Annotated in this window: 163 protein-coding genes and 1 other RNA gene (2 of these 164 running past the window's edge); 100 read left to right on the top strand and 64 right to left on the bottom strand. The window is 44.4% G+C overall.

What is annotated here, in order from left to right; translation table 11 throughout:
• Both BMZ72_RS12295 and BMZ72_RS12290 read left to right on the top strand, forming a co-directional pair.
• Positions 1-3,858 carry the 3' portion of a T9SS type B sorting domain-containing protein gene (locus BMZ72_RS12295; RefSeq protein WP_089808657.1) on the top strand. 2,211 nt of this gene lie to the left of the window's left edge, so the window shows 3,858 of its 6,069 coding nt (coding positions 2,212-6,069); its start codon lies beyond the left edge, outside the window; its stop codon occupies positions 3,856-3,858.
• Positions 3,859-3,860: 2 nt separating this feature from the next.
• On the top strand, positions 3,861-4,772 hold the full coding sequence (locus BMZ72_RS12290) for a PorP/SprF family type IX secretion system membrane protein (protein ID WP_089808655.1): 912 nt from the start codon (positions 3,861-3,863) through the stop codon (positions 4,770-4,772).
• A 294-nt stretch (positions 4,773-5,066) separates the two neighbouring features.
• Here BMZ72_RS12290 and BMZ72_RS12285 read toward each other — a convergent pair whose 3' ends face one another.
• From BMZ72_RS12285 to rplU, 6 genes are all read right to left on the bottom strand, one after another.
• The gene (locus BMZ72_RS12285; RefSeq protein ID WP_089808653.1) at positions 5,067-5,561 is read right to left on the bottom strand and encodes a GNAT family N-acetyltransferase; all 495 of its coding nucleotides are present in this window, start codon (positions 5,559-5,561) and stop codon (positions 5,067-5,069) included.
• Between the two features lie 13 nt (positions 5,562-5,574).
• Complete coding sequence (locus BMZ72_RS12280; RefSeq protein WP_089808651.1) at positions 5,575-6,195, bottom strand: DsbA family protein; 621 nt, start codon at positions 6,193-6,195, stop codon at positions 5,575-5,577.
• 34 nt (positions 6,196-6,229) lie between these two features.
• Positions 6,230-7,903, bottom strand: a complete 1,674-nt coding sequence (locus BMZ72_RS12275; protein WP_089808649.1) for a DNA polymerase/3'-5' exonuclease PolX — start codon at positions 7,901-7,903, stop codon at positions 6,230-6,232.
• Positions 7,904-8,007: 104 nt separating this feature from the next.
• Positions 8,008-8,466 (bottom strand): histone H1-like repetitive region-containing protein, encoded by a 459-nt coding sequence (locus BMZ72_RS12270; protein ID WP_089808647.1) that lies wholly within the window; start codon positions 8,464-8,466, stop codon positions 8,008-8,010.
• A gap of 73 nt (positions 8,467-8,539) precedes the next feature.
• Entirely contained in the window at positions 8,540-8,812 is a 273-nt protein-coding gene (gene rpmA / locus BMZ72_RS12265) for a 50S ribosomal protein L27 (RefSeq protein ID WP_012789717.1), read from the bottom strand.
• Between the two features lie 37 nt (positions 8,813-8,849).
• Positions 8,850-9,152, bottom strand: coding sequence for a 50S ribosomal protein L21 (gene rplU / locus BMZ72_RS12260; protein ID WP_012789718.1), 303 nt, complete (start codon positions 9,150-9,152; stop codon positions 8,850-8,852).
• 312 nt (positions 9,153-9,464) lie between these two features.
• On the opposite strand from rplU, the gene BMZ72_RS12255 reads away from it, so the two are divergent.
• From BMZ72_RS12255 to BMZ72_RS12185, 16 genes are all read left to right on the top strand, one after another.
• On the top strand, positions 9,465-10,958 hold the full coding sequence (locus tag BMZ72_RS12255) for a GH3 auxin-responsive promoter family protein (RefSeq protein WP_089808645.1): 1,494 nt from the start codon (positions 9,465-9,467) through the stop codon (positions 10,956-10,958).
• Positions 10,959-11,068: 110 nt separating this feature from the next.
• Positions 11,069-12,235 (top strand): 1-deoxy-D-xylulose-5-phosphate reductoisomerase, encoded by a 1,167-nt coding sequence (locus BMZ72_RS12250; RefSeq protein ID WP_089808643.1) that lies wholly within the window; start codon positions 11,069-11,071, stop codon positions 12,233-12,235.
• A 95-nt stretch (positions 12,236-12,330) separates the two neighbouring features.
• Positions 12,331-13,665: an RIP metalloprotease RseP gene (gene rseP / locus BMZ72_RS12245; RefSeq protein ID WP_089808641.1), complete on the top strand. Its 1,335-nt coding sequence runs from the start codon at positions 12,331-12,333 to the stop codon at positions 13,663-13,665.
• 183 nt (positions 13,666-13,848) lie between these two features.
• Positions 13,849-14,222: a transfer-messenger RNA gene (ssrA, locus tag BMZ72_RS12240) on the top strand.
• Between the two features lie 334 nt (positions 14,223-14,556).
• A complete protein-coding gene (locus BMZ72_RS12235) occupies positions 14,557-15,126 on the top strand; it encodes a restriction endonuclease subunit S (protein WP_089808640.1) in 570 nt (189 codons plus the stop codon).
• Entirely contained in the window at positions 15,126-16,721 is a 1,596-nt protein-coding gene (locus BMZ72_RS12230; protein WP_089808638.1) for a type I restriction-modification system subunit M, read from the top strand. The genes BMZ72_RS12235 and BMZ72_RS12230 overlap by 1 nt, the downstream gene beginning before the upstream one ends.
• Positions 16,722-16,731: 10 nt before the next feature.
• Positions 16,732-17,769 carry a virulence RhuM family protein gene (locus BMZ72_RS12225; protein ID WP_089808636.1) on the top strand — a complete coding sequence of 346 codons (1,038 nt, stop codon included), beginning with the start codon at positions 16,732-16,734 and terminating at the stop codon, positions 17,767-17,769.
• Between the two features lie 367 nt (positions 17,770-18,136).
• Positions 18,137-19,375: a restriction endonuclease subunit S gene (locus tag BMZ72_RS12215; protein WP_089808632.1), complete on the top strand. Its 1,239-nt coding sequence runs from the start codon at positions 18,137-18,139 to the stop codon at positions 19,373-19,375.
• Between the two features lie 19 nt (positions 19,376-19,394).
• Complete coding sequence (locus tag BMZ72_RS12210; RefSeq protein ID WP_143087677.1) at positions 19,395-19,979, top strand: hypothetical protein; 585 nt, start codon at positions 19,395-19,397, stop codon at positions 19,977-19,979.
• Positions 19,980-19,989: 10 nt separating this feature from the next.
• Positions 19,990-23,151: a type I restriction endonuclease subunit R gene (locus tag BMZ72_RS12205; RefSeq protein WP_089808628.1), complete on the top strand. Its 3,162-nt coding sequence runs from the start codon at positions 19,990-19,992 to the stop codon at positions 23,149-23,151.
• On the top strand, positions 23,148-23,843 hold the full coding sequence (locus tag BMZ72_RS12200; RefSeq protein ID WP_089808626.1) for a M48 family metallopeptidase: 696 nt from the start codon (positions 23,148-23,150) through the stop codon (positions 23,841-23,843). The genes BMZ72_RS12205 and BMZ72_RS12200 overlap by 4 nt, the downstream gene beginning before the upstream one ends.
• Positions 23,844-23,911: 68 nt before the next feature.
• Positions 23,912-24,760 (top strand): GIY-YIG nuclease family protein, encoded by an 849-nt coding sequence (locus tag BMZ72_RS12195; RefSeq protein WP_089808624.1) that lies wholly within the window; start codon positions 23,912-23,914, stop codon positions 24,758-24,760.
• Between the two features lie 597 nt (positions 24,761-25,357).
• Positions 25,358-26,209: a TOTE conflict system archaeo-eukaryotic primase domain-containing protein gene (locus BMZ72_RS36820; RefSeq protein WP_218155236.1), complete on the top strand. Its 852-nt coding sequence runs from the start codon at positions 25,358-25,360 to the stop codon at positions 26,207-26,209.
• 207 nt (positions 26,210-26,416) lie between these two features.
• A complete protein-coding gene (locus tag BMZ72_RS37180; RefSeq protein WP_218155251.1) occupies positions 26,417-27,109 on the top strand; it encodes a DEAD/DEAH box helicase in 693 nt (230 codons plus the stop codon).
• Positions 27,067-28,332, top strand: a complete 1,266-nt coding sequence (locus BMZ72_RS36810; RefSeq protein ID WP_255373207.1) for a DEAD/DEAH box helicase — start codon at positions 27,067-27,069, stop codon at positions 28,330-28,332. The genes BMZ72_RS37180 and BMZ72_RS36810 overlap by 43 nt, the downstream gene beginning before the upstream one ends.
• Positions 28,333-28,596: 264 nt before the next feature.
• Positions 28,597-29,094 (top strand): DUF1016 N-terminal domain-containing protein, encoded by a 498-nt coding sequence (locus BMZ72_RS12185; RefSeq protein WP_317043491.1) that lies wholly within the window; start codon positions 28,597-28,599, stop codon positions 29,092-29,094.
• Here BMZ72_RS12185 and BMZ72_RS12180 read toward each other — a convergent pair.
• Entirely contained in the window at positions 29,057-29,779 is a 723-nt protein-coding gene (locus BMZ72_RS12180) for a LytR/AlgR family response regulator transcription factor (RefSeq protein ID WP_089808620.1), read from the bottom strand. The two genes, BMZ72_RS12185 and BMZ72_RS12180, sit on opposite strands and share 38 nt — an antisense overlap.
• Positions 29,776-30,828, bottom strand: a complete 1,053-nt coding sequence (locus BMZ72_RS12175; protein ID WP_089808618.1) for a sensor histidine kinase — start codon at positions 30,826-30,828, stop codon at positions 29,776-29,778. Before BMZ72_RS12175 ends, BMZ72_RS12180 begins: the two co-directional genes overlap by 4 nt.
• 435 nt (positions 30,829-31,263) lie before the next feature.
• On the opposite strand from BMZ72_RS12175, the gene BMZ72_RS12170 reads away from it, so the two are divergent.
• The 3 genes from BMZ72_RS12170 to BMZ72_RS12160 all read left to right on the top strand — a co-directional run bounded on the left by BMZ72_RS12170 (position 31,264) and on the right by BMZ72_RS12160 (position 35,522).
• The gene (locus BMZ72_RS12170; protein WP_089808616.1) at positions 31,264-33,639 is read left to right on the top strand and encodes a TonB-dependent receptor; all 2,376 of its coding nucleotides are present in this window, start codon (positions 31,264-31,266) and stop codon (positions 33,637-33,639) included.
• A 33-nt stretch (positions 33,640-33,672) separates the two neighbouring features.
• Positions 33,673-34,494: a DUF4249 domain-containing protein gene (locus BMZ72_RS12165; protein ID WP_089808614.1), complete on the top strand. Its 822-nt coding sequence runs from the start codon at positions 33,673-33,675 to the stop codon at positions 34,492-34,494.
• 308 nt (positions 34,495-34,802) lie between these two features.
• On the top strand, positions 34,803-35,522 hold the full coding sequence (locus tag BMZ72_RS12160) for a hypothetical protein (protein ID WP_089808612.1): 720 nt from the start codon (positions 34,803-34,805) through the stop codon (positions 35,520-35,522).
• Between the two features lie 293 nt (positions 35,523-35,815).
• On the opposite strand, the gene BMZ72_RS36555 is transcribed toward BMZ72_RS12160, so the two are convergent.
• The 5 genes from BMZ72_RS36555 to BMZ72_RS12130 form a co-directional block, all read right to left on the bottom strand.
• Entirely contained in the window at positions 35,816-35,983 is a 168-nt protein-coding gene (locus BMZ72_RS36555; protein ID WP_177222773.1) for a hypothetical protein, read from the bottom strand.
• 121 nt (positions 35,984-36,104) lie between these two features.
• The gene (locus BMZ72_RS12145; protein ID WP_089808606.1) at positions 36,105-36,785 is read right to left on the bottom strand and encodes a hypothetical protein; all 681 of its coding nucleotides are present in this window, start codon (positions 36,783-36,785) and stop codon (positions 36,105-36,107) included.
• Entirely contained in the window at positions 36,782-37,297 is a 516-nt protein-coding gene (locus tag BMZ72_RS12140; RefSeq protein WP_218155234.1) for a hypothetical protein, read from the bottom strand. The genes BMZ72_RS12145 and BMZ72_RS12140 overlap by 4 nt, the downstream gene beginning before the upstream one ends.
• A 384-nt stretch (positions 37,298-37,681) precedes the next feature.
• Entirely contained in the window at positions 37,682-38,509 is an 828-nt protein-coding gene (locus BMZ72_RS12135; protein WP_089808604.1) for a hypothetical protein, read from the bottom strand.
• An 18-nt stretch (positions 38,510-38,527) separates the two neighbouring features.
• Positions 38,528-39,802, bottom strand: a complete 1,275-nt coding sequence (locus BMZ72_RS12130) for a neutral/alkaline non-lysosomal ceramidase N-terminal domain-containing protein (protein WP_089808602.1) — start codon at positions 39,800-39,802, stop codon at positions 38,528-38,530.
• 152 nt (positions 39,803-39,954) lie between these two features.
• On the opposite strand from BMZ72_RS12130, the gene BMZ72_RS12125 reads away from it, so the two are divergent.
• The 8 genes from BMZ72_RS12125 to BMZ72_RS12090 all read left to right on the top strand — a co-directional run bounded on the left by BMZ72_RS12125 (position 39,955) and on the right by BMZ72_RS12090 (position 64,875).
• The gene (locus tag BMZ72_RS12125; RefSeq protein WP_177222772.1) at positions 39,955-42,423 is read left to right on the top strand and encodes a trehalase family glycosidase; all 2,469 of its coding nucleotides are present in this window, start codon (positions 39,955-39,957) and stop codon (positions 42,421-42,423) included.
• Between the two features lie 498 nt (positions 42,424-42,921).
• On the top strand, positions 42,922-49,392 hold the full coding sequence (locus tag BMZ72_RS12120; RefSeq protein WP_089808598.1) for a DUF5977 domain-containing protein: 6,471 nt from the start codon (positions 42,922-42,924) through the stop codon (positions 49,390-49,392).
• 44 nt (positions 49,393-49,436) lie between these two features.
• Entirely contained in the window at positions 49,437-51,083 is a 1,647-nt protein-coding gene (locus tag BMZ72_RS12115) for a hypothetical protein (protein WP_089808595.1), read from the top strand.
• Positions 51,084-51,109: 26 nt separating this feature from the next.
• On the top strand, positions 51,110-59,701 hold the full coding sequence (locus BMZ72_RS12110; protein ID WP_143087676.1) for an RHS repeat domain-containing protein: 8,592 nt from the start codon (positions 51,110-51,112) through the stop codon (positions 59,699-59,701).
• Positions 59,698-60,336, top strand: a complete 639-nt coding sequence (locus tag BMZ72_RS12105; RefSeq protein ID WP_089808591.1) for a hypothetical protein — start codon at positions 59,698-59,700, stop codon at positions 60,334-60,336. Before BMZ72_RS12110 ends, BMZ72_RS12105 begins: the two co-directional genes overlap by 4 nt.
• A gap of 254 nt (positions 60,337-60,590) precedes the next feature.
• On the top strand, positions 60,591-62,963 hold the full coding sequence (locus tag BMZ72_RS12100) for a coiled-coil domain-containing protein (protein WP_143087675.1): 2,373 nt from the start codon (positions 60,591-60,593) through the stop codon (positions 62,961-62,963).
• 2 nt (positions 62,964-62,965) lie between these two features.
• Positions 62,966-64,063, top strand: coding sequence for a hypothetical protein (locus BMZ72_RS12095; protein WP_089808588.1), 1,098 nt, complete (start codon positions 62,966-62,968; stop codon positions 64,061-64,063).
• A gap of 167 nt (positions 64,064-64,230) precedes the next feature.
• A complete protein-coding gene (locus BMZ72_RS12090; RefSeq protein WP_143087674.1) occupies positions 64,231-64,875 on the top strand; it encodes a LolA3 family protein in 645 nt (214 codons plus the stop codon).
• Positions 64,876-64,965: 90 nt separating this feature from the next.
• Here BMZ72_RS12090 and BMZ72_RS12085 read toward each other — a convergent pair whose 3' ends face one another.
• Positions 64,966-67,767 (bottom strand): bifunctional aconitate hydratase 2/2-methylisocitrate dehydratase, encoded by a 2,802-nt coding sequence (locus BMZ72_RS12085; RefSeq protein WP_089808584.1) that lies wholly within the window; start codon positions 67,765-67,767, stop codon positions 64,966-64,968.
• 382 nt (positions 67,768-68,149) lie between these two features.
• Between BMZ72_RS12085 and BMZ72_RS12080 the strand changes: the two genes are divergently transcribed.
• The 6 genes from BMZ72_RS12080 (at position 68,150) to BMZ72_RS12050 (ending at position 77,730) form a co-directional block, all read left to right on the top strand.
• A complete protein-coding gene (locus BMZ72_RS12080) occupies positions 68,150-69,019 on the top strand; it encodes a hypothetical protein (RefSeq protein ID WP_089808582.1) in 870 nt (289 codons plus the stop codon).
• A gap of 619 nt (positions 69,020-69,638) precedes the next feature.
• Positions 69,639-70,220, top strand: coding sequence for an RNA polymerase sigma factor (locus tag BMZ72_RS12070; protein ID WP_143087673.1), 582 nt, complete (start codon positions 69,639-69,641; stop codon positions 70,218-70,220).
• Between the two features lie 81 nt (positions 70,221-70,301).
• Positions 70,302-71,447 carry a FecR domain-containing protein gene (locus tag BMZ72_RS12065; protein WP_089808576.1) on the top strand — a complete coding sequence of 382 codons (1,146 nt, stop codon included), beginning with the start codon at positions 70,302-70,304 and terminating at the stop codon, positions 71,445-71,447.
• Positions 71,448-71,568: 121 nt separating this feature from the next.
• A complete protein-coding gene (locus BMZ72_RS12060; protein ID WP_089808573.1) occupies positions 71,569-75,045 on the top strand; it encodes a SusC/RagA family TonB-linked outer membrane protein in 3,477 nt (1,158 codons plus the stop codon).
• A gap of 28 nt (positions 75,046-75,073) precedes the next feature.
• Complete coding sequence (locus BMZ72_RS12055) at positions 75,074-76,576, top strand: RagB/SusD family nutrient uptake outer membrane protein (RefSeq protein ID WP_089808571.1); 1,503 nt, start codon at positions 75,074-75,076, stop codon at positions 76,574-76,576.
• 11 nt (positions 76,577-76,587) lie between these two features.
• Positions 76,588-77,730, top strand: a complete 1,143-nt coding sequence (locus tag BMZ72_RS12050) for a TlpA disulfide reductase family protein (protein WP_089808569.1) — start codon at positions 76,588-76,590, stop codon at positions 77,728-77,730.
• Between the two features lie 386 nt (positions 77,731-78,116).
• Here BMZ72_RS12050 and BMZ72_RS12045 read toward each other — a convergent pair whose 3' ends face one another.
• The 4 genes from BMZ72_RS12045 to BMZ72_RS12030 all read right to left on the bottom strand — a co-directional run bounded on the left by BMZ72_RS12045 (position 78,117) and on the right by BMZ72_RS12030 (position 83,565).
• A complete protein-coding gene (locus tag BMZ72_RS12045) occupies positions 78,117-78,656 on the bottom strand; it encodes a hypothetical protein (RefSeq protein ID WP_089808567.1) in 540 nt (179 codons plus the stop codon).
• Between the two features lie 328 nt (positions 78,657-78,984).
• Positions 78,985-79,593, bottom strand: a complete 609-nt coding sequence (locus tag BMZ72_RS12040) for a LytR/AlgR family response regulator transcription factor (protein ID WP_089808565.1) — start codon at positions 79,591-79,593, stop codon at positions 78,985-78,987.
• A 293-nt stretch (positions 79,594-79,886) separates the two neighbouring features.
• Positions 79,887-81,260: a sigma-54-dependent transcriptional regulator gene (locus BMZ72_RS12035; RefSeq protein ID WP_089808563.1), complete on the bottom strand. Its 1,374-nt coding sequence runs from the start codon at positions 81,258-81,260 to the stop codon at positions 79,887-79,889.
• A gap of 31 nt (positions 81,261-81,291) precedes the next feature.
• Complete coding sequence (locus BMZ72_RS12030; RefSeq protein ID WP_089808561.1) at positions 81,292-83,565, bottom strand: histidine kinase dimerization/phosphoacceptor domain -containing protein; 2,274 nt, start codon at positions 83,563-83,565, stop codon at positions 81,292-81,294.
• Positions 83,566-83,999: 434 nt separating this feature from the next.
• On the opposite strand from BMZ72_RS12030, the gene BMZ72_RS12025 reads away from it, so the two are divergent.
• A complete protein-coding gene (locus tag BMZ72_RS12025) occupies positions 84,000-85,415 on the top strand; it encodes an aldehyde dehydrogenase family protein (RefSeq protein WP_089809805.1) in 1,416 nt (471 codons plus the stop codon).
• Between the two features lie 82 nt (positions 85,416-85,497).
• Here the strand turns inward: BMZ72_RS12025 and BMZ72_RS12020 are convergent, their stop codons facing one another.
• Positions 85,498-85,839, bottom strand: a complete 342-nt coding sequence (locus BMZ72_RS12020) for a HopJ type III effector protein (protein WP_089808559.1) — start codon at positions 85,837-85,839, stop codon at positions 85,498-85,500.
• An 80-nt stretch (positions 85,840-85,919) separates the two neighbouring features.
• Positions 85,920-89,591 carry a phosphoribosylformylglycinamidine synthase gene (gene purL, locus BMZ72_RS12015; RefSeq protein WP_089808557.1) on the bottom strand — a complete coding sequence of 1,224 codons (3,672 nt, stop codon included), beginning with the start codon at positions 89,589-89,591 and terminating at the stop codon, positions 85,920-85,922.
• A 183-nt stretch (positions 89,592-89,774) separates the two neighbouring features.
• Between purL and BMZ72_RS12010 the strand changes: the two genes are divergently transcribed.
• The 3 genes from BMZ72_RS12010 (at position 89,775) to BMZ72_RS12000 (ending at position 93,607) form a co-directional block, all read left to right on the top strand.
• Positions 89,775-91,577 (top strand): carboxypeptidase-like regulatory domain-containing protein, encoded by a 1,803-nt coding sequence (locus tag BMZ72_RS12010; RefSeq protein ID WP_089808555.1) that lies wholly within the window; start codon positions 89,775-89,777, stop codon positions 91,575-91,577.
• 95 nt (positions 91,578-91,672) lie between these two features.
• A complete protein-coding gene (locus BMZ72_RS12005) occupies positions 91,673-92,578 on the top strand; it encodes an SDR family oxidoreductase (RefSeq protein ID WP_089808553.1) in 906 nt (301 codons plus the stop codon).
• A gap of 108 nt (positions 92,579-92,686) precedes the next feature.
• On the top strand, positions 92,687-93,607 hold the full coding sequence (locus BMZ72_RS12000) for a helix-turn-helix domain-containing protein (RefSeq protein WP_089808552.1): 921 nt from the start codon (positions 92,687-92,689) through the stop codon (positions 93,605-93,607).
• A gap of 122 nt (positions 93,608-93,729) precedes the next feature.
• Here the strand turns inward: BMZ72_RS12000 and BMZ72_RS11995 are convergent, their stop codons facing one another.
• Together BMZ72_RS11995 and BMZ72_RS11990 are read right to left on the bottom strand one after the other, a co-directional pair.
• On the bottom strand, positions 93,730-94,857 hold the full coding sequence (locus BMZ72_RS11995; protein ID WP_089808550.1) for a FecR family protein: 1,128 nt from the start codon (positions 94,855-94,857) through the stop codon (positions 93,730-93,732).
• Positions 94,858-94,898: 41 nt separating this feature from the next.
• A complete protein-coding gene (locus BMZ72_RS11990; RefSeq protein WP_143087672.1) occupies positions 94,899-95,411 on the bottom strand; it encodes a sigma-70 family RNA polymerase sigma factor in 513 nt (170 codons plus the stop codon).
• A 360-nt stretch (positions 95,412-95,771) separates the two neighbouring features.
• On the opposite strand from BMZ72_RS11990, the gene BMZ72_RS11985 reads away from it, so the two are divergent.
• A complete protein-coding gene (locus tag BMZ72_RS11985) occupies positions 95,772-99,068 on the top strand; it encodes a SusC/RagA family TonB-linked outer membrane protein (RefSeq protein WP_089808545.1) in 3,297 nt (1,098 codons plus the stop codon).
• 39 nt (positions 99,069-99,107) lie between these two features.
• A complete protein-coding gene (locus BMZ72_RS11980; protein WP_255373205.1) occupies positions 99,108-100,463 on the top strand; it encodes a RagB/SusD family nutrient uptake outer membrane protein in 1,356 nt (451 codons plus the stop codon).
• Between the two features lie 41 nt (positions 100,464-100,504).
• Here the strand turns inward: BMZ72_RS11980 and BMZ72_RS11975 are convergent, their stop codons facing one another.
• Positions 100,505-100,750, bottom strand: coding sequence for a hypothetical protein (locus BMZ72_RS11975; RefSeq protein WP_089808540.1), 246 nt, complete (start codon positions 100,748-100,750; stop codon positions 100,505-100,507).
• Between the two features lie 542 nt (positions 100,751-101,292).
• Positions 101,293-101,673, bottom strand: a complete 381-nt coding sequence (locus tag BMZ72_RS11970) for a PH domain-containing protein (protein WP_089808538.1) — start codon at positions 101,671-101,673, stop codon at positions 101,293-101,295.
• Between the two features lie 176 nt (positions 101,674-101,849).
• On the opposite strand from BMZ72_RS11970, the gene BMZ72_RS11965 reads away from it, so the two are divergent.
• From BMZ72_RS11965 to BMZ72_RS11950, 4 genes are all read left to right on the top strand, one after another.
• Positions 101,850-102,308 (top strand): hypothetical protein, encoded by a 459-nt coding sequence (locus BMZ72_RS11965; protein ID WP_089808536.1) that lies wholly within the window; start codon positions 101,850-101,852, stop codon positions 102,306-102,308.
• Between the two features lie 19 nt (positions 102,309-102,327).
• Complete coding sequence (locus BMZ72_RS11960) at positions 102,328-104,178, top strand: tetratricopeptide repeat-containing sensor histidine kinase (protein WP_089808534.1); 1,851 nt, start codon at positions 102,328-102,330, stop codon at positions 104,176-104,178.
• Between the two features lie 5 nt (positions 104,179-104,183).
• Complete coding sequence (locus BMZ72_RS11955; protein ID WP_089808532.1) at positions 104,184-104,816, top strand: response regulator; 633 nt, start codon at positions 104,184-104,186, stop codon at positions 104,814-104,816.
• A 198-nt stretch (positions 104,817-105,014) separates the two neighbouring features.
• Positions 105,015-105,770 (top strand): hypothetical protein, encoded by a 756-nt coding sequence (locus BMZ72_RS11950; RefSeq protein WP_089808530.1) that lies wholly within the window; start codon positions 105,015-105,017, stop codon positions 105,768-105,770.
• Between the two features lie 71 nt (positions 105,771-105,841).
• Here the strand turns inward: BMZ72_RS11950 and BMZ72_RS11945 are convergent, their stop codons facing one another.
• Positions 105,842-107,182, bottom strand: a complete 1,341-nt coding sequence (locus BMZ72_RS11945; RefSeq protein ID WP_089808527.1) for an MORN repeat-containing protein — start codon at positions 107,180-107,182, stop codon at positions 105,842-105,844.
• 88 nt (positions 107,183-107,270) lie between these two features.
• Between BMZ72_RS11945 and BMZ72_RS11940 the strand changes: the two genes are divergently transcribed.
• From BMZ72_RS11940 to BMZ72_RS11885, 12 genes are all read left to right on the top strand, one after another.
• Entirely contained in the window at positions 107,271-108,374 is a 1,104-nt protein-coding gene (locus BMZ72_RS11940) for a TlpA disulfide reductase family protein (protein WP_089808525.1), read from the top strand.
• Positions 108,375-108,553: 179 nt separating this feature from the next.
• Positions 108,554-109,162 carry an RNA polymerase sigma factor gene (locus tag BMZ72_RS11935; protein ID WP_177222769.1) on the top strand — a complete coding sequence of 203 codons (609 nt, stop codon included), beginning with the start codon at positions 108,554-108,556 and terminating at the stop codon, positions 109,160-109,162.
• Between the two features lie 65 nt (positions 109,163-109,227).
• Positions 109,228-110,397 (top strand): FecR family protein, encoded by a 1,170-nt coding sequence (locus BMZ72_RS11930; protein WP_089808521.1) that lies wholly within the window; start codon positions 109,228-109,230, stop codon positions 110,395-110,397.
• Positions 110,398-110,656: 259 nt separating this feature from the next.
• Positions 110,657-114,121, top strand: a complete 3,465-nt coding sequence (locus BMZ72_RS11925; RefSeq protein WP_089809803.1) for a SusC/RagA family TonB-linked outer membrane protein — start codon at positions 110,657-110,659, stop codon at positions 114,119-114,121.
• Positions 114,122-114,157: 36 nt separating this feature from the next.
• Positions 114,158-115,588 carry a RagB/SusD family nutrient uptake outer membrane protein gene (locus BMZ72_RS11920; protein ID WP_089808519.1) on the top strand — a complete coding sequence of 477 codons (1,431 nt, stop codon included), beginning with the start codon at positions 114,158-114,160 and terminating at the stop codon, positions 115,586-115,588.
• Positions 115,589-115,598: 10 nt separating this feature from the next.
• Positions 115,599-116,771 carry a TlpA family protein disulfide reductase gene (locus tag BMZ72_RS11915; protein ID WP_089808517.1) on the top strand — a complete coding sequence of 391 codons (1,173 nt, stop codon included), beginning with the start codon at positions 115,599-115,601 and terminating at the stop codon, positions 116,769-116,771.
• A 13-nt stretch (positions 116,772-116,784) separates the two neighbouring features.
• Positions 116,785-117,918, top strand: a complete 1,134-nt coding sequence (locus BMZ72_RS11910; protein WP_089808515.1) for a redoxin domain-containing protein — start codon at positions 116,785-116,787, stop codon at positions 117,916-117,918.
• A gap of 207 nt (positions 117,919-118,125) precedes the next feature.
• Positions 118,126-119,274, top strand: a complete 1,149-nt coding sequence (locus BMZ72_RS11905; RefSeq protein WP_218155232.1) for an efflux RND transporter periplasmic adaptor subunit — start codon at positions 118,126-118,128, stop codon at positions 119,272-119,274.
• Positions 119,275-119,280: 6 nt separating this feature from the next.
• Complete coding sequence (locus tag BMZ72_RS11900) at positions 119,281-122,406, top strand: efflux RND transporter permease subunit (protein WP_089808513.1); 3,126 nt, start codon at positions 119,281-119,283, stop codon at positions 122,404-122,406.
• A gap of 20 nt (positions 122,407-122,426) precedes the next feature.
• Positions 122,427-123,809 (top strand): TolC family protein, encoded by a 1,383-nt coding sequence (locus BMZ72_RS11895; RefSeq protein WP_089808511.1) that lies wholly within the window; start codon positions 122,427-122,429, stop codon positions 123,807-123,809.
• Between the two features lie 139 nt (positions 123,810-123,948).
• Positions 123,949-125,505, top strand: a complete 1,557-nt coding sequence (locus BMZ72_RS11890) for a glycoside hydrolase family 43 protein (protein WP_089808509.1) — start codon at positions 123,949-123,951, stop codon at positions 125,503-125,505.
• A gap of 136 nt (positions 125,506-125,641) precedes the next feature.
• Positions 125,642-126,631, top strand: coding sequence for a hypothetical protein (locus tag BMZ72_RS11885; protein ID WP_089808507.1), 990 nt, complete (start codon positions 125,642-125,644; stop codon positions 126,629-126,631).
• A 69-nt stretch (positions 126,632-126,700) separates the two neighbouring features.
• Here BMZ72_RS11885 and BMZ72_RS11880 read toward each other — a convergent pair whose 3' ends face one another.
• From BMZ72_RS11880 to BMZ72_RS11835, 10 genes are all read right to left on the bottom strand, one after another.
• Positions 126,701-129,487 (bottom strand): hypothetical protein, encoded by a 2,787-nt coding sequence (locus BMZ72_RS11880; protein ID WP_089808504.1) that lies wholly within the window; start codon positions 129,485-129,487, stop codon positions 126,701-126,703.
• A gap of 49 nt (positions 129,488-129,536) precedes the next feature.
• A complete protein-coding gene (locus BMZ72_RS11875; RefSeq protein WP_089808501.1) occupies positions 129,537-131,702 on the bottom strand; it encodes a hypothetical protein in 2,166 nt (721 codons plus the stop codon).
• Position 131,703: 1 nt separating this feature from the next.
• Complete coding sequence (locus BMZ72_RS11870) at positions 131,704-133,329, bottom strand: hypothetical protein (protein WP_089808499.1); 1,626 nt, start codon at positions 133,327-133,329, stop codon at positions 131,704-131,706.
• A gap of 37 nt (positions 133,330-133,366) precedes the next feature.
• Positions 133,367-133,561 carry a hypothetical protein gene (locus BMZ72_RS11865; RefSeq protein WP_089808497.1) on the bottom strand — a complete coding sequence of 65 codons (195 nt, stop codon included), beginning with the start codon at positions 133,559-133,561 and terminating at the stop codon, positions 133,367-133,369.
• Between the two features lie 222 nt (positions 133,562-133,783).
• The gene (locus BMZ72_RS11860) at positions 133,784-134,524 is read right to left on the bottom strand and encodes a hypothetical protein (RefSeq protein WP_089808495.1); all 741 of its coding nucleotides are present in this window, start codon (positions 134,522-134,524) and stop codon (positions 133,784-133,786) included.
• Positions 134,525-134,530: 6 nt separating this feature from the next.
• The gene (locus BMZ72_RS11855; RefSeq protein WP_089808493.1) at positions 134,531-135,421 is read right to left on the bottom strand and encodes a DUF4097 family beta strand repeat-containing protein; all 891 of its coding nucleotides are present in this window, start codon (positions 135,419-135,421) and stop codon (positions 134,531-134,533) included.
• A 1-nt stretch (position 135,422) separates the two neighbouring features.
• Positions 135,423-135,929: a hypothetical protein gene (locus BMZ72_RS11850; RefSeq protein ID WP_089808491.1), complete on the bottom strand. Its 507-nt coding sequence runs from the start codon at positions 135,927-135,929 to the stop codon at positions 135,423-135,425.
• Positions 135,908-136,444, bottom strand: a complete 537-nt coding sequence (locus BMZ72_RS11845) for an RNA polymerase sigma factor (protein WP_089808489.1) — start codon at positions 136,442-136,444, stop codon at positions 135,908-135,910. The genes BMZ72_RS11850 and BMZ72_RS11845 overlap by 22 nt, the downstream gene beginning before the upstream one ends.
• A 236-nt stretch (positions 136,445-136,680) precedes the next feature.
• Complete coding sequence (locus tag BMZ72_RS11840; protein WP_089808487.1) at positions 136,681-139,104, bottom strand: TonB-dependent receptor; 2,424 nt, start codon at positions 139,102-139,104, stop codon at positions 136,681-136,683.
• A gap of 170 nt (positions 139,105-139,274) precedes the next feature.
• On the bottom strand, positions 139,275-139,655 hold the full coding sequence (locus tag BMZ72_RS11835) for a VOC family protein (RefSeq protein WP_218155231.1): 381 nt from the start codon (positions 139,653-139,655) through the stop codon (positions 139,275-139,277).
• Between the two features lie 120 nt (positions 139,656-139,775).
• Here BMZ72_RS11835 and BMZ72_RS11830 point away from each other — a divergent pair, with 120 nt between their 5' ends.
• From BMZ72_RS11830 to BMZ72_RS11820, 3 genes are all read left to right on the top strand, one after another.
• Complete coding sequence (locus BMZ72_RS11830; RefSeq protein WP_089808485.1) at positions 139,776-141,005, top strand: exo-beta-N-acetylmuramidase NamZ family protein; 1,230 nt, start codon at positions 139,776-139,778, stop codon at positions 141,003-141,005.
• 113 nt (positions 141,006-141,118) lie between these two features.
• On the top strand, positions 141,119-142,243 hold the full coding sequence (locus BMZ72_RS11825; protein ID WP_089808483.1) for a DUF4236 domain-containing protein: 1,125 nt from the start codon (positions 141,119-141,121) through the stop codon (positions 142,241-142,243).
• 71 nt (positions 142,244-142,314) lie between these two features.
• The gene (locus BMZ72_RS11820) at positions 142,315-142,752 is read left to right on the top strand and encodes a DUF5763 domain-containing protein (protein WP_089808481.1); all 438 of its coding nucleotides are present in this window, start codon (positions 142,315-142,317) and stop codon (positions 142,750-142,752) included.
• Positions 142,753-142,755: 3 nt separating this feature from the next.
• On the opposite strand, the gene BMZ72_RS11815 is transcribed toward BMZ72_RS11820, so the two are convergent.
• Positions 142,756-143,109: a VOC family protein gene (locus BMZ72_RS11815; protein ID WP_089808479.1), complete on the bottom strand. Its 354-nt coding sequence runs from the start codon at positions 143,107-143,109 to the stop codon at positions 142,756-142,758.
• A 140-nt stretch (positions 143,110-143,249) separates the two neighbouring features.
• Here BMZ72_RS11815 and BMZ72_RS11810 point away from each other — a divergent pair, with 140 nt between their 5' ends.
• The 9 genes from BMZ72_RS11810 to BMZ72_RS11770 all read left to right on the top strand — a co-directional run bounded on the left by BMZ72_RS11810 (position 143,250) and on the right by BMZ72_RS11770 (position 157,488).
• Entirely contained in the window at positions 143,250-143,993 is a 744-nt protein-coding gene (locus BMZ72_RS11810; RefSeq protein ID WP_089808477.1) for a c-type cytochrome, read from the top strand.
• Positions 143,994-144,398: 405 nt separating this feature from the next.
• Positions 144,399-145,871 carry an RICIN domain-containing protein gene (locus BMZ72_RS11805; protein ID WP_089808475.1) on the top strand — a complete coding sequence of 491 codons (1,473 nt, stop codon included), beginning with the start codon at positions 144,399-144,401 and terminating at the stop codon, positions 145,869-145,871.
• A 44-nt stretch (positions 145,872-145,915) separates the two neighbouring features.
• Positions 145,916-149,506: a TraB/GumN family protein gene (locus tag BMZ72_RS11800; protein ID WP_177222768.1), complete on the top strand. Its 3,591-nt coding sequence runs from the start codon at positions 145,916-145,918 to the stop codon at positions 149,504-149,506.
• A gap of 44 nt (positions 149,507-149,550) precedes the next feature.
• Positions 149,551-150,633, top strand: a complete 1,083-nt coding sequence (locus BMZ72_RS11795; protein ID WP_089808472.1) for a DUF2652 domain-containing protein — start codon at positions 149,551-149,553, stop codon at positions 150,631-150,633.
• A 196-nt stretch (positions 150,634-150,829) separates the two neighbouring features.
• Positions 150,830-151,675, top strand: a complete 846-nt coding sequence (locus BMZ72_RS11790; protein ID WP_143087671.1) for an HmuY family protein — start codon at positions 150,830-150,832, stop codon at positions 151,673-151,675.
• A gap of 27 nt (positions 151,676-151,702) precedes the next feature.
• Positions 151,703-152,866 carry a hypothetical protein gene (locus BMZ72_RS11785; protein ID WP_089808468.1) on the top strand — a complete coding sequence of 388 codons (1,164 nt, stop codon included), beginning with the start codon at positions 151,703-151,705 and terminating at the stop codon, positions 152,864-152,866.
• A gap of 14 nt (positions 152,867-152,880) precedes the next feature.
• The gene (locus tag BMZ72_RS11780; RefSeq protein WP_089808466.1) at positions 152,881-153,900 is read left to right on the top strand and encodes an IPT/TIG domain-containing protein; all 1,020 of its coding nucleotides are present in this window, start codon (positions 152,881-152,883) and stop codon (positions 153,898-153,900) included.
• A complete protein-coding gene (locus BMZ72_RS11775; RefSeq protein WP_089808465.1) occupies positions 153,900-155,102 on the top strand; it encodes a hypothetical protein in 1,203 nt (400 codons plus the stop codon). Before BMZ72_RS11780 ends, BMZ72_RS11775 begins: the two co-directional genes overlap by 1 nt.
• 25 nt (positions 155,103-155,127) lie before the next feature.
• Positions 155,128-157,488: a TonB-dependent receptor gene (locus tag BMZ72_RS11770; RefSeq protein WP_089808463.1), complete on the top strand. Its 2,361-nt coding sequence runs from the start codon at positions 155,128-155,130 to the stop codon at positions 157,486-157,488.
• Between the two features lie 7 nt (positions 157,489-157,495).
• On the opposite strand, the gene BMZ72_RS11765 is transcribed toward BMZ72_RS11770, so the two are convergent.
• Together BMZ72_RS11765 and BMZ72_RS11760 are read right to left on the bottom strand one after the other, a co-directional pair.
• Positions 157,496-158,488 (bottom strand): helix-turn-helix domain-containing protein, encoded by a 993-nt coding sequence (locus BMZ72_RS11765; RefSeq protein ID WP_089808461.1) that lies wholly within the window; start codon positions 158,486-158,488, stop codon positions 157,496-157,498.
• A 268-nt stretch (positions 158,489-158,756) separates the two neighbouring features.
• Complete coding sequence (locus BMZ72_RS11760) at positions 158,757-158,963, bottom strand: hypothetical protein (protein ID WP_089808459.1); 207 nt, start codon at positions 158,961-158,963, stop codon at positions 158,757-158,759.
• 211 nt (positions 158,964-159,174) lie between these two features.
• Between BMZ72_RS11760 and BMZ72_RS11755 the strand changes: the two genes are divergently transcribed.
• A complete protein-coding gene (locus BMZ72_RS11755) occupies positions 159,175-159,903 on the top strand; it encodes an SDR family oxidoreductase (protein ID WP_089808457.1) in 729 nt (242 codons plus the stop codon).
• Positions 159,904-160,192: 289 nt separating this feature from the next.
• On the opposite strand, the gene BMZ72_RS11750 is transcribed toward BMZ72_RS11755, so the two are convergent.
• The 4 genes from BMZ72_RS11750 to BMZ72_RS11735 all read right to left on the bottom strand — a co-directional run bounded on the left by BMZ72_RS11750 (position 160,193) and on the right by BMZ72_RS11735 (position 162,935).
• Positions 160,193-160,852 carry a DUF1361 domain-containing protein gene (locus BMZ72_RS11750; protein WP_089808455.1) on the bottom strand — a complete coding sequence of 220 codons (660 nt, stop codon included), beginning with the start codon at positions 160,850-160,852 and terminating at the stop codon, positions 160,193-160,195.
• Positions 160,853-160,857: 5 nt separating this feature from the next.
• Positions 160,858-161,604 carry a ferritin-like domain-containing protein gene (locus BMZ72_RS11745; protein ID WP_089808452.1) on the bottom strand — a complete coding sequence of 249 codons (747 nt, stop codon included), beginning with the start codon at positions 161,602-161,604 and terminating at the stop codon, positions 160,858-160,860.
• Between the two features lie 442 nt (positions 161,605-162,046).
• Positions 162,047-162,406: a DUF6717 family protein gene (locus tag BMZ72_RS11740; RefSeq protein ID WP_089808450.1), complete on the bottom strand. Its 360-nt coding sequence runs from the start codon at positions 162,404-162,406 to the stop codon at positions 162,047-162,049.
• 142 nt (positions 162,407-162,548) lie between these two features.
• Positions 162,549-162,935 carry a hypothetical protein gene (locus BMZ72_RS11735; RefSeq protein WP_089808448.1) on the bottom strand — a complete coding sequence of 129 codons (387 nt, stop codon included), beginning with the start codon at positions 162,933-162,935 and terminating at the stop codon, positions 162,549-162,551.
• Between the two features lie 154 nt (positions 162,936-163,089).
• Here BMZ72_RS11735 and BMZ72_RS11730 point away from each other — a divergent pair, with 154 nt between their 5' ends.
• Positions 163,090-165,069, top strand: a complete 1,980-nt coding sequence (locus BMZ72_RS11730; RefSeq protein WP_089808446.1) for a tetratricopeptide repeat-containing sensor histidine kinase — start codon at positions 163,090-163,092, stop codon at positions 165,067-165,069.
• Positions 165,059-165,694 carry a response regulator transcription factor gene (locus tag BMZ72_RS11725; protein ID WP_089808444.1) on the top strand — a complete coding sequence of 212 codons (636 nt, stop codon included), beginning with the start codon at positions 165,059-165,061 and terminating at the stop codon, positions 165,692-165,694. Before BMZ72_RS11730 ends, BMZ72_RS11725 begins: the two co-directional genes overlap by 11 nt.
• Position 165,695: 1 nt before the next feature.
• On the opposite strand, the gene BMZ72_RS11720 is transcribed toward BMZ72_RS11725, so the two are convergent.
• Positions 165,696-166,286: an archaemetzincin gene (locus BMZ72_RS11720; protein ID WP_089808442.1), complete on the bottom strand. Its 591-nt coding sequence runs from the start codon at positions 166,284-166,286 to the stop codon at positions 165,696-165,698.
• Entirely contained in the window at positions 166,270-167,250 is a 981-nt protein-coding gene (locus BMZ72_RS11715; protein ID WP_255373186.1) for an APC family permease, read from the bottom strand. Before BMZ72_RS11715 ends, BMZ72_RS11720 begins: the two co-directional genes overlap by 17 nt.
• 117 nt (positions 167,251-167,367) lie before the next feature.
• Here BMZ72_RS11715 and BMZ72_RS11710 point away from each other — a divergent pair, with 117 nt between their 5' ends.
• The 7 genes from BMZ72_RS11710 to BMZ72_RS11680 all read left to right on the top strand — a co-directional run bounded on the left by BMZ72_RS11710 (position 167,368) and on the right by BMZ72_RS11680 (position 174,503).
• Entirely contained in the window at positions 167,368-167,925 is a 558-nt protein-coding gene (locus BMZ72_RS11710) for an RNA polymerase sigma factor (RefSeq protein ID WP_089808438.1), read from the top strand.
• Positions 167,900-168,553, top strand: a complete 654-nt coding sequence (locus BMZ72_RS11705; protein WP_089808436.1) for a hypothetical protein — start codon at positions 167,900-167,902, stop codon at positions 168,551-168,553. The genes BMZ72_RS11710 and BMZ72_RS11705 overlap by 26 nt, the downstream gene beginning before the upstream one ends.
• A gap of 7 nt (positions 168,554-168,560) precedes the next feature.
• Positions 168,561-169,664: a hypothetical protein gene (locus BMZ72_RS11700; protein WP_143087670.1), complete on the top strand. Its 1,104-nt coding sequence runs from the start codon at positions 168,561-168,563 to the stop codon at positions 169,662-169,664.
• Between the two features lie 100 nt (positions 169,665-169,764).
• Positions 169,765-170,583, top strand: coding sequence for an AraC family transcriptional regulator (locus tag BMZ72_RS11695; protein ID WP_089808432.1), 819 nt, complete (start codon positions 169,765-169,767; stop codon positions 170,581-170,583).
• Between the two features lie 99 nt (positions 170,584-170,682).
• Positions 170,683-171,090 carry a VOC family protein gene (locus tag BMZ72_RS11690; RefSeq protein ID WP_089809797.1) on the top strand — a complete coding sequence of 136 codons (408 nt, stop codon included), beginning with the start codon at positions 170,683-170,685 and terminating at the stop codon, positions 171,088-171,090.
• Positions 171,091-171,149: 59 nt separating this feature from the next.
• Positions 171,150-173,489 (top strand): GAF domain-containing protein, encoded by a 2,340-nt coding sequence (locus BMZ72_RS11685; RefSeq protein WP_089808430.1) that lies wholly within the window; start codon positions 171,150-171,152, stop codon positions 173,487-173,489.
• Between the two features lie 153 nt (positions 173,490-173,642).
• On the top strand, positions 173,643-174,503 hold the full coding sequence (locus BMZ72_RS11680; RefSeq protein WP_089808428.1) for a helix-turn-helix domain-containing protein: 861 nt from the start codon (positions 173,643-173,645) through the stop codon (positions 174,501-174,503).
• 71 nt (positions 174,504-174,574) lie between these two features.
• On the opposite strand, the gene BMZ72_RS11675 is transcribed toward BMZ72_RS11680, so the two are convergent.
• The 10 genes from BMZ72_RS11675 to BMZ72_RS11630 all read right to left on the bottom strand — a co-directional run bounded on the left by BMZ72_RS11675 (position 174,575) and on the right by BMZ72_RS11630 (position 184,772).
• On the bottom strand, positions 174,575-175,282 hold the full coding sequence (locus tag BMZ72_RS11675) for a M17 family peptidase N-terminal domain-containing protein (RefSeq protein ID WP_089808426.1): 708 nt from the start codon (positions 175,280-175,282) through the stop codon (positions 174,575-174,577).
• A gap of 3 nt (positions 175,283-175,285) precedes the next feature.
• Positions 175,286-176,668, bottom strand: a complete 1,383-nt coding sequence (locus tag BMZ72_RS11670; protein WP_089808425.1) for an alginate export family protein — start codon at positions 176,666-176,668, stop codon at positions 175,286-175,288.
• Positions 176,669-176,903: 235 nt separating this feature from the next.
• Positions 176,904-177,380, bottom strand: coding sequence for a Dps family protein (locus BMZ72_RS11665; protein WP_089808422.1), 477 nt, complete (start codon positions 177,378-177,380; stop codon positions 176,904-176,906).
• A 258-nt stretch (positions 177,381-177,638) separates the two neighbouring features.
• Positions 177,639-178,700: an aminotransferase-like domain-containing protein gene (locus BMZ72_RS11660; protein ID WP_089808420.1), complete on the bottom strand. Its 1,062-nt coding sequence runs from the start codon at positions 178,698-178,700 to the stop codon at positions 177,639-177,641.
• A gap of 74 nt (positions 178,701-178,774) precedes the next feature.
• Entirely contained in the window at positions 178,775-179,941 is a 1,167-nt protein-coding gene (locus BMZ72_RS11655; protein ID WP_089808418.1) for an MFS transporter, read from the bottom strand.
• A 6-nt stretch (positions 179,942-179,947) separates the two neighbouring features.
• Positions 179,948-180,631, bottom strand: coding sequence for an HAD family hydrolase (locus tag BMZ72_RS11650; protein WP_089808416.1), 684 nt, complete (start codon positions 180,629-180,631; stop codon positions 179,948-179,950).
• An 11-nt stretch (positions 180,632-180,642) separates the two neighbouring features.
• Complete coding sequence (locus BMZ72_RS11645; protein WP_089808414.1) at positions 180,643-181,665, bottom strand: zinc-dependent alcohol dehydrogenase; 1,023 nt, start codon at positions 181,663-181,665, stop codon at positions 180,643-180,645.
• A complete protein-coding gene (locus BMZ72_RS11640; RefSeq protein WP_089808412.1) occupies positions 181,646-182,908 on the bottom strand; it encodes an aspartate aminotransferase family protein in 1,263 nt (420 codons plus the stop codon). The genes BMZ72_RS11645 and BMZ72_RS11640 overlap by 20 nt, the downstream gene beginning before the upstream one ends.
• A gap of 539 nt (positions 182,909-183,447) precedes the next feature.
• Positions 183,448-183,960, bottom strand: coding sequence for a hypothetical protein (locus BMZ72_RS11635; RefSeq protein ID WP_089808409.1), 513 nt, complete (start codon positions 183,958-183,960; stop codon positions 183,448-183,450).
• A 302-nt stretch (positions 183,961-184,262) separates the two neighbouring features.
• The gene (locus BMZ72_RS11630; RefSeq protein WP_089808407.1) at positions 184,263-184,772 is read right to left on the bottom strand and encodes a hypothetical protein; all 510 of its coding nucleotides are present in this window, start codon (positions 184,770-184,772) and stop codon (positions 184,263-184,265) included.
• Between the two features lie 126 nt (positions 184,773-184,898).
• Here BMZ72_RS11630 and BMZ72_RS11625 point away from each other — a divergent pair, with 126 nt between their 5' ends.
• The 3 genes from BMZ72_RS11625 to BMZ72_RS11615 are packed head-to-tail and all read left to right on the top strand — an operon-like array spanning position 184,899 to position 188,613.
• Complete coding sequence (locus BMZ72_RS11625; RefSeq protein ID WP_089808405.1) at positions 184,899-185,399, top strand: (2Fe-2S)-binding protein; 501 nt, start codon at positions 184,899-184,901, stop codon at positions 185,397-185,399.
• On the top strand, positions 185,396-186,385 hold the full coding sequence (locus tag BMZ72_RS11620) for an FAD binding domain-containing protein (protein ID WP_089808403.1): 990 nt from the start codon (positions 185,396-185,398) through the stop codon (positions 186,383-186,385). The genes BMZ72_RS11625 and BMZ72_RS11620 overlap by 4 nt, the downstream gene beginning before the upstream one ends.
• Entirely contained in the window at positions 186,382-188,613 is a 2,232-nt protein-coding gene (locus BMZ72_RS11615) for a xanthine dehydrogenase family protein molybdopterin-binding subunit (protein WP_089808401.1), read from the top strand. Before BMZ72_RS11620 ends, BMZ72_RS11615 begins: the two co-directional genes overlap by 4 nt.
• Positions 188,614-188,681: 68 nt before the next feature.
• On the opposite strand, the gene surE is transcribed toward BMZ72_RS11615, so the two are convergent.
• Complete coding sequence (surE, locus tag BMZ72_RS11610; protein ID WP_089808399.1) at positions 188,682-189,416, bottom strand: 5'/3'-nucleotidase SurE; 735 nt, start codon at positions 189,414-189,416, stop codon at positions 188,682-188,684.
• A gap of 60 nt (positions 189,417-189,476) precedes the next feature.
• On the opposite strand from surE, the gene BMZ72_RS11605 reads away from it, so the two are divergent.
• The 3 genes from BMZ72_RS11605 (at position 189,477) to BMZ72_RS11595 (ending at position 193,008) form a co-directional block, all read left to right on the top strand.
• Complete coding sequence (locus tag BMZ72_RS11605; protein WP_177222767.1) at positions 189,477-190,370, top strand: diacylglycerol/lipid kinase family protein; 894 nt, start codon at positions 189,477-189,479, stop codon at positions 190,368-190,370.
• 67 nt (positions 190,371-190,437) lie between these two features.
• Entirely contained in the window at positions 190,438-191,421 is a 984-nt protein-coding gene (locus BMZ72_RS11600; protein WP_089808395.1) for an ABC transporter ATP-binding protein, read from the top strand.
• Between the two features lie 30 nt (positions 191,422-191,451).
• Positions 191,452-193,008, top strand: a complete 1,557-nt coding sequence (locus tag BMZ72_RS11595; protein WP_089808393.1) for a UvrD-helicase domain-containing protein — start codon at positions 191,452-191,454, stop codon at positions 193,006-193,008.
• A 3-nt stretch (positions 193,009-193,011) separates the two neighbouring features.
• Here BMZ72_RS11595 and BMZ72_RS11590 read toward each other — a convergent pair whose 3' ends face one another.
• Both BMZ72_RS11590 and BMZ72_RS11585 read right to left on the bottom strand, forming a co-directional pair.
• Positions 193,012-193,434, bottom strand: coding sequence for a response regulator (locus tag BMZ72_RS11590; RefSeq protein ID WP_089808391.1), 423 nt, complete (start codon positions 193,432-193,434; stop codon positions 193,012-193,014).
• A 1-nt stretch (position 193,435) separates the two neighbouring features.
• The gene (locus tag BMZ72_RS11585) at positions 193,436-194,905 is read right to left on the bottom strand and encodes an ATP-binding protein (RefSeq protein WP_089808389.1); all 1,470 of its coding nucleotides are present in this window, start codon (positions 194,903-194,905) and stop codon (positions 193,436-193,438) included.
• 388 nt (positions 194,906-195,293) lie between these two features.
• Here BMZ72_RS11585 and BMZ72_RS11580 point away from each other — a divergent pair, with 388 nt between their 5' ends.
• The 6 genes from BMZ72_RS11580 to recB all read left to right on the top strand — a co-directional run bounded on the left by BMZ72_RS11580 (position 195,294) and on the right by recB (position 207,686).
• Positions 195,294-195,920, top strand: coding sequence for a (2Fe-2S)-binding protein (locus BMZ72_RS11580; protein WP_089808387.1), 627 nt, complete (start codon positions 195,294-195,296; stop codon positions 195,918-195,920).
• Positions 195,917-196,906 carry an FAD binding domain-containing protein gene (locus tag BMZ72_RS11575; RefSeq protein WP_089808385.1) on the top strand — a complete coding sequence of 330 codons (990 nt, stop codon included), beginning with the start codon at positions 195,917-195,919 and terminating at the stop codon, positions 196,904-196,906. The genes BMZ72_RS11580 and BMZ72_RS11575 overlap by 4 nt, the downstream gene beginning before the upstream one ends.
• Positions 196,907-196,924: 18 nt before the next feature.
• Positions 196,925-199,096, top strand: a complete 2,172-nt coding sequence (locus BMZ72_RS11570; RefSeq protein ID WP_089808383.1) for a xanthine dehydrogenase family protein molybdopterin-binding subunit — start codon at positions 196,925-196,927, stop codon at positions 199,094-199,096.
• Positions 199,097-199,197: 101 nt separating this feature from the next.
• A complete protein-coding gene (gene recD, locus BMZ72_RS11565; protein WP_089808381.1) occupies positions 199,198-201,003 on the top strand; it encodes an exodeoxyribonuclease V subunit alpha in 1,806 nt (601 codons plus the stop codon).
• A 16-nt stretch (positions 201,004-201,019) separates the two neighbouring features.
• Positions 201,020-204,211, top strand: coding sequence for an exodeoxyribonuclease V subunit gamma (recC, locus tag BMZ72_RS11560; protein ID WP_089808379.1), 3,192 nt, complete (start codon positions 201,020-201,022; stop codon positions 204,209-204,211).
• A gap of 16 nt (positions 204,212-204,227) precedes the next feature.
• Entirely contained in the window at positions 204,228-207,686 is a 3,459-nt protein-coding gene (recB, locus tag BMZ72_RS11555; protein WP_089808377.1) for an exodeoxyribonuclease V subunit beta, read from the top strand.
• Here recB and BMZ72_RS11550 read toward each other — a convergent pair.
• From BMZ72_RS11550 to BMZ72_RS11540, 3 genes are all read right to left on the bottom strand, one after another.
• Positions 207,669-208,574 carry a DUF6999 family protein gene (locus BMZ72_RS11550; protein ID WP_089808375.1) on the bottom strand — a complete coding sequence of 302 codons (906 nt, stop codon included), beginning with the start codon at positions 208,572-208,574 and terminating at the stop codon, positions 207,669-207,671. The two genes, recB and BMZ72_RS11550, sit on opposite strands and share 18 nt — an antisense overlap.
• Positions 208,575-208,587: 13 nt before the next feature.
• Positions 208,588-210,459: a beta-ketoacyl-ACP synthase III gene (locus BMZ72_RS11545; RefSeq protein ID WP_089808373.1), complete on the bottom strand. Its 1,872-nt coding sequence runs from the start codon at positions 210,457-210,459 to the stop codon at positions 208,588-208,590.
• 106 nt (positions 210,460-210,565) lie between these two features.
• Entirely contained in the window at positions 210,566-211,279 is a 714-nt protein-coding gene (locus BMZ72_RS11540; protein ID WP_089808371.1) for a glycosyltransferase family protein, read from the bottom strand.
• A gap of 223 nt (positions 211,280-211,502) precedes the next feature.
• Here BMZ72_RS11540 and BMZ72_RS11535 point away from each other — a divergent pair, with 223 nt between their 5' ends.
• The 5 genes from BMZ72_RS11535 (at position 211,503) to BMZ72_RS11515 (ending at position 218,132) form a co-directional block, all read left to right on the top strand.
• Positions 211,503-213,827, top strand: coding sequence for a DUF5703 domain-containing protein (locus BMZ72_RS11535; RefSeq protein WP_089808369.1), 2,325 nt, complete (start codon positions 211,503-211,505; stop codon positions 213,825-213,827).
• A gap of 65 nt (positions 213,828-213,892) precedes the next feature.
• On the top strand, positions 213,893-215,374 hold the full coding sequence (locus tag BMZ72_RS11530) for an alpha-amylase (RefSeq protein ID WP_089809795.1): 1,482 nt from the start codon (positions 213,893-213,895) through the stop codon (positions 215,372-215,374).
• A gap of 109 nt (positions 215,375-215,483) precedes the next feature.
• On the top strand, positions 215,484-216,995 hold the full coding sequence (locus BMZ72_RS11525; RefSeq protein WP_089808367.1) for a S10 family peptidase: 1,512 nt from the start codon (positions 215,484-215,486) through the stop codon (positions 216,993-216,995).
• Positions 216,996-217,045: 50 nt separating this feature from the next.
• The gene (locus tag BMZ72_RS11520) at positions 217,046-217,615 is read left to right on the top strand and encodes a Crp/Fnr family transcriptional regulator (protein ID WP_089808365.1); all 570 of its coding nucleotides are present in this window, start codon (positions 217,046-217,048) and stop codon (positions 217,613-217,615) included.
• A 76-nt stretch (positions 217,616-217,691) separates the two neighbouring features.
• Positions 217,692-218,132: a carboxymuconolactone decarboxylase family protein gene (locus BMZ72_RS11515; RefSeq protein WP_089809793.1), complete on the top strand. Its 441-nt coding sequence runs from the start codon at positions 217,692-217,694 to the stop codon at positions 218,130-218,132.
• Positions 218,133-218,440: 308 nt separating this feature from the next.
• Here BMZ72_RS11515 and BMZ72_RS11510 read toward each other — a convergent pair whose 3' ends face one another.
• The 4 genes from BMZ72_RS11510 to BMZ72_RS11505 form a co-directional block, all read right to left on the bottom strand.
• The gene (locus BMZ72_RS11510) at positions 218,441-218,581 is read right to left on the bottom strand and encodes a PD40 domain-containing protein (protein WP_089808363.1); all 141 of its coding nucleotides are present in this window, start codon (positions 218,579-218,581) and stop codon (positions 218,441-218,443) included.
• Entirely contained in the window at positions 218,574-218,750 is a 177-nt protein-coding gene (locus BMZ72_RS36550) for a hypothetical protein (protein WP_177222766.1), read from the bottom strand. The genes BMZ72_RS11510 and BMZ72_RS36550 overlap by 8 nt, the downstream gene beginning before the upstream one ends.
• Positions 218,751-218,767: 17 nt before the next feature.
• On the bottom strand, positions 218,768-218,926 hold the full coding sequence (locus BMZ72_RS36545; protein ID WP_177222765.1) for a hypothetical protein: 159 nt from the start codon (positions 218,924-218,926) through the stop codon (positions 218,768-218,770).
• Positions 218,927-219,096: 170 nt separating this feature from the next.
• Entirely contained in the window at positions 219,097-219,765 is a 669-nt protein-coding gene (locus BMZ72_RS11505; protein ID WP_012789848.1) for a response regulator transcription factor, read from the bottom strand.
• A 1,389-nt stretch (positions 219,766-221,154) separates the two neighbouring features.
• Here BMZ72_RS11505 and BMZ72_RS11500 point away from each other — a divergent pair.
• From BMZ72_RS11500 to BMZ72_RS11485, 4 genes are all read left to right on the top strand, one after another.
• Positions 221,155-222,906: a T9SS type B sorting domain-containing protein gene (locus tag BMZ72_RS11500; RefSeq protein ID WP_177222764.1), complete on the top strand. Its 1,752-nt coding sequence runs from the start codon at positions 221,155-221,157 to the stop codon at positions 222,904-222,906.
• 26 nt (positions 222,907-222,932) lie between these two features.
• Positions 222,933-223,943 carry a PorP/SprF family type IX secretion system membrane protein gene (locus BMZ72_RS11495; RefSeq protein ID WP_177222763.1) on the top strand — a complete coding sequence of 337 codons (1,011 nt, stop codon included), beginning with the start codon at positions 222,933-222,935 and terminating at the stop codon, positions 223,941-223,943.
• 26 nt (positions 223,944-223,969) lie between these two features.
• Positions 223,970-226,315 carry an OmpA family protein gene (locus BMZ72_RS11490; protein WP_089808357.1) on the top strand — a complete coding sequence of 782 codons (2,346 nt, stop codon included), beginning with the start codon at positions 223,970-223,972 and terminating at the stop codon, positions 226,313-226,315.
• Positions 226,316-226,633: 318 nt separating this feature from the next.
• On the top strand, positions 226,634-230,686 hold the 5' portion of the coding sequence (locus BMZ72_RS11485) for a glycosyl hydrolase family 18 protein (RefSeq protein WP_089808355.1). Its footprint extends 39 nt past the window's final position; only the first 4,053 of its 4,092 coding nucleotides appear in the window; its start codon is at positions 226,634-226,636; its stop codon lies beyond the right edge, outside the window.

The following is a 230,686-nucleotide window of genomic DNA, read 5'->3' as shown; positions in this document are numbered from 1 at the left end:
TTCCCTGATGATATCACCTCTTTATATGATGTACCGGTAACTATTTCAAGAGGTCTCAGTTCAAAAGCAACTGACCTTGATCTGGAAAGTCCGTTACCTACCAACTTAGTTATTAAAGCAGGTAAGAACTCTGTGACTTTCCCTGCCAATGTGAAAGCGAAAACGGATAATGTACTGGAATCAGATGAAAGTCTCTGGATTGTTACCACACCAGGTGGATTCACTGTGGATTCTTCCCTGATCACTATTCAGGATGTAACCGGTGAGATACCAGGTAACAAAGACATGAAGATCGAACTGGTAACACCAGATCTGAAAGAAGGTAACACTACCGGTATCAAAATCAGTTTCGTAAACAGCACACTGACTGCCGAGGAGCCTATCTCCATCACGCTGTCTCACGATGCCAGTTCTGCAGCTGCAACAACAGATTACGCTATTCCTGCGACGATCACATTACCAGCAGGACTGAGCACCTATACAGTAGCTGATGCATTCGCAGCCACTGCTGATAAGATCCTGGAATTAGATGAAGCGGTGAAAGTGACAGGTGTGGCGACTACTATTCCCGGACTGACCGTTACAGGTTTCAGCGGCACCGTACTGGATGCTACCGGTGATGATCCAAACAATAAAAAGATCACGGTTACTGCCAGTCATGCAGAAATGGATGAAGGTGGTTCCGGATATAGCTTTACTTATAGTCTGCCAGCAGGTTATACAACTGAAATACCAATTATCATTACGCCGGCGCTGATGACAGGTTCAACTACTATCGCTGACGATTATCTCCTGGACAGCACACAGCTGACCATTGATAATGGAGGCAGTACAGTATCAACCGGTGTTACGATCAATTCAGACCTGGTAATAGAAGGTGATGAGATCATGGTAATGGGTGGTACCGCTGCAACCGCACTGAGTGGTGTGCAGGTAGTACCCGCTTCAGTGATCATAAAAGATAAAACACAGATGTCTGCTCCGAAGGTGACCGTTGACAGAACGGACCTGATAGAGGGAGGTGCTGGTGCTTTCATCACGGTGACCATGCCTTTGGGTGCTGTTCCATCCACACCGCTGACGGTGAAGATAACAAGAGGATTGAGTTCTCCGGCTACATCAGGTTTTACTGGCGTACCACAGACGATCACACTGAGCGGTAACGCTGTAACCATTCCGGTACCGGTAGCTGCAAGTTCTGATAACATACTGGCAGATGATGATCAGCTGGTAGTGGTAGTTGAAACAGAGGGTTATCCGGCAGATTCTATCACCTTTAACATCATCGATGTTACCATCAATGATCCTGCGAATACTAAAATTCACTTCACACCAGAACCTGTAAGTCAGGGTAACCGTGTGAAAGAAGGCAATACATTTACTGTTCGTGCAAGTTTCCCTCCGGGAGTAACTGCTGCTAAATCATTGTTCGTACAGGTTGCTGCTACACCAGCTTCTGTAGCTACGGGCGCTGATTATACCGGTCTGCCAACGACCTTCACCATGAATCCGGGTGTGAATCATGCTGATTTCGATATCGTTGCGCTGACGGATAAAATAATTGAAAATCCTGAGCTGGTAAGATTCAGCGGCGCAGTGACCTTATTGCCGATGATCCTGGTGGATAGCTTTGACCTGTATATAGATGATGCGACTGCATCTGATCCTTCTATCGCAGCGTTGAAGATCACATTTGATTCCAGTGGTATACACAAGGGTTTAGGATCGACCAGGGTGACGGTAGGTTTTGCTGATCCGCTGGTTACTTCGGAACTGCCGATCACTATCAATATAACACCTGATCCATCTTCTACTGCTGATATCACTAATTATGTAGGTTTGCCGACGGTCGTTAATTTACCGAAGGACAGCAACAAGGTTACATTCTTCCTGAGTGTACCGGATAATCATGTAGTGGAAGGCAACAAAACATTACAGTTTGCTGCAAGTGCAACAGGTTATACGGTGCTGCCGGTGCCGCCATTACAGATCCTGGAGATCGCTGGTCAGGCATTGTCAGTAGAAAAAGTAAGCGATGCTGCTGAACCTGCAAAAGATGGTGCCTTTATCATTAAGATGCCGGTTGCTGCTACTTCAGATGTAACAGTAAGTTTCAGGGTAGATTATAACGGTACCAATATCGAACCACTTCCATCAGCAGTGATCATCCCTGCCGGTTCGACTCAAATCACAGTACCGGTACGTATCAAAGATGATCTGATCCTGCAGGGTGACGAGACATTAAAAGTGACATTGACCAGTGCGGTGGCTACAAATGGTGGTAATCCGCTGAACCTGACAGTTGATATCGGGCCTGCTGAAATACTGGTAACAGATGATGAAAATGCTACTACCGGTCCGAAAGCAGATGCACGTAAACTGTTGATCGAGCGTATCGCTGATGCAACACAACCAGCTACAGCAGGTGCATTCAAGATTCGTTTCAATGACCCTACACTGACTGCTTTTGACAATGTGAAAGTGGTGTATAGTCTGGCGGGTACAGCGACTGCTGGTACTGACTATGCTATCCTGCCGGGTTATGCGATCATCCCTAAAGGACAGAGTGAAGTAATGGTGAATGTGAATCCGGCTGGTATCACCTATGCAGGACCTGATTTAACAGTACAGGCAACATTGATGGATGCATCAGCTGCATTGCCTAATGTGAACTGGAACTTTGTGGACAATCCTGTTGCGACACTGATCATCTATAACCACAATATCGATACGCCGACAGTGAATCTGTTTGCAGCAACCAGTCAGCTGAGAGAAGGAGATGAAGTAGAATTCTTTGTGAGACTGAGCCGTGCTATTACTGTAGATATTCCGGTCACTGTAGATATCACGAACGACATCTATCGTACGCTGACACTTTCCGGTGGTACTGTCAATGGAAGAGCGGTGACTGTAGTAGTTCCGAAAGGCGCGAAAGAGCAGAGCTTTAAAGTGAAAGTAAATGAGAACGAGCTGAATGATGATGATGGATGGGTGAAAGCTGCGGTGAGAGATTTTGATCTGAACAGTGGCAATCCGGCTTACTACACAGGTTTAGCAAGCGAAGTATCGAATAGCGTAAGTGATAATGATTCTATGAAACTGACCTTTACAGAAAGTCAGTATTCAGTGAAAGTAGCTTTTGATACGATCGGACAACCATTACCATTTACCGTTCGATTTAACCGTGCAAGCTCCCGTCTTGTAACTGTGTATTACGAATTCTATACACCGGCACCGACGGAGATCCCTGCTAATACATTGCTGGCAGTTGCACCGAAAGATTACGATCCTACTATCTTCCCGATATTACTGCTGCCTGGTCAGACAATGATCGACATCCCGGTACCGGTGAACAGTGTGGAGAAAGACAAGATCTTCGGTATGCGTTTGCTGAGAGCGACTGTAGCATCTAACCAGAACGTACCTGCGATTGATTCTATCATGACAGCGAGTGGTCTGATTAAGATCTGTATGGATTGTGATGTGGATGGTGACGGTGTACCTGATTATGTAGAGCGTTTCATTACAGACGGCAGATGGAGAGATGACAATAAGGGTGCATTACGTGTACATCCGGCGATGTCGCCTAACAATGACGGACTGGGTAACGAAACACTGGAGATCGAGAACATTGACAAGTATCCTGATAACGAAGTAACAATATTCAACCGCTGGGGTGGTACTGTATTTACGACGAAGAATTATCATAACCAGACGAACAACTTTAACGGTAAAGGAAATGTTGGCGCGACCAAGGGCCAGGATGTTCCGGATGGTTCTTACTTCTTTATTATTCATACGAAAGATGCAAGTGGTAACAAAGATCGTTACACAGGGTTCATTGTAATAAAACGATAGCGATGATTGCTAACAAGAAATTCCTTTTGGGTCTGCTGATGGCTGCTGCCTGTTATGTACCGGTAAAGGCGCAGCAGAGCCCTATCTACTCACAGTACATGTTGAACGGAATTGTAATCAATCCGGCTTATGCAGGTACAGACGAATCAGCGAGTCTGAACGTAGTGGGACGTAATCAATGGGTAGGAGTGGATGGCGCGCCAAAAACGGCGACCATGAGTTTCTATTCACCGCTGAATGACAGGGGAACCCATCTTGGTTTCTCTGCAATGAAGGAATCAATTACTGTGCAATCACGTACTGATTATAATGTGCTGGCAGCACAGAGTGTGAATCTGAGTGAAACAGTGAAGCTGGCATTGGGATTACAGGCTGGTATGTCACAGTATAAAGAGAATAACAGTCAGCTGACAACCACAGATCCATCTTTTGCGACGAATCTGGCCTACTGGAAAACACAGGTTGGTTTCGGTTTCGCATTATTCTCTGAAAACTTTTATCTCGGTTTATCTGCGCCGGCTTTTAAAAGCTTTGATCTGGGCAACAGTGTAAATAAAGTGAAGGCAATTTCACACATGTATTTACAGGCAGCATATGCTGCAAGAGTAAATGATGATCTGCTTGTAAAACCATCGATATTGTTGAGACAGGCTCAGGGAAGTGGTTTACAGTACGATATCAATACGAGCGTATTATTGAAAGAAGTGATCTGGTTGGGTGTTTCCTGGCGTTCAGAGAAGACGGTAACAGGATTAGTGCAGGCGAGACTGGGAGAGAAGTTCCAGATAGGTTATTCATACGATACGCCAATGTCATCCAATCTGAAAGGGGCACAATCGGTATCTCATGAGCTGATGTTGAACTTTCGGTTCGGATGGAGTGTTGATCATGAGATCATCCCACGCGTATTCTAGTTAAGTTAATATTACCGAAAACACATACTGATTTATCAATTTCCCGCATTTTCTATGCGGGATTTTTTTTATCGTTATATCTCATTGATAATGAATGACAAACAGGATCGTATTTTTTTCAAAAAAAAGAAAATCTTAAAATCCGTGTTTAAACATTTATCGTAAGTATTTATAGACAGGTGAAGAAGGAAAAACTCTTTTCCGGATACACCTAAAGAATTTTAATTAGAAAAGTTGTGTCTTTTAATGGTTAACTTGGGAAACAGCCTGGTATTTTTACCAGGCTGGATTTTTTTATAGCGGTCTTCTCATTACGTAATCAAGCATCCAGTAGCCATTACCGATATCGGTGTCTTTCTCTTTGAGAATGGTGAAACCCTGTTTCTCATAAAAGAATCTGGCTTTATTATCTCTTTTCACATCCAGTTCGAGTGTGTTGCCATTCTCTGCCTGTACTCTTTCGACCACATTATCCAACAGTAGTTTTCCTACACCTTTTCCCTGGTAATCGCTATGCAGATATATTTTCTGCAATTTGAAAACGCCTGCTTCATCGGTGGTACTGTAAGATGCAAATCCGATAGGACGCTGGTCGTCATACAGCAGGAGGAATCTGTGCGCTTTCTCTGTTATCTGACTGGTCAGTGCAGCTGTGCTGTACATCATGTCCAGCATGTATTCTATCTGTTCAGGAGTCAGCAGATCTTTATATGTCGGCCGCCAGATCTCGTCTCTTAGCTGCTGAATAACGGGTATATCGTTTACGTTTGCTACTTCTATTTTAAACATGATGTTCAGTTCCTTAATTTCCGCGTATAATTTTTTTTATCACTTCCAGCAGGCTCTCCAGCGGAGTGTATCCTTTTGCGATAAGATAATATTGCGTTCCATCGTCGAAGATAGCAGCCGGGAATCCTGTAATACCCCATTGTTCAACCTGGTTGAACTCCTGGATGGTATCATATCTGTTGGCATCATCTTTCATTTTTTCCAGAAACTCTTCTACCGGTAACTGATATTTTGCGATCAGTTCGCGATAGGTTGCCTCTTCATTCAGGCTTTTGCCTTCATAGTTGAGTGCGAGTTGCATATCGTGTGCAAAAGACAGTGCTTTTTGTGGCAGGTATTGTTTGAAAATAGTGAGCGCAATACCTGGTTTTTCTGAATCCATCATATCGTCCGTGCGGAGGTACCCTTCAAGGAATGCCTGTCCGAATTGTACACCTGTAGCTGCTTCTACCTGTTTGTGTGCTTCCTTTATGTAGTTATACATAGCGGAAGCTGGTCTGTGGTTGGAGCTAAGCATCATACCACCGGAGAGTACTTCTACTTCTGCTCCCAGTCGTTGTTGCAGTTGTTCGATAACAGGTGTAAATCCATAACACCAGCCGCATAATGCGTCGTATATATAGATCAGTTTCATGATTGTGCTCTCGTTTTTAGTTGGCGCTGTTGTGCTATTTTTTCTTTTTGCTGATGAATGTTTCCAGTTCGGCGGCGCTGAAGCTGCTCAGGTTATGTGCAGCGGTGAGTCCGCCTTTTCTTGCAGCGAGCGTACCGTAATAAATATCATGGAAACCATCTGTGCTGTGTGCATCCGGATCGATGGACAACAAAACATTTTTCTCCAGTGCGTATGGAATCCATTCCCAGTCGATATCCAGCCGACGTGGGTGTGCATTGATCTCAATTACCACATTGTGTGTAGCGCAGGCATCGATGATCTGCTGATGGTTGACAGGATAACCGTTACGGCTGAGCAGGAGACGGCCGGTCATATGACCGAGTATGGTCGTGTAAGGATTTTCTATTGCTTTCAGGAGTCGCGCCATTGCTTTCTCTTCACTCATTTTGAGATTGGAGTGTACGGATGCAATGACGAGATCGAATGAGGCGAGTATTTCATCCGGGTAATCGAGGCTGCCATCGTTGAGGATATCAGCTTCTACACTTTTGAAAATGCGGAATGGAGCAAGTTGTTTATTGAGTGCATCGATCTCTGCGTGTTGTGCCTGTATACGTTCGATACTGAGACCATTTGCATAGAAGGCGGAGCGGGAGTGATCACTGATGACCAGGTATTCAAAGCCCTGTTCTTTTGCAGTGGTGGCCATTTGCAGCAGGGTATGTTCTCCGTCGCTCCAGGTACTGTGACTATGAATGATGCCTTTGATGTCTTTGTGTGTGATCAGTACCGGCAGTTGTTTCTTTTTGGCGAGATCGATGGCGAGTCCGCCGTTACGCAGACAAGGCTCAATATAATCCATTCCTGCCTGTGTGAAGATCGCTTCTTCTGTTGCATTGGCGGGGATGCTGTTCAGGTCAAGCGATGCCTTGAAATGCTCCAGGAAGGATACAGATGCGGTAGTGGTGAATAATACTTTATTAAAATCTTCTGCGGAGGCAGGGTAGATTTTGATTCTTATATGTTGTTCATGTTGCCATACGATTGCTTCTCCTGTATTGGCGGGAGCGGTCAGTGTTGGCAATGCGGACAATTTTTCTTCCAGTAGGGGAATAGGGAGTGCGGCGACGAATTCTATTTCATCGATAATGTTTTCATTGCGGCGGAACTGTCCGGTCAATGAGACGGCGGCAGGCGCCAGCAGTTGGCTGAATTCTTTTTCAAGAGAAAGCGCGAGTGCTTCTGCCTGTGCATAGAGATAGCGGCCCTGGTTGCTGAAGTAGAATTCGATGCTTTGTTTAACGGCGTCCTGTGTTTTTTGTCCGAAGCCTTTGAGTAAGGTCAGTCGGTTTTCGTTACAGGCGTATAGCAGTTCTCCGAGGCTTTCTGCTTCGAGTTCTTTCCAGATGGTCGCTATTTTTTTAGGGCCGAGGCCTTTTATTTTCATCATCTCCAGGATGCCCGGAGGTGTTTTCTGGAGGTATGCTTCGAGCGCGGCGAATTTGCCGGTTTGCAGCATTTCCTGAATAGCTTTGCTGATGGAGTCACCGATGCCTTTGATCTTAGCGATTTCTTCCGGTGGCGTTACCTGCAGTTGTATGGGGAGTTTCTCCACAGTAAATGCGGCGCTGGCGAAAGATTTAGCTTTAAAACTATTATCTCCCTGTATGTCCATGAGTTTGGAGATGAGGGAGAAGTTATCGGCAATAGTGTAATTATCGAGCATAAGTAGAATTGAAATGCGAATTTACTGAGGGTGGGGTATATATAAATAAAAAAAGATCCTGGCGGTAGCCAGGACCTTTTATTTTACAGTTTGTAAAGTCGAGCTTACAACTCTGGAGCGATGGTAGTCGCTGGAGTTGAGTTTGAATTATCAGCTGGTTTAGCAGCTTTTTTTCTTGTAGCAGCTTTCTTCTTAGGAGCAGCTTTCTTAGCAGCAGCTTTCTTAGGAGCGGCTTTCTTAGCAGCAGCTTTCTTAGGAGCAGCTTTCTTAGCAGCGGCTTTTTTAGGAGCAGCTTTCTTAGCAGCAGCCTTTTTAGGAGCAGCTTTCTTAGCAGCAGCCTTTTTAGGAGCAGCTTTCTTAGCAGCAGCTTTTTTAGGAGCGGCTTTCTTAGCAGCAGCTTTTTTAGGAGCGGCTTTCTTAGCAGCAGCTTTTTTAGGAGCGGCTTTCTTAGCAGCAGCTTTTTTAGGAGCAGCTTTCTTAGCAGCAGCTTTTTTAGGAGCAGCTTTCTTAGCCGCAGCCTTTTTAGGAGCAGCTTTCTTAGCCGCTTTTTTAATTGTTGCCATTGTTTTTTGAATTTTGGGTTAGTAATTAAAATTGGGTATTAGAAAAAACTTTATGGCAAACACTGTTCCAGACTTACGCCTGAGCAGTGGTGTCAATTGACTTTACGGAAACGATGGTTCTGTTTTCACGTCCTTTTCTGAACTCAACAACGCCATCTGCAACTGCGAAAATGGTAAAATCTCTACCAATTCCTACGTTAGCTCCTGGGTGATAAACGGTACCACGCTGGCGAACAATGATGTTACCAGATACGGCTGCCTGACCACCAAAAATTTTTACTCCCAGCCTTTTGCTTTGGGAATCACGGCCGTTCTTAACGCTACCTTCACCTTTTTTATGTGCCATTTCTTATGTACGATTTTAGAACTTTATCAAATAAAAATTAAGCAATCTCGTTGATCCGGATCTTTGTAAAGTGTGTACGGTGACCAACTTTCTTTCTGAAACCTTTTCTGCGTTTCATTTTGAAAGCAATTACCTTATCACCCTGAACATGGCTCAGGATCTCTGCTTTTACCACTGATTTTACATCAGTACCTACGGTCGGCTTACCACCATTATCTACTAACAACACTTCAGAGAACTGCACTTTATCTCCAATATTTCCCTGCAACTGTTGTACAAAGATTTCCTGGTCTTTTTGTACTTTGAATTGCTGACCTGCGATTTTTACAACTGCAAACATAGTTATCCAAAAATAATTTCCTGCAAAATTAGGAATTGTTTTCTAATTGACAAAGTTTTCTCAGCTTTTTGCCATCAGACCTGAAAACAGGCTGATTCCGCTGAGAAATACAATTTATATTTTCAAAGATACATACTTTATTTTAATATAGATAATTACAATCTTTGCTTATATGGCCGATTTCGCTGGAATCCTTATCAGTATTGCTGTCCGGCTTAATACTCAATCCGCTGAAAACCCTTGTAATATGAGCTATTATAACAATTTTTATTTTATACATTTGTCCTTTCTCTTATCCTAAAATAAAAGGGCATGAAGCTTAAATCACTGCTTGCCAAACCATTTGCTTCCATTGTTGCCAACAAGATCAGGAAGGAAATGCAACGGGCGGTAGAAGACCAGGAAGCGATCCTGGAGGAGTTGATTAAAACAGGCAGGAAGACTGAGTTCGGAAACGATCATCATTTTGGAAATATCAATAACTACAATGATTACAAACAGGCGGTGCCTGTGCGGGATTATGAACAGTTCAAGCCCTATATCAATAAGATAAAGGATGGTAAACAGAATGTATTGTGGAAAGGACAGCCGATTTACCTGGCGAAGACTTCAGGCACTACCAGTGGTGTGAAATATATTCCTATTACAAAGGACTCTATCTCCAATCATATAGATACTGCCCGTAATGCGCTGCTGAACTATATGTCAGAAACCGGGAAGACAGAATTTGCGGATGGTAAACTCATATTCTTATCCGGTTCTCCTATTCTGGAAAGGGTAGGTGGTATTCCTTACGGTCGTCTCAGCGGTATTGTGAATCATCATGTGCCACGTTATCTGCGTACGAATCAGTTACCAACATATGAAACGAATTGTATAGAAGACTGGGAGACCAAGCTGGACAAGATCGTTGATGAAACAATTAATGAGGACATGCGTCTGATCAGTGGTATTCCACCATGGATGCAGATGTATTTTGACAGACTGATCGAAAGAAGTGGAAAATCTGTCGGGGAGTTGTTCAAAAATCTGGATGTACTGGTATATGGCGGGGTGAACTTCGAACCTTACCGTGCGAAGCTGATGGCGGCTATTGGTCGTCCGATCAACACGATTGAAACGTTCCCGGCATCTGAAGGTTTCTTTGCTTTCCAGGATACGCAGGAGCACAAAGGACTGTTGCTGAACACCAATTCCGGCATTTTCTACGAATTCATTCCGGCCAATGAAATATTTGACGCGAATCCTACCCGTTTATCACTGCGTGACGTGCGGGTGGGCGTGAACTATGCGCTGGTGGTGAGCACCAATGCCGGTTTGTGGTCTTATAACATTGGCGATACGGTAAAATTTGTTTCCACTAACCCATACCGTCTGCTGGTAACAGGACGTATTAAACATTTCATTTCTGCATTTGGAGAACATGTGATCGGGGAGGAAGTGGAGTATAGTCTGATGCGTGCGGCGAAGGAGGAAAATCTGCAGATCACTGAATTTACCGTGGCGCCGATGGTGGCGCCGGATGGAGAGTTGCCTTTCCACGAGTGGTTTGTAGAGTTTGAACAACAGCCTGCTGATCTGGGTGCTTTTGCGAAAAAGGTAGATACCTATATGCAGGAGAAGAACATTTATTACAATGACCTGATAACCGGCAGCATTCTGCAACCATTGAAGATCAGACCGGTACGTAAGAACGGATTCATCGATTACATGAAGTCGGTAGGTAAACTGGGCGGGCAGAACAAGGTGCCGCGTCTGAGTAATGACAGGACACTGGCGGATGAACTGAGTAAGTTTTTGATGTAATTAAGAATTAAAAATTAAGAATTAAGAATTGTTTGTGGAGATATCTGCAAATAATTCTTAATCCTTAATTCTTAATTCCTAATTCTCTTATTTCCCTTATTATTGCAGCAATGAGTAAGAAGAACATAGCCATCTTTGGCTCCACAGGATCTATTGGCATCCAGGCATTGGAGGTGATTGAAGCACATCCTGACAAGTTCAGTGTGGAAGTATTGACAGGGGGGCAGAATGCCAACCTTTTGATAGAACAGGCTTTAAAATTTCGTCCGAATGCGGTGGTAATAGCCGATGAAACACAGTATGAGAAGGTTAAGGACGCATTATTTGATAAAGGTATCAAGGTATTTGCAGGTGCGAAAGCCATGGTGGAAGTAGCTGCCTGGAATACAATTGATATGATGCTGGCGGCTGTAATGGGCTTTGCCGGTCTGGCGCCAACACTGGCTGCCATTGAGCAGGGTACCCCGATCGCCCTGGCTAATAAAGAAACCCTGGTGGTGGCAGGTGATATTGTGATGGCGGCAGCCAACAAGAGAAATGTACCTATAGTACCCGTAGATTCTGAACACTCGGCTATTTTTCAGTGTCTGTTAGGTGAAGACCTGCGGAAAGTGGATAAAGTGATCCTGACTGCTTCCGGTGGTCCTTTCCTTGGTAAAAAACCGAATTTCCTGATCAATGTGAAAAAAGATCATGCGTTACAGCATCCTAACTGGAGAATGGGCGCGAAGATCACCATTGACTGTGCGACACTGATGAATAAAGGTCTGGAGATGATCGAAGCCCGCTGGTTATTCAATCTGCCGCCTGAAAAGATCGAAGTAGTGATCCATCCGCAGTCTATTATTCACTCTATGGTGGAATTTGTGGACGGTTCGCTGAAAGCGCAGCTGGGCGTACCAGATATGAAAATGCCGATACAACTGGCATTAGGATTTCCGGAAAGATTAGCCAACGATTTCCCGAAATTCTCTTTCAGGAATAATCCTACGCTGACATTCGAACAGCCTGATACCAAGACTTTCCGTAACCTCGCCATTGCTATTGAAGCCATGCACAAAGGAGGAAATGCTGCCTGTGTAATGAATGCTGCAAACGAAGAAGTGGTACATGCCTTCCTGAAGAACAGGATCGGTTTCCTGCAAATGACAGAGGTGATAGAGGAGACGATGGCGAAGATCGCATTTGTGGAAAAACCTACCTTGCATGACTATTATGAAAGCGATCAGGCTGCCAGGGAATATGCAAATTCCATGATCAATGCTATAGTGATTTAATATTACATTAACGCTGTACTGCAGTTGAACCGCCTATATTTGCCGGACTATCATAGATTCTATTACATTATATATTTACTGTCAGATTCATCTACATGACCACACAAGAAATATTGGTAAAGGCCGGGCAGTTGATACTGTCACTATCCATACTGGTCGTTTTACACGAGCTTGGGCACTTTATCCCCGCCAAGCTTTTTAAAGCAAGGGTTGAAAAATTTTATCTGTTCTTTGATCCCTGGTTTTCGTTGTTTAAAAAGAAAAAAGGAGATACAGAATATGGTATTGGCTGGTTACCACTGGGCGGATATGTAAAAATATCCGGTATGGTGGATGAGAGCATGGACCGTGAGCAGATGGCGAAGCCGCCACAGCCATGGGAATTTCGTTCAAAACCAGCCTGGCAGCGCCTGATCATCATGATCGGCGGCGTTACGGTTAACCTGATACTCGGTTTCCTGATCTATGCAATGATGTTGTGGCACTGGGGCGAAAGCTATCTGCCAACCAAAAACCTGACCTACGGTATTGCGGTTGACTCCCTGGCTGGCAGCATTGGTCTGAAAGACGGCGACATGGTATTATCTGTGAATAACGAACCGGTTGAAAACTTCCGTTCTATTCCTGCTGAGATCATCCTGCGTGAAGCAACCAGCATCCAGGTATCGCGTGATGGCAAACCTCTTGACATCAAGATCCCTACTGGTTTTATCCGTGAAATGATCAAGCGGAAAGGCACGCTGATGGATGTGCGTATTCCATTTGTAGTGGATACGGTATTGCCAAAATCAGCAGCAGAGAAAGCCGGTTTCAGAAAGGGCGACAGAACCCTGGCTGTAAACGGTGCACCTGCGAGCTATTTTCATGAGTTCAGAAAAGAATTACAGCAGTATAAGAATAAAACGGCAACCATCCAGGTTTTACGTGATGGCGATACTCTTCAGTTATTCGCACACGTTACCGAAAATGGTACAGTGGGTATGGCGCCGGCTAATCCGGAGAAAGACTTCAAATTCGCTACCAGAGAATATACTTTATTACAGGCGATCCCTGCCGGTTTCTCCAAGTGTATCAATACCCTGGTGAAATATGTACAGCAGCTGCGTCTGATCTTCGTTTCCAAAGAGGTAAAAGCCAATGAATCACTGGGTGGTTTCATCAGCATTGGTAACCTGTTCCCTGCTCATTGGGACTGGATCGCTTTCTGGGAAATGACAGCGCTGTTGTCTATCATCCTGGCATTTATGAATATCCTGCCTATTCCGGCGCTGGATGGTGGTCACGTACTGTTCCTCTTATACGAGATCATTACCGGCCGTAAACCAAGCGAGAAATTCCTGGAATATGCACAGATCGTTGGTATGATCATCCTGTTCGGTCTGCTGTTATATGCGAATGGACTGGATATCTGGCGAAGTATCTTTAAATAGACTGATAATCATCTGATTATATGAAAGAGGCCTTTAGGGGCCTCTTTTTTTGTACTTATACTATAGTTACAGTACGTTGATGCTTCGTTCGGGAACGCAGGTCTAACGTAGCATAACTATAGTATAAGTATTTATTGAAATTTCATAAAATGGTCATATCTTTGTAAGCTGCGAAAGCAAACTGGGGTCGCCTGGTTTTGACAGCATAGATCTTTGAAAGTGTAAGCATGTCGTGCGTTGTATAATTAGCACGTAAATCTGAATATACAACCTTTAATTGGCGAATCTAACTACGCCATGGCTGCCTAATCAGCGATTAGCGCACCCATTTTGGCCGCCGCAGTTGCTGTCTGCTAGAACTGCCGCCGCCTAATCAAAACCTTAGCGGAATAGGTACTCATGGTTTCTGTGAGTGAGTACTGAAACTAAACGGATACGGACCAGGCTGGTTAGTTGCGCCCCTGGCAAGGTCCCGACAAACTAATGCGTAAATAAGCATGTAGAAAGCTTTCGGCGGATATGTTTGGACGCGGGTTCGATTCCCGCCGACTCCACTAAAGCGGGAATAGTACAGTCAAATGTATTGTTCCCGTTTTCTTTTTCCCCTAAAATCCGTACTACTACAGTCTACTTGTGCACATCTAAACCTGAACAATGTTCAAATAACTGGGGAAATTCAACATGGGATGACATGGTATGTTTTGTTTTGCAACTTCAATTTACCACTTTCATTCCGTTGGTGAATTCCCCCTTTCATGAATGTTTTATTTGTATTAACCCTTGATTTAGCAATTTTCTCTAATCTCGTTTATGGTTGAGTAATTCAATTACTCAATGTTTTTTTATTAAAATAATAACTTTTCATACCTTCATATCCATTTCAACGAGATAATGCAAATATCAATAGGACATATAGCAGACTTATTTGGAGGTATTTATGTAAATACCTCAATTTCCCAAGGCGGAGCTGTTTATTATTTACAGCTTAGGCATTGGAACAAGGAACGAAAGTGGGCTAGCCATGTTGAACCTGAGTTACGCGAGGAAACCAGGTTAAATAAAAACTATCTCGAAATTGGAGATCTATTGCTTGCTACAAAAGGTACTGATCATTTTGCCGCGCTATATGATGGACAATATACTCCTGCTATTGCCTCTTCTGTTTTTACCATATTGCGTATTAAGGACACTAACATTATTTCACCATTTTACCTTCAATGGTATCTGAACCATCCTGCTACTACAAAAATTCTAATAGCAGCATCTAAAGGTACTTCTATGCCACTCATTACACGGGATGTGATTGAACGGTTAGAGTTACCTGTACCTTCATTGCAAAAGCAGGAGAGTATTGTACAGGTAAATTTACTTCAACAACAAGCAATGCAATTACGTTTACAGATAAACAACCTCAATGAAACAATTTTTCATCAACAACTCTTACAAACCGCTAATAGATAATGACACAAAAAATGATCGGTGCTAGTGATATTAATCGGATAGTATGGAAAGCCTGCGATACTTTTCGTGGATTGATTGACCCCAGTCAATATAAAGATTATATTCTCACTATGTTATTCCTCAAGTATGTGAGCGATGTACATGAAGATATATACCAGCAACACCTGGCTAAATATAAAGGTGATAAAGATCGTACGGAACGCGCTATGAAAATGGAGCGTTTTATTATGCCGGAACAATGCACTTTCAATTACTTATACGAACGGCGTTCGGCAAACAATGTTGGAGAGCTGATTAACACGGCTCTTAATGACCTTGAAGAAGCTAACCGAGAGAAACTCTTTAGTGAAGATGGTTCGGGTATTTTCCGCAATATAGATTTCAATAGTAGTAACCTGGGCGATGTAAAAGACAAAAATACCCGCCTCAAGAATCTGTTAATTGACTTTAGTGAACTGGATCTGAGTCCATCTCATCTTGAGCATAACGATGTGATTGGGGATGCATATGAATATCTGATTGCTTCTTTTGCCTCAGATGCTGGCAAAAAAGCGGGTGAATTTTACACACCTGGTATGGTATCTACTTTGTTAGCAAAACTTACAAAAGCAGAACCAGGTGCTCGTATTTGTGATCCTACCTGCGGTTCTGCATCATTGCTTGTAAAAGCAGGGCGTGAGGTAGGTTCTTCCAATGTATCCCTGTATGGACAGGAAGCAAACGGAAGTACTTGGGCGCTGGCAGTACAGAATATGTTCCTGCATGGTTTTGACAGTGCTGTGATCCGCTGGGGTGATACCATCCGTAATCCTAAGCTTAAAGAAGGGGATCATTTGATGAAGTTTGACGTAGTGGTAGCAAACCCGCCTTTTTCGTTAGACAAATGGGGGGCTGATGATACAGAGAAGGAAGATAAAAAGAAAGGTGATAAAACAAATGTAGGTCAGCCGCAAAGTGGTTATAAAGCTGCTGCAGATCCTCACCAGCGCTTTTGGAGAGGAGTGCCACCTAAGAGCAAAGGAGACTGGGCTTTTATCAGCCATATGATCGAAGTGGCTTATGAAGGACACGGTAGAGTAGGTGTTGTGGTGCCACATGGTGTGCTTTTCAGAGGAGCTAGCGAGGGGAAGATCCGTCAGAAATTGATAGAGGAAAATATGCTTGATGCCGTGATTGGGCTACCTGCCAATTTGTTCTTCGGCACAGGCATACCCGCAGCTATTCTTATCTTCAATAAAGGTAGACGTAAACGTAGCGATGTGTTATTTATAGATGCCAGTCAGCGTTTTGAGAATGGCAAGAATCAGAACCGCCTGCGTCAGCAGGACGTGGAGGATATTGTTCAAACTTACCGCCGTTTTGCAGAGGGCAAACTGCCTGCCGGTGTAGTGGAAGAAAGATATTGCTATGTCGCTACGAAGGAAGAAATAGCAGTCAACGATTACAACCTCAATATTCCCCGTTATGTCGACACATTCGAGGAGGAAGCTGAGATAGACATCGCCGCTACGCAAAAGGAAATAGAACAGCTTAAAACCGAGCTTACTGCTGTGGAAAAAGAAATGGCGAAGTATTTAAAAGAACTGGGATTGTAAACAAGCTGATATGGAAAAGTTTGAAATAATATTTTATTCGTCGCCAGAAGGAGACTCCCATATAGAAGTCTTCTTTGAAGCAGAAACTTTTTGGTTATCGCAGAAGAAGATGGCAGCGCTATTTGATGTAGATGTGCGAACCATCAGTGAACACCTTAGAAATATTTATGCGTCTGGTGAGCTTGCTGAAACAGCAACTATCCGGAAATTCCGGACAGTTCAAAAAGAAGGTAGCAGGGAAGTAGCAAGAAGTATTGATTTCTATAATCTCGATGTTATTATTTCTGTGGGTTATCGTGTAAACAGTGTTTCTGCTACACAATTCCGTATATGGGCAACCAAAACCCTGCGTGAATTTATTATTAAAGGATTTGTGTTGGATGATGAGCGGCTGAAACAGGGCAAACAATTTGGCAGGGATTATTTTGAAGAACTGCTGGAGCGCATACGCGAGATAAGAGCCAGTGAAAGGCGTTTTTATCAGAAAATCACAGATATTTACGCACAATGCAGTATTGATTACGATCCTGTTTCATCCATTACTCAAACATTTTATAAAACCGTTCAAAATAAGTTGCATTGGGCCATTACGGGCAAGACGGCCGCTGAAATTATTGCTGACAGAGCTAAAGCCATTAGCCCGAATATGGGGCTGACCACCTGGAAAAATGCACCTGATGGAAAGATCCTAAAAGCAGATGTATGTGTTGCTAAAAACTATCTCTTACTGGAAGAAATGGATGAGTTGAATCGGATTGTGACAATGTACCTTGATTATGCGGAAAATCAAGCCAAACGGCAGATACCTATGGCTATGAAAGAATGGGTGGATCGTCTGGACGCGTTCCTTCAGTTTAATGAATATGCAGTACTGAAAGATGCTGGCAAAATCAGTCATGAAATAGCCCGTAGTCTGGCTGAGGCTGAGTATGAACAGTTCAGGGTAATTCAAGATGCAGACTTTCGTAGTGATTTTGATAAATCGTTGTTAGAGCAGGATGCTGATTTGGACAAAGCGATACAAGGCTTGCAGCAAAGGAGAAAATAATAATCTGAGATCATTTTATCGGCTTCAGGGAAAATGATCTGATCAATTTAAAATGTATGAGTGAAATAACAGTTACCAGCATTACACAAAGGGACATTGAGCGGAAGCAAATACGTATACTGGCAAATCAAAAGGAGTTGTTTCCGACTGAACAGCGAGGTTTTCCGAAGATCTATGATATAACAGTTATCTGTGAGTATACCGTTTATGATTGTACATATAAGATCGGGTCAAAGGATGGCAAAGCCCGAAGTGGTGTATTACGCTTAAAGGGTGGCTTAGAAGAGGCTCTGGGCAATACAGTAGGAAAGGTATTTGTATTCAAATGGACAGGTAATAATCAATATCATTTAACCTCTGCTAGGATATGAAGAAATCAGGTTATAAGCACACACCCCTCGGATGGATACCAGAGGATTGGGAGGTAAAGAAAATAAAGGACATTGCGAAAATCAGTTCAGGGACTACACCATTACGTAGTGTAGCTGAATATCACACAAACGGTACCATCTATTGGGTAAAGACAACAGATTTGAACAATTCTGTTGTTTTAGACACGGAAGAGAAAGTTACAGAACTTGCGCTCAAAGAGACCTCACTTCGTGTATATCCAAAAGGAACTGTTCTTGTAGCAATGTATGGAGGGTTTAACCAAATAGGAAGGACAGGGTTACTTGGAATTGATGCAACAATAAATCAGGCACTTTCTGCAATTACTGTCAATAGTGAAAAAACTGATGTGAAATTTCTTTTGGATTGGCTTAATGCGAATGTCGGATTATGGAAGAGTTTTGCGGGCAGTAGCAGAAAAGACCCTAATATAACAAGCAATGACGTGGGCGATTTTCCAATCGTTGATATTACTCTTCCCGAACAGCGTAGAATAGCTGCTATTCTTTCTATTTGGGATGCCGCCATATCTAAAGAGAAGCAGTTTATAGAAGCCCTGCAAATCCGCCATCGTGGCCTAATGCAACAACTGCTCAGTGGGAGAAAAAGATTAAAGGGTTTTAAGGGAAAATGGAAAGATGTGAGTTATGGAAGTCTACTGAAAGAAGTAAAGAGACCTGTTTTATGGAATGACAATGAGCGATATCAGTTAGTCAGTGTGCGAAGAAGGTCTGGGGGTATTTTCTCAAGAGAAGCACTATTTGGTCATCAGATTAAAGTAAAAGATCTAAGAACAGTAAATACGGGAGACTTCCTTTTTTCCAAGATGCAAATTGTTCATGGTGCGTCAGCATTAGTTACAGAAAAGTTTGCTGGAAATAAAATATCGGGTTCTTATATAGCTGTCGTTTCTAAAGATCCGAAAAAGTTAAATATACAATTTTTAAACTGGTATAGTCAACTTCCATATTTTTATCATCAGACTTACATTTCCAGTTTTGGGGTACACATTGAAAAAATGACATTTGACTTTGAGGCATTTTTAACTCTTAATATGGCTTTGCCCTCATTGGAAGAACAAACCGCTATTTCAACTATACTCAGCACATCCGAAAAAGAAATAAAAACCCACGATCGCCGTCTTGCCTACTTGCAGCAGCAAAAAAAAGGATTAATGCAGATATTGCTTACGGGAAAGGTAAGAGTAAAAACATAAACTAATAAACAGTTGTTTTATGCAAATACCCCTAGCATCATTTGTTGATTTCGTTTTGAAATCCGGTAGCCTCAAGAAAACATGTGCAGAGAAGATCAAGGCACAATTATCGGGAGCTTTTGATCCCGCCAAGGATTATTACAAACGCTTCCGTGAAGCTGTATATGAATTACACTCGAAATATAGCGATAAAGAAGAACTATCTAAAATCATAGGTCTGGTACCTGATAAGAAAGTAGATAACTATAATGCTATGATTACCGGATACAGGAAATTTCTTTGTACAAAGAAAATATCCTGGTTTGATCCACTCCGTAAAGAATGGAAATATGGAGGTCTTGAAATTCCCATTAATTCTGAATTAGGATTAGAGTGGAATAGAACAAATTATGTGATCAAACTTTATCTTAAGACAGACAGACCTTCAAAAGATAGGGTTGCAAGTATACTGGCGTTAATGAAATATACCATATCAGCCAAAGACTGCGTACATACTTTACTTGATGTTAGGAATAGCAAGCCTTATTTTTTTGAAGATTCAATGTTAGAACTTATTCCCCTGGTAGAAGCAGAGGCTACATCATTAGAACATCTGCTGAAATAAAACAATAACGATGTCTCACCCCTCTTTCCGCGAAAACGACGCTTCTCAGTTACCCGCCTTACAATTGCTAATGCGACTGGGTTATACTTATCTCAGTCCAGAAGAGGCATTAATGTCACGCGCTGGAAAAACCAGCAATGTGCTACTCGAAGATATTCTGCGGCGACAGCTCAAAGCTATTAATAGTATACAGGTTGGCAGCAATAAAACTACTGTATTCAGTGATGCAAATATAGAAGCTGGTATCCAGGCACTAAAAGAGTTACCTTTTCAGGATGGCTATATCAGCGCCAGCCAGCATGCTTATGAACGCCTTACTTTGGGCAAGGCATTGGAGCAAAGTATCGATGGCGATAAGAAGAGTTTTACATTACAATATATCGACTGGCAACATCCGGAGCGAAATGTATATCATGTTACTCAGGAATTTGAAGTTATGCGCACTGGAAGCCGCGAGCACATGCGTCCTGATATCGTTTTGTTCGTTAATGGGATACCGCTGGTAGTTATAGAGTGTAAGCGTCCAGATATGAAAGATCCACTCAGTCAGGCTATCTCGCAGCATATCCGGAACCAGACAGAAGATGGTATTCGCGCTTTATATGCATACAGTCAATTGCTGCTGGCCTGCGCTACTTTGCAGGCAAAATATGCCACTACTGATACTAAAACAGAATACTGGGCGAGCTGGAAAGAAGTCATAAAAGACAACAATAAACTGGAAGAACTGCTGAATCAACCCATCAGTGCGGCAGAGAAAGCTGCATTGGGTGCAACTCGTAAGGAAGCAGAAATGAATGCATGGATACAACGCCTGTCCAGCGGAGTAAACGCAAGTGTACAGGATACTTATATTTATTGCCTTTGCAGGCCGGAGCGCTTGTTGTCGCTTATCAAAGATTATATACTCTTTGAAGGAGGTCGGTTCAAAAAGATAGCCCGTTACCAGCAGTACTTTGCTATCGAAAAAATCATCGACCGTATCCGTGAAACTAAAGATGGTAAGCGCGCCGGAGGTGTAATCTGGCATACACAAGGTAGTGGTAAGAGCCTTACCATGGCTATGTTGGCACGACGTATTCACCAGGAAGTACGTAATCCTAAGATCGTGCTTGTTACTGACCGTGTGAACCTGGACACTCAGATTGCAGAAACCTTTGCTCAGGCTGAAGTACCTGTGCACCGCGCCCGTACCGGTGCCCAGCTAGTAGAACTGTTACAGAGCAAAAGTGATGCTGTGATTACCACAGTGATCAACAAGTTTGAAGCTGCTGTAGATCGCCTGGGCGCTACACCTTTGGAATCACCTGATATTTTTGTGCTGATAGACGAAGGACATCGCACTCAATACGGCAGCTTTAACGTGAAAATGCGGAAAGTACTACCCAATGCGTGTTTTCTGGCATTTACAGGTACACCGCTCATGAAGAAAGAGAAAAGTACTGCACAGAAGTTCGGAGGTATTATTGATGCTTATACTATACGTCAGGCAGTGGAAGATGGAGCTATAGTGCCTATCATCTACGAAGGAAGACATGCCGTGCAGGACGTGAATCAAAAGGCGCTGGATCGTGGATTTGAACATATATCTGAAGACCTGACATCGTATGAAACCGCTGATCTGAAAAGGAAATACAGTCGCGCCAATCTTATCGCCAAAACGGAACAACGCATAGACGAAATAGCTCGTGATATCAGTGCTCATTATTCGCAGAATTGGGGACTGGACCATACTGGCGAACGTAGTGGTTTCAAAGGTATGGTGGTTACGCCGGATAAAGCCACCGCTATTAAATATAAAAAAGCTTTAGATCTGATTGGAAAGGTCACCAGCGAAGTAATTATCTCCCCGCCAGATATGCGTGAAGGCTATGATGATATCCACGAAAGCCCTTCTGATGAAGTGGTCGCCTTTTGGAAAAGAATGGAAGCCAAACACGGAAAAAACTTTGAAGCTGGAATCATCACACAGTTCAAGAAAACGGATCATCCTGACCTGCTTATTGTGGTAGATAAGTTACTTACAGGCTTTGATGAGCCACAAGTAGTTGTAATGTATCTCTGCCGTAAACTGAAAGAGCATACCTTGCTACAAGCGATCGCACGTGTGAACCGCGTAGCACCTGGCAAAGACTGGGGGTATATCATTGACTATGAAGGAGTATTGGGAGAACTGGATACAGCGATGAATATTTATACCAGTTTAGAGGAGTTTGAGGCCACCGATTTGGAAGGAACTGTAACAGATATGTACACTGAAATAGACAGATTACCGCAGATACATTCTGAACTGAATGATATCTTCAACAAGCTCCCAAACAAACATGATATAGTCAGCTATAGTAATCTGTTGGCAGACAAAGCGATCCGTGAGCCATTCTACGATAAATTTAGCGAGTTTGCACGTTGTCTGAAACTTGCTCTCTCTTCGCTTGACTTTGAAAAAGACACGCATGAATCCCGGAAACAACGTTATAAAGAGGATTTGAAATTTTTCACCCAGTTACGTAACGCTGTCAGTCAAACCTACTCAGACAAAGTAGATTTTAGCCGTTATGAAAAGCAGCTGCAGAAATTATTGGATCAGCATGTTACTACCGAAGAAATCATACGTCTTACAGAGCAAGTAAGTATACTTGATACTGAGGCGTTTGAACGTGAATTGATGAAGATAATTGGTGATCGCGCGAAGGCTGAAACAATTGCAAGCCGTACATCACGCCACATAACAGAACGGATGGATGAGGATCCTGTGTTCTATAAAAAGCTGTCAGAACTTATACAACAAACTATTGCGGATCTAAGGGCCCAGCGCGTTTCTGAAGTGGAAGCCTTAAAAAAGCTAAACCAATATCGTGAGCAGGCGATTAACCGCAGTGGGGAAGATGTGCCACTACCATTAAAGGACAAGGCTGAATCTATTGCGTTTTATCGTCTGGGTATAGCAGAAGGCAAGTTATCCGAACTGCAAAGCATTAACTTTGCAGAAGTCACTGATAGTATCATCCGTCAGTATCTTATTGTTGATTGGCATCACAAACCAGATGTAATGCGGAGAATGAATTTTTACATCGGGGAATACCTGATTGATGAATTACATTTGTCTATAGAACAGGCAGAGTCTCTTGCCGATCAATGCATGGAGATAGCTAAAGCAAGGTACAAATCATGATACATGAACTAGAATACGGATCAAAAAAAATCAGCTATTATCTTGACTTCAGTAAGCGAAAAACACTGGGTATCACAGTAACACCTGATATGGATGTATTGGTGAAAGCACCAGAAGGAACGCCTCAGAAGTGTATTGAGGAGAAGCTGGGGAAACGTGCCCCTTGGATATTGAAACAGCAAAGTTATTTCCTTAGCTTTTATCCTAAAGTATCGGAGAAGCAATACCGGGGTGGTGAATCGCATTTGTATCTTGGTCGGCAGTATCGTTTGCGCGTAATTGCAGCAAAGAAAAACGAAGTACATTTTACTGGTAGAGAGATCAATGTGTATCATAACCCCAAAAAAACAGTAAAATCCGTGCTCCTCAATTGGTACCGGTATCGTGCAAAGGAGAAATTCGCGGAGATAGCTGAGCCCTGGCTTCAACGCTTCGAACAATACGGTGTACAACCGGAAGGTCTGTTTATCCAGGCAATGTCAACCCGCTGGGGTAGCTGTACAGCAAAAGGGAAAATTATCCTTAACCCGGAACTGATTAAAGCACCTAAAGCCTGCATTGAATATGTAATTATCCATGAATTATGTCATCTGATACATAAGCACCACACGAGTAAATTTTTTCAATTACAATCGTTGCTAATGCCTGATTGGGAAAAGTGGAAGAATAAATTAGAAACTGTGATGGCGTAATAGGTTAGGATATTGAGATACGATTCTTGTAGGATACACAAATAGATTATAACATCAACGACAGAAAAATGAACATATTTGGCAAGACAATACGTTTATTCCTGGTAGATGGTACAACCAACGGACTTACTACTGCGGAACTCAGTAATTGGACGGGAATCGGTATAAAAGTTCCTCGTATTAAGGTAAAAGAATATGTTACTCGATCTGAATTTCAGAAGCCAGGTATATATATTCTGATTGGAAAGAATGAGAATAACGAAGATGCAGCTTATATTGGTGAGGCTGAGATTATTTATGATCGCCTGATACAACATATAGCCAATAAAGAATTTTGGAACGAAGTAGTCTTTTTTAGCAGTAAAGATAAATATCTAAATAAGGCGAGCGTAAAATACCTCGAACACAGATTGCATGAGTTGGCGGTAAAGGCAGGCCGTTATAAGTTGGATCAGAATATCCCAACGAGATCTGAATTGTCTGAAGCAGAGCAGGCTGAATTAGAAGAGTTTTTAGCCAATATTAAAATACTTACAGCAACACTTAGTTATAAGATTTTCGAGACATTAGATGAAACTATAGAAACAAAATCAACTAAAGATCAGTTTTTTTATTGCAGAAATGGTGCTAGTGCCCTTGGTATCGGTAGACCATCCACCGAGGGTTTTATTGTTTTTAAAGACTCATTATTCATTATACCGCAACAGCCCTCATTAACAGAAAGTATACGTAATGAAAGAACTAAAATGTTGGCTGAAGGTATATTATTTCAGAGAGGAGATTTTTACCTTTTGACCAAAGATTACATTTTTAATTCCTCATCCCGTGCTGCGGCGGCAGTCCTTGCCAGGTCAGCCAGTGGGCCTCTAGAATGGAAGACAGATACCGGTATTCAATTGAAGCAACTTGAATTGTAGAACGGGATAATAGTAGAGGTATTCATACATAAATTAAATATTAAGTCTGGAGCCTAATAACAAACTTGCTTTATTTACTTCTCTATTTAAGGGTTGGAACTTCTTTCTCCCGATATTTCCCAGTAACCGTCTAGAACGGAGGTCATTGGGCCATCGATTTCGGTGATACTGGGCCACCCGTTTCGGGAATCATTATCACGATAAAAACTCATCAATTCCGAATTAGAAAAAGCACTGTGGTCTTTAAAATACTTTTTTAACTCATTGATGTAAAGTGACTTTTGTAAGTTAAAAGAGGTTTTCTCAAAAATACTAAATTTTGGCACAAAAGCAGGAAAGTGCAAAAATTAGAGATAATCGGACATGTAAGTCCTTAACAACAATAGAATCCAGGTTGGAGTTCATAGCCTATTAAAAAGCCGACATTTATGAAGAGTAAAATGTTGTATAACACTTGGACGACGTGAGAACCTATACAACATTTCTTATTTTGTAACCAAATCAGCCACTTGGTTGCGCAATTTCAATTTAATGATAATGAACTAGTTATTAATAAATCTATTTTATAGTAACCATTTAAACCAGTCAAAAATTACGATGAATCCCACTGAAATAAAATCATTTACTTCCCTTTTTAAAGGCCGGAATGATGTTTTTGCTTTACACTGGGAAAAGGGCACAAAATCTGGATACATGCCCGCCTATCAATTTGACCCTTACCGATATAAGGTGCATAAAATGAAAGGCGGTACCCTTAGTAATTTCCCCGAAAAGACTTATCAACACTTAACAGAAGAGCAGATAAAACGACATTTACAAGGAACCGACCTTATTGGCCTCTATCCTCTTTTAACAGATAATACATCGTGGTTTATCGCAGCAGATTTTGATGAAGAGAACTGGACTGATGACAGCCGTAAGTTTTTGGCTCTTTGCCAACAAAAAGGTATTCCTGCTTACCTTGAACGTTCACGTTCCGGAAATGGCGCACACGTCTGGGTTTTCTTTGAACAGCCCTACCCGGCAATGAAGAGCCGGAAAATACTGCTGTCATTACTAACAGACGCTCGTATCATTTCAACATTCGATAAGAATTCCAGTTTTGACAGGCTGTTTCCTAACCAGGATACACTCTCCGGAAAAGGCTTAGGTAACCTGATAGCCCTGCCTTTTCATAAACCAGCTATGGATAATGGGAATAGTTGCTTTCTTGCCCCCGAAACTATGGAAGCCTATCCAGACCAATGGCAATTCCTTACAACCATACAAAAAGCACAGGGATCTACCTTAGATAATCTATACGAGAAGTTAGGCTATACTGCATTATCAATAACTATTAATCCTAATCAAGGATTAACCATAATATTAAATAATGTTATCACAATAGCCAGAAATGGCTTACCCGTCATTCTGATTAATTATTTGAGAGAGGAACTGAAATTTTGCTAATACAGAATTCTTCATCCGGCAGAAGACAGGCAAAAGAACTTATGGCATTAAACGCTATTTCAGATTTATTGAAGAATCAAACGATGACATTATTATTCCCCGTGGATTTGCCGGACGGCTGCTTCGGTTTTGCATGGAAAATAATATTACCTACAAATTAGAAGATCAACGTCACAAAAGCCAAATTAGCTTTTCCGATTTGAGGCAATATTACGGGATTATCAGCAACAAGGAGTTTCTGCAACAGTAAAGAAGGATATAGGAGTAATAGTAGCACCTCCCGGTTCTGGCAAAACATTAATAGGTTTAAAAATAATTGCTGATAAACAACAGCCTGCACTTATTGTTGTGCATAGGAAGCAGCTAATGGAGCAGTGGGCAGAGCGCATTGCTACCTTTCTGGGAATTCCCACTCACGAAATAGGTAAAATAGGACAAGGAAAGTATAAGCCCGGAAAGCTGATCACACTGGCCACTATTCAAAGCCTGGTAAAAACAATAGCCAATACATCTAATAGCGATTTTACCAGTTCATTCGGAACGATATTAATTGATGAATGCCACCACATCCCCGCCGAAACATACCGAAGTACCATTCAGCAGTTTAATAGTTATTACCAGTATGGGTTTACTGCTACACCATTCCGTAAATACGACGATGGCAAACTCATCTTCATTCATTTGGGTGATGTTATTACGGAAATCAGCAGCCAACAGGTAACTAAATCTCCTCAACCAAGAATAGTTATACGAGATACGTCTTTGGATGTACCTTATAACCAGAAAACAGACCAATTTGAAACCTTGTCAAAAATTCTGGTACATGATTCGGAAAGAAATAGTCTGATCTCAAAGATATACTTAAAGAACTTGGCAACAGAAAGCGCGTCGTGGTATTAACCGAACGCAAGGAACATATTGATTCATTGTATCAATACCTGAAAAAGTCCTATGAAGCCATTACTTTAAGCGGAGATGATAGTACTAACAGCCGTGATAGCAAATGGAAGCAATTAAAATCAGGGAATTATCAGGTACTGATCACCACTGGCCAGTTTTTTGGAGAAGGTACTGATCTGGACAATGCTACCTGTTTGTTCCTTGTTTATCCATTCTCATTTGAAGGAAAACTCATCCAGTATATAGGCCGTGTACAACGATCAGAAATAGCACCTGTCATTTATGACTATCGGGATATTAAGATTGATTACCTGAACAAATTGTTTTTAAAGCGAAACACCTATTACAGGAAGTTAATCCGGCAAAGATCTTTGTTTGATGACCCGGTAGAAGAAATTACTCCTGTTGCCATAAGTGACATACTTACCATAGAAAAAGAGATTAAAGTTCCGCTCGAATCCCTTGAATTCAAATACGGTGCGATAGTTTTTTCATATACCTACAAGGAACCGGACGAGAAACTTGAATTTGAAATCGCGCATGAAGATATCAGACCGGAGTTTGAAGTTTTGAAGCCTTATTTTATTAAAGTGATGAAAACCAGAAACATAACTGTTTCTATATATGCAGAACTGGAAAAGGGAACGTTGGTCTCCCAATCAGCAGATTCTGCCGATGTAAAGATGATCAATAACGAAGTCATTGAGGGTGTACGATTCAGATTTGTTACAAAAACAATCCTGGGTAAATTTCCATTACCTGAACGCAATGTGCTGGACATAACAGAGCTACAAGCCGGACAGCCACTTTATGAAACCGGAGAGGAATTGATTGCAGATATATTGAAGCAGCCACATTTTAAGCATCATCAACAACTTCGCTACCTGGCCGAAAAACATGCCGGACATATTCTTAAAATCCGGTTTGTGCTTCAGCCATTCTCTTTCGTATTCCTTTTAGAAGGAGAAGAAATGTACCATGTGATATTAGAAACCTTGGATACCGAAGAAGCCAGCTATCTATGGCATTTTGAAAAGCAGCGGTCGTTATTACCTGTCTTTTTAAAAGAATTAGACAGGCAGCTAGATATTATCAGAAAGCAAGGTCGCCACACCTTCACTACTTCTGCACCAGAAAATTTCAGCCGGATTGTTCATGACTATAGCAACGAGCAGAAAGGCTTCATTACCTGGAAATATATGCTTGAAGAGCGGTTGGTATGATAATCAACCATTTAAAGCAGTACTTAGCCTTTTAAAATCCCCTAAAAAGTTCGACAATTCCCCGCCCTTCTCCACAAACCGGGAATAGTACAGTTAAATGTATTGTTCCCGTTTTTATTTTTGATGAAGACCAGCATCCGGAATGCCATAATTCAGGAGAAAGCTAGTTGCAGCTGCGCCCAAATTCTACAATTCCTGATAATTTCCTGATAACTGTGCTGGGTCGGAATACGGAAAGGCATCTCTTAAAAACCTTGCCAGGCAATTAAGCCTGGAATTGGAAAAGGGTTTGATGAAAGAAACTTGAACAATATGCGGGCTTATTATCGCTCCTTTCCAATTTGGAACGCAGTGCGTACCGAATTGAGCTGGACACACTACCGGATCATAAGTCGCGTGGAGAACGACGGCCATCAGCAACAATACATGCAATTGAGCATTGATAACCAGTGGGATACGCGTACGCTGCAAAGAAATATCCAATCTCAATACTTAAACCGTACGCTGGCTCCGGCATCCACGCCGGCACAGCCTCACCAGTTTATTAAAGATCCTTATATTTTCGAGTTCCTGAACCTTCCATCTGATGTCCGCCAAACAGAAAGCACGATTGAAGCGGCATTGATTAATCACTGTATATACCGCAGATTGGGACAGCCTCAAAAGGACCTCCTCAATCCGTTTAAAGGTCTGGAGGAATTTACGTGCTCTTTTTTTAAATTTATCACTTACCTAAAATTTTCCTTGTTACAAATTCATTAAAGAAGTGATCCCTGTAAATATTGCCGATCGGTATTTCGTTTTTCCCTATGTATACCGTATTGTTATCGACAGAATCTATGTTGTTTACATTGATGATGTAAGATTTACTGACCCTGACAAAAAAACTTTTTGGAAGCAGATCATGTATAGTTTTAATATTCATCAGGGTGATCACTTTTTGATTGGCTAAATAAATGATCACGTAATCTTTTAAGCCTTCAATATAGAGTATATCGCTGAAATGAACTTTGAATATTCTTCGTTCTGATTTTACAAAAAAATAGTCAGTGGTTATGTTTTCTATATTGCTGTTGGCATGATCAGTATGGAATAATTTACAATACGTCTGTGCTTTTTCAACTGCTTTTTGGAAGCGCTCCAGTTTTACAGGTTTGATCAAATAATCAATAGCGTCCACGTCATAACTTTCGGAAGCAAATTCGTGAAAAGCTGTGGTAAACACCACTAAGGTAGTTTTTGGGATGGTTCTGGCAAATTCGATACCATTCACTCCCGGCATTTGAATATCAAGAAATATCAGATCTACAGCATTTTTTTCCAGGAAAGCTTTAGTAGCTTCTGCTCCGTTAAATGATCCTATCGCTTCCAGATTTTCTGTCTGGAGAACCAGTTTTTGGATCGCTTGTCTTCCTAATGGCTCATCATCTACGATTATACAGTTCATTTTTTTAAATTTAAAAGTAAGGTAACGCAGTAGGTTTCCTGATTGTCTTCTATTTTCAAAGTATGTGAGGACGGGAACAGTAATTCCAGTCTTCTTTTGATATTTGCCAGGCCTAATCCTCCGGACTTATTAACAGCTTTCACCGCAGGTTTCGAGTTTACGCATTTAAAAAAAAGCTCATTGTGGCCCACATCAAAATGCAAATTAAGATAGGATAACTTCGCCGAGTCATTATTATGCTTTACGGCATTTTCGACAAATGATATAAATAATAAAGGAGGCACCTGCACACCGCTCAATTCGCCTTCTTTGGATATTAAAAAACTGAAATTATCCCTTCTGACCTTCTCCAGGTTCAGAAAATCTTCTAAAAAATGGATCTCTGAAGTTAACAGCACTTTATCTCTTGAGCTGTCATAAAGCTGATAACGAAGCAGATCACTTAGTTTCACCAATACCTGTGAAGCTTTTTGCGGATCATCCTCAATTAATACGTTGGCATTGTTGAGCATATTAAAAAGGAAATGCGGATTGATCTGATTCTTGAGCTGTTCCAGTTCACTATTTGTATTAGCCAATGCCAGGTCATGGATCAGTCGCGCATCAGATATCCACCGCTGAAATAACTTAATTGCTGCCGATGCTATGATAAGCACCATAGTCATAAAAGAAAAAGTAAAAAAGTTAATGTTGTCGTCCTCATTAGGCAATAGATCATGTTTAAAGGAATTAGCAAAAACTTCGTGAACGTAATACGAAATGACCATGCCTGAAATCACAAAAAGACCATAACTCAGGTATTTGTTCCTGAGCAAAAATCCGGGAACAAAAAAATACATGTTACTGTAGGCTATCAGAATTATCTGAAAAAAAATAACCAGTCGGTTATAGGTCTCAAAAGGCTCTACATAGTCCGCTGGACTATAATATAAAACAACAATACAAAAGATGATCAGTAAGATATGCCGCAGAAAACGGTATTTTTCTGAAATGATCAACTGAAGCATCCAATTAGCATCCATAGTTTTTTCGTGTAAAGGTTTACTCATAAATTTAAATCTCAGGCAAATCAAACGATCCTCCGGAATTAAATAGCATATACTATACAAAAGCCCTGTAATTATATACCAAAATAAGATTTAAAGGCAATATCCATTCTCTGACGTTCAATTACGTACCGTCGATCAGCCGCTTATAGGGACGGCGTTGACAGAAAGAGACTTCTGCGATTAAGCGGAAAGCTTTACCTGGCCAGACAGTTTTACCGGACTGCAAAAGCTGGCAGAGCTACTGGCGATATTTGAATATAAAAAGTATGCTTACTGTAACGCAACTGTTACTGAGATCTCACTGCGCATTTATTTTTCTATATGTAAGAGCTGCTTTGATATATAAAGCGGCATGTTTCGTATATATAAAAATCGCGGGTTCTGTAAAAATATAGTTTAGCCGAAAATTATAGCATTTAACTCAAAATTTTATAAATGAAAAACAGAATCCTATCTGTGCTGATACTCTTTTTTGCGTCGGTATCCTATGCCTATTCGCAGGAAAAAGTTACGCTTAGCGGCACGATCTCGAACAAGTCCAATACCGAAACACTCATTGGCGTAAGCATATATATTCCGGAAGCGAAAGTAGGGTTGATGACCAATTCCTACGGATTTTATTCCACAACATTGCCGAAAGGAACCTATACCATTATCCTAACCTACGTGGGTTATGATCAACTGGAAGAAAGTATCACACTCACCGAAAATACAAAACGGAACTTTGGGATGACGGAAAACAGCAAAACCCTGGATGAAGTTATAATTAAGAATAATACGCCGCAAGCTAACATTCGCAAACCTGAAATGAGTACCAATAAGCTATCTATCGCCACGATCAAAAAGATGCCTGCAGTTTTGGGTGAGGTAGATATTCTTAAGTCGATCTTACAGCTTCCCGGAGTTACTAATGCACAGGAAGGTGCGACAGGATTTAACGTAAGAGGTGGATCTGTGGATGGAAACCTGGTATTGCTTGATGAAGCAGTTGTATATAATACCTCGCATTTATTCGGGTTCTTTTCTGTCTTCAATGCTGATGTGATCAAAGACCTGAAACTTTATAAGGGAGGTATCCCTGCTAATTTCGGCGGACGTATATCATCTGTACTGGATATTTATCAAAAAGAGGGGAACAACAAGGCGTATCATGTAAACGCAGGTATCGGATTAGTCTCAAGCCGATTGCTTGTTGAAGGTCCTATCGTTAAGGATAAAAGTTCTTTTGTGGTTGCGGGGAGAGGATCTTATGCACATCTTTTTTTGAAAATGGTAAATGAACCTAATTCAGCTTATTTCTACGACCTGAACACCAAGTTTAATTACAAATTCAATGATAAGAACAATGTATTTGTTTCAGGATACTTTGGCAACGACAACCTGAATTTTAATAACAGTTTCATCAACACCTATGGCAACAAGCTTTTCAATCTAAGATGGAACCATATATTCTCCAACAAGATATTTTCTAATGCATCTGTCATTTACAGTGATTATGACTACCAGATCAAGATCAAGACCATCGGTATGGATTGGAAAGCAGAGGTAAAAAATTACAATTTTAAATATGATTTCAAACATTATGTTTCTAATAACCTCACTTTAAATTATGGCATTAATTCAATTTATTACAATTTCAATCCCGGAACGATCAAGCCTTATGGAGCGGCTTCAGCAATCAATCCGGACCAATTGGCCAAAAAATATGCGTATGAAAATGCAGCCTATATCAGTGCTGACCAACGTCTCTCTAATAAATTATCCGTCAATTATGGACTCCGCTACAGCAACTTTCAAAGAGTAGGCGCGCAGGAAGTCTATACCTATGCCAATGACCAGCCGGTCATTTATAATAAGGCGTTTCATATTTATGAAGAGGCTGAGCCGACAGGAACGGTCAACTATAAAAAAAATCAAAAAATAGCCAGCTTTGGCAACCTGGAACCAAGGGTCGCTCTTGCTTATTCGCTGAACAACGATAATGCTATCAAGGCCAGCTACAATAGAATGAGCCAATATGTTCATTTAATTTCCAATACTGCATCTGCAACTCCGCTTGATATATGGGCCCCTTCTGACAAATACCTTCAACCAGAGATCTTAGATCAGGTAGCGCTGGGATACTTCCACAATTTCAAAGACGGCAAGTATTCTCTGGAAACTGAAACATTCTATAAGAAAATAAAAAACAAGGCGGATTATATAGACGGTGCAGACCTGTTGGGTATTGATGCTATAGAAAGAGTGCTTTTGAACGGTGAAGCAAGGGCGTATGGCCTGGAACTGATGTTGAAGAAAAATACAGGTAAACTGACCGGCTGGGTTTCTTATACACTTTCTAAAGCGCAACAAAGAACACCGGGCAGAAATGCAGATGAGCCGGGTATAAACAATGGAGAATGGTACAGAGCGAATTACGACAAATTGCATAATCTATCTGTTACCGGCGCTTATTCGGTAAGCCCAAAATGGTCTTTTGGCGCTATTCTCACTTTTCAAACCGGAAAAGCAGCGACATTTCCTAATGGAAAATATCTATACCAGGGTGTCACTGTTGCGAATTACGGAGCAAGAAATGAGAATTCTTTATCTGCGTATCACCGCTTAGACGTATCTACGACCTACACACCTAAACCCAACAAGAAAAAAGGATGGCAGGGAGAGTGGAATTTCAGCATCTACAATCTTTATAACAGGAACAATGCAGCATCGTATTCTTTCAGACAGAAAGAAGAAACTGGAAGAAACGAGACAAGGAGAATATCCATTTTCGGCATTGTTCCAAGCGTAGCCTACAACGTGAAATTTTAAAAACAACTTTCCTACTTTAAAAAAAGACACAAAATGAAACTACTTAAAATAATGCTCATACCATTTGTGGCACTGCTTGTAACAGGATGCGAGAAGGTTATTACTGCGGATCTTACCACAGCGGCCCCAAGGCTCGTTGTAGATGCCTCTATTGACTGGGTGAAGAATACAGCCGGTAATGAGCAAAAGATCGTGTTGTCAACAACAACGGGTTATTACAGTTCCGAATTCCCGAGCGTTTCCGGAGCTGTGATTACAGTAACCAACGCGACAAATTCGGTTTTTAACTTTGTAGAAACGCCCGGAACAGGGCAATACATTTGCAACAATTTCCTTCCTGTTATCGGCCAGACCTATAATTTAAAGATCATTTTGCACGGAGAGACTTACACCGCCTCAGAAACCTTTACCCCGGTTCCTAAAATTGAGCATAACATTGATCAGAACAACAAGGGAGGCGAGGCCGGTGATGAAATGGAGATAACATTTTACTATCGGGACGATGCCAGTCAGATGAATTCTTACCTGAATAGCATTACTCAGCCCTATTCAGTGTTCCCTGAGCTTGAGGTTGAGGACGATGAACATGCCAACGGTAATTTAATGCAGGAGTCCTATTCACATGAAAAATTAAAAGCCGGTGACTTGGTAGACATCAAATTGTATGGAATCTCAAAAGACTATTACAATTATATGTTCAAATTGATAGTGGCCTCCGGCAATGACGGCAATCCTTTCCCTACCATACCAAGTGCCGTTCGCGGAAATATTGTCAATCAGACCAATAGCAAAAATTACGCTTTGGGGTATTTCAGGCTGGCAGAAGTAGCTACCAAAAGCTATACCATCAAATAACCAGGTTTGGTGAGCTCATTGAGCTCATTCACTAAAACAATGATTAAATTATTGCTGATGTGAATATTATTGTGAGCCGTGGGCATGGGACTACGCTTGAGAATCAAGGTGTAATTCAGCTTATTTTTTTTAAAGATTTTTTAAAAACTGTTCGGATAAGAGTAACGTCTTCTCCACACTTAAGGTACATCTGACTTTTCTGGTCGGGTGTACCTTTTTATTTTCACTGCAATTCACTTCCAGACTGGTACTTCTTTTTTTTCGCGGTCAGATATAGTTCCGGCACTTTGTTTATCTTTAAAAAACCTATGAATTTCTATACCATCACCCAGGACAGGAGCTACACTAAATGGATAGCCATGCTTCCAAAGTCGGAGGAACGCCAGCTGCATTTAAAGGAACACATTACGCAACATTTCTTCTGGGAAAATCCTCAGATTATCCGAATGAAGATGATCGCCTATCAGGACCTGACGTCAACCGCGTTATATGCAGATACACATGCATGGAAACATGATATTGGGTTGGATATGGTTCCACCACCCTGGGCTAACAAGGTCATTATTTCACATCGTTTTAAAAGTCTGCTGAATGAGTTTGAGGGGCCAGCGCACCGGTTGTATCCTATGCTTATGTCCAACTATTATAACACGGGGGATGAGAACCGGGTTTATTTTTTGCTGCACATACCTGATTACCATTTTCAAAATCTGGATTACAGCCGTGTTACCTTCGTCGTAGCTCCTTTCGGGGAAACACACAAGCCCTATAAATGCTTTGCTGAAGGGGAGATCCCGTCGTACGACGAATACGTGCGTATAGCCCGGGAGATGCAGGTTGAATTTCCTGATGGCATGCTGGAACCCCTGGTTTGGATCTATGATAAGTCCTGGGATTTCCTGTGGTCTACCACCGATGACATTATCGTAAGTGAGCGCATAAAGGACCGCGCCGAGCAGGAAGGTTTGGCCGGCGTATCATTTGAGCTGTTCAGGGATATGCAGATTATCACAAGTTGCAGTGCATAACCGCCTGCGCGTCTATTTAAGCGTTTCTATAATCAGTATAAGAAAACAAACTTGTTTTGGCAAATGGAGTCAAATAAAAAAAGACTGCAGATCATCACCAATTATGAAGATCTGCTGAGGAAGACTATTGAAACATATAATAAAGTGTATAAAACAGACTTTGAGATAGCGGGGTTTATGTACGATGAAGTAGTGCGTGCGCTTGTAGATTTTAGTGAGGCTTCAGTTCATCATGTATTTCAAATGGGGGTTGTTTTTGGACGCGCCTGTGAGCATTTGGATAAGGCCTCTTCTCAACCTCCGCGATCCAGTTGGGAGTAGTTGAACAGGATCTGCGGTTGTTTGCTGTTAATGATGACCAGACCGTGACCGACTTTGCGGGCGCCATGCTTTACATTGTTAGGGAACAGTTTTATGATACCATCCTGAAAATGCCAGAAGATAGAGATTCTGATCGCCAAATGGCCGGGTTGGGTCGGTATTATGTATGCAATCCAATGGTGGCCTTTCAACACAGCGGATATAGCGATAACAGAAAATGCTATATAGACTTAATTCCTTATGCCCAAAAGATGAAATGGTCTATTCGCTAAATTTTCGAATCTCATCCAGAATAAAAAGAGTGCTAGGTGGCGAACTATAGCCTGCATGTGCCTCAATCCACTCCTCAACGTATTTATGATTGTGCAGGGCACTGAATTCCTCCAGCAAAAACGTCCGTACCTTATCATCAGCATTTTTCATTTCCTCCCATATAGTGCTTCTATTATCCAGTACAAAAATTATATCTTCAAAATCAGTACTTATCCTGCCGTCATTGTTTCCACGATTCTTAAACGCCTGCAATTTTGAAGCTATAAAATAAGGGGGTGAGAATATTTTAACTGTATGCTGCTCATCAATGGCATAATCAATCGCATTTTTGAAGCCACTCTCGTACCAGGCATTAGAGAATCCCAGTATTGCTTCGTTGGTCGGCATAACATCCACGATTATCCCAGGCAATAGATAACGACCAACAAAATTACTGGTCACATCGTTTGTAAAACCCATACCGCGAAGCTGTTCCTCCAGTTTAGCATATTCGTGCCAGGAAGCAATTTCGACGACGATATCAACATCATCGGTCGGGCGTACCTCAATAGCACGTCTGTTAGCGTATAAACTGACAGTTGCGCCGCCGACGAAAACAACATCATTTTTTAACGCCCCAAGAGCATTATTTACCGCTTTGATCCTGGTTATATTTGCGTGATGACTCATAGTATCATTCTTTTTAGCTCATCGACTGCTACATTCGTTTCTCTCACTCTGCCCACACGAATTACATCCACCAATGCAAGCATTTGGTATAGGCAGTTATCCAGCTTTGCTGCCTGTACCTGATTTTTGTATAATGGCTCAATGCTTACCCCACGGTCAAATCCGCGGGCATCAGGCCAGACATAATCTGCCTCACTGCTAAAATGAGTGCGCATGAAGGGATGAGAATGTGCCGTTGGCATACCATTCATAAGCGTTCCCAGCTGTACAGGAAAAACGAACCGGATTCCATGTTGCAGAAATTCCATCAAGGACTGGCGAAACACTTTTCTCTTTTTATCCCTATCTATTAATCCAGCAATACCACTTCTTCCCAATGATTCCGACACTTCCGACGCACTGATGAAAAGCTCTTCCGATAACTGTTTATTATTCCAGTTTTGCTCTTCTTTTGCAATGATTTTCAATAGTATAACAATATCCTGAGGTCGCATTCCATTATGTAATCTCATAAAACAAATATACCGAAAAAATCAACAATTCGCAAATTGCAAATCATGAATCATAAATTAAATTCTTATTTAATAAATTGCTTTTATTGGGTTATTCACATTTTATCTCACAAAGACCATTAAGGGCGGTTTCAACTCAAATGTTCATCCTATTGTTATAGAAACAGCAATTACAAATTCCAAGCCTGCATATGAATCGACAGGGTACGAACCTAAAACAGGAAGTACTGAACTTTGGAAGCTAGGAGAGGAGCTATTACCATTGATCAAGAACGAGCTCAATGTATTAAAAGACCAATTTGATCCACCACAGGTGATTTAACCATAATAGCAAAGGTGCTGATCATTCTGGCGAGATTCAAAGATCATCTTATATAAAAAAGTCTACCCGGCATCGTTAAAAATTCCATTGAGCCTTTCTTTATAAAAATCAACTTTCCAGTCCTCATCTATCGGATTCACTTCATCCAGTAATGTTTCATACAGTGCTACACATGTATTTATGGTCTGCTCCATTGGAGCCATATCAATGTGATGCTTTGATTGAATAAGTACGTAATCAAGATATCCGCTGTCACCCCCGATCTGGATATTTACCAGGCTGTTTATATGCGCTAATAATTGCGGTAGCGATGGCTTATGTGCAGGATCAGTGAATAACTGTAATACTGTTTCCTTACTTTCAACGGGGCAAAAAGCGAAGCTCCAATTGGTCACATCGCTCGAATATAACTTTACATATCTGGCGAGGTCGGTTTGATTTATTTCAACAATGTAGAAATACCTATCTGTCAGATCTCTGTTCGAGTAGTTGACGGCTTCTAAGAATCCGGCAGGGTTTTGAAAGCCTAATAAAGTACAAAGCTCATTACCTTCTATATACTCTATCGAATAACGCCATTCACATTTTCTTGCCTGTAGTGTGGGAGATAATGTTAGCGCCGCATGTTCACTGTCAAAATAGATCAGATAGCATGTATTACCAGGGAAGAGCTCTTTCAATATGAGATAATACAGAAGTGAGTTTTCGCGGGATGCAAAAGATGATACACCCTGCTCGCTTAAGCAATGATTGAATGCTTCCAGTGCTGGTCCTTCCAGATCAAATTTACCATCAAAAACAGATTTACTTAAAAAACCATTGAATGGGACAGGTAGATGATATTCGAATCTGTCTGCAAATGCTTTTTCAATGAATTGTACTTTATTCATAAGGTATAGGTTGTAGTATTATGGCTGCATGAGTCCTGTTAACTCATAGTAATTCTGAAGGTGTTTGACCATAATGGTTTCACCGGCGCCTACCTGTATCACATTGCCTCCGTCCGCGCCATATCCGCCCAGCGCTGCAGAACGGACATCGGCAATATAGCCGGGCCATTTACCACCACTCCAGCAATAGCCAAACAAAAAGCCATTGGCCGCGGCCAGTTTCATTTTATCTTTCCAGTCTAACTGAAATTGCACAAACATTTCTCCTGGGCAAATGGCAAGGGAGATACTTTTATTGATCAGCATAGTGATAAGATGCACGTTGAACTCTTTTTTTGTGTCATGTCTGCCAATGAAATGTAGTGAATCTATTTTATACTTAATGTCTGTTTGTGCATCTGCAGGCATCACAATATTTCTTGCCAGTCTGCTCACTTCCCAGGCTAATAATTCCCCGGTGCGCTCCATAGGTGCGTAATCAGTCTTTACGGGATCTGTTGGGCCGGAACGACGGGGACTGATCATGAGCGATTCTATATTACCACCGCCACCATTCACAAACAGGCAGTTGAGTTTATTATCAAAAGCTTCTTCTACTTTGCGGGCAGCTACACCGGGATAGTCGGCAGATACTTCATAATTAAAACACACCACATCTGCATGCATAGCGTAGTTCATCATCAGTGCACGGGGATTATCCTGCAGGTCTGTTATTTTCAGCACGCCTACTTCGGGATCTACGGGGCCAAAAGGAATACGCTCAGGGTTTTCTACCCTGTAATGCGCATCGCCTATCCAGGATTCTTTGGCGCGACCGTCTTCTCTTACTATGAGACGGTTAAATCCCAGCTGGGGAAAGGTGCTTTTGCCTGCGGCTATTTTAGCCGGGAACAGATGAACCACTGCATCGCCTACAACTTTAATAACCTGATCTTCATAGAAAGCCTGAAACGGACTGTTCAGCGCAAAGGTAATTTTATTATCCACCAGGGGAGCAGCGTGGTTGTGAGAGGAGCAGAGTACTACTTTTGAAATATGGTATTTCTCCTTACATATCTGCTCAACGCGTTCGCTGGTAAAGATAGGCAGGTCTACAGATACAAATGCGATGCGCTGACCGCTCACATCCAGTACAAGGCTGCGGGCATATACAGAATCATGGATTGGCTGATTTGTCAGAGGTGTAATGTTGATTTTGCTGGTGCCGGCCAACAGTTTGCCGGTATCGGCATAGCTCGTATTAGAACTCAGTATGTATATTGTAATAAACAGGTAATTGAATAGTCTTTTCATAACCGGATAAAGTTGGGTTTGTTTATATTTTGGGTGGGCATTTTGTATATTGGTAAAATAGGTATTTTTAATCTGATACTATTTGACTTTGCAATAAATGAATAAAAATGATCAACAAGACCCTGTTTCTATTGGTATTTTTTAGTTCAATAATGCCTTTCCTAAGGGCACAATACATCAGTATTGTCAATGACACAAACGCCAAACAGGTAGTGTTCAGCAATGCCAAAATGAAAGTCCGCCTGAATTACGACCAACAGGCTAATATCTCATTTCTGACTGTCAATGGTCAGGAACTGATAAACGGGCAAAAAGGGATCTTTTCCGAAATCAGATTAAAAGATACAATCTATTCGACATTACATCTTGCAAAATCTCCATCTGTTAAGATTGCTAACAACACCATCATACTGTCAGATATACAATATGGCGGTCCGAATCTTTCTATCACAGAACATTGGACCCTTACGCCTGGTGATAGTGCTATTAAACTTAGTATTCGACGTACTGTACCCAGAGATATTGAAGTCGCGCAATTATTATCTCCAGCCATTCTGTTTCGTAATATTAACGTCTGGGACGGTGCGTTTCAGGACTACGGAGGTCTTGCCTGGTTTTATCTTTTTAATCAAAAGCTGGATACCTATGGTACACATAGTCGTTCTGCCAAATTCTGGAATAGTAAAACGGGCAATGGTTTAAATGTTGTAATCGATGCTCCGGGAAAAGAAGTCGCAACAATTTACAGTCGTACGGCCAATGATGAATTGTTATGGTCTGCAGCTGAAGCTTCACAAAACATTCTACCACGGTATGATTCCGGTACAAATCGCAGGCGCTATCTGCGTGGATTAGGAACAAATGTCTGGGCGCCGATCAAAATTAATGCAGGCACCTCTGAACAGGCGATTACAATTTCATACTATGATTTCAAAGAAGAATATGACAGAGGAAATTTCGTAGGTCTTAATGGCGCACAGATCAGTGATGTGCTGAATACGATTGCCCGTATAGGTGTGATCGACAAAAATCATTTCGGTGGAAACAGCTGGCATACCCCTTACGGACCGATCTGTCTGCATGAACAGTATATTGGACAAATGGGCCTTGCGATCAATGATCCGGTTTACCTTAAAGGGTATCAGCAGTGTCTGGACTTTTACCGGGACAATGCCATCAAACCCGATGGGAGGGTATACAGCAGATGGGCTTATACGAATGAAGACGCAATGCCTGGAGTATTTAATGAAAAAGGTTTCTATGAGGCGCAGTGGGGATACCTGCTGGACGCGAATCCTGACTTTGTAACAAACGTATCGGAATTATTTGACCAGACCGGTGACAAATCCTGGATTAAAACACATCAGCTATCCTGTGAAAAGGCTTTGGACTGGCTACTCGAAAGAGATCGTGATCATAATGGTCTGGTGGAAATGATGAACGACAGCATGCAGCAGAAAAAAAGCAGCGACTGGATAGACATTATCTGGGCTTCCTACGAAAATGCTTTTGTGAATGCAAAACTATATCACGCCCTGGTTTTGTGGGCTAATATTGAAAAACAGCTGGGAAATATTGGGCGAGCAAAATACTATGCTTCATTTGCGCAACAACTAAAATCCAGTTTCAATAAACGTACAGAAGATGGTGGTTTTTGGGATGAAGAAAATCAGTGTTATGTTCACTGGCGGGATAAGAATGGTTCTGTCCATGGCCGGAATATGGTCACACCTGTCAACTTTATGGCCATCGGCTATGGTATCTGCGATGACTCATCAAGGATTCGGACGATACTGGATCGTATCGAAGCTAAAATGGAGGAAGAACGCCTCTTTTTCTGGCCCTTATGTATGACCAGCTATGCTGCGGGCGAAGGTCAGGACTGGCAGTATCCTTTCCCCAATTATGAGAATGGCGATATCTTTCTATCCTGGGGTGCCCTGGGCGTTAAAGTATATGCCGCCTATAAGCCGGAAATCGCGCTGAAGTATGTGAGGAATGTCCTGGACCGATATGCAAAAGATGGTCTCGCCTATCAGCGATATGGAAGAATAAAACAAGAAGGGCTGGGAGACGATATACTATCGGGTAACTGTCTGTCTGTTGTTGGATTGTATCAGGCTATTTATGGTATCAACCCGCTGTATAATCGCTTTTATCTTGATCCTCACATTACTGATGAATTAGCAGGTACCAGCATAAAATACAATTACAGAGATCAAAAGTTGAAAATAGACCTGGCTGTCGACCGCTATACTATATCAAACGGGCAATTTAAAATAACGGATAATAAAGCGTTTGGATCATTTTTTAGAAAAAATGAACTTACCTATTTCCATGGTGCAAATGAAAGTGCGTCTATGAAGGTCCTGGTTGATAATAAGTTGGGTATTAAGTTGAGGTCCTGGAACCCGGCAGCTTATTCATGGAGCCAGACGGGTCAAGGTGGGACAAAGAAGAAAGTAACTTATCAGCTGATGCAGCTTAAGCCAGATAATGACTATCGCATATTTATTAACGATGTCTTATACAGGAAAGCAAAAAGCAGTAGGGATGGAACTTTACTGTTTTCTGTTAATCAATCGGATAAAGAAGGCGAGATTGCAGTTACAATCAGGTAATTATCAGGCAGTAGCACCTTTTCCAGTTAATAAAGTAGTTAAATTCCGCCCACTGGTTACTGGCCGGTGCGTGTTAGAATTATTCACACATTGATAAAAAAGTGCATATTTTTTTGCAGAATAATTTCTTCCGTACTAATTTTGTTTCGTGTTTGAGAAACACCAAAGTACCCAAAGTAGATGGTGTTTAGTTGTTATAAATTGGTTCTATGCCAGTTATGACTTGCAACGTAAACGATAAAAGAAAGACATCATATCCTATGAGAGAATGCTCTGTGATTTTAGCAGCTGCTTCGTAAAGATTTGTTAGCCGTTTTACTTAATAATTTATTTAAGTAAGTGTTGGCCCTGATTGGATCGACTGTTTATAGTTAACGCATTCATTTATATTTCTTTACAAGGGACAATATATAATCCTGACAAACAATAAGCTGTCAGGCCTATATCGCGTTCGCGTACGGTAAGATAACCTTATACCTATAGAATAAATATACCTCGATGATAATTGAGTTTGTTGCGAGAAGGAAAAGAAGCATTGCCAATTTTATGCTCTTCCTGCTCTATTTTGAAATTGTAATTCCTTCTAACACAGTTATTGCACATGGGACAAGTATAAGCGAGCCAGCAGCCCCGTTGTCAGGCAACGCATATACTAAAAAAACAACTGTTCCTATTCCTCCTGCAACTGTTAAAGTGCGATCTTCGGCGTCATCACCTCGTTATATAGGAGGTCCGACACAACCAGAAAGCCAGTCATTCCATTCTATCAATGGTGACAACATGGTGGACCTTTTCAGTGGGGATTTTTCCTACAATATTCCTTTACTGGATGTCGGAGGTTATCCCATCGCTATAGGATATAACAGTGGCATCAGTATGGATCAGGAAGCAAGCTGGGTGGGATTGGGATGGAATATTAACCCGGGTACCATTACACGAAACCTGAGAGGTATTCCGGATGATTTTAACGGAACGGACACCATCAATAAAACAGTCAACATAAAGCCAAGTAAAAATGTAGGAGTTACTGTTGGTGCAAGCTTCGAACTGGCGGGTATGCCAAAAGCTTCCAACCAGAAGTCCGATAGCGGATTAGGGGTGAACCTTGGTGCCAGTGTTGGAATCACACATAGTAATTATACTGGTTTCGGTATTGAATCGGGGCTGAATGCGAGTATAAACGTAGGCGCCAAAAATATGGGTACGCTTACATCTGGCTTGTCGTTCACTAACAGTTCCCAGGGAGGTATCTCCGTGGGCAATTCTCTCTCCTGGGAAGTTGGTAAGCAGGAGGCGATAGAAAATATGAACCACGCGGCATTCAGCGTTTCCAGTTCTTTGTCAGCCAATACCAGAACAGGCCTTAAATCGTTGACATCATCAGCCGGCTTAAGACAGTATACTACTTCTACAAAGAACAACAGGCAGGGAAGCAGTGGTGCATTCGATACTGAAATGTCTTTTGCACATCCCTCTTTTACTCCAACAATTACAGTACCATATACCAGTTCACTTATTAGTGTAACAGCAAAATTAGGTGGTCTGGTAAAGATCCTGGATGGGAATATTTTTGTGAGCGGTTATGTATCCAAACAAGGCATAGAACCAGAAGATCGCCAGCTGGCAATTCCGGCGTTCGGATATCTGAACTATCAGAATGCTGATCCATCTGGTGGTGCATTGCTCGATTTCAATCGCGAAAAGGACATGCCTTACCGGGAGAAACCGGAAGTTCCGAATATAGCTGTGCCTTCATATACCTATGATGTTTTTTCGATGTCCGGTGAGGGCACAGGAGGAATGTTCCGCGCTTACAGAGGTGATATTGGTTTTGTATATGATCATCGGATGAGGACAAAAGACAGATCCGGGCGTCTTAGTGCAGACATCGCTGCGGGCGATCTCGTACATTGGGGTGTTGACCTGAACTTAAACCGTTCTTATACAGAGAATGGTCCATGGAGAAGTATGAATCCGCTGTCTTCGCTTTTGTCTTTCAGAAAGTCTGACAAGCAGTTTGAAGCAGCGTATTTCAGGAATCCGGGCGAGAAAGCTGTAAACACAAAGGCTTTTTATGATAATATAGGTGGCGACGATGTTGTAGCAGTGGAATTGTATCAGTCAAGCAAAAGCAGTCCGTATATTACTCCGACAAATATCCTGAACAGATATGTGAATAAAGTGAGAGCAGGACAGCAAACAATGAGCCCTGATAATGTTTATAAAAAGAACAGGGACAAACGTACGCAGGTCATATCCTACCTGACAGCGGAGGAGGCAGGTGTTGCCGGATTATCTAAATATATTGACAACTACAGCATCAATAATTATGGCGCAAGTAATTGTAAGCTTGAATTACCGACAGAAACTGATGCTGGGCCTAACGGACTCTTCGCGCAGGTTTATTCAGGCAAAAACTTTGATGGACTGATTTATTCCAAGGTAGACACGATCATCAACTACCAGAATCAGGATGAGTTCAATAATGCCAGGCCTGCAGGCGCACCGACGGTGAAGAATAATTTTTCGGTTCGGTGGACGGGTAGGATAAAAGCAGACGTTACCGGTACTTATAAAATAGTAACCCATTCCGATGATGGCGTGCGACTTTCTATCAATGATTCCATGTTCATTAATCGTTGGAATGATCATCGTAAAGCGCCAGATACAGCCACAGTGAATATGGTAGCCGGTGAGTTATATAATATCAGGCTTGAATATTACCAGGCTAAAGGAAAAGTAACACTGCAGTTCCGTTGGTTTTATGCCGGTCTGCCATTGTTACCTATCCATGGTAAGAGCCTTTATCTGATGCCAGCTACAGATACCTTTCTTGTGGGTAACGGACAACTGTCAAGAGAAAAGCGTATAAACGATTTCCGGAAAAAAAATCATATCTCCGAAATCAGTGTTTTAAACAGTGACGGCCGCCGGTATGTATATGGTATTCCTGTATATAATCTGAAGCAGAAAGATGTCACATTCTCAGTAGATGCCGCCGATGGAAATGCTAAGAATGGTCTTGTGAAATATAAGCCTGGTGTTGATAATACCGTTAATAATACCAAGGGGAAAGACAATTATTTTAATAAGGAGGAAGTGCCTGCCTATGCGCATTCATTCCTGCTGACAGGGCTGTTGTCACCTGATTATGTAGATCGTACCGGAGATGGTATTTCTGATGATGACCTTGGCGATGCTGTTAAGTTCAACTACTCGAAGATAGCGGGGATTAAGAATCCTTATAAATGGAGAACTCCCTATACAGACAGCGCAGCCTATAATGAAGGTCTGCGGACAGACAACCGTGACGACAAGGGTAGCTATGTATATGGGGAAAAAGAGATCTGGTATCTCAATTCAATTGAGTCCAGGAATATGATCGCTACTTTCAAACTCAGCGATCGTGATGACCAGCCATCAATAGACGAAGATGGCAAAACCTCTTCAGCGAAGGTATTAAAGAAGCTCGATGAGATCAACCTTTATATAAAGGCGGACTATCGTCGCGATCCCCTGAAAGCCAGACCGGTTAAAACTATTCACTTTACATATAGTTATGATCTTTGTAGCGGTCTTGTAAAAGGCAGCAGTAAGGGTAAGCTTACGTTGAAACGTATCTGGTTTACCTATAATGGTAACAATAAGAAGGAGCGTAATCCTTACATATTCAATTACAACGCAAATAATCCATCTTATAATCTTAAATCTTACGACCGTTGGGGGAACTACAAAGATCCTTTGCAGAATCCAGGATCCTCAACCAGTAATCTCCTGACCAATGCAGAGTATCCTTATGCGTTGCAGGATAGTACCCTGGCTGCAAAAAATGCTGCCGCATGGACACTGGATTCCATCGTGTTACCCTCGGGTGGCAGGATGAAGATCGACTACGAGAGTGATGATTATGCGTTTGTGCAAAACAGGCGTGCGGCAGAAATGTTTAAAATTGTAGGCTTATCTGACAAAAAACCAGAGACGCTGACGGATCTTGATACAAAATTATATGGGGGCATTAATGACTATCTGTTTGTCTCTGTCAGACTCCCAAAACCAGTGACAAGTAATGCAGAATTATATAGCCGCTACCTGGAAGGAATGGATACACTGTTCTTTAAGGTGTATGTGAAAATGCCAGGAGACAAGTTTGGAGACGGTTATGAATATGTATCCTGTTATGCTAACCTGGAGCCTGGAACTTTCGGTTATTATAACGGAGGTCAGACTATGTGGCTGAAAATGAAAGCTATTACCCAATCCGGCGAAACAGGCAAGCTGGGAAGTATTTATAGTCCGCTTGCAAAAGCAACTGTTCAATACCTCCGTCTTAGTCTTCCGTCGAAAGCTTATCCCGGTTCTGACGTGGGGGACGACATCGATTTTGGAGATGCCGTTAAAATCCTGCTGTCACAAGCCACGAATGTACTTGAAATGGTGACCAGCTTCGATAACCTGGCCCGTTCTAAAAACTGGGCCAGCCGAATTGATACTTCCAGATCATTTGTACGACTGAATAGTCCTTACTATAAAAAATACGGTGGTGGTTTACGTGTGAAGCGTGTTCGTATTTATGACCATTGGGATAAGATGACAAACCAGCGCGAATCGGTTTACGGTCAGGAATATCAGTATACCACAACCCGTGCGGTGAACGGTATTGAGAGTACTATCAGTAGTGGGGTAGCGACTTTCGAACCGGCAATTGGTGGTGAGGAGAATCCGTGGCGCCTTCCTATCACTTATAAAGAGCAGGTAGCTGTACTGGCGCCGATCAGCATAGGATACACAGAGAAGCCATTAGGTGAAACCTTCTATCCTGCGCCATCTGTAGGTTACAGCAAAGTTCGTGTGCGTACTATCCATGCAAAGAATGTAAGGTCTGCCAATGGTTATACCGAAACCGGTTTTTATACCAGCTATGATTTCCCGACGCTCACAGATATGACGATGCTGGCAGATAGTAAGAAACGTTATAAACCACTATTGAGCAATTTCCTGCGTATTAATGCCTGTCATTTTGTAGCTGTCAGCCAGGGTTTTAAAGTAGAGTTGAATGATATGAATGGGAAGCCTCGTTCAAGTGCCACCTATTCAGAAGCAAATGCGCAGACACCAATTGCATATAGCGAGAGTTTCTATAAGGTTGATAACCAGAATTCGATATCCAAACATCTGAATAATACCGTGATGGCAATTGATGAGCGGGGCGTGATAGATAGCACAGCTTCTATCGGTAAGGATATTGAACTGATGATGGATATGCGTGAACAACATTCTGTTACAAATGCACTTAATCTAAATCTAAACGGTGATAACTTTACATTTCCATTCCCGCCAGTATTTCTGTTGCCTACCTTATGGAACCTTGGCCAACGTGAGGAAACGAAATTCCAGTCAATTGGTGTTACAAAGCTTATCAACCGGCATGGTATTCTGGACAGTACTGTTGTAGTGGACAAGGGTAGTAGTGTGGGTACCAAGAACCTTTTATTTGACGCAGAAACAGGTGAGCCTGTATTGATCCGCACGTATAATGAGTTTGATGATCCTGTATACAAATTCACTATGCCGGCCGCATGGATCTACGACGGCATGAGCGGTGCATATAAGAACATTAACACGACCTTATCCGGTATCTATATCAAGCAGGGTAAGATTGTAAAAGGTCTTGATACGTTAAAGACAGCTGCCGATTATTTCACTTCCGGTGATGAGATCATTGTAGCTTCTAAACCGCAGACAGGAGGAACAGATTGTAATCCTGAAATAGCCACCTTCGCCGCGTTGACTACATTATATGCGGTGGATGCAAATCTTCAGACAGAAGGCGCAGCACCTGATATTTATTTTGTTGATCGTAATGGTACTCCATTCACCGGGAATGATCTCAAAATGAGAATAATACGTTCAGGAAGAAGGAACATTGCAGCGCAGACTGGACAGATCACATCCCTGAATAATCCACTGATAAAAAATGCGTCTGGATATTCCCTGGTATTGGACAGCAACAGAGTTGTTGCTTCTGACATCGTGACATTCGGACAATTCTGGAAAGTGACGGACAATCTTAAAGCAGCCACTGTAATGAATTGCGTTCCTGTTAGCTATGAAGAATACGCAGGTGGAAATACTTGTGGTACGAAATACTATACGAACGTAGAAACCAGCCGTTCGCTCCTGCGCTCGGACTGTGGAAAAGGTTTTGGTTCTACTTCTATTACCTATGTCGTTCCGGCGGGAGAGTATACGTCTGTTATCAGTCAGGCAGATGCAGATGCCAAAGCAACGGCCGATCTTGATATGAATGCGCAGGACTACGCAAACGCAAATGGTATATGTCTTCCTTACTATTATAGTATTGCATTCAGCAAAGATTTCCGTAAGAACGATTGCAGCGGAGGTACAGGATCTCTGGTAACGTACCAGCATCCTGCACGAACGGATTCCTCGCTGGTAAGCCAGGCACAGGCGGATAGCCTTGCTTTGGTGAGAGCGAATGTACTGGGACAGGCGTACGCCAACCAGAACGGTATTTGTCCGGTTAGTGCGACCGTTACATGGAGCTGTTCTGATAGAGGATGTACACAGCAGGGAAGTGTTACTTTAGTCTTTAAGTTCCCGGAACCGACGACCACTGACATAGTATTATTGTTTGGAGAGTTAAGGACCAGTCCTAATGGCGTACTGTACAGAGGCTCTAATTTATTCACACCTCCGGCAGGTTCAAAACCAGGAAGTGGTATTAACTCGAGCTCACCTTTTATCGTCAGGATTCCAGCCGGCGTACAAACGTTCACAACATCTGGCCTTATTTATCTACAGGGCTTCGAAGGAAATAATCTTTATGAGTGGAACTGTCAGTCATGTCAGGCTCCTGTAACGGACTTTTTCATTAAATCATTGACCGATGGGTATCCTGCTGACTTAAAAACGGGAAATGCAGGTGTCGTAATTCATAATCTGCCATGACCGGAAAAATAATGCCATCGCAGTTACAAAAAGCGTCTCTTCCTATGAAACAATATAAAAAACGCCACCTGGCAATTAAAGTACTGATCGCCTTCCTGCTAATAGCAGGAGGTGGCAGTATACAAAATAAAGTAGCAGCGCAGACTTCGTGTACCTGCGATTGCCTGAAGCCATTGTTTGATTACCTGATCACGTCCAATAGACTGCTGACGAAGGAGTCCGAACATGTCGTGATCGCATCTCTTATCAAAGACGCAAGAAATGCCGGATATAATATTTCGTACACACAATGTGCGATCCTTTATAAGAATATCAACAATAACTTTTATGCATTGACTGCTGATACTATTGGCACACAGTACAGGGCCAGGGTCGGTGACTGTGAGGTGTCTCTGACATCTTCGGCAGGTAATATCAGGTTTGATAGCCTGCGAAGTGATGCCTGTACAGGTGCTGATGTAGTGACATATCATAGATCGGGATCCTCTGGCTCCATCGCTCAGCTTAAGATCGGGACCTGCTATACCTGCGAGGTTAAGCCGGCAGGTAACTGTTATAGTGCAGTTACCGATACGAGTGTAAATCCATATGTAAATGGGATGGCTGGTAACTGGAGGGTTTTGAGAAACTATAAAATGTATACAGACAGGAATGAGATTGCAACGACTGTGGCAGCACATGCCAGAAGGGCTGGTACCATCGCTAATTTCACCTACTACTACAAGTTGGACAACAATAAATGGGTAATTCAACCGGACACTGTAAGATGGCTTTGGATGGGTGAGACAACCCTTTATGGTCGCAGAGGGCAGGAAATGGAAACAAAAGATCCACTTGGAAGGTATAGCAGCGGACTGTTTGGGTATGATGATGCCCTGCCTGTAGCTGTGTCAGAAAACGCAAGGTACAGAGAGACCGTCTTTGATGGTTTTGAGGATTATTTCCTAAAAGATACTGCCTGCCGTGTTGTTTGTGAAAGTCTGCGCGGTTTTGATTTTTCTCCTTACAAGAGCCATTTTGATACGACACAACAGCATACCGGCCGCTATAGCCTGAAAGTAGACGCTGGTGCCACCTACGGTATTGGTACTGCTTTCGTGAACGCTGACTCTACAACGTTCCGGATATCATTTAATACAGACAGCAGCGATTGTAAGGATAAGAAACTTGTATTGAAAAGTATCAGGGTAGGTAAAGAGGTATTGTTGCCTACTTTTTCACCATTGGCTGGCAAACGCCTTTTGATGAGTGCATGGGTAAAAGAAGGGGCTGAATGCAAAGGTTCTGTCTATACTGGTAATCAGGTTGTCATTACAATAAGAAGAGCTACTGATAGCGTCTCCATCACCGCTGTTCCTGCCGGTAACATTATTGAGGGCTGGCAACGATATGAGCAGCCGATAGACGTACCGACAGACGCTGTCAGTATCACGCTTTATCTGCGATCAACAGGATCTGTGCCGGTGTATTTCGATGACATTCGCCTGCATCCTTATAATGCCAACATGAAGTCTTTCGTGTACAGTCCGGATGATCTGAGACTGATGGCTGAACTCGATGAGAATAACTATGCCACAATGTATGAATACGATGATGATGGTACATTGATCAGATTGAAGAAAGAAACGGAAAGAGGGATCAAAACGATAACGGAAACAAGGAACTCCCTCCAGAAAGAAGTGTTACCATAATCATTCATTGTGAAAATAACTGACAGATGAAACGAATTTTACAAATAAAGGCCATGGCAGCAGCCATTGTAAGACGGGCGTTGATACCTGTTTTACTAAAGCGCATTCCTATACTGTTGCTTTTACTGGCGACCACTCATACTCAGGCACAAACGCTTTCAGTGCTCAAAGGATGGCTTGATGGCAGTAAGGGACAATTAGCAAAAGATTCTTTTGTATTAGTTCAGGATACTGCATATTTCAATCCTACATTGCAAGCTAAACTGGATACGCCATACCAGGTTAAGAATATAATTACATTTAAGCTCAATGAATATGCCAGGGTATTATTGCCAGTAACGTTTACTGCTTCGGTCAACGTTCGTATTATCTATACCCGGCCAGATTTTATACTGGATTCTGTGGACAGGACCCTCAGTATTAATTATTCGGACACCAGTGCTTACACCAGCAGAAGCAGTTTTGTTTTCAATAATGCACATAGTGTTAATGTCAAAGTATTAGGACTGACAACAAGTGCGCCACCACGTGTACTATCTGCATTGCTGCTGGAGAATGAAATTGATGCACAGATCACTTATAAGTTGTCCTGTGCCAATGACGGTGTGAAAAGTATCAGCATCGAAGGCAACATTCCCGCTAATACAGACTCAACAGACGAACTTAGCGTAACCTGGCCGGTTGTGACAGGGGCTGATGTGTATGACCTGGAATGGTCATATATAGATTCTACCGCACTGCTGAGTGGTCGTTATGGAAACCCTTTTAACAGAGAACTGATTTTCCGTAATAATGCCAGCAGGGTTACACTAGCTGGCTTCAGATACAGTATACCATTGCTTTATGATGATGGGGGGGTATTATTCTTCCGTGTGAGAGCCGTTCAGGAGAGACCAGACGGCAGCAGAGTCGAAACGGCCTGGAGTTCTATATATTCCGGAGGTATGGGGCAATTCAGCTTCACCGGGCATCAGCGTGCCCTGAACTGGCAATCTTCGGTCAGCTATGCTGAAGATGGAAAGCGTAAGGCGCAGGTAAATTATTTCGATGGTAGTTTACGCAGCCGGCAAACAGTAACAAAAGATAATACTACTAATACAACTATCATAACAGAGTCAATGTATGACTATCAGGGACGACCTGTTATAAAGGTATTGCCGGCACCTACCTTAAGTACGGTGATCAAGTATTCACGCAACTTCAACAGGAGTGTCAACGGTGCGGAATATGACAGAGGAAATTATGATACGCTTATAAATCCGGCTGATTTTCTGTCTGAATCGGCAAAGCCAATGTCTACAAGCTCTGGTGCTAACCAGTATTATTCACCGGATAATCCGGAAAAAGATAACGGCATTAACAAATACATCCCGGATGCAGGTGGATATGCTTTCACAGAAACATCCTATACACAGGATAATACAGGCAGGATCAGTCGCGAAGGGGGCTTAGGACCAGTTCACAGACTGGGAAGTAATCATGAAACCAAATACAGCTATGGTACACCAGGCGACAATGACCTGGACGCACTCTTTGGAACAGAAGTAGGACCTAAAAACCACTATTTTAAGAATATCGTGGAAGACGCAAATGGTCAATATAGTGTAAACTATGTGGACATGTACGGGCGAACCATAGCCACTGCATTGTCTGGCGTACCAGATAGTGCGAATCTGGCAGGACTTTCATATAACCCTATTATTTCTTATACAGACACGTTGTCAAGAAGTAATAACAGGATTGTCAAAGATCTGGTGATGGAAAATATTCAGACTCAACTAGTGACAATTGAAGATGATTATTCCTTCAAGTATCAGCTAAATGCGCCGGTATTACAAAGTAAAAGCTGCATTAATGGCGCTACTATTTGTTATAATGCGCTGTATGATCTGCAGATAACAATCACAGATGATGCCTCTAACCAACGTCTGGGAGGTAAACCTTTTGACACAGTATTCCATAACTATACACCAGGAACAATACCGACAGGCTGTGGAACACCCGGTTTTAATATCAGCTTCACAAAGCACCTGGTACCTGGTAGTTATCAGATCTCAAAACGCCTGGTAGTAAATACAGATGCGCTGGACTATTACAGGGATAGTGTTTTTGTTAAGAATCAGGTATGTGTGACCCTTGAGCAGTTCATTCAACAACAACGGGATAGTATCAGCCGTGACACTACAGCTTGTATTCCAGACTGTAAAACATGCCGGGATAGCGTAGGTACCTGGGATGCATTCCGGATCAAATATATGATCAAGGGCGGTATTGCAGCAGCAGATTCGTCCAGGTACAGAGGTGCGGCCTACGCTGCATATGAGTCAGCAGTAAATGCATGTGACATTTTGTGTGATGCCGGCTCCGAAATAGGCGCTATCAGGAATGCAATGCTGCTGGATGTAACAGGTCCTTATGGTCAGTATGCTACGCTGGACTCGGTAAATGCATATTCTGTATTCTATCACCGTGATGAGACCGAATTACCTCCTTACAGCAGGGATTCGGTTATTTACTATGATGAATCAGGGAAAAGAGATACGGTATACGATGACCGCAACGATACATATGTTATTCCACAGAAGTTAGATCCTCAGCAATTCATTGCTAAGTTTAAGACATCGTGGGCGGAGTCATTGCTGAAATTCCATCCTGAGTATTACAAGCTGCTTGAGATGGAGAAATTCAAAGACAGCTATATATGGGATAAATCATTCGAAAGCGTAGAAACATATTCAGAAGCAAAGGCAAAGGGATATCTTAATCCTACTGCCAATAACGGCTTTTATTTCCCTGCGGTATTGGCCAATAAAGATCCTCTGGCAGTCTCACAAAAAGATGCACTGGAAAACAAACTGAACAATGCCAATGGTGGCAGTGGTACCAGCCAGCTGTCAATGTGGAGTATGGCGGCGGTGAGTATGAAGTGTTCTGGAGGAAGTCTTACCTGCTATCAGCAATATAATACGCCTGCAAAAGCCTTCGATTCGACGTTAATGTGTAAGGGTGATCTGGATATGTCATGGCGTTCTTTCCGTCAGATGTACCTGACGACCAAACATAACATCATTAATGACAGAGTTAATAATGTCGTTTATCCGGAATATCCGAAAGTAACCTCAGCACAATTGTCGGCGGCGGGTAATCAACCGCATTTCTATATTGCGTCTGAGGCGCTTGCAGAGAATGGTGGTGGATTCCTGAATAGCACTGATACAACCGTGCTGAAGGATTCAATTGCCGCAAAATTACAACGCTCATATGATGAGAATTGCCGTAGTTATGTACAGGCATGGGTTAAGCAACTGGCGCCTTGTAAATATGATTCGATCGTAGTGAGCGACTATATCATTCCGACCCTTCTGGAGATCTGTAAAGAGGGTTGTGATATAGACCATCCTTACGGAGCAAGTTCGGTCAGACCATCCAGTACTTATGAATACAGAAGTTTCCAGCAGTTTTTAGAGGATGCAAACAGTTGGTTGGGCGTAACAGATCCTTTTGAATGTAATGAATATATTGTGACGATCCCGGCTCCATATGATAAACAGCCGGTACTTACAAACAGGCCGACCTATACATTACCTGCAGATTGTGAATGTGGTCAGCTCAAAAACCTGCAGGCAGAATATCAGGCGCTGAAGAGGCCTTCAGATATTACGTTAGCTACTTATCTGAACAGAACGAGAGGTACCTCTTTATCAGAAGTGCAGGTGCAGCAGCTGCTGAGTGCATGTAACCTTCCTACCGGAGGAACCTGCAGCTATTTTGAAGAACCATTGATCATCCCGGCTATTATGCAATGTAATGTTGCTCCTGCCTGTGCAACATGTGATATGGTTAATAAGAGCCTGGATGATTTTAAACGTCTGTATCCGGGTGTTACTCCACAGAGAGTAGATACCGACTCCTCTCAATTGGCCAAAAACCAGCTTTTTGTTAACTATATGAACAATCAGTTGGGTATGACCAAGCAAATGTGGCAGTATCTGGATTTCCTGGATACATGTAAGTTATATCCTTATAAAGACACAACCGTTTGCCGTGGAGGACAGCAACTGATCCATACTTACAGCTCCGGAAACCTGGATTCAATCTATGACGTCATCCGTACGCCGGACAATGGGTTTTTACTTGCGGGTTCCACAATGATAGCGAACAATAACAATAACGCTTATCTGATAAGAACAAACAGTAAAGGCGATGTATTATGGGCGAAGCACTACGGAAGTTTTGGCACTGATAATTTTTTAAAAGTCAGGAATACTACCGATGGAGGGTTTATCGCAATGGGTACTATTGCCATGGCGCCTGGAGCTTTCCAACGAGGTGGTATGATCGTGAAACTGGCAGACAATGGTAATGTTACGTGGAGTCGTCGTGTAGGATTGAACACTACCTGGGGAGAAACAGGTGCTGACATTATCCAGGCCTCAGATGGAAGCTACGCCTATGTTGTCAAGTACAATCTTGCGGATAACGTAGCTGACTTCATGGTTGGCTCAATGAGCGCTAATGGGACATCCAACTGGATAAGACGATTTGGTAAGAGTAGCGGTGATGAAGGATATGCTATTGTGCAGAATGCAGATACGCTCGTTGTCTCCGGCTGTTCTTATATATCAGGTCTTACAGGTTTTAATGGGTGGTTACTAAAAGTAAACAGGAACAGTGGGATACTGATAAGGGCTTACGGGTATGACATCGGAGAACCTGAGGGTAAGGTAACTAACTTCTCCAGCTTCCTTTATAAGACCAATAACGGGTATATGGTCAATTATTCTGCCGGATCCAACAATGTATTACGGCAGAGTATACTAAATGTAAATAACAATGGCGAGGTGATATCAGCGCGGTTGTTGTCAAGACCCTATAACAGGGGCGTGGGGCAGTGGATGCCAATGGTGTCAGATGCCGATGGCAATGTTATGGCAGTTCAGAATACGGTCGTTCCGGAAGGTTATATGCCTGTCTGGGAGAAGATCAAGGCAGATAATACTGTGCAGTGGTCGCTTCCGCTAAAACTGGACAGTTCTACCTATATGAACAAGGTTATTGAAAATGCAGATGGCGGGTATGTAACAGCTGGTGCATACGGGCGTAGTGCAATGATGTTCTTCATGCCGGCCTCAGGATCTGTTGCGTGCAGGGATGCTGATATTCATGACACTTTTGATGCTACAAAAGTGGTTGTGGACCTGAACCTCTCAATAACGGCCAACAATGTCATATCAGATACAGCAGTGCAGGCATTCAATCTGATAGCTACTAACATGTCGCCTGTTCATAGGGCGCTGAATTGCTCAAGCGGCGATAGTTGTATTCGCGTAAGCCGTGGACCGTTGCTTTGTGGTAATGCTAACCCTGTGTTTGAATCAACAGATCCTAATACGATCGATAACTGTTCGGATAACGAGTTTTTTGCGGTCAGTAAGGGAACAGAATTGTTTAACGCTTACAGGGACTCAATAATGAACAGCTTTGATAAGGCTTTCATAGATAGTTCCATGAATGGTGGGCTGAGAGAAATTTTTACGGTTTCATATAAAACCTCTGAATACCACTATACTTTATATTATTACGACAGGGCGGGTAATCTCATAAAAACAGTTCCACCTGCGGGTGTGGTTGTTAATCGTACCGCTGCATGGCTGAATAGTGTCAAGGCTGCAAGAAGAGCTGGTACTGAAAGGCTGCCTGCGCATACGATGTTGACTAACTATCGTTATAATACTTTGGGTAATGTGACAGAGATGTTGATGCCAGATATCACGCAACCTCATAAATATGCGTATGACCGAATTGGCAGACAGGTATCAGCGAGGGCAATCAATCCGTCAAATACGCTCCTGACAGCGTACGACAATATTGGACGTATAAGCTGGACTGGTACGACTCCTTCAGCTTTGTTGAATGCAGTTAGCCGGAATCCGTATACATTAGCAGCATATTATGAAGCCGCCAATCCTACCACCATTATAAAAAATACATATGATGAACCGCTTCAGCCATTAGTAGGTGTTATCCTGAGCCCACGAAATCTCAGGAACCGTGTAGCATGGAGTGCTCTTTACTCTTCCCTGAATACACTTAATGCGGGTGCATATTCAGCAGCGACGTTTTATAGCTATGATATACATGGAAATGTGGATACACTAGTACAGGATTTTAAGATTGGAGGAATGGCCGATGCCGGTAACAGGTGGAAAAAGATGGTATACACGTATGATCTTATCAGCGGTAAAACGAATAGTATAGCCTATCAACCGGGTCAGATTGATGCATATTATCATCGTTATTTCTATGATGCAGAAAATAGGTTGATAAATGTCGAAACCAGCCGTGATAATATCAATTGGGATAACGATGCATATTATCAGTATTACAGGCATGGCTCACTGGCCAGAAGCGTTATTGGTGAGCAGCAGGTACAGGGTATTGATTATGCCTATACATTACAGGGATGGCTCAAAGGCATAAACAGCACCTCCGATATGCCTGTATTTGATATGGGAAGTGATGGCTCATCGACGTCGATTGTAGCAAGGGATGCTTTTGGTGTTGCATTACATTACTATGGACCGAGAGACTACAAGTCTGTAAGCGGTATAACGCCATTTGCTGATGCAGATGTTGCAGGTAATAATTTTAAACCGCTTTTCAATGGTAACGTTGCAGCGATCAGTCAGAATTTACCAGCGATAGGTACACCTTTATTATATACGTATAGTTATGACGTATTGAACAGGCTGGCAGGTGCGCAGACCGCTAAAGGGTTTGATAAAACAAATAACGTATGGACGCCTGTGGAATTACCAGACTTTAAGGAAGATGTTACTTATGATCCGAATGGTAACATTACTACATTCAACAGAAGTGGTAATAACAGTTTTGCTGGTAAACCAATTCAGATGGATAGCCTGGTCTATAATTATATAGCAAATACGAACAAGCTATCATATATTTCAGATGTCGTCCCATCGTCCAACTATGATAATGATATTGACAATCAGTCTCCAGGCAACTATACTTATAATACAATAGGTCAGCTCAGTTCAGATGCAGCTTCCAACCTTAGCACTATTAATTTTACTGCTTATGGTAAACTGAGACAGATTAATTCCACCACTTCCGGAGCAACGCTTTATACATATGACGCTATTAATAATCGTATTGTTAAGTCTTCAGGGGGGATTGAAACCTGGTACGTAAGAGATGCCACTGGAAATATAATTAGTATTTACACAAAAGGAGATAATAGTATCAATGGTGGACAGCTCACACAAAGAGAGGTGGGACTCTATGGATTAACCAGACTTGGTATTCATACTTTCAATACGAAGGTTCAAAATGTATCTTCACCTGAGCTGGTAAAACTAAATGGACTTGGAACAGGTATTAATGTTAATTTCGTCCGGGGAAGCAAGTTGCTGGAACTGAGTAATCATCTCGGAAACGTACTGTCTACCATTTCTGATCGAAAGGTTGCCGTTTCCTCCGATGGAAGTAATGTAGATTACTACAGATCGGACGTGGTGTCCGCCCAGGAGTACTATGCATTTGGTATGCAGGCGCCGGGCAGAGGATTTAACAGCAATGAATATCGTTATGGCTTTAATGGTAAAGAAAATGATAATGAGGTCAAGGGTGAGGGCAACCAGCAGGATTATGGAATGAGGATCTATGATCCAAGAATAGGGAAGTTTTTGAGTGTTGATCCTTTAACGGCTGAGTATCCAGAACTTACGCCTTATCAATTTGCAAGCAATAGCCCGATTTCAGGTGTCGATTTAGACGGGCTAGAATACTATTACGCAGCCGATGGTAAATTCTTAGGACACAGGACAACTGACTCTAAAGGAAATGCATTGCCACTTGAGGTTTCGAATGGTGTAAGAGTAGCGGAAAGTGTAATGACGCAGGGGGGATTAACATTTTATCTGGGAGTAAGGGATTTGCACACGGATATAGCATTATTTACAAGAATAGCAGGTTTAGCTTATTCAGAATCAGGTTACAGTGATAATGTTATAAAAGGAATTCCATTTGCTATTATGAATCATCATAAACAATTGAAGAACTCTGGAGCAAGTAGATATGGTGAAGATTGGCATCTTAGTAATACATTGTTTAAGATGAGGAATAGATGGACGGATGATCAATATGCAAACGAAACTCATTATGGTGCGGACGGAAATCCTGCATTTCGTAATTTCCTGGGAATAAATTTAGGTGAAGATCCTGATTTGCTTAAAAACGTTTCGGTGAGAAACGGAAATGCGCAAATGAAACTTGCTTTTGAATATACTATTAAAGCATTTCAATATCAAGCGCACAATGGTAAAGATCTGGATTTTTCTTATGGAGGAATCGGGTGGCAGGGTGTCGATATTTTTAACAGTGCAGATTGGAAAAAGTGGTTATATGTTGACCAGGAAATAAAATCATTTGGGTTCAGTAATTGGAGCAATTCGTATAATCTTGATGCCTCACTTTTCCAGGCAACAAAAGTTTTTCAAGGAGGAAGCAAAGGCAAATCAGGAAAACATTTTGGATCAACTTTGTTTTATAAGTCTACAAAACATTCATTTTCAACTAGTAAAACTGGCCAGCTTTGAGAAACATTCTTATTATTTTCTTATTTGGAGCGTCCTTTATATTTGAGGGATGTAATAATGATAGAAATCCTTCGTCTGATAATAGTCATGATAGCTCAGCGCTCAAAAATCAGAAGGTTGTGGACACTATTCAAAATGATGACTCTTTCTTTGCTGAAACACCAGGTGGAACATTTGATCCATCATATACTGAAAAGAAGGTACATCCCTTTCTTTATCATTTTAATGATACTACAGATGTAGTTTGTTTTGAGGACTCAATACAAGGCGATTTTTGTAGATTATATCTTAGAAGTGATGTTGGTGTGGTTGATTCAACCGGAACACCGGCAGATATCCCGATGCTAAGTAGTATTAATAATGATAAGAAAGCTGTAATAGTAGTAAATGGTGAAAGCATTAAGTTGCGGTTGAAGATTAAAGATTCAGAAATTATGTTGCCAACTTATATTGGAAGCTTTTCGAGGTCAGAAAGAAAATTTCTTTTAATAAAGATGATGCTTGTGTCTGCTATGTCAGGGTATTACTGCTATAATTTGTTATTGGAGCTCGATGAAAAAGGAATCGTTATTAGCCAAAAAGGCATTGAAACAAACGGGGAAATAAGCTTTAAGCAAGTTATTGATAGTATTTAGTATTGTTTGTTCTAATTATACTTTTTAGTATCTCTTACTTAGTTGTTTCGAGACATAAATAGTTAATGATAATTCTTACATGTTTAGTCTCCAGACTTAGTAAAACAGCTGGTGAAATAGTCCAGCTGTTTTATTATGACCAGTTGTAAAACTTATCCGAAATAGATATTTGTGCAACAAGTTGTTGGAATATTATAGTGGAAGAATATTTACAAGTGGACATTATCGTTATAGCTTTAATTGATCCTATACCCGTGAAACACATCCTCTTCATCCTATTCATAACACTGATCGCCAGGGCCAATATCCATGGTCAGACAGGTGTCATCAAGAGAGGAGCAGACTATTACTCCAAATGGAAAATAAAGCCGTCAAAAGGCCCAAAAAACCCACTTCTCGCAGACACATTGCTGTACTTTTCTACCGGAGAAAAGAAGTTCCCTGCTTTTATCATAGCACCTTATCAGGGAACCGCTTATGATACGGTAATCGTTTCGCATGAAAAAAGCAAGAAGAAACAGCAGCCGGTAATGGCAGAGAAACAGCCGTTGTTAACCGTCCATGGAAACGTATTATACGATTTCTTTTATCAGTCGAATGTTGACACACCTTTTGTTCAGAAAGACGTACATCAACATACACTGCAAACGAGTCTTGAATTTACCTACAAAAATTATTATCCAATACGTGTGAACTTTACGACAAGGAAAGGAAATTCGTCACTTTTCCGGAACCTTACAGACATCAATCTTCAATACACCAGCAGAGATTTCAGGAACGCGATGCTGCAAAAGGCAAAAAGCTGGGATGCATCGAAGTATGCGCAGTTAGATTCGTTGCAACGCCTGAAGGGACAACTGGTGGCAATGCAGTCTGAAATTGATAAACTGAAAGCATGGAAGTCAGATCCGGCGTCATTACAGAAACTTGTTGAAGCCCGGGAAAAAATATATTATGCTAAAATCAGAGATTCACTTAAGCTTGATATGCCGGGTAGTGATATTGATCCGGGGATGAATAGTTTCCAGAAGATAGTATTTACAGGCTTTCAAATTCAAAAGGCCAGGGACGAAAGGAAAAATGCTGATTCAACCCTCGAAAATATTAACAACAGATATGCTGACAATGAGGAAAAGCTGGATTCCCTTCAGGAAAGACTAGCAGCGTTACAGGCATTATATAATAAACAGGAGAAGGTATATGCGACGCGGAAGAATGCTTTAAACGATGCACTGACGCGTAGCAAAAACAATAAGGAACTCGCGGAGAACCTGGAAAAAGCGGGGTTACCTGATACCGTTTTACCTGAAGGATATAAACAACTTTTAGCCATCCGTACGATAGGTGTAGGGCGAATGCTGGTCGACTATTCGGAGTTAACCGCTAAAAACATCAGTATCCTGGGCTTCCAGGCCGAATATAATCCAGGATATTATTATGCGGTAGCTACGGGTAAAGTTGACTATCGTTTCCGTGATTTTGTATTTAATGAAAACAGATCCCGTCAATACCTTAACCTGATCCGTGTCGGAAAGGGCATCAGGGATGGAAACAACATCATCCTGAGTTATTATACTGGCAGGAAGCAGGTTTACAACTTCAATACCGTAGATGAGAATGGTACCACAACAACGGCTGATCTGAGTCAGCACATCATGGGGTTATCAATCGAAAGCAGATGGCAGGTTGACCAGAACAACTATATTACCGGTGAGATTGCGAAATCCTCCCTGCCAGCCTATGCAAGATCTGTAACTGATCATAACAGCGGGTTAAATGAGATGTTTCGTCTCAGTGATCATACCAACGAGGCATATTCCATTAAGGCAGGGTCATTTCTCCAGCAGACCGGCACCCGGATCAGTGCTATGTATAAAATGATGGGCGCGAATTTCCAGTCATTTAGCCTGTACTCAACCGGTTCATCTCAGACGGGATGGTCCGTGAAAGTAGATCAGCTTTTTTTTAAGAAGCAGCTGACTATTAGTGCGGGTATCAGAAAAAATGACTTTGTGACCAACTATCAGCAGACCAACTACCAGAGTAACACTGTATTTAAGTCTGTACAGGCCACTTTAAGAAAGAAAAAATGGCCTGTTATTACCGCAGGATATTTCCCGAGCGCTCAGCTTACCAAGCTGAATGATGGTCATTACTCGGAAAATCTTTTTTATAACCTGGTTGGTACAGTCAGCCATTTTTATTATTTCAGGGGTATAATGATGAGCACATTAGCAACCTATACCCAGTTTTACAATAAGCAGACCGATAGCAATTTTCTTTACTTCAACAGTAAAGACCTGCTGTTAAGTCAAACAATATTCACAGACAAATTTACGATCAACGGGGGAGGTTCTATAGCGACTAATCCGGAATACGACCTGTATGGTGCATCCGGTAACGTACAATATAAGATGCGAACCTGGCTGGAACTGGGCGCTGGAGCCAAATACAACTATCAGACGACCTATCGGCTGACACAGATCGGCTATTCCGGTAATGCCCGGATCTCCATACGTCGTTTAGGAGAAATTGCATTGATGGGAGAGAAGGCTTTTGTCCCAGGAGGGCAAAAACGTTTGGTTTCCAGTGACAATGGCCGGATAACTTACACAAAAACATTTTAGATATGATCAACATGAAACGCTCTATTATTTCATTTCTTATGCTGTTTACTACTGTACAGGCGTTAGCACAGGTTTCTATGACAGCGCAGGTGCCTCCTGAGGGCGTGCTTATGAAAGCACAGCTTTGGAACATCGCATTGGTTTCAGGTTCAGAAGCCCCTGTCAATGTAAGGATTATGATGCGGCTGATAGATATTAATACCAATCAGCCGGTCCTCACAGGCGTAACAAGGAATATTCCCATCAGCAAAGGCGCTAAACAATTGCAGGCCGGCGACGTGGCACCTATAGAATATGAGTATCTGACTACGGTTACGGACAGAAGCCCTAACGGACTATTACCGGTAGGCAATTACCAGGCATGTTACAGTTTGTTCCTTCAGGGCGGACATGCCGGCGATCTGATATCTGAGGATTGTATTCCTTTTGCTGTCAGTCCTATAGCACCTCCTTTGTTAAATACACCTGCCGATCAGAGTATACTGGAAACATATAACCCACAATTCACGTGGTTACCGCCGTCACCGCCAACTACATTCGGGAATCTTAACTACGAATTACTGCTCACAGAAGTACGTAATGGCGAGTCTCCTGCTCAGGCTATACAGCAAAATATACCAGTATTCAGGATACCATCTACAAAGAACCTTTTCGCCAATTACCCGGCGTCTGGTCTTTCGCTGGATACTGGTAAACAATATGCCTGGACTGTAATAGCAAAGAATGGTAATGCTTTTGCCGCTCAGACTGATGTATGGACTTTCAAACTGAAATCGGATATCAGCAAAAGGGAAAGCAGCGAAAATTCGTATGTTCAGCTGAAAAAAGAACAGGACGCCGCTATCGCTGTTGTCACAGGAGACATCTATTTTACATATACTAATGCTGTTAACGATAACACTATAAAATATGAGTTACTCGCATTAGAATCAGGCAATACAATTATTTCCTCCGGTGACTTAGCCGTTAATCCGGGAGACAACATGATAGTATTTGAGATAAAAAGGAAATTTCATCTTCAGAATGATAAAACTTATCTGATGCGCGTGAAGAATTCCCGCAATGAAATATATCAGATGAAGTTTATCTATTTGAAGTAGTCACATAATTATTCAGAAAACAGTAATCAGAACATATTGATATGAAGTTGATGAGACAAGCCCTGTTAATAGTATGTTTTTTGACAATAGGGTCCACGGCTTTTGCCCAGGGATCGACAGATACTGCCAGGTTATTTCTGGCAATTAAGGAAATGCAGGACGTATTCATGAAGAAGTCTTTGTCGTTTGATGTTCATTACACATACACAAGCGAGTTGCAACCTGGAATTATTCTTGATTCTCTAAGCGGACATATGGATCTCTCAGAAGGGAGGTATCACTACAATATATCAAATACAGAAATGATTGCCAATGAACGATATGTTATTACCCTGTTTAAGGAAGATAAAATAATGTATCTGTCAAAGCCATCAGGTACTCCTCAGGCCGACCCAGGACAACAGGTACTGCAGGTACTTAAGACCATGGGTATCAGCCGCTGTTCTGTTGATGAGTCCGGGAGTGCGAAGGCAATACGAATTAACTTTAATTCAGGAAGTCCTTATAAAGAGATACGGCTGCTGTTTGATAAAAAGAGTGGCTATCTGAGTGAAATGCAGTACGTCGTTAAAACACAACTGCTTATACAGGCGACTGATGAGCAGGAACAGGTGACTGAAAAATACGGAGAGTTTGCGGTCGTTTCCTGTATCTATAGCGGTTATGCTCCTTTTGTACCACATCCGGATATGTTTGATGAGCATACATATTTTACAAAAGAAGATAAGGGATACCGTGCGTTGGGGACTTATAGTGATTTTAATGTCTTCCTTGGGTCCGAAGATATGGTATCAGAGCGCCATGATAATTGATTCATACCGGAAATGAAGAAACGATAAAAAGCAATAACCCTACTCGCAAGAGTAGGGTTATTGCTTTTTATCATATAATGATTTAAACCATTAGTAAGACAGACTATCTGTGCGCTGTGCACTTGAAGTCATATTCTTCAGCGGAGGTGCGAACTTAGTCAGATCGATACCTACTACCGCAGCTTTATACTCTTCCACATTAGGAATTCTTCCCAGGATTGCAGAAAGAACAACTACTGGTGTAGAAGCCAGCAGGGATTCACCTTTCTTACGATCGGAATCTTCAACAACTCTTCCCTGGAAGAGACGGGTGGATGTAGCCATTACGGTGTCACCTTTAGCCGCTTTTTCCTGGTTACCCATACACAGGTTACAACCTGGACGCTCCAGATACATCATGTTTTCGTATTCAGTACGGGCAGCGCCTTTCGGAGCGTTGTCATTGAATTCAAAGCCGGAATACTTCTGCAGTATTTCCCAATCTCCTTCAACCTGCAGTTCATCAATGATGTTATAAGTTGGAGCTGCCACTACGAGTGGTGCGTGGAACTCAACTTTACCTGTCTGTTTTTCCAGATTTCTGAGCATCTGAGAAACGATTTTCAGGTCGCCTTTGTGTACCATGCAGGAACCAACGAAACCAAGATCTACTTTTTTCTCGCCGCTATAGTAAGAAAGTGCACGGATGGTATCGTGTGTATAACGTTTAGCAACATCATCGTTATTAACATCCGGGTCAGCGATCATTGGCTCAACGATAGCATCCAGGTCAATTACAACTTCTGCGTAGTATTTTGCATTTTCGTCTGGTGTCAAAGCTGGTTTTTCACCGGACTTGATCTCTGCGATTCTCTTATCTGCTCTATTGATCAGACCCTGGAGCACTTGTCTGCTGTTATCCATGCCCTTATCGATCATGATCTGGATCCTGCCTTTAGCGATTTCCAGTGACTGGATCAGGGTGTCGTCTTCAGAAATACAGATAGAAGCTTTTGCTTTCATTTCTGCTGTCCAGTCAGTGAACGTGAAGGCCTGGTCAGCTGGGAGCGTTCCGATATGCACTTCAATAATTCTACCCTGGAAAACGTTCTCACCAGCAAATTTCTGCAGCATCTGTGCCTGTGTAGCGTGTACCACATCACGGAAGTCCATGTGCTCCTTCATTTCTCCTTTGAAGGTAACTTTCACTGATTCCGGAATTGGCATAGATGCTTCACCTGTAGCCAGTGCCAGTGCAACGGTACCTGAGTCAGCACCGAATGCAACACCTTTTGACATTCTTGTATGAGAATCACCACCGATGATGATCGCCCACTCATCCACTGTAATATCATTCAGTACTTTGTGGATTACGTCAGTCATGGAGTGATATTCACCTTTCGGGTCACGGGCAGTGATCAGACCAAATTCATTCATGAATTTCATGAGTTTTGGAATGTTTGCCTGTGCTTTCTTATCCCATACGGATGCAGTGTGACAACCTGACTGGTAGGCGCCATCTACAATTGGAGAGATCACGGTTGCTGCCATAGATTCCAGTTCCTGCGCAGTCATCAGACCGGTCGTATCCTGAGAACCTACGATGTTCACTTCTACGCGAACATCTGAGCCAGCGTGTAATATTTTACCTGGCGTTGTACCAACAGCATTTCTGTTAAAGATCTTTTCTACTGCTGTCAGACCCTGGCCTTCATGAGAGATCTCTTTTGGCTGAGCGAATACAGGAGGAAGATCGATATTCAGGAGTTTAGCAGCGATCGTCTGGATCTTTTTACCGAATACGATAGCATATGATCCGCCAGCTTTGATAAATTCCATCTTCTGAGGCGTCAGTGCCTTAGAGATGTCGATCAGTTCCTTATCACCGTTGTAAAGTTTCTTTTTCTTTGTGTTGATAGTCAGCACTGTGCCGGTAGCAACAGAGTATACTTCCTCAAGAATATGTTCACCAGCTTCATTGCGAACCAGTTTACCATTTTCGTCTACCTTTTTCACCCAGTTTTTCAGGTCGATACCAATACCACCGGTAACGTCAACTGTTGTGAGGAAGATAGGAGAGATACCATTTGTACCACCTACAATAGGCGCAATGTTAACAAATGGAACAAAAGGACTTGCCTGTTTGCCGGTCCAGAGTGCCACGTTGTTTACACCGGACATTCTTGATGAACCCACACCCATGGTGCCTTTATCTGCGATCAACATCACGCTCTTGTCCGGATGTTGTTCCTGCAGTTTCCTGATCTCAGCCTGCGCCTCAGGAGTGATCATGCATTTACCATGCAGTTCGCGGTCAGATCTGGAGTGCGCCTGATTACCCGGAGAGAGCAAATCAGTTGAAATATCACCTTCACCAGCGATGAAAGTTACCACCTTAATTTCTTCAGGTACGTCAGGCAGTTTTGTGAAAAACTCAGCCTGTGCATAACTTTCGATGATTTCTTTCGCTATCGGATTTTCGTTTTTGAATGCCTCTTTCAGGCGGTCAGTGTCCGCATCATAGAGGAAAACCTGCGTTTTAAGCACTTTTGCGGCTTCTTTCGCAGTAGCCACGTCATTACCCAGGGCCAGATCGAGCAATACTTCAATGGAAGGACCACCTTTCATGTGGGATAACAGCTCAAAAGCAAAAGCAGGTGTAATTTCTTCCACCTTCGCTGTTCCAAGGATGATTTCCTTTAAAAACTTAGCTTTTACACCAGCAGCACTGGTTGTTCCTGGTAACACATTATAAATGAAGAAATTAAGAGAATCTTTCCGGTGCTCGTTTCCAAGATCTCTAATTTGTCCAATGATGTCATTTAACAATTCGGCACCATCAATCGGCTTTGGATGAAGTCCCTGGCCTTTCCTTTCTTCTATTTCCTTAAGATATTCATTATAACGGCTCATACAATTTTCTTTTTGAATGCGAGTCCGCAAAGGTAACTAATGTCCATAATATTACACAGCGATCTAAAGAAGATACCACGTTAATGGAGTGTAAATGACACATTTTATAGTGGTCTGGGTGTTATTTCTATGTTTTCAGGTTCGTCCAAAGGTCGTTTATGGAATAATGTGTTTGGTTGTAAGTGGCTGAAATTGAGTGGGATGAATTTCCGGCTTTGTCCTGGTAAAGGGCATTTTTTGTAGAAAAGTCCTTATGGGGCATCAGGTATGGAATACGCCAGCTAAGCTTGTTATTCAGAAATTATTTTTGTTTTTAACATATATTTATGTCTTTAATTATCAAAGTTATCTCTATCTGTTGTAGCGTTAAAACAGCCTGGCTATGAAATTACTTCTCCTGTTCTTTCTGCTCCTTTGTGGATGGTATACGGCAGTGCCAGCACAATCTGTCAGGGTGAATACCGCTATTATTCAATTGATTGACAGTGCACAGAAGGCATTTTGTGAAAATGATACGTCAAAAACGATCGCCCTGCTTGAACGGATCAGCCAATTGTATCCGACTGACCCGATGGTCGTTTCTACAAATAAGGTTTTAGCCGATCTGTATCTGGCAAAACATCAAATAGCAGCGGCCAAAGCCAGATTAATATACGCGTTTACTTATATGCCAACAGGTAACCGGTTTCTCCTGGAAAAGGATACCTGTGGGAGAAGGCTGAATTTAAGCAACAACTATGGGCTGGCAAAAGCGGATGTATGTGTCGCTTTAAGTCAGCTTTATTTCGGGGAGAAAAGATTCGACAGCTCAGGCTATTATCTGCGTCTTGCAGATAGGGAGTATCTTCCTTACCAGGATTGCCTCAATGGTGTTCATTCCTATCAGGCTTTTTTATCTCCCTATTTTGCGGACTACTATCTGGCAATAGGGGATAGGGATAAGGCAATAGCCAGACTCCTTGATTTCTTTATGAACAGAGATGGGGATATGGTATTAATTGTCCGAAAACTACAGGCCATTTTGCTCCAGCATTGGACACAGAAAGAAATAAAAAGACAAGTAAAGAAAGGACTCCGGCAAATGAAATTTACTGAAGCAGAAGATGATCGCTTTAGGATAAGTTTGACCTTATTTGGTCATACTATTAACAGTGTGGGTTATGGAGATAGAAGGCATTATAAAGTGATGTATAGAAAGAATCCGGGAATAATAATGCTACAGGAAGAAAAAACAGCTATCGGGATATGGTAACTGTTTTTGTACAATTATAGCTGGCCTTTTTCGTTTCAGGGACCATGCATCCGGCGTTGTTTAGGGGTGAAATTACGGAAATTAGTAAAATGCCTTATATTGTAGAACTGGCATCCGCTACTGGCAGGTGCTTTCGGAAATTATGAAGGATTATTTTCTCTTTTATCTATATCGTGTCTTTGGGAAGTCCTATGATGAAACAAGTGATCCGGCATTCTGTATGACATTCATGGTTTATCTCTTGTCCATGGTATTTATCTTTATGCTAATAGCTCCTCTGGCAAGAGTGTACACTGTCTTTGCTTTTCTAATTTACACATTCCTCCTCTTCAGGTACCTACCGAAGAAGATAAAACCTGGATTAGCCAAACAACTCCCACGGCTAAAAAGGAAGTTTCAAAACAGGACTCAGAAAGAAGATCTTATTGGAAAACTATTTATATGGATAGTTGTGTTGATTGTTCTCACCACTTTCATCCTTAGCTGGTTGCTGATCCCTTTTATATTATCACATGTAGTTAAGTTTTTTTCTATATTATAGATTGTAGAGAATAAACTTGTTTTTATTGGTATCTACATCGGCAAATTTGTACATTTATAGGCATTATTTTATACCACATTGTCGAGTGAACCGTCATACGAGGAAAAAGAGTTGCTTGCCGCCATCGCCAAAGGAGATACCAGGGCGTTTGCAGCTATATTTAAAAAATATAGAATGCCTGTGTTTATGCACACGCTCAGTATTATTAAATCCCCTGAAAGGGCAGAGGAGATCACACAGGATGTTTTTTTGAAAATATGGCACTATCGGGAGGGATTGGATCAGCTGACCTCCTTCGAAAATTATCTCTTCATTGTTACCCGCAATTATACTGTTTCAGAACTCCGCAAAAAATTCATTCCCACAGATCCGGAAGTCGACCAGGCCTATAGCTGGACGCCGGAAAAGCAGCTCCAGTTTAAAGAGCTCAGCAGTCGTTTGCATGAAATTATTAACCGGCTTCCTCCCCGCAGGAAACAGGTATTTGTCATGAGCCGCTTTGAAAATAAAACGCATCAGCAGATAGCCGACGAATTAGAAATTTCGTCCGGAACGGTCAATCAGCAGCTGATGGCGGCTTTGAGCTTTATCAGGGCCGAACTGGCAGGGTTTCCGGAGCTCTGTTTATTATGGATATCACTGGGTTTTATCTTTTTTTAAAAAAAAGTGCATTCCGGATCTATGTACTTTGAAAAAAATGCGTCTTTATATCTGAACAGGGCGCGCTAAAGGATAATAATTATGAATGATGCTGCTATCAGGGAGCTATTGGATAAGTATCTGACAGAGACATTGACCGCTGAGGAGATGTCGCAATTCCGGCAATTGCTGGAAGATGAGGAGCAGATGCCTATCCTGGATTCCAGGCTGAGAGAACTGTTTGATTTTCAGTTGCAGCAGGAATATTCGCTTCCGGAAATAGATCAGCGGATTGAGCAGCATGTGATGTCTGTCATTCATAATGAAATCCCTAAGCCACTGTATCGCAGGATGCCTGTTCGCAGATGGATGGCGGCAAGTGCCGCGGTCTTGCTGCTGATACTGGCAGGTGCCGGGTATTATATGTCCAGACGGCCAATAGCTTCACCCAATGTGAGGGTCATGGCAGATATACAACCGGGGCGGAGCGGTGCGATGCTGACCCTGGCAGATGGAAAAACAATACAACTGGATTCATTGCGAAATGGTACAGTAGCATTGCAGGGCGGACAGGTTGTACAGGTAAAGAATGGAGCACTGCTATATAATGGAGAGGGAAATGAGGTGGTGTACAATACAGTTTCTACGCCTAATGGCCGCCAATATCGCCTTGTTTTGCCGGATGGTACAAAGGTCTGGTTGAATGCAGGTAGCAGCATCCACTATCCGTTGTTGTTCAGTGGGAAAACGAGAAACGTGGAAATGACCGGAGAAGCATATTTTGAAGTAGCTGCGAATGCAGCAATGCCTTTCGTGGTGACTGTCAATAAGAATGAACTGATAGAGGTATTAGGAACAAGCTTTAATATAAAAGCATATGACGAGGAAAATAGCATAGCCGCTACTTTATTGGAAGGCCGGATACGGGTTGCGAAAAACACTTTACTGCAACCCGGACAACAAGCGATTCTCCGGCATGGTATAACAGTAGTGAATGATCCTGATATTGAAAAAGTAATAGCATGGAAAAATAATCTCTTTGACTTTGATGACAGCGATCTGAATGAAGTGATGCATCAGATAGCACGATGGTATGATATAGAAGTTGTGTATGCGGGCCACCAACCGAATATACAGTTCACCGGGAAGATCAGCCGGAATATGACTTTACAAAACTTATTGAATACACTGGCAGTCTCAGGTGTGAAATGCCAACTGGAAGACAGAAAATTAATCGTCTTCCCCTGATTTAGCCAATAACATAAAAGACAAACAACCAATAATGCCGGGTAGTTGACGAACTGCCTGAGAGGGGTCTTTATTTTTCAGAATCAACCAATTTCTAACAACTAAACATCACGAGAAGTGTATGCAAAAACATCGTTTTGCGTTCCGAATGTTCCGTAGTGGTCCATTTCTAAACTTTTCTCCGGCCAGGCGGATGACAGCATTGTTCTTTACTTTTTTATTATTACTGGTAAACGTCCATACTCAGGCACAAACTGTTACACTCAGGGGGAAGGATCTCTCTTTGAAACAGGTATTCAAAGCCATTGAGCAACAAACCGGTTACGTTGTTTTTGCTAACAAAAGTTATCTGAATGATACAAAAGGTGTCGCGATAGATGCGAATGCAATGCCACTGAGACAATTTATGGAAGCGTGTACAAAAGATCAGCCGTTTGGTTTTACTATAGCTGATAACACGATCACGTTAACACCAAAGGTGAAGTCTAAGTCGGGCGAAAACACCGTACCAGCTAAACAGCTCATAGAAGGAAAGGTCTCCGGCGTCGACGGACAAGTACTGGAAGGTGCTTCCATAAGGGTGAAAGGCAATACCAATGGTACTTATACTGATAGAGCCGGTAAATTTTCCATAGATGCCTATGAAGGAGATGTGCTTATTATCTCATTCGTTGGATTTGAATCCCGGGAATATAAAATAGGTAATAACCATCAATTGAATATTGTCCTCAGCCGTGCCAGTATAACTGCAGGAGAGGTCGTTATCTCTACCGGTTATCAGCAGAAAAAAGTCAGTGAAATTACAGGTGCCTTACAGACAATTAAAGGTGACGATCTGCGTAAAGGTGTCTCTACGGTCAACGCGCTGGCGATGCTGAAAGGAAGGGCCAGCGGACTTTACATCGTTGAAAACGGTGGTAGTGTTGCTACAAGAGGGCAGGTAGTGATGCGCGGACAGGCCTCTATGCCTGATCAGTTCAATACTAATTTTGGTCCTCTGCTGGTGATAGATGGCGTAATCACCAATGTTCCCAACCTCCAGGATATTGTCAACCCCAATGATATCGAAAGTATTACTATTTTGAAAGATGCTGCTTCTACGGCCATCTATGGCTCCCGTGCGGCACAGGGTGTTATTGTTGTGGTTACCCGCCATGGTGCTAATGGTAAGATGAAAATAGGCCTGAACACAAGTTATGGTAAGGTGAAAAATAACCGGCTGGTAAATTATATGAATACCAGTCAGCTGACTTCTCATATCCGTAATCACATGACATCATTATACGCGGCGTCTCCGTCTTTAAATAGTATCTATGGTAGTTTTGATAACTATTTTAATACGACCAGGATCTACACAGATGATGACCTGCAACATGATTATGACTGGAGTAATAAAACATTTTACCCGGATGGTAATCAGAGTGATATTAACCTTTCTATGTCAGGAGGAAATGAAAAGATCAAGGTGTACACTGCACTTGACTGGACCAGACAGGATGGGACAATACTTGGGGATAACCTTGACAGAAAAGCGTTTCGCCTGAACCTCGATCAGCGTATCAATAATAAATTGACCCTTACTATCAACACCAATGTATTGGTCGATAAGTATACGTCCTCTACTTCAGAAAACCAGAATTACCTGTTTCTTCCATGGGTAAGTCCCTACTATGCGAATGGGGCTCTGGCGGATTCTGTACCTAATTATATATACAATTCTTCAGGGAAAAGAGGAACTGTATATTATGACAATCCGTTATACTCGTATAAATATAATACAGCTATTACCAAAAGGCAAAGCTATTTGCTCACAGGTAAGCTGAAGTATGACATCCTGCCATGGCTGTCTGTACAAACAACCAATACATTCCAGTACATCAATAACAATCTTAATTCCTATAAAGACCCAAGGACCTACAGGGGCCGTTATGATGGACCTGCTAACAACAGGATATATGTGAATGGCGCTTTGACTGTTTCTGATGACAGAACAAATTATTTCCTGACATCGAATCTGATCACCGCCAGCAAACAGTTTGGAGAACATGTCCTGACTGCTTTAGCCGGCCAGGAATATGGTAAAAGCAATACAAGTTCTTTTGCAGTATCAGTATACGGTTCTCCTTATCCAGGAGAGCGTACGCTGGGTGCATTTCAGAATTACGGGACCTATATTAACAAGCTATTCGGAACTATAGCGACTCCTTCCGCTGCAGCTCCTGTTGAAAAAGGATCCTTTTCTGTATTTGGAGAGTTGAATGATAGTTACAGAGAAAAATACTTTGCATCTGCCTCATTAAGAAGGGATGCATCTACCAATTTTGGCCGTAACAACCGATATGGTACTTTCTATTCTTTGAGTGCGGGTTGGCTTATCAGTAAGGAAGTATTCATGAAATCGGTAAAGCCTGTTACTAACCTGAAACTGAGAGCAGCGTATGGTACTTCTGGCAGAGAAGCCGGCGCCGATTATCTCAATTTTACTACCTACACCGATGTATTCCGGTACAACGATGCCAATACTTATGGCTCCACTATCCAGCGCCTGGGAAACGATCAGATCACCTGGGAGACGACCTATACTACTAATATAGGGCTTGACCTTGAACTCTGGAAGCGTATCAATATGAGTGCAGATGTGTATAACCGTCGTAGTGCCGGTCTGCTGCAATCAGTGCAGTTACCAACCTATATCGGATTTGCAACACAGATCCGGAATATCGGAGAGCTGACCAATAAGGGAATCGATCTTAATCTGTCGACCGTCAACGTTCAGACAAAGGACTTTAAATGGACCACTGAAGTCAACATCAGTTTTAACAAAAACAGGCTGACTAAAATATATGGAGATTCGCTGATCGACGGTTTTACAGGCAACTATTACCGGTATAAGGGAGAGGATATTAACACCCTGAAGGCCATACCTTATTTGGGTGTGAATGCTGACAACGGAAGACCGCTGTTCCAGCGGACGAATGCGGACAAGAGCGTGTCAATAGTCGATTCGCTGCCATTGGCAAAAGCAGCGGGATTGCAGAACTATCTTTATATGGGAACTGCGACACCGAAGTTTTTCGGCGGCTTTACCAACACATTTGCCTACAGGAACTTTACATTAAGCGCCTTGTTTAACTTCTCTTATGGCAATAAGATCGTCAATAATAACATGCGGAATTTTATGGACCCAACTGGTTGGCAAAATGGGTTTAATGTAGCTGCGCCTACGAAGGAACAACACTTCTGGAAAGCGCCGGGAGACAAGACTGCCAACTATCCTAATTTCTATGATCCGGCGTTTAGTCAGCGGGGAGCGACCAATCTGGGTTCATCACTGCTCTATCAGGATGCCAGTTATTTAAGACTGAGAAATATTCGCTTATCATATGATTTTCTGCCACGTACACTACAAAAGATCAGTATGTCTTCTCTTTCTGTGTATGTCAGTGTTGATAACGTGTTTGTGATCAAAAATAAGGAACTCTATGCCTCAGATCCGGAGGGTGCTACTATTGGCGGCGCCTCGAATAGTTATGCCGGTACAGGTATTAATGGTGCTATGCCCAGACGGTTTGTTATAGGGCTGAATGCGGGTTTCTGATTTCCTGATATTTTAATTTTTAATTGATATGCGTATTATAAAATTGAAATTAAGCGGTAAATGTATTGCGGGATATCTTTCTTTGCTGGTATTGGCAAATACAGCGTGTAACAAACAGCTGGATGAGCTGACGCCACACAATGTCAATTTCGAAGATCAACAGTTTCTTACAGCGAATGGTTATACGAAGGCTACGATTGGCAACTATAGTTATTTCGCCTCTTCAAACTACGAAAATTCCTGGTTCAATATCAGTGAATTCAGGGGGAATAATGTAAGGATCATCGATCAGACATCCACTAACAATCTGGCTGACGCCAAAAATCTGGATGCCTTTAACTATACTAATTCCGAATCCAAGGACTATGGTTATTCCTATCAATTCTGGCAGGCGTCTTATCAGGGTTTGCTGGGGATTAATATGGTGTTGAAGAATGTAAAAGAGGATGAAACAAATCCGATCATCCTGCAGGCGAAGGCGGAAAACCTTTTTTTACGCGCGAACATGTTCTTTAATCTGGTAAGGGTTTATGGCCGTCCTTATTACCAAAGTCCGGAAACTAATCCGGGAGTGCCGTTAATTCTTTCGCCTATTACGACCACCGGTAATCCACCGGCCCGTGCTACTGTAAAGGACACTTATGCACAGATACTGAAGGACCTGGCGACTGCTATTCCCCTGTTCTCGCAGGTGAATGTGAATAGCTATGCTGGTAAATATGCAGCGTTTGCACTCATGTCAAGGGTATATCTGTATATGAGCGGTACATTCAGTCAGCCGTCTGCTGAATATGCAAAGTTGTCTGCTCAGTATGCGGATTCTGTCATCCTTAATAGCGGAAACAGGCTGTTGCAGGGTACGGAGTATATCAACTACTATACAAGTCCTAATCAGAGCAATAAAGAGACGATATGGGCCGTCAATCATGAGATTAGTACGATGCAGCTTCCTATATTACTTAACCAGCCTACAGGCGTGTATACCGGCAGTACGCAGTATTCTACCGGACAGGTAAAACCTTCGCCTGATCTGCTGGGTTTACTGGAGGCAGGGGATCTGCGCTGGAATTTCTACAAGGTGGATAAGTATCCCAATAACAACACAGATACATTCAGCACAACAAAGTATACCTATAAATACACGGCGGTGTATTATAGTAATGCAGCTGTTCACCATCTGCGTCTGGCGGAAGTTTATCTGAACAGGGCAGAGGCGCGGCTGAAGGCTGGCGATAGTGATGGCGCCCTGGAGGATCTGAATATCATACATACCCGTGCAGGACTTAATGGTTTAACAGGATTGACCGGGCAGGATCTTTTCAATGCTATCCTTAAGGAACGCAGACTGGAGCTTGCATTTGAAGGACATAACAGCTATGATAATTACAGGAATGGTCTTCCCATGATCCGGAACTATGGCTCTTTTAATTCCACACCACTTACGGTTAACGCTACAGCTGCCAATGTCGTCCTGCGTATTCCCCTGGATGTAATGACGGAAAATGCAAACATGAAACAAAACGAACAATAATAAAACTCATTATGAAATATTTAATGATGCTCATCTCACTGGCGGCAGTTATTCCCTGCAGGGCGCAGTTTTTACTGGATGGAAAAGTATCCGGTTATAAAGGAAAGTATATTTATCTGCAATATGCAGACGATAAGGGGGCATATATCCGGGACAGCACGGAAGTAAAGAATGGTCTTTTCCGTTTCTCCGGCTATGTAAGCGAACCTTTTATGGCGGCTTTGAAGAACAACAGTGATCCACGTTCATACAGTGATTCAGGGACTGTAAGTCTCTTTCTGGAACCTAAGAAGATGACTATTTCGGTGGAAGAGGGGAATTTCTCCAATGCACAGGTAGAAGGATCTGCATCACAAAAGCAATATGGAGCTATGCAGCAACAGATGAGGTATGTGAATAAGAAATGGAAGGTAGTGATGGATACATTGTCTGCTGTTAACAAGCGTAGTAATTTCGAATACCAGGAACTGAAGAACTGGGTGTTATTACCTTTCCATATGGATATGGAGGAGATTTATGACCGCTCAATGAACCAGTATCCTGCTTCCTATGTAACAGCCTATTACCTTCGTTTTAAGGTTAATGAGCTGAGCGAAGATTCACTGAAGAAGTGGTATGCAGGTTTTCCGGAAAAGGTAAAACAAAGCAAATACGGGAAGTCTCTGAATGAAGAAATTCAAAAGAAGAAAATCGGTATACCCGGCACAATGGCCAGGGGATTCTCTTCAGAAGATATTGAGGGAAAACAGTTAAGTCTTGCGGACTATCAAGGGAAATATGTGTTACTTGACTTCTGGGCCAGCTGGTGTCTGCCTTGTAGAAAAGGTAATCCGCATTTGAAAGAACTATATGGAAAATATAAGGATAAAGGATTTGAAATTATCGGTATTTCAGATGATGATTCAAAACCAGATGCCTGGAGGAAAGCTGTTGAGAAAGATGGGACCGGTGTATGGAAGCATGTGTTGAGGGGCATGAAAAGAACAGATAGCGGGTTTGATCGTACAAATGATAAGTCAGACTTTTATAATATACATTCTTTACCTACTAAGATCCTTATTGACCCTAATGGACAGATCATTGGAAGGTATACAGGAGAGGGGGAAGAGGATAAGAGTATGGATGAAAAGCTGGCGACTATCTTTGAGAAATAATAAAGCGGGGTTGTTCACATATGTGGACAACCCCGCTTTATTATTAAGTATGATTGACCTGATTTTTTATTCTATTTGATTAGCCTCGCGTCTTTGTTTTACAATTGTCGGTATATGCTTGTTTTTCCGTAGGCTGTCTTCTAGCCCCAATCGATGATATACAGATCCACCAATTCCAGGAATAAAAAGTAATCAATGAACGTGGTTATGCTATAAATTGATCGATCAGTACTCAAAATGATTTAGGCTATTAGAACACGCTCCTTTAAATAGAAGAATGTGTGTAGATATTTCTATGAAAAAGGAATTTTTACTTGTAGATTCACTGCTGTTGAATTTGTGAGACGATGAAGATAAGCGGTGTTGCCAATAAACAAGAATTAATATTAATATACGGTAGATGTAGCTTCCTGCCCTTCGAGTAATTCTTCTAAAAACGCTTTTGATTTTTTAGTTTCTGTTTTAAATGCGAATATAGACAACACAGAACCGAAAGCGAACATAACAAAGGGAACCAGGAGGAAGGGGGAAAAGCCTTCGCGGAAAAGTTGCGGAAGCTGGGACAGTCCGGCCAGCAGAATACCCAGACAAACCAGTCCGGCTGTGCCTAGCCAGAAAGACATAAATATTAGTACAAAAGTCACCGGCCGCATTTTGATGCTTATATGTGTTTCACCAAGGTAGCTGGTGACCTCTCCGGTGATCTGAGGTAAGAATGAATTTTTATAGTTTATAATCCGGCTCATTTTAAATGTACTGCTTGTAATCTGTCCTTGGTATGGTTTAACTGAGCCATTATTTAGCTGAGAAAGGAACAGGCCTGTTCTGGTATCGATGTTATCGCCCAGGCGTTTCATCACTTCCATAAAAGGTAAGCGGGTTATCAAAACATATTTTTCGAAGGGGAGGTATTTTTTGATATTCATCAGTAATGGGAAAATAGTTTGTGACTTAATCGTAATTGGATAGATTTATCCCGGAGGTGAAGATACATATAGGCAGGCAATAGTGCAAGTGCTGAACCTCATATTACGCTGATGCATCCGAGAAATGCTACCTGTATTGATGGTGTTTTCGAGACTATTCAACAGATTGAACTGCCTTCGGTGTTGCGTTTTAATACGATATCTCTGATTGAACAGATAGATGGAAAAAAATGGCGGATACTAGCGCAATTTCAATTGAAGGATACCAAATAAAAAGGGAACACGTATGTTCCCTCTTGTACCTGATCCCCTATCCTAATAAATATCATCATCTATCCTCCATCCACGATAAAAAATTCGTTGTTCTTTCCTTGTTAATAAGCAGTTTATCTGGTGCATCAACCAGCAGATTTACACACAGCTTGCGTGTGAAATATGGCTCTACTTCCTTTATTGCACTGAAATTGACAACATACTGGCGGTTAATGCGGAAAAACTGATGGGGGGATACTGCATTAATGATCTGATCTAATGAATGATTGATGGTATAGACCTGTTTGTCGAAGCATTTAAAAGATACACAGTTGTTGCGGATATAGAAGAACGCAATATTATCGGTTTGAACAGTAAAGTATTTTTGATTTCTGAAAACAAGAAAGCTCTTTTTCCAGCCGAAGGATCCTGTTTTGCCTGTATCGCTCCAGCCAGATACACCCGCATTGCCGTTGACGGACCCTAATGCGTATAGGATATTTTTGTCGGGAAGCTGATAAGTACCTTTTAGATGCTCCATTCCTGGTATTTCATTGGTGTTCTGCTGAATGGCTCCGCTTCCACCAATGTATAGCAGGCAATCCTTTATCAATATAAAATCCTGGCCAATTCCGTTCTTATGTACATCCATAACCGCGTCTGTTTTAACATGGTGATTATCCATACGATTAGTTCATTTTATAGTTTAACCTTCAATGATGACTGCCAGGAAAGGCGCCTGGCGGCGCAATTGTAATACAAAGGCTATACCAGTGCTTTAATAATCTTATAATCAATTAATTATCGTGTTTTTTAAGGTTGTGTTCACCACAGGATATCGTGATATCATTTAATGCAGCACGACATTTCATGATAAGGGCACAGGCGACTATTTAATACGATCTGTTAGCATGAGCAACGCCCCGTTACACACTATTTAATAGTGCATAACGGGGCGTTGCTGAGCATGGTTAGTTTTTAATCGAATCGTTTGGATATTCCCAGTTTTTTCATTCTGGATTTTAGCGTGGAGGCGTTGATTTCCAATAGATCGGCAGCGCCGCCACGTCCATATATTTTCCAATCGCATCTGGACAGTACCTCCAGTATGTGATCACGTTCATTTTCTGTAATTGTTTTGATAGGAGCAACTTCCTGCACCAGCGCCTTTTTAGTGATTGGCAGAAAGACATTATCGAGGAGTGGTTCTTCGCATAACAATACGCTGCGTTCGATAAGGTGTATCAGTTCGCGTACATTACCTGGCCAGGAATAGTTGAGCAGCATTTGTTTCGCTTTCTCCGAAAAGCCTGCAATGATCTTGTTATTGGCAAGCGTGCATATCCGGAGATAGTGTTCTGCAATGGGGATAATGTCTTCTTTTCTATCGCGTAAAGGGGACAGCTGAATTGGAAATACAAAGAGCCTGTAATAGAGGTCCAGACGGAATCTGCCTTGCGCTACTTCTTCTTCTAAATTCCGGTTAGTCGCTGCAATGATCCGTACATCCACTGTCTTACGTTTTCCTCCGATCGGGCATATTTCTTTCTCCTGTAGTACACGCAATAATTTGGATTGTATTTCGATGGGAATTTCTCCGACTTCATCCAAAAAAATGGTGCCGCCGGTAGCTTGTTCAAATTTTCCTACCCGTTTATCTGTTGCGCCAGTAAAACTTCCTTTCTCGTGCCCAAATAGTTCGGATTCTATCAACGTTGGTGTTAAAGCAGCACAGTCGACGATCACTAATGGTTTTTTCTGACGTGCAGAGTTTTCATGAATGGAACGTGCTACCACTTCTTTTCCGGTCCCGCTTTCACCGAGTATCAGTACGGGGGCGGTTGCGGCAGCTGCGATGCCGATATATCGGGTGACTTCCTTTAACGTCGGACTGTTACCGATCATGCCAAAATCAGTAATAGTCTTTTTATCCTGAGTAGTTGATATGCTGTTACCTGCCGACATACGCGATAACGCAAGATGTTCCTCATGCAGGTTAGCTGCGATGTCAAGCATGGCCAGTACATCTTTTTCGCGGAATGGCTTTACCAGAAATCCATAGGGGTTGGTTTGCTTTGCAAGCGCGAAGGTTTGCTGGTCTGAATTCGCAGAGAGATAAATAAACGGGATATTTTGTTTCTTCAGTATTACAGCCAGTTCTATACCTGTCTGATCACCATTCAGAAAAATATCCAGCATGACGAGGTCAGGTTGTTCGGTGGAAATGATCTTCAACGCCTCCTGCACGGACCTTGCAATAGTGCAAACATGGTAACCTGCTGTTTTCAGTACCATCCGCAGATTGTTTGCTTCTATAAACTGGTCTTCTACAATTAATATTTTATTTTTCATATAACCTGATAATCCATTTACTGTTCAATACTTAACCGGCATTAAAAGCGATATTGATGCGGGTGCCGTTATTTACTTCAAAGTTGATGGCTGCACCGATATCGGCACAAAGTCCATGCATTAATTCCATGCCCAGGGACTGTTTGTCAGAGCTACCTGGATCAGTCATTCCTATACCATCATCGCTTATTGTCATTCTGTATGCCTGTTCATGCGTTTGCAAAGAAAGGTTGATTTCCCCGGAACTCCTGCCCTCAAATGCATATTTGGCGGCATTGGTGAGTGCCTCATTTGCAATAAGCGCGAGCGGCATGGCCAGATTGAGTGGTAACGAAACGTTTGTCATCTGATGAGTAACCCTGATATTCCTGGTTTCCAGGTCAAAACCCTCCTGCAGAAATAGCAGGAATTCTCTCAGGTAATTTCCAAAATCTACATGTTGAATATTGCCTGACTGATAAACTTTCTGGTGAAAGAGAGACATAGCATAGATACGATGTGTACTTTTTTCAAGCGCGCTACGTGCCTCTGGTGTAGCGGTGCGTGCCTGACTTTCCAACAGACAGAATATAGTATGAAGATTGTTCTTTACACGATGGTGTACTTCTTTCAGGAGCCATTCTTTTTCAGAAACCAGCTTTTGCAATTGCTGGTTTTTATAAGTCATTTCTCTGCTGCTTCTTTGTTTTTGCCGGTAGAAGAAGAAGAGTAATATCATGATGACCACTGCAAGCGCCAAAGCTCCCGCGGTGAGCAAGCCGATTTTTTCAGATTGTTTTAGCTTTTCCTTTTGTGCCTGTCCCTGTCGCTGGAGGAATATGATATTCTGATTTTTTAGTTTGAGCTCCTGTTCTTTTTCACGTGCCTGATAAGCCACCTCCATTTGTTTCACTGCTTTATCCTGTTCTAATCTTGCTTCGGCAAAAGCGTGTTCATTGCTCTTATTCAGGTGTTCAATGGCGGCGAGGTAATGCTGGGTAGCAGAATCAGCCAGGTAGAGCATGTAATGCAGATAGCGGAGACCAGCAGTGTTTTCTTCCGGCTGGGTCAGTGCTAATCCCTTGTACAGGAAATGTCTGGCTTTTTCAAATTTACCGGCATCCAGGTAGACATGACCAAGATTTATATTGGCATACTCTTCATCTTTGTGAAGACGATAGGCAATATTGTATATCTGTTTGAAACAGTTTTCTGATTTATCAAATGCTTTCTGTTCACGGAAGGCGTTTCCCAGTCTGAGGAGATAGGTCAGACTATCCTGTGTACCACGGGGAGGATATTGATGCAGGGCATTCAACATATAATTAGTAGCCGCTGTTTTCTTACCCATTTTGTTATATGCAGCACTGATAATCTCATGGACCATGGGAGAGGATACGTAATATACGCTCGGGTGGTGTTCATAAAATGTCAATGCCTTTTTGCAGGCGAGAATGGTTTCGTCATACTTTTCGCGGCGATAAGCCAGTACGGACTTTTCAATATAGATATCGCCGGCTGAGAGGGTATCTTTTGTAGCATCTACTGCTGCCACCGCTGCCTCCGAGTAGAAATAGGCTTTGTCTGTGTGTCGTGTAAAATCGAAATAACAGGTTAAAGGGTAATAGATGTATTGTAGTTTTTTGTATCCTGTCTGTTTGTATCTTTCAATGACCTTAAGAACTTCGGCTTCCGCATCCGGCTTTTTCAGGTATAAGTTATTAATAGCAATATTACGCGCAGCCATCAATGACAGCTCTTTTAGCCCTAGTCTATCACTTATTTCAGCGGCTTGTCTGGCATAGTCGTTACTTTTAAGATAATCAGGTGTTTTGTCTTTTGCGTCTCTTCCCCAGATGTAGAAACTGAGTTGCAGGAACAATTTAGCCCTGGTCGAATCATTTGCTTTGGATGGCAGTTGTTCAAAACTATTCAGGTCGTCATTAAAATAGTATAGTTGCCCCAGTAACAATAATGCTTCCGACATCCCTGACTGATCGTTTATGCTGGTGCTTTCCGCAAGTGCCTGTTTAGCATATTGCTCTGCAAGCTTAAGATCAGCCGGGTTTTTATACGGCAGGTTATGGTAAAGGTTGCATAGTGCATTTAATACCCTTACACGCTCATGTGCATTTCTCGCCGTCTTTAGTTGGGTTGATAATGCGTGCAGCTGATAGGCTGCAACAGGCGCAGGGGCAGGATAATACTGTGCATATAATCCGCCGGGCAGCATGCACGCGAGTGGCAGGATACAGCTAAGCAGCCACCGTTTTACCTGTCTGCAAAGTGAAATGTTTTCGGAATATGTTCCATGCTCCAGTAGCATCGTCGTAAATATTAGGCGCAGCCGCGAACTAACAGTGAAAATTTTAACCTGTGTCTTAGTCCCGCAAATTAAGTTGGTTATGTAAAGTCAGTCAGGCCGGTGATTGATCCTGGCTCCGGGACCGGAAAAGCAACATTCAAACAAATTTTCGTGAAAATAGTAAACGCGTGGTATTTGCAGAAAATTGCCCAAACCAGGCAGTAAAGTACAATTATTTCCGGCCCGGAAGCTTTTCCGGGCTTGTTAACCTGTTAAATGTCAAGAGATACCCTGTTTTTGACAAGGGAAAGGGAAGTTTGGTCCCTGAAAATGCCTTTGCCGGCTTTCATTTTGTCCACTTCACATAGAATGTGTTTATCTCTATGGGGATATCTCCGCAGTTTTGTACTGTAGAAGGCATAGAAATACATTTCATTTACCTTATAACAATGAACATGAAACACATAAAGAGCGTCTATATCAACGGCAAATTCATTACGCCGCATGGCAGTGAAGTAGCCGGTATTGTAAGTCCGCTGGATGGTGAAGTGATCGCACAGCTGACATATGCGGACGAGACGGATACGGAAAAGGCGATACAGGCGGCAAGTGCAGCATTGGAAAATTACGCGCAGACCAGCATCACCGAAAGGGCGGCATATCTGCAACGTATCCATGACGAAATTCTCAAAAGAATTGATGACCTGATCGATATCACTATTCTGGAATACGGTGCTCCGAAGGAAAGAGCGAAATGGTCCAATATGATAGCGGCTACTACTTTCCTTAATCAGATCGCTGTGATGAAGGATTATCCGTTCGAAAGGATTGTACATGAATCCACCGTTGTAATGGAACCTATTGGCGTTTCGGCCTTGTTCACACCGTGGAATTCTACCGCCGGCTCTATTGCTGTGAAGGTAGCGGCAGCACTGGCTGCGGGTTGTACGATCGTACTTAAGCCAAGTGAATTCAGTCCGTGGCAGTCCCAGATCATAATGGAATGTATTGACATGGCAGGTTTACCACCAGGTGTTGTCAATATGGTCAACGGGAGGGGAGACGTGATCAGCCGGGCTATTATTGCAAGTCCGGCCGTGACTAAAATTTCTTTCACAGGTTCCACTGTAGTGGGGAAAATCCTGGGAAAAAGCGCTATCGATACCATGAAAAGACTGACACTCGAACTGGGTGGTAAGTCAGCAAATATCATTCTTGACGATGCCGATCTTGATACCGCGATACCTATGGCATTACAGGCAGGTTTTATGAATAACGGACAGGCATGTATCGCGGGATCAAGATTACTGGTGCCTGCTTCCAGACTGGAGGAGATAAAGAAAAGGCTTGCACATGAAGCACAGCAGTTTAAGGTAGGCGATCCTTATGATGACGCCACCAGAATAGGGCCGTTGGCCAGTCAGAAACAATATGACCGTATCCAGCAATATATTACCACAGGTCTTATGGAAGGCGCGGAGTTATTATACGGTGGCCCTGGGCACCCGGATGACTTTGACAAAGGGTTTTATGTGAAACCGACCATTTTTGCCGATGTGACAAATAATATGAAGATCGCGAGGGAAGAGATCTTTGGCCCGGTGTTATCGGTCATTGCTTACCATGACGAAGCAGAAGCTGTTGCTATTGCCAATGATTCCGATTACGGATTAATGGCTTATATCAGCTCTGCTGACGCCGGAAGGGCGGCACGGATTGCCGGGCAGTTAAAAGCGGGAAGAGTATTGATCAATACATTGCGGCATGATCCGCTGGCACCGTTTGGCGGATATAAAAATTCTGGTATGGGACGTGAAAATGGTCAGCTGGGTATGGAGGCCTTTTTAGAGCCGAAAACCCTGATCATTTGATCAGAGATACTTGTTGCCATTAAAAGACAAAGGCTATTGATCATTGATCAATAGCCTTTTTTAATTAAATGCTGCTTCAGCGCTATTTTGCCTGCAATGCCTGTCCTTCGAAAGCAATGCCAGACCATCCATGTGCCATGAACTGTCTGATATTCTGGTGATCAGTAGCATCGGGCGTATTTAATACTGCCTGATAATGTTCTGCAAACAAGAAGAGAGTATCTTCCTTGCTCAGGTTATTCAGCTGTGCAAAAGAAAAGACTTTTGCACTACCCTGATTTTGCGTTGCTTCATTATATGCTTCACCGTTTTTGAAGGCAGTTGGCTGATGCTGGTAATATGTTTCTATGAATTCAATTACCTCTTTGAAGGCAACTGTATTGCTTTTTAATTGCTGGAGTAAGGTAGTGAGTTGTTCTTTCATCCGAATGTCCGGTATTTAAGTATTAGTATGAAGGAAACGCCCACTCAATGCTGAGCGGGCGTTTCCTTTTATGCTATTTATTATTTCTTATTTGCTTCACACCATTTCTTCGCGTTCACAAAAGCCTCTAACCAAGGCGTCACTTCATCCTGACGGCCTTTTGGATAGTTAGCCCAGTTCCACTGGAAGATTGAGCGCTCGATGTGTGGCATTGTTACCAGGTGACGACCGGTATTGTCGCACATCATTGCGGTATTGAAGTCAGATCCGTTAGGATTGTGCGGATATGCATCATATGCATACTTAGCGGTGATCTTGTACTGATCTTCTGTATTTGGCAATTTGAATTTACCTTCTCCGTGAGAGATCCATACACCTAATGTAGCACCTGCTAAGGTTTTCATCATGATGGAATCGTTCTCCTGTATTTTCACAGATACGAAGTTGGATTCATGTTTACCGGAGGTGTTATGAAGCATCTTACCATGTACTGCGTGGTCCGGATTGATCAATTCCAGTTCCATAAACAGCTGGCAACCGTTACAGATACCTACAGACATTGTATCAGGACGGGCAAAGAATTTATCCAGTGCTTTTTTCGCTTTCTCATTGTACATGAATGCACCGGCCCAGCCTTTAGCAGAACCCAATACATCGGAGTTGGAGAAGCCGCCTACAGCGCCAATGAACTGAATATCTTCCAGTGTTTCACGACCGGAGATGAGGTCAGTCATGTGTACGTCTTTCACGTCAAATCCTGCCAGGCGCATAGCATTCGCCATTTCACGCTCTGAGTTGGAACCTTTCTCGCGGATGATAGCTGCCTTCGGACGAGGTTTGGATGCGTCGATCGCAGGTTTTTTACCATCAAACTGTGCCGGGAAAGCGTAGGTTAATGGCTGTAATTTATAGTTGTTGAAACGCTCCTGTGCCATGCCATTTTTGGATTGCTTCTGATCCAGCAGGAAGGAGGTTTTAAACCAGGTATCGCGGGTATCGGCGATATTGAACGTGAAGGTGTCAGCGTTGTTTTTGAAACTTACTTCCTTCGCTTCTTTAACCGTACCGATCTTCACGGCTTCGATACCTGCATTTTTCAATGCCTGTTCAAAAGCTGCGTCGTTGGTTGCCTGTAATACGACTGCTATGTTTTCGTTGAAGAGTGCTTTTACAGTGTCAGCTTCGTTCAATCCGCTTAAGTCGTAGTCAGCAGCCAGATTTACATCTGCAAAACATAATTCCAGCAGGGTAGTGATCAATCCACCGGAGCCGATATCGTGACCAGCCGCTATCTGATCATTGCTGATCAGGTCCTGGATGGTGTTGAATGCTTTTGCAAAGTAGTCTGCATCCTGAATAGTTGGAACTACCGGGCCGATCTTGTTATTGATCTGTGCGAAGGAAGAACCACCTAATTTGAATGCATCTTTTGATAAGTTGATATAGTATACAGAACCAGCATTTTTCTGCAGTACAGGTTCTACTACTTTATTGATGTTTGTACAGTTACCGGCGGCGGAGATGATCACAGTACCAGGAGCAATCACATCGCCATTTGGATATTTCTGCTTCATGGACAGGGAGTCCTTACCGGTTGGAATGTTGATGCCCAGTGCGATTGCAAAATCGGAACATGCTTTTACTGCTTCGTACAGACGGGCATCTTCTCCTTCGTTGTTACAGGCCCACATCCAGTTAGCTGAGAGGGAAATACCTTTCAGGCCATTTTTGATGGGAGCAAAAACGATGTTGGATAAAGCTTCTGCGATAGCGTTACGGGAACCAGCAGCCGGATCAACCAGTGCTGTCAGCGGGGAATGACCTACTGTAGTAGCAATACCTTCAGTTGACTTGTAGTCCAGTGCCATTACGCCGACATTGTTCAGCGGCAATTGTAATGGTCCGGTACACTGTTGTTTTGCCACACGGCCACCTACGCAACGGTCTACTTTGTTGGTCAGCCAGTCTTTAGCGGCAACAGCTTCCAGTTGCAGTACCTGGTTCAGATAAGCAGGTACATTTTTCACATCATAGGCAAGATCGGCATAGTTACGCTGTACTTTGCGGTCTTTCATGATGGTTTTCGGAGAAGAACCGAAGAAGTCTTCCAGTGCAAAATCCATTGGTTTTACGCCTGTGTGTGCAGATGCGAATGTAAAACGGTGATCACCGGTTACATCACCGACAGTGTACATAGGTGTACGCTCACGGTCAGCGATCTTCTGCAGGTTTTCTATATCTTTTTCACCGATTACCAGTCCCATTCTTTCCTGGGACTCGTTACCTATGATCTCTTTTGCGGAGAGGGTAGGATCGCCAACTGGTAATTTATCCAGATCGATCAGCCCACCTTTTTCTTCTACCAGTTCAGACAGACAATTAAGGTGTCCGCCTGCACCATGGTCGTGAATAGAAACGATGGTATTGTTATCAGATTCTACTAAACCACGGATGGTGTTAGCAGCGCGTTTCTGCATTTCAGGATTGGAACGCTGGATGGCGTTCAGTTCGATACCGGAACCAAAAGCGCCGGTATCAGCAGAGGAAACAGCTGCACCACCCATACCGATCCTATAGTTTTCACCACCGAGGATAACGATCTTATCGCCTTCTTTCGGTGTGTGTTTTTTCGCCTGGTTTAATTTGCCATAGCCAATACCACCGGCCTGCATGATCACTTTATCATAACCCAGTTTGCGTCCTTCTTCTTCGTGTTCGAAGGTCAGTACGGAACCGGTGATCAGTGGCTGACCGAATTTATTACCGAAATCAGAAGCACCGTTGGATGCTTTGATCAGGATATCTACCGGTGTCTGATATAACCATTTACGCTCCTGCATGCCGTTTTCCCATGGTCTGTCCTGCAGCAAACGGGAATAAGCGGTCATATAGATAGCAGTACCTGCCAGCGGCAAAGAACCCTGGCCACCTGCCAGACGGTCGCGGATCTCACCACCGGAGCCGGTAGCAGCGCCAGCGAATGGTTCTACAGTAGTCGGAAAGTTGTGTGTTTCTGCTTTCAGCGATAAAACGGAGTCAAATTCTTTCTCCTCATAGAAATCAGGTTTGTCGGCTGACTTCGGAGCGAACTGTGTTACTTTCGGGCCTTTTACAAAAGCCACGTTGTCTTTATAGGCAGAAACGATATCATTAGGATTCGTTTCAGAAGTCTTTTTGATCAGTTTGAAGAGGGAAGTAGGCATTTCTTCACCGTCAATCACAAAAGTACCGTTGAAGATCTTGTGACGGCAGTGTTCTGAGTTAGCCTGGGAAAACGCAAATACTTCTGAGTCTGTCAGCTTACGGCCGATCTTTACAGAGAGTTTGTTCAGGTATTCTACTTCTTCCGGATTCAGGGACAGACCTTCCTGTTTGTTGTAAGCATCGATATTGTCGATCTCCAGAATAGGCTCCGGCTGAATATTGATTGTGTAGAGCTCCTGCGTTAAAGCCTGGTACTTCTGCGAAATCATTGGATCGAACTCGTTGAAATCGGCAGGCACCGGTTCGAATTCTTCGATACGGATGATGCCGGCGATCCCCATGTTCTGGGTAATCTCCACTGCATTCGTGCTCCACGGGGTGATCATCGCAGCGCGAGGGCCCACATAGGTACGGTTCACAGTAAGTTCGTCTAATTTTTTGGCGTTGCCGAAGAGCCAGTTAAGCTTCTGAATGTCTTCTTGAGAAAGGTCGTTTTCTGTTTGAACACAATAGACAAAGTCCGTTTGGTTCACAAAGAAATGAATCATTATAGTGCGTTATGAAGTCTATGAAACGAAACCGCAAAATTAGGAAATTCTGATCATTTGAGAGCGGTTTATGTGATCATAGACAGAATATATAGGCGTTTACCGGTTTAATAGACAATGAGAACCGGATATCCTTCTTATTGTTGTAGAAGGTATTTGTATATTTGTTTTAACCCATTTACCATGAAAAAGACCCCTTTCCCTATTAAAAGGCTGATATTCCTTTTGTTATCCTTAGCCTGGTTGGGCTGTAAGAAGCCTGGCACGGAAAAACCTTCGCCACCGGTCCCACCTGTTGACACGACCGTAACGCATCCTGTTCCCGGTAAGTTGCCTGAGAAAAATATATCATGTAACATTCAGGGACAGGTCCTGAATGAGAACGGACAACCTTTTTCCGGAGTCACTATCGATGCCGGCGGGGCAACAGCTGTAACCGACAGGTATGGATTCTTCCGGTTTGACAATATCCTGATCAATCAGAATGGAGGTATGGTCAGAGCGACCAAAGCAGGTTATTTTGCAGGTATAAAGAATTTATTTTATAAGGAAAAGACGACCAATTATCTGTCTATACAATTGATTCCCAAACACCTGGCCGGCACATTCAATGCCGGTTCGGGAGGTACGGTAGGGATAAAGGATGCCGCCATTGAATTCCCGGCGAACAGTCTGGTCATTGTTTCCGGCAATCAGTCCTATACCGGGGACGTAAATGTATATGCAGCTTACAGCGGGGTAGGGGATCAGGACCTCCTCCGGCAAATTCCCGGCAACCTCTTTAGTGTCCCTTCGGACAATACGGTTGCCGCATTGGAGAACTATGGTTTACTGGCGGTAGAGTTGCAAACAGCAGACGGGGAGCCGTTACAGCTGGCGCAAGGCCGGGAGGCTACCCTTCGGATGCCTGCGCCAGCAGGTGCGCCGGCTGCTTTATCTTTCTATTCTTTTGATGAAAGTACAGGATTCTGGAATGAAGAAGTTAAGGCTGTCAGATCGGGAGAGGTTTATGTGGGCAAGGTCTCACATTTTTCATTCTGGTCGCCGGATGTGCCTTTTCCGGTAGTAGATATGGAGGTGACCTTTGAAGATCAGCATCATCATCCACTGGTTAATCAGCTGGTCGTGATCGCCCGTTCAGGCGTAGCTAATTTTGTAGCAGGATATGCACTTACGGACAGCAGCGGTCATGTATGGGGAAAAGTACCGGCTAACGAGCAGCTGCTCTTAGCGATGTATAATGGTTGTCTGAACTCCATTTTTTCTAAAAATATAGGCCCTTTTAGTGCTGCTGCTAACCTGGGTGTCTTACAGGTTGGTAGTAACTTATCCTGGATAACAGTATCGGGTAAGCTGATAGATTGTAATACTGCACCGGTGTCAAACGGACTTGCTATTGTAGATATAGAGGGAATAGTATACCGGTCTGCTGTGGATAAAAACGGTAATTTTTCCATGGATATACTGAATTGCAATACCGGAGGACTGGCGAGCATCTCAGGTATGGATATCACGCATGCAAAGCAGAGCAATCCCGTTATTATCACACTGAATGCGCCGGTGATCAATGCGGGGGCCTTATATGCCTGTTCTGGTATGTCCAATGAAAGTTTCTTTTCCTATTCTATAGATAGCACTTCTTATACTTACACAATGCCTGGCTATGTCTATGGTGAGTATGTGTCGGAAAATACGAGTATCACAGGTACCGATGATCTGGTATGGTATCCTAATGGAGGCTATTTTAGTATCCAGGGACCTTCTCGTCCTGGTAGTTATCCACTCTTTGTTTTTAATCATCAGTTTGTCAGAAATGCCATGATATTGATCCCGACAAACACCATGGTAGAGATAACAGATTATGGCGAAATAAATCAGTTCATTACCGGCCATTTCAGCGACACGCTGCTCGAAGTGAACAGTTATGATGACACAAAGATCCCTCATATTGTAAACTGCGTATTCCGGGTAAAACGTACTAAATAACACCGGAATCTTCCTTTTGGCTTGAACAAGCTACCATTTGGTTAGTTCTGTTTTTTGATAGATCCGGACTTTTGTATCATCAAAAACACAGAGATATGAACATCGTATTAACAGGCTCATTAGGGAATATCGGAAGACCACTTGCAAAAGAACTCCTGCAAAAGGGACATTCCATCACCGTCATCAGCAGTAACGCAGACAGACAGCAAGAGATCGAAGCGCTGGGCGCAAAGGCAGCTATTGGCAGTATGCATGATGCGGCATTCCTGACTGCAGCATTTAAAGGAGCAGACATTGTCTACCTGATGGAAACACTGGAAGCCGTTGGCAACTTTTTCGACAAGCAGCTGGATTTTATTGGTGCGATCAGCCAGATAGGTCGTAACTACAAACAGGCCATTGAACAAACAGGTGTAAAAAAGGTGATACACCTCAGTAGTATCGGCGCCAATATGAAAAAAGGGAATGGGATCCTGGCTTTCCATCACAATGTGGAAAACATCCTGAAAGAACTGCCAGCCGACGTGGCTATTAAGTTTATGCGCCCTGTTGGTTTTTATACGAATATGTTTTCGTTCGTACGCGGACTGAAAGCGAAAGGTGCTATCGTACAGAACTGGGGCGGCGATGATAAGGAACCATGGGTATCTCCGCTGGATATCGCGGCTGTAGTTGCCGAAGAAGTGGATACGCCTTTTGAAGGCAGAAAGATGCGTTATATCGCAAGTGATGAATTTTCACCAAACGAGATCGCTGCTGTTTTAGGTGATGCTATCGGAAAACCGGACCTGGCATGGGAAGTGATTCCGGACGAGCAGTTGCTGAATAACTGGCTGTCGATTGGTATGAATGAACAGATCGCTAACGGCTTTATGGAAATGCAGGCCAGCATGCGGGGCGGTGTATTGTATGAAGATTATTTCCGCAACAGACCTACCCTGGGCAAAGTAAAACTGACAGATTTTGCAAAGGATTTTGCAGCGGTATACAATAAGGACTAATCCGCATGTGCTTACACGTGACAGGAAGCTTTGCCGGTACAGGCAGGTCTTCCTGTCAGCTGTGAGCAATTATTACAGTAACTTTAAAGTGGTTTTATCTTCCCGGTCATGGCAAATACAAAAACACACAGAATTAAGACGATCAGTGAGTTTCATCAGCTCAGGGGGTTGTCTACGCCAGAGCATCCGCTGATCAGTATAGTGGACTATGCTGCTATCAAACGTCCGCCTGATATCAGTGAGATCAACTGGGTATGCGATTTTTACAATATATCCCTTAAACGTGGATTGGATGCCAAACTGAAGTACGGTCAGCAGGAATATGATTTTAATGAAGGTCTCATGTTCTTTATTTCCCCTAATCAGGTTTTTCGCGTCGCAGCAGAACCGAATGCGTCTTCAGAACGCTCTGGCTGGATGCTGCTGATTCACCCGGATTTTCTCTGGAATACACCGCTGGCGAAGAAGGTGCGACAGTATGAATACTTCGGTTATTCCGTGAATGAGGCCTTGTTCCTTTCTGAAAAAGAAGAGACGATCATTAACAATATTATTCAGGCGATACGACAGGAATACCATTCCAATATCGATAAATTCAGTCAGCAGATCATTATTTCCCAGATAGAGACCTTACTCAATTACGCTGAGCGATTCTATCACCGGCAGTTTATTACCCGCAAGATTAGCAACCATAAGGTGCTGGACCGGATGGAAGTGATCCTGACGGATTATTTTAATAATGAAGAGGCGTTGAAGAATGGTTTACCGACAGTGCAATACCTGGCGAACGCATTGAACGTATCCACTAAGTATCTGAGCAGTTTACTGAAAGTATTGACAGGACAAACCGCTCAGCAACATATTCATGAACAACTCATAGAAAGGGCGAAAGAGAAGTTATCCACTACAGACCTGTCGGTGAATGAGATTGCCTATGAGCTGGGATTTGAGCACCCGCAGTCGTTCACCAAGCTGTTTAAACTGAAGACCAGTCTTTCTCCGCTGGCATTCAGGAAGAGTTTTAATTAAAAAAGCCGGTAAGGAATTACCAGCTATTTTTTAACAATGACTATGCAAAAAACAATAATGAGGACTGAAATGGTGTAGGGATCTTAATTAGTACTCATTTTTTCTGGGGTTAACCAACCAACCTATTTTAAATAATATGTGTTGTTGCTCGAGTCGATAGTATAATCGTTTTTGAATTGTTCAAGGAATGCTCTGGCAGGCTTATTTCGTTCGATATAATACCCGGCCTGTCCGGTGATTGGATGGGAAAATTCGACCTTAATGTCGAGATATCTGGCAGCTGCATCCACTATTTCCTGTGTGCTCTCGCTTTGCATATGCATTTTACCTTTTGCCCATCCTAAGAGTTTATCAGCATCAAACCGGTCCACCTGGAAATCTCCGTTTTCATACGTAGCAGCGCTGTCAGGGTGGAGGTTCACCTGTGTGCCATTTCCTGAAACTTTTACTTCTCCATTAGTGAGTGACACAATTACTTTTTCGCTATCGTAGCTGTTTACATTAAATGCAGTGCCAAGGGCTATCGTTTCAGTATTGGTCGTATGAATAATAAACGGTTTTTCAACGTTCTTTGCTACTTCAAAATATGCTTCTCCAACAAGTGTTACCTCTCTTTTACTGCCGAATACGGCAGGGAATGTTATTGTTGACTGAGAGTTTACTGCGACTTTTGTACCATCTGACAGTTTAAGCTGATAAAGTCCGCCAGGGGGGACGGAAACAGCAATTTTCTCTGCAAATAAATCCGCAGTATTGAATACTATTCCTTCGCTGGTAGTGATCTTACCATTTTTATTTACTGTCAGGCTTTGGCCCTGGATCTTCTGGCTGCTGGTATCTGATTTCAGGCTGATTAATTTCAGGTTGATCGTTTTCTGGTTATTGATATCTAATTTCTGTTTAAAACTGATGGTATTGCTATTAGATCTAAATGTGATCAGCAGCCCAATTGCCGCAGCAATGGTTGTAATGGCGGGTATTGCTCTTTTCTTAAACGATTTTTTGGCGCCTGTTCCGGACGTTGCCTGTATCGTCGTTATGCTGCCGGTATCTGAAACGTTTTTCGTACTCCTGTCAGCAGGTTTCGGGATAGATACGCCCTTTAATTGCTGATGGAGGTGATTAGAAAGGTCCTGTATTTCGGTGTGCTGGTCTCTTAGCAGGTTTAACATTTCTTGTTCTTCCTTGGTGATTGAACCGGTGATTTCGGAAATAATGAGGGTTTGGATCTGGAATGCAAGTTTCTTCATGGTAATGCTTTTTGAAGAGATGTGGGGGGGAATGGGGGTGACTAATTTTTATTGTTCAATTCTTTTCGCAGATGTGACATCATTTTTTTGATCTGGGTCTCTACTGTCAGTACCGACAAGCCCAGCGAGATGGCCACGTCTTTTTGTTTTTCGCCATCTATTTTAACTCTGCTGAATATTTCGAGTGCCTTTTTTCCATATTGGTTGCATAAAGCTTCCTGTACTCTCTGCAGCAGGAGTAAGGTGCGTACTTCTTTTTCCAGCTCTTCCTCTTCAGGATCGTATTCCGGGTCCTGCAGCCGTAGCAGGAATTCTTCGTTTATCATATTATCCAGCTGCGGTGTCTTTTTCTTATGCTCGTATGCTTTTAATGCGCCGTAGTATGCGCATCTGCATAGATATTGCTTCAGGTTCGCTATCTGAAGCAGATGTTTTTTCTCCCACAGTGTGATGAGTATCTCCTGGCAGAGATCTTCTGCATCCTCCTTTTGCTTTACAACAAGCAACGCGCTTAAAAACATATCGTGATAGTACTGTTTATTTATTCTTTCCATAATTGTATCATCATCATTTTTAAGTCCTTGTACTAATTCTTGGTCTGTCAGGGGTCTAATCATCTTTCGTGAAAATTTAATGCGTGATCATTATAAATAGTAGTTCGCAACAGTGGTATCATCATATCAAAGCATAAAAAACAGTGTTGAGGGAAAGAACTACACTATAGAGTTGCCGGGTATGGAAAGTAGGTATCCTTGTGTTTACAATATGACAGTACTGTGATAAATAGGATATGCTGATTATCATCCCCCGGTAAAAACAACGGGTAGGGTACTCATCTTCCATACCCACTTTCCGCTTTAATCACACAGAATAAGTGAAGACCAGCGATTAAAAACCGACTTTATAAATACTTTATGAAAAAGATCATATCTGCTTTGAGCCTTTATCTCTTGTTGTCATGTCTATGTATGGTTTTCCCGGAAGAAATGTCTGCTCAGGGTAGAACATCTATGGAGACAAGTCTGTTATCATTGACAGAAAAAGACACTACCCTGGCTGAGGTGGTTAAAAAGGTGGAATCGGAAACGAAATTTAATTTCGTTGGCATCTTTGCGTATAGAGATATTAAGATTGCGCCCGGACCGGGCCGTAGGTCCCTGGCTGCTATATTGGATGAGGCCAGACTGAAGTATCCTTTAACGTGGAAGATTGATGGATGGGATATCAGAGTGGAAAGGATATTGACGATTGACCGGTCATTGAATTCATCTGTGGCGCAACACCGGGGCATCCCGGAAAAAAAGAAGTTCCGGTTTTCAGGGACTGTTTTTGACAATACCGGTCAACCCTTGTCGGAGGCTACTATTGTACATTGTGGTACAAACAGCGGGACTATTACGAATGGAAGAGGACAATTTTTATTGGAGTTAGCGGATTCCACCCCGCTGGTGGCAGTATCATTTATCGGATGTGAATTGGTTGAAGACACCCTTCGGCATGGAGCGCCGCACCATTTTATACTGAAGTGGAAGAGTATGTCCATTGACACGCCGGTAGTTGTCGCTTATTCGACTAAAACTCCCAGAACCTCACTGGAGAACGCAGACAGGATCACAGCGGAGGAAATAGCCCTGCATCATGCAGATAATTTTGCTGCCATACTACAGGGAAGAGTACCAGGATTGAACGTCGTACGACTGAATGGCGTGACTGGTTCTTCTTTTAAATTTGAGCTGAGGGGAAGAAATTCCATATTAAACAGGGGAAATCCGCTTTTCCTGGTGAATGGGGTACCTGTTCTTGACGAGAACCTGAATCAGCTGTCCAGCATCATCACTAATAATACGCCTGCGGGCGCGGGTCCTTTTATTATCATTAACATCAATGAAATTGAGTCTATCCAGGTATTAAAAGATGCCATTGCCACCAGTATTTACGGCAGCAGGGGTGGAAATGGGGTCATATCGGTCCGCCTGAAATCAGCCACACCGGGTTTGACGCGTATCGTCGCAGACGTTAATTCAGGATTTAGTATGGCCAGACCGGGCTACCGGGTTTTATCCCTTCCGCAATACCGGTCTTTGCGGAGGGAAGCATTTGAGAATGATGGTATGACGCCTGGTAATACATCCGGGCTACCTAATTATGCGCCTGACCTGTTTGACACATCCAGGAAAGCGATTGACTGGCCGCGACAGCTGTTTGGAGATCCGGCATTTCAGACGAACGTAAATCTGTCTGTTGCAGGCGGCTATGACAGTCTCTCCGGTTATATGGGTGTAGGATATACCCGTGAAGCTTCTGTGCTGAATAATGCGTTATACTTCCAGCGGCTGTCATTTCATGCGGCAGGACAGTTGTCCTTTCCTGATAAAAGATATACTGTTCAGTCCCAGTTGTACATCTCTTCGAATATGAATAAGTTATACAATGGCACCTCGTTAGGGGTATTGTTCCCTCCGAATGCAGCATCTGTCAGGGAAGGGAGTAAAGTGCTGCAATGGGCGGACTGGATGGACTGGTTTAAAAATCCTTTGGCGGACAGGATGAAAGCATATAAGATGAATATCAACAGTATCCTCCTGAACGTAAGTCCTGGTTTTGTTAATGTGGAAAAAACATTGAAGGTCCGCGTCGACCTGGGTATGAATACCAATTTTGTTAATGAGAATTCGGTGGTACCAACCGGCGCGCAGATGACCATACCTGGTACTGCTTTACGCAGTCAGTCTTTCCTTGCCAGTAGCACCTCCAACACGCTTATTGTTGAGCCTGTGGCGGAGTATACATTCAGGCAGTTCAGGTTCATGACAGGAGCAACCTATCAGTATTCCAGTATGAGGGGAGACAGCAGCGTTGGTTCGCCTGCGTTATTATCCGGCTTTTTGCCGGTTATCCGTGAATATAAATATGTTTCCCTGTTTGGTCAGCTGGATTATAACCGATACAATACCTACTTTTTTAATCTGACTGTTCGCCACGACGGCAGCAGCAGATATGGTCCACAGACAAGATATGGCACTTTTGGAGCAGTTGCCGCAGCTGTGGATATTGCAAAAGTACCGTTCCTGCATATTCCCCGGCATATACTGCAATATGCTAAACTGCGCGTCAGCTATGGTTTGACGGGTAGCGATCAGATTGGAGACTATAAGTACCTTCAGATCTGGAAACCCATCAGGGAGCTTTTTCCCGGAACGGGCGGTATTTCATCTGAGTCAGTGTACAATCCTGCTTTTTCCTGGGAACAAAGCCGAAAGCTGGAGTTCATGCTCGATTTTCTCCTATTCAGAGAGAAGCTATCAGGGAATATTACCTACTACCGGAATTTGAATACCCGACAGCTGATTGACTATAAACTCACCACGCAAACGGGCTATGATGGTGTGCTTACAAATTTTGACGCAGGGATAGCAAACCGGGGTGTTGAACTATTTATTGGGATAAGGAAACTCATGCTGGGGGAATTTGAGTTGGATGCTGGCTTCAATCTGGCTATTGCAAGAAACTCGTTACGTTCATTCAGCCGATTGAGTAAATCAACTTACGGATCGAAGCTCAGTGTTGGTAAATCGCTGAATATGCTGAAAGGATACGATTGGGAAGGAGTGGATATGGAAACAGGGATTGATAATTTCCGGGATGTTAATGGTGATGGACGGATAGATGAACATGACCTGATTTATCTGGGGAATACCGATCCTAAATTTCAGGGTGGAATGACACTGACCGTCAAATATAAAAGCTGGTCACTGAATATGTCTTCGGAATTCAAGCGGATCACGGGACCGGATTATATCTACAATGCAATGATGGGAGGGGCCAGCCTGGGGAGTCAGTGGAATCAGCTGGATATCGTAGAACAGCGCTGGCGTAAGCCGGGAGACAATGCCCGTTTTTCGAAGGCTTCCGCTCTTTCTAACAGTCTGGTAAATCTGGAAAGGGCGAAATTGCCTGTTTCTGACAGGGCTTATACCGATGCGAGCTTTATTAAGATCAGAAATATCAATATCAGTTATACCATCAGATCAAAGGATTTAAAGGGCAGATATAATGACAATCTCCAGTTTTATCTGAACGGGGAGAATGTGTTGACTATTTCTCCCTATAATTCCGGCGATCCGGAGATGGCCAATTTATATGCTGTACCCACACCCATGGTTATCAGAGTAGGGACAAAAATTTATTTTGATCAACTATTTAAGCATTAGTAAATGAGATATACACCCTTTGGCAACCATTTGATTTTGGTGATATTTTGTGCGATCGTCATGAGTGGGTGTTCAAAACTGGCGGAGGTTGATCCGCCGGATAATACTATTACAGGGGAGGATGCTTTTAATAATTATGCAAATGCCAACAGGGCTGTTATGGGTGTGTTCAGGAAAATGGGAGGGATGTCCAACGTGGTCTGTGGCGGTATGAGCATCTTTGGAGACTTGTATAGTGGTAGCGCTAAGGTGCTGGATGATGATTCGGAATATCAGCAATTTGTCAGTGGTCTTATTAATCCATCAAATAATACCTTCAGAAGTATTTTCTGGATAAGGACCTATAGCTTGATAGGCAGGATCAATGCCTGTCTGGAGGGCTTAGGTAAAAGTCGTGGACTGACTACTGCTATACGCGATCAGCTAATAGCAGAATGCAGGTTTGCCAGGGCATTGATCTATCTTAATATGAGCAGTATATTTGGTGACGTACCTTATATCACATCGGTATCGGATTATGAATATATGCAATTCCAGGGACGGGAACGTGTCAGTATGATCGATAGTTTTTGTCTTGGAGATCTGTTGTATGCAAAGCAAACACTATATGATCAGGCCACGATGGTTGACTATAGGGTCAGGCCAGACAAGTATTGTGCAATGGCGTCATTAGCGAGACTTTATCTCCGGAAGAAAGAATGGCAGAAGGCTGGAGAAGAAGCCACTGCTATCATCAACAGCAAAAAGTATCAACTGGAGCCGCTGGATGATGTTTTCCTTACAGGTAGCAGAGAAGCGATTTTTCAGCTACTTCCACAGCATGAAAGCAACTATGCTATGGAGGCTATGTTAATTTATCCCAATAACAGCAGGTCTCCCAAGATCGCCTTATCTGATTCCCTGCTGAAGCTTTTTACTCCAGGTGATAAGCGAAGGAGCCACTGGGTCAGAGAGGAGACAATTGATAACCGCGTTTGTTACTGTCCGTATAAGTTTAAGAAAAGGTTTCTACATGCCGCAGAAACATTGCCTTCTGAGTTGACCACTGTAATACGTCTGGCGGAAATCTTCCTGATCAGGGCAGAAAGCAGGTTGAATCTGGGCGATCTGCCGGGAGCAAGAGCCGATTTAAATGTTGTGCGCACAAGGGCGGGCTTAGAACCGGTACAGACAGATATGCCTGCTGAAGAGATAAAAAACCTGATCGAACGCGAACGCCTGCTGGAACTTTTTACTGAATGTGGACACAGCTGGTTTGATCTTGTCCGATCAGGAAAAGTAGATGTTGTGATGCAGCAGATCAAAATGAACTGGGATCCACGCAGGCGTTTCTGGCCTATTCCACAGGCGGACCTGGACGCTAATGAATATCTGGTGCAAACCCCAGGGTATTGAGCTGCTGACATTTTCAATGGTCTGTTACTACTTTTGTTTTTCTACCATATCAGGTAGCCTGTAGTGTAAATGAAAACATTGTCTTTTGCTCTCAGACATACCGCCGGCGTTCCTGAACAATAGGCCTGGGCTTCCTGTTGCGTGAGCCCCCATAAAACAGTTTGCCCATTCCAGTCCATCCAGTCATGTACAACGTCAGCGGCAGCAAGATTTACATTCGCACTAACAGCGGCGCCTATGCCGAGAACTGCGGCGAAGGTCATGACGAGGATTTTTGTTTTTTTCATAGTCATTGTTTTAGATTATTCGAGGTTGATATGCTTTCGGCGATTTTGAGCAATTCAATAAGAGAACATACCGGTTGCGGCAGGCCGCGTGGTCCGGGTCCTGTCAGTACAGGCTTTCATAGTGCAGGCGTTATCGCCACTAAAAAATAAAGAGATGTTGACCGGATCTTTTAATGCTGTTTCAGTCCCCTGTTATATATCCGGCCGGTGTCCTGGTTTGGAAGCAATGCGTCTTTAATTCTGTTGCATAATACAGAAATATCTTATCAAGTTTGTTAATCACATGTTAACATAGCACTATTGTTGATTATTCATTATCAACTGGCAGTCATAAAAAACGGGGCTAATCCAGGTGGATAGCCCCGTTTATATATAGTCAGACTATTTTTATCCTACGTTAAGCTTACGTGTAAAAGGAAGCATTGACGGAAGGTAACTATAGTCAGACTATCTCTAAGAGATGATAAAATTAATACTATACGTTGCTGCAAAACTTCAGTTTACGGATTAGTTCATCTCAACAAAATAAATTACATACAGGATTATCCCAGTACGTGCTGTGCCAGTACTTTCTGTACTTCGTATACGTCTACAGACTTGTTAAACTGTTTGCGTATGCTTGGCTGTACTTCACTGGAGATCCAGATTTTCAGTTCTGCGTCCAGGTCGAAGGTACCTGCCGTTTCGATGCTGAATCTGGAAATGCTTTTGTAGGTTACGCTCAGGTATTCTACTTTGCTACCTGTGATCCCTTGTTTGTCTACCAGGATCATACGTTTGTTGGTGAAAATAAAAGTGTCCCTGATCAGTTTGAAGCCGAGTTCAATGGTTTCTGTAGGGGTTAAAAGTTTGCCATAGTCTTTTACGAGTTGCGCCTGATCAACAGCGCCGGCATTTCCAAGTAAGCCTGAAAAAAGTCCCATTTGATAAAATTAATGAAGTATAGGTGATTAATAATAAACAAGATAGGCATTTACGTGGAAGCAGTCAAATTCTATCCGCAGAAATAAATTTTGAACAATATGGCGGAAATAGCGTTATACCCTAGCTACTCAGAATGACCATCTGAAAAACCATTCCTAACAACCATACCAATCTAATGGCACACTCAAGACACGTTTTTGTACAGGTAGACTGTAGTCGCCTTATTGCAAATATCGGTATCAATCCACCTTCAAATGCACAGGTACGCGAGAACACCGCGATATATGACCAGGGAGCGATGGCGCTGGGTAATCCTGTTGAAAGCTTTGCTATTCCTGTGACGACCGATCAGGATGTATATTTCACTATCCTTCCGCTGGTATTGTTCTCCTATCATAAGCTGTATTTTACTGATTTTAAAGTGATCAATTCAAATGGTGGTATAACCGTTCCTGATGATATTAAATTAGATGGCCATCAGGTGAGTTTTAAAGTGCCTATATCCAACGTCTCTGCCGGCGGCGAACTGAGTTTCGACCTGTATGCCATGCTGGAGTATCAGATCGCGAATGAGCTTGTGAAGATACCATTGTGTATCGATCCGGTACTGAGAGCGAACCAGGGGAATGGATAAGTACTAAACCGGCGCTCAATTGAATGGAAGACAGTTCATACAGGTGCTTTGTTGTCTGATATTCGGTATCAGCGGGACCTTATATGCGCAGGACCAGGGGAAAGCTGACAGCATTAAAAGAATACTGCTGGAGACCGATACACTTTCTCCGGTATCTCAGATGGCGATGTTTGCGAAAATAGCGGCCTATTCTTCTTCTCCCGATGAAGTATTGCTGTATGCAGATACTTTGCTGGAACTGGCTGCGACGCATCACGAGCCCAATTATATTATTGAAGCGCTGCAGTCCAAGGGGGTTGCCTACCGTTTAATGGGCAATCTGAAAAAATCACTGGAAAACCTGTTCCGCAGTGCAAACCTCGCTATCGAAAAGGGCGCGCACAAGCGGCTGACCACTGGTTATCTTGAAATTGCCAATACCTATATGGCTAACAATGATCTGAAGAACGCTATTCTATATAATAAGAAAGCGGTTGGCCTTATCAGACTACATGGTAATAAAGAGCAATTGGCTATTAATCTGCTGAACACCGGCTATAGTTATTATACATTAAATGAACTGGACTCAGCCTTATTGTTGTACAATGAGGCTGAGCCTATTTTTGCGCAGATCGGTCTGAAGATCGGTCAGGCCTATGCAGTAGGGAATAAAGCGTTGGTCTACTGGAAGCAGGGCAATAATGATAGTGCCAGACAAGGGTTGCTACGGGCTATTGATATGCTTGGTCCGCTGGGCGATCAGTTTGGGATGGCGGATTATCATAATCAGCTTGGTAAGTTATATGCAGAAGAAGGAAAGACTGAAGACGCCATCCGGCATACCGGTAAAGCTCTGGAAATAGCAAAGGCGCTGGACTTAAAAGAGCAGATGCGGGATGCTTCGCTCCTGTTGTCTAATTTGTATAAAACGAGGAAAGACTATGCACGGGCTTTCGATTATCAGAGCAGATATATTGTATATAAGGATAGTATAGAAAACTCGGGCACGACCCGGCAGCTGGCCAATCTGCGGACGGAATTTGAAGTAAGTCTGAAAGAAAAAGAGATCGTATTACTGGAAAAGCGACAGCTGCTGAACAGGATCTATATTATCGTCGCGGTGTTCTTTCTGCTATTGGCAGTACTGATGTTATTGTATTTCCGGCAACGTTTTCTGAATGCACGGCTGTTGGCGGTAAATGAGCAGAAATACCATGACGAAAGGATCAGGAATCTGCTCAATACACAGGAAACAAAAGCATTACAGGCGATGGTACAGGGGCAGGAGAGTGAAAGGAAACGCCTTGCGAGAGAGTTGCATAATCATTTTGGTAGTCTGATGGCGACAATTAAAGTCAATATGCATGCGGTGGATGAAAAAGCGATTCCTAATTACCAGACCTTATCAGTACTGATAGACCAGGCCTGTTCAGATATACGCAATCTTTCGCATTCTCTGAATGTTGGTATAGCAGATGATTTTGGGCTTGTACCTGCATTGGTTGAATTAACAGCACATCTGCGTCAGGCGAATAGTCTGGAGGTAGAATTCTCTGCTGCTATGTGTGAACAGAAAATGGAAGCGCGGAATGAGATCATCATATACCGGATCGTGCAGGAACTGGTGAGTAATGTACTGAAACATGCAGGGGCGACGAAACTGTCTATTTCGCTGACCTGCTTCGACGAAGAGAATATTATTAATATCATCGTACAGGATGATGGGATAGGATTTGATGTAGAAGAAGAAATAACCGGTTCTGGTATGGGATTGAATACACTGAAAGAAATGATTGTTGATCTGCGTGGTGAGATCCGCTTTGATAGTAACCCTGCAAGCGGCACTACGGTAAATATAGATTTGCCTGTTACGCCGATAACACTCAACTGAGATCTATGATAAAAGTACTGATAGTAGATGATCACCATCTGTTTGCGGAGGGGGTTGCTTCTTTGTTTAAACCCGAAGATGGCATAACTGTAGTAAAGCATACTACCAATGGAAATGAGATCCCTGATATTCTGTGCAGTAGTGAAATCGATGTCATACTGCTGGATATCGACATGCCCATTCTGAATGGGATTGCCTGTATGGAATTGCTGAAACAAAAAGGATACGATCAACCGGTTGTTATGCTGACGATGCATCAGTCCATGCGGCAGATCAAAGATGCACTGGAGAAAGGTGCGCAGGGATATGTGCTGAAAGATGCCTCGAAAGCGGAGTTAGTACAGGCCATTAACAATGCCAGTGAGCGGAAGAATTATTTTCATCCCAGGATCAATGACCAGGTATTTGATTATTTCAGGGGGAAGAGTGCCGGGAAAAACGGCCTGCAGGAGCTTTCCGAAAGAGAGAAGGAAATTATCAGGTGTCTGGCAGAAGGGATGAATACCAGGGCGATATCCAGTTCTCTTTATATCAGTGAGCATACGGTGAAGACCCACCGGAGAAATATCATGCATAAACTGAATGTAAAAACCTCTGCGGAGCTGATCCGGCTGGCTATAGACAAAGGCATTATCTGATAACATACAGCGGCCTCTGCTTACAATCGGTGTGGTAGTATACCCCAATTGGGGTATTGCGGAAAACCATCCTTTCTTGCGACGATGACAGTGTTTAATTTCTCCACCTTTGAGATGTCTTCAATGCGCATTAAAGTAAGACAGGGCGGATCCGAAAAGCCTTTAAAAGAGTAGGGAAAATAACCAAAATTTATAATCATGTCCGCAATTAATTGGAACCAGGGTCAGCTTATCAGTTTTGGCCAGGGCGACACCGCAACATGTAACGGTGGTCTGAACAAAGGTCAGCTGTACGGCCTCTTCTTTTACAATGCTGCAGGAAATGATGCAAGCACAACCGTTGTTGTTACCGGTAACAACTCATTACCTCCGGTAACCGTTACCGTTCCAGGCACAACCGCTAATCAGGGTCTTGCTGCTATCTGCTTTGTCAGTGGCGATGAGACTGCTACTATTGCAGCTTCTATTCTGAATGGTCAGCCAGGTGCCAACATCCAGGCATTTATTGGCAGTGTAAAGATGCCTACTGATACCAGTGGTATCAACAACCAGGGTCTTTCACTGAATGGCCAGCAACAGAGCTTCCAGAAATTTACCCGTTTCTACGCAGTACCTGCTTCTCACTGGTATGCAGGTCAGATCACCAGCAACATTAATGCATTCATGTCTGTGCAGTTCACAGAAAATGCAGCTACGGTTATCTGCGTAAACGCGCCTTCAACAGGTATCACCGGTGTAATTGCTTACTACGGTACACAGGCACAACCTAAAGTTACATTGAACCCCGTTGCTTATCAGTCTGCGTCCTGGAGCCTCTTTGGCAACGGCCAGCAGATCGTATGGATCAACGCTGACAGCGTACAGAATTCACAGAGCGCAACAATATCTGTTCAGTCACTGCAGGCATTGTATGCTGCACCCAAACACGATAAAGCTGCCGCCGGCGTTGCTTAACTGATCGGTCCCACAACACTAATGGTCTTCTGAGTATAGTAAAGAGCCTTCCCTTATGGGAGGGCTCTTGTTTATTTAGCCAGTTTCAATATCCATCTGATACAGTCATCCGCATCAACAATTGACCAGGAATGGGGATGTCGGGTGCCGTCTACCCGGAACCCTTTACCGACAGCAGGAATAAACTCCACTTTGGTACTACCGTGCTGCATGAGGAAGTTCGCCATGGCAGAAAGATTAGCCGCATTCATACTATAGTAGTCCCTGGCTTTGTTTTTCAGTTGCCATACAATATCCGGATCACAGTATAGTCTTACGGGTACGTCTATCAGGTATTTCGCGTTTCCGCCATCTTCCTGGTTCCTGGAGAACTGAGAACCTGCTATATATTTTTCAGGAAACTGATCCGGTGAGCCGCCATATTGTGTATGAAAATAATCTACAAGGAAATGGGCTTCCACCAACGCCACCTTTTTGCTCTCCGATAATGCAGCGCCTTCTTTTTCGTAAAGGGGAATCTGTTTTTGCGCCTCGTTATACAGATCGACCATGTCAACAGGCGGATCGATGCCGATAGTGGCCAGCGGTTTTATCGAAGTGTTATACTGTGTATTCCTGGACATTTCGGTGTACTGTAAAGCATTCTCACCACCAAGGGATAGTCCGCTGAGAATAAATTTATCAGGGGGCGCTTTGAACCGGGTGATCAGATCATTGAAAACGGCTTCGAAGAATATAAGGGCGGGTTTATCGGATTCCAGTCCCTTGTTATAGTTCGCGCTTACTACGGCTGTCAATATATGATTGTTGAAGGCTTGTTGCAGGAGGGCTTTGTTACAGCTGATCACGTTTTCTGCCGTTTCTCCCGTGGAAGGGAAAAGAATGAGTACAGCGGTTATTTTCCCCTGGGGAACAAGCGTGTAGTAGAACAGTTTACCAGCGCCGTTGTCATTGACATAAATATCGGTGCTGTCCTGGCTGATATCGTACTTTTTCAGGAGGGGCAGGTACTGGTGGTCCAGGTTTAAAAAATTACCCTTTACAAAATTACCGATCGTCTTTCCGCCGTTCTCAAAATAAGCAGCTCCTTTTCCATGCAGGACGCCATCAGCAAAAGTACCTTTCAGGGTGGCATAGCCGGGGATGACATATTCACCTTTGCCGTTTGGTTTACCGGCTGCCATGACACCTGTATAGGTGCCTACTGTTTTATTATCCTGATACCAGGTTAATGTTCCGGCTCCGGAAGCATATCCGTTTTTACAGGTACCTGTCCATATCACGCTGTCTTTTGGCGAATAATCTTCATCCCAGACCTGGCATTGGTGCCGGCTGTCTCTGATGAATTGCCCTGTCTGTGCATAGGCCACCTGGCCGGCCAATAATCCTACGATCCAAAGTAACTGTTTCATATATTTTGTATGGCTGTAAATAGTAAGGGGTTTAGCAACCGGATTTTGTATATTTAGCCAACACCACAAGACCCAACAACCCGAAAGTATGCCAATAAACGTTCATCACAGACAGTTTATCCCGTACAAATTATTCAGTACACTCATTGTATTACTGTTTTGTTCTTTTATATCTGTCAGTTATGCACAGGAAAAGTTTATCATCCGCGGTACATCGCTGAATTATAAAGGAAGGATCTATCTCGATTGGAATGACCATATAGATACGGTGCTTATAAAAGATAACAAATTCCAGTTCGAAGGGACAAGTCCACGTATCATGAATACGCGATTATTTGTTGATAGTGATTTGCCCGTAGAATCCAACTGGCTGTACCTGGAATCGGGGGAGACAAAGATCACCATTGATACGACTACCATTACCAGTCTGGGAACAGATAAGGCTGCGTGTATGGTAAATATCCATTTTACGAAAGCAGGACCTATCAATGAAGTACTCTCTCTGCACGAAAAGAAATTCAGAGCACTTGTTCCCCGTTATATCCATGCTTCCGAAGCTGAGCAGTTTCAATTTGCGGTTTCTATGACGAGGGATCAGTTCAGGGAATACCCGGAAAGTCTGGCGCCCTTGTTTTACCTGGTGAGTACAGGGACAAAGGATTTCTTACCACCATCATTGCTGGACTCTATTTACAGGCAATTGCCGGAACGTTACAGAGCGACTGTTTACGGTGAGGCAGTTAAAAAACGACTGGAATATTATGAACGTACAACGGCCGGGCAGGCAATAAAGAATTTTAAGGCGTTAAATGCCGCAGGAGATTCAATCAGTACTGCCGGCTTTAAAGGAAAATATCTCCTGGTTGATCTCTGGGCATCCTGGTGTGCCCCCTGTAGAGAAGAAATACCATTACTGAAAGAGTTGTATGAGCAGTATAAAGGAAACCGGTTTGCGCTGTTAGGAGTATCTATTGACAGAGACTGGGCGGACTGGTTAAAGGCCGTAGAGAAAGAACAACTTCCCTGGGTCAACGCGATTGATCCCAGACACTTTGATGCGGAGATATATCGTTATTTTCGGGCGAATGCCGTGCCGTTTAACTTATTGCTGGACCCTGAAGGGAAGGTCGTAGCTGTGGACCTGCATGGAGAGGCGCTTAGGAATAAGCTGGCGGAGGTGCTGAAGCAATAATACGTCCGGCATTATCAGGATAATTAGAAGCGCGGGGTTGATACCTGCGCTTTTTTAATGCCTGCAGACAGGCCAGACATAAGTTAGGCTGGATAAGCTGTACGGTGCAATGTTTTCAGGGAGCCTTGAAACTTTCAACAGTTGCTGTATCTTGGGAGTGTAAAACGTCAGGGATAATATTGCCGGATAAACCATCAAATATAGAACAGGGGGTGCTGCAACTGATCGCAGAAGGCGATGAGGCTTCATTTCGGCAGCTTTATGCCCGCTATTATCCACAACTCCGTCCTTTCATCTGGAAATATACCGGATCGGCATTACAGACAGAAGATATCTTACAGGAAACGTTTATCAGGATCTGGTTGAACAGGGACAAGTTGCCGGAGATCGAAAATCTCAGTGCCTGGATCTTCAAGGTCGCTTCCCGGGAATATCTCACTATGCTCAGGAAGCAGCTGGTGTATGAAGAAAAACTGGCTACGCTGAATATCAATATGGATAAGGAGGGGGATCTGGCGCCGCTTACGCCGGATGATCAGGCGCACCTGGCGGATATCAGAAGGGTGATCGGAGAAGCGGTAGCACGTTTGCCGGAGCAACGCCGTCGTATTTATCGCATGAGCCGGGATGAGGGTATCCGGATACAGGAGATCGCCGATACACTGTCAATTACCCCACGTACCGTAAAGAATGTACTAACTATCAGTCTGAAGGAGATCAGGGAACACCTGGCGGCTTCAGGATATACTTTTATGATCCCTCTCTTTTTGTTCCTCAAAGATTATTGAAAAAAAATTGGAATCCGGATGGTACCATTTCCGGTTTCCTGCTTCTTATATAGTAAAGGGGGCGTATGGAAGAACGTATCGCTTATTTATTAGCGCAACATCGCCGGGGGGCATTAACGGCTGCTGAACGTCAGGAACTGCAGCACTGGCTTGATGTGCCAGGTGATGCCACCGTGGATACGATTGCGGCCCTGATGGAACAGGAGGCTGCCATAACGGAGCCGCTGGACGAAAGCACCCTGGAGGAACGCGTCGCACGTATCGTCTCTGTGGATAAAGGAGAAGAAAAGAAAACAGCTACTATCCATCCCCTGCGTACCTGGTGGTGGGCGGCGGCAGTCCTTATACTATGTTTTTCATTACTGGGTATTTACCGCTGGCAACACAGGCAGACAGCGATCGATACCAGACTGGCACAACAGTCCAATCCGGTTATCATGCCTGGATCCAATAAAGCCGTTCTTACACTTGCCAACGGCGAAAAAGTTAACCTCGACAGCACAGGCCACCAACTGATCCGGGAGGGGGAAACAGCTGTACAACAACAGGGCGGCAGTCTGCTATATGCCGCAGGCGCCGGAACAGCTGTCACTTATAATACGCTTACTACGCCACGTGGCGGACAATTCCAGCTGGTATTGGCAGACGGGACAAGTGTATGGCTCAATGCGGCCAGTTCCATCCGTTATCCAACAGCATTTAACGGGGATACACGACAGGTGGAAGTGAGCGGAGAGGCTTATTTCCAGGTAGCCAGCGACCCCGGACGGCCGTTTACCGTACATACAGCAGGACAAACCATCGCGGTATTGGGCACACAGTTCAATATCAATAATTACGGGGACAATGGACATATTATCACCACCTTACTGGAAGGAAAGATCAGGATCGATAACGGTCGCCGGCAGGTAGAACTGACGCCCGGAGAACAATCCATCGTCAATGCAGCAGACATTTCTGTCAACAGGAACGTAGATACCGATATGGTCGTTGCCTGGAAAAACGGACTCTTCAAATTTAATGGTACAAAACTGGAAGAGGTGATGAAACAGCTAAGCAGGTGGTATGATGTGGATGTGACCTATGCCGGACCTGCACCAGATCGGCGCTTTTCCGGTGAGATCACCCGAGGAGCAGCTATCACCGAAGTACTGGACATGCTCAGGCTTCTGCAGGTAAATTTTAAAATAACAGATAATGGACCACGTAAGATGATAACAGTGGTGCCGGATTGATCAACCAAAATTTCTAAAACTTATTAAATCAGCCAAACATGAAGAGATAACAAAACCAACCATCCGGACGGGGTTATATCCAAAGAAAAAGCGCAGAAGTGGTACGAACACTTCTACGCCGATTGATCTTTGGATTAACCCTCCCTTCCGGGAATCTGATTAGCAATTATCATTTATTAATCCAAACAGTACAAAAGTAATGAATTTCCATTCTTTTACTATGGCAGCGCCATGCCCGCTGCTGTCAAAAAGAATCCTGATGGTTTTGAAAATTGTCACCTTTCTGATGCTTGTCACACTAATGCATGTAAGTGCACGCAGCTTCAGTCAGGCAATCAGTCTGAATGAAAAGGATACACCCGTCGAAAAAGTGCTGGAACGGATCAGTAAACAGTCTGGCTTTCACTTTTTTTATGATGCCGCCACCTTTGCTAATTATAAGGTGACGATCAGTCTTAAAGATGCGCAGATCGAAAAAGCACTCGATAGCTGTTTACGTGGATTACCGGTCACTTACAAGATCATGGGTAAAAACGTCGTGCTGCTATCCGCAGAAAAAAGCAGCAACAATTCGGCTCAGCCGCAACAGGCACGGATTGTAAAAGGAACCGTGTTTGACGAAGACATGAAGTTGCTGATAGGTGTAACGATCCGTAACCGCAACAGTGGTAAAGGTACCGTGACCGACAGCAAAGGCGGATACGCGATACCTGCCGATATCGGGGATGTACTGGTTATCAGTTTTGTGGGATATGTGACCCGCGAAGCAATGGTAGGTAATCAGCCTACTATCGATTTTCAACTGAAGGTTACCAACGCAGCGCTGAACCAGGTCGTAGTCGTAGGATATGGCAGCACCAGGAAGAAAGACCTCATCGGGTCTGTCGCTACGGTAAACGTCAATGAAATACGGAATGTCCCTTTTGCCACTATTGATATCGGTCTGGCAGGTAAAGCTGCCGGCGTGCAGGTGATACAGTCAGACGGTTCTCCCGGTGGTGTGGCCAACATCCGCGTACGTGGTGGTACATCCATCCTTGGTGGGAATGATCCTTTGTATATCATCGATGGTGTACAGATCACACCGACCAGCCGCTATATTAAAACGCCTGGAGAAGTAGTGGATCCTGTAGCGCGTTCTACCAATTTCAGTGATCCTTCCAATGCCATTTCCGGCGCTTATGCCCGCGGACTGAATAGTCTGGCAGGATTGAACATCAATGATATTGAATCCATCGATATCCTGAAAGATGCATCTGCAACTGCCATCTATGGTTCCAAGGCCGCCAATGGCGTCGTGATCATCACGACCAAACAGGGTACGCAGGACACGAAACCCTATTTTGAACTGAACAATTATACAGGTGTTTCCCGTCCGGTAAAAGCGGATGTGCTGAATGCAGATCAATACCGGATGATCCTGAAAGAAGCTGCCACCAACTATAATGCTGACAGGGTAGCTATGGGGCAACAACCTTCGGCTACAGCAAATAAGATCCTCAATGATCCGGCCTATCTGGGTACGGATAATACAGACTGGTTATCGCTTGTATTAAGGAACGGTCTTACCCAGAACACAGACGTTTCTGTACGTGGTGGTGGAAGGGGTACCCGTTATTATACTTCCCTTTCTTATTCAGAACAGAAAGGCGTGGTAAAGGGTACTGATTTCAAACGCCTGTCCGGTAAACTGAACCTCGATAACCAGATCAATGCCCGGTTGAAGTTTACAACAAATATCAATTACGCATTCTCTACGAACAACATCACCAATGGTGCATATGCCCAGGCCTTGTATGCGCCGCCTACACGGGTACCTTACAATCCTGATGGTACATTGTCCAACCTGGCGGGTAGTGCGGTGAACTCGGATAATTTCAATGGGTTTCAGAATCCGCTGGCATTATTAAATGGGATCAACCAGGGTAAGAATGGGTTGTTCCTCGGATCGCTTGCGCTTGAATATAATATCGTCAACGGACTGAAATTCCGTAGCCAGGCTTCCATCAATTACAACCAGTATCACCAGCGTAACTACACGCCTTCTTCTGTTCAGGTACAAACTGCCAGCGGAGCAGGTAGCTCTATGGGAGGTGTCGGGTCACAGGGGCAAACGGAAACGACCAGCTACCTGTATGAAAATACCCTGAGCTACAATAAACAGTTCGGGCCGGATCATCGGCTGGATGTAGTAGCGGGTACTTCCTGGCAGGAAGACAGGTCTAATTCATTCCAGGCTTCCGGACAAACCTATCCGGACGATTTTATCCTAAATAACCTGTCATCTGCTGCCGTTACATTACCGAGTACGTCTGCCGCATTTCAGAACGCTTTACTAAGCTTCTATCTGCGTGCTAATTACGCTTTCAGGGATAAATACCTGATCACTTTTACCGGCCGTTCGGATGCTTCTTCTAAGTTCTCTTCTGATAACAGGGTGGGGTATTTCCCTTCCGGTGGTATCGGCTGGCGTATCTCGCAGGAGAAATTTATGAAAAAGCTGACCTGGATCGATGATATGAAACTGCGTGCCAGTGCAGGTTATACCGGTACACAGAATATAGGGAACTATCTCTACCGTACGCTGTATACGCCTGTGTCCTACAACGGTACAAACGCGGTGATCCCTTCTCAACTGGGTAACAACAAAGTGAAATGGGAGCAAACCTTACAGAAGGACGCGGGTATCGATATCTCCATGTTCAGGTCCCGTCTGGTCGTGAATGTGGGTGTGTATGAGAAGAAGTCTTCCGGTTTGTTATTTAATCAGCCGTTACCTTCCAGTTCTTCTTATTCATCAGTGATTGCCAACCTGGCTGATATCCGTAACAGGGGGCTTGAAATTGAGGTTTCCGGTAATGTGCTTACAGGTAAACATGCAGGCTGGAGAAGTAGTCTGAATATGTCCTTCAACCGTAGTCTTGTTACGGGGCTGAATATGGATTATACCGATCCGAATCATGGCGATGGGGTTACTTCTTCCGGTGGACAAAGCTATATCATGTCCAATACTGTATTGAGAACAGGCTATCCTGTAGGACAGTTTGTAGGTACGCCATTCAATGGTATCATTCAGAATAAAGCGCAGCTGGAAGCCTATCAGGCGGCATTTCCGTACTATGCCTTCTTTTCACCTTATCTGAATATAGGCGATCCGATGTATGCGCTGGCGACCAGCGGTCCGCTGTCAGGATTCCCTGATTCATATGCACTCATTGGAAGCGCAGCTCCTAAATTCTATGGTGGATGGACGAACACCTTTAACTGGCGTAATTTCACCCTGTCAGCTTTAATGACCTATTCCTATGGTGGACATATCCTCTATGCAGCGGATATTGCCAATAAATCAGTGAATGATCTTACGAATAAAGGTGTGCGCATCCTGGATCGCTGGACGCCTGAAAACAAAGAATCAGACCGTCCACGGCTTATTTACGGACAGAATTCCAATTTCACCGGTAGCAATGATATTTACAGTTCGTCCTTTATCAAGCTGAAATCTATAACACTCAATTACCAGTTTTCGCAAACGCTGCTGAAGCGGACGAAGATGCAGTCGGCTTCGATTTATGCTTCTGCTACCAATCTGTTCACGATCACTAATTATCCGGGTCAGGATCCGGAGGTGAGTAACGATCCATATAGTATTGTGGATGGTTATACGGATTCCAACAATTATCCTACTATCCGTCAGTTTGTACTGGGTTTCAGATTCGGATTCTAAGCGTGTGATTTATTATGATCTTAAAGGACATTAAAGATGAAAAAAGCTATTATCATATTATCGGCCGTATTGATGGCAGTCAGTCACTATAGCTGTCAGAAGCAGCTGGACGAGCTGCCGAAAGACGCGCTGGTACAGGGAAATACGATTGTCAATCAGCAGACGGCCAATATAGCGCTTAACGGCGTGTACTATCGTTTTGCCAATGCTTCACAAACCAATACCAACTGGACAAGCAACGAGGTCAATCCGGGGATACTGGCAGGTGTGCTGGATGACGGGCGTAATACATTGAATGAAGCGAGTAATGTATTAGGAAGGACCAGTTTCAATAATGACTGGGGCAGGTATTATTCACTCGTGAACGCTGCCAATGGTATCATTGACCAGGTTTCTGCGCTCAGCGGCACTTTGTTTTCTAATGGCAGAAAGGAGCAGATCCTGGCTGAAGCGAAGTTTATGCGTGCGTTTGCCACGTTTAAGGTGTTGTCGCTGATGGGACAGTGGTTTGATATCAACAGCAGCTTTGGGGCATTGTTACATGACAAGTTCCTTACTTCAACTACTTATGCGAGGGCACGCTCTGATGTAAGGAGCAGTTATCAGTTTATCTTATCTGACCTGGATTATGCGGTGGAAAATGCGGCTACAACTGGTAGTAATGTATATGTTACGAAGTGGGCGGCGATGGCACTGAAAATGCGTGTGCTGTTAGCCAGGGGCCAGCAGGATGATTATGCGCAGTGTGCGGCGATTGGTAATGATGTGATCAGCAACAGTGGTTATGTGTTGGAACCAGGTACCCGTGATATCTTTTATTCAAAGGGATTGAGCAGTAAAGAAGTGATACTGGGTGTTACGCCACAGGCTAACCAGGGTGCTTATTACTATAATACCAGCGGTGTATATGTGCGTCGTAATTCTTTTTATGTAGCGACTACCGTACTGAAGGATATGCTGGCAAATGATCCGCGTCAGCAATGGTACATCGGAAATGCCAACGGAGATAAAGCAGGTACTTTCTACTTTATAAAGTATGTGCAATCCACACTGACTACAACGCAGTTGTCAGAGGTGGCATATGCGATCCGTTTGTCTGAGGTATACCTGATGACAGCTGAAGCGACGATCCGTTCCGGCGGTAGTCTGGCTACCGCAAAAGGGCTGATACATGCTGTACAGGCAGGCGCAGGTATTACCGCAACGACTAATACAGCTAGTTATCTGGCTGTTGAACAGGCAAACACACCGGAAGATCTGCTGTTGCAGAGCTACTATGAATATGTGAAAAGCTTTGTGGGAGAAGATGATCAGTATTACTTCGCCTTACTGCGTTTCCCGCTGACGACCGTCACTACTTTGCGACCAACTATCAAAAATAAAGAACAATACATTTACCCGATTCCGCGCTCAGAGTTTGTCAACAATCCACTGATCGGCGCACAAAATCCGGGATACACGCAATAAAAAGATCATCATGAAAATACAGTATGTCTTATTGGCGGCTGCATTATGCAGTGCCGCAGGCGGAGCTTTTGCGCAGAAAAAAACTAAACAGTTTGTATTGGAAGGGACATTGACTGCCGGTAATCCCGACAGTGTGAGATGGGCATATACTGATGCGGCACACAAACAGGTAGTAGTTGTAAAGGCCGTTAAAGACCATCGGTTTACGATCAGGGGGAATATCAACAGACCGGGTACTGCGTCTGTCTCGTTTGTCTTTAAGGGGCAGCAGACAACAGATAAACATGTACAGTCAGGTAAAGACTACAGGGTGTTTTTCATAGAACCGGCTGCCATGAAAATCACAGGTGATGCTACAGCGCTGCAAACGCTTGTATTAAGCGGTTCTAAAACCCAGCAGGAATCTGAAACACTGGAGGGTATGCTGAAGCCTATAGATGATCAGAGTACAGCTTTACGGACTGCACTTAAGCAAACAACAGATACGGCGGCTAAAAGAGTACAACGTGCTGAAATAGACAAGTTGCAGGAGCAGCGTAATAAAACGTATTACGCGTTTATGTTGGAACATCCGCATTCGTATGTGACGCAGTACTATCTGAATTTTTATATGCCTTTTTACAGTACGGCAGAGATCAGGAAAGTGTATGACCTATTTACTCCTGCCGAGCAGCATGGTCTGTTAGGAAAGGCGATCGGAGAAACACTCCGGGGAATGGAAGCAGGGGCTCCCGGACAACAGGCGATTGATTTCAGCGTGCGTGATATTGATGGTAAACAACTGTCATTATCAGATTTCAAAGGCAGATATGTGATACTGGATTTCTGGGCTTCCTGGTGTGTGCCTTGTCGTCATAGTCATCCGCACCTGATAGAATGGTATAACAAGTATAAAGGAAAGGGACTGGAGATCATTGGTATTGCTTCTGATGATGGACGGGAAGCTGCCTGGAAAAAAGCAATAGAACAGGATGGTATCGGTATCTGGCGGCATGTACTGGCGGGTGTAGATCAACAGAAGGTGATGCAGCGCCAACCTAATCCCCGCGATATCACTATCAAATATGGCGTTACTGCTTTGCCGACAAAACTGATCATTGGTCCAGACGGAAAGATTCTTGCACGAGATATGGGAGATGGTGACCAGATCGGAAAAGAGTTAGAAAAGATATTTAATAACTGATCAAAATTTCAGGATGAAAAGAATATTCACAACAGCACTCCTTTGTGTGCCTGGTATGCTGCTTGCACAGGAGAAGCCCTTCAAACTGTCAGGGAAAGTAGGCGCATTGGAAAAACCGGCAAGAGCTTACCTCCTGTACAGTTACAATAGCAAAACTACCCTGGATTCTACGGATATTACCGCTGGTAACTTCGTGTTCAGCGGTAAACTGGAATACCCTGTTACGGCTACTGTTATTATCAGTCATGATGGTAAAACAATGCGTGAAATGAAAGGCCAGGATAAACTGAATATCTATCTTGAACCGGGTGAGCGTACAATGCTACCGGCCGATTCCATTGCCAGATCGGGTGTTAAGGGTTCTGCCATCAACGATGCCTATGTTGAGTTGCGTAAGGCACTGGATCCTGTGGAAAAGGAGCGTATGACGCTCTATACAAGATATAGTAGCGCTACAGCAGAGGAGCGTCAATCAGATACCTTCAGGAAAGAAATGGATGCAGCAGATGAAGCCAACGATAAAGCTAAAAAGGCGATACAGCTGGATTTCATTCAGCGTCATCCGAATTCAATTGTAAGTCTGCATACCATACAGGATTATGGTGGCGCCGTACCGCAATATGAAATGGTGCAGCCACTGTTTGAAGGACTGTCAAAAGCGATTAAAACGTCCGTGCCGGGGAAGAAATACAGTCAGTATCTTGTAAAGATCTCCCGTACTGCTATTGGTAAAATGGCTCCGGAAATAGCTTTGCCGGATACAGCGGGGAATGTGATCAAACTTTCTTCTCTGAAAGGTAAATATGTACTGATCGATTTCTGGGCTTCCTGGTGTGGACCATGCAGGGCAGAAAACCCGGCAGTTGTGGAAGCGTATAACAAGTACAAGTCTCATGGATTTGAAGTACTGGGTGTTTCGCTGGACAAAGGACCATCAAAGAGTGCCTGGATAAAAGCGATCAAAGACGATGGACTCACCTGGTTACAGGTATCCGATCTGCAATACTGGAAGAGTCCGACAGCTGAAGAGTATGGTATACGTGCGATTCCGCAGAATTTCCTGCTGGATCCCGAAGGGAAGATCATTGCAAAGAATCTGAGGGGAGAGGAGCTGGATAAGAAATTAAAAGAGACTTTCGCTATGTAAATGACAGATAACCGGATATGATCCGCGATATCAGCAAGCTGGCCTGGCAGAGATGTCAGGCCAGCTTTATTTTATAGGTAGAGGACTGTGAACCCTTTGTTAATATTATGGCTTGTATTGTTAAAATCATGACCCTCAAAAGTTTCCTCAAAATCTATTCAGAATTCCCGTCTAGCTTCGTGTTCAATAGATTATTAAACAGTGGACATGATGGATATTTTAAACAGCAGATTGCTTTTGCTTACAGCTTTTATCTTCCTCGCCGCATGTAAAGGAAAGAATACAACTACAGAAAAATCAGTGGTACAAGGTTATCCTGTCATCTCACTGGAGCCGGCAAATGCAACGGTTTACACCGATTATCCTGCAACGATTCAGGGTATACAAAACGTTGAAATAAGACCTAAGATCGACGGATATGTAGATGGTATTTATGTGGATGAGGGCGCTACGGTGCACAAAGGGCAATTGCTGTTTCGCATCAGTGCGCCTCAATATGAGGAGAACGTGCGTACAGCAGAGGCGAATATCAAGATCGCTGTGGCAGATGTAAACGCCGCACAGATGCAGGTGAATAAAGTTGAGCCGCTGGTGAAGCAGGATATAATCAGTCACTTCGAACTGGAATCTGCCCAATATACACTGGAAGCAAAAAGAGCTGCATTGGCACAGGCAAAGGCTGCTCTGAACAATGCGCGGATCAATCTGAGTTATACGACTATTTCCAGCCCTGTAGATGGTGTGATCGGCATCCTGCCTTATAAAATAGGAAGCCTGATCTCCGGAACGACTACAGATCCGTTGACAACCGTATCCAATATCACCAGTATTTATGCCTACTTCTCCATTAATGAGAAACAGGGACTTGACTTCTTTCTTGCATCAAAAGGAGAGACGATGCAACAGAAGCTGGCGGCTTTGCCGCCTGTGAAACTTGTATTGGCCAATGGGACGGTATTCCCGCTGGATGGGAAAGTGGAAACCGCAAGTGGATTGATCAACGCAGAGACAGGCGCAGTGAATATGCGGGCTACCTTTTCCAATCCTGATGGATTGGTCCGAAGTGGCAGCAGCGCAGTCGTACGCATGTCGCAGCAGATAGATACCGCATTGCTGATACCCCAAAAAGCGACTTACCAGATACAGGGTAAGTTATTCGCTTATGTGGTAGATAAAGACAACAAGGTGAATTCTGTCGAGGTCAATACCGGTAATATCTACCGGAATTATTACGTGGTGACCGGCGGTGTGAAACGCGGTGACAGGGTAGTCGCAGATGGTATCAGTAATCTGCGCGAGGGACTGACGATAAAGCCGCAGGTATATGTGGATTCAACGCTGAACAAAGGAAACTAAAGGGATATGTTGGGGAAATTCATAGAACGGCCGGTATTATCAACAGTGGTGTCAATTATTATTGTGACGCTGGGGATACTTGGGATGGTGTCATTGCCAGTATCACAGTATCCGGACATAGCACCGCCTACCATTCAGGTACAGGCCTCTTATAGTGGGGCGAATGCGGACGTCGTACTGAAAAGTGTGATTGTGCCGCTTGAACAGCAGATCAACGGGGTAGAGAATATGGATTATATCACCTCTACTGCCGGGAATGATGGATCCGCGAATATTACCGTCAGTTTTAAGATCGGTAGCGATCCTAATATGGCGGCGGTGAATGTGCAGAATGCGGTGTCAAGAGCAACGCCATTGTTACCACAGGAAGTAACCAGGGCGGGTGTAACGGTGCAGAAAAAGCAGACCAGCACTGTACTGATATTTTCTTTGTATACTGACAATCCTGCCTATGATCAGAGTTTTCTGCAAAGTTATTCTGAGATCAATATTTTACCTGTTATAAAACGTATTCAGGGTGTAGGAGATGCTTCTTCTCCCGGACAGATGACCTATGCCATGCGCATATGGTTGAATTCTCAGGTAATGGCTTCTTATGGTCTGGTACCGGCAGATGTGACAGCGGCACTGGCAGAACAGAATATACAGGCAGCTCCCGGACAGTTTGGAGAGCGTTCCGGTCAGGCATTTCAATATGTGATACGGTATCCGGGAACGCTGGTGTCGCCGCAGCAGTTTGGCGATATTATCATCAGGTCTAATTCGCGTAGCCGCCTGTTACGGCTGAAGGATATTGCACGGGTGGAACTGGGTGCGCTCAGTTATTTCAATAATACCCGGACGAATGGATTAAACTCTGTTTCTATCGACGTGGCCCAGGTAGCAGGATCGAATGCCCGGGCCGTGATCAATGAGACTTTGCAGGCGATGGAAACAGCTTCCAGATCCTTTCCGAATGGTATCCACTATGTGGTGATGCAGAATGTGGATGACTTTCTGACGGCGTCTATTGATAAGGTGTTGCATACCTTATTTGAAGCGTTTATACTGGTATTCCTGGTGGTATTTGTATTCCTGCAGGACTTCCGTTCTACGCTTATTCCGGCCATATCTGTGCCGGTAGCGATCATTGGTACTTTTTTCTTTCTGAATATACTGGGGTTCACCATCAACCTGCTGACCTTATTTGCGCTGATCCTGGCCATCGGTATTGTAGTGGATGATGCCATTGTGGTGGTAGAGGCGGTACATGCAAAGCTGGATAGTAATTATCATTCTGCTAAGCAGGCGAGTGTGGATGCATTGGGTGAAATATCAGGTGCGATCATTTCCATTACGCTGGTGATGTCGGCCGTATTTATACCGGTGAGTTTTATCGGTGGTTCTTCCGGCGTGTTTTATAAACAATTCGGGTTGACACTGGCGATCGCTATTGTTTTATCTGCGATCAATGCGCTGACTTTAAGTCCGGCGTTGTGTGCCATCTTCCTGCGACCACACCAGGAGGGGACTGTTAAACGCAGTCTGTTATCCGGGTTCTATATCGCGTTTAATACTTCTTTTGAGAAGATGAGTGAAAAGTATGGTCGTGCGATCGGCTTCTTTAGCAGGAGGAAATGGATACCGATCACCTTACTATTATCCTTTGTTGCCTTGCTGGCGGTACTGGCATACAGTACGCCGAAAGGGTTTGTGCCTAATGAGGACCTGGGTTCTATCAGTTGTAATATCAGTCTGCCGCCAGATGCTTCGCTGGAAAGAACGGATGCAGTTACCCGGAAAGTAGAAGCCATTGTGCGTACGATACCAGAGGTGAATAATATCCTGGCTGTAACGGGACGCGGACCTTTATCAGGTAATGGTAATAACTATGCAACGGTGGTGGCGCGTCTGAAGCCATGGGCCAAACGGAAAAGAGACGCGCAGGCTATTACGAAGGAGTTATTTGCCAGAACCGCGAATATTACGGAAGCAGAGATCAAGTTCTTTGCGCCTCCTACGATACAGGGCTTTGGTACTTCCAATGGATTCTCTTTTCAGTTGCAGGATAAGACGGGTGGGGATATCGCTAAGTTTTATAAGATCAGCAAGGACTTTCTGAGTGCCTTAAACCAACGTCCGGAGATCCAGTTTGCCACGACTGCTTTCAATCCGAACTTTCCGCAATACCTGATGAATGTGAATGTTGCTAAGGTAAAAGAGGCCGGATTGGATGTAACAGACATTACCGGTGTCATGCAGGGGTATTTCGGAGGGATCTATGCGTCTAACTTCAATGAGTTCGGGCAACAATACCGGGTGATGGTACAGGCGGACCCGCAATTCAGGATGACGCCGGAGAGTCTGAATGCGGTCTTTGTCCGTACACCCAACGGTCAAATGGTGCCTGTCACAGAGTTTGTGACGTTGACACAGGATTATGGTCCGCAGACGATCACCCGTTTCAATTTATTCACCTCTATCAGTGTTAACGGGGCGCCGAACAATGGTTATAGTTCCGGACAGGCTATTCAGGCGATTAAAGAAGTAGCCGCACAGGCTTTGCCTGCCGGTTATGGATATGAATATTCCGGTATCATCAGAGAGGAATTGTCGGGTCAGTCGCAATCTGTTTTCATCTTCCTGCTTTGTCTTGTTTTTGTATATCTCCTGCTGAGTGCGCAGTATGAAAGTTATATACTGCCACTGGCTATTTTATTCACAGTGCCTGTGGGTATTGCGGGCGCATTCCTGTTTGCATGGATGTTCAACATCAGCAATAACATTTATTTACAGATCACACTGATCATGCTGATTGGCCTGTTAGCGAAGAACGCGATCTTGATCGTGGAGTATGCGCTGGAAAGAAGAAAGCAGGGTATGGAGATTCCAGAGGCAGCGATAGCAGGTGCGAAGGCGCGTCTGAGACCCATACTGATGACCTCTTTTGCCTTTATACTTGGATTGATCCCGCTGATGCTGGCGACAGGCGCCGGTGCACATGGTAATAACTCGATTGGTACAGGCGCTGTGGGAGGAATGCTGGTTGGTACATTGTTCGGATTGTTTATCACGCCGACACTGTTTATCATCTTCCAGACCATCCAGGAAAAGATCAAAAAGCCGGTGATACAGCAGCCGGCGATGCATTAACGTATTTATGTCGTGGAATTATGAGACGAAGGTTTAGCATCTATAGCGTAGCTACGATCATACTGCTTACAGGGTTGTTTTCCTGTAAGGTGAGGCCGCCTTATGCTGGCCCTGCGGGACCAGCTACTGATCTGTACAGGGATAGACCTGCGGATACTGCCAATATCGCCGACCTGCACTGGAAGGAAGTATTTACAGATACGCTATTGCAACAACTGATTACGACGGGTATTTCGAATAACCTTGATTTACAGACGGCCTATTCCAGGGTAAGACAGGCACAGGCTTATCTGGCGCAAAGCAATATGGCATTTCTGCCATCTGTAAATGTAGGGGCAACTGCGACCATTAATGGCGCTTCAGATGCGGCCATTGCTGGTAATAATGCGTCTGTGAACCGCTTTGAAGTACTGGCAGGCGCCAGCTGGGAGGCGGATATATGGGGTAAACTGCGGAGTAGTAAGCAAGCCAGTCTGGCGGCTTTATTACAGGCAGATGCGAATGCAAGAGCCGTGCAGACTGGTTTGGTAGCGGATATTGCCACTTACTATTATCAGTTGCTGGCGCTGGACAGACAGCTGTATTATACACAGGAGAGTGTCCGCAACTGGCAGACGACAGTGAATGTGATGAAGGAGCTGAAGCAATCGGATATTGTGACGGGAGCTGCTATTGTACAGAGTGAAGCGAGTAAGTATGCGGTGGCTGCGACGATACCTGATCTGGAAAGATCTGTCAGGGAAACGGAGAATGCGCTGAATCAGTTGCTGGGAAGAGTGCCTGCTCCGGTGCAAAGAGCGGTATTATCTGCAGAACAGCCCTTGTCTATGTTATCTACAGGAGTGCCCGCACAGTTGTTGTCCAATAGACCAGATGTACAGGCAGCAGAATTGAATTTCAGGTATTATTTCGAACAGGTAAATGTAGCGCGCGCTTATTTCTATCCTTCACTGACATTGTCAGCTTCCGGAGGTTATCTGACGGTGGATAAACTATGGAGTCCTGGTTCATGGATCAGTAGTCTTGTTGCCGGATTGACTCAGCCTGTTTTCAGTCAGGGTGCTAACAAGACAAGATTGAAAGCGGCACGGGAACAACAGCAACAGGCATTGCTGAATTTTCAGAATGTATTATTAAGTTCCGGGAGAGAGGTATCTAATGCCTTGTATGCTTATCAGGCCTCTATGCAGAAGACGAATGTGAGAGATAGTCAGCTGGTGAACCTGGATAAGTCCGTATCCTATACCCAGCAATTGGTGCGTTATGGTTTTGCCAATTATACAGAAGTGCTGACAGCGCAGCAAAGTCTGCTGAGTGCGCAGTTGAATCAGGTAAATGACAAACTACAGCAACTGGAAGCGGTTGTTGCCCTGTATAAATCCCTGGGTGGTGGATGGAAATAAAATGCCCCGCTATAATTATATGTCAGATATACAGTTAATTTATTTTCGTATTTTACAGTTCCACGGTATGGAGATAGTGCATTGTCTGGCGATAAAATAAATCCGTCTGGTCTCCCGAATCTGTAAATAACGACACGATATGAAATCGCTGGTTTTACTGACAGCTTTTACACTGGCATGTCTGTCAGGATATGCGCAAGCAAAAACACCCGATAAGGCTGTAAATCCCATTATTTATGCGGATGTACCTGACCTGGCTATGATCAGGGTCGGAGATACCTATTACATGAGTAGTACGACGACGCACATGGCACCTGGTGTTCCCATTATGAAATCCACTGATCTTGTCAACTGGCAGATGCTGGGTTATGCGTATGATGTACTGGATGAGGTGGATGCGCTTAACCTGGATAATGGAAAGAGTGCTTATGGGAGTGGGTCCTGGGCGAGCAGTCTTCGCTATCATAATGGTGTTTTTTATCTGACCACCTTCTGCGGCACTACTCATAAGACGTATGTATATACTACGAAGGATATAGAGAAAGGACCGTGGAAGAAGGCCTCCTTTACACCGATGCTGCATGATCATTCCCTGTTCTTTGATGATGACGGAAAGGTCTATATGGTATATGGTAGTGGAAAGATCATGCTGACTGAGTTAAATGGTGATGCTGCGGGTATTAAGCCGGGTACAGAAAGTCAGGTGATCATTGAAAACGCGAGTGCGCCTGCCGGACCGAATATAGGTCTGCCGGCAGAAGGGTCTCAGTTATTTAAGATCGATGGCTGGTATTATCTGTTTAATATCTGCTGGCCTAAGGGTGGTATGCGTACGGTGACTGTTCACCGGGCGGATAAGATCACAGGTCCCTATGAAGGACGTGTGGCATTGCAGGACAGAGGTATTGCACAGGGAGGATTGATCAGTACACCGGATGGGAAATGGTATACCTATCTTTTCCGGGATTTTGGAGCTGTTGGAAGGATCCCTTACTGGGCGCCTGTGCATTGGGCGGATGGCTGGCCGGTACTGGGAGTAAATGGCGTAGTGCCGGATTCCCTGGACTTACCTGCATCAAAAGGCATCATGGGAGAGATAGTGGTATCAGATGAATTCAACAGGAAAAAAGGTGACCGTGTATTGCCATATGCATGGCAATGGAATCATCAGCCTGCAAATAGTCTGTGGTCATTGCAGCAACGTCCCGGTTATCTGCGATTGACTACAGGCCGTGTGGATACTTCTTTGTTCCTTGCCAGGAATATGCTCACGCAAAGGACATATGGTCCTCAATGCTCAGGTATGACTGCGCTTGACGCGACAAATATGAAAGACGGTGATTGTGCCGGGTTGACCTTATTTCAGAAAGAATATGCCTGGATAGGGGTGAAGGTGGAGAAGAATATCCCTTACCTGGTGATGGTCAGTAATGCAAATGGTCAGTCTGTTGAGCAGGAGCGTATACCTTTACAACAAAAGACTGTTTATCTGAAAGCAGATTGTGATTTCCGCGAACTGACTGATAAGGGGTATTTTTATTATAGCCTGGATGGCCGATCCTGGGTTAAATTCGGAACGGTGCTGCAAATGAAATACACGCTGCCTCATTTTATCGGCTACAGATATGGGCTGTTTAATTACGCGACTAAAACGGCCGGGGGATATGCAGATTTTGATTACTTCCGCTGGAATTAATAAGAAGAGGTTGTCTCAAAAGTAGAAAAGTGTCAGATTTCTGTATTTGAATAAATTAAAAATTTATAGATATTTAGATCCGATTTTTAATTTAGAACAATCCCAATTTCCCGACAGAATTAAAAGAAACACAAAAATGATACTGCAGGATTTAATAAGTCTGATAGGAGTAAAAAGTATGGACCCCAGGATTGCACAGCTATTTGAACAGAATAGTCTGGGTAAACCGCCTAAGACAATCACATCTAATCAGGGGCAAAAAGCATTCAAGGACAAACAGCAGCTGATAGACTATACTTTCAAATTTGATATCACCAATGACAGGTACTACCCACCGGTAAGTGTCAAGAATGATGATTACACATTTGACAACTACCTGAGTAATATGGTAGTATTTTCCAAACCAGAACGTGGGAAAAAAGAATTCGTTGATCCTAAACCAATAAGCTTTTGGGATGGTTTCATAAATCCCGGGAGTTCTTTAGAGGAATGTCTTGCATATTTTGACAATCAATCAAGAAGTACACGCAACAGTACAATTTTTGAAAAGTCATTGAATGATATAGCGGAAATAAAAGTGTGGTTTGCAAACGATAAAAAACAGGTGACGACTATTGAAATAAGAATTATCGAAGATACTGAGATCTTTGCTCATAGCGATTTCAATCCCGCAAACAAGTTTAACACTGTCCCGCAAAGTTATTCCTTATTGGTAAAATGGTTATTTGACAATAAGTACCTGAATCTTTCAGCAGAAACATATAGCCAGGAATTAAGTCTTGATCACACAGATATTCTGGCCTTTGCAAAGACTCACCTGAAAAGTCATATATGGGATACACAGATCAGAGACATCCCTTACCTGCGATCGTTTTTATTTGAAATTGCTTCGAATTCTTCTATTAAAAATAAGGATGGAGAGGAAATAAACTTTTATATAAAAAATCTATACGTCAAAACAGCTGGTAAATGGGAAGAACATCAGGAAATTTATGACGCAGACATCTCAGGTTTAAAGGATTTTGAAAGTACTATCTTTTTAGATGCTACACAATCCAGTCAGTTTTTAGATACTTTGACTGAGCACTTTACTTTGTTTGCTCAGCTGACTGAAATAAATGAATAGTTTTTCTGCAACAGGATATAACAAAAAAGGGGCGTCTCAAAACTTTTGAGACGCCCCTTTTGCTATGTCTTATTTGAATTGTTCTTCTAAGCGGGAGAGGGCATTATTGATATTACTCAGCTGCTCTTTTACCAGTTTTGTATGACTGTAATGTGCGAGGAGGTCTTTCAATACCTGATACCCTTTTTCCATTTCTCCTGACTGTAAAGCTTTGGCTGCCTGCTGGTACAACTGCTGTGCTGCATCCTGATCCGGATCTGCTTTAGGGAAATGTCGGTATTCGAAGGTCTCCCACAGTTCGTTGTTCCAGGGCCATTGCTGCTGAACGATATCTTTGTTCATTCCTTTCAGCAGATCCGGGAATTTCTTACCGGAGAAGTCTGGTTCCAGTCTTTGCTGCACTTTACAGATCGCTATATATACTTCGGCTGCTGCATTCGCTAATTCAGGCGGTATTGAGTTGCCATTCATCAGTCTTGTGTAATCATTCCACTTTTTCCAGAACAGATATACCATTCTGTCCCGCAGGCCATTTGTTTCCGGCAGGATGTGGATATTATCGGCTAACTGGCGCAGGAAGGTCTGTAATGTCTCTGCGTTACTATAGACTGTTTTAGCCCAGGTATTACTGGATTTTCTGAAAAGATGTTCCAGCACGAGGTACTGGAGCGTTGCTTCAGGCGCATCGTTTGCAGCGGGAGGAGCTGAGAACAATTGTGTGATCAGTTGTCCGGGTTCCATTGCAAATACCAGTTCTGCTATTGGCCAGTCGTTATATGCGCTGTACCAGCCACTGTATTCCCAGTCGTTGATCGTGCTGTAACGCTTTTTGGAATGAAGGGTAGACAGGTTGTGTTGCATGTAACGGCGGAAGTTATCCTGCGTGAACAATGCAATGACCCTGTCACGGTATTCCAGGTCCATAAAGCCGGTGCTTTCCAGGTATTTTCTTACCATGTAAGTGCCGTCTTTGTCGATGGAGGTCAGCAGGTAGTCAAGACTGATCTGTACCAGTTCCGGCGTAACGAGTTTACCCGTTTGCATAATATTCAGCAGGCGCTGAAGAATGCCGTCCGTCTTCGGCAGACTTAACAACATCTTATACAAAGCGATCACCTCTGTCTTTTTGATGGTCCTGTTCTGCCAGGCTTCATTCAGCATTCTTTCTGCTTCCATGAAGGTCTGCATCCCATTCTTTTTTAACAGTGTCTCTTTGAATGCTGGCAGGAAAGCGCCTGTCTGATCTGCTTTTTCTGTTTCCGACAAGAGCCAGTTGGCTTTGGTCAGCGAAACGATGTAAGGCAGTTCGGATCTTATTGTTGCGTCCTGTGCTGACAGTTTACCCAGTGTTTGTACCCATTCGTCCAGTGGCGCCTGTGGATAAAATGCAATGTGTCTGTAAAGTACATTGATCATAGCGGGCGCCAGCTGGTGGAGATCTGTTTCCAGTGTCTTCAGTAAACCGTAGATACCGGCGACTTCGGAAATGCTTTTTGCCTGTTCGAGCATCAGTCCCAGACTGCGTTTCAGATCGGGAGAATCACTGTAGGAGAAAGTGCGCAGGCGTTCTGTTACAGCGTGTTTGATAGTGGCAGGGAAGTAAACACCTTCCATGATCTCACGGAAGAGTTGCAATAAAAGAGCTTTATTCTCTGCTGTAACAGGGATCTGTGTGGCGACTTCCGCCAGTTGTATTTTCAGGTGATGTTCGGTTTCTGCTAATGCCAGAGATATGATCGCTGTTTCTGTGGCAGACGATTTACGACCGGTATGCAGCAGTACGGAAATCAGTGCGCTACGTAATACGGTGAGTGGTTCTTTATTGATCGCCGTTATCAGTGCAGGTTCGATCGTATCCTGGTAACGAACAAAGTGTTGTTGCAGATAAGGAATAGCGGCTTCTCTGACGTAGGGGTTAGTATCTTCTAGGCCTTTGATCAGCAGCACAGGTATTTCACTATGTCTGAGTAAAGAAAGCAGGCTGATTTTTAGTCCGGCGGAGAGACTCTCAGCAAACAATTGTGACAGCTGTTCTGCCAGTTCCGGATGTGCCGTCAGTCTGTCTTTCAGTATAGCCAGGAGTTCAGGCTGATCGGGCATACGCTGCAATGCTGCAAGAATGCCCGGGAATAATGCCTGGTCCGCAGTTTTCAATCCGGCAAGCAATTGAATGATCGCCGTACGCACGTTTAAATCATTCTCCTCCAGGAACTGTGTTGACAAGGTGCTGATCACTATCGGAGAAGGGGCAGGCAGTGATGCAAGGAAACTGACGGCATCCAGTCTGGTACTGCTGCTTTCCAGTGGGGACAGGAATTGTAATGCCAGTTCAGCGGCTGATTCCAGCGGGAACTGTTTTACCAGCTGCAATAAACCGTATTTGGTTTTTGCTGGTGCCATTGGAATGAATTCGCTGATCTTTTGGATGGTGGCAGGCGATTTTTGTACGCTGTTACCCAGACCAAGGATACATTCCAGTTGTATGGCGATATCAAGGTCGTTGACCAGTGTTTCTGCCAGGATCTCCTGTACGAGGTCTACATGTGCTGCCAGTGCTGCCAGTTTATGCACCGCCTGAAGGCGTAGCGCTCTTTCTGTTTCCAGACAGGCAAACCAGCAAAAGGTATCAATATAGGCACTCCGTTGTGTAAGACGGGTGATGGTTATGTCTGACAGGAGCTCCAGCATCCGCGCACGTATGGTGGTGGAGGTTTCGTTTCTCGCTGCGAGGGACAGTTTTTCTGCAGCTTCGTCAGTGGCGAGGAAGGGTTGCAGACTGTTCAGGGCATCCAGCCGTTCTGTTTCTGAGCGTTCTGGTGCCAGTAGTATGTCGAATAAAGCTAATTCTTCAGGCATCGTTTAAAGTTATCGGGTCAGCAAATAGAGATCCGGTATTGCTGTGTAATCAATCAGCGAAACCAGGTCCTTCTTCGTCAGCAAATCCAGGTTTCTCAGGTGTGGCAGTACGTAGCATCTTTTCCAGGTCCATACCCGCATTGCGGGTGGCTTCCTTCAATGCGCGCATGGCGTCGGCATCCTGTTGTACAAAAGGCTGCTGTACGATCCAATGCAGCAATTCCGGAACGGGCGCCCAGGAACTGTTGGCCGTGAGATAACTGATATACGGTTGGATACCGGCGGCAGATAGCTGTTTTTGCAGATGCTGACGAAACACGGTTTCCAGTTCGTCGCCCCAGATGAGCTGATTCAGTTCATCGAGTTGTAGCAGATTGATATAACGGCCTCTTTTTTCCAGTAAAGACCACAATCCTTCTTTTAATTCGGCAAACTGTGGATTGCTTTTCAGTACCAACAGGTATTGCTTGAATTTAGACTCATTACCGAGGTCTGTGGTCAGTAGCTGGTTCAGTGTATATCTGCTGAGATTATCGTCTATACCGGCCTTAATAGCCAGAAAACGGAGTATGTCCACATCGGAGACACGCTCCTGGTAGAGGGAAGAACTACCACCCGGTGTAAGGGCTGCCCAGAGGATGCTGCGGGCCATGGCCGGGTTATCGTCATAGTACATCCAGAGATGCGGGAAGATACCGGAGAAATCATGTTCAACGTCTGCTTTATGCAGCCATTGTTCCCAGTTGATATGTTCACCACCTGCCTGAGAAATTGCGCTTTCCTGCACTTTCGTACAGATATCACGGATGGTGGCGTCGGTTTCGTGGTCGGCCAGTTTGCTGAACACCTGTATAGTAGCGGAAGATAACTCCGGAATGGTGCTGATCTTTCTGGCCAGTGTGCGGCGCAGGTCAGCCTGTAAATCCGGATACAGCAATACAGGCGCTGCTGCTGCTACAGTTGTGATATTTGCCCTGGTCAGCGGTATCAACAGGATACCTCTGATACCAGCCTCTTTGATGGCAGGAGAGGGGGCGTCAAGTGCTTTCAGGTAGAAGCTATTCAGTTCATCGCCTGTTGTCACAGCGGCAGCGATAGCATTCAGGATAGCGGTACGGCATGCTGTATGTTGCTCCTGTTCGAATAACTGTACGAATTTTTCAAACAATGCAGGCCGCTGCGGGATCAGTTTACCAAGGATCTCATAAATACGTACTGCCAGTGTCGTCTGGATATTTTGTTCAATCAGTTGTAACAGCGCATTGGATAATGTTTCATGTTGCGCGGTATACGGCGCCAGCATGTTGATCAGTCCCAATGCGATACCAGTTTCTTTTTCTGTGGCCAGGTTGGCACAGAGGTGCGCAATGATCGCCGGTGTCAGTTTAATACTATAGGAGAATGCATGCAGGGCAGCATTTCTTACGCCGGCATCCGGATCATTCCTGCCGGATGCGAGCAGTACGTCGATCAGTTCAGGACTGTCTATGCCATGTACGGCCAGCAATTGTATGCAGCGGATACAGATCAATGGAGATCTGTCTGATCTTATCAGTTGCGCGAGTGCCTCTGCAGGTACATAAGATCTATCAAAGCAGAAACGAAGGACCATTTCTTTAATCAGGAATGGTTCTTCCGGTGTCAGCAACTGACTGATCAACGGAAGGTCTGCTTCATTTTGCAGCAGTAATCTGTTTACCAGTACCAGTTTGTCGGCTTCGTCTACCTTGTTCAGGATCTCTTTGTAGAAGCTGAGGTCTTCCGGTGTTGCATCCAGCGGTATCAGTAACCAGGATAGGATCATGCGGCTAACGTCCCTGTTGTCCTGCTGACGATAGAAGGAGATCAGGTGTTGTCTGGCCTGTTGATCCGTTATGGAGAATCTGCCCAGCAGGGGTAGGATAATATCCCTGCTTTCATCCTGCTGGAGGGAGGCGATCAGCACACTGATAAAGCGCTCTTTGATTGCTATCTGGTGCATGCCCGTGGCGGCTAGTTGTAACAACATATCCGCTTTGAGTTGTGTATCTTTTTCTGCTTCGATCAGGTCTATCCATTTGGCAGCGATAGCTGGATCCTGCAGGTATGGACCTGCTGCTGACAGCAGGGAGTATTTGGTATCTGTGTCAGAGAGCGGCACCATATCCAGCATCATCAGGGACTGTTCGGTATTGGCCTTTCTTCTTTCTTTGATCTGTTCAATAATGTTACTCATGTCAGGATGTTTTCAGCGTATTGGGTTTAATACCTGCCAGGGCTTCTGTGAGTGTGTCCTGCTGACCGGCTTCCAGGTTCAGTTTCAGAATGGCGTCCAGTGCTTTTTGTCTGGACTGTGTGTCGACCATTTCATTACGTACGACGGACAGTAATACATCGAAGCGTTTTTCCACGCCGGGGCGCAGATAGCCATCGAGGCAAATCCGCAGTAATTCCCTTTCGGTATCGTACAGTAATACATCTTCCAGTGCAGCCGGTATCTGTGGATAAAGTTCTGCTACACCCGCCAGTATACCTGCACAGGTAACCCTGAAAGGGGAGCCCGGTTCTGTGAGTTCTGTACAGAAGGCATCTACCAGTTGCGGGTGACGGGCAACGGATAATGCTTTTACCTGATTGAACAGTATTTCCCGCAGGCTTTCATCCCTTTCTTTTGTGAATAACTGTAATAAGGTATCCAATACCTGTTCGGTTTTCAGACGGCCGATCAGTAATGACAATACCTTTTTGCGTTGCGCTGTGTCAGGCAGGTCTTTGATACCGTCGAGCAGCATATTGCTGATCTCCGGATCTCTGCCTGCATAAGGGGCCAGCATATCTGTGAGTTGATTAAATTCTGTATCATCGAAAACGCCGGGATGGGAACTGAATGCAGCAGCAACCGTATTACGGATCTCTGGCAATCGCATCACTGGTTTCAGGAGTTCCAGCACGGTGAGACGTACGCCTGCTGAGCGGTCAGCAGCGAGGGAGGCTGCCAGTTGTATCAACTGCCCGTTGCTCAGTTCCGGCATTTCTTTTTGCAGGCGTAAAGCCTGTTGACGGATGCTTTCGTCGCTGTCGTGTACGGATGACCAGTATACCTGTGCGACCATCTCTCCGTTCCAGGGACGTATACGCTGTAATGCAAGCAGTGCCTGCGCGCGCATATAAGCTTCATTGTCAGTGCGCAGTACCTGTATGATCAGCGGCGCATAAGCTGCATCCAGCAGTTTGGCATCCGCCAGACGTCTGAGGATGCGTATACGGATATCCTTGTCATTCTTTACATCCAGATAGGGCTGTAAAGCGGTAACGATCTTTTCTCCCCATACCGGGCATTTCTCTGCCAGGGTGAGTGCCTGCATCTGTAATAAGGTGCCACCATTATGGTGTTTCTCCAGTGCTGCCAGTGCAATGTCTTCTGTTACGGCAGGTAATGTGGATAAAGTATCCTGTACGGCGGCCATTTCCTGTTCGCTGAGTTGTGTATCAGCACCCAGTGTAATAAAGAAGGGGGCCAGGCGGCTATCCTGGTGCAGACTTTCCTGTAAACGGTATAAGAGGGCAGTACGGGTATCACGGTCTTTCTCCTGCTGAAATACCAGTATCAATGCATCGAATAAAGCACTGAGGTCCGTAAAGCGGGAGGTATTCAGTGATGCCAGGAAGAAAAGTAGTTTGTCGCGCGTTTCTTTGTCCTTTGTTTGTGGCAGCACTTCCAGCAGGGCAGTGGTCACTTCAGGTACATGCAGGTTCTGTGATGCCAGTTGAATGATCTGAGCTTTGATCACCTGTTCTGCGTGGGGGCTTCCCAGTACTTTCCGGATCAGTCCCGGCAGGGAATGTTGGGTCGTATTGTCCATCCTTTTCAATTAGATATGATATAATAAAAGAGTGCGCTTACAATGTTTCTATCGCCTCTATTTTGTCGGTTTTAATCGTACAACGTTTGCCTTCAGCAGTTCTGACTTCTACGGCGCCGGGATGCAGCTGACTGACTATTCCGTGCACAATAGCGCTTGTCAAAAATATGGAGACGGGCTGTTGTTCTGTATAACTGTTTTCCAGTAATTTTTCGAACAGGGTTGTTGACATGACGAATGGGTTTTGTTAACCAATGGGGTGAATTTCGAACATTTACCGGCCAAAAATAAAGTTTAATTAAGAATTAAAAGTTAAAAATTAAGAATTAAGAATTATTGTTCATGAATGGATGTAAGGCGAATTAAGTTATATCATGCAGAAAGGCCTTATCCGATAACGGGACAAGGCCTTTCTGCATGGTAGCGATGTTGAAGACAGATGAGGGCTCAGGTATTAATTCCATTTCATATTTCTGATCTTCTTTCCTAATCCGATCATGACTTTCAGGTAAGGCCCCTGGAAATTATATTCCGGTGCTCCTGTTATCAGTGCGCCATTGTATCTCGCTTTCACGGTACCGGGCGACCAGTTATAACCCAATCGGAAGCCTATTGTCATGTATTTATTGTTTTGCGGACAATCCCACTGGTTATTTTTTAAAGTGATCATTCTTTCGAACTGAATACCCGCATCTATTGATGCGTTGGAGAACTGAATACTGCTATTGCGGCGGGAAGTGCTGATCAGTTCATTCATATCTTTCACGGGCGTACGGTCTGTGAATTTCAGTCTGGTACTGAATCCCTGTATCGCGACATAGGGATATAACCTGGAGCGGGGCGTTTGCATCACCACATAACCGATACCAGCGGCAACGGAATACCCGCCAAAGGTTGTTTTCATGTTATCAGGTTGATTGATGCTATGCGGTAAAATCAACGATGCTTCGCCACGGAATAAAAATCGGTTGTAGAAATAAGCGGTAGAAAAAGAGGCGGTTGTGTAGTTGTCTCTGATCGCATGGTAACCAAGTGGCTTCAGGGATGCATTAACGGATGACATGTTAGTACGCAGATAGCCTATGCCTGCATCGAACTGGATATACTTGTTGCGGGAAACAGGTATACTGTCCTGTGCATAGGCGTTAAGTATCAGCATGGTGCATAATGTCGCCAGGGAAACAATTTTTTTCATGTGTGTTTATTTGATGGTGACTGAATTATAGTTTGCATTGACGGCCAGTAAGGGTAATGTTGTGGCGCCGGTGGTGATGAATGCATATTGATTCCCTTTTTTTACCTGACGGGCAGCATATGTTTCCGGCAGGTATAGTGTACCATCCGTACTGACGATCCTGTAGCGACAGGCATTGAGATCCTGTGGCCGGAGGGTGATATCAGTGCGGGTGGATTTTATATCGAGTGATGAGATCTTCTTTAGCGAGAGATCGATATCGCCATATTTGCTGAGGAAGGTATAGTTACCGCTGTCAAGGTCCATGGCTATCCTTGATTTTTCATCAGTGCAATGCAGGGATGTCGTGTTGACATGGCTGCCCCGTATTTCGCTGTAAGTGGCGGCGATCTTTACCTGTCCGCTGATAGTAGTGAGTTGCAGATCACCGAAAGAAATATGCAGGTCTATCTTTCCGGATAAACGGGAGAGCGTGATGTTACCATATTTATCTGTGATATCGAGGGCGTTGTTTTCCGGTACGAGCAATTCTATTTTAATAGCCAGTTTACTTTGTATACGGTCAATAGCAGCAGGGAGTGTGAATATGTTTGTCAATTCTATCCGGTCTTTTTCTTTTGTCAGGGCATAGCGCATATAAGCCAGTTCCTGTTGCGCTATCTTTTTATCAGGATGTGATGCCTGAAAGCTGATGCGCAGTTGTATGTAGTTTTTCTCCCATCCGGTGATGGTAACTGCTGCTTTTTCTGCCCTGATAGCGAGCAGCGTAGAGGGGGTGCCGGGAATATCCTGTGTGTATAACCTGTTTACTGTCTGATCGGCTGACTGTGACAACAGGCGCCCACCGAAGTGGAGTAAAACAAACAGCAGGGGCAGTAGTCTATGTTTTCTAAACATTTTATATGATTTGCAGCATGGATCTGATGATCCTGCCAAGGTGATTTTCTATTCTTACTTTTGCGCGCAGCAGCTGTTCGTTATCGCCGAACAGGCGGATTTCCTGATCAATGGCAGAGAGTTCGGTAGTGGATGCATCCAGTTCTGCTTTTAGCTCAAGGAAAGCCGGGGACTTACAGGCGATATTGTTACCTGCACATAGCTGCCGGATATAAGTGATCGCATCTTTTTCGACGGAGAGCGAAGGTGTAGGTACTGTGTCTCCTTTTACTATGATGGGGGCTGCTTTCCGTAGCTGGTGCCAAAGCGGTACTGCTGTTAGTAACAGACACGCGGCTGCTGCAAGCGCCCCGATCTTCCGGATATGCACAATACGTTTGTTCTTTCTGCGGTTATTGATGGCGGTCCATATCGTATCTGTGTCCGGGAACTGCTCCGGATAGCTTTCTCCGTATGATCCTGCCTGATCCTGCAGGAGCTTGTCAATCATTTGATCATTCCATTCCATCCGTGTGTTTTTAACAATTCTTTTAGTTTACTGCGGGCGTGTGTTAACTGAGAACGGGAGGCGCTTTCAGTGATGCCCAGCAAGGTTGCTATTTCTTTGTGGCTGTAACCGTCGATCACATTGAGGTTGAGGATAGTACGATAGCCTGTAGGGAGATGATGCATCAGTTGCATGATCTCTTTCGCTGACGAATCGGTATGTATCGGCAGACTTTCTTCTTCCGCTTCAGACGTAGTCAGTAACAGGCGTTTATGCTTCCGCAGCCGCATGAGGCATTCGTTGATCATGATCCGTCTTATCCATATCTCCAGGCTTTGTTCTCCACGATATTCAAAGGTTGATAGTTTGTTAAACACCTTCGTGAAACCTTCGATCAGCGCATCCTGTGCCTCTGCATCTTCCCGGATGTAGCGCTGACATAGTCTGGCCATGACGGTTACATACCGTTCATACAGGCGTTTTTCGCTCAGGCGGTTGCGTTGCAGGCAGGATGTTATCAGCTCCTTAATGATCAAATGATTCCAGTGTTTAGGTATTGTCGTAGTATATAATGCCGGGAATAAAACAAACGCTGCACGGGGTCAAAAAAAATTACAGTACCTCAAATAAGGTGAAAAAAACGAAGGTGGTAGATGGGGATTGCTATTTTAACAATAAATAAGCTTTTGGGGAGATGGGGAAAATCAAAAGGCCAGCGTTCCTATCAGGAGCGCTGGCCTTTTATCGATATAAGTGAGTTTGTTACGATCGGTTAGAATCTGAAAGTAGCATTCACAGACAAACGTCTTGGCATTTGTTTTTCCAGGGTGGTCCATCCCGTGAAGTATTCCTTGTTGCTTACGTTGTCCAGTTTCACACCGAGACGGTATGATTTTGCATTATAGAATACAGATGCATTCAGTACGGTGTAAGAAGGTATTGTAAACAGACCGGTAGTCAGACCGTTGGTCACGTTGTTATCGCTTGCATAGTTACCGCCGAAGCCCAGACCAAGACCTTTTACGGTGCCTTTGGTGAAGGTGTAGCTGATCCAGGCGTTTGCCAGGTTAGCAGGACCGGCAGATACGGGTCTTCTGTCCAGGTATTCTTTGTCTATCTGTACAGCCTTGCTGTCATTGTAGCTGTAACCTGCTACGATGTTCAGACCTGGCAGTGGATTCGCGATCAGGTCAAATTCAACGCCTTTGCTTTTCTGTTTACCATCCTGGATGGTTACGTTGTAGGCAGTGCCTTCACGCTCTACGGTGATCTGACGGGTCATGTTAGACACCAGCAGGTCGTAGTAACTGGCAGTCAGGGCTACTTTGTGGTTCAGTACATCCAGTTTTACACCACCTTCCCATTGGTTAGCCTGTTGTGGCTTGAAGATGTTGGTGTAGTCAGGCAGCACTCTTGTACCGGGAGCCGTGTTGCTGAAACCGTTCATATAGTTACCGAATACGCTTACCTGGTCTTTAACGATCTGGTATACCAGACCGAATTTAGGAGACACTGCTGTCTGGCCATATTTATCGCTTGTCGTATTGGTGGAGAAATCTTTATATCCTTTGCTTTCAAAACGGTCAACACGCAAACTTGCCATTGCGCTTAACGCGTCTGTGATATTCAGTACATCAGAGATGTATGCGCTGTATACCTGTGCGCTGCTACCGTCTTTAGTCGCACCCTGTCCGGCGAGTTTCGCATCTACTGCTGCTCTTGTCAGCTGTGCATAGCGGGGATCGTCATTACGGGTCACATTCACGAAGTCGAACAGTGCGTATGCGCTGTTATTGTTTACTGTGCTCTGGTCATTGAAATCCAGACCGAATACTACGCGGTTACGCAGGCTACCGATCCTGAAATCGCCGATGAAGTTCTGCTGGATATCAGTGGTGGTAGTGGTAGAGTTCTGGTTGTATGCAAAGCGGCTCAGCAATGTATCATTTGCTACGGCAGCTCCCATATCCAGGAACATCACATAAGAATAGTAACCATCGCTTTTACGGGAACTTCTTGACAGTACGGTCTGGGAAGTCCAGTTGTCAGAAATTTTATAAGTAGCCTGGCCATACAGGTTTACTGTAGGTGTTTTATGCGTCAGGTCGTTGCTGGTGTAAGACCTGTTGAAATCCATGTGCAGTTCTTCAGGTGTACGAGCGATCAGTGGACGATATCTGTTGAAGAACAAACTCATCGGGTTAGTGCTCTCTGCGTTGTAGAACTCAGCATTCACGAGGAAGGATAATTTATCGCTTGCTTTGTAGGAGAAGCCTGGCGCAAAGAAGAAGGATTTTTTGAAACCCGCATCCTGGAAGCTGCCTTCATCGTGGTAAGCCGCGTTTACACGCAGTAAAGCGGTTTTGTCGGCATTCAGCGGTGCATTCACGTCGGCTGTTACGCGGTTCAGGCCAAATCCGCCGGCAGTGTAACTGATTTCACCACCGAAAGTATCGTAAGGTTTTTTCGTAACGATATTGAGCAAACCACCGAAAGAAATATAACTGCTACCAAATAAGGTACCGGAAGGACCTTTGATGGATTCAATTCTTTCTACGTTAGCAGGGTCGATACCACCGTTGGTCAGACCTGGAATGCCATTGATCATGGTTGGCTGTACAGCGAAACCACGCATTGAGAAATAGCCTGCACCGTCAGTAGGACGGCCTGTAGATGACCAGAGTTTGGTTACACCCGGTGTATTTTTCAGTGCGTCGTCAAAGTTGGTCACTACCTGTTCCTGCAGCAGTTCTTTAGATACGATGTTGTATACCTGTGGATTCTCCAGATTTTTTAAAGGGAGACGTGCGACGTATTCAGATTCTTTTTTGGCGAACTTACTACGGCCGGTCGCTACTTCCACTTCGTGCAACTGGACATCTGACAATTGTAAGGTAACGTTGATTTCGGTCGTATTATCAGAGGTGACGATAACTGTTTCTTCTTTTGCGCCGTGGCCCAGGAGGGTAACCTGCAGGGTGTAGGTGCCCGGTTTCACATTGTTCAGTAAGAAAGCGCCATTTTCGTCTGTAATGGTCGATTTCTTTGTGTTTTTTAATGTCACTGATACCATTGCGGCTGCCTTTCCGTCGGTCGTCTTAACTGTACCTTTAACAACTCCGTTGCCATCTTCTGCGAAGAGTGCACATGGACTGAATGCCAGGAGCATCAAAAGTAAGGTCTGAAGTAATCTCATATAATACTTAGGTTTTGGGCCGCAAAGTTGGGGTATAAGCAGCCGGGCCGTTTATGCAATCGGGAAAATGATTTACGCTATGCGGAAAAATAGTTGAAGGGTCAACTATGAAGGGTACAAGGAAAGTTGGTATATCTGTATAGGGTGATGTATAAAGTGTTGATTAGACATTAAATAGTATGGGTGATCCACCATGTATTGCCAAAAGGGTCTTTTACGCCTGCACTTCTTCCGTAGGGCTGGTCAGCAGGCGGCATGATGCTTTCTGCTCCTTTTTCGAGTGCTTTCTGATAAGCCTGGTCGCAATTTTCCACATAGACAAACATGCCCGCATGTTGAGGAGGATAGGTGTCCGTACTATCTGCCAGCATGATGGTGCTGCCATGGATATTGATCTCTGCGTGCATGATGGTGTTTTCGTCCCGCATGGTACGGTTTTGTTCGGTTGCGCCGAGCACATCTTTGGTGAAGTCTATAAATCCGGCTGCATGCTCAATAATCAGATAAGACATTACTGCCTGGTAGTGCAGGGGTAAGTTCAGGGTGGCCATTGGTGGTTATTTAATAATTAAAGTTAGCCATTATGTCGCTGAGATCATGCGTAAGAACAATCATTTGTTAAGTGAAAGCTGTCCCGCTTATTTGTATATTGTATAGCTAACCATTCAGATATGAAGATAATATTCACGATTGCCACGCTTGTTACGTTGTTTACCTGTCCCGCTTCTCATCCGGAGACAAAGGTTACTACTGCCCCCAGGGAAAAAGAAGATACAGGGATTATTACAGGGGCCAGTCAGACCACTGCCTATCTGCCATTACTGAAAGGGAAGAGGGTAGCTGTACTGGCTAATCCTACTACCGTTATCGGGAGTAGTCATCTGGTGGATAGTCTGCTGAAGAGAGGTATTAAAATTGTCAAGGTATTCGGACCGGAGCATGGCTTCCGGGGAAATGCCAGTAACGGGGCTAAGGTGAAAGATGAAAAGGATGCCGCTACCGGTTTGCCGATCATTTCACTGTATGGCGCCAAGCGTAAACCGGGCGCTGCTGAACTGGCAGATGTGGATATTGTCATCTTTGATATACAGGATGTAGGCTGCCGCTTTTATACCTATATCAATGTACTGAGAGATGTGATGGAAGGTTGTGCGGAGCAAAATAAGGAAGTCATGATCCTGGACAGACCTAACCCTAATGGTTATCTGGTAGACGGGCCGGTATTGGATATGCGGCTGAAATCGGGTATCGGACAATTCCCGATCCCTGTTGCACATGGTATGACCATCGCTGAGTTTGCAAAGATGATCAATGGTGAGGGCTGGTTGCCTGGTGGAAAAACATGTAAACTAAAGATCATTCCGCTGAAGAACTACCGGCATGATATGGAATATACATTACCCGTAAAACCATCACCCAATCTGAATACACAGCAGAGCATCTTATTATACCCTTCCACCTGTTTATTTGAAGGTACTGTCATCAGTCAGGGGAGAGGTACGCAGTATCCGTTTACCGTGTTGGGAAGTCCTGCGTTGAAAGACAAATACAGTTTCTCCTTTAAACCGGTGAGCATTCCTGGTATGAGTGAAACACCGCTGCATATGAATAAGGAATGTTATGGACTTGACCTCAGAAACTATGATATAGCCGAATTACGCCGTCAGAAAAAGATCAATCTGGAGTGGATGATCTCATTGTATAATGCTTATCCTGATAAGGCCCGCTTCTTTGATCGTTCGATCAGTACGCAGATCGGGAATATCGATTATCTGGCCGGTGTATCTGAATTTAAACAGCAGATCATTGCAGGAAAGACAGCGGAGGAGATCCGTGCGTCCTGGGAACCTGGTTTATCGAAGTATAAAGAGATGCGTAAAAAATACCTGTTATACCCCTGAGCATAAAGGGGGGATTTTTCCGGTTTTTGGATAGACGTGATTGCGCGTGCGGGCATTTCTTTGATATTTGCCTGCATACGTGAAAAACTATTTTATCCCAAAAACATCATTTCATGGCATGGAGCTATAGAAAACGCATTAAAATTATCCCCGGTGTACACCTCAACATCAGCCGTAAAGGCATTAGTACTACTATTGGCGTCAGAGGCGCCAGTCTGAACATCGGTCCCAATGGCACCTATCTGAATACCAGTATCCCTGGCCTGGGTATTTATAACAGGCAAAGATTATCGTCTGCGCCGGGACAGTCCCAGCGACCGGAAGCCTATGTGCCGGAAGTAGCCACGCTGGAACCGGAAGATCGTGGCAATATATTCAGCGTAGCGCCTAATGACGTTACCAGTAATGATATGCAGGGTATAAAGGCTACGATTATTGCTGCACATCGTCAGAAGAAAGAACTGGCACAGGACCTGGCGAAGGTACAGTCAGCGCTTTTTGTATCCCGTATAAAGTTGTTATGTACTTATGTATTGTTATATGGACTTTTTGTACGTAAGATCTCTGTGCAGATAAAAGAAACGATTGCTGCACAGCAGGATGCGATCCTTCGTATAAAGGAGCAGATCGATAATAGTTATATGCAGATGGACATTGAATTCGATACAGAAATGAAAGCGAAATTCAGTGTATTGGAAGAGACGTTTAAACAGTTATCCCGTTCGCAGAAAGTATGGGATGTTACCAGTGCCGTACATCAGAACAGGGTTGCAGCCAGGTCGGCTGCATCGACCCTGGTTATGAAGAGAGAGGTAGCGATTGCTGTGAAAGGTATTCCTGATATCAGATCAGAGATATCGCCTTTATGGCTGAAAAATGCGAATGGCGCGGACCTGTATTTCTACCCGGGCTTTGTGATCATGTATGATTCACGTGACCAGTTTGGTATTATCGGGTATAATGAATTGCAGTTTGACTTCGGCCCTGTCCGTTTTGTAGAAAGGGGCATTGTGCCTGGTGATAGTAAGGTGATTGACAGGACCTGGGAGAAGGTAAACAGGAATGGTACGCCTGATAAGCGATTTAAAGACAACCGTCAGATCCCTATCGTAAAATATGGTAGTATATCGCTGAAGACGCGGAATGGGTTGCATGAAGAGTATGAGTTCAGTAATTATGAGGCAACCGAATCCTTTGGTAACGCATTCACCAGTTATATCCGATCCATCAGCAATTAAGTGAAATAACCCCTACCGGTGCGGATAGTGTTTGCTGTCTGCACCGGTGTATATGATAACCCCGTATATTGATGAAGTCCCCTCAGAAAAGAAGTTGTCTGCCCACCGTTATCAAGGCTGGTATTGTATTCCTGCTGCTGTACATCCTGTTTTCGCTGATGCCGGGATTGCATTCACAGTCGGTCTATAAAACACCTTACGGCAGGAAATATCATACGGCAGATTGCAGGATGGTAAAGAATGTTTCTCAGCGATTGTCGCTGACAGAAGCCATACGGTTACATCTGGCCCCCTGTAAGATCTGTCATCCGGAATTACAGGAGTCAATCGCAGCACCTGTGCAACAACTATTACAAAACCCTATAGAGCAATTCTCCGGGGAACCGGTAAAGAAACCCGCAGGTACGGGACGTACGGTGCGTTGTCAGGGTATAACCAAAAAAGGTACCCGTTGTAAACACATGACAAGTATAGGCAACGGATACTGTTTCCAGCATCAGCCAGACTGAAGATTACGATTGTACGAAGTGCCAGCAAACGCCTGCAATATCAATGATATTTACTTCTCTGCCGTAGGGTTGGTCGATTGGTTTGCTGAGCTTTATACCGAATCGTTCGGGGAGTTGTCTATCTGATACTTCTTTCCAGAAATCATCTGCATTTTCTATCCCTACGCTGAGCATAAAGTTTTGTGCAAAGGGTTCATTGTCGTAGTGCTGCAGGATGAAAGTGCATCCATCTTTTTCAAAACCGATATAATCGCCGCCATCCCAGCTGATATTGAAACCCAGTTCCTGAAAAAGTTGTTTAGAGCCATTGAAATCGCTGCCCGAAGGTACGAATGGGGCAAGAGAAAGGAATTTCATTTGGTGTGTTTGTATGTGAATAAAGTAGTTTATTGGGGGGATAGTGGTGCTATACACTATCTGCTGCGATACCGAAGATATAGTATTCGTGTTAACGAAAGGAATGTTATATTTAGTGTAATTCACCCTATGCGCAAGATATGAATCCACGTAACCTGTTTCTCCCGCTTTTAATACTGTTCCTCGTTGCTGCCTGTAAAAGGAATACTGAAAGGAAAATACTTGATTTTGGCGTTTTTAAATTGACGACTCCCGCTGGCTGGACGAAGTTCAGGGAGCAGGGTATTGATACCTATGTTGGTGGAGTAACGGATGGTAAGGACACGCTGCATTTTGGTTATGGTCACTACCATGAGGAAATAGGAGAGTTTGCAGACGGGAAAATGATGTATGCGATTGAAACTGTCAATGGACTGGAGGCAAGGATAGCAGTGTCTGAGGTACCGGGACATGTGGCTGTAATGATAATAGATGTTAATAAGGAGGATCAGTTTATTATAGATGGAACAAACTTAAAACAGCCTGATATTGCATTGGATATTTTTCATTCAGTTGTTTTTGAAAATAGTGATGTGTCGGTCAATCGCAGAAAACCTATTGATAGTTTTGAACTACGTGCACCGGTTTCGGGAAGAGAGTTGTTTAGTATAAATTGTGCGCCCTGTCATTCTTTTAGTAAACTGCTTACAGGACCGGCGCTGTCTGAAAGGATAAAAGTCAGAGACGATAAATGGTTATATAAATTTTTAGCGGACCGCGCATCTGTCAGCTCCGATACGGGGCAGGTCCGGTTGAAAAAACAATTTGGTTTTGCATGTGCGAAGTTCCCTGACATGAGCAAAGAAGAACGCCGGATGTTGATAGAATACCTCAGATCCAGATAATCCCTGTCATCTATCTGGAAAGTTTTCCTACGAAATAAAGATTTTGCAGGCTCCTCTATTGTTGTTACATTTAATTGTAAGGTTTACATTTAATAGTTGATATGCTATGTTCTGCACAGATTTGTGTACCGGTAGTTATCCGCAGGGCTGGAACGGCTGGATCTTACTATCTGAAAAATTTACTGTGTATGTATATCCACGGGCAGGTATTTGTGCCGTTGTATACTGTCACGGCAGGACAATATGCTGCTTAAAATGACCCATTCGAAGAAGCGACGAACAAGCGACGGCGAAGCGACGAATCTGTGACGAATAAGCCCTGTTACTGAAGACCATTTCCCAAAGACCCATCTCCCATATTTCCACCCTCAGCACCCTAATATTTTATCATTATAAATCTCACGTATGAAAAGAAAATTCCCCCTTCCTGCAATTGCAGCCATGATGCTGTTTGCCTGTAAAAAAGACATTGAAAAGAGTATGGCGAGTGCTTTACCCATTCCTGCTACCACAGCGGTAGCCGCGGTACTGCCTTCTTCCGATTTTAAAGGCGTTAACTGGGCTGATACCCGGGATAATTTTGCGGATGATGAACTGGTTCTGTCTGGTACCACTATCAGTGACAGCTATGCCACTATCCAGACAAAAGCCGATTATATACTGAGTGGCTTTCAGACGGCGGGCGCCAATACCGTACGCTTACCTGTCAATCCTCCTACCGTGCTGGGTACCTGGTGGCAGGCATATAAGGGCGCTATTGACAAAGCCAGTACCAAAAATATGAAAGTCTTACTAGCCTATTGGGAAGGCGCTTCCTCACGCAATGGACTGATTGATAATACCACTACCTTCTGGCAGATGTGGGATGCGATCATTGCCGCCTACAGGGCCAATCCGCTGATCTATTTTGAGGTCTTTAATGAGCCGCATGGATACAGTGCGACAGACCTGCTGACACTGTATAATCAGTTCGTAACCCGATATCCCGGGGTGCCTGAAAACAGGTTTGTACTGGATGGTACCGGATATTCCACCGGTGTGAATACGGTGGGGGCAGATACCCGTTTTGACAGCTGTCTGCTTTCTTTTCATGATTATACCTGGTTTGAAAGTAGTAAGACGACAACGGCCGACTGGGAACAACCGGTTAAATCGCTGGCTTATCCCGGTAGGACCATTGTCACGGAGTTTGGTACGGTGATGACAGATGGTACCAACTATTCCGGCGCACCGGGATCAAATGTGAATAACACCTATCTGCAGGGCATGACGAATTCACTGCGTGAGCTGGGGGTAGGTTGTGTATACTGGCCTGGTCTGAGAACGGGGGATACTTATAGCATGTTTACCGCTAATGGCACATCCCTTGCTACTAATAACAGTTCTGGTTTAGCCCGTTTAAAATATGCCTGGGGAACCGGCACAATTACACCTCCGTATGCATCGTTTACAACAGGGGCTTACTATAAAGTTATCAATAAACACAGCGGTAAAGCGCTGGAAGTATATAACCAGCTGACTACTAATGGTGCCGCGATGGATCAGTGGGACTATTGGGGTGGTAATAATCAGCAATGGTCATTTAATGCTCTGGGAAGCAATTATTTTTCTGTGATCAACAGAAACAGTGCTAAGTCGCTGGATGTGAATGGCCAGTCTACTGCTGCAGGAGCGGCAATTGTGCAATGGGACTACTCGGGCGGCAACAATCAGCAATGGCAGATTGTTGATATAGGTTTTGGTTATTACAAGTTATTAAACAGGAACAGCGGTTTTTCATTGGATGTCAATGGTCAGTCAACCGCCAACGGAGGTAATGTGATCCAGTGGAACTGGAATAGTGGCGCAAATCAGCAATGGCAGATCACGACACCTTAAATAAAGAACGGCTGACATATCAATACTTTACTATTTTTGTGTATATGTTAGTATCCTACACTTATCCCCGGCACCTCAAAGCCGGTTTCTTTTCCCGCATTACATGGTCTGTACTGCTTGCACTGTTACTATCACCATTTCTGCTCCGGGCACAGCATACAAAGCGGCCTGACTATCAGCTGCTCTGGCGGATAGAAGCGCCCGGCGTAAGTACACCCTCTTATCTGTTTGGTACGATGCACCTGACAGAAAAGAGGGTGTTTGATTTCAGTGATTCGGTATTACTGGCATTGCGCAGCGCAGATGCATTTGCTATGGAGATCGATCTTGATTCTGTGATGTCGTATATGCTTTCTCCGGGTGGTCCGCTGCGCGATACTGTTAACTATATGCGTAAAATAATGACGCCCGCAGAATACAGATTTGTGGATAGTCTGGTGGTGAAGAAGTCGGGTGTTCCTATTGCGCAGCTGAACCTGAAAAGACTCTGGTTTGTGGAGAAACTACTGCTGGATGAAGATGAAGTGATCAGCAAAACTGCTGGTACGGGTGCGAAAGCGGAGAATATTTTCCTGGATGGCTGGCTGCATCAGAAAGCTACGTTTATGGGGAAGCCGGTACATAGTCTGGAGCGGTTGGAGAATCAGCTTTATTTTATGAGCGCCGACGTAACCACATTACAAAAAGAGATCTTTCTGGAAAGTATCGGTTATCAGGTGGCGGCCAGCGAAAGGCCGGCAGAAAAGGAGTTGTTCGATGCGCGGGTAAGTTTCCTGGATTCGCTGGTAAATCTCTATTATGCCGGTGATCCGCAGAGAATGTACAATCTGGTGGACAAAGCAAAGGAAGATGATATGGGGCCGGGTTTAGGTAAGCGTAATGTTGAGATGGCGGCTAACCTGGCTACATTGATAAAAAGTAAAAGTGTGTTTGCTGCTGTAGGTGCGGCACACCTTTCCGGTAATATGGGATTGATCACGCTGCTGCGTGCCAAAGGCTTTAGTGTTAATCCGGTGAAGGCCACCTTTACAGGTGTGGCGCAACGTGAGCGGCAACGACTGGACAGTGTGAAAGGATACACACTCAACAGGATGGCAGATGGATATAGTGTTGTATTCCCCGGTGTACCTATCGCTTATCCGATCCCTAATATGAACAGGAAGATGTATGTAGGTACTAACGATAATGAAGCCGCATTTTCCCTGACCATGGACCTGCCGCAACTGGATAAAAATGAGAAAGAACTGGTGGATATGCTCATCGCGAATATGGCGGCACAGGGTAAAGCTGAGCTGAAAAGGTCATATCCGATCGTTTACAGGGATATCGCGGGTACAGAAGCTGTGATGATGCAGGGAAAACTGCCCTTCCATATGCGCCTGTTTATCCGTAATAACAGGGCTTTTGTTTTTATGTATGGGTCGGAGGGGACTGACAGTGTTGCACGAAAAGATTTCTTTAAATCAGTTCGTTTTTATGATGTTGTACGTGCGGTCAGTGTGTATGATACCTTGTATCGTCCGGAGCTTGGATTTTCTGCGCTGATGCCTTCGGATGCCAATTATGTGAAGGCCGATCACAAAGGGGAGACGCGTCCGGTAGAAGCTTATACGGCACTGGATGATGCGAACCGTATTTCCTATGTGCTGCGTGTCGAGAAAATGAAACCGGGGTATTACAATACAGACGATGCGGCTGCATTGGCCGGTATCCGTACGGTGTTACTCAGACAGGACTCTACCTTACAACTGATCGATTCTACCATGACCAGGAAAGACGGTTATGCGTTCTTTCAACTGTTGTATCGTCATACCAGCGGGTATATGTCCCGTCTGCATTTTATATCCAGGGGAAACCTGGCTTATAGTCTGCTTTGTACTTATGATGGTAAAAGCAAAGACAGTAGTTACTGGAGGGGATTTCTGGACGGTTTCAGGCTATTGCCGGTGAAGGCACAGGATTTGAACATACCATTTACTGCAACTGACAGTAGTTTTACGATCAATGGTCCGGAACGTTTTACTTTCTATGGTCATGATAAGGCAGTGACAGTTACCGATGATGTGTATGCGGCGCTGGATAGTGCTTCTTTCTCATCTTACATTGTAACGATCAACAGATTTTCACGTTATCATAGTGGTGATCCGGATAGTCTGATGAAAACGTTCCTTCATCCTGAAGACTCTTCTGTGGTTGTAGCAGATTACAAAAAATCGGTTGTCAATGGGTGGCCGGTATATGATACAGAACTGAAATCATTGAATACGAGTTTACGATCCTACAGAAGAGTGATCGTGGTAGGACATGTGATGTATTGTTTGTCAGCAATTGTTCCCGAAGAGGTAGTCAGCGCTGGCCGTGCGCAACAGTTCTTTGATTCCTTCCATCCCGGGGAAAAAGAACAGGCTTCTACATTGAAGATCGGAGAGAAGAAATTACCGATGTTACTGGCTGACCTGCAGGGTACAGATACGACAGCTTTTAAAGCTGCAGGTGAGTACCTGGTGTATATGCGTCCTGACAGTCTGGATAAGACAACGATTTTAAAAGCGTTGCAGGCGCCATTCCCGCTCGATACCATTGGTTACAGAAGAGTACAGTTGCTGGTGAATCTCGAAGAAATGGCAGATGATGCTATTGTAGGTGCTGCCGAGTATTTGTTTACAACTGTTAAGGATACCGGATTGCGGATCGAATTACTGAGTTTTCTTAGCGGGATGCCGCTGGATACTGCTATGCAGACATTCATCCGTCTGGCAGCAGCTATACCAGAGAATAATGAGATCAACGATAATATTTTTTCTTATGCCATGGAAGATAATGGTATGCAGGAAAAATACCTGCCGGCTATTATTGCAGCAGCAGAAAAATCGGGTAGTATACTGCAACAGTTTGTTGTCCACTTCAATGAAGATTCTATATGGAGAGCGCCCAATTTTGAAAAGTATGGTCTGGAAAGGCTGGCGCCAGGTATGGTACAATTGCTGAGCCGTCAGTTAAGGGCATGGAATACCGATCAGAAAGAAAACGGCGGTTTTGTATGGCTGAGTCGTGTACTGGCTACCGGTAATACCCTCTCCCTGCCGGGAATGCCGGTAAAGGCAGAAACCGTTTTCTCTCCATTGCTGACAGATTCCATTCCGGCCATCAGTGCATTTGCTGCACGTGGATTGATCAATCATGGGATTAAGGTAAATGATAAAGTGCTGAAAGAAATCCTGAATGACGATGCAGTGGGCTATTCATTTATTGTTGATGTGGAGAGCGATCAGCATCTGTCAAAGATCCAGCATCTGCTGACACAGGAATTAATTGGCCGTGCTTATCTGGCTTACAATATGGAGGAATACAATGCGGATGCCCCTATAGAACAGGTGAGCCGCATAAAGGTGCAGATTGACAATAAGCCAGCTGTCTGGATCACGCTGTATAGCTATAAAAGCTATGATGATGAATTGTCTTATATCTTTAGCGGACCTCAACCGCTGGATCCGGCAAAATTTAACACCAAGCCAGATCTGTTCTATCCACTGGAAGATTTGGAAAAAGTGAAGAACAAAAAAGAGCTGACAGCCGAAGCGATCAGGGCTTATAGAGAATACCTTGCACCGCCGCTGGCAGCAGATGAATATTAAGAGATACATCCGCCCTTTTTTTTCGTTAACTTTAAATAAAAACAATGGAAAATAAAGGGCTGCTTTTTATCCCCGATATAAGTGGCTTCACCCGTTTCGTGAATGAGATCGAGCTTGAGCATAGTCATCATATTATTCAACAGTTGCTGGAGGTGTTGATCAATGCCAATCAGGCCGGGTTCGAGATATCCGAAATAGAAGGAGACGCCATTCTGTTTTATAAGTTCGGTGCGCCAATCGAATTGGAAGTTTTGTATAAGCAGGTGGAAAGAATGTTCTGTGAATTCCACCGTCACCTCAATGCTTACGATCAACGCAAGATATGTCAGTGTCACGCTTGTGTTGCTGCCGTCAATCTCACCCTGAAAGTAATTACACACTATGGTGAGTTTACAACCTATCAGGTAAAGAATTTCAGTAAACTGATCGGGAAAGATGTGATCGTGGCACATCAGTTATTAAAAAATAATATAGCGGAACATGAATACTGGCTGGTTACAGACAAACTTTTCAGAGATGGATCCAGGCCTGATCTGGCTTCGTGGATGAAGTGGAATGCCAGCAAAAAGGAAACCGAGACGGGTAATGTGTTGTTCCATTATACACAGCTCGGTGAACTAAGAAAACAATTACCACCGGAGCCGGATCCGCAGCTGGAGTTGGCCAGTAAAGTGAAAGTGTTTTCCGTATCAAAGGAATATGATGTTGATATCAAAACCCTGATATATACTGTTGTGCATTTTGAATTCCGCCATCTCTGGCAGGTAGGGTTAAAAGCAGTGGATGAAGTAGAACATTTTCTGCCTGGCGTTGGCAGCCGTCACCGGCATGTGATGAGTAACGGAAGAGAAGTATTGATGTATACCAGCAGCTTTTCCTACGATCCGGAGGATAAGGCCGTATTCAGTGAAACAGAAGAAAAAAGGAAAAGAGCTACCTATTACACGGTAGAGAAAATAAACGATCATAAATCCAGACTGACCCTGGATTATTATCTGCATAAAAATACCATCAACGAATTCGTGTTTAAACTTACAGAGAAAACAGCACTTGAAACTGATCTGCGGAAGTCGCTGGATAATCTCGTGCCGATTGTCATGAATATGAAATTGCCCCTGGAATTCTGATGAAAACCACTTTTGACAAGTGATATTCTTTGTTAACACCGTTGCTGATCCTCCTTACGCATTGACGATCTGATAATTTTTCCGTCAATGGTACAAATCCTCCCTTATTTCTCCGTCTATGGTAATAAGTTTCATTCAACTTTGCGCCGACGATACACTATGCCATTATTCCATTACATGTCACTAATATAACCTGATGATAGTCAGAATGATTTATTGCCTCATGGTGGCTGTTGTCCTGTGCAGCGCCTGCGGTAAAGTATATGACCTTAACGGCGTGGACTGGGAAGCGGACGTACCACCCAGTGATTCCGTATTCAACCGTGAAATACAGATCCTGAACCTGGGCGCCCACCTGCCGGATGGACATCAGCCACTGGATGATACAGATCCTATGTTTTTCAGTCTGGAACGCTTTGGTTCCATAGGTATCGGCTACAGAAGTACCGATCGCTGGGATCTTGCCTTTAGCGGAATGGCAAGAGCCAACATCACTGCTAATAACGGTGCTAAAAGCGGCTTTGGATATGGTACATCGGCTGTCGGTGGACTGGTCGTACTGGATGCTGCTTTTGATGATGTGACGGAAATACCGGACGATAGTCAGTTTAAATATCCAGGTCAGACCGGACTGGATGATCAGGGCGCTTTTGGTCAGCCATTAGGTCATGTGGTATACACATTCGAAGGTAATTTCCTTCGTCCTGATATTATGAAGGATATCGACAATCCTGATCCTGCTATACAGGTACAGGTGAACAAGTATAGACACATGATCTATTGTCTTTCACAGGAAACCGTAAAGACATTCAAAAGCGTCAGGACATTGAGGCCACGTACCATCATCATCAAAACAGCAAAAGGGAACTATGCCAAAATGGAGACACAGAGTCTGTATGATGGTATTATGGATGCTATGCAGATGCGTAGGGATAAGGGTATCAAAATGCCGGTCTATAGTTTCCGGTATGTACTGGCGAAGGCGGGAGAAAAGCGGTTTGGTTTCATGGTAAACCGGCCTAAGATCACTGTTACACTATAATAAACAATTGTTACTAACATATACACAATGAAACAAACTGTCAGCCACATAAAGCAATTTTACCAACTTGCGGTTATCGCTGTTTTTATCACAGGATTCTTTTCCTGTAAGAAAACGGAGGTGGTGCCTTTTGAACGTACGCCTGATAACACTATACAGGAATACCGTATTACCAATGCGGCAGATACACTGTTCGGTGCGATCGATAATGGTAAGAATACGATCACACTGTACATTCCTTACTATATAGGTATTGAATATATCGTGCCTGAGATCAAAATAGATAAAGACGCCAGACTGGTTGATGCCGCAGGCAATACGATCAATCTGGATGGCGGCATACTGCCGGTGCCTATTGACACTACCGGATATCAGTATACTGTCGTGAGCAGTGATAAAAGCATCCGCAAGTACACACTCATCATGCAGATCGCACCGCATCCCGATAGTCTAAGGGCCGGTTATTCCTTTGTGACAGCTGGTAGCACAGAGATCGCCTACAATGCGGGTATAGAAAGAGTGGTGTCCGGAAGATTACCTATCTATGGTAATTTTGGTTCTACCAGTACGAATGCGAAGTTTACACTGACGAATCAGGCTACCGGGAAAACCTACACCAATCTGATGACCACTTATGATATTACACCGGGAGCCGCCTATTACGCATTACAGGTGGATATTTCTCCGGAAGCAGACAGTGGTTATTATAATGTAGAAATGACACATCAGGGTCGTACAGCTAAATTGCCGCCGATTCACCTGATCTACGGGAAGCCCAAATTTACCAATCTGAAATCCACTTCTGTATATGCGCCCGGTGATACCGTTGTATTTGCTGCGCAGAACCGCAGTACCAATGACGCCCTGAATGGTAATATTATCGGTCTGGACAGGGTATATATGAAGTTCGTGAAATCGGGTTTCAACTTTGGTGGATCTTATCCGACTACTTTCCCGGAAAGCCTCTGGAGCCAGGAACTGGAAATGAAGATCCTCAGTGTAAGTCGTACAGAAGTGAAGGTCGTTTTCCCTGAGTTACCGGCAGGTGCTGCAGGTCCTTACATTTATTCCTTCACACTTGATTATCCTGGTATCGGCTTTTATTTCGATTTCAAAGATGATACGGGGTGGGGTAAGAATAATATGCTCGCCACTATTGGCCGTTACTTCACCATTAGCGAGAAAAAATAACAATACTAACTTATATGAGCATAAATATCATGAAGCGATTTTCCAGGATCGTCTGGGTGCTGGGCGTATGTGTGTGGAGCCTGTTACAGGGTTGTTCCAAGACGGAGTATGAATATGAAAAAAGACCTTATAAAAATATAGAAAGTTTTGTGCTGATGGGATATGCAGGTGATTCCATTAATGCGACTGTTAATAATGGTAACATCATCGTATACTGGGCGGCGGAAGCGGAATTACCCAAAACGATCAAACCTGTTATTGCTGTGTCAGCGCACGCGACTATTTCTCCTGCTTCAGGAACGGAAGTGTCTTTCAGTAGCGAAACTGTATATAAGGTGACGGCTGAGGATGGTTCTGTACAGACCTATCGTCTTAAACCAGTGATCAATCATGCAGTACCGAGAATATCCTCGATCAGTCCTAATAACCTGCATTGGATTTCCAGTACGCAGGTGACTGTATCCGGAGAATATTTCCTTACCGGCGATACTTCAGATGTGCATGTGTATGCGCAGCGTCTGCGGGATGGATTCGAGTTTGATCTGCCCATTGATTATACAAAGATCTCCATGACCAGTATCACTGCTAATCTGCCTGCATACTCAGATATTCAGGATACTGGTCTGCATAAAATATTTGTTAAGATCGGTAACCGTGTGTCTGATGAAAAAGAAGTTACACTAAGAATGCCGGATATATCATACACCACTTTGTTGCACCTGAGTTTTGATCAGGCAGGTAAACAGGTTGCGGCCGGTGATAGTGTGACGCTCAGGCTCAGTGATGATTATAATGGCGATGTGATCAAATGGTATGCGAAGCATTTTACAAAGCTTGTCATTGAAGACTATGTGTTTGAAGCAGATGCCCTGACGCAAACCAGCAATACCATTAAATTCAAATTGCCGGATACACCGCTGAATAGCAAGCCAACCGGTATCGTGCTTTATTTTATGAGTCCTTATTACAGTCCTATCTATCTGAGCAAATTGCTTAGCCAGGATGTATGGCCCATTTTCCCTGTTAAAAACTGATGAAAAGATCATTCTATATAGTGATAACAGTATTCCTGCTGATAACAGCCTGTTACAAGCAGGAGGATAACGCGGTGAACTACGAAGATCGTCACAGTACTGTTGTCTATGATCTTCCTGGTGATACGCTTGCCTCTGATGGCTGGGAACCTGCCTATGCAGACGGAGATACCTATATGCGGCAGCGCTTCTTTAACTCGTCCTGGACAGACTCTATCCGTATACAACCCCGGGGCAGTGAAAAGCTCAACGCCGCTGCAGGGGTAGATATCAATGAGGATGCTGCCATCAGCTGGTTATCTCCCGGAATTAAACATCCGGAAAGTGTAACAGAGAATAGCGCTTATACCAATACTGCTGATAACAGGGATTATATCTATCGCAGCGGTGTATGGTATCAGATGAGTATTGACCGCTATACGGCAGTGAATGATGGAAAATCGCTTAACTGGCGAGGTACTTCCAGCCAGCCTCCTGTACATCCGGAGACAGACTGGGCATACTGTGATGGTGACAATATGCGGGTGTATATCTATACGGGTAATGCCTGGGCCTTGCTGGTCAACAATGCGGATTACCGGAGTAATGTTGACTTTGTACAAATACAGTATAGTAAGAGTGGCAAGGAAACAGGTAAATACAATATGTTCCTGTACAGCTTCCATGATCACAAGCAGCTCTTTATACGTGATGCCGCGGATTCCCTCCGTTATCTCAGAACAACACAATGGGATCTTGCCTTTACAGAAAACTTCAATGGGCTGATATGGCTGAATAATGCCCGTTACGAAAAGAATCCGGGATATGGTAGTCCGCTGACAAAAACGGCTGTACTCATGTACGAATATGGATATGAATTTATGAATGAAGCGCCGGCTGACAGCCTTTTTGATGCGGTGCCTGTAACTGATATGCAGATAGGTTATTCATCGGAATATGGAACGGGTGTCAACGCCTGGTATGAATACAGTACAACGACACATATTGCGCAACCGTTTCCATACAGAGCTTATTATTTACGCCTGCAGCAGATCGATCCTGTTACAGGCGCCAGTACTTACAGATATGGGAAGTTACAGCTGATCAGTATGTACAAGGGGGCGCCGGAAGTGGTAACAGACCTCAACTGGCCTTCTCCCTATTTTACTTTCCGTTATTTCATTCAGGAAGACGGTAGTCGTAATCTGAAGACCAGAGACTAACCTCGTCAGTAATAATTACAGACCAATGAGATTATCTATACTGCTTGTAATTTGTCTGACTGCTCTATGCAGTGTGCAGGCGCAGCAGATCACCATACAGGGGAAGATCACCGATAGAGAAGGTAATATGCTACCAGGTGTAATAGTATCCCTGGAACCTGCCGGCGGGATGGTGACAAGCGATGATCATGGCGGGTACCGCTTTTCAGCTCTGGCAGCAGGACAGGTTACACTGACAGCCAGGATCGTCGGATATAAACTATACAAAGAAACATTCCGGGTTTCAGCCGGTGTGCATACCAGGGATATCCGCATGGAGGTGGATAAGCGTGATCTGCAACAGGTGAATGTAATCAGTCAGCGTGTAGCAAATGCAAATGCAGAGAGTCTGATCAAAGTAGAGAACAGCATCATGCCGGTTACGATCATTGATCGCCGTACAATTGAATTAATGGGCAGCCGAAGACTGGATGATGTACTGAAAGAACAGACGGGGGTGGCTATTGTCAATGATATTGGCGCTGGTTCCCGTTCGATTGGCGTACAGATGCAGGGCTTTGGCAGCGAGTACGTCATGGTGCTGATCGACGGACAACCTATGATCGGGAGGAATAGTGGCAATTTTGACCTTTCCCGTATCAGTGTTTCTAATATTGAGCGGGTGGAAATTACCAAAGGAGCGGCTTCCAACCTCTATGGTGGTGATGCATTGGGAGGTACGATCAATATCATCACAAGACATATTGTTGCGGATCCACAGGCAATGGCAGCTGTGATCTATGGTAGTAATGAAACACTGGATGTGACTGCGGAAGGCGAATCGCCTATCCTGAAAAAGAAAGGAAGTGTATCGTTGAGTTCAAACTATTACCATACAGGTGGGTTCAATACCAGTACCGGTACGATCAAGGGTACGACTGCACCACCCTATGATAACTATGCCACACAGGGACGTTTCAGATATCGTTTCAATGATAATAATTTGTTGTCAGTAAGCGGTCGCTTTGGCTTACGCCGGAGTTTTATGACCAAAGATTTTGGCGCCAGTTATATTACCAAAGATGTATTGGATGAACAGGACCTGAATTTGTCTGCCGCCTTTGATCACCGTTTCAGCAACAGATGGCGTAGTATGACCCGTTACTACTTTACCCGTTACAATGCGGATATGAGTATTGCCCTGACGCAGGGAGATAGTGTGAGTCAGACGGCATTCGGACAAACATTACACCGTGCGGAACAACAGGTATCTTATGCTGTGGGGGAAAAGCTGGACATTGTTGGTGGTGCAGGAGGAAACATTGAACATATTGACCAGAACATCCTGACTGATGTGAACGATATCAAATCCTACTTTGCGTATACACAGGCTAACTGGAGAGCGATATCAAAGATGGAGTTTACCCTGGGTTTGCGTTATGATCATATTGTGGCTTATGGGTGGCGGTTAGACCCCAGTATGGCGCTGCAATATAAGATATTACCAACACTGCGTCTGAAAGCGGCTTACGGAACAGGTTTTAAGGCCCCTGATATGAAGAAGCTGTATCAGGTCTTCTATAACCCTTCCTACAATTATATGGTAGTAGGTAGCGCTGTCATACGTAATATCATCAATCAGATGATGGAAAGCGGGCAAATCAGCAAATATGAGCTGGAGCCGGTGTACAATGAAATAAAGGGAAAAATGCTGGAAGCTGAAATGAGTAAATCTTACAATTTCAGTCTTAACTGGGAGGCTCCTTCAAAGAAAGTAAAAGCGGAGGGCAGCGTTTTTTATCATGACATCACGAATCAGATCAATAGTGTGTTGATCGGGACTGACATCAACGGCCGCGCACTTTATTCCTATCGTAATAATGCAAAGGCATATTATAAGGGAATAGAGGCATCTGTTTCCTATACGCCGCTTGCTGATCTGAATATCAGTGCAGGTTATCAGTACCTCATCGCAAAGGATAAAACGATAGAAGAGGAGATCCGGGAAGGGGGAAAGTATTATGCGCCGCTATTCGACCCTAAAACCGGATACGTCAATTATACACCTTCCGCAAAGGATTACTGGGGACTGGAAAACCGTTCCAGACATATGTTCAATGTCAGGGCTGTTTATACTTATCAGCCCTGGCGTCTTAGCGGTAACGTACGCGTAAATTATAGAGGCCGTTATCCTTTTGCTGACAGGAACAACAACGGGTATATAGACCGTTTTGATACTTTTGTCAGGGGATATTACCTGTTAAATGCCGGACTGGAAAAGAAGCTGGTGGATAGCAAATTGTCGTTGCGTTTCAATGCAGAGAACCTGCTGAACTTTATCGATCCGAAAGTGCCTTCTCAGGCAGGACGTTTGTTCTTTGCAGGTATCGCCTATCATCTGCGATAACCAACAGCTACTTTCTCACTTTGCCGGGTCCGATGCCAAAGTGTTTGGTAAATGCGCGATTGAAATGTGATACGTATTTATAACCTGTAAGTGTGGCTACCTCTGTAATGGAAGTGCCTGACTGTAGCAGTTCTTTTGCCTGGTTCATTTTGGTAAAATGCAGATAGCCAAATACAGTGGTCCCGAATACTGTTTTGAAATGACGTTTCAGGTATGCATCATTGGTGCCTACCTGGTGAGCCAGATCAATGAGTGAACAGGGGCTTTGCAGATTAGAGATGATAATTTCCCTGGCATGATGCATCCTTTCAATATCAGCGGGCCTGAGTGTTTTTTCTGTCTTCCTGCGATGGGCCTGTTGGCTCTGTTCGAATGCATCCAGTTCAATTGATAACAGTTCGCCCAGTTTACTTTTGATGTAGAGCTGTTTGTATCTCCCCTCCAGCGGACAATTGATCATCTTATAAAGGATACTGTTACTTTCTGTTTGCAGGAAAAGATTGGAACTGCTCATGGGGGTAGTTTCATTCCTTTCAATGCTCCGGTGTAACAGTGCGTGGAAAGGATGTTCCTGTGGGAGATAATTGAGCATTAATTCCGGACTAACACTGACTTCAAAGATCTCAAGCCGTTCTCCGGGCTGCCAGTTCAGCTGTACCTGTTCCTTTGAGAAGAACAGGTAATTGTATTCCTGTTTTTTGAAGGGAAGTACGCGGTGTTTGCCGTGATGAACCTGGTAACTTTTATTGCCGCTTATCGTGTAGGTGAGTTGTATGAACGGATTGGTATTTTTAATAACCACTTTTCCTGGCTGGCTGGATGTTACGTTGTAATAACCGAGGTTGATGCCATCAGGGGAGGATAGTTCATAAATAATTCCTTTATGTCCGTGTTGGGCTACCGAGCGGCGTCTTTCCTTTAACAAAGCTTCTTCCGCCTGATATATGTCAAAATTACAATACATCACACCTGCATTCTTTTCAAAAAGCATGTCATTCATGGAGAGGAACAAAAATTTACGGTTGGTCGAATAGGTAAATACCGCAATACTATGTTTTTTAATGTCAGTCCCCTTTACGCATTTGGGAAAATTTTTTCTCTGGCGATATAACTTGCTTATTTGCAGTGAAATAAATGGAAAATTAGATTCCGTTAATGGTAATTGATTCCGTTTATGGTAAAACAGGGTAAAATACAATTGCGCATCAGGGACTATGAATAGAGGAATTCTCCCCGATTCGTAGTCCCTGATGCATAATTGTATTGATTTATTTTTTCTCTTCCTTTTTTTTCACTGCTTCGTCATCTTCACCGAAATTATCCTCTCCGATCTCTTCCAGTTTTTTGATGATGGTGGAAATCGGTCCTTCCATATGCTCCTGCGGTTCCGGTCCCAGTGTTTCAGGGTCGGGTTGTATACCGGCATCTTCATTTTTCTTTTTTACTTCCTTTTCTTTGGGATCGTTGTTTATCATGGCATTATAGGTTTATTGCAGTAGAACTGTCAAAAAAATCATGCCAGCGCAAGTGAAACAATAGGAAGGATTGTCTGTTTTCCCTGTAGGGTGCGGTAACAGGACACCAGGCTGGTGGTTTGAATTTCGTAATCATCGCATTGATATTCGCAAGCTGTGGAAATTCAGGTACGATTACCTTTGTTGTGAGCAATTTAAAACGTAAACATATATGAAATTAACAGGCAATAAAATTCTGATCACAGGCGGCGCCAGCGGCATCGGTCTTGGACTGACAGAACGGTTTCTGCAGGAAGGCAATACGGTGATCGTATGTGGCAGGAGAGAGGCAGCATTGAAAGAGGTGACTGATAAGTATCCTGCTGTGATCACTAAAGTTTGTGATTTATCCACAGAAGCGGAAAGAATCGCACTTTTTAAGTGGGTGGAAGAGCAGCACAGCGACCTGAATGTGCTGGTAAATAATGCAGGTATTCAGCAATGGGCAAATATTACCGATGCGGATTTCTATGAGCGTGCAAAAGCCGAGATTGCTACGAATATAGAAGCGCCTGTGCACCTGACCGCGTTATTCACCGGATTACCTGCGCTGAATACAATTATGAATGTGAGTTCCGGCCTTGCTTTTGTACCTTTTACAAAGGTGCCGGTATATAGTGCTACAAAGGCATTTTTCCATTCTTTTACCCTTTCCAGCCGTTATCTGCTGAAAAATAAGGGCATTGAAGTGATAGAGATCGTTCCGCCTGCCCTGAATACAGATTTGGGAGGCAAAGGACTGCATGATGCAGCACCGCCGGTAAGCGACTTTATTACAGCTATATTTGCACAACTGGCAGAGGGTAAGACAGAACTGAGCTTTGGTTTCAGTGAAGCGATGGTGAAGGCTGGTCCGCCGGAAATAACAGCGGCTTTTAACAGACTGAATCCGGTGGTATAAATCTGCTCTTAATATCATCTGTATATACTCAGCCTATAGTTACCCTTCGTTCGTCTTTCGCTCATATATGAAGCACGAACGAAGAGTAACTATAGGCTGAGTAATGTATTTATACCCTTTTTGTCCTGAATGCCCCCTTTTGCCTGAAAGTTTGACTTAGCATGCTTCATACATGCTTCGTATACGACGTATATACGACGCATACACGACGCATCTCCGGGAGAACTTACCTTAAAAAGGTCATTTTATCCCTGCAATTATTGTTACAACATCGGTTTTATGTGGATAACTAGTGTTTAACCTGTAAGCGGATAGTGGCGATCTGGAATTGTTTCAGCGTGAAGTATACGATCCCGAACATGGCCCCAAATGAAAGGGTAAAGGCCCAGGCAGACAGATGTTGATGGGGCAGGAAAAGATGCCCTGCAAAGGTCTCTAATAGCTTCTGTGGGTTAGTTACCGCATCCCAGCTGTTAAAACGCAGATATCTGCCAATATAGACCCCATAACCGCATAAAATGAAGCTGATAATGACCAGTCTTCTGACCCATCTCACCCGCATATGACGGAGCAGATATTGCTCTACCTGCATCAACGACACAATACCTAATAACAACCCGTTCCAGGCTGCAGTAGTTACGAGCAGCAGATCATACCATTTGGGCATGGGAGGTTTCTCTTCGTAATGGAACAGATCAGTGATCAGATAAGCTGCATTTGGAAAAAAGGCTAGCCAGCAGCCGATCAGCAGCAGTGCTTTTATATTGTATTTATGCTGGCGTAGCAGTATATGACTGAACACGAGCGGTAATATGCCCAGGAATGTATTCCAGGCGTAGAAAATATAGGTCAGTTCCTGTGTATAAAGCACGCGTATTGTCAGCAGTGACATGGTAAATGCAACGGACACCAGCAGCATTTTTTCCAGGGGAGAGAGGTATTTTATCATAAGTTTTAAGCCATTGCGCTGTCTAAATAATAGTTTTTTTTCTGACTGATCGTATTATGAATACTCTTATAGTACTTGTATCTCATTTTCCGTAGGTAACTGCTGAAGGTATTGCCGCCTGCTATAAACACTTTTTTATAGGCTGTCCAGGCGATGATTACTGTACCGGCAAAGAACAGTTTGTATAAATGCCGGCAGATGAATTTTGTAACCGGGGATTTATGCTGAAAGAGCAAAAAGAGACGGTCACGCTGAAATGCGACATGGTGAGCCTCGTCGATGAGGATATCCGTAGAGATCTGTTTTAGTAGCGTACAACGGGTGGCATCCTTCAGGGACTGATAGAACAGTTGAGCGATGCTCTCTACGACCAATACAGATAAGGTCCAGATTTCCATGCTGGTATTGAAATATCTCACTTTTCTGAAGATCGTATCACATATATCAGCTTTTAACCTGGGTTTGCCGATGCGATCCAGGTATGTGCCCAGATTGTCACTGTGTTTTTGCTCTTCGTTGATAAAAAGCCTGATAGCTTCCAGGTAGGAAGGATCATTTATTTTCCGTGCATATTTCCGCGTAGCCTTTAACAGCGGACCGCTATCCGGTGTCTCTCCCAGTTGCCATGACTGGAAAGATCGCAGGATAGGCGATAGTTCCTGCTCTGTAGCGGTGGGGACCAGTTGCCAGTCAATGCGCTGTTGTGTGGCATTGCTGCTGAAATGTGAGATCCACTGATGACTAGTTCTCATGTTGCGTGTTTTATCAGGTTAGTCCGGGTTTATTGAAAGTGCTTTGTTTTTCAAAGTAAATGATACAAAAAAAGGGCCTGATGGCCTTTTATTATATATAGCTATGTTGGTGACAGGCAGTGGGAAAGCTGTCTGACACGGATTAGTAGCCGGTGATGTATTTACTTTGAGATACAAAGTAAAGGAATAAAAAGCATATCGGGGGAAATTATTTTATTCTGCCACTGTTCAATTACGCAGCAGGTTGTTGCGTAATTATAATTCATTGATTGTTATTAATTAGGATGAAGGAGGGACTATTTGCCGGATATAACTGGTCTGTAAAAAATGAATGGATTAGGTGGATACTCAGGTAAGAATGCATGAATCAGGATGAGTATGGGAGGTATAGTAACAAAAAAGCCCCGTATCAAAACAATGATACGGGGCTCTTCATCACAGATTAATTATTTTCCTGTATAACATTTACATAAATAATCTCCGGTAATCCTTTGAACACATATTCTGTTACCTCGCAGAGCCACATTTCCTGGTTAACAGGCGTTCCTCTGTAGTTTTCCATCAGGTAGTTACCGCCGCCGATAGACTGTTGAAGATTCTCTATCAACCTTATCGGGTCTGCGCCTTCAAATGGTTCATCACTCATTTCTATAAAGCATTCACTCGTATAGTCGCTTACTTTATCGAGCATGGTATCTGCACCTAATACCATTTCGAGTGCGGCAATATCATCCTGCCATTCGGGAATGTCAATGTACCATCTGTTTTCGGGCGTCTTGTAAAATCTAAACGTATTTCTCATGACAATAGGTTTTGGGGACCGCAAAGGTAACGTTTTAGGAAATAGAAAAAGGCAACATTGATATGTTGCCTTTATAGTTGGGAAATTCAATACAATAGATGTTACCACATTTGCACAGCTGTGGCTTAACTAATAGAAAGACCTAAAAACTATGTGAAACAGATGCACTTAAAACTTCTCCGCTGGATGATCCTTCCTCTTTCATCACTCCATCTACAAATACCTGTACTTTCAGTGTAGAACTGGCATTAACGCCTGTTGCACTTACAGCAGCATTTGCTACAATCGTACCTCCAGGTACTTCAAATTCAGGGCTTGTCCAGGTAGTGCCGGACAGGCTGCTTGCAGTAGTGACCTTACCGTCATATCCCCATACGGCGACAGAGATGCTGGAACCCGCACTTGCAACTGCTTTGAAATAAACTTTGTGAGAGGATGAAGATGGCTTATTGTCATCATCTTTGGAACAAGCAACAAACACAAGAGATAACAACAGCGCCAGGAAAGCGTAATTTTTCAATAATTTCATACAAATGGTTTAAAAAAGTGCCTACTCTATCATTCAGTTTTCGGCATACCTGTTCATCGGATGACAAAGGTAAACCGGCCTGCCAGGCAGGGCAATACCGGGAACCCATGATTTATTTCTACCTGGTTCCAGGTATTTTTTTTATTTTTCGGCCATGATCCGTTTATATATCCTGATTGCATTAACCATAACCATATCAGTATGTTGTAAAGCCCAGATGCCGTTAAATCAGCAACGGTATTTTGACAGCCTCACCACGATGCTGCGTGAACCCGGAACTGACAGCGTGAAGGCCAGGGCTAATTTTGCATTGGTAGTATACTGGGTATCCAGAGATACAGCCAAAGCAAGACAATGTATCGATGAAGGCCGCCGCCTGAGTAAAGGGTCTTCTTTCCTCTATGGATTGTCGTATGCACATGAAGGATATCTGTACTATGGCTCCGATGTGAACAGAAGCGAAAAAGCTTTCAGGAATGCAGATAGTCTGTTAAGCCCTTATGCTACAAAAGACGCTTATCAGATACGGGCAAACGTCTGGATCAATCTGGCCGTTATTCAGCAACGAAAAGATGATGACAGGGCCTATATTGATTTTGTATTGAATAAGGCAATTCCACTGGCTTCTAAAGCAGGCGACAGTGTTATTCTTGCCTCTCAGTATGTAGGCGTAGGGGTTGCCTTTATGAATATAGAGCAATACGACAAAGCTGAAACATATCTTAACAATGCTATTCGTATCTACAAATCTATCCACGCATCAGGTCCGAAACTGATCTCCGCTTATAACAGGGCAGGAGAGAACTACATCTGTCTGGAAAAATATGAAGAAGCAAAACGTACCGTTGATGAAGTAAAACCTTTACTGGCGCCTTATCCGGAGTCAGAATTGTATGCAGGGCATTATATGGTGGAAGGTCTGTATTATCATCACCAGCAACAATATACAACTGCGATCCAGTGCTTTGATAAGGGAATGGCTGCTGCCAAAGGGCCTAATAAAGTATATGCTATCCAGGAAATACAATTCTACAAGGTTAAATCATTGCTGGCTGCAAAGATCTATGCACCGGCAAAGGATATTCTGCTGGAATTGATGCAGGATGAAGATGTGATGTCCCTGAACAGTAGTCGTCTGGAGATCTATGAAGGACTGGCAGAAAGCTACTCTGGTCTCGGACAGATGAAACCTGCCTACGAATGGCTGAAACAATCAAGACACCTCAGTGATAGTCTGCACGAAAGCGATGTGGCCAATGATATTAACGCACTGGAAATGAAATACCAGCGTGCGGAAAGCCAGAAGCGGATCATTGCTTTGGAGGGCAGGAACGCCCAGGCAGCACTGTCTGCAAAGAACAGCCGTCTGTACAGCTGGTTATTCGCCTCCATCAGTCTGTTCCTCCTGGTAGTAGCCACTTTTGCTTTACTGTACTATCGTAGTAACAGGAAGCTCCTCGCACAGAAGGAAGTGAATCATCTGCAGCAACTGATAGAAATAGAACAGCAACAACGACTGAAGTTCGGACAGGCTGTTTTACAGGGAGAAGAACAGGAACGTCACAGATTGGCACGTGATCTGCATGATGGGCTTGGTGGAATGCTGGCCGCCGTGAAGCTGAATCTCTCCGGACAACTATCCGCAGTAGAAACGAAGCAGACGGAATTACGCAGGATCATCGGGCAGGTAGATAGCTCGGTAACGGAACTACGCCGTATTGCCCATAATATGATGCCGGTCAATCTGTTAAAATTCGGACTGGAAACAGCGTTAAGGGATATGTGTGAATCACTGATGACAAGCCGCCTTGCAATTGATTTTCAGGCATATGGTATCAGTAAAACATTGCCGGAACAGAAACAGGTACACATCTACCGGATCGTACAGGAGATGCTGGTCAATGCCATCCGTCACGGAGAAGCAGACAACATCATTTTACAGTGTAACCAGGATGGTAATAACTTCCTGATCACACTGGAAGACAACGGAAAAGGATTCGATACCGCTATCAGCGGAAAAGGAATAGGACTCAGTAACATCAGGAACCGTGTCGGTTTCCTCGATGGAAATATAGAAATCACTTCTGTTATTAATGAAGGAACAACAATAAACATAGAACTGCATGTCGGATAACAGCGCCAGCCTGGCCATAGTGGATGATCACCTGATTGTATTGGAGGGATTGCAGCAATTACTGCTGAATGCAGCAAACATTTCTGTTGCGGGCAGCTTCACAACGGGGACCGCATTCCTCAGTTTCCTGAAGAAGCATACCGTAGACATTGTACTGCTGGATATCAGTCTGCCGGATATTAACGGCATAGAACTATGCCTTGAAATAAAAAAACTATCTCCCCATACCATCGTCCTTGCGTTGAGTAATCACAGTGAACGCAGTATGGTATTGCAGATGTTACAGCAGGGGGCTTCAGGATATCTACTAAAGAATATTTCCGGAGAAGAACTGATCGCGTGTATTCATGAAGCACTGGATGGACAGATCACTTTCAGTCAGGCGGTCAAAGAGATCATGTCCCGCCCGTCCGTCACAGAGCTGAAAGGTGTACCCCGCCTGACAAAAAGAGAAAAGGAAATATTACAGTTGATCGCAGAAGGGCAGACGACACCGGATATAGCAGCTACACTGCATTTAAGTCCGCTGACAGTAGAAACCCATCGCAAAAGCCTGTTACAGAAATTTGAAGTTAAAAATGTGGCATTGCTGATCAGAACAGCCGTAGAACAGAAACTACTATAGATCAGAACCGCATATTCCTTTTCAGCAGGAAAGCACTACACTTTTTACAGAAGCCCGTTTCCTGATCCGTAGGATCACCGCCTTTGGCGTCCCGCATATAGCAGTTACTAACCGGACAATGAGGCAGTCCCATATTGTGGCCCAGTTCATGAACCACCAGTTTGGTGAAATTCTTTTTGTTTTTCAGCCGGTAGCTGGATACGACACAGGCATTACCTGGACAATATCCCAGTCCCATGATGCCATAGTCTTCATGTTTACCTTCGGATGCGCTGATGTCCTGCATAGTAATTCCCACATATATTTCACCCGGTTTTGCCATATGGCTCATCCACTTTATCAGTGAATCGGCCCTGTTACGGTTTCGTGGTTCAAAGTAGGTGAATGCTGGCATATCCTGCGCAGGCAATACTTCTGTCGTTGGAGAGATATCTTTTAATACCTCGTATGTTTCTTTGATCTGGATGTCTTTTACCCTGCCCAGCGGGAGTATTTTGATCTGTACGCCTTTTAAGGCGATGTGTGATTTGTTTTTGTGGATGCATGCTGTCAGCAGGAGACAGATCAGCAGTAAACTATATCTGTTTGCCATTTTCAGCTCTGTCTTTGACGATTTGCAGAATATTGTTCTGGATATCTTTCATGATCCATCCGGCCCACCAGCTGGCATAGAAGTTAAAGGAGGTGGTCAGTTTGAAATGACTGAACAGATGCAATCTGAAAGTATTGTCATCCAGCTGCTCCAGTTCATAAGTACCATTGAGCACATCAAAATAAGCACCACCGATCACCACGTGTTCATCCATGGCGGTGGATGGAATATCGTAAGGATTGGCTTTGATAGTAAATGTCATTTTCCGCTGATGTTCGTATTCCGTTACGACTTCGTCGAAGACCAGTCCTTTATCAAAAATAGCTTTCCGGTATCCGCCCAGTCCCTGGTAATTCAGTTCTGCTTTAATAGGGCGGGGGAATCCCAGCAGTCGGGTGAACCAGCCTTTGTCCTGATCCGCACTGATTTCACTCACCCTGGTCACATTGCTCCAGATATTTTCCTTTGGCGCATGAATATCAATATAGGTATCTGCTTTATAACGACCCGGGCTGTTTGTCAGCTGTTGCTCCAGCGGAGACAGTAATAAAGGCAGAAAGGCCAGCAGGGAGATTTTCAGGGTTTCCCGTTTATGTTGCTTTATCTTATAATATCCCGCTATCAGACCGCCGATAGAAGCTGCCCCCATAAAGAGCGGAAGCACCATGAACCAGCAGGCCCATCCCTCCAATGTTAAAGCGATACTGACAACAAGAAAGACGATGATGGGCACCCAGGGCATCATCACCCGATAGCGCTTCTTTTCCACATCTTCGATTGATGAAAAGTAGATAGTGATGGCTCCCATGGCAAAAGGGACGCAGAAAAGGAAGGCCAGTGTCATTACAGAGAGGAGCTCCCCGGATTGGTCCAGGCCAAAAAGTACCCTGGTGAACAGTGCAAATACAACTGGGAGAATGACGCTGATCAGCAGCTTCTTAGGTAAGAAACGGGAAAAATACATTAGTATAGGATAATAAAAGCCAAAGATACTCAAATCGGCAGCCGCAAATAAATTTATTTGTCCGGGCAACCCTTTCACAGTAAACTGCATTTATAAGAGTATAAACCTATTGCGCTTTTGATTACACCTGAACTCATCAAAGAAGCCAGGAAAGGCAGTGCTGCCGCCCAGCGATTACTGTTTGACCATTTGTCAGACAGGATGCTGATGGTATGCCGCCGCTACGTCAAAAACCAGCAGGACGCGGAAGAATTGTTGCTGGATGGGTTTTATAAGTGTTATGCCGCCCTGCCGGGATTACAATACCAGGGAGAAGCCGCCCTGTATAGCTGGCTGAAAAGGATCATGATCAATGAATGCCTGATGTTTCTGCGAAGGAAAAACACCTTTGTGATCGTGTCTGAACATGTAGCAGAGACAGTCGCTTTGGAAGAAGACGTACTGAACACGCTTTCAGCTACAGAGATCTTTAATCTTGTGATACAGTTGCCTGCAGGTTACAGAACGGTTTTTAACCTGCATGTCATAGAAGGTATGAATCATGGAGAGATCGCACGGCTGTTGGGCATTACCGAAGGTACTTCCAAATCCCAGCTCAGTAAGGCGAAGTCATTATTACAAAAAATGCTTACGCAGCAAAATATTGCATATGCTAAACGAAAATCACAGCAATAGCCTCCCGGAGAAGATGGATGCACTGGACAGACTGCCAGGGGAAGCGCCTTTCAATAAAGGAGCTGCCTGGGATCGTTTGCAGCAGAGAATGGAAACACAAACGCCTGTAAAGCGGAAAATGTGGTACTGGTGGGCTGCGGCAGCAGTATTGATAGCAGCAATGATACCATTCCTGTTACAGGAGAAGACAGCTCCTGCTTTACCGGCGGCACCGGCAGTCGTATACACGCCAGTGAAGCAGCCATCGCCTGCACCTGTTGCTGTAGTAAAAACGGCGGATGTGGTGAATGTAGTAATACCGGAGAAGACACCGGTTGTCCGGATCAGCAAACAACTTACCGTACAAAGTGATACCTCTGCCGGTATACAGCATGTAGCTATCGGACAACCCATAGAAGAGAAAATTATTGTAAATAATGATACGCCATTGGTAATGACTACGACCACTGTCAGTACGAATACGCATAAAATGCGCGTCGTACACATCAACGAAGTTGGTGGAGACGTCATCGGTAATACCTATATCAACCCGGACCATAAACAATTCAGGATTGCAGTCGGTGGACGCACCGGTTTTGCCAGTCAGATTGTCTCGGATAAATCTTCAAACAACATTCCCAAAAACTAAACAATAGATGAAAAAAGTTACTTGCTTTCTGATGCTCCTGCTGAGCATCACGGGGACTCTTTATGCCCAGACCAATACACGGACTTCCAATGAAGACAAGGTATTTGATGTACCTGAACAGGAGATCAGCAAACGATTCCTGATTGCGCTGGACAAGGGAGATAAGATGCAGGTGGAACTGGTCGATATGAGAGATCTGGCACGTGTGGGCAACATTGATTCGCTGCTGAAAATCTTCCTGAAAGATATCACGCCCTTAAAGGATTCCCTGCTGGATGAATTGTCCGTGAAACGCATTGACTATGTCATGGAACCTCCGGCTGCCAAGAAGTTAAGATTTAAACAATTCCGCCCTGCCGGTACGAGTTATCTCGTACAACAGGGAGATATGGCCGCCCTGAAACTTGAACAGGATACAGTGCATTTCATCGGTATGGTATCCGTGCCGGGGAAGCAGCAGGTCCATCGTTTCCGCATCAGCTTTTTTGTGAATCAGCTGAATGATCTGGCTACCTATGCTGATGGACGTCTGCAGGCGAAGCTGGTCAGTCTCCGGGAAAACGTGCATTCAGATTGGGTAAAAGATGATAAAGGTATGATGCATATCCGGAAAGATTATATGATCTCTTCCAGTCTTTCCGGTGGTAATGTCGGTACACATGGTGACTACCTGTCCTTTAACGGGAGTGTGAATCTCCAGAATTATAAAAACTATTTCGTGCCTTCGTTCAGCATTGGAGCGACCGCAGTTACTACTGTGTTCAGCGGTAAGCAGACGATGGAATTCGGGGCCTACTGGGAACCTAACTTCTTCTTTGGCCGGGATAGCGAAGGGAAATTAAAGACATACCGCAATGACTTTGTAACACTGATGTACGGTGTTGGCCGGACGAAAAGAGAACAGGGAAAGAAAGAGCCTGAGCTGCAATTTGTCGCCTCTGTCGGCTATCTCGTACATCGTAGTGGAGACTATTTTGATAAACATTCCTTCCGTGTGGGATTAGGACGTCTTTCACTGCTGGAAGGCAAAACGAAGATAGAACCGGTGATATACTTCCATGAATTCTTTAAGGGAGTGACCCCCGGTTTGCGTCTCATACAAAGCTTTTAATACCCGGTTAACCCCTTTCTGTTGTATACAGCTGGCCATTGTGCCGGCTGTTTCTTTGAGCGGTATCTGCAATTAGCTGAAATACACGTAATTTTCAGGCATGTATATCAGGAACCTCACCCAGCAACTGGAGATCGACTATGTGGTCAAGGATATCTGGCCTTTTCTGTTGCATAAGCATACACATTTTGAAATGCTGTATATCATGCGGGGAAGAGGGCAGCATATGATCAACGGAACGACCTATAACTATGAAAAAGGCGATCTGTTTATACTGGCTCCACAGGATAATCACTTCTTTGTTTTCCAGGAACGCAGCGCTGTTTGCATCATGAAATTTCATGAGGGATATTTCAGCGATTTTCTGCAGGATACAAGGTTTAAGGACCTGTTTACTGCCTTATCTTCTCCATACCGTAAGGTATCGGCCGGTTGTAAAAATAAGCCGGATATTATGCAGCTGATGGAGCTGATCATCCGGGAGCACCGCAAGGAAAGTGCTCATCAGCAGATCATTATAAAGCATGCCCTGTCACTGATCATTACGCTGACAGCAAAGGATGCCGGCGAACAACTATCTTCCGCCAAAGACGACAAAATACAGTCTGTTCTGAATTACATCCACCAGCATATTGCAGATAAACACCTGTTGTCTGTGCAAAAGATGGCAGATACTTTTCATATCAGTAAAAGCTATTTTAACCAATATTTCAAGAACGCAACCGGCAGTGCCTACAAAAAATATGTACAGGAATATGCCCTTAAACTGATCGCCAGTCAGCTGGTGAGCCGGAATAAGACCCTGACCCAGCTGGCCGAGGAGTTCGGGTATAGTGACGAAAGCCACCTGAACCGCGCATTTAAAGCCCATTTTAATCTCACGCCATCTGCCTTTAAGAAACAACAAATGGCACTCTGACCGCCGGTCTATAGTTTATACAGGATAATCCCTGTTTCGTTCAATGGCCGGTCCGCGCAGACGGGTGAACTTTGCATGACAAGTTTAAAGGAATCACACATGCATATAGATCATACTACGATAAGGACGGACCATCTGACTGAAACGAGGGACTTCTTCATCAAAGTCTTCGGACTGACAGAAGGCCCCCGGCCGGCAGCTATTGCCAGGGCGATGCCAGGTCACTGGCTGTACTGGAAAGAAGCGCCCCTGGTACACCTGATACCCGCCTCATTTTATCATGACAGGACGGGTCAGTCACCGGCAGAGGCAATAGACCATACCGCCTTCTATATGGAGGATTATGATGGCTTCAGACAACACCTCAAAGAACTGGGCATCCATTTCTCCCCGATGGATCTGCCTGATATCGGAGAACGGAGGATCTTCCTGCGTACACCAGCTGGCATACTCCTTGAAACAGTTTTCAGAACAGCTAATGACGTAAGTATGCCAACACAGGAATAGTCCTTTTACGGTTCTTACGTATGTTCATTAACTTTGTAGTAATCCGCCAAAGAATACGCATGAAAAATGACATACTGGACCTCTCCGGTGAAAAGGCATTACCGCTCCAGCTGGACGCCGCCATTTCTTTCAGATCATTCACTGACTATCTGAGGAAGAGAGCAGGGGAGGAAAGAACGGCCAAGGCTGGTATCTATAAACATACCCTGGCTCTTTTTGATAAATATCAGGTGTGCAGCAAGGATATTGCGCTTGCTGATGTGCATGAGTACAGTGAGTTACTGGAACAATTATATGTTTGCCTGTCACCCCCGCTGGCAGATGAAAATGAAATGGCCTGGGGCCTGAGCTTCCCTTTCCACCCGCTGATCTTCTATGGTACGGAAACCCTGTATCAGCTCATGTCCAATAAGGTGGTCGATCACGAAAAGTATATCGTATCCAAGACGCCGGAAGAATTTCACAGGAGCCGTCTGCAAATGATCTATTCCTTCATTTTGCAGCGACTGTATAACTTCCGTATGTCAGTGAAAACGGAGCAGTATCATGCGGGTATCAACAGGGAAACCGGACTGTTGCAATATTTCCAGGTGCATATCAATACAGATTTTTTACAGGTAGAACCGATCGGTCCACTGCCTACGCCCGATTTTGGTGAAATATCACTGATGCTGGCAGAGGATGAAGGGTATGATCTGTTGCTGAAAATGCTGCCACTCTCATCTTTTCGTTTCAGGGGTTTCTGTATCGTATCAATATCCGATGTGACAGTACAGAAGGCGGTGGAAAACATAGAAAATGTGCGGCTGAACCGTACCCCGGATAATGATGAGAGCAGTTACCTGAACGTCATACAATCACTTAAAACTATCGTTGGGAATAAACAGATCGAGTTTGACCTGTTTCCACTCGTAAAGATCAATAATGAGCCTGTTTATGGCTATAAAAAGGCTGGTACGGGCATCCTGTTTGAGGTGTGGGGAGAGCGGCTGTCGCCGGAAGTTTTCCGTAAACAGGCAAAAGGGTATTTCTCCAATCCGAATTCCTTCTTTTCTCATGACCTTTTCGGACCGAAGGAGATGGAAATCGCTTTCCTGGAACATTTCCGTAAACTGAAAGTCCGTTCACTATCCTTACTGCCGGTATTTTATAACGCCAAACCGGTGGGGGTACTGGCGATGCATACCTGGGAAGACGAGACATTTGAAGAAATGACTGTTTCGTTACTGGAGCCGGCCTTACCGGCTATTGCCCAGTTATTCGAGGTATATATCGACGAGTTTAACATGGAGATCGAGAATATTATCAAGGAGAAATTCACCTCGATCCAGCCGTCAGTACAGTGGAAGTTCAACGAAGTAGCCTGGCATTATCTCCATGACAGGAAGAAAGGACTGCCGGAAACGACCGAAACCATCCATTTTAACGGGGTATATCCGCTTTATGGCGCAGTAGATATCCGTAACTCGACCATAGAGCGGAATAAGGCGATCGTCACCGATCTGGATACGCATCTGGACCTGCTGATGAAGACGCTACAGTCCTTGCAGGAAGAGCATCATTCTGTGTTACAGGAAGAGATGATCTACAAATGTGGTAAATGGAAAGAAGCTCTTGCAGTACAACAGCTGAACGGGAATGATGAAAACAGGCTGGTGACCTTCTTCCGGGAAGAGACCACCCCTTATCTGCAACATATTGCAAGACAGAATGGGAACAGCCAGCTGCTGGAAGAATATCTTAACGCACTGGATAAATTCAATAGTAATCTGTATGGCAGCAAGCATGCGCTGGAAATGTCCATGCAGATGATCAATACAATAGTGAATAACTATTTTGAAACGGAGAAGGATCTGTTGCAGACCTCCTATCCCTGCTATTTTGAAAAGTTCCGTTCGGATGGTGTTGAATATGATATCTATATCGGACAGTCCTTTGCACCTGAACAGCCATTCAATCATTTCCACCTGAAGAACCTGCGTTTGTGGCAATTGTCTTCCATGGCAGCGGTGGCACAGCTGACGGCTTCCTTATTGCCGGATATGCCGGTTGCCCTGCGTACCACACAACTGATCTTTGTGCATAATCATACCATTGATATCAGTTTCAGAGCGGACGAGCGAAAGTTCGATGTGGAGGGTGCTTATAATATCCGCTACCAGATGATCAAAAAACGGATTGACAAGGTGCATCTCCGGAATACGGAAGAGCGCCTGACACAACCTGATAAGATCGTACTGATCTATTTTGATAATAAGGATATTGAAGATTACCTGCCTTTTATCCACTATCTGCAGGAGAAAGGTACGCTGAACAATGACCTGGAGGAACTGGAACTGGAAGATCTCCAGGGATTGAGTGGCTTAAGAGCGTTGAGAGTAGGGGTGGCAGAATTATGAAGAATCATAAAGGCGCTCAGAACAGTAGTCGTAAAATTACGATATATCGTAAATGTAGTTTATGAATGATTTGCTGTAATTGGTTGTTTTTCAGCTGTTTATTGCTGTGGCATTTTGATTGCCTGTTACAGGTCAATTAAATAGGCCAGTTTTATGATACATAACCAGGAAAACAGACAATTGAAATCCAGGATTCAGATCTACTCATTTGAATCATCAGATATAATTAATACGTTCTCTGACCAGGAAGCGTTTAAACGTGAAAATGTAGAGATCCTCTGGTCGAAATATGGTACCGGCACCGTACAGGCAGACGGTAAGATCATGCAGGTGGAAGATCATCAGATCTATTGCTTTCTGCCTGGTCAGATGAGGAAGTTTCAGCTGGACGGTCCTGTCAATGGTTACTATATTTCATTTTCGCCTGATTGCCTTTACCTCGCTTATAACCTGAAGGATATGATGTCGTCCTTCGAAGAATCCATCTTGAATATGCAGTTGCTCAACTTCAGGGCAGATGAAGAGATGCAGGAAGAACTGGAGGAAATTGTCAGAAAGATGCAGCGGGAGTGTGAGAGTGACCAGTGGATGCGATCTGAGGTTTTATCAGGACTGCTGAATGTGTTTATGATCTATTTGTCCAGGGAATTAGGTGTAGGAGGACAAACACAGGTGCTGTCCAGAGACGGAGATGTAGCCCGCAGGTTTATGACCATGCTGAAACAGCAGTTTACACATTGTAAGAAAGTAGCGGATTATGCAGATGCTTTGAATGTGACGCCTAACTACCTGAATACAGCGGTTAAAAAAGTGACGGGTTTCACTGCCAGTTATCAGATCCATAAACTGATCATTCTGGAAGCTAAGCGCCGGATGTTATATGCTGACAGTAGTCTGAAGGAAATTGCTTTTGATCTGGGGTTTGATAATCAGGCGCATTTCAGTAAGTTCTTCAAGGCGAAAACGGGCATGAACTTTACTGCCTTCAAACACAGTATGGCCGAAATGGTCTGATATCAATTACAATAAAAAAACCGGGAAGAAGATGATGACAACTTCTTCCCGGTTTTTTTATATGTTACTTTTTATTGCTGGTAAGCAGTCAGCGCATGTTTTACCGCTTCTGAAGAAGGGGCATAAAATGCAGGACCTGATAAGAGGGTCAGTTTCAGTACTGGTTTAAATACAGACATCTTTTTCTCTTTCAGCTGCAGTTGTGTATTATAGGCATCAAAAGCGCCTTTGATAACGTTCTCTGCTACTTCAGCAGTAGGAGAATCGATACCGGCATCTTTAATGTCGCTTGCATGTGAATAAGCGCTTACACCTAGTCTCAGGGCTTCTCTCATACCAATGGCACCTACGGTGTACATCACTTCTGCGTTGAAGCTGTTTCTGTTACCCAGACCGATCAGCAGTAACTGTTTCGCTTTGATCGTGCCCGGAGGAGGCGTTATCAGCAATGTCTCAAATGCGTGTCCGGTAAACTTACCACTCTTCCGCAGATCAGTGATCATACCATGTAATGCTTCATCCAGGTGCAGCATGCCATTGAGTGGCGCCGGTAATGCCGGTGGGTTGGTGATATCACCCTCAGTGTATTCAAACACACAGGCGATCTGCAAAGGCGTTTCCTGTGCGGAAGGTCCCTGGACTTTTACTTCTACTGCAATACCATTTGCTTTTCCTACTACTGCGGAGGTACCAACTGCCGGCAGATCTTTTACCTGTGCATTTACTGCGAATACGACAAACAGCAGTAAGCTGGTAAGACTTGTTTTAAACATTTTCATATTTTAGAACTTAAATGATAACTGTGTATTGATAAAGAAAGAATTGGCGGAAGGACTAACCTGTTGTTCGATGAAGGCGCCGGTATCAAAGTATTGCAGACCACAGCTTAGTTTGACGAATTTGCTGAATGCGTAGTCACCACTTAGCAGGTAAGCCGTTCCGATATACCGTTCATCTGATCCTGCACCCGCCGTATTGAATGAACCACTGGGTCTGTAGATCCCATCACCTGTTGAATACCGCCAGTTAAATACGGCGTCTGCCTGCATGGAGAATTTACTGCTGAAGGTCAGATTACCATAAGGGTGTATGTCGATCAGGTTGGATGGTCCGATACGGGGATTGAATCCAAAATACCCTCCTTTAGGGTACAGGGGATTGAATGTCTGCAGTTTTCCATCGCCGGGCGTTTTATCACCGGAAATGTAGTCGTTACGTATGTTGATACTGGGTTTATATCTGGCGTGTTCGAATGTATAGCCAATATCGATGGCGGTGGTCCATGCACTGATACGGCCATTACCGAAGGTGCCGAACTGGTAGGCGGATTCCAGGTTGTAGATAAAGCCGCCGCCGTATTTCCAGTAACGCACGGCAGCGGTATGTCTCAGTTCCTTTTGTGTCCCTTCTTCAAATCTCCCCTGGTCCCTGTGGATGCCCAGATAATAGAGATCGAAGTTGCCCTGTTTTGGAAGGATGATATAAGAATAGGCCCCCCACAGATTTGCTTCATGTATCAGGTGATTATCGAATACGCCGGGGTTTACTTCATCGTCCATCATGACAAAGGCGTCTACGCCAAAACGGGGGGCATTATACATTAGTTTTCCACCGGTAAAGTATTTGCGTACGTTGGTACCCTCCCTGACAGAGATGAGTCTGCCGGTACCGTAGTCAAGTTCCTGTCTGCCTGCCCTGGCTACCAGTTTACGTTGCCGGGTGCTCCATGTTTTAAGGGTGACGTCTACAAAGAGGTTTTCCACATTCAGCGCGTCTTTATTGACCGGACTGGGATCGAATTTGCTGAAGTTTTCCAGGGCGCTGTTCAGCTGAGCAAACACCCTGACAGCAGGACCCAGATGCAGATCGGCATGGAGACTGTAGCGCTGAAGGACCATATCATTGTAACCATCGCCGTATTTCAGCCAGTTGTCATGAACGGTAGCCGCATATTCATAGCGCGCCTCTCCGCCAAAGGACAGGTAATAATGATCCTTATTAAAGAGTGGGATGTACCTGATATGATTGTACCAGTTACCTGTTGTATCGTTACGCAGGTAGTAATAGTCTTCATTAAAGCGCATCAGTTTAAAGCTCTGGGCAGACAATGACTGTATACCCTGATATAGCAGGAGGAAAAATAATGCTATGATCTTTTTGTTCATAATAATCGTATTCTGCCATTAGGAACATGCGGTAAGCCTGGTTTGGAGCCTGGTACATTGTTCCGGAATCAAAGGTATCTGAAACTGGCAGTACGGCGGATTTACAAATCATCGAAAGTGTTGTACAATTCCATAGATCCGAAAAAAGATCATATAAGGGGGGCGAACGGCGTAATAATGAAAATGCCGCAGCTCATATAAGCTGCGGCATTTACTATTTATGATAAAGTAGGTTTTAACCTCTGTAGTGGGCTCTTAACATCCACGCCATTTTCTCATGTTCTTCCAGCAGACCGGTGATGAAATCACTGGTACCTGCGTCTTTGAACGTATTGGCAAATGCGTCGATATTACCACGGATAAATTCGATGATGCTTTCGTGATCGCCCAGCAGTTCTTTAATGAAGCCAAGGCTATCATTCTGTCTTTCGCTATACTCTGTCAGATGTGTCAGTTCCAGGAAGCTTTTCAGTGTAGCCGGTGCATAGTGGCCGAGTGAACGGATTCTTTCCGCCACGCTGTCCATGATCTCATCCAGCTGATTGTACTGAGATTCGAAGAACAGGTGCATCGCATGGAAATCTGGTCCTTCTACATTCCAGTGTGCATTACGTGTCTTTGTATACAGTACATATTCATCAGCCAGTAATTTGGCCAGCTGGTTGGATACCTGCTGTCTGTTTGCTTCTGTGATGCCAATATTCGTATTCATATGTAGCTAGTTTTAAATGCTTGGTTTGTGTACTGCTAAGTTATGACATTCCTATTGGTTTAAGACCAACTGGTTATAATTAACACATCGTTAGCAGTAATGATGACAAACATAAATCAACGTAAGACAGCGAAACGATATATGCCGGGATAATGTAAAGTTATGTAAGGCAGTAAAACGAAACGAAAATCAGCGGTATGCCTTTGTCAGTCAACAGGCCCTGTATTTTGATACTACCTGATGGAATATACGAAACGATTATCGGGAAATAGTCTGTTTAACGATCTCTAACCCTGCTAATACCCTGTTCATATCTGCTTCTGCACCCATGGCGATCCTGATATATTCACCATTAGCACCTGGTGCGGCAAAGAAGGCGCCTGCCATTACTTCTACGCCTTTCTCCCGCAGATCATGGTACAACTGAACGGACGTAAATCCTGCAGGTAATGTCAGCCAGCAGTGAAAGCCATTCTCATGTCCCTGTACATCGAAGCCGGACAGGAAGGCTTTTGTTTGCTCCTGGCGTTTCTTTCCTTCTGCCCGTTTCCTGCGCAGGAGATCTGCCAGTTCTCCGTTCGTGATCACTTCAGATACCAGTGCCGTAAAGAAGGTAGAGGGATTGCTGGTGGTCAGCTTGATGGCGACAGTGATCCTTTCTTTATATTGTTCCGGTGCTACGATGTAGGCAACTTTGATATCCGGTGCAAAGGGTTTGGATAAGCTATAGATAAACCAGCCCAGATCAGGCGCCAGTTGTGCGAAATTGGCGGGTGGATTTTCTTCCAGGAAACCATACGCATCATCATCGATAATGATCTGTCCGTTTTTGCGGGCTACTTCTATTAGTTCGAGTCTGCGTTCATGCGGCATCACAATACCGGTAGGATTGCTGATGGTGCCCATTACATACACTGCTTTGATGTTATGTTTGGCGCTGGCAGCTGCTAATGCGGCAGGCAGCATCCCTTTTTCATCACCCGGACAAGCGATCACTTCGATATTCATCCAGCGGGCAATGCTGATGAAATTGGAGTAGGTATATTCATCTACAGCGATAGTGCTTCCCTGGAGGCCTGCAGCGATCATGGTCACCATAATGGCCTGGTGTCCTGAAGTCACAATGGAGATCCGTTCTTCACTGATCACGGGTCCTTTACCTGATAGCCAGGCAGCAGCGGCCTTTCGGTCTTCCGGTGTACCGTCAGCGGGTTTCACGTTCAGCCACTGATTGTAGGTACTATAATGCCTTTCTATAATGCTTTTGAAGTCGGTCTGCTGTTCTGCGAGTACCGGGTAGTTGGAACTTAAGGAGATCATGTGAAGTGGAAATTTGGATCGCCAAAAGTACAAATAAATTGTACGAAAGAACTTATCCTGTCACGTTCCTTTATTTATTGTTCATCAGAGATCTTTCCTGCCTGTGATGCCAGCAGTGTGATACCGGTACCCAGCAGGGCAATGATAGCAAATGACCATCGCAGGCTGGTAGCTTCTGAGATAAAACCTATCATAGGAGGTCCAAGCAGAAAACCAAAGAATCCAACAGTAGATACGGCGGCAATAGCGATGCCGGGCGCCATTGTTTTGGATTTCCCAGCCAGGGCCAATACTAATGGCACTACAGAGGATACGCCAAATCCGATCAGCAGAAAGCCGATCGTCGCTGTTATAAGATAGGGGAGACAGATGGCGATGAGTAGTCCGGAGGTAGTCATGATCCCACTCATCTGCAATACTCTCTTTGTACCCAGGCGGGTAACAAAGCGGTCTGCCACAAAGCGTCCGCCGGCCATTGTGCTCATAAAGGCAATATAACCTACGGTCGTAAGATGTTCGGGTGCTGCTACGATCTTCTGGAAGTAGATACCACTCCAGTCAAACATGGTACCTTCCGTGACCAGACTGGAGAAGGCGATCAGTCCTAATTTGAGGATGGAGTTGTCCGGTCTTGCGAAGAGCGGTTGTGCACCATCCTGTTTTTCATCCGCAGGCAGCAGGTACCTGTAGGAGAACAGTACCAGCAGCCAGCAGATGCCGCAGATCAGCAGGAAATGCGGTAGTACAGGCATATCCAGCGAAATGGCGATGGTGCCTATGCCTACGCCGGCAAAACCGGCTAAACTCCACAGACCGTGGAATGAAGCCATAATGGACCTGCCATATAAAGCCTCAATTCCAACAGCCTGTGTGTTCATGGATATTTCAAAAACGTTGTTCATAAAACCAAAGCAGAACAACAGTAACACTAACTGCCATATACCGGGAGCGAGTCCTATTCCGACAAGCATCAGGGGAAATAAAATTCCGGCGCTGATCAATACCTTACCGCTTCCTATACGGGTCACCAGCCAGCCTGATATCGGCAGACTTACCATCAGCCCCACCGGCAGTGCAAACAATACACCACCCAGCGCAGCATTGTTGAGACTGAAATCCGCTTTGATATCATGTATTCTGCAGGCCCAGCTGGAGTAGGTCAGTCCGGCGATAAAGAAAAATACGCTTGCCGCAATACGGTGTGTCCGCTTCAGGTTTAAATTGACAGTCAGGTCTTTCATTTGCTATCAGGAAGTTAATGTCAAAAGGCCAATATGCTGTTCCAGCTCATCATAATCGGATATTTTAATGATATCCTGTAAGTGTGCCAGTTTCTTATTATCAATACCGATAAACTTTATGCCAAGTTGCAGCGTCGCCTGATAATCCCAGTTGCCATCACCTACATAGATAATGTCTGACAGATCAGGGGTTGTGTTGTGGCGTTTGTTCATCTTACTGATCGTGTGACCGATGATATCACGTCTTGCAAAGGCATCCTGTGCAAAGGATGCTGCACTGCAACCTTCGATATCGATACCGGCACATTGCAGTTTGAAGAGTGCGGACTGTTTCCAGCCACCGGTAGCCAGACCTATGCGCAGGTCTTCATTGCGGACGAGGCTGTTGATAATGCTGCCCGCTTTTGGTATCTCCTGGAAATAATGCGGCTGTTTTTCATGGGCACGCTCCAGCAGATTACAGAAGCAGTCAATAAAATTTTCCAACTCGGTCACTGTGCAGGGACGATTTCTGCGTTCCAGCGAGAGCTGATTGAGAATACCTGAGTCTGTGGTGTTCTCATAGTGACCATAATTGGTGTTAAAATTGGAGAATCCAAAGGTCTCAGCGATGGCCTGTGTATAACAGAGATCGTCTATCTCTGTGGTGTTGGTCAGTGTGCCATCTATATCGAAAATGATGTACTTCATAAAAAGCAGATTTAAAACTTGATAACTGATTTCAGACTGCTGATATCATTGTTACGTTGCCGCTTATTGACATTACAGCCGAGGTCCAGTACGGCGTCCTGGAATTCATCGATGCCATAGGCTTTTGTGATGATCTTTTCCAGTCCGAGTACCTGGCTGTTGATCAGATCAACAGCATGTTTAAAAGTGTCCTGTGAGTCGATAGAACCGACGATGGAAATACTACGATCCGTGATCTCTCTCGGATTGATGGTCTGCTGATTGTTACGCAGACCTATCAGCGCAATCTTTCCACCATCGGCAACCGCATCGATTGATTTTTCCAGCATGCTGCCTGTTGTATCAACAATCAGGTCATACTGATGTTTACGAGGTGCAAAATGACCGGACAGGTACCATCCTGAACTGAGTATATCATTACTGCTGATCAGGTTTGTTCTGTTGGCAGAAGTTTCATAGATGGTACCAGCCTGTATACCGTATTGTTTCAGTGCGAGATAGAAGAGTAGTCCTATCGGACCGCCACCCAGGATGGCTACATTGTAGAAGGGGGTGACTGCCAGTTTTTTGACGGCAGTGAGCACACAGCTCAGCGGTTCAGACATAGCGCCCTGTTCGAAGGGAACATTGTCGGCCAGCGGGTAGATGAAGCGTTTGGTGGTCTTGAAGTACTTTGTGAATGTACCATCGATGGATACGCCGGCTTCCGTACTGGATTTCTGGAAACAGTGATTGCGTAAGCCTTTACGGCAATTCTCGCAGTACCCGCAATAGTAGGTAGGATCGATGATGACACGGTCACCCACATTGAAGTTTTCCACACCTCTGCCTTTATCTACGATCACGCCGGCTGATTCGTGGCCGATGATCACTTTTTGTTTAGCATTGTATTCTCCGGAAATGATGCTGAGATCGGTGCCACAGATACCTGTAGCGCGAATTTCAACAATGACTTCATCAGGGAGTGTGATAGCCGGTTCTTCGCGTTCTTCCAGCTGAATGTTCCAGGGGCCGTTATAAACTATAGCTTGCATGGGTAACTGTTTTTACCTGACTGAATATTTTGTCCAATCTGCCGCAGATCTCTTCGATATCATCTACAGTGGCTGTGAGTGCGGGTCTTACCTTTACCACGTTACCAAATCCATAGCGTGATCCTCTGAGGATAAGCTTATGATCTGTAAGGGCATTGTCGATGATCCTGTTGGTGAGTTTTACATCCGGAGCGCCGTCTTTGTCTACTATTTCCAGGCCCCACATGTATCCCATCCCTCTTACATCGCCGATGAAATGACCGTACTTTTCTTTCAGGCCGTTCAGCAGATTACCTAATACGATACCGTTGTCGCGCACGTTTTGCAGGAAGCCTTCACGGGATACGATTTCCATGGTCTTCTTTGCAGCGCCGAGCGACAGGAGGTTACCACCAGAGGTGTAGGAATGTTCCCATTTTTCCAGTACGGCAAACTCCGGTTTGTACAGGATGGCGGCAGTCGGGATACCAATACCACCAAGACCTTTGGCCAGTGTGATTATGTCTGGTTCCATATCGAAATGCTCGCTGGCAAACATGTATCCGGTTCTGCCGATACCTGTCTGTACTTCATCGGAGATCAGCACGATGTCCAGTTCCTGGCAGATCTGTTTGATCCTTTCGAAGTAGCCTGCCGGGGGGACGATGTTGCCACCGTTACCCAGAATAGGTTCCATGATCATGCAGGATACATGATTGCTGCTGCCATATTCAACGTAGTCATATACAGCTTCTGCACAGAGATATCCACAGTTGGGATATTTGGCAGAGAAGGGGCAGCGATAACAGTAGGGGGCAGGTACTACTGCATGCTGACTTTGCATGGTGTTGGAGAATGATTTTCTTCTGAACGCGTTTCCGGAGATGTTCGTCGCAAAGAGTGTCTGCCCGTGATGAGAGAGGGACAGACTGATGACTTCATTCTTGCCGTTGAACTTGTTAGCGATCTTTACAGCACCTTCATTGGCCGTAGAGCCAATAATATCGCGCATCCATCCGTCAGTAATACCCTGTGGGGCATGTTCGAGTATGCTGTTTAAGACATCGGCAGCAAGATCGCCGGTAAAGGAGGAGGAAACGTGTATCAGATCTTTTACCTGTTGTTGCAATACCTCGACAACCTCCGGATGACTGTATCCGAGTGCCAGGTTAAATGTGCCGGATACGGCATCAATATATTCTTCGTCATGCGAAGTATAAAGGCGTATGCCACTGCCTTTTGTGAACTCAATGTTAGCAGACATGAGGGTTGGGTTTACATAGAATAAATAAAAAATAGTGGAATGGGCGTAAGATAACGGTCAGATAGACTGAGTTACATAACGAACAAGGGTTTCATGAACTTCCTGCAGGGAATCCGGGTTATACAATCGGTTTTTTTAGACGTGGTAGAAAAAAACTTGCATCAAACTTCGATATCAAAATTGACGATGGAAAAGTAGAATCTATTTGCGGAAATTTATTTTTTTTCTTTTGACCGAATCCTTTATTTTTTATTAAATAGGTTAGTAAATGCAGTGACGGAAATGTAAACTAACTCCCTTTGTGAGGCTTTGTGGTAAAGGGTTACAGTGTTAAGGTGTAGATATGCTGCATACACTTCTCTGATGTATTAATGCATCGCTTTGTTGATAAAAAGATGACTTTATAATTAGTTACTGAAACAACATAGCAGTTATAAATTGATAGTAATTACATAAAACAGTAACGGCTATTCCGAATAGATCGAAACAGCCGTCGCCGCATTATTTTTTCATCTTTTTATACAGAACAACAAACGTTGCTATTCTACCGATGTAACTTGTCCCCTGAAGTACCCTGAAATTGTATGGTCTTTGCCAAATTCCAGTGTATAAGAGAATGTCTGATAGCCGGGACCGGGGATAAATGTAAGTGTTCCGGCCGTAGGTTTACTGTATGTCTGCCCACTGTTATCTACTTCTGCTCCGTCCTTATAACTCACATTTTTGTACAGTATGGCGATGTCGAAATTCTTTGTTTTGTCGAAAGCCGCTGAATCAGACGGCATGTATGTATAGTTCCCGTTTTGTTTCAATGTATCCAGTAAAAATTGTACAGCATTTACCTTGCCTGTGAAAATCGTTGTAGGTAGTAAATCCGTAAAAGCAATTACTGTTCCTCCCGTCCAGTTCTTTTTAACGGCATAATCAGTGCGTATAAAATTGCCGTTGGTATTATATCCGTTAACAGGATTCGTTTCTTCATCACCAAAAGTGCAGCCGTAGAAAGCAAAACATAGTATTACAGCTAATAAGCGGTTTGCTGATCTAGTCATTTAGTTGTAGGTTTCTTAGTCTTATTACTGATTATGGCTGCAAATATATAAATAGTTTCTGATGGAATAAACACATTTACAGCACATAGATTTTTTTGTAATGCTATATTAATGTCCTGAATATGAAGTAGAAGAATGCCCCTAAAACCTTATGCATGGTCTGTTTTGCGGGTATTTGTCAACAGTTATATTCAGCTTGTCCCTATTTACTTTTTCTGAGCTCTAATTTACTGATAATGTGAATATTGTACCCGAAAAAGATTTTTTCTGACAATACAGCTTTTTCCTGTATTAACAGTATGTTAATGAGCAGGGGTCAGTTCGCCGTTATATTCTCCTTTCACTGTGGTATTTACATATTTCAGATCGTATACAATGTTGTACACATTATCCTCAAATCTAAAGGTGACCGATCCCCTGATCAGGGAGTCCAGTACCAGGGCATTTGCAACAAACTCCCCATTAGCAAAAGGCTGGTCATTATAGACAGCTGCATATCCAAAATGCTGCTTTTTATCATAACCGGCGGCATCGCTCTTTTTGAACGTATATGTCTGACCGGATATGAGGGTATCCAGGTCTATACCTACTGCACTGGCATTGGTTTTTAAACCGTCCAGCATCAATTCCTTATCAGCAAATATGAGCTGACTCCCTTCGCTTCCCCAGTCCATGATATAACCGTAGGGGGTGCCGATTTCCTGTCCGTTGCAGGTAAAGCTGTTGGGCGGACTTTGATCTTCATCCTCGTCTTTTCCACATGCGGTGAGAAATAGGGCGGCTGCCAGCAGGCAAAGCGCTAGTTGCTTCATGTTTTCTGTCGGGTTTTATAGGTATAGGTATAATATATAAGCGAATATATGAATATATGCTGGTATGATATACACAAAATCCGGGCGTAATCTTTGATCCGATAACCATGATCAAAACTTATTACAATGGATCAAGTTGCTGCACCGGTATTGGTTGATCAGGCTACACATACCATCACATTAACGATCAATAAAATACCTTACGAACTCAAAATACAGCCCTGGGTTACCCTGTTGGATGCGATACGTGAATATGTACAGCTGACAGGTACCAAAAAAGGTTGTGATCAAGGTCAGTGTGGAGCCTGTACTGTGCTGGTAAACGGAAAACGGATCAACTCCTGTCTGACACTTGCTGTGATGAAAGACGGGGCTGATATTACTACGATAGAGGGTGTTGCGGAAGATGGCATACTACACCCGCTGCAACAGGCATTTATTGATCACGACGCTTTTCAGTGCGGTTATTGTACCCCTGGACAGATCTGTTCGGCCATCGGTCTGCTAAATGAAGGAAAGGCGAGAACAAAAGAAGATATCCAGGAACTGATGAGTGGGAATTTATGCCGCTGTGGCGCTTATACAAATATTGTAGCAGCTGTACAACAAGTAAAAGATAAACTATGAACAATTTCACCTATTCACAGGCAACCGGCATAGACAATGCAGTAAATGAGATCACAGGACATGAGAAATCCATGTTCATCGCCGGTGGTACAAACCTGATAGACCTGATGAAGGAAAATGTACTGCATCCAGACCATCTGATAGACATCAACGGACTGCATTTAACCAGTATTGAGTTCCTGGATGATGGCCGTTTATTCCTTGGAGCGCTGGTAACGAATGCAGATACGGCCTGGCATCCGGAGGTGGAAAAAAAATATCCACTGCTTGCTGAAGCGATATTGGCAGGTGCTTCTCCACAGCTACGCAATATGGCCACGAATGGTGGCAACCTGATGCAGCGTACGCGCTGCTATTATTTTTATGATACGTCTACTCCCTGTAATAAACGGACGCCTGGAAGTGGATGTTCTGCCATTAACGGATATAATCGCATTCATGCCATATTGGGTACCAGTCAGCATTGTATCGCGGTACATCCCAGCGATATGTGCGTAGCGCTTAGGGCCATAAATGCCGTTGTTCAGGTAAAAGGGAAGGCAGGAGAACGCCTGATCCCTATAGAGCACTTTCACCGTTTACCCGCATATACTCCTCAGATCGATAATAATCTTGCACATGACGAATTGATCACCGGTATAATATTGCCGCGCGAACATTTTAATACCCATTATAAATATCTTAAAGTGCGCGACAGAGCTTCTTATGCTTTTGCTCTTGTCTCTGTTGCCGTCGTATTACGGTTGAAAGAGGGTGTTATTGACGAAATAAGGATCGCACTCGGAGGGGTGGCGCATAAGCCATGGAGGGATGAAGGTGTGGAAAACTGGCTGAAAGATAAACCAGCCACTGATGAGAATTTTGCGGAAGCAGCGGATATGATATTGCAGGAGGCTAAAACATTTGGTGCAAATGATTTCAAACCGGCACTTGCAAAACGTGCGATCGTACGGGCATGCCGGGAAGCTTTAAATCGTGAGATATGAACAATGAAACTTCATATATAGGGCAGCCGGTCAATAGGGTTGACGGATATGCAAAGGTGACCGGCGATGCGAAGTATGCCGCTGACTACAATGCAGGAGGGCTTTGCTATGGTGTAGTGGTGTCGGCAGGCATTGCCAGGGGCAGGATCGTACGTATCGACGCATCCGCAGCCCTTCAGCTGGAGGGGGTATTCCAGGTGTTTACGCATGAAAATGTCTCAGGTCTTGCCTGGTTCAATATGAGTTATAAGGATATGGATGCGCCACCAGGTAAACATTTCCGCTATCTGCAAACTGATATGGTGACTTACAGCCAGCAACCGGTGGCATTAGTTGTGGCAGAAACATTTGAACTGGCGAGATATGCGGCAACACTGGTGAATATCACTTATGCGGCCGATGCGCATACAACCAGTCTGACGGGCAACCTGGATAAAGCAAGACCACCTAAAGGGAAGAAAACCGGTTTTAAAAAACCGGCGAACAGAGGCCATTTCGAAAAAGCATTTAAAGCTGCTCAGGTAACAACGGACGTAACGTACTATCAGGGGGCTGAACACCATAATCCAATGGAAATGCATGCCACTACGGTGCTGTACTATAAGAATGGCAGCATCACGGTTTATGATAAAACACAGGGTGTATTGAATACACAGAGTTACGTCAAAAGTGTATTTGGTCTGTCCGGGAAGAAAGTGAAAGTCCTGTCCCCATTTGTAGGCGGTGCTTTTGGATCGGCATTGCGTCCGCAATATCAGTTATTCATGGCGGTACTGGCTGCGCTGGAGTTGAAACGTTCCGTTAAAGTGATGCTGACCAGGCAACAGATGTTTTCATTTGGATTCAGACCCATTACCCAACAGTCATTGTCACTGGGCGCGCTGGAAGATGGTTCGTTACAGGCGATCAGTCACAAAGCCATATCAGGCACTTCGCAGTTTGAAGACTATGTGGAAAACATTGTTAACTGGTCAGGTATGCTGTACCATTGCAAAAATGTGCAGCAGGATTACAAACTGGTGAGTCTGGATACTTATACGCCGCTGGATATGCGTGCACCGGGAGCAGTAACAGGTGTATTCGGACTGGAATGTGCGATGGATGAATTGGCGTATAAACTGCATATGGACCCGCTTGAATTGCGGCGCATCAATTACAGTGTTGAAGATGGATCTATGAAAAAGCCATATTCCAGCAAGGCTTTGATGGATTGTTACGAACAGGCAGCCGCCAGATTTGGCTGGTCGAAGCGAAATCCGCGACCGGGGTCTATGAAGAACGGGCACTTGCTGACTGGCTGGGGAATGGCCACAGGCATGTGGGATGCGATGACCGTACCGGCGCGTGCAAAAGCTACTTTTACTGCTGATGGAAAATTAACGGTTGGCAGTGCTACCGCAGATATAGGTACTGGTACTTATACGATTATGACACAGATTGCTGCGGAAACACTGGGTCTTCCAATCGATCATGTGACTTTCCAGTTGGGAGATGCATCTCTGCCCTTTGCTTACCTTGAAGGAGGTTCCGCTACTGCGGCGTCTGTTGGTACCGCTGTGCAGCAAGCATGTTTGCAGATACGGGAGCGTTTATTGTCACTGGCTAAAGATATTCCTGATTCTCCCTTCAGGGAGTTATCCATCGAACAAATCACATTTGCAGATGGAAAAATGTACATGAGTGAAACACCGGCCAACTTTATTCACCTGAAAGATATCCTGACATTGACAGCGACTGATGCAGTCAATGTAACCTCTACACCACTTCCCAACATCTTTAAACAGATGAAATATGCGAAAAATACGCATTCGGCTGTTTTCGTGGAAGTACAGGTGGATGAGGAACTGGGATCGGTAAAAGTAAGCCGGGTGGTGAGTGCTGTAGCTGCTGGCCGGATATTGAATCCAAAGACAGCCAGGAGCCAGATTGTCGGTGGTATCGTGTGGGGAATATCGGGCGCTTTGTATGAAGAATCCGTGATGGATCATCAGTTTGGCCGCTTCATCAATCACAATTATGCGGAGTATCATATTCCGGTAAATCTGGACATCAATGACATCGAAGTCATATTTGTGGAAGAAAATGACGATGTGGTCAATCCGCTTGGTGTGAAGGGCGTAGGCGAAATAGGACAAGTAGGTGTGGCAGCTGCTGTCGCCAATGCGATATATCATGCGACAGGAAAAAGGATCCGCGATCTGCCCATTACACTGGACAAGTTATTATAAAAAAAGGCTGCACATGCAGCCTTTTTCGTTTTCAGCTATGGAGCCTGACCGTTACGGCCAGTATAAGTTTATAATGACTGACTATTGAGCGCCGCCTGTAACTCGGCTTCATTGGTCAGATCCAGTCGTAATGGAGTAATGGATACAAAATCGTTCTCTACGGCCCACCTGTCGGTACCTTCTTCTGCCGGTTCCAATGGTGTGACAGTGAACCAGTAATGTTTACGGTTCATCGGGTCCGTGCCGGGAACGATCTTACCGTCATATAAACGTACGGATTGTCTCGTCCAGCGGATGCCTTTCGGATGAGGAGGGAAATTGACATTGAAAAGGCTTAATCCGGGCTTTTCCAGCAATAATTCCAGTACCTGTGCCACATATTCCTCAAAAGCGGCAAAATCAGGCTCAGATTTACCCACAGGCGTACTCAGGGCAATGCCTTTAATACCTAACAGTACAGCCTGTTTAGCCGCTGCCAGTGTCCCGGAATGCCACATGCCGTTACCCAGGTTGGGTCCCATGTTAATACCTGACAATACCACGTCTGTCTTGGTGTACAGATGTGTTCCCAGCGCGACACAGTCGGCCGGGGTCCCATTTACACGATATGCTTCGATACCCTCGAAATTGATAGGAGAAGCTTTGAAGGAAAGAGGCCGGGAATGCGTTACCGCGTGTCCCATGGAAGACTGTTCCACATCCGGAGCAACTATCCTTACTTCTCCGAACCGGGCTGCTATTCTGGCCAGCGCTGCTATGCCCGGACTGTAAATGCCGTCGTCGTTTGTGATTAGTATTCTCATACCAATGCGGCCTCCAATTTCATGCCATTGGGGTGGTATCCTTTTTGGATATTGATGGGTATGAAAGCGCATTTACTGCATAACCCCAAAGCTGGCGACCAGGAACATTCAGAAGCTGCACTGATGAAAAAGATCAGTGATCAGCAGATCAACTGTAAATATTCTTCCGCTAAAAAGAACTGGTGCAAGGAAATCTCTCCTGATACGGATTTTGTGATCATCGCCGGTGGTGATGGAACTGTCCGGAAAGTCATTCTTGAATTCCTTAGCGGCAGGGCAGGAGAAAAGCGTTATCCGCTGGCCTTACTTCCTATGGGAACTGCCAATAACATCAGCCGCTCCCTGCATGTTACCGGTGAGGAAGAAGATATCATCGCTTCCTGGCATAAACATCACATACAACCCTTTGATGTGGGTACCATCGCTGGTTTTCATGAAGAGATGTTCTTCCTGGAAGGTTTTGGATTCGGCATTTTTCCGGTACTGATGGAAGCCATGAAACAACTGGAGGAGCCTGATGAGCCTGCGGAAAAGATCAAACTGGCGCTTGAAATGCTGCATGACATTATCGATAACTATCAGGCGCAGGAATGCAGGCTGGAGATTGATGGCGTGGATCACTCAGGCAACTACCTGATGGCGGAAATTATGAATATACGCGCTATCGGTCCGGGTCTGAATATGAATGGCGACGCTAATGTGGGTGATGGAGAAATGGAGATCGTACTGTTAGGCGAGGATAAAAGAAAGTCATTCTCTGCCTATATCAAAGACCGGATTGCCTCCTCAGCACATAAGGACTATGACCTTCCGGTGATCAAAGGGAAAAATATCCGGATCTCCTGGGGAGATGAACATGCACACATTGATGACGAACTGATACGTTCCCGGGATGGTAAAAGCTACATTGTCAGTATTTTGAAGCGGGAACTGGAGTTTTTAGTGCCAGCCTGAGCGGCTTTACTTGCTTCCTCCCCGTTTAAGTGGTAATTTGCAGCTTTTTATGTGATATCAGCTTTATATGAATTTGTTAGAAGTAACGGACGTGCGCAAGCAGGAAGGGGAAGAAGAAGTGCTGAAAGGCGTAAGCTTCACACAGAAAGCTTTCCAGAAAGTCGCTATCGTAGGAGAGTCAGGATCTGGTAAAAGTACCCTGTTAAAAATAGTCGGTGGTCTGACGCAGTCAGACGGTGGTGAAGTACGGTTTGAGGACGTGAAAGTGAAAGGACCGCTGGAGCGTTTATTACCTGGTCAGCCAGGTATAGCTTACCTTTCCCAGCACTATGAACTGCGTAACCATTACCGCATGGAAGAGATCCTTGCCTACGCCAATATGTTAGCTGATGAAGATGCGGAAAGACTCTATAAGATCTGCCGTATCGATCACCTTATGAAAAGAAAAAATGATCAGTTGTCCGGTGGAGAAAAGCAACGTGTGGCTTTAGCCCGTTTGCTCACTACAGCTCCCCGTCTGCTGATTCTCGATGAACCTTATTCCAACCTGGATCCTATTCTCAAAAATACATTGAAAGCCGTGATCCGTGAGATCAGTGAAGACCTGAATATTACCTGTCTGCTGGTGTCTCATGACCCGGTTGATACGCTTTCCTGGGCTGATGAGGTGATCGTCATGAAAGATGGTCAGATCGTACAGCAGGGTGCTCCTGAAGTCGTATATCACCAGCCGGTCAATGAATATGTAGCGGCATTATTCGGCAGCTATAACATGATCCCTTCTGCACAGGCCACTGATTTCAGCAAAGTATCCGGTCTGCATCTCAATGGTAAAAGTCTGTTTATCCGTCCGGAGCGTTTCCGTATTGTGGAAAAAGGACAACATGGACTCAGCGGAAAGATCAAAGATGTGAGCTTTATGGGCAGCAGTTATGAAGTGGCGGTAGAACTGCCTGCTGCGACCATCACCGTAAAAACAGATAACAACGATCTCAGAAAGGGAGAAGATATTTATCTTTCTTTATCCCCAACGGACGTCTGGTATGCCTGATAATAACATGAGATGATGTAAATTCGGGCCATGAATTTGACCCAGGAGCAGGCTGCCATTATCAAAAGTAAAGGAGACATCAGGATCATCGCCGTTGCCGGCGCCGGTAAGACCACTACACTTATTGAATATGCGAAAGCAAGACCGGATAAAAGCATCCTTTATCTGGCATTCAACAAGACTGTTAAACAGGAGGCTGAACGCAAATTTGCAGAAGTGAAACTTGCAAATGTGCGGGTGGAAACTGCGCACTCACTGGCGCATTACTATATCGTCAGGGGATCAAAATATACCATCAAAGGTGAAGGGTATAAACTGAATGAGATAGTGGATATCCTAAAATTGCGCGGCCTCAAGGGCAAACATACAGAGTCTATTCTCGCTACACATATCAATGCCTATCTTTCTTATTTCTGTAACAGTGCGCCCGCAAAGGTGCAGGACCTCGATTATGAAGATACGCTCACTGACAGGGAAGCCATCGAATTTGCTACTAAATACAAAAAAGATATTCAGTATCAGACCCGGCTTTTTCTGGACAAAATGAATAAGGGCGAAATCCCTATCACACACGATTTCTATCTGAAGAAATTCCAGCTTGCAAGACCCAGACTGAACTTTGATGTGATCCTGTTTGATGAAGGACAGGATGCCTCCGGTGCTATGCTGGATGTATTCCGTTCTCAGGAGGGCACCAAGGTACTGGTAGGAGATAGCCACCAGCAGATCTATGGCTGGCGTTACGCTGTCAATTCACTCGACAAACTTAGTTACCCTTTATATACACTCAGTACCAGTTTCCGCTTTGATCAGGATATAGCAGATCTGGCGTCTTATGTCATACAGTGGAAGAAGCTGTATAGCAATCCGTTGACGGTAAAGGTCATCGGTTTCGGCAAGTCCCGTAAGGCCAATACAAGGGCTGTAGTAGCCAGGACCAATGCCGGATTGCTGGTAAAAGCCATCGAACTGCTGATTGAAAAGAAAGAGATAAAAACGATCTATTTTGAAGGCAGGATCGAAAATTATACTTACGCCAATGATGGCGCTTCCATCTATGATATACTGAATCTGCATACCGGCGATGTTGGCCGTATACGGGATAAGACCATTGCTGCGATGGATAGTATGAAAGACCTGGAGGAATATATCAAAACAACCGGCGAAACCCAACTGGGTATGCTGGTGGATGTTGTGAAGAAATATGGAGAGAAGATCCCCGGTTATATCAAAAAACTAAAAGACTGCCACCTTGATCATGATGATAAGGAACAGGCTGATATGATCTTTTCTACAGTACACCGCTGTAAAGGAATGGAATATGATGAGGTAACACTGACCAATGATTACATCACCCATGACAAAGTAGTGAAGATGGCAGAGAACATCGATAAAGTCAATATGTCGAAGCTCTCAGAAGAGATCAATCTGTTGTATGTTGCTATTACAAGGGCAAAGAGCCATTTGTATATTCCACAGGAAATCCTCACCGGACAAAAGAAAGCGATACCAGTGCTTAAACAAAGAAGGGTCTCCGGAGCAGAAACAAAGGGTGAGAGCTATGTCTACGCCGGAGTGAAAAAATAAAGACTAATTCTTTTTGAAATTGAGCAGGTCGATCATCAGATTGAAGGCATCCATTGCGGATGGGCTGTTGAGTTTCAGCGGTTTGATGATATAGCCGGATACACCGAGCTTTTCAGCAGTAATCTTGTCTGTTCTGTCGCCGGAAGTAGTCAGTACAAATCGTTTGATCTGTTTCAGCTCTTCTTTCCGGTGCATGTATTCCAGTACTTCAAGACCATTTACCTTGGGCATGTTGATGTCAATGAGCATGACATCAGGTAAGGCTTCATGGCCGGTACTGATCTGCTCATCCAGCAGTGTGATGGCCTCTTCGCCATTCCTGGCATTCGTCAGTTTATAGAAAATATTCAATTTATCAAGTGAACGCTTAATATCTATCACATCCAGCTTATCATCTTCTACCAGTAAAATATTAATCGGTTGCATTTTAATCTTTTGACCAGGTGAATGAAAAGACAGAACCCTTGCCCGGTGCGGAGACCACATTGATATGTTGCTTCTTGGTCTCTATAATTTTTTTGACAATTGCCAATCCAACACCTGTGCTTTCGAAACTATCCCTGTCCTTTAAAGTCTGAAAAATAGTAAAAATCCGCCGTTGATAGTGCTTTTCAATGCCATTTCCATTGTCTTCAATGAAAAATTCATAGTGATCAGGCCGTTCTTCATAGTAGATTTTTACAGCAGGGCCGGGCTTTTCGTTGTGTTTGACCGCATTGCCAATAAGATTTGAAAAAATCTGAAATAACCACAATTTTTCTCCGTGTATAACGGGAAGATCGGCCATTTCGACCTTCACACGGTCCATATCGGGCAGTGTGTCCAGGACTTCTTTGACCAGTGAGTTGAGTGCGATTTCCTCTTTTTCGATCTCTTCCCTGTCCGCTTTTGCGTAGGACAACAAACCTTCAATCAGGTTTTCTGCCCTTATTACACGGCCTTTTATCAGCTCCATGTATTCGCTCACTTTCGGTGTAAGTTCTTCTTTATGATCTTCCTCTATCCATGATACGACATTACTAATGCCTCTCAGCGGCGCTTTGAGGTCATGCGATACTATATGTGCAAACTGGTCCAGTTCTTCATTGGATCGTTTTAATAAGGTGATATTCCTTGCCAGTTCTTCTGTCATATGATTCAGCGCATCTCCCAGCGCACTCAGTTCATCGCTGCCGGTATCTTTGATCGTTACGTTGTAGTTCCCACCGGCAATATCATTGGCCATATCCGTCATCACTTTGATACGGCGGGATATTTTCATGGTCACATAGATGATGATGAAAAGCCCGAGTATGATAGAAGCTGACGTTAATAGCAGCGAAAGTCTATTGGTGTTGACAACAGAAGCTGCCAGTTCCTCCTTATGATCATCCCTGCGGGCATATTCATATGCAGAAAATGTTTTGAACCTATCCTGCAATGCTGCCTGAATAGCCTGCTCATGACCGGAAGCAAATTTTTCTTTATAGATCATGTTGAAGGTATCCAGGTGCTGGCGACTGATAGACGCTGACATTTTCGCCTGTTTCAGGGGATCGGTATATTCTTCTGTCCACTGGTCATTCAGCTCTTTGATCTGCCGCAGCATATCGATCTGTAGCGTGTCTGTGAGCATAGACGAGAGTTCCTTCAGGATGAGCTCATTTTCGATGTTAGCCGTATCATAGGCCTCTACAAAAGATTTTTCACCCGTGAGCAGATAGCCTCTGAGGCCATTGACCATCGTGAGTACGTTCCGCTGAAAGCGGCTGCTGTTGCGCACCAGGTTGGTGGAACGGGTGAAATAAGCATTGTTTTCTGTTACCGCATTGGACAGACTGAAGTTCACGAATGTCGTAATGGAAAACAGTATCAGTACTGATACGAATCCAAGGAATATATAGTGAGAAATCTTCATAGTGCGCAATGGTAACAAAAAATGTGAAAACAGCCAGCGATACTATTCCGGAAAATAGTAAGCAAAGTATCAAAGTTCCGGTATAGTTTTAGTGGCAATCTATTCTGTGTCAGATTACTTTACGTACGTCAATTACGTTATGTGTTTACAAACATAACGCTTTTGTCTGTTAGTGCATACTATTCAGTAATTTGTATATCAACAGCGGCTGAAATGTTTTTAACCTTGTGATCGCATCTGCCATTCGTCATATTCATAGTCGCTGGTGTCTGATAAATTGACTATGTTGAAATCATCTGGTACACAGATAGCATGTAGCCCTATATAACTACTATTACACAGATAAGGAATAAGAAAAATACTGTCAAACTGATAACGAAGCAAGATTATGGACGACCAACTCAGGAATGAAGAGCAGACCGGTACTTCCCGGCGTTCTTTCCTTAAACAAACCTCTTTGATGACAGCGTTGGCGCTTGCACCTGAAACGGTGCTCAAAGCAGCCGAAAAGGAGCTTGATGAAAAGATCGCAGCTGTCATAGAGACGATGCCACTGAATGTGGTGATCAATGGCGTGAAGCAAAGTGTCAGGATAGAACCGCGTGTGACCCTGCTGGACCTGTTACGTGAGCGATTACAGCTGACAGGTACAAAGAAAGGTTGTGACCACGGACAGTGTGGCGCGTGTACAGTACATATAGATGGAGAGCGTGTGAACGCCTGTCTGACTCTGGCGCTTACAACAGAAGGTCGTGAGGTGACTACCATCGAAGGACTGGCAGACGGCGATAATCTGCATCCAATGCAGGAAGCTTTCCTGGAGCATGATGGCTTCCAGTGCGGCTACTGTACACCGGGTCAGATCATGTCGGCGATCTGTTGTATCAGGGAAGGACACGCCGGTACACCCGATGAAGTGAGAGAATATATGAGTGGTAATATCTGTCGTTGCGGCGCCTATTCCAATATCGTGGATGCGATCATGGATGTAAAACAGGGAGGGAAGAAGATATGAAACAGTTCAGCTACGTAAGGGTGACTTCCCCTGATGCAGCTATTGCTGCTGTCTCCAAAGATAAATCAGCTACATTCCTGGCTGGCGGTACCAATCTTGTGGATCTGATGAAGAGTGGTGTAACAGGACCAGAACGCCTGGTGGACATCAACCGGCTGCCGCTTACAAAGATCGAAGAAACAAAGACAGGATTGCGTATCGGTGCACTGGTTAAAAATACAACGGTAGCAGAGCATCCGCTGATCATCAAACACTTTCCGCTATTGTCTCTCGCACTGAAAGCAGGTGCTTCTCCGCAGTTGAGGAACATGGCAACTGTCGGTGGTAATATGATGCAGCGTACCCGTTGTCATTATTTCTACGATACAGCCATGCCCTGTAATAAACGAGCGCCTGGTTCAGGCTGCGGCGCTATCGGAGGATTCAACCGTATGCACGCCATCTTTGGCGCGAGTGATAAATGTATCGCCGTACATCCCAGCGATATGTGTGTAGCACTGACAGCACTGGATGCAGTCGTAACTGTGAAGGGGCCAAAAGGGGAACGTAAAATTCCTTTTGGTGATTTTCACCGTTTGCCGGGAGATACACCTGAGGTAGATAATACATTACAGCGTGGAGAACTGATCACAGCCGTTGATATTCCTTTTAACGAAGTAGCCGGATATGCACATTACCTGAAGGTGCGTGACCGCGCTTCCTATGCTTTCGCACTGGTATCGGTGGGTGCTGCTTTGTCCCTCAAAGACAATAATATCGCCGATGTACGTCTGGCAATGGGTGGTGTAGCACACAAACCCTGGCGTTTAAAAGAAGCAGAAGCTTTTCTCAAAGGAAAGAAAGCTACAATAGAAAACTTCCAGGAGGCGGCCCGTATAGTGATGGCGCCTGCAAAGTCGCAGGGCAGTAATGAATTTAAACTCACATTAGCGCCCAACACTATCGTGGAGGCACTGAAACTCGCCGCTGCAAACGGTAATATCTAAACACTTAAAACCCAAAGAATGGGAACAGATAAAAAAAGTGAACCGCTGAACAGGGTAGACGGAAGAGCTAAAGTAACCGGTAAGGCGAAATACTTCGCAGAGTTTGAAGTGCCGGGTCTTACTTACTGTGTAATGGTGACAAGCACAATCACCCGCGGTACTATCGCTACGATCAATACAAAAAATGCTGAACGTGCACCTGGTGTACTGGCAGTATATACACACCTGAATATGCCCGCCGTACCTGGTTGGGCTGATCAGCCAAACAGCAATGCGAAACTGCCTTCCGGCGGAGAGAAATACCGCATGCTGGGCAGTAATAAGATACTCTTCAACGGTCAGCCGATCGCACTGGTAGTTGCAAATACCCTGGAGCGTGCACAATATGCTGCTTCGCTGGTAACGACGACCTACAATAAAACCGAACATCAGACCGACCTGTTGAAAAACACACAGAAAGCAGCCATGCCTGGTCGTTTTGGCGATTATACCCGTGGTGAGCAGAAAGAGGCCTATAAAACGGCGCCTGTGACCATTGCAGCGGATTACACCATTCCTGTAGAAGTACACAACCCAATGGAACTGGCAGGTATACTGGCTATATGGGAAGGAGAGGATCAGCTGAAAGTATATGCGAAAACACAAGGTGTAAAAGCCACACAGCGCACGTTGGCCGGAGCCTTTAAAATACCGGAAAAGAATGTACAGGTATATTCCGAATTTGTCGGTGGTGGTTTTGGCATGGGATTACGTACCTGGCCACAGGAAGTAGCCGTAGTCGCTGCTGCACGTCAGCTGAAAAAGCCGGTTAAACTCGTGATGACGCGTCAGCAGATGTTCTCACTGGTAGGTCACCGTCCTTACACCATACAGCATATCAGTATGGGGGCGGATAAAGATGGTCAGTTACAGGGCATCTATCATGAGGCAACCGCTGAAACGGCGAGTTATGATGACTTTACGGAAGGCACAGTGGCCATGACACGGTTCATGTATGCCTGCCCGAACGTAACGACTAAATACCGTATTGTACCACTGGACAGAGGCGTTCCTATCTGGATGCGTGGTCCTGGTGAAGCGACAGGCGCTTTTGCGCTGGAATCGGCCATCGATGAAATGGCGTATAAAGTGAATATGGACCCGCTGGATTTCCGGGTGAAGAACTTCGCGGAAACCGATCCGGAAAAGAACAAACCATTCTCCAGTAATAACCTGAAAGAAGCCTATCAGCTGGGTAGTGAAAAGATCGGCTGGAATAAACGCAACCGGGAGCCCCGTTCCATGAAAGACGGTGAGTGGCTGGTGGGATATGGTATGAGTACAGGTGTTTTCGGCGCACACCGAGGGGAATCTGCCTGCCGTGCACAGCTGAATGCAGACGGTACACTGATCTTACAAAGCGCGACCAGCGATATCGGTCCTGGCACCAGTACTGCCATGGTACAGATTGCGCATGAAGTAACCGGATTACCTATCAACAAAATACGTTTTGAGCTGGGAGACGCGGCTTTGCCGCCATCAGGCAGTCAGGGTGGATCTGCTACCGTATCATCCGTAGGTTCGGCGGTATTTGATACCTGTACCGCCTTAAAAGCATTGCTGTCGGAAGCAGGTCTTGCATTTGAAGATGGAACAGTGAAACCGGTAGTGGGTAAAACAGCCACCATGCAACAGGTGCTGGCTACACAGAACAAGACTTTCTTCGAAGTAACCAAATCTTCCAAAGGTGGTGCTGAGCAGGATAAATACTCCATGTATTCCTTCTCTATCCATTTTGCCGAAGTAAGGGTACACCCGCATACGGGTGTTGTGCGTGTAAAGCGGGTGGTGACAGTCGCCGACTCCGGAAGGATTGTCAGTCCGAAGACGGCTGCCAGCCAGATGATCGGTGGTGTTACCGGTGGTATCGGGATGGCGCTGACAGAAGAAGCGATCATTGATCACCGTTTTGGTCGTTTTGTGAACAACAATCTGGGTGATTATCACGTACCGGTAAGTGCCGACGTCCCGCATATAGAAACGATCTTTATTGACAAACCCGACCCATATAGTAATCCGATGGGATCCAAGGGAATGGGGGAGATTGCCCTGATAGGATTTTCCGCTGCTGTGGCAAATGCGGTGTATCATGCTACCGGAAAGCGTATCCGGGAACTGCCGATCACACCTGATAAGATATTGTCTGCCTGACGGTTTTGTAAGAGGCTCCCTTTCAGGGGGCCTCTTTTTTGTATGCAAGCGTGCAAAATCGTAATTTCACAGATTGCCTCTGTCGGGGAGGCTGACGAGATATGCATACAATCAACGACGTCCACCAACAGTTTGCAGAATATTTCCAGATACCGGCCTTAAAACCGTATGCTTACCTGCTTTCGCGGAAACTCAGCGAAGGGCATATCTGCCTGCACCTGAACAGACCTGTGGAGGCTGCTGACGATCTGCCGGCCTTTTGTGAAAATCTGCCAGCAGGCAGCAGGACCTTACAGCAGATTCCCCTGGTAGCAAAAGGAGGAAATGATAGTCAGCCTTTTGTATTGTACCAGGAACGGCTGTATCTGCAAAGGTATTTCCGGTATGAGACCATCTTTCTGCAACGTATTCACCAGTTCCTGGCGACGGAAAAGGAAGTACTGGCCGACAGACTGAAAATGCTGGAGACCAACCGTACTTTTATCAGTAATCTGTTTGCTGCCGGACCGGCATTTGTAGCCGATGGCGGTGATCCGGCCGACTGGCAGCTCAGTGCTGCTGTAAGCGGTGTACTGAACAACTTTACTATTATCACCGGTGGTCCGGGTACAGGAAAGACCACTACGGTAGCAAAAATACTCGCGATACTCTATTATCTGGATCCTTCCCTGAAGGTAGCCCTGGCGGCGCCAACAGGTAAGGCCGCTGCGCGTATGGCGGAAAGTCTGCGTAATACACAGCTGCCCGTGGATGACTCCATCACCGCGCAGTTCCGTAGTCTGGCCCCAAGTACGATTCACCGTTTATTACGATCGAAGAAAGACAGTCCCTACTTTGTGTATAACGCGGAGAATCCGCTGAACTATGACGTGGTGATCGTGGACGAATGTTCCATGATCGATGTGGCCCTGTTTGCAAAACTGCTGGCTGCCATTGGTAATGGTACCCGGCTGATTTTACTGGGTGATAAGGACCAGCTGGCCTCTGTTGAAGCAGGTAGCTTGTTTGGTGATCTTTGTCAGGCACAGGATGAACTGAACATGTTCACCAAAGAACGCCTTGCACTTATCAACTCCTTTATCCCGGATGAAAGAAGAAAGTTAGCGGTGAGTCAGATCAAAGAAAATGATCATCATCCTTTGTTCCAGCATCTTGTTGAATTACGCCGTAGCCATCGTTTCAGCGGAGACAAGGGGATCGGTAAATTCAGTAAGGCGATCATTGCAAATGACCAGGTAGCCATACAGGGCTTTCTGGCACCGGGTGCAGATGAGCAGGTCGCAATAGATGAAACCTATTCCAAAGAGCTATTTGCACAGTTTGTAGCCGGTTACAGTGCCTTTATTGTGGAAAAGGATATCCGCAGGGCATTGCAGTTGCTCAACGATCTGCGTGTCTTATGTGCGATCAGGGAAGGAGAGGAAGGTTTGTATGCCATCAACAGAAACATAGAAAAGATCCTGCATGATAAACGCCTGATCCGTGTGAATGCTGAATTCTACGAGAACAGGCCTGTGATATTGACCCGCAACTACTATGAACACGGACTCTTTAACGGAGACACCGGTATCATCCGTACGGATGAACAAGGCGTGCTGATGGCCTGGTTTGAAGATAGTAATGGCGAACTGAAAGCGATCCTGCCGGGATACCTGACAGAAGCAGAAACCGTATTCGCGATGACCATTCACAAAAGCCAGGGGTCTGAGTTTAAAGAAGTAATGGTGATCCTGCCACGCGCAAAAGATGTTCCTATTCTGACAAGAGAGTTGCTCTATACCGGTGTAACCAGGGCGAAACAGAAAGTGTATGTACAGTCATCGGCGGAAGTGCTGTTACTGACCGCAACACGTTTTGTGGAAAGAGCTTCGGGTATCGGACAGCGTTTTGCAGACGATCGCCCCTGATAATTGAATAACACGTATGGCACTATATCTGAGAGTGTCCAATTCCCTGGAGAATCTTTCCATGGGACTGGCACAGACACTGAAAGCTTCTAACAGCCAGGTGTTTGAACAACACCTTATCGTCACACAGACGGAAGGTATGAACAACTGGCTGAAACTACAGCTGGCAGAATACCTGGGTATTGCTGCCAATTGCCGTTTCCTCAAACCGAATGACCTGATCCATCAGATCTATTTCCTGATGGATGGGCAGTATTCGGAAATGCTTTCCGGTAGGAATCTTACCTGGCTGTTGTACAAACTGCTGGGAGAAGATATATTCCGGGAAACCTATCCCGCCGTCGCTACTTATTATCATACAACAGAACCGGATAGCGATCTGAAAAGAATGGCCCTGGCAGAAAGAACAGCTGACCTTTTTGATCAGTACCAGATCTATCGTCCGGAGATGATCAATGAATGGAATGCGCCACCGGAAGATCCTTTTGCAAAAGTGGACTGGCAGCAGTACCTCTGGACGGAAGCGAAGAAAGTATCTGGTCATGCACTGCCTGATAAAACTATTATAGGTCAGCACATTCTGGATATGCTGAAGAATCCTGATCACCAGGAGACACTGGCACACCGGATGAATACCGTACACCTGTTTGGTCTCTCCATCATCACAGCTTATCACGTACAGATCCTGCATGAGTTGTCTTCTTTCATTGATATCTATTTTCATATCATCAATCCTTCTCCGGAACTCTACTGGTTTGATGATAAGAGTGAAAAACAACAGGCGCGCTGGCGACTGAAAGGCCGTCCTATCCACGAATCTGACACAGCGGGTAATCCACTCCTGATGGGATGGGGAAGGGTCGTACAGGATACTTTCGGCCTATTCTTCAAATACGATGCTTTTATCAATGCCTACGAAAGCGAAGGACTGGTGGAACCGCAGCCGGATACCCTGCTGAATAAGGTACAGCATGATATCTTTCTGAATGCAAATGAGGACCGGCATCCTATCTTCCCGGAAGATGTGGAAGACGGTTCCATTACCATCAACAATTGTTACACCGTAGCCCGTGAAGTAGAAGTGCTGTACAACTATCTTGTACATCTTGTAGATAAAAAAAGAGAAACCTTATCTCCCCGTGATATCGTTGTCATGGTGAGAGATATCGATGTATATGCGCCTTATATCAAGGCGATCTTTAACAACGCACCTTACAAGTTCCGGTATACGATCGCGGATGAAAGTTATGCGGACAGCGATAACTTGTTCAATGCACTACATGCTATTCTCCGATTGAATGAGGATAATTTCAAGGCGGAGGAAGTGCTCCAGTTGCTGGATTCTTCCTATATCCGCAAGCGCTTTGGTGTTAACAATGTACCGCTGATCCGGCATGTTGTTGACGAGGCGAATATCCGTTTTGGTATTCACGGCGCTAAAGAAGATGAGACCTATCTTGTTAGCTGGAAATATGGTATCAAACGTATCATGTATGGCATCTGTATGAGTGGCGATCAGGAATATGGCAGAGGAGAAGAGGGTTTCTTTCCGCTGGATATACTGGAAGGCAGTGATAGTCTGGAGGTGATCCGCTTTTGTCATTTTGCAGAAGTGCTGATCTCCGCTATAGAAGATCGTAAGAAAGGACGTAGTATCAGTGGCTGGGTAGAGTATATAGAAGGCATACTGCACAATATGGTCTATGAACCGGAAGAGGAAGTAGACGAAGACTATAATACACTCATGCAGCAGTTGTCGGATTACAACCTGCTGAATGAATATATGAGCGATACCGTAGCTTTTGACGTATTCAGTCATAGCTTCCTGCAAACACTGACGGGTACCACGCGTACAGGTTTGTTTGTCAACGGAGGGATCACTTTCTGTTCCCTGATCCCGATGCGTAGTATTCCTTTCAGAGTAGTAGCGATGCTGGGACTGGATTATGATAAGTTTCCCCGCCGGGAACAGCCGATCGGCTTTAACCTGATGGAGAAAAACAAACAGCGGGGAGATCGTAATGTTAAGGATAACGATAAACACCTGTTCCTGGAAACGGTGCTTTCTGCGCGGCAATACCTGTATATCAGTTACGTCGGACAAAGTGCCAAGGATAACAGCCGTATGCCGCCTTCTGCCTTAGTGGATGAGCTGCTGGATTATATAGAATCCGGCTGTGAAGATCCTGAGGGTGTCAGAAACAGGCTTGTGACCAGACAGCCTTTACAGGGCTTTAGCAGGAAGTATGGACAGGGTGACGAACGGTTGTATAGCTACCTGAATACCGCTGTACCGGAACGCACGATTACCCGTTCTGATAAAGCGATGGAGCAACAGCCGATCGAAGAGATTGACCTGGATGAACTGGTCCGCTTCTTTAAAAATCCTTTCAAGGCCTACTATAACAAAATACTGGGCATCTACTATAATGATGAACAGGTGTTGTTAAATGAAACAGAGATCTTCCACCTGGATAGTTTGCAGAAGTGGAGCCTGAAGAACGAATTGTTACAGATGGATAGCAATGCTATCGCCAACATGAAGATCCGTCTGGTGAAGACAGGACGCCTGCCGCTGAAGAATATGGCCTATGTAGCGCTGCAGCAGATAGAGGCAGAAGTACAACCGGTACGTGAGAAATTCCGGGCCTGTATCAATGGTGCAGAAGAACGATCGGTACAGGTGAACCTGGATATTGAAGGTACCTTGCTGAAAGGAACGATCAACAGTGTATTCGATGATAAACTGGTTCAGGTATCCTGGTCCAAAAGAGAAGATAAATACCTGATGGAGGCTTATATCCGGTATCTTGCGGGACGGGCAGCTGGTGTATTGCAGGGTATGTGCTTTATCTCAGGCGCCAGTAAAAGAGAAGCCTTTGAGGCAATTCCGCTGGCACAGCATGAAGCTTTACGAAGGCTGACCGCATTAGTGAAAATATTCAGGGATGGTTTTGAGAAGATCACACCGTTTTATCCTGACTTTGATGTCAAACCGGGTGATGTAGCCGGACTGGATTTTACGAAGTTCAGTAAAAAGGTAGATAAGGCGCTGGATAAAGGAGATGACATTACCATTGACCCATACATCTCCCGGGAGTATGAAAATGGGTTCTTTAAAGATGAAGCCATACTGGATACTTATAAAGTGATTTGCAGTCATCTGCTGGTACCGCTGGCAGAAATGATTCCGGGTTATTACAATTAATACAGGTAAGTACAAGATGAACGAACATATCAACTACCAGGATTTTAATGCGGCTACCGTGCCTCTGCAGGATAGTAATCTGATAGAGGCCAGTGCCGGCACAGGTAAGACCTATTCTATCGCTATTCTCGTACTGAGACTGGTGCTGGAGAATGGACTTTCTATTAAAGAGATCCTGATGGTGACTTTCACCAAAGCAGCTGTAGCTGAACTGGAAGAACGTATCCGTTTATTTGTGCGTACTGCCTATAAGATCAGTCAGGGGCAGGAAACCAGAGATGAGAATATCTTCCGGCTGGTGGAAGAAGCAGTGGAACGGAATGGCCTGGAGGCCGTACAGCAACAATTGAGAGATGCAGTGCTCTTCCTGGATGAGACAGCCGTGCTGACCATTCACAGCTTCTGTCAGAAGACCCTGAATGAGTTTGCCTTTGAAACAGACCAGCTGTTTGGCGCAGAAATGATCCAGGATACCAAAACCCTGATAGCGGAAGAAGTACAGAAGTTCTGGCGTAAATATGTCACAACCCTGCATATCCGTTTGCTGGAAAAGGTATGGGAACCGGACATGATGCAGGGGATCAATGTTGCGTTGAATGAGCATATGGGTGGGAAGCGTTATTATGCTTATCAACCCGGTAAGAGATATGTCATCAGACAGAAGGAACAGGAGGAATGGTTGAACCAGCTGGATACGATAGACGAAAAGAAAACGGCTGCCGAAAAGGTACTGTTGGATTATGTGATCAATGAAAGGGAAACACTGAGAGGATTGTGTGAAGGAAACAGGTATGCAAAGACGGCATTATTGCCCTGTGTGGATGATCCGGAATTGTTTATAAAGACAGTTGCTGACAAAAGAAACAGCGCTAAATATATCGGTACCCTCTTGCCTGATATGCTTGCACACATGGACCAGGTGGCTGTTGTGGACGAAGAACGTAAGGGCATCGTACAACAGGTGATCAGCCGTTTGTATTGCTTCGCGATAGAAGAGATAGCGGCTGGCGTAAAAGGCTTTAAAAAGCGGAACAACCTGCTGAGCTACGATGACATGATCACCAACCTGCACAAATCACTGGTGGATAGAAATAATCCGAAACTGGAAGAAGTGCTGCGGGAGAAATATAAGGCAGTGTTTGTGGATGAATTCCAGGATACTGACAGGATGCAGTATGAGATCTTTGAAAAGGCTTTCGGAGAAAGTACCATCCTGTTTTACATCGGTGATCCCAAGCAGAGTATCTATGCCTGGCGTAAGGCGGACATCTTTACCTATTTTAAGGCAAGGGCGAGCGTACAGCATGTGTATGGCATGAACCGCAACTTCCGTTCATCTGAACCCTTTATTGCGGCAATGAACCAGTTCTTCCTGCCGGTACCTGGTTTTGATACTTTTTATTTCGAAGGAGAAGGTAGCGCTATCAACTATATCAAGGTAGATAGTCCTGACAGCAACACCAAAGGACTGCTTTTCAGAGGAGATGAACCTGATGTGCCGATATCCGTTTTTAATGCATCCAACGGTACCGAACTCTCTGAGAGTGTGGCAGCGCAGGTAGCAGCTTTACTGAGAAGCGGGGAATATTTTATTGGTGATGAAGAGGAGCGCCGTCCCGTAAAACCATCTGATATCGGTATCCTCGTACGTACCGGCCGCCAGGGCAGGGAAGTAAAGTCACAATTGGCGAAACTGGGTGTGCCTGCTGTAACAGTAGATGATGCAAAAGTATTACAATCCGAAGAAGCGACCTATCTGTTATACCTGATGGAGGCCATGCTGGCGCCTGACAGGTCTTCTATCAACCGTGCCCTGTTATCGCCTTTTACAGGGTTGAAACTGGAATCTGTACTGACACTGGATGACGAAGTAACACTGGGTTTATTCGGTAACTATAAAAACAGGTGGCAGCAGGATGGTATCTATACCGCGATGATGGATTTCGTTACCGATTTCAATGTGCGTAATGTATTACTGCATGCGCATACAGAAAGTGGTGAACGTATCATTTCCAATCTCTTTCAGCTGACAGAACTTGTGCACCAGATCCAGAGCCGTAAGAATTTGTCTATGACGGAACTTGTATCCTGGCTCAAGCGTGGTATAGACGGGATGGCTACAGAAGGTGACGAGTATGAGCAGCGTATGGAAAGTGATGAAGAAGCCGTGAATATCGTGACCATTCACAAGAGTAAAGGCCTGGAATATAAGATCGTGATGGCGCCTTATCTCGACTTTGTGGAAAACAAGTATATAGAGTTCTTTAGTTTCCGTGACCCGCTGACGGGTGACTATGTGGGTGTGGAAAAGAAACGTATGAGCGACGAACAGCAGGCCTCTTATGCACGTCAGGCCGAACAGGAGAACAGACGTCTCTTATACGTGGCAATCACCCGTGGTGTGTATAAGTGTTTTGTATTCCGGAATAACTATCATAAAAAATCTACGCTGCTGACTTTCCTGGAAGCCCTGGTCGCAGTAGCCCCTTCTCCTGATATTATCCGGTTTGAAGAAGGAATACCCGTAGCGCCTGAACAGCAGGTCAGCAATAAGGTATTGCCACTAGCGCCGCCTGATACGGATATGCCAGTGAGATTTGTGCTGAAGGAGCAGAACTGGCGCAAGATGAGTTATACCATGCTGGCGGCAAAGGCAGAACATAATCTGCGTACAAGGGCCTCGCAACAGGAAGATCCTTACGAAACCTTTATTTTCCACACACTAAAACGTGGGGCGAAGACGGGTAACCTCCTGCACTTCCTGTTTGAAAATATCAACTTCTCGGAGGATAGCCGCTGGGAAAAATGGATTACTGAAACAATCCGCCGTTTTGTACCCGGACAGCAGGAACTGTATGGACCTATGTTACGGCAGTTGCTGGAGCATGTGTTACAGACAGATATTACGGTGGATGGCCGTACATTCCCACTGGCAGCCATCATCTGGCATAAACGTATCCCTGAATTTGAGTTTGACTTCCCGGTATCCGCATTTTTCCCGGATATGCTGAACGGGCTTTCTGATGACAGAACCAGTGTAGTCGTGCGCCGTTTTCATGAACAGGGCAGCAGTGAACTGGAAGGTATCATGAACGGGAAGATGGACCTGTTCTTTGAGCATGAAGGCAGGTATTATATCCTGGACTGGAAATCCAACTACCTGGGAGGCACGCCGGAAGACTATACACCGGCTGCTGTATCCGCAGCGATGAACGAAAACAATTATCACCTGCAATACCTGATCTATACACTGGCCGCCAAAAAATATCTGGAGAGCCGTTTATTTGAATTTGACTACGAAACGCAGTTTGGTGGCGTGATCTACTGTTTTGTCAGGGGCATAAGAAAAGGGCAGTCTACTGGAATATTTACCACTAAACCACCCTTATCTAAAATATTACAACTGGAAAATAGTTTGTCTCCCAATGCGAACAGGAAACAACCTCCTCAGCAAAAATTATTCGACATCTACTAACGCCGCCTGCCGCTGCTGTTCCAGTTTAGCCTGTACCAGCAATGCGTGCAGCACCTCTGTGGAAAACCCATGCAATAACAGGCGGAATGCGGCACCAGCCATTGGGAGTGGTATCATCGGGTGTTTGTTGTTAAGCGCCGTCAGTTTTTCCGGACAATCCATGATCGTTGCTGCATAGATACCGATCACTTCATCCAGTTGCAGCGAATTGGTCGCGCGCCAGAAGTCGGCATCTGTCAGGTAGAACTGGTATACCGGTGTGAATATCTCTATTGCCGTACCCAGATCGATGAAGTTAGTCCACCGGTGACGGAACTGTTCAAAAGGGATCGGTGTAGCGGATATTGCACTAAAATCAGGCTTTTCCTGTTTGCTGACCTTTACTCCTTTCTCATCGATCGCCTTGTTCAGGTTAATGATAAAATTATAGAGGTTCAGGTCGTGTTCCAGGAAGAGGTTATCCCTTACGTGACTCACGGCTGTCGGCTTCAGCGGATTCATGGGAATATTTTCCGCTCCCCTTACATTATCCTTAATAAAGCGTAATACCTCAGAACCCAGGTAAAAATGCCGTAAGATCAAAAAGTTGGCCTCCGGTGTGATAAAATATTTCATGCCCCAGAAAAGGCTCTTATGCAGCATTTTGGGAGCGTTGATCAGATTGGGGATAAAGATCTTGAAGACCTGCATCAGTACAATACTGATCCTTGCGAAGGCTTTTACCACCGGATAAAGGAACTGCCGGCTTTTAGTAGAGGAATCGTACAGGAAAGCGGCTTTAGCATCCGGATTGAAAGGAATGCTTTTATCGAGGAAGAGCGCATGCCAGTGACTCGGATTACGCGTGTCATGCGGCATCTGCTCGTAGTATTCTTTGGTATGTAACATGTGAATAGCTTTATTAGAAATTGTCCAGTTCCTCCAGTTGCATGCGATAAAGCCTCGCTACTACTTTTGCCGTTTTCACGATCTTCTCCGCCATTTCCCGGGTCAGCAGCTCGGACTGTATAGCGTTCTCGAAACGTTCGAAATGGTTGTCATTGCTGTCGCTGCTTTCATGATAGATGAAGAAGGATACCTGATCCGCATTCAGCTGTAACTGTTGCTGGATCGCGCGTCCCCATTTACCGGATACCCTGTTGCCCAGTCCCTCGATGATAAACATTCCTCCTAAGAGATCAAAAGGGTCAGGCTGGCTGGCGCGCTGGAACATATAGGCGCTCAGCGCTTCACTACCGATATTCTTTTCACCTGTATACAGGTCATTTTCATTCCCGCCACAGTTAATGTAGTTCTTTTCCAGGATCTGATAATCGCGGTGCTCGTCGGATGAGTGTCTGATAAAAGAAGAACGTACATGAAAATATTGCATGCTGACATTGGAGGCTGCCCGCGCGATCCACTGGGAACCATCAATCACCTGCTGACGAAGGTTCAGCAGCAGACGTTTGTATTCTTCGAGTGTCAGCTGACCATTGAAGATCTTCTTTACGATCGGTACCTGTTGCAGGGAACGTTCGAAGTCAAACCATACGCCTGTCAGTTGTCTTACCAGCCATTCCTGTACAGGTTTCTGTTGTGTTCTGATCTCCGGCGCCTTGATAGTAGCAATGTCTTCGGTGACTATACCGGGGGCTGCCGGCGCTACGACCCTCAGCATCATGTAACCGGTGATGAAACGACCGCTTTCAGGCACCATACAAAGTACCTGCTGACCATGTTTCAGCTGACCGCTGCGGAGTAATTCATCCAGCATGACGAAGATGGAAGCAGCACCGATATTGCCAACAGTGTATAAGTTGGTGAACCATTTCTCCGCAGGAATATTTGCACCTCCTTTCTCTAACAGATCGGTGATCTGTTTTTTGAAGTGATGCGAGGAGTAATGACAGACGAGCCAGTCGATTGCTTCAGGCGCGATCTTCTTTTCATCTACCAGTTCAAAGAAACGCTGAATGCCCAGTTTGACGATGTTGTCCACCAGTTGCATGTCCTGCTTCAGGTTAATGGCCCCGTCTTTGTCGGCCGCACTCATACTCTCGTAGTCCAGCCAGGTTTTGGCAATGCTGCCATCTGCCTGTTTGTTGGTGCCGGTGTACATACAGAGTTCATACTGGTGTGCATAGGAACGGAGGTCGATCCATTCAATTTCCAGTGATATGCCTGTACGGGAAGGAGCGGGTTGTAATAACATGGCGCCTGCGCCATCACTCAGCATCCAGCGGAGAAAATCTATATCCGCAGGTAATGCGGCGTCTGCGCCAACAATTGATTGTCCGGCAAAGCGGGAGGCTTTGAACATTCTGCTGGGCAGTTCTGCTGCACACGATACTGCATTACGTGACTGACCAGCCTGTACATGCATATAAGCATTCTGTATGGCCATGATACTGGCCGCACAAACACTCTGGTGTGAAGCCAGTGTACAGGTACCGATACCACTTTCTCCCTGTACCATACTGGCGAAGCCGGGTACGGGAAGATCACTCTGTGTGGTAGCAGTACTGAGGAAATCTATATTTTGCTTACCGGCAGCAGCGGTCTCCAGACAATCATCAATGGCTTTTGCCGCCATTTCATAGGCCTGATGAGTGGTTTGCTGCTGTGTATTGAGCGCATAGTAACGTGATTTGATACCATTTTTTCTCAGGAAAATATCTTTGGTACGGGATGGCAGTCCGTTGATTCTGCCCAGGTAGTCTTCCATCGCTTCATTGGGGACAGACGTATTGGGTAAAAATTTTCCGGTAGCCGTGATAAATACTTTGTGCATGCAACTTCGTTTACTGAATATTGGGTATTGTCCTGTTAACAAAAAAAGCCCTGTTCCATCAATGAAACAGGGTAGAAATATAGATAAAATCTTATAATATAGCGGACTATAGCTGAATTTTTAGCAATTCTGCAACATATCCGGCATTCACTATCGGTGAATCATCTGCCTGTAAGACCCTGTCGGCATGTAGGGCTATGCTATCTGAAAAATTATTACCCTTCTGCTGAACGCCGTACCGGCTGCATATATCCTTATACACACGAAAAGGTTGACGGAAGAGTATTTTATCTGCTATGAATGTAGCAAGCCTCAGTTGTATCGCACCTAACCATTTGTGTATAGTACAAGTTTCCGGTGTTTCTTTCCGTGCAGATGTGGTACCCAATGTAAGCACAGGAATATGTAACTGGTTGCGTACGATCGGGCCGGCACTGAACATCCAGTCAGTGATCATCAGGTCAAATGGAAAGATGTCCCGTATATCACGGATGTCTTCATAGTATTTTGTAGCGGGGAGTATGAAGTAATGCAGCATATCGAAATTCATCCGTGCCGCTTTGTTACTGATGTTTTTTCGTTCCGGTAACATGTCATTGATATTCCGGCTGTTCACATCTTTCGCCCTTTTTAATGGATAACTGTAGATCATCAGTTGATGAAACAGTTGCGTATAACATTTCGATGCATACCATCTTACATCACAGCCTGCGTGTTGCAGGTATTGGGCCAGACCGGTGAGTGGGTGAATATGCCTGTCGCCAGATACAGTTGCAAACAATATCTTTCTGCCGGCAAGTTGTTGTGTACTACTTGTCATAAAAAATCTGAATGGAGTTTGTTGACTAAACCTGAAAAAGTATACCTGAAAATGGTTATTCCTATGTTAGGATGAACAGTGGAAACGTGTTGTGTGGTTTCAGCGTAGGTCTGTAAAGTGATACAAATCTAACCGTTTTCCTGAAAAAACAATATTAAAATCCATCAGCTGTTAATTGTCATGATAACACCTTATTTTTATAGCAGTTAAAGATCCACGTTCCATGTATAAGATGAAAGACTGGTATATATCGCGTACTGTCGCGCTGTTAACGGTGTTTGTAGCCTGTTGCGTACCGCGGACTGTTGCACAATCTAACACTGTATCCCGCTACGATGTCAGCTGGAATTCCCAGAGCCGTCATGCGGGGGAGTCTATGCCCTGTGGTGGTGGCGATATCGGACTGAATGTATGGGTAGAGCAGGGCGATCTGTTGTTTTATGTATCGCGCAGTGGGACCTTTGATGAAAATAATGCCATGCTGAAACAGGGCCGGGTAAGGATAAAGTTATCTTCTGGCCCTATCAGTAGTGATGGATTTATACAACAACTAAAATTAGCGCAGGGATATATCAATATACATGATGCGCATACCAGTATCGATATCTGGGTAGATGTATTCCATCCTGTTATTCATGTAGCAATGAAAAGTGCAACACCGGTAAAAGTAACGGCGACTTATGAATCCTGGAGATACCAGGACCATCTGATCACTGATAACCGCGAATGCAGAACGAACTCCTACAAACGTTTACAGTCTTTCCCTGTTATCACCTATAAAGATGAGATCAGTTTCCATGGCAATGAAGTATTATTTTATCATCGTAACCGCTCAGATGTTCCCGATATATTTAACTACACCGTAGACAAAGAAGGAATGAGCAGTGTAAAGGGTGAACTGTATGATCCGTTACGCAATAACACCTTTGGTGGTATGATGCGTGGCGAGCAGATGATCGCAGCGGGTGTGGATTCGGGGAAATATGCGGATGCTGCTTTTTATGCGTGGTCATTGCAGAGTAAGCGGGCGGTCCGTCAACAGCAGCTGACCATCGGACTGGAAGTAGCGCAGGCTGAAAGTCTGGAGACATGGATGCAGGCATTACAACAAACCATGCAGCAGGCAGAGAAGCATGTTGCGGCTGATCGCCGTAAGACGATACAGTGGTGGAAGGACTTCTGGGACAGGAGTTATATTCATATCGATAGCAAAGCCCCTGCTGCTGTTATCGCAGGACGTAATTACCAGTTATTCCGGTATATGCTGGGTTGTAATGCTTATGGTCAATGGCCGACCAAATTTAATGGTGGTTTATTCACCTTCGATCCGCGTTATGTGAATGAGGAACTGCATTTCTCGCCTGACTTCCGTCTGTGGGGCGGAGGGACAATGACGGCCCAGAACCAGCGTCTCGTGTATTATCCCTTTCTGAAGAGTGGCGATTTTGATATGATGAAAGCACAGTTTGATTTTTACCTCCGTACAAAGCGGAATGCCGAGTTACGCAGTGAAACTTACTGGCAGCATACAGGCGCCTGCTTTACGGAGCAGATCGAAAACTTCGGACTGCCCAATATCTTCGAATATGAATTAAAAAGACCTGCCGGTGCCGATCCTGGCGTGGAATTCAATGCCTGGCTGGAATACCAGTGGGAAACAGTATTTGAGTTCTGTCTGATGATGCTGGATGTGAACAGCTATACGGGTGTCAGTCAGCCGGAACACCTGGCGTTTATCGAAAGCTGTCTGACCTTCTATGATGAACATTACCGGCAACTGGCCAGGAAGAGAGGGGTACGGGAACTGAACGAGCAGGGACAGTATATACTTTTCCCCACATCCGCAGCAGAAACCTTTAAGATGACCTATAACTCCACTACTGTGATCGCCGCTTTAAAGGTGATCGTGGAAAGGATGCAGGCATTACCTGAGATACAGCAGGATACCCTTCGCAGTAAAAAGCTGCTGCAATTACAACAACGTATTCCTCCGATCGCACTGACAGCGTTTGACGGGCATCAGACCATTGCCCCGGCACTGGCCTGGGAACGGATACAGAATTCGGAGGCGCCACAGTTATACCCTGTTTTCCCCTGGGGAATATACGGAGTGGGGAAACCGGGACTGGACATTGCGCGTAATACCTGGGAATATGATCCCCATGTAGTAAAATACCGTAGCCATATCGGCTGGCGGCAGTACAATATTTTTGCGGCCCGTCTGGGACTGACGGAAGCTGCAACCAATCTTACCCAACTGAAATTTGCCGATGGTCCCCATCGCTTTCCTGCTTTCTGGGGCCCTGGTTTCGATTGGACACCTGATCATAACTGGGGTGGTTCAGCTATGATCGGATTACAGGAGATGCTGATGCAGACTGATGGAAAGAAGATTTACCTCCTACCTGCATGGCCGGCAAACTGGAATGCCGACTTTAAGCTTCACGCACCTTATAATACCGTCGTAGAAGGGCGGGTGATTAATGGCAAAGTGACCATATTAAAAATTATTCCCGCTTCCCGGAAAGAGGATGTAGTCCTCCTGTAATTATGGTGGCATGTGGTTTGCATCAGCATCAGCGGTCTTTCCTAAAAAACTACAATGAACTTTATATGAAAAACGGTACGATGATGCAGTACTTCCACTGGTATACGCCGGAGGATGGAAGTCTGTGGAATACAGTGAAAAAAGAAGCGCCAAAACTGGCGGCTCTGGGGGTTAATGCCATCTGGTTACCGCCTGCCTATAAAGGTGCGGATGGTACCAGAAGTCATGGATATGATGTGTATGATCTGTATGACCTGGGAGAATTCGATCAGAAAGGTGCCGTTCGTACGCGTTACGGTACCCGTGCCGAGTATGAAGCCGCTATCAGGGCAATCCAGGAGAACGGCATGCAGGTATATGTAGATGTGGTGGCCAATCACCTGATGGGAGGAGACGAAACTGAGAAGCTCACTGTACGGAAAGTAGATCCGGAAAACAGGAATGAGTTCATCTCTGAACCAATGGAGGTAGAAGCGTATACCCGTTTTACATTTCCTGGTCGCAAAGGCGCGCATTCTGATTTTGTATGGGACCATCAGTGTTTTACCGGTATCGATCATGTCAGCAACAGTGATGAAGAAGGGATTTTCACGATACAGAATGAATACGGTGAAGGATGGGAAGAGGTGATCGATACGGAAAAAGGGAATTATGACTATCTGATGGGGGCTGACATAGAATTCCGGAATCCTGCTGTCAGGGAGGAATTCAGAAGATGGGGAGAATGGTATTACAATGCCGTAAAATATGATGGTTTCCGCCTGGATGCGGTGAAACATATCACGCCTTCTTTCTTCAACGAGTGGCTGGACCAGATGCGTCAGTACACCGGCAGGGAATTGTTTGCGGTAGGGGAATACTGGGCGCCTGGTCAGCTGGACCTGCTATTAAAGTATATCGAGGCAACAGAAGGTAAGATGTCGCTGTTCGATGCCTCCCTTCATCATAATTTCTATGATGCTTCCCTGAAAGGAAAAGACTACGATCTGACCACCATCTTTGATGGTTCCCTGGTACAGGCAAAGCCTTTCCTGGCGGTGACAGTAATAGGTAATCATGATACCCAGCCTTTGCAGGCACTGGAAGCACCGGTGGATTACTGGTTTAAACCGATCGCTTATGCGCTGATCCTGCTGCGGGAGCATGGTTATCCCTGTATATTCTACCCTGATCTGTATGGTGCAAAATATACAGATAAGAATAAGGAAGGGGAGGATACGGAGATTGAACTGGTACCGGTAGAAGGACTGGAATTACTGATTCCTGCGAGAGACCAGCATGCCTATGGTGTACAACGGGATTATTTCGATCATGCGAACTGTATCGGCTGGACACGTGAAGGAGATGAAGAACACACCGGTTGTGCCGTGGTGATCTCTAACGGAGAAGAAGGGAACAAGCATATGGAGATCGGTAAGCGTTATGCCGGCAAGCGGTTTAAAGACATACTCGGTAAACGGGAAGAAGAGATCGTGGTAGATGAGGAGGGATGGGCTGATTTTCTCTGTGCAGCAGGTTCCGTATCTGTGTGGACATTAGCTGAATAATGTGGTTTTCTGCCCGTATTTTGATGGCATTTCTCCTTTTATCCTAAAATAATAAAAGGAGAAGTGGTGATATATTATATTTACGGGAGAACCATTTATCAATCAGTTTATGATCAGCAAAATCTTACTGCCCCTGGTGCTGGCGGGCGCTGTGTTTACACAGGCGACTGCACAGACTTCTGAGGCGCAGATGAAACCCTCACCTTCCCGCTTACTGGCGATTGACTCCGCTGTAGTGACCAGACATGAAGTAACGATCAAGGGACAGCGTGTGCCTTATACGGCTACTGCCGGCAGCATTCCGATCTGGGATGAAGAAGGTAAGCCACTGGCAGGTGTATTTTATACTTATTATGAGCGCGAGGATGTGAAAGATAAATCCGGCCGGCCGTTGGTGGTCTCCTTCAATGGTGGTCCCGGTACGCCTTCCGTATGGATGGAGATTGGGTATACCGGTCCCCGTATCCTGAATATCGATGACGAGGGATATCCGGTACAGCCGTTTGGTATGCGAGATAACCCGCAGTCTATCCTCGATATTGCCGATATCGTATACGTAGATCCTGTGAATACAGGCTATTCCCGTCCGGTACATAAAGACGTTCCCGGTAGTAAATTCTACGGAGTGAATGCTGATATCAAATACCTGGCAGAATGGATCAATACCTTTGTTACCCGTAAAGGTCGTTGGGCTTCTCCGAAGTTCCTGATCGGAGAAAGTTATGGTACGACCCGTGTATCCGGTCTGGCGTTAGAGCTGCAGGATGCACAGTGGATGTACCTGAATGGCGTGGTACTGGTGTCTCCGACAGAACTGGGTATAGACAGGAATGGTCCGCTGGATGCAGCTTTAAAGCTGCCTTATTTCACAGCGACTGCCTGGTATCATAAAAAGCTGCCGGCTGACTTACAGCAGAAAGACCTGAATGAGGTGTTGCCGGAAGTGGAGAACTTTACGATCAATGAACTGATTCCTGCACTTTCAAGAGGTGGTTCACTGGATGAGGCACAGCGTAAGAGTATCGCCGCAAGAGTGGCCCGCTATAGTGGTCTGAAAGAGATCGTTGTACAGGAGAATAATCTTGATGTATCTACCAATCTTTTCTGGAAGGAGCTGCTGCGCGATCAGGGGTATACTGTAGGTCGTCTGGATTCCCGTTACAGAGGTATCGACAGACAGACTGGTGGTAGCAGACCTGATTATAACGCAGAACTGACCGCCTGGTTGCAGGCTTTTACACCTGCCATCCAGATCTATCTGCGCGAAGAACTGAACTATAAAACGGACCTGAAGTATAATATGTTTGGTCCGGTGTTCCCCTGGGATTCAAAGGACAACAAGACCGGCGAGAACCTGCGTCAGGCGATTGCCCAGAACCCTTTCCTGCACCTGCTGGTGCAATCAGGTTATTATGATGGCGCCTGTGATTATTTCAATGCGAAATACAGCATGTGGCAACTGGACCCTGGTGGCAAACTGAAAGACAGGCTGAAATGGGAAGGTTATCGCAGCGGACATATGATGTATCTGCGAAAAGATGATCTGGCTGCGGCCAATGAAAATCTCCGCAAATTTATTCTTCAGTCGATACCGGCTAAAGGACAACCAGCAAAATACTAACAATGTGAGGCTCCGTTTCGGAGCCTCCTTTCTTTGGTGTAATATTGCGTATGCAAAGGCTCCTCGCACATATCAGCAAGTTTGTCGAACTGACGGAAGAAGACAAAGAGACGATTCTTTCCATCATGCAGTATCAGCAGGTAAAAAAGAAAGAATACCTGCTCAGACAGGACGCAGTGTGTAATGCGAACTATTTTATCCTGAAGGGTTGTTTCCGCAGGTATTATATCGATGAGAAAGGCACTGAACAGACAATCCAGTTTGCCATTGACAACTGGTGGATCACTGATTATGACAGTCTGGAAAGAAGAGCGCCTTCCGAGTATTTTATCCAGGCTGTTGAAAACGCCGAAATCGCCGTACTGGATAAAAGAGTCCAGGAAGATCTGTTCAGTCAGGTGCCGGCAATGGAGCGGTATTTCAGACTGGTGCTGCAAAGGGCCTATGCCGCCTCTGTACAGCGTATCCGCTATATTTATGACTTCTCCGGAGAAGAGCGTTATAATCACTTCAGTAACCTGTTCCCCGAGTTTCTGCAACGTATTCCCCAGTATATGCTGGCTTCCTACCTCGGTTTTACCCCTGAATTTCTTAGTAAGATCAGGGCTAAGAAAATCTGAGCTGTCTTTTCTTGAACTTGATTAAGTTTTAAGCGCCCGTAGTGTTTCAACTTTGTGTCAACAAAAACACAAAATGATGCAAACACGTTTCAATATGCCCCAGGTAGAACCAGAAGGTTACAAAGCATTACTGGCAATGGAAAAATACCTGCAGACAACGAAGATCGAACCCCTGCACAAAGAGCTGATCAAGATAAGAGCCTCCCAGATCAATGGTTGTGCTTACTGTATTGATATGCATACAAAAGATGCCCGTAAATATGGTGAAACCGAGCAACGTATCTATGCTTTGAATGCATGGAGAGAGACGCCGTTCTTTTCCCGTGAAGAGCGCGCTATTCTGGCACTCACAGAAGAAGTAACCCTGATCAGTCATCATGTGAGCGAAGCGACCTATAGTGAAGCCATTGAAGTATTGGGCGAACAGCTGACAGCCCAGGTAATGCTGGCGGCAGTCGCTATTAACTCCTGGAACCGGATCGGTATTGCAACCAATCTGATGCCGGCGAAAAGCTAATGTTTTGCCGTATTCCCGGCTGATTTCTTCGATTAAACCCTTACTACGCCGTTATTACGCCGCTATCTGTCCGCTCATGAGCGAAGAGATAGCGGCGTAATAGCGGCGTAGTAAGGTAATACATCGAAGAAAAGACAGGCAATCATACGTGCAGGTATGATATCTGGTTCAGATGGATATACTTACATAATTAAGAAAAGCGTCAGTTGAAATTCATATTCATAGCCGGTACCCAGGCGATAATTGACAGAGCGCACGATAAATCCCTGGCTGACCAGGTATTGCTTCACCGGTATTGATGTCGGTTGTCAGACAGACCAGGACTGATGCCTGTGTGCCGGCAGAGCATCGGGCGCACCATCTGTGCCTGGTGTACAGACAAAAGCGATCCGCTTCCCGTCGGGTGACCAACGGGGAGAGGCATTTCTGGAGAAGACCGCACTATCCATTGCAGGGGCATATAGGCATTCCTGCTTTCCCGCTATGATCTCCACCACGGCAATACACGACCCATCTACTGTCGGCGGAAATAGAAAGACCAGTTATTTCCTGACCGTCGTCCAGGGTATATGCAGTAAGTTGTCGCGGAGAGAAATCAGGGCCGGCGGCTACATACATGTTCCTTTTTTTTCCTGTTAATTGAACGCCCAGGCAATGCCGGTGCCGGTTGAAGCACTGGTTAATTCTGAGGGACAGGGATAACTGGTTACAGCTTCAATGGTGAACTGCCGGGCAGTCACAAGGTGAATGTTAAGGAAAATGCCCGTTGCAGGAAGAAAGGAGTGCCGTGGCATGTAATTAAGAATTAGGAATTAAGAATTGGGCTAATTGTGTGGTCGCACAATTTACAAATTGGCTCTACTTTTTAAAAGCCTGTTGTATCTGATATTTATTGAACTGGTGAAAGACGTTGCTTACCCGAATTCCTAATTCTTAATTCCTAATTCTTAAGAGACGATCATTCTTACTGCTTTTGCTGCTGTTGAATGATGTTCCTTATTACAAATTCGGTGAGTGCATTGCGACCGGCTATGCCGAGTTTGCCTGCAATTCTGTACCTGTGATTCTCGATCGTACGGATGCTCACATTGAGTTCGTCTGCCATCTGCTTGGTACTTTTCCCCTCCGCGATCATTTTTATGATGCGGTTCTCAGCTTTACCGAGACGGTGATAAAGTGCCTGTTGCGCAGTAGTTGAGTTGGCCAGGGAAACGCTTCTTGTTTCATCCGGCGTGTGCACATGATTGAATTTAGCGAATCTTCCAAGGCGGGAGCGAATACTAAGCAGGAGGTCCCTTTTTCTGAAGGGCCTTGCCAGATAGTCGTCAGCGCCGAGGTTCATCGCCATACGCATCTCCTGTTTGTTATCTTTTACGCTTATGAAGATCAGGGGAATATGGTCAAATCCAGGATCATTTCTTAGTGCCATGATAAAATGGTGTCCGCCTGTTCCCCGCAGGTGGGCGCCACAGATGATAAGGTCAGGTTGTTGTTGCTGACAGATGATGATTCCTTCTTCTTCTGAGGAAGCTGTGTAAATATCATAAGATTGGGTAATCAATAACTGCCGGGTCTGTCTCACAAATACCTGGTCCTCATCTACAAGTAAAATTTTATAGACTGCAGTATTCATCAGAAAAGTGTTTGCAGGTTGATATACAGGTAAGATTGTAAACAGTTACAATGCCCATACATAAAGCGGGTACTTTTCACATATGACATACGGAACGGGCCTCCGGGCAGCGGAGTAGAGCTTGTTATAACAACAGAATGGAATGGTCGTGTGCATTTTAATTTGGTTAATATTAAGAAGTTAGCGGTAGATGCAGATACACGAGATGGCATAGTAATTCCGTCGTGCATCCAGCCTCCATCAGCTGTTTAAACATGGTTTTTCAGGTAGAAGATATGGGAATGGTCTTTCCAGTGGCGTAAATATGTATAGAATAACGGGTGCGATTTCAACTAATGCTCGTCGTCATATATAAAATAAGCGCTAGTACTCAAAAAAAGGTGTGCATATACTTACTCCCTGTTCCCGCCGTGGCTGCTATTCTCAGCAAAACGGGGACCTTTATATAAGTAAATATAGCAATTTGTTTGAATATGGCAGATGCCTGCCGGAAGGTGGTGAAAAGTTTGCCGGAGGCAGGGCTATTTACGTTTTTGAGAAATGGAGCAGATATGTCTTAAAAGGGGAGAAATATAGTAAGGAGGACCGCTCATCCGAAACCTTGCTTTTTTAGCGATCCATCGATGAATGTCAATGACTTTCATTGACACAAAAGCCCTCAATATCTATCATAATCAGTTAAAATAATATTAAGAAAAAAGTACTACTCAAAATATGCGTACAAGTACTCTCTGGAAAGTTATCCACAAAAAGACTCGTTTTTAGGGGTTAAAATGTGAATAACCTCACATTTCGTGTACGCGATGAAGATAGCTATAACGTTGAGTACCTGCCTCTTTATTGTATAATATAAAAAATATATTTGAATGCGCTGAAGCCCTTTACAGGAGGGATAATGCATTGTCTTATATGTGCATTAAACACCATGTGAATCCTCCCGGAAAATGGCCATTTTTATAGGCTAAAAAGGGTAGTATGAGGGCAACTTTCATTTGTAATCTTCTGATTTATAATTGAGAAGTTGGGAGGGTTAAGGTTTATTAATTTTTAAAAAGATATTGTTTTATCAATAAATATAGATATTTTTATATTCGAATTTACTATATCCCTGACTATCGGATACTAATAAATCATAATCCATAACCAATGAAAAAATCTGCCTTATATGAATTGTGGACCGCGCTGGTAGCGGTATTTCACAGGTCAGACCGTCATCCCCGTCTTGCACGGATATATGTATATAATAATAAGATGACAGTTCCTTCACGCCGTTTCTAATGAGCGAGATTAACATTGGTACAATAGCATTCAAAACATACTATCCGCAGTAATCCTAAGCCTATGCGCACAAATTGTTACAATTCTACTCGTGTAAACCTGCTAGAAGCTATGCAGCGACGAGTTGGCCTGGTCCTTACTGATATCAAAAAATTGTCTGACCACTGCCTGTTCATGCTCCTTTTTATAGTGGGTATGACCTGGCTGCCAGCAAAGGCCGCTTCTCTGCCAGCTGGTAAGACAGATAAAAGCAGTATCGCCTCAGGTGTAAAGCCCTATACCAAGTCAGCCCAGATCTGGATGACCTATGGTTATACTCCTTCCGGGACAGATCAGGCTGTGACCACTGGTGACAGGATTGACTACAGAATTTATATCCGTAATACCGGTGATGAGCCGCTGACAGGTGTGCGCATTGTGGATACCATTCCACTGCATACAACTTTCTTTGGTGCAACTAACGGTGGCGGACTGAATGGAGGTCTTTCAAATGGTGTACTGACATATAATAATGTAACAATCCCGGTAGGCGCTACCATCTACGTGAATATCTCTGTGGATGTATCAGCTAACCTGACAGGTGTTGACTATATTAATAATACAGGTTATGTTGATCTGGGCGACGGCGCTGGTCTGCGTCATACCTTCGGTCCGGGCGCTGATAATAATGTCACCGCTGCACTGGGTGCTGACAGAGGCTGGCCTTCTACCAGGACACCGGTTGACAACGGTATGAATACCGTTGCATGGAAAAGCTCTGGTTATATCGGTACCGGTCCTGACCGTACGATCCAGACAGGCGACGTAATCACCTATGTGATCCATGTGAAAAATACAGGTTTACAGACGCTGACCAACATCCTGGTGACTGACTACGTGCCTGTATACACTAACTTCTACGATGGTGACGAAAACGTAACACCTGACGCTAACAACCTCCTTTCATGGACGATTCCTACGCTGGACCCCGGACAGACAACAGTCCGCACTTTCCGTGTAAGAGTAGCGACGGACCTGACAGGCGCAAAGTCAATCGACAATACTGCATATGTAAATAACGGTAACGGTAAAGGTTCCGTTGCAACATTGCCAGCTTTGTCAAATGATCCAAGCCAGCCGGATCCGGGTGGTCTGGGCAAACCATCTACTACAATTCCGATCAAGAGCGTTACTTCATTCGAAAGCTGGAAGATCGTACTGAACAGCAGCGGCGAAACAAAGGTAAAATCCGGTGAAGAACTATCTTATATAATATATGTACGTAACACGGGAAACATCACGATCCCATTACTGCAAATAAGTGATCCGGTTCCTGATTTCACCACATTCGAAAGTGCTTCCGATGGTGGTCTGCACTTTGATGGTTCCAACACTGTTGTATGGGCGGTGAATAACCTCGCAGCAGGAGCAATTGCAACACTGCACTTTAAAGTAAAAGTGGGTGATATCCCTGAAGGTATCGGTAGTATCAATAACACGGCGAGGGTGCAGATAGGTGGTAACTCTGACTCTACTTCCAAACCAACCTACCATTGCGATCCGAAAGAAGCAGGCTGTGATAAAGGTACTGTAACCAGTATCCAGGCAGTGAAGGGTAAACCAGGTCTGATGATCTCTAACGTGGTAACACCAAATGGCGATGGCAAGAACGATTACTTATTCGTAAGAGGAATAGATAAATACCCTAACTCACAGTTGTTCGTATTCAACCGTTGGGGAGGAGTTGTGTACCAGAATAAAGATTATCAGAATAACTGGAATGCGACGGGACTAAGCGAAGGGACCTACTATTACCGGCTTGAACTGAATGACCCTGCCGCCGGCGTGACTGTTTACAAGGGTTGGGTAATGATTATTAGATAATGAACTGTGATCCTAAAAGTGCAATTATGTACACGACAAAAAAATGGTTTACTGTAGTATTATTACTTTGCCTTGCAGCAGGTTCCCGTGCGCAGCAAAGTGTCCAGTTCAGCCAGTATATTTTTAACGGATTGGCAATCAACCCGGCCTATGCGGGTTACAAGGATGTACTACACCTCAACGCTTCGTATCGCCAGCAATGGACAGGATTTGAGGGCGCTCCGCGCACCGGATCCATCTCTCTGGATGGTCCGCTCAACCGCGGCAACAGAGACGCCAATGTTGGTCTTGGTATACAGGCAATGATGGATAACCTGGGACCACAGAGCGCAATCTCTCTCTACGCTTCTTATGCTTACCGTATCCGTCTCGACGAAGAAGACACCCGTCGTCTTTGTTTCGGTCTCGGTGTAGGCGCTACGCAATATGGAATGAATGGTAAGGACCTTGTCTATGAAACAAACGGTGACCGTATCATTCCTGATGGATCTGCAAAAGCGACAACACCTGATGCACGTGTAGGTATCTATTACTATACTCCTTCTGTTTATATCGGTGTATCTGTACTGGACCTCCTGTCCAAATACACCAGCTCCGGTTATAAATGGAGAGGTTATACATATGAAAGTATCCGCAGAAAACAACACCTGTATGTGACTGCCGGTTACATGTTCAATGTGAACGACGACATTTCCCTCAAGCCATCAGTACTGTTTAAAAGTGATTTCTCCGGTCCGGCAGGATTGGATGCTACGCTGATGATGCACATCGATGAACTGTTATGGGTAGGTGGTTCTTACAGAACAAACCTGTCAGTATTAAACAAGAAATCTGTTGTGAACAATACGGCTCTTGATAAGGCCAATGCAGTTAGCGGTATCCTTGAATACTATATCTCGCCAAAATATCGCATAGGTTATTCTTATGACTATAGCATGAACAAACTGGCAGGTATTCAGACTGGCTCTCATGAACTTTCGATCGGTATATTATTTAATTCAAAGCTATTCAGTACGTCCAATCCCCGCTATTTTTAATTTCTAAAAGATCATCAAATCTTTATATGCTACGACGTTGTTACGCGATATTATTGTGCACCACTCTGACGGTTCCGGTGATGCTGTATGGCCAGGAGCAGAAAAGCGTTCGGGTAAGGGCTGATGAAGCTTTTGAAAGACAGGAATATGCTGTAGCGGCATCTCTGTATGGAAGGATCATTAATAAAAAGAAAACGAAAACTTCCATTGATCTGCTGCAACGTATCGCACTCTGCAACCGTGAAATCGGTCAGTATGAGGATGCTGCTTTCTGGTATGAGAAAATGGTCGATCGTCCTGATTGTCCGCCAGTAACGTTTCTGCAGTACGGGGAAGTCCTGAAGAGTGTGGGTAAATATGTTGAAGCAAAACAACAGATCGCCAAGTTCACTACCGGGAAACAGGATAGTCTCAGACTGAGGAATGTGATGATGGCGGGTTGTGATAGTGCTATCATCTGGAAGTCCGGTCGTCTGGATATGGCGATGGAAAATATCAAGGAGCTCAGTTCTTCGGGTTCTGACTACGTGAGCGGGGTAACAAGACAGGGTTTGCTGCTGGTATCCAACGGTTATCGTAAAATGACCATGAACCTGCTGCCTGAACGCAACCCGGCGATCGATACACGTACGAACCAGCCTTATTACAAAGCATATATTTTCAAACAATATTCCCAGGGTGTGGCCAACACTTTCGTAGAAGAAGTTGTTCCGCAATTATTAGCCCTGGTGCCTTATCACATCGGCCCCGTTTGTTTCAACGCAAGAGAGGATACCATTTACGTTACACTGAACTCCTGGCAGCAGGATATTGCCAACCGTAAGAAACGCGGTCCGGTAAATGGTGAACGTGTAATGATGGTGTTCTGGTCAGTGAAAACAGGTGATGACTGGAGACCGCTGGAGCCGCTGAGAGAGATCAACGCGCCAGGTTCTTCTACCGGTCATGTGGCATTGAGCCGTGATGGTAAAACCATGTACTTTGCGTCCAACAGAAAAGGCGGACAGGGTAGAATGGACATCTGGTTCAGTGAAAAACAAAAGAACGGCAGATGGGGTAAACCCAAGAACTGTGGTCCGATCATCAACACTCCTTTCGACGAAGCATTCCCTACCTATAATGAAGATAACATGCTTTATTTCTCCAGTAAGGGTCACCCCGGTCTGGGAGGGTTTGATATGTTCCGTATAAGAGGTAAAGGCGCTGAGTGGAACCGTTTACAGAACCTGCGCTATCCATTCAATTCCGGTGGCGATGATCTGGGTTTCATCATGAAAGCGAATATGTATGAAGGTTACTTCTCTTCCAATCGCCCGGGTGGTGGTGGTAGCGATGACATCTACCGCTTCATGGATACACACTTCGCTGAAAGATTTGACAGAGATCCGGGTATCCAGCCTTATAAAGAGATCGAAGCAGGTATTAAACCAGATATGCCTGCCCTCGCAGATAATACAGCAGTTGCTACAGACGTTCCTGCAGAATCAGTAGCGAAAGCGGAAGGTCAGAAACAACCAACTGTTATATCTCCAAGACAACAGGTAGTTGCGCCGATCACTTTACCAACAGCTTCAGATCCTGTTCCAACGTCTTCTAAAACCACAGAAGAACCGGTTGTGACGAATCCAAGACAGGCGGTAAGTGCACCGATCGATCTTCCTGGTTCCGTACCAACTTCACATCCGGCAGAACCCGTAGTAGCGAAGAACGATCCTGTTGCAGCACCAGTCAAAGAAGAGCCGGTAAAAGAACCTAAATCAGGTGCGCCTGTAAGACGCGGACCAGGTTCAAAAACACCACCTGTTAAGAAACCGGGTGTGAAAACACCAGCAGTAGCAGTAGCTGCACCAGTAGTCGCTGCACCTGTTACAGAAGAGCCGGTGGCAGAGAAAACGCCTGAAAAAGCACCAGAGAAAACACCTGTAAGAACGCCTGCAAAACCAGTTGAAACGGTAGCAGTGACACAGCCGGAAGCGAAACAGGAGACAGAAATGAACGAAATGGACGCAGCTATCCAGCATAAGATGGAAGGTATGGAGTTCTACTACGATTATAACAGTGCGGTACTGACTACCAAGTCAAGAAACCTGCTGGATAGGGTAGCGGTAGTACTGAACCAATATCCTGACTGGAAACTCCTGGTTCGTTCCTACACTGACAGCCGCGGTTCCGATGCATATAACAAAGATCTCTCTGCACTGCGTTGTTATGCGGTAATTGAATACCTGGTACGTAAGGGTGTATCTTCTACGAAACTTTACTACGAAAACATCGGTAAAGATCCTGAAGATCCATGCGGTAAAGGTGTACCTTGTACGGATGAGCAGTATATGCACAGCAGACGTACTATGTTGAAAATCATTCACAAATAACCGAATACATTTTACAATAAGAAACGCCCTTCCGGTAATGAACCGGGAGGGCGTTTTCTTTATGGCAAAAAAAATTACATTTGGGATAGTACTATACCACGTTAGGTACGACACCTTTATCAGAGAGTCTGGAATTAGGAACCAGTAGTAGACAATTAACCATAATACCTTAAAATACCATTTTACCTGTGAAAACCGGTCTTATATCTGCACATCCCTATTTAGAGAGCAAACTGACATCGTAATATTACCTGTGGCCCGGGCATGTTAGCAGACATAAACCAGTACTTCCATATCGTCTCAAAAAAACCGTTATAAATGAAAGTAAATTCTACCTTTCGTAGCGCGGTGTCTTACCATTATGTAAGACATGCACTTCTGCTTTTACTACTCGTGATGGGACTATCCCCCCTCATGGCGCAGGTAACTCCGCAGGTGCCCGCCACCACGAAGAACCACAGCAAGCAGGTGATAGGGTATATCACCCAATGGGATGCCTGGAAAGACGTAGCCGGTATCGTTCCCAAGGGCGGTTATAATCAGCTGAACGTGGACTATTCGCAGTACACTATCCTTAACTTTTCTTTCTTTGGTGTAGCCAAAGACGGTTCCTTACACAGCGGGGACTTTCGTAACAAAAACATCTACCAGGTAGGCGCCGTACAGGAGCCGGGTGCACTGGTAAATGAAGATATCTACAGCAGCTGGGATATGTTCCTGCTATACGGTGAACTGGATGCCCCACTGTATTATATTTCAGAAGGAAGTTATGCATATACGCTTGGTTACCGTAATGAAGGCAGTGGCTGGAAAAACGTTAATACCGGCAAAACCGGTGTTTTCCCTTTATCTGTACCTAAACAGGGTGGCGCACAGGGCGTACTTGACCTGGCTCACTCCAAAGGGGTAAAAGTAATGGCTTCCATCGGTGGATGGAGCATGTGTAAACACTATCCTGAAATGGCAGCTGATGCCACCAAACGCGCAAAATTCGTAGCGGGTTGTGTTGAGCTGATGAATATGGGCTTCGACGGTATCGATTTCGACTGGGAATATCCGAATGATCCGGGTATGAACATCGAAAGATACAGCACAGCCGATTATAACAACTTCGCTGCACTGGTTGAAGCGGTAAGAACTGCGATCGGTCCTAATAAACTGATCACAGCTGCTTTCGCTGCTTCTCCGGCTAAACTGCAGGGTTTTAACTGGTCCCGTCTTAATAATTCCATGAATTATTATAACATGATGACCTACGACTACAATGGCGGATGGTCTAATAAAGCGGGTCATAACGCTCCCCTGTATGATTACCCAGGTGCAGAATACACCAACTTCTCTGTTGATGCCACTGTAAAAGCACTGAAAGCGCTGGGCGTAAATATGTCTAAGGTAAATATCGGTGCACCTTTCTATGGCCGTGGTGTAGTTACTTCCGGTGCAGCTGCACTGAATGGCGCTACTACCAAACGTGCTGAAACCGTTCAGCCGGATGGTCCTATTCAGACCTGTGCTGACTATACCAACTGGGCGAAAGACCTCTGGGATGGTACGCCTAACTACAGCTATATCCTGCAGCAGACTTCTTCCGGCTGGACTGAAGGATGGGATGATGTAGCGAAAGTACCTTATAAAACGAAAGGCAACTATTTCCTGAGCTATGACAACGAACGCTCTGTAGGTGAAAAAGCCAAATATATCAAGGACAATGGACTGGCAGGTGTGATCATCTGGCAGGTATACGGCGACATGCTGAACATGACCAGCAGTACCGTTGCTAAGGGCAAGCTTATCTATTGTCCTAATACTACTTCTCCGCTTGTAAATAAGATCAATGCTGTTTTTGCTGATGGTAGTACGCCTGTAAATCAGGCGCCTGTAGTAAACCTGACTGCACCAACTGCGAATGCTACTTTTACAGCGCCTGCAGGCATTACTGTGAGCGCAAATGCTACTGACAGCGATGGCAGTATCAGAAGAGTACAGTTCTATAACGGCGGTACCAGCCTGGGTATTGACTCTGTAGCGCCATACAGCGTTTCATGGAGCAATGTAGCAGCAGGTACTTACAGTCTGACAGCTGTAGCAACTGATAACAGTGGTGCAAGCACGACTTCTGCTGCTGTATCTATCACAGTAACCGGCGGTGGTACGAATCCTCCGGTTGATAACAACAAGGTAGTAGTAGGTTACTGGCAGAACTGGAACCTCGCTTCCGCACCGTACATCCGTCTGCGCGATGTAGACAGCCGTTACAATGTGATCGAAGTAGCGTTTGGTACAACCAGCAGCGATCTGTCTACTGTGAATTTTACACCAGAAGGAACAACGGTAGCTGAGTTCAAAGCTGATATCGCTACATTACAGGCACAGGGCAGAAAAGTATTGCTGTCACTGGGTGGTGAAACCGGTACGCTGGTGATCAACACGGAAGCCAATAAACAAGCTTTCATCTCCAGTATGAAGAGCCTGCTGGATAGCTACAACTTCGATGGTTTCGACCTTGATATCGAAGGTGGTATATCCTTACAGCTGAACAACGGTGATAATAACTTTACAGCGCCAACTACACCTAAAGTAGTCAACCTGATCGCTGCTGTAAAAGAGATCATCACTTACCGTAAAGCACAGGGTAAAAACTGCCTGCTGACCATGGCGCCTGAAACATACTATGTACAGACGGCTTATGGCGCAACATATTCTCCGCTGGTAGGTGCATATCTGCCTATCATCTACGGTCTGCGTAACGAACTGTCCTGGATCCAGCCACAGTTATACAACACTGGTTCTGTAATGGGCCTGGATAATAAAGTATACAACTCTACTACTGCTGACTTTATCGTATCTATGACTGAAATGCTGTTACAGGGCTTCCCTGTATCAGGTACCAGCCAGACATTCCCTGCACTGCGTGAAGATCAGGTAGCTTTCGGTCTGCCAGCTGCACCAGGTGCTGCAGGTAGTGGTTACACTGCTCCGGCAGAAGTGAAAAAAGCACTGAATTATCTGACCAAAGGTCAGTCTTACGGTGGTACTTATGTGATCCGTAAATCAGCTGGTTATCCTGGTCTGCGCGGTATCATGACCTGGTCAGTGAACTGGGATAAAGTAAACAACAGTGAGTTTGCGGCAAACTATTATCCATACTTCTTTGGTACTACTCCGGGCAATCAGTCTCCGGTAGTAAGTATCACTTCTCCGGCGGCCGGAGCATCCTTCACAGCACCTGCTTCTATCACGATTACAGCAAGCGCTTCAGATGCTGATGGTTCTATTGCGAAAGTTGAATTCTACAATGGTGCGACCAAACTGGGTCAGGCTACGGCAGCACCTTATTCCTATACCTGGACGAATGTAGCTGCGGCTACTTACAGCTTAACAGCTGTGGCGACTGACAATGCAGGCGCCGTAACAACCTCCGCTGCGGTATCTGTTACAGTAAACGGTACCGGTAGTAACTCCTGCGATGGTATTGCTGCGTGGTCAGCTACTATTGCATATAATGGTAACCAGCAGGTAGTGTACAACAGTAAGATCTACACTGCAAAATGGTGGACACAGGGCGATCAGCCGGATACGCACAGTGGTGCTGACCAGGTTTGGGCTTATGTACGCGATTGTGGTGGTGGTACTAATCCTGGCAACCAGGCTCCGACAGTAAGCATCACTTCTCCGTCAGCAGGTGCTTCTTTCTCTGCTCCGGCTACAGTAACCATCCAGGCTACTGCTGCTGATGCAGATGGTACAATTGCCAAAGTTGAATTCTACAATGGCAACACCAAACTGGGAGAAGTAACGGCAAGCCCATACACTTACACATGGGGTAACGTAGCAGCTGGTGCTTACAGCATCACAGCTGTAGCTACCGACAACGGCAGCAAGTCTACCACCAGCACTGCGGTAGCTATCCAGGTAGGTGGCGGCAACACCGGCAACTGTGCAGGTGTGGCTACTTATCAGCCTTATCCTAAAGTATACAACCAGGGAGATAAGGTAGTGTACAATGGTATCCTGTACGAAAGCCAGTCAAATGGTCTGTACAACGTAACGCCTGGTACTGCTGACTGGTGGTGGAAACCACTGGGCGCATGTGGTGCAGCAGCAAGAGTAGCTGTCGTATCTCCGGTACCTGACGCTGTTAATGCAGACAGCAAACTGGTCGTATTCCCTAACCCGCTGACAGGTACTGTACTGAAAGTACAGATCAATGCAGCACAGGGTGAGAAAGTACTGATCGAACTGTGGAGCACTAACGGTAACGCTATCCTGCGTAAACAGATCATCGCGGGTGCTAAAGGTCAGCAGACTGTTGATCTGGATGTGTCTCAGGTACCAGCGGGTTCCTGGATACTGAAAACCAGCAATCAGCAG

It is taken from the genome of Chitinophaga sp. YR627 (assembly GCF_900114995.1).
GTDB lineage: Bacteria > Bacteroidota > Bacteroidia > Chitinophagales > Chitinophagaceae > Chitinophaga.
Note: the sequence above shows the minus strand (reverse complement) of the source record. Positions and strands in the feature narration are given on the sequence as shown.

Bases quoted from the DNA above. Each gene is read 5' to 3' on its own strand.
- BMZ72_RS12290 (WP_089808655.1), top strand. From the start codon at position 3,861: ATGATTGCTAACAAGAAATTCCTTTTGGGTCTGCTGATGGCTGCTGCC.
- BMZ72_RS12285 (WP_089808653.1), bottom strand. From the start codon at position 5,561: ATGTTTAAAATAGAAGTAGCAAACGTAAACGATATACCCGTTATTCAG.
- BMZ72_RS12280 (WP_089808651.1), bottom strand. From the start codon at position 6,195: ATGAAACTGATCTATATATACGACGCATTATGCGGCTGGTGTTATGGA.
- BMZ72_RS12275 (WP_089808649.1), bottom strand. From the start codon at position 7,903: ATGCTCGATAATTACACTATTGCCGATAACTTCTCCCTCATCTCCAAA.
- BMZ72_RS12270 (WP_089808647.1), bottom strand. From the start codon at position 8,466: ATGGCAACAATTAAAAAAGCGGCTAAGAAAGCTGCTCCTAAAAAGGCT.
- rpmA (WP_012789717.1), bottom strand. From the start codon at position 8,812: ATGGCACATAAAAAAGGTGAAGGTAGCGTTAAGAACGGCCGTGATTCC.
- rplU (WP_012789718.1), bottom strand. From the start codon at position 9,152: ATGTTTGCAGTTGTAAAAATCGCAGGTCAGCAATTCAAAGTACAAAAA.
- BMZ72_RS12255 (WP_089808645.1), top strand. From the start codon at position 9,465: ATGAAGCTTAAATCACTGCTTGCCAAACCATTTGCTTCCATTGTTGCC.
- BMZ72_RS12250 (WP_089808643.1), top strand. From the start codon at position 11,069: ATGAGTAAGAAGAACATAGCCATCTTTGGCTCCACAGGATCTATTGGC.
- rseP (WP_089808641.1), top strand. From the start codon at position 12,331: ATGACCACACAAGAAATATTGGTAAAGGCCGGGCAGTTGATACTGTCA.
- BMZ72_RS12235 (WP_089808640.1), top strand. From the start codon at position 14,557: ATGCAAATATCAATAGGACATATAGCAGACTTATTTGGAGGTATTTAT.
- BMZ72_RS12230 (WP_089808638.1), top strand. From the start codon at position 15,126: ATGACACAAAAAATGATCGGTGCTAGTGATATTAATCGGATAGTATGG.
- BMZ72_RS12225 (WP_089808636.1), top strand. From the start codon at position 16,732: ATGGAAAAGTTTGAAATAATATTTTATTCGTCGCCAGAAGGAGACTCC.
- BMZ72_RS12215 (WP_089808632.1), top strand. From the start codon at position 18,137: ATGAAGAAATCAGGTTATAAGCACACACCCCTCGGATGGATACCAGAG.
- BMZ72_RS12210 (WP_143087677.1), top strand. From the start codon at position 19,395: ATGCAAATACCCCTAGCATCATTTGTTGATTTCGTTTTGAAATCCGGT.
- BMZ72_RS12205 (WP_089808628.1), top strand. From the start codon at position 19,990: ATGTCTCACCCCTCTTTCCGCGAAAACGACGCTTCTCAGTTACCCGCC.
- BMZ72_RS12200 (WP_089808626.1), top strand. From the start codon at position 23,148: ATGATACATGAACTAGAATACGGATCAAAAAAAATCAGCTATTATCTT.
- BMZ72_RS12195 (WP_089808624.1), top strand. From the start codon at position 23,912: ATGAACATATTTGGCAAGACAATACGTTTATTCCTGGTAGATGGTACA.
- BMZ72_RS36820 (WP_218155236.1), top strand. From the start codon at position 25,358: ATGAATCCCACTGAAATAAAATCATTTACTTCCCTTTTTAAAGGCCGG.
- BMZ72_RS12180 (WP_089808620.1), bottom strand. From the start codon at position 29,779: ATGAACTGTATAATCGTAGATGATGAGCCATTAGGAAGACAAGCGATC.
- BMZ72_RS12175 (WP_089808618.1), bottom strand. From the start codon at position 30,828: ATGAGTAAACCTTTACACGAAAAAACTATGGATGCTAATTGGATGCTT.
- BMZ72_RS12170 (WP_089808616.1), top strand. From the start codon at position 31,264: ATGAAAAACAGAATCCTATCTGTGCTGATACTCTTTTTTGCGTCGGTA.
- BMZ72_RS12165 (WP_089808614.1), top strand. From the start codon at position 33,673: ATGAAACTACTTAAAATAATGCTCATACCATTTGTGGCACTGCTTGTA.
- BMZ72_RS12160 (WP_089808612.1), top strand. From the start codon at position 34,803: ATGAATTTCTATACCATCACCCAGGACAGGAGCTACACTAAATGGATA.
- BMZ72_RS12145 (WP_089808606.1), bottom strand. From the start codon at position 36,785: ATGAGTCATCACGCAAATATAACCAGGATCAAAGCGGTAAATAATGCT.
- BMZ72_RS12140 (WP_218155234.1), bottom strand. From the start codon at position 37,297: ATGAGATTACATAATGGAATGCGACCTCAGGATATTGTTATACTATTG.
- BMZ72_RS12135 (WP_089808604.1), bottom strand. From the start codon at position 38,509: ATGAATAAAGTACAATTCATTGAAAAAGCATTTGCAGACAGATTCGAA.
- BMZ72_RS12130 (WP_089808602.1), bottom strand. From the start codon at position 39,802: ATGAAAAGACTATTCAATTACCTGTTTATTACAATATACATACTGAGT.
- BMZ72_RS12125 (WP_177222772.1), top strand. From the start codon at position 39,955: ATGCCTTTCCTAAGGGCACAATACATCAGTATTGTCAATGACACAAAC.
- BMZ72_RS12120 (WP_089808598.1), top strand. From the start codon at position 42,922: ATGATAATTGAGTTTGTTGCGAGAAGGAAAAGAAGCATTGCCAATTTT.
- BMZ72_RS12115 (WP_089808595.1), top strand. From the start codon at position 49,437: ATGAAACAATATAAAAAACGCCACCTGGCAATTAAAGTACTGATCGCC.
- BMZ72_RS12110 (WP_143087676.1), top strand. From the start codon at position 51,110: ATGAAACGAATTTTACAAATAAAGGCCATGGCAGCAGCCATTGTAAGA.
- BMZ72_RS12095 (WP_089808588.1), top strand. From the start codon at position 62,966: ATGATCAACATGAAACGCTCTATTATTTCATTTCTTATGCTGTTTACT.
- BMZ72_RS12090 (WP_143087674.1), top strand. From the start codon at position 64,231: ATGAAGAAGTCTTTGTCGTTTGATGTTCATTACACATACACAAGCGAG.
- BMZ72_RS12085 (WP_089808584.1), bottom strand. From the start codon at position 67,767: ATGAGCCGTTATAATGAATATCTTAAGGAAATAGAAGAAAGGAAAGGC.
- BMZ72_RS12080 (WP_089808582.1), top strand. From the start codon at position 68,150: ATGAAATTACTTCTCCTGTTCTTTCTGCTCCTTTGTGGATGGTATACG.
- BMZ72_RS12065 (WP_089808576.1), top strand. From the start codon at position 70,302: ATGAATGATGCTGCTATCAGGGAGCTATTGGATAAGTATCTGACAGAG.
- BMZ72_RS12060 (WP_089808573.1), top strand. From the start codon at position 71,569: ATGCAAAAACATCGTTTTGCGTTCCGAATGTTCCGTAGTGGTCCATTT.
- BMZ72_RS12055 (WP_089808571.1), top strand. From the start codon at position 75,074: ATGCGTATTATAAAATTGAAATTAAGCGGTAAATGTATTGCGGGATAT.
- BMZ72_RS12050 (WP_089808569.1), top strand. From the start codon at position 76,588: ATGAAATATTTAATGATGCTCATCTCACTGGCGGCAGTTATTCCCTGC.
- BMZ72_RS12045 (WP_089808567.1), bottom strand. From the start codon at position 78,656: ATGAATATCAAAAAATACCTCCCCTTCGAAAAATATGTTTTGATAACC.
- BMZ72_RS12040 (WP_089808565.1), bottom strand. From the start codon at position 79,593: ATGGATAATCACCATGTTAAAACAGACGCGGTTATGGATGTACATAAG.
- BMZ72_RS12035 (WP_089808563.1), bottom strand. From the start codon at position 81,260: ATGAAAAATAAAATATTAATTGTAGAAGACCAGTTTATAGAAGCAAAC.
- BMZ72_RS12030 (WP_089808561.1), bottom strand. From the start codon at position 83,565: ATGCTACTGGAGCATGGAACATATTCCGAAAACATTTCACTTTGCAGA.
- BMZ72_RS12025 (WP_089809805.1), top strand. From the start codon at position 84,000: ATGAAACACATAAAGAGCGTCTATATCAACGGCAAATTCATTACGCCG.
- BMZ72_RS12020 (WP_089808559.1), bottom strand. From the start codon at position 85,839: ATGAAAGAACAACTCACTACCTTACTCCAGCAATTAAAAAGCAATACA.
- purL (WP_089808557.1), bottom strand. From the start codon at position 89,591: ATGATTCATTTCTTTGTGAACCAAACGGACTTTGTCTATTGTGTTCAA.
- BMZ72_RS12010 (WP_089808555.1), top strand. From the start codon at position 89,775: ATGAAAAAGACCCCTTTCCCTATTAAAAGGCTGATATTCCTTTTGTTA.
- BMZ72_RS12005 (WP_089808553.1), top strand. From the start codon at position 91,673: ATGAACATCGTATTAACAGGCTCATTAGGGAATATCGGAAGACCACTT.
- BMZ72_RS12000 (WP_089808552.1), top strand. From the start codon at position 92,687: ATGGCAAATACAAAAACACACAGAATTAAGACGATCAGTGAGTTTCAT.
- BMZ72_RS11995 (WP_089808550.1), bottom strand. From the start codon at position 94,857: ATGAAGAAACTTGCATTCCAGATCCAAACCCTCATTATTTCCGAAATC.
- BMZ72_RS11990 (WP_143087672.1), bottom strand. From the start codon at position 95,411: ATGGAAAGAATAAATAAACAGTACTATCACGATATGTTTTTAAGCGCG.
- BMZ72_RS11985 (WP_089808545.1), top strand. From the start codon at position 95,772: ATGAAAAAGATCATATCTGCTTTGAGCCTTTATCTCTTGTTGTCATGT.
- BMZ72_RS11975 (WP_089808540.1), bottom strand. From the start codon at position 100,750: ATGAAAAAAACAAAAATCCTCGTCATGACCTTCGCCGCAGTTCTCGGC.
- BMZ72_RS11970 (WP_089808538.1), bottom strand. From the start codon at position 101,673: ATGGGACTTTTTTCAGGCTTACTTGGAAATGCCGGCGCTGTTGATCAG.
- BMZ72_RS11965 (WP_089808536.1), top strand. From the start codon at position 101,850: ATGGCACACTCAAGACACGTTTTTGTACAGGTAGACTGTAGTCGCCTT.
- BMZ72_RS11955 (WP_089808532.1), top strand. From the start codon at position 104,184: ATGATAAAAGTACTGATAGTAGATGATCACCATCTGTTTGCGGAGGGG.
- BMZ72_RS11950 (WP_089808530.1), top strand. From the start codon at position 105,015: ATGTCCGCAATTAATTGGAACCAGGGTCAGCTTATCAGTTTTGGCCAG.
- BMZ72_RS11945 (WP_089808527.1), bottom strand. From the start codon at position 107,182: ATGAAACAGTTACTTTGGATCGTAGGATTATTGGCCGGCCAGGTGGCC.
- BMZ72_RS11940 (WP_089808525.1), top strand. From the start codon at position 107,271: ATGCCAATAAACGTTCATCACAGACAGTTTATCCCGTACAAATTATTC.
- BMZ72_RS11930 (WP_089808521.1), top strand. From the start codon at position 109,228: ATGGAAGAACGTATCGCTTATTTATTAGCGCAACATCGCCGGGGGGCA.
- BMZ72_RS11925 (WP_089809803.1), top strand. From the start codon at position 110,657: ATGGTTTTGAAAATTGTCACCTTTCTGATGCTTGTCACACTAATGCAT.
- BMZ72_RS11920 (WP_089808519.1), top strand. From the start codon at position 114,158: ATGAAAAAAGCTATTATCATATTATCGGCCGTATTGATGGCAGTCAGT.
- BMZ72_RS11915 (WP_089808517.1), top strand. From the start codon at position 115,599: ATGAAAATACAGTATGTCTTATTGGCGGCTGCATTATGCAGTGCCGCA.
- BMZ72_RS11910 (WP_089808515.1), top strand. From the start codon at position 116,785: ATGAAAAGAATATTCACAACAGCACTCCTTTGTGTGCCTGGTATGCTG.
- BMZ72_RS11905 (WP_218155232.1), top strand. From the start codon at position 118,126: ATGATGGATATTTTAAACAGCAGATTGCTTTTGCTTACAGCTTTTATC.
- BMZ72_RS11900 (WP_089808513.1), top strand. From the start codon at position 119,281: ATGTTGGGGAAATTCATAGAACGGCCGGTATTATCAACAGTGGTGTCA.
- BMZ72_RS11895 (WP_089808511.1), top strand. From the start codon at position 122,427: ATGAGACGAAGGTTTAGCATCTATAGCGTAGCTACGATCATACTGCTT.
- BMZ72_RS11890 (WP_089808509.1), top strand. From the start codon at position 123,949: ATGAAATCGCTGGTTTTACTGACAGCTTTTACACTGGCATGTCTGTCA.
- BMZ72_RS11885 (WP_089808507.1), top strand. From the start codon at position 125,642: ATGATACTGCAGGATTTAATAAGTCTGATAGGAGTAAAAAGTATGGAC.
- BMZ72_RS11880 (WP_089808504.1), bottom strand. From the start codon at position 129,487: ATGCCTGAAGAATTAGCTTTATTCGACATACTACTGGCACCAGAACGC.
- BMZ72_RS11875 (WP_089808501.1), bottom strand. From the start codon at position 131,702: ATGAGTAACATTATTGAACAGATCAAAGAAAGAAGAAAGGCCAATACC.
- BMZ72_RS11870 (WP_089808499.1), bottom strand. From the start codon at position 133,329: ATGGACAATACGACCCAACATTCCCTGCCGGGACTGATCCGGAAAGTA.
- BMZ72_RS11865 (WP_089808497.1), bottom strand. From the start codon at position 133,561: ATGTCAACAACCCTGTTCGAAAAATTACTGGAAAACAGTTATACAGAA.
- BMZ72_RS11860 (WP_089808495.1), bottom strand. From the start codon at position 134,524: ATGAAAAAAATTGTTTCCCTGGCGACATTATGCACCATGCTGATACTT.
- BMZ72_RS11855 (WP_089808493.1), bottom strand. From the start codon at position 135,421: ATGTTTAGAAAACATAGACTACTGCCCCTGCTGTTTGTTTTACTCCAC.
- BMZ72_RS11850 (WP_089808491.1), bottom strand. From the start codon at position 135,929: ATGGAATGGAATGATCAAATGATTGACAAGCTCCTGCAGGATCAGGCA.
- BMZ72_RS11840 (WP_089808487.1), bottom strand. From the start codon at position 139,104: ATGAGATTACTTCAGACCTTACTTTTGATGCTCCTGGCATTCAGTCCA.
- BMZ72_RS11835 (WP_218155231.1), bottom strand. From the start codon at position 139,655: ATGGCCACCCTGAACTTACCCCTGCACTACCAGGCAGTAATGTCTTAT.
- BMZ72_RS11830 (WP_089808485.1), top strand. From the start codon at position 139,776: ATGAAGATAATATTCACGATTGCCACGCTTGTTACGTTGTTTACCTGT.
- BMZ72_RS11825 (WP_089808483.1), top strand. From the start codon at position 141,119: ATGGCATGGAGCTATAGAAAACGCATTAAAATTATCCCCGGTGTACAC.
- BMZ72_RS11820 (WP_089808481.1), top strand. From the start codon at position 142,315: ATGAAGTCCCCTCAGAAAAGAAGTTGTCTGCCCACCGTTATCAAGGCT.
- BMZ72_RS11815 (WP_089808479.1), bottom strand. From the start codon at position 143,109: ATGAAATTCCTTTCTCTTGCCCCATTCGTACCTTCGGGCAGCGATTTC.
- BMZ72_RS11810 (WP_089808477.1), top strand. From the start codon at position 143,250: ATGAATCCACGTAACCTGTTTCTCCCGCTTTTAATACTGTTCCTCGTT.
- BMZ72_RS11805 (WP_089808475.1), top strand. From the start codon at position 144,399: ATGAAAAGAAAATTCCCCCTTCCTGCAATTGCAGCCATGATGCTGTTT.
- BMZ72_RS11800 (WP_177222768.1), top strand. From the start codon at position 145,916: ATGTTAGTATCCTACACTTATCCCCGGCACCTCAAAGCCGGTTTCTTT.
- BMZ72_RS11795 (WP_089808472.1), top strand. From the start codon at position 149,551: ATGGAAAATAAAGGGCTGCTTTTTATCCCCGATATAAGTGGCTTCACC.
- BMZ72_RS11790 (WP_143087671.1), top strand. From the start codon at position 150,830: ATGATAGTCAGAATGATTTATTGCCTCATGGTGGCTGTTGTCCTGTGC.
- BMZ72_RS11785 (WP_089808468.1), top strand. From the start codon at position 151,703: ATGAAACAAACTGTCAGCCACATAAAGCAATTTTACCAACTTGCGGTT.
- BMZ72_RS11780 (WP_089808466.1), top strand. From the start codon at position 152,881: ATGAGCATAAATATCATGAAGCGATTTTCCAGGATCGTCTGGGTGCTG.
- BMZ72_RS11775 (WP_089808465.1), top strand. From the start codon at position 153,900: ATGAAAAGATCATTCTATATAGTGATAACAGTATTCCTGCTGATAACA.
- BMZ72_RS11770 (WP_089808463.1), top strand. From the start codon at position 155,128: ATGAGATTATCTATACTGCTTGTAATTTGTCTGACTGCTCTATGCAGT.
- BMZ72_RS11765 (WP_089808461.1), bottom strand. From the start codon at position 158,488: ATGAATGACATGCTTTTTGAAAAGAATGCAGGTGTGATGTATTGTAAT.
- BMZ72_RS11760 (WP_089808459.1), bottom strand. From the start codon at position 158,963: ATGATAAACAACGATCCCAAAGAAAAGGAAGTAAAAAAGAAAAATGAA.
- BMZ72_RS11755 (WP_089808457.1), top strand. From the start codon at position 159,175: ATGAAATTAACAGGCAATAAAATTCTGATCACAGGCGGCGCCAGCGGC.
- BMZ72_RS11750 (WP_089808455.1), bottom strand. From the start codon at position 160,852: ATGATAAAATACCTCTCTCCCCTGGAAAAAATGCTGCTGGTGTCCGTT.
- BMZ72_RS11745 (WP_089808452.1), bottom strand. From the start codon at position 161,604: ATGAGAACTAGTCATCAGTGGATCTCACATTTCAGCAGCAATGCCACA.
- BMZ72_RS11740 (WP_089808450.1), bottom strand. From the start codon at position 162,406: ATGAGAAATACGTTTAGATTTTACAAGACGCCCGAAAACAGATGGTAC.
- BMZ72_RS11735 (WP_089808448.1), bottom strand. From the start codon at position 162,935: ATGAAATTATTGAAAAATTACGCTTTCCTGGCGCTGTTGTTATCTCTT.
- BMZ72_RS11730 (WP_089808446.1), top strand. From the start codon at position 163,090: ATGATCCGTTTATATATCCTGATTGCATTAACCATAACCATATCAGTA.
- BMZ72_RS11725 (WP_089808444.1), top strand. From the start codon at position 165,059: ATGTCGGATAACAGCGCCAGCCTGGCCATAGTGGATGATCACCTGATT.
- BMZ72_RS11720 (WP_089808442.1), bottom strand. From the start codon at position 166,286: ATGGCAAACAGATATAGTTTACTGCTGATCTGTCTCCTGCTGACAGCA.
- BMZ72_RS11715 (WP_255373186.1), bottom strand. From the start codon at position 167,250: ATGTATTTTTCCCGTTTCTTACCTAAGAAGCTGCTGATCAGCGTCATT.
- BMZ72_RS11705 (WP_089808436.1), top strand. From the start codon at position 167,900: ATGCTAAACGAAAATCACAGCAATAGCCTCCCGGAGAAGATGGATGCA.
- BMZ72_RS11700 (WP_143087670.1), top strand. From the start codon at position 168,561: ATGAAAAAAGTTACTTGCTTTCTGATGCTCCTGCTGAGCATCACGGGG.
- BMZ72_RS11695 (WP_089808432.1), top strand. From the start codon at position 169,765: ATGTATATCAGGAACCTCACCCAGCAACTGGAGATCGACTATGTGGTC.
- BMZ72_RS11690 (WP_089809797.1), top strand. From the start codon at position 170,683: ATGCATATAGATCATACTACGATAAGGACGGACCATCTGACTGAAACG.
- BMZ72_RS11685 (WP_089808430.1), top strand. From the start codon at position 171,150: ATGAAAAATGACATACTGGACCTCTCCGGTGAAAAGGCATTACCGCTC.
- BMZ72_RS11680 (WP_089808428.1), top strand. From the start codon at position 173,643: ATGATACATAACCAGGAAAACAGACAATTGAAATCCAGGATTCAGATC.
- BMZ72_RS11675 (WP_089808426.1), bottom strand. From the start codon at position 175,282: ATGAAAATGTTTAAAACAAGTCTTACCAGCTTACTGCTGTTTGTCGTA.
- BMZ72_RS11670 (WP_089808425.1), bottom strand. From the start codon at position 176,668: ATGAACAAAAAGATCATAGCATTATTTTTCCTCCTGCTATATCAGGGT.
- BMZ72_RS11665 (WP_089808422.1), bottom strand. From the start codon at position 177,380: ATGAATACGAATATTGGCATCACAGAAGCAAACAGACAGCAGGTATCC.
- BMZ72_RS11660 (WP_089808420.1), bottom strand. From the start codon at position 178,700: ATGATCTCCTTAAGTTCCAACTACCCGGTACTCGCAGAACAGCAGACC.
- BMZ72_RS11655 (WP_089808418.1), bottom strand. From the start codon at position 179,941: ATGAAAGACCTGACTGTCAATTTAAACCTGAAGCGGACACACCGTATT.
- BMZ72_RS11650 (WP_089808416.1), bottom strand. From the start codon at position 180,631: ATGAAGTACATCATTTTCGATATAGATGGCACACTGACCAACACCACA.
- BMZ72_RS11645 (WP_089808414.1), bottom strand. From the start codon at position 181,665: ATGCAAGCTATAGTTTATAACGGCCCCTGGAACATTCAGCTGGAAGAA.
- BMZ72_RS11640 (WP_089808412.1), bottom strand. From the start codon at position 182,908: ATGTCTGCTAACATTGAGTTCACAAAAGGCAGTGGCATACGCCTTTAT.
- BMZ72_RS11635 (WP_089808409.1), bottom strand. From the start codon at position 183,960: ATGACTAGATCAGCAAACCGCTTATTAGCTGTAATACTATGTTTTGCT.
- BMZ72_RS11630 (WP_089808407.1), bottom strand. From the start codon at position 184,772: ATGAAGCAACTAGCGCTTTGCCTGCTGGCAGCCGCCCTATTTCTCACC.
- BMZ72_RS11625 (WP_089808405.1), top strand. From the start codon at position 184,899: ATGGATCAAGTTGCTGCACCGGTATTGGTTGATCAGGCTACACATACC.
- BMZ72_RS11620 (WP_089808403.1), top strand. From the start codon at position 185,396: ATGAACAATTTCACCTATTCACAGGCAACCGGCATAGACAATGCAGTA.
- BMZ72_RS11615 (WP_089808401.1), top strand. From the start codon at position 186,382: ATGAACAATGAAACTTCATATATAGGGCAGCCGGTCAATAGGGTTGAC.
- surE (WP_089808399.1), bottom strand. From the start codon at position 189,416: ATGAGAATACTAATCACAAACGACGACGGCATTTACAGTCCGGGCATA.
- BMZ72_RS11605 (WP_177222767.1), top strand. From the start codon at position 189,477: ATGAAAGCGCATTTACTGCATAACCCCAAAGCTGGCGACCAGGAACAT.
- BMZ72_RS11600 (WP_089808395.1), top strand. From the start codon at position 190,438: ATGAATTTGTTAGAAGTAACGGACGTGCGCAAGCAGGAAGGGGAAGAA.
- BMZ72_RS11595 (WP_089808393.1), top strand. From the start codon at position 191,452: ATGAATTTGACCCAGGAGCAGGCTGCCATTATCAAAAGTAAAGGAGAC.
- BMZ72_RS11590 (WP_089808391.1), bottom strand. From the start codon at position 193,434: ATGCAACCGATTAATATTTTACTGGTAGAAGATGATAAGCTGGATGTG.
- BMZ72_RS11585 (WP_089808389.1), bottom strand. From the start codon at position 194,905: ATGAAGATTTCTCACTATATATTCCTTGGATTCGTATCAGTACTGATA.
- BMZ72_RS11580 (WP_089808387.1), top strand. From the start codon at position 195,294: ATGGACGACCAACTCAGGAATGAAGAGCAGACCGGTACTTCCCGGCGT.
- BMZ72_RS11575 (WP_089808385.1), top strand. From the start codon at position 195,917: ATGAAACAGTTCAGCTACGTAAGGGTGACTTCCCCTGATGCAGCTATT.
- BMZ72_RS11570 (WP_089808383.1), top strand. From the start codon at position 196,925: ATGGGAACAGATAAAAAAAGTGAACCGCTGAACAGGGTAGACGGAAGA.
- recD (WP_089808381.1), top strand. From the start codon at position 199,198: ATGCATACAATCAACGACGTCCACCAACAGTTTGCAGAATATTTCCAG.
- recC (WP_089808379.1), top strand. From the start codon at position 201,020: ATGGCACTATATCTGAGAGTGTCCAATTCCCTGGAGAATCTTTCCATG.
- recB (WP_089808377.1), top strand. From the start codon at position 204,228: ATGAACGAACATATCAACTACCAGGATTTTAATGCGGCTACCGTGCCT.
- BMZ72_RS11550 (WP_089808375.1), bottom strand. From the start codon at position 208,574: ATGTTACATACCAAAGAATACTACGAGCAGATGCCGCATGACACGCGT.
- BMZ72_RS11545 (WP_089808373.1), bottom strand. From the start codon at position 210,459: ATGCACAAAGTATTTATCACGGCTACCGGAAAATTTTTACCCAATACG.
- BMZ72_RS11540 (WP_089808371.1), bottom strand. From the start codon at position 211,279: ATGACAAGTAGTACACAACAACTTGCCGGCAGAAAGATATTGTTTGCA.
- BMZ72_RS11535 (WP_089808369.1), top strand. From the start codon at position 211,503: ATGTATAAGATGAAAGACTGGTATATATCGCGTACTGTCGCGCTGTTA.
- BMZ72_RS11530 (WP_089809795.1), top strand. From the start codon at position 213,893: ATGAAAAACGGTACGATGATGCAGTACTTCCACTGGTATACGCCGGAG.
- BMZ72_RS11525 (WP_089808367.1), top strand. From the start codon at position 215,484: ATGATCAGCAAAATCTTACTGCCCCTGGTGCTGGCGGGCGCTGTGTTT.
- BMZ72_RS11520 (WP_089808365.1), top strand. From the start codon at position 217,046: ATGCAAAGGCTCCTCGCACATATCAGCAAGTTTGTCGAACTGACGGAA.
- BMZ72_RS11515 (WP_089809793.1), top strand. From the start codon at position 217,692: ATGCAAACACGTTTCAATATGCCCCAGGTAGAACCAGAAGGTTACAAA.
- BMZ72_RS11510 (WP_089808363.1), bottom strand. From the start codon at position 218,581: ATGGATAGTGCGGTCTTCTCCAGAAATGCCTCTCCCCGTTGGTCACCC.
- BMZ72_RS36550 (WP_177222766.1), bottom strand. From the start codon at position 218,750: ATGTATGTAGCCGCCGGCCCTGATTTCTCTCCGCGACAACTTACTGCA.
- BMZ72_RS36545 (WP_177222765.1), bottom strand. From the start codon at position 218,926: ATGCCACGGCACTCCTTTCTTCCTGCAACGGGCATTTTCCTTAACATT.
- BMZ72_RS11505 (WP_012789848.1), bottom strand. From the start codon at position 219,765: ATGAATACTGCAGTCTATAAAATTTTACTTGTAGATGAGGACCAGGTA.
- BMZ72_RS11500 (WP_177222764.1), top strand. From the start codon at position 221,155: ATGCAGCGACGAGTTGGCCTGGTCCTTACTGATATCAAAAAATTGTCT.
- BMZ72_RS11495 (WP_177222763.1), top strand. From the start codon at position 222,933: ATGTACACGACAAAAAAATGGTTTACTGTAGTATTATTACTTTGCCTT.
- BMZ72_RS11490 (WP_089808357.1), top strand. From the start codon at position 223,970: ATGCTACGACGTTGTTACGCGATATTATTGTGCACCACTCTGACGGTT.